We start from the raw sequence: 230,686 nt of genomic DNA, 5'->3' as shown, positions 1-230,686 counted from the left end.
TCCATGGCGCCATTACCAAGCGCCAAAAGATTCAGGTCATGAGCACCGGGCGCGTTTATCAGGCCGACAATCTTGGGGTCTTCACGCCCAAAAAGCTCGAGCGCGAGCGGCTTGAAGCCGGTGAGGTCGGCTATCTGATCTCCGGGATCAAGGAGATCGACGGCGCGCCTGTTGGCGACACCATCACCTCGCCCGAGCGCCCGGCACCCGAGCGGCTGCCCGGCTTTCGTGAGATTCGCCCGCGCGTCTTCGCCGGGCTTTATCCGGTCATGTCCGATGACTACGAAGACCTGCGCGATGCACTGCGCAAACTGCGGCTAAACGACTCCGCACTCTTCTACGAGCCGGAAACCTCGCAGGCGCTGGGCTTCGGTTTCCGCTGTGGCTTCCTCGGCATGCTGCACATGGAGATTCTGCAGGAACGCCTGGAGCGCGAGTACGATCTTGATCTCATCACCACGGCGCCGACCGTGGTCTATGAGGTCGAACTCAACGACGGTGAGATCATTAAGGTGGACAATCCGGCGAATCTGCCGGAGACCAGCAAGGTCCGCGAGATTCGCGAGCCCATCATCGAGGCGCATATTCTGGTGCCGCAGGATCTCCTCGGCGGCGTGATCAGCCTGTGCATCGAAAAGCGCGGAGTACAGAAGCAGATTCAATTCCTCGGCGGCCAGGTGCAGGCTACCTTCGAGTTACCGCTCAATGAGGTGGTCCTGGACTTCTTCGACCGGCTAAAGTCTGTCAGCCGTGGTTATGCATCTTTTGAGTACGAATGGAAACGCTTTCAGGCCGCCGATCTGGTCAAGCTCGAGGTGCTAATCAACAGCGAGAAGGTCGACGCCCTGTCGCTGATTGTGCATCGCGATCATGCCCTGCAGCGCGGACGCGATCTGACCGAGCGCATGAAAGAGGTCATTCCCCGGCAGATGTTCGAGGTCGCCATTCAGGCCGCCATAGGCAGCAAAATCATCGCCCGCACCACAGTCAAGGCGCTGCGCAAAAATGTTACCGCCAAATGCTATGGAGGCGATGCGACCCGCAAGCGCAAACTGCTGGAAAAGCAAAAAGCCGGCAAGCGGCGCATGAAGCAAGTCGGACGGGTGGAAATTCCACAGGACGCCTTTCTTGCAGTGCTGAAAGCAGGCAAGGATAATTAGCCGGCTTTGCCGCTGGCCCGTTCCGGACAGGATCATCATCTATGAATTTCGATTTCCCGACCTTTCTGGTGGCCGCCACGGCTGTAACCGGCGGCATCTGGCTAGTCGATGCCTTGCTCTGGGCGCCCAAACGCCGGCGCCTGGCAATCTCCGCCGGAGCCGGAGCAGGAGCAGGAGCAGGAGCAGGGCAAAGCCAGGAGCCAGAAGCGGGGCAGGGCGGTGGTGTCGGTCAAGCCCCGGCGGAGGCGATACGGCAGCCAAAAGACCCCATTCTGGTTGAGTACGCCAAGTCGTTCTTTCCGGTGATTCTAGCTGTCCTGCTGCTGCGTTCCTTTGTGGTCGAGCCTTTCCGCATTCCTTCGGGCTCCATGATGCCGACATTGCTGGTGGGCGATTTTATTCTGGTCAACAAGTTCTCCTACGGGCTACGCTGGCCGGTTCTGAACAGCAAATTTTTGGAGTTGGGCGAGCCGCAACGGGGCGATGTCATCGTTTTTCGTTTCCCGCAGGACGAATCCGTTGATTACATCAAACGGGTGGTAGGCGTGCCGGGAGATGTCGTTGACTACCGAGACAAACATCTCATCATCAATGGCGAGCGCGTCGCGACCATGCCACTTGGCACCTACCAGGGTGTTGGTGCCGGCGAGCGCCTGACCGGTGCCAGCCTGGCCATGGAGAATCTGACCGGCGTCAAGCACGACATACTGTTTAATCCCCGCGCGCCCGATCTGCCACCCGGCTGCCGTTTCTTGGCCCAAGGGCCCATCACAGTTCCGGACGGGTATTATTTCGCGATGGGCGACAATCGCGACAACAGCAACGACGGTCGCTGCTGGGGGCTGGTGCCAGAGAAGAATCTGGTCGGCAAGGCCTTCGCCATCTGGATGAGTTGGGATGGGGAGCGCAGCGGCTTGCCAATCGCTTTCGGGCGCATTGGCGATGTTATTCACTAATGGTTGTTTCTCATCGATCTGCGTACTAACCGTCAAAGGAGGGTGCAGGGTATGCGCAATTTAAAATCCTATCAGCGAGGACTGAGCTTCAGCAGCGTGATGCTGATGGTCGCGCTTGGAGCCTTTTTCCTGACGTTGGCCTTCAAGATGGGGCCTGCTTACTTGCAGTACTGGCAAGTTCGTTCAACGCTGGACAAATTGCTCGAGCAACCGCAGCTTGGCAAACAGGGACCGCGCGCGATTCTCCAGGCGATCGAGAAGCAGCTCTATATCAATGAGGTGCGTACCGTCAAAAGTGACAGCTTTGACGTAAAAGGCACCAAAGACGCGAAAGGCTGGGATGTCAGCGCCAACTATGTCGTGCAGCAGCATATTGGCGGGAATGTCGATGTGCTGATGACATTCGATTATTCAGTTGTTGTGCCCAAGAATCCCCAGTAAAGCGTTTCTCGTTCAAGTGTCTGCTATAAATACTCACCAGTGAAAACCCACCAGTGAATCGCTCGCTTGCGCTCTTGCTGAACCACCTCAGTGACCGGCCACCCGAGCATCCGGAGCTGTTCGAGCAGGCACTGACGCACCGCAGCGCGGGCCGCCACAACAACGAGCGCCTGGAGTTTCTTGGCGATGCTTTGCTGGGGTTCGTGATTGCCGAGGCGCTGTGGCGCCGATTTCCCGACGCCGACGAGGGCCGCCTGACGCGCGCGCGCGCTTCACTGGTCAAGCAGGAATCCCTCGCCAAGCAGGCGCGGGCGCTTGCGCTTGGTGAGTATCTGCGCATGGGCTCAGGAGAGATTCGCACCGGCGGCCATGCGCGCGACTCCATTCTCTCCGATGCTTTCGAGGCACTGCTCGGCGCCTACTATCTTGACCAGGGCTTTGACGGTGCCAGGGCGCTAATTCTGCGCTTATTCGATCAGGGTTTGGAGCAGGCGGCAAACAGCGCCCCGACCAAGGATCCGAAAACCCGCTTGCAGGAATCCCTGCAAGCGGCCCAGCGCGAGTTGCCGGAGTATGAGGTGATTGAAGCCAACGGCAAACCGCACCAACGGCACTTCGTCGTGCGCTGCCTGCTGCCCGACACCGCCGAGCAGACACGGGGTACCGGCCACAGCCGCAGGGGCGCCGAACAACAGGCCGCGGAGGCTATGTTATCTCTGCTGTCTGGCGTTAATCTGAAGCCACCGCATGACTGAGCATTCCAATCGCTGCGGGGCCATTGCGCTTGTTGGTCGGCCCAATGTGGGCAAGTCTAGCCTGCTCAATCGGCTGCTGGGGCAGAAGCTGTCCATTACCTCGCACAAGGCGCAGACCACCCGGGATACCATTGTCGGCATCAAGACGCTTGAGGGCGGACAACTGGTCTTTGTCGACACTCCAGGCATTCATGATCGCAGTGATCATGCGCTTAATCGCAAACTTAACCGCGCCGCGCGCGCGGCCATTGCCGATGTCGATCTCGCCGTGCTGGTGGTTGAAGCCGTGAAATTCGGCCCTGAAGACGCACTTGCTCTGGGCGCCCTGACCGATGCGCAATCGCCTGTTATTGCCGTCATTAACAAGATCGACCGGCTCGATCACAAGGAAAAACTGCTGCCCTTTCTGCACGGGCTTGCCGAGCGCCATCCTTTCCAGTGCTTGGTGCCAGTGTCCGCTCGCACTGGAGATGGGCTCGAGCAACTCGAACAGGAACTACTCACACGATTACCCTCAGGCGAGAACTGGTTTCCAGACGACCAACTCACCGATTGTTCATCGCGCTTTCTCGCCGCCGAGTTGATTCGCGAGCAACTGGTGCGCCGCTATGGTGATGAATTACCCTATCAGACCACGGTCACCATTGAGCGCTTTCATGAAGAACCCAATCGTTATCGGATTAATGCCCTGATTTGGGTTGAACGCGACTCGCAGAAAGCCATTCTCATCGGCCATCGCGGCGAGGCATTAAAGGCCACAGCCACGGCCGCACGCGAGGCCATGCAGCGACTGTTCCAAACCTCGGTCCATCTTGAACTCTGGATCAAAGTCAAAAAGGGCTGGACGCGCGATGAGACAGCCCTGAATGATCTGACCTCCGCCGATACGCGTCGCTGACGCGCGCCTGTCTAACGCATGCAAGCACGCCTGCAACGCGGCTTCGTCCTGCACCGCCGCCCCTATGCCAACACCAGCCTGCTGCTCGAGCTGTTCACCGCAGAGGACGGGCGCTTGGCGATGGTGGCCAAGGGCGCCAAACGGGCGCGGTCAACGCAGGCCGCTCTGCTCCAGCCGTTTCAGCCCCTGTGGCTTGGCTGGACGGGTCGCGGGGAGGTGAAAACACTCACGCGCGCCGAAGCTGCCGGCCGCGCGCTGAGCTTGATCGGCACCAGCCTCTATTGCGGGTTTTATGTCAACGAACTCCTAATGCGGCTCTGGCCCCGTCAGGAAGCGCCGGAGAGTCTTTTTCCCGCGTACCAGATGGTGCTCGAAGCCTTGAGCAGCTCCGATTCACCCGATCTTGGCCTGCGTCAGTTTGAACTGAGCCTGCTGGCCGCCATGGGCTATGCATTGGACCTGAATCGGCTGGCCGATGAGGATATTGCAGTTCGCTCAGAGGAGCATTACGTTCTCTACCCCGAGCAAGGTCTGCGCCGCGCGCTGGCAGCGGGGCCCGAGTCGGTAAGCGGAGAGACCCTGGGCCGTCTTGTCCGTGGCGAGGCACTGGAACCCAGGCATCGGCGCGAAGCTAAAACGCTGTTGCGACGGGCACTGGCGCCGCATTTGGGCAACAAGCCACTGCGCAGTCGCGAGCTGTTTCGGGCTCTTCCAGGCCAGGGAGCGGCTGCGGAAAATGCAAGCGCGGGCCATGCGGACGGCAGTCTCCGAAGCCCGCCACAGTCAGCCGAGCAACCCGCCAGCCAAGCAATCCACGGAGAATCAAATCATGCATAATCAGGCTGGATCATCCATCCTGTTGGGTGTGAACATCGACCATGTCGCGACTTTGCGCCAGGCGCGCGGTACCCGCTACCCTGAGCCCCTGCAAGCTGCGCTGCTGGCCGAGCAGGCCGGCGCCGACGCGATCACTCTGCATCTGCGCGAGGACCGCCGCCACATACAGGACCGAGATGTCGCTCTGCTGGCAGAGACTCTGCAAACGCGCATGAATCTTGAAATGGCCGCGACAGCAGAGATGATTCGCATCGCCAGCCAGTATCGCCCGAGCGACTGTTGCCTGGTGCCGGAGCGACGCGAGGAACTCACCACTGAAGGCGGCCTGGATGTCGCCAGCCAGCGCGCGCGCATGAAAGACGTCTGCGCCGAACTGGCCGAAGGGGGTGTGCGGGTGTCGCTCTTTATCGATGCCGAGCCGGAGCAGATCCAGGCCGCAGCCGAGGTGGGCGCGCCCGTGATCGAACTCCACACCGGGCACTATGCCGACGCGAAAAACCAGCCGACACGCGCAGCCCAGCGGCAGCGCCTGGCCGAGGGCGTCCGCCAAGGCCAATCACTTGGCTTGCAGGTCAACGCCGGTCACGGGCTTGATTATCACAATGTGTCGACCATCGCCGCAATCGCCGGCATCCGCGAGCTGAATATCGGCCACTCAATCGTCGCACGCGCGCTCTTTATTGGATTCGAGCGCGCCGTAGCCGAGATGAAAGCCCGGATGCGAGACGCGCGCGCCAGCGCGGACGGGCAGGGCGCCTGACCCGAATGCCGGCGCCCCTTTACCGCAGCCTATCGCGCGCCTGATCAGCAAAAACCGATCAAGTGCCGCTGCCAGTCTTGCGCGCAAAAGCCTCAAGCTTCTCGGTATCGGCAGTGAACAGCCGAATGCCCTCCGCCAGCTTTTCGGTCGCCATGGCGACTTCATTGAGTCCCCAGCGGAAGGCTTTTTCATCGAAACTCACTCGCTCGATGTCCATGGCGCGCGCCGCCTCGGCATCCAGTTTGCGCTCAACCGAGCCGTCTTGGTCGGCCAGTTCGCCCAGCAGTCCCGGAGAAATGGTCAAGTAATCACAACCGGCCAGTGCCAGAATTTCATCGCGATTCCGGAAGCTCGCGCCCATCACCACGGTGTCATAGCCGTGACGCTTGTAGTAATTGAAGATGCGCGTCACTGACAGCACGCCTGGGTCCTGATCCGCCGGATAACCTTCGACATGTTCGGCAGACTTGTACCAGTCAAGAATACGCCCGACAAAGGGTGAGATCAGAGTCACCCCAGCATCGGCGCAAGCCACTGCCTGCGGAAAGCTGAACAACAGGGTCAAATTGCAGTGAATGCCGCGCCGTTCAAGCGCGGCCGCCGCCTGGATGCCTTCCCAAGTCGAGGCAATTTTGAACAGCACTCGGGTCTTAGGGTCGACGCCAATCTCCTCATAAAGATCGATCAGCCGCTCGGCGCGCGCGATCGTGCTTTGAGTGTCGAATGACAAGCGCGCATCAATCTCGGTTGAAACCCGCCCAGGCACAATCTTAAGAATCTCCTGGCCAAAGTTGACCGCCAGCTTGTCCATAATCCAGCGCGTGCGTTCCTCGGCATCGCCACCCTTGGCCTGGCCATAAGCCAGCGCGTCATCGAGCAGATGCCGATACTGAGGGATCTGTGCCGCCTTGTAGAGCAGGGACGGGTTGGTGGTGGCATCCTGCGGCTTGTAGGCAGCAATGGATTCGAAATCGCCGGTATCGGCGACCACCGTCGTCATGGTCTTGAGCTGATCGAGCTGGTTCATAGAGCCTCCGGAAGTAAAGGACAGATCGACGCGAATTGAATCGCCTCTATCAATATTGGCATGTTGGTCGATGATTTCTCGGAAATCGCCGAAATGGAGCAGCCAAGCTGAACACCTACCTCGGCAACCTCGGCGGTGGCCGCGATCTGATCCCCTTCGGCTGGGACATCCTCGCCGTCAGCGCCCTGGCAGTCGGCATCTTCACCGTCGCCGTCAGAAGCCATCTGCAACCGGAAAGCTATCGCGAGCTGCTTGAATAGACGGCCTTCGGCAGCAAGCTTCTGGAGCATCCCAGCTCAAGCGTTCGCGCAACACCAGGTGTAGTTTCTCTCCTCTATCCACGAACCACCGCCGGAAATTCCCCCCACTGCACCACCGGTGAAACGGCGAACCGGTGGAGCAAAGCGGCGCGCCTGGGCCACGCGCTTTCTCACAGCCTTCCCCGCCCGGGCAAGTGCGCGCGGATGCGCCACACTGAGCAGAGGGATCACTGCAACAGAAGTGGCCCGTCCAGTTCACCGCTGGACGGGCCGGAGGCCGGTGCAACTGCGCTTTGCATACCGAGGCACCGGCGAGGAGTACGTTAGCGCCAAAGGCTGGGAGCAGACAACGCTCAAGCGCTGTCCCTTGCATCCCCAGGGTGGCTGCCACTTCGCCCGTCATGGCACCTACGCACGTATCTCCCCGCCGGGAACGCTGATTTGCCGCTACTACTGCCCGGAGGGCCATCGCACCTTCAGCCTGCTGCCGGACTGCTATGCCGCGCAGCTCACCGGTCAGCTCAGCGAGGTCGAGGACGTGGTCAAGGCGGTGGAGAACGCCCCCAGCCAAGCCGTCGCCTGCGAACAGTTGCGCCCGGACATTGAGCTCCCGGGCGTGCAGCGCTGGGTGGGACGCCGAGTCGGTGCCGTGCGCCTGGCCCTGCATCTGCTCAAAGGTCTGCTCCCGGAGCGTTTCGCTGACTGTGCCGCCACCCTGAGCGCCTTTGCCCTCACGCTCGGGCTCCTTGACGGCTGTGGTGTGCTGGTGGTGCTGCGCGGGATCGCCGAGCCTTGGTTGCAACAACTTCCCGCCCCGCTCGGATTCCGTCCCCGGCATCGGGTGGTTGGCGGGCGGCGCGCCGCCCGCCAACACCCGACGGGGGCGGACCCCCCGGGGAAGAATCGTTAGGGTCGCAAGGGCAGGCACTGGGCCTGCGCTGTGAGGAACCGACCCATGACTGATTGTGATTCCGACGCCGAACGGCGCCAGCAGATCGCCTTGTTTCGCCACCAGGTGATTGGCGAGCTCGTGCATTTTCCCGAGGGCCACAAGGGGCTGTATGCCCTGATTGATCAAAAAGCCGCGCGTGACTATGTCATTCCCGGCAGCCAACGCACCCGGGTGGCGGCCGAGACCATCCGCGATTGGCTCAAGGCCTATCGCCGCGGTGGTTTTGATGCGCTGTTACCCAAACCACGCGCCGATCGCGGCCAATCCCGGCGCTTGCCGGCCGAGGTGGTCGAGACGCTGCTGGCGATCAAGGAGGCCAACCCGAAACTCTCCGTCCAGCTGGTCATCCGCGCCGCTCGTGAGCGCCCCGAGGTGCCCGAGGCACTGCCCCTGCCGCCCTCGACCGTGCATCGGCTGCTCGCTCGCCATGGGTTGATGGAGCCACCCAAGGAGACGCCGGTCGATCAGGACCGGCGCCGCTTCGCCTTTGCCCAGGCCGGGGAGCTGTGGATGAGCGATGTGATGCACGGCCCCAGCGTGGTGGTGGGCGGGCGGGTGAAGCGCAAGACCTATTTGATCGCCTTCATCGATGACGCCACCCGGGTGATCCCGCATGCGGCCTTCGCGCTCGCGGAGAATACCCGGGCGTTCTTGCCGGTGCTAAAAACGGCGTTGGCCAAGCGCGGGCTGCCGGCTCGGCTCTATGTCGATAATGGCGCCAATTACCGCTCCCAGCAGTTGGCGCTGGTGTGCGCCAAATTGGGGATCGCCTTGATTTACGCCCGTCCCTATCGCCCTCAGGGCAAGGGCAAGATCGAGCGTTGGTTCAAGACGGTACGGGCGCAGTTGCTCACCCGGCTGACCTCGGAGGATACCACCAGCCTGGAGGCGCTCAATCGCCGGCTGGCGACCTGGGTCGAGGGGGAGTATCACCTCAGTCCCCATCGCGCCCTGGAGGGGCTCACACCGCTGGAGCGGTGGGCGCAAAGCGCCGAGGCGCTGCGTTATCCCGAGCCGTCCCTGGATCTGGCCGATGTGTTTTTGTTCGAGGCCCAGCGCAAGGTGCAGAAGGATCGTACCGTGAGTCTCAACGGGGTGGTCTATGAGGTCGATGCGCTCTTGGTGGGGGAGACGGTGACCTTGCGCTTCGATCCCGAGGCACCGCCCGAGCGTGGGGTGCAGGTATGTCATCACGGAAAACGCATTGAGGTGGCGCGTCCGGTGCAGACCTATGCTAACTGTTTTGTCCGTCGTGAGCGTCCCTCAAGCACCTTGCACAGCGACACCCCGGCGGCGGAGCCAGCGCCCTCGGCGCTGCGCCTGCGTGAGCTACCCGATGACGGGGAGGTGCGCTGATGTATCAGAAGCATTTCGCACTCACGGCTTTTCCCTTTGATGTCACGCCGGAGCCGGATGCGCTCTTTGCCTCCAGTTCCCTGGCCGAGGCCGAAGCGCGGTTGAAGCATTTGCTCGAGCTGCGCGGCATTGGCCTGGTCACGGGTGAGGCGGGATCGGGGAAAACCACGGTGTGCCGCAAGGTGGCCGCAGAGCTGCATCCGGGCTTGTATCGGGTGTTCTATGTGCCGCTGTCGACGGGTAATGTGATGGATATGTACAAGTCGGTGGCCTGGGAGTTGGGACTGCCGACGGAGCGCAATCGCGCGGCGGCCTTTCGGGTGATTCGCACGGAGATTTCGCGTTTGACCCTGGAGGCGAGGCAGTGCCCGGTGCTGATCGTCGATGAGGCGCATCACTTGCGCAATGATGTCTTGGAGGATTTGCGCTTGCTGACCAATTACCGCATGGATGCGGAGAATCGCTTGTGTCTGCTGCTGGTGGGACTGACGGAGTTGCGCCGGCGCTTGGCAATGGCGGTGCATGAGTCGTTGGCGCAGCGCATTGTGGTGCGCCATCACTTGAGCGGCCTGACCCGCGAGGAGGTGCCTGGGTATTTGACCCATCGCCTGCGCTTGGCGGGATGTGAGCTTGAGGTGTTCGAGCCGGCGGCGGTGGAGGCTTTGTTTCAGGCGACTCAGGGGATGCCACGCAAGCTCAATCGGCTGGCGCATTATGCGTTGATCAGCGCGGCGAGCGAGAAGGCGCGCACGGTGAGCATTGATCACGTGCAGCTGGCACGTGAGGAGGTGGGGCCATGAGTGCGCGGCACGAATCGGAATCCTTGTCCGTGACCTTGCCAAGCCATTGGACTGGGGAGCAGGCGGCAGCGGTCTATACCTTGCTGTGCGAGCTGACCCACCTCGTCGAGGCGCGTTACCACCATCAGTTACAGACGTGGTTTGTTGGGGAGGAACCGGGCGAGCAGTTGGATCTGTTCGGCTTTGATGATCCGATGCCGTTCTGAACCCTCAACCGGCGGCGGGTGATACGGCCCACCGCTCCATCAACCCGGGCCGGGCGTGCGTCGCACCCCGGCCTTTTTTGTTGTCCGCTCTTCGTCGATCAGGGTCCGTCCGTGCCCTGGTGAGCGTCTCGGGCTCTTCCATCTGCTCCCTTTTTTTCACCGGGTGGATCAAAGCGGCAAATGTCTGTCTTTCCGTCTCGATACAGTTTGGGAAATTGCCGGTGGACTAAATTGAGAGCTAACACCAGGCGCGGGAACGGGCCATGCCGATGCTGAACTTTGCGGTATCATCAGCCGCGAACCAAAAAGGGACTGGTCCCAATCTTGACAGCCTCAAGTCGTGCGAGTAGCGTCAATCCTTCTGCATTTAGACCAAATATGGTGCTCAAAATGTCACAAGAAGTGCTGAGCCTGGGCCAGTTCAAGGCCGATGCGAGCCGCTTGCTGGACCAAGTGCGAGATCAGCCCGCCACGCTGGTGCTGACACAGAACGGGCGCGCGCGCCGTGGTGCAGGACTACGAGCAATACCAAGCGCGGGAACGCGCCATGCTGATGCTGAAGCTGCTCGCCGAGGGTGAGCGCGACCTTGCCATGGGGCATAGCCTCCCGCACGCAGAGGTGTTTGACGGCCTGCGACAGCAGCTTCGGTCGCAACGCGCGAACGGCGATCAGGCGGATGGCCGAGCCGCGTGAGATCCGCTGGACCCGTTCCGCTCAGCGCGACCTCAGCGCCATTGCGGGCTACATGCCGAGGACAGCGTCGAGAACGCCATCGCCTCGCTGACTCTGGAGAATAAGCCATGCCGACCGCCGATACCTATGTCCGTGCTCGAATTGATGTTGCGACGAAGGAGCGCGCTACCGCCGCGCTCGATGAAATAGGCTTATCCGTCTCCGATGCCATTCGGCTTTTGATGCGGCGGATCGCTGAGGAGCGGCGCTTGCCGTTTGATGTCAAAGCCCCGAGCGCCAGCAGTCTTCAGGCACTGGCTGACATCGAAGCCGGGAAGATCGAGCATTTTGCCACCGTCGATGACCTGATGGCCGATCTGCATGCGGACGATTGATCGCCCGCGCTCATTCAAACCAGCGAGCATCTACGTTCCACGCCAATAGAAACCTGTTCTGTTTTGGCCAACGCCTCGGCGCGGCGACTTCTCGAGGAACCCATCATCAAGACACCGAGACCGCTTCCGCGAGCGGAGCGACCAAGACAGCCCCTGTAAAGAAGCCCTGGAGCAATTCTTCCCCGCGTTTCTCGCCCTGCTGTTCCCGCCCATCCATGCCGAGATCGACTGATCCAAAGGCGTGCGAGTTCTCGGCAAGGAATTCCAGCCCCAGTTCTTTTAGTAGAATGGCCCTCGGCACGCTCATCGAGGTCGGCCCATGCAACGCAAATCCTTACCCATCGGCATCGAGACCTTTCGCGAGATCCGCGAGGGCGGGCATTACTACGTCGACAAGACCCCCTTTGCGCTGCGATTGATTGAGCAGGGCAAGTACTATTTTCTCTCCCGCCCGCGCCGCTTCGGCAAGTCGCTGTTCCTCGATACGCTGGCGGAGTTGTTCAGCGCCAACGCGCCGCTGTTTGCTGGGCTGCACGCCCACACCCGCTGGGACTGGACGCGGCCCTATCCGGTGGTGCGCCTGAGCTTCGCCGACGGGGTGATGGCCTCGCGGGCGCAGTTGGATGAACGGATCGGCGAGTTGTTGGCCGACAACGAAGCCCGGTTCGGCGTTGCCAGCGCCCATGCCAGTATCCCGGGGCGCTTTCATGGTCTGATCCGCGCCATCCATGAGCACACCGGCGAGCGTGTGGTGGTGCTGGTGGATGAGTATGACAAACCCATCCTGGACAATTTGACCGATACGGACACCGCCCGCCAGCTCCGCGACGGCCTGCGTAACCTGTATTCCGTGATCAAGGGCGCCGATGCCCATATTCGCTTTGCCTTTCTCACCGGCGTCAGCAAGTTCAGCAAGGTGAGCCTGTTCTCGGGGCTGAACAACCTCAACGACATCACTGTCGACCCGAAGTACTCGGCCATCTGCGGCTATACCGAGGCCGATCTCGACACCGTCTTCGCCCCGGAACTCGAGGGCCTTAACCGCGAGGAAATCCGCGCCTGGTACAACGGCTACAACTGGACCGGCGACGCGGTCTACAACCCCTTCGATCTGCTGCTGCTATTCCAGAAGCGCCAGTTTCGCGCCTGGTGGTTCGAGACCGCGACGCCGACCTTTTTGATTGATCTGTTGACCCAGCGCCACACCTGGCTACCAGAACTCGGCCAGTTGGAGACCGATGCCGCGCTGCTGTCAAGCTTCGACCTGGAGCGCATGACCAGCGAAGCCTTGCTGTTTCAGACTGGCTATCTGACCATCGATGTCGAGGAGAACCTCGGCGGCAATTATTTCTATCGCTTGCGCTATCCGAATCGCGAGGTCTACCAAAGCCTCACCGGGGCGCTATTGGATGCCTGGACCCCGGCCGGGGCGGTGGAGGCGCGCCAACGCAAGTCGCTGTATCGGCTGCTACAGCAAAACGACTTCGCCGGCCTGGAGGCACTGTTCAGCGCATTTTTCGCCAGCATCCCGCACGACTGGTACCGCAACAATCCCATCGCCCAGTACGAGGGCTACTACGCCAGCGTGTTCTATGCCTACTTCGCCTCCCTCGGCTTGGACCTGACGCCAGAAGACAGCAGCAATGCCGGTCGGCTGGACATGGCGCTGCGTTTCAACGGCAACCTCTACCTGTTTGAATTCAAGGTCGTCGAGCTGGCGCCAGAGGGCCGCGCCCTGCAACAGATCAAGGACCTGGGCTATGCTGACAAGTACCGCGCCGAAGCCCTGCCGATCCATCTCATCGGCGTGGAGTTTAGCCGCGAGCAGCGCACCGTGGTGGGTTTCGAGGTCGAGTCCGTCGCGCGGCAAAGGTAGAGCATTGCAGGGTTCGGCGCCTTGGGGGCCGCGCACTGGCGCGCCGATGACGAAGACCGCGAAGCCGTGAGTGACTTCGTTCTTGGTCTGAAGGAAAAGCTCTGACTGATCCGCGAAATTCGAGGCCTGGAGCGGCAGAAAGAAGCGCTTGATTTTTAAGGACGCGCGAGTGAGCGCGCGGCAGAGAACAAACGGCAATCAGGTGAAGACTCAACAGTCACGAGGCATCATGATGGGACTTTGTAACGCACGACAAAAACTGATTTTTTCTGGAATCGTCGCTCTCGCTTTTTCGTTGAGCCTGGCAAGTGCAAGCGCCGCCGAAGACAGTGACTTCGCTGTTGAATGCGACCTCGATAAAAATGGAAAAATCAATGGATATGCGGAAGTTGTCTGTGTAGACGACAAAGAAATCGAGGCAATCGAGAGAGAGACCGAGGCAAACCGGAGAGAGACCGAGGCAATCGAGAGACGAATCGAGGCAAACCGGAGAGAGACCGAGGCAAACCGGAGAGAGACCGAGGCAAACTGGAGAGAGACCGAGGCAAACCGGAGAGAGACCGAGGCAAACCGGAGAGAGGCAGAGCGACTCGAGAGAGAAAACGAAAAGCTGGAGGAGATGATTAGAATTTTAGGCGGCGAAACCGGCGACGACTAACCCCCACGGCACAAGCCAGCCGTCGAGCCACCCAACCACGCCCACATCAGCCGCGCCCACGGCGCTAGCGCACGCCGTCCAGGGGTCGGCCGTCCTGGCCGACGCCTCGACGCGGCGACTTCTCGGGGCAACCTCGGCACCGTGCCAGCGCCTCTGATCGCCTGATCGCCGAGTGCTCGCTCTCGCTCGCCCAACACGGCGATACCGCGCGCCAACACGACCGATTGGTATGCTCGGTAGGGTCTAGGCTTTGAACGCGCCGGGGTAGGGGACGGGGCCGTCCAGACCCCCGAGACAGACACCGCATGGCCAACTCCCACCCTGGCCACTCGAAGCCAAGCCGCTTGCTGTTTTATATGCGCTATGCGCTTATCTTTGTGCCATTCGGGGCTGGTCCCGATCTTGACAGCCTCAAGTCGTGCGAGTAGCGTCAATCCTTCGGGATTTAGACCAAATATGGTGTTCAAATGTCACAAGAGGTGCTGAGCCTGAGCCAGTTCAAGGCCGATGCGAGCCGCTTGCTGGACCAAGTGTGTGACCAGCCAGCCACGCTGGTGCTGACACAGAACGGGCGCGCGCGCGCCGTGGTGCAGGACTACGAGCAATACCAAGCGCGGGAACGCGCCATGCTGATGCTGAAGCTGCTCGCCGAGGGTGAGCGCGACCTTGCCATGGGGCATAGCCTCCCGCACGCAGAGGTGTTTGACGGACTGCGACAGCAGCTTCGGTCGCAACGCGCGAACGGAGACGAGACGGATGACCCAGCCGCGTGAGATCCGCTGGACCCGTTCCGCTCAGCGCGACCTCAGCGCCATTGCGGGCTACATTGCCGAGGACAGCGTCGACAACGCCATCGCCGTTTTGGAACGCTTGGAGAACCGAGCGGAGACCCTCTCCCAGAGCCCGGAGCGCGGACGTGTCGTTCCGGAACTGCGGGTGATCGACGTCTACCACTACCGCGAGCTGATTGAACGCCCGTGGCGGATTATCTACCGGATCGAGGGAGATGCCGTGCTGGTAATGGCCGTGCTGGATGGACGGCGTGACCTTCAATCCTTGTTGCTGGAGCGTCTGGTCGCGCGCCAGTGAACCGATGCCGGGGGCTGGGCTCAATTGAAATCATTCGAGTGCGCGCGCGCCAAAGAATCGCCGTAGCGGTAGAATCTCCGTCCTTTCTTTATCCGATGTTGAGTCATTAGCAAAGCATTGGCGCGCGCTTTGTCGCCTGTTCGGCGAGCTGTTTCGGTTCTACAACCAGCAGGCCTTAACTCAAATAACTGTCCAATAGTCGGAATCCACTATAAGACACCATGAAGCTCGTACTCAAGATTGCTGCTGGAATCGTCTTAGGCACTCTAATTTTATGGGGCATTGCGATGGGGTTCGGGTTGCTAGCCCTATCAAGTTTTTTAGCAGCCTCGAAAACATTCCTTGAGACTCCCGTTGCATCTTCCCCGGCTCAACCTCAACAACCCATTATCCGAACACCGGCCCTACCCACCGCGACGCGCTACCCACAGCGTATCCAGACTCCAGTTGCACCTGCCGCGACTCGCCCCCAACGACGAAACACCCAGGCTCCTGTTGCTTCCTTATCCAAGCCTCGCGAGCTTTCTGATCTCGATCAAGCGCGTATCGCGTGCAATAACGCGATTGCGGGAACTCTCGCAAAGACTGATGCATCAGCGACCAAAAGCAAAAAAGAACTCTGCGAGAAATACCGTTTAATGCAGGCAGAAACTAGCAGGCCACGCCAGCCAGAATACGAATAGCGTGAACCGCGGTTTGTCTCCGCCGGCGCCGACCTTGACCACTCTGCAAGGGAGACCCGGTGGATTACTTTTTCGGTATCATGGCGGAGCTGTGTGAGATACCCTGGCCCCGTTCCGCTCAGCGCTTATCCAATGTCAACTATCTTGGCCGGTCAGCGTCAATTATCTTGGCCGGTTAATGTCGTTGTGCTTTAGATGCGGTATCTCCTAATTTACAGGGTAGTTGCGGGTGGATCTGGCGGGGCCGAGTACGGGAAGGAGCCCGTAGGGCGACTGGGAGTGCTCGGCCCCGCCAGCGGCGCGGCGGCGCGTGCGCCAGAATAGTTGTCGCGGGCATTCGCGCCTGCAAGAGAGCGACAATTGCCCTGGCGGTTTGTCATCCCGAGGGCGCGGACTCAGAGTCATCATCGCGACAACCCACCGAGGTTGTCGTCGATGGCGAGGGTAACGTGATCGTTGGCGCTGGCGTTGGTGTCAGGCTCCCGGGCTCAGCGGCGATCTGCCCCAGGGCCTGCTTGCGCCGGTAACTGTCGCTACTGAGTTCGATAATTGTCGCGTGATGCACCAAGCGATCGACGGCGGCGACGGTCATCATCTGATCCGGGAAGATGCGATCCCATTCGGCGAACGGTTGGTTGGAGGTGATGATCAGGCTGGCGGTCTCATAGCGATGGGCGATGAGTTCAAACAGCACCTGGGTTTCCGTCTCGGATTTTTTCACGTAGCCGAAATCATCCAGGATCAGTACGGCGTAGCGCTCGAGCTTGTGCAAGGCATCCTCCAGGTGCAGCTGCGTGCGGGCCAGCTGCAACTGCTGCACCAGGGCGGTGGTGGCGAGGTAGCGCACGCGCACCCCCTGCACGGTGAGTCCGTGACCGATGGCGGCGGCCAAATGGGTTTTGCCCACACCGCTGGGGCCAAACAGCAGCAGGTTGCGCGCCTGGCGCGTCCAATCCGCGCTGCCGGCCAGCGCCTCGATTTGTTCGCGGGCCAGGCCAGGGACTTGGGCGAAGTCGAAGCTGGCCAGGCTCTTGCCGACCGGCAGGCGGGCGTCTTTGCTGTAGCGGGCGATGCGCCGGCTGTCGCGATCAGCCAGTTCCTGCTCGCATAAGGCGCTCAGGTATTGGGCGCTGTCCCAACCGTGGCGCTGGGCGTGGTCGAGGAAGCCCTGCCAATGCTGCGCGATGCTCGAGAGGCGCAGCTGCTTGAGCATCAGGGGTAAGGTGGCGGTTTGAACCATCTCAGCACACCTCCATCGCTGGGCGCTGGGAGGGCAGAAGTGCGTCATAGGCCGAGAGCGGGTGTTGAACCCCGCTTGGGAGAAAGGCCTCGGCCTCGCCGCGCTGGGCAGGATCAAAGCGCTGCTCCAGTTCGTGCAGGCTAGGGAGGCGCCCGGCCTCAGTGCATCCGCGCAGATACTCACCCAGGGCCTGCTCGCACTCGGCGCGAGCGGCCAAGGCGAGGATGCCGACGATGGCTTTGCACGCCGCGCGCGCCTCCAAGTGGGCGTCGAGATACTGCCAGATCGCGCGGTAGGTGGCGTTCGGCAGCAAGTCATCGCGCAGTTGCGAGTAGCGGAAGGCCTGGGGTTTACGCACCAGGGTGGCGATGAGGTGGCGGTAGTCGATACAACGCGCCCGCTCGTGCTTGACGCTGTAGACGCGCGTGAGGCTCACCGCTGGGGTGGCACCGAGATAGCCCTCAATGCGATCATCAAAAATGTGCAGACGCAATCGCTCGCCGATCAGGCGCGCCGGGACGCTGTAGAGCACCCGCTTGACCTCAATGGTGCTGGAGGTCGTCACCGACACCACCTGCTCGCTGTAGTCGGCGGTGCGTCGCGCCGGTAAGGCCTGAAGCTGCGCACGCTCGATGGCCAGGGCGTCGGCGCACCGCCGGTTGAAACGACCCACCAGCGCGTCGAGCCACTGGCGATAGTCCTCCAAAGTGGGGAAATCGGCCGATGCGCGTAGCAACAAGGCTTGGGCCATGCGCCGCTTGAGGTGCCCGTGGGGCGATTCCACAGCGCCGTTCTCGTGACTGACACCGCGGTTGTTGCGCGTGGCCGTCATGCCGTAGTGCTGGCACAAGGCGTCGTAGCGCTCAGTGAGGTCGGCGCGTGCGTCCTGCGAGAGGTTCTTGAACGCGGCCGATAAGCTGTCGGTGCGGTGCTCCAAGGGCGCTCCGCCCAGACGCCAGAGGGCCGCTTGTAATCCTTCGGCCAGGGCGCTGAACGATTCCCCGCCCAATACGACGCTGACGTGGCTCCAACCACTGAAAGGCAGGCGGAAGTGGTAGAGACGGTGCGCGAGCACCTCCCCGGCAATGGTGACGGTGATGTCCTTGAGTTCGGTGAAGTCCGAGAAGCCCTGCCGACCCGGTTCCTGCACTTGGCGGAACATGACTTCTATAGTGGCCCCCAATTTTAGGACACTAAATTAAGTTAGTTTTGCCTCATCTGATAGAGACGTAGAAAGACCCGGAGAGAGCAGATGAGCGAGAGACAACGCAAGACCTTCAGTGCCGTCTTCAAGGCCAAAGTCGGCTTAGAAGCGGTACGCGGAATGAAGACGACCAACGAGATTGCGCAGGATCACGGGGTTCATCCGGTCCAAGTAGGCCAGTGGAAGAAAGCCATCGTGGAGGACGCCAGCAAGCTGTTTGAAGGCCGGCGTGGGCGCAAGAAAGCGGGCGGTAGTGGCGACGAAGAGCGTCTCTACAGCGAGATTGGGCGGCTGAAAATGGAGCTGGACTGGTTGAAAAAAAAGTCCGGTTTGAGCCTGTGAGCGTGCGTCGCGGGTGGATCGACATGGGCGGCCTTGATGCGGTCGGGTTAGCGGTCAGCCGCCAATGTGCGCTTGCGGGCGTTCATCGCTCTGGAGTGTATGCGCACCAGCATGATCGTCGCGTCGAGCCCAGCGAACTGGATCAGAAGTTGTTGCGGCTGATTGATGCGGAATACACCAAGAGACCATTTTATGGGAGTCGACGCATGGTCGTGATGCTACGCGCACAAGGCCATGCGGTCAGTCGCAAACGCGTGCAGCGTCTCATGGGTGTTCTGGGATTAGCCGGCATGTTGCCTGGACCTCATACCAGCAAGCCGCATCCCGAGCACAAGATCTATCCCTACTTGTTGCGTGGGCTGGCCATTGTGCGGCCCAACCAAGTCTGGAGCAGTGACATCACCTACGTGAAATTGGCACACGGGTTTGCCTACCTGGTTGCCATCATCGACTGGTACTCGCGACGGGTGCTTGCCTGGAGACTGTCGAACACGATGGAAACCGGTTTTTGCATCGACTGTCTAGAGGATGCGCTCCGCCACCATGGCACGCCGGAGATCTTCAACACCGACCAAGGAGCACAGTTTACCAGCCTCGCCTTCACGCAGGTATTGCATGACGCGGATGTGGCCATCAGCATGGACGGGCGCGGCAGGGCTTTGGATAACGTCTTCGTCGAGCGTCTGTGGCGCAGTGTCAAATGGGAGGACATCTACCCCAAGGGCTATGAGACGCTCTCAGAGCTGTTCATGGGGCTGTCGGCGTATTTCCCCTTCTACAACAGCCAACGCCCCCACCAGGGGCTCGGCTACCGAACGCCGGACGATGTTCATCGTCGAGGAGAAGGCGGCGGTGTCGTGGTCGCCAACCACTTTGGCGATCGCCCGCCAGCGGACTCGTCGGCTGCGCTACGCTCCGCCGACGAGTCCGCTGGCGAAGACCTGCGGCAGCGCCAATCCGCTGCGACTGAACTGGGCGCGCTAACTTAAATTCGGGGAAAAACTGTCCTTGACATGGGGTCCACCTCATTCCTTGTCCGGGCCGTGCAGCGCTTTCCAAGCTTTGACCCGGCGCTGAAAGGTGCGCTTTTTGCCATTGCCAAACCGCTGTGGATACCGCTCCTGGAGATCCTCAAACAGGGTGGTGGCGTCCAGACGCGGTTGCTGCTCCAGCAACGGCACAATGTCGCTGTCCCATACCTCGGCAAATGGATCCTTGCGGGTTCGCCAGTGCCGCTCCTTGCGCTCTGTGACGCGCGTCCCGGCGCCATCAATGCGACGTCCGCTGCGCTCGGAGATGCCAACTTTGGCACTCGCCTGAATCTGTGTGCGACCTTGCGTTCTGCTGCTCATGTATAACCTGACCTGCTCTGCTGTGAGTCGTTTGCCCGACATTCGCTCGCCTTTGGGTTGCGAAAATGTCGGCTACCTTAGCTTTGGGAAGCGGCCAAGATAGTTGTCATCGACCGGCCAAGTTAATTGTCACTGAACAGCGCTGCCGACGAAGACCGCGAAGCCGTGAGTGACTTCGTTTTTGGTCTGAAGGAAAAGCTCCGATTGATCCGCGAAATTCGCGGCCTGGAGCGGCAGAAGGAAGCGCTTGATCTTTAAGGGCAGCACCCGCGCAATCCGGCGAAACATCGAAACCTAGGCGGACTGTCAACGGTTAAGAGGAATTATCATGGAATTGCTTAAAGCTCAGAAAATCATCGTCTTTTCTGTGGCGGCTGTTATCACTTTTTCAATGACAAACAGTCTTGCCGAGGATGATCGTTACGACAAGGAGTGTGACTTCGATAACAACGGGAAAATGAATGGATATCCTGAAGTAAAGTGTAGAAATAATAATATAAGGGAACAGGATCTAAGAGAGATCGAGGCAATCGAGAGACGAACCGAGGCAAACCGGAGAGAGACCGAGGCAAACCGGAGAGATGAGGTGGACCCCATGTCAAGGACAGTTTTTCCCCGAATTTAAGTTAGCGCGCCCAGTTCAGTCGCAGCGGATTGGCGCTGCCGCAGGTCTTCGCCAGCGGACTCGTCGGCGGAGCGTAGCGCAGCCGACGAGTCCGCTGGCGGGCGATCGCCAAAGTGGTTGGCGACCACGACACCGCCGCCTTCTCCTCGACGATGAACATCGTCCGGCGTTCGGTAGCCGAGCCCCTGGTGGGGGCGTTGGCTGTTGTAGAAGGGGAAATACGCCGACAGCCCCATGAACAGCTCTGAGAGCGTCTCATAGCCCTTGGGGTAGATGTCCTCCCATTTGACACTGCGCCACAGACGCTCGACGAAGACGTTATCCAAAGCCCTGCCGCGCCCGTCCATGCTGATGGCCACATCCGCGTCATGCAATACCTGCGTGAAGGCGAGGCTGGTAAACTGTGCTCCTTGGTCGGTGTTGAAGATCTCCGGCGTGCCATGGTGGCGGAGCGCATCCTCTAGACAGTCGATGCAAAAACCGGTTTCCATCGTGTTCGACAGTCTCCAGGCAAGCACCCGTCGCGAGTACCAGTCGATGATGGCAACCAGGTAGGCAAACCCGTGTGCCAATTTCACGTAGGTGATGTCACTGCTCCAGACTTGGTTGGGCCGCACAATGGCCAGCCCACGCAACAAGTAGGGATAGATCTTGTGCTCGGGATGCGGCTTGCTGGTATGAGGTCCAGGCAACATGCCGGCTAATCCCAGAACACCCATGAGACGCTGCACGCGTTTGCGACTGACCGCATGGCCTTGTGCGCGTAGCATCACGACCATGCGTCGACTCCCATAAAATGGTCTCTTGGTGTATTCCGCATCAATCAGCCGCAACAACTTCTGATCCAGTTCGCTGGGCTCGACGCGACGATCATGCTGGTGCGCATACACTCCAGAGCGATGAACGCCCGCAAGCGCACATTGGCGGCTGACCGCTAACCCGACCGCATCAAGGCCGCCCATGTCGATCCACCCGCGACGCACGCTCACAGGCTCAAACCGGACTTTTTTTTCAACCAGTCCAGCTCCATTTTCAGCCGCCCAATCTCGCTGTAGAGACGCTCTTCGTCGCCACTACCGCCCGCTTTCTTGCGCCCACGCCGGCCTTCAAACAGCTTGCTGGCGTCCTCCACGATGGCTTTCTTCCACTGGCCTACTTGGACCGGATGAACCCCGTGATCCTGCGCAATCTCGTTGGTCGTCTTCATTCCGCGTACCGCTTCTAAGCCGACTTTGGCCTTGAAGACGGCACTGAAGGTCTTGCGTTGTCTCTCGCTCATCTGCTCTCTCCGGGTCTTTCTACGTCTCTATCAGATGAGGCAAAACTAACTTAATTTAGTGTCCTAAAATTGGGGGCCACTATAAGAGACCGAGGCAAACCGGAGAGAGACCGAGGCAATCGAGAGACGAATCGAGGCAATCCGGGGAGAGACCGAGGCAATCCGGGGAGAGCGCGAGCGACTCGAGAGAGAGAACGAAAAACTCGAAGAAATGATTCGGATCCTAGGCGGCGAAACCGGCGACGACTAACGCCCACGGCACAAGCCAGCCGTCGAGCCACCCACCCACGCCCACGCCAGCCGCGCCCACGGCGCTAGCGCAAGCCGTCCAGGGGGCGGCCGTCCCGGCCGACGCCTCGACGCGGCGACTTCTCGGGGCAACCTCGGCACCGTGCCAGCGCCTCTGATCGCCTAGTGCTCGCTCTCGCTCGCCCAACACGGCGATACCGCGCGCCAACACGACCGACCGAGATGCCCCGCGGCGCCTCGGCATTGCACGCAACCGGGGCAAGGGCAGGGCAGGCACCGCGTCCCTCCAGCCCCCATGACAAAGACCGCATCGCCGCCGCCGAGACCGCCGCCGCGAGCGACCGCGACAGCCCCTGGAAAGAAGCCCCAGTTGCGCGCCAAGCTCACCTAAGGACGATCAGCAGCGCAAGGGGTGGAAATTCCGCGTTCCCCCTGGCACTGCGCGCCATGCCTTGAAACAAGCTGGACTCGAAGACTGAGGTGAAAAAAGTGCAATACACCGTTATCTTGATTGCCGGCACGGTTATTCAACCTAGTGCCAGGCCGGCGACCCGATCTGAAAGGCAACTCTATGAACATGGCTGACGACAACGACCAAGCAGACGACTTGCGTGCGGAATATCGTCGTGAGGATTTCCCCGCCGGTTTTGAGCGCGGAAAGTACGCGGCGAGAATGGCCGAAGGCTCCAACATCGTCCGCATCGACCCTGATTTACTCGCGGCATTCCCCGATAGCGCTGCCGTCAACGAGGCCCTGCGAGCCCTGGTCCGCATCGCCGAGCGCAGTGCGAGCAAGTTCTAAATCGGCGCCTTGGGTGCCGCGCACTGGCGCGCCGATGACGAAGACCGCGAAGCCGTGATTGACTTCGTTCTTGGTCTGAAGGAAAAGTTCCGATTGATTCGCCAAATTCGCGGCCTGGAGCGGCAGAAAGAAGCGCTTGATCTTTAAAGGACGCGCGAGTGAGCGCGCGGCAGAGAACAAACGGCAATCAGGTGAAGACTCAACAGTCACGAGGCATCATGATGGGACTTTGTAACGCACGACATAAACTGATCTTTTCTGGAATCGTCGCTCTCGCTTTTTCGTTGAGCCTGGCGAGTGCAAGCGCCGCCGAAGACAGTGACTTCGCAGGTGAATGCGACCTCGATAATAATGGAAAAATCAATGGATATGCGGAAGTTGTCTGCGTAGACGACAAAGAAATCGAGGCAATCGAGAGAGAGACCGAGGCAAACCGGAGAGAGACCGAGGCAATCGAGAGACGAATCGAGGCAAACCGGAGAGAGACCGAGGCAATCGAGAGACGAATCGAGGCAATCCGGGGAGAGACCGAGGCAATCCGGAGAGAGCGCGAGCGACTCGAGAGAGAGAACGAAAAACTCGAAGAAATGATTCGGATCCTAGGCGGCGAAACCGGCGACGACTAACGCCCACGGCACAAGCCAGCCGTCGAGCCACCCACCCACGCCCACGCCAGCCGCGCCCACGGCGCTAGCGCAAGCCGTCCAGGGGGCGGCCGTCCTGGCCGACGCCTCGACGCGGCGACTTCTCGGGGCAACCTCGGCCCGTGCCAGCGCCTCTGATCGCCTAGTGCTCGCTCTCGCTCGCCCAACACGGCGATACCGCGCGCCAACACGACCGACCGAGATGCCCCGCGGCGCCTCGGCATTGCACGCAACCGGGGCAAGGGCAGGGCAGGCACCGCGTCCCTCCAGCCCCCATGACAAAGACCGCATCGCCGCCGCCGAGCCCGACCGCTCCGCGCCAAGCCCGACATCAGCCGCGCGCCAAGGAAGCGCGATTGCGTTCCCCATTCACCCATCGAGACAGTCCGGCGCCCAGCAGCACCCGGTCAGTCCTTTCCACCCGAACGGGCGGATCGGCGATACCCAGCGCAAACAGGTTATCGATTTTGAGCCAGGCGCCAGGCGCGGGGCTGTCGACAGCAGGGAGGCTGTCGTCAAGCCTACAGGGAAGTATCCACGGCGTCCCCCGCGACCGGCGCCCGGCCCAAAACTTGCGGAAGCCCCATGTGGTTTCGGTTTAGACTCGTCCCATGAATGCCCATCACCAAGCCGGCTGTGGGACTGCCGGGTTGGGTTCCAGTGACGCATCGGGTCATTTCGTTGTTTACTTGACAACACGACTAAGTGTTGGCGTAATAACAACATGCCGGCGACGTTACTCCAACGCGAACGCATCAGCCTGGATGAGCGCCGCTTCGTCGAGCTGCTGATCTGGTCGCTGCCCGCGGCGATGGCTGGCAGCGAGCACTGCTTCAAGTACCGTCTCGCGCTGGTGATCGACGAGGTCTGTGTGCTGCGCTACGACAATGAGGCGGGCAAGGGCGACCACAAACATCTTGGCGCGCTGGAAGCGCCGTATCGGTTTCAAGGAATCGATCAGCTCATCGAGGATTTCTGGACGGATGTCAGCCAATGGGCAGCCTAACCATGACCACATTGACCATTGATGTTTCCGACATCACAGCGGCCAAGGAGCGCATGCGCGCAGCCTTGACCGGCAAGCCCCAGGGGTGCCGCTTCACCTTTCTGAGCGAAGAAGCGCTCCTGGCGATGCTGACCCCGAACCGCTGGCGCATCGTCAAGGAGCTCACCGGCGCCGGTCCCTTGGGAGTGCGCGAACTGGCGCGCCGGGTGGAGCGCGATGTGAAGGGCGTGCATACCGACGCCCAGGCATTGGCCAAATGCGGGCTCATCGACCGCACCGAGGACGGCAAACTGCTGCTCCCTTACGATGCGGTGCGGGTGCGCATGGAGTATCGCGCGGCGGCTTAGGCCGAGCACCGCTAAGCCCAGTCCTGGCGCTGGTCTGAGCCCGACATGGGATTGCGCATAATCTATATTATGTAAAGTGGCGTAAAGTAGTAGTGAGTCCAAATGCATCTTCGAGTAGCCATCGATCCCGGCTCGAATCCTGTCCAATGCGTATTGTCCCTGCTAGCCCGACTGATGAACTGTTGTTTCGCGCTCGGGAATCCATCTCTGCCGCTACCACCGATCATCTTGCTTCGCCCTGTGCTGTGGTAATCTTCCGCCCTGATGCTTGTTGTAACGCGATGCTGGGAGCCTGGCGCTGATGTCTGAAGGTTGGTACGTTTATATTGCCGAATGTACGGATAATTCCTATTTTGCCGGCGTGACGCAAAACATCACGGATGTGCGCGAAGGTTCCGATTACTTGCGTCATCGGACGGTCAAGTCGGTGCCTTGGTGCCGTTTGGTCGAGTCCAAATCTGCGGCCATTCTGATCCAAACCCATATTCGCGCCCTCAGGCGCGAACTCAAGGAATACGTCATTTACAGCGAGCTTGAGTGCGACCGGGTGCTGAACCTGTCCAAGAAATCCGCATAGGCCGCGCCTGCCTTGCCCGCGATTTGCTCCAGCTACCTGCCCTGCCATGCCGAACCAAGCCAACATCCCGACATCGCCATCCGCAAGCGATGAGCAGGCCCCCTTGCGGTGGACGCATTCTGCAACCGGCGAGCTGTCTTCTGAAAACAAGCTTGTTATCAAAAAGATTGGCCAGTTAATCAAGGCTGGTGATCGCGACCGGGTCCGCGCCATTGTGCGACGGTGGCGCCCGCGCGATGTCATTGAGCTGATGGTCAATCTGCCGCTCAAACGTGCGCGCAAGCTGTTTTTCTACATGCCCGCCGGGGCCGCCGCCAAGGTTGTTGCCGAACTCAACGACGACTTTCGCGCCGCGCTGCTCGAGGATGCCACCATTGATCGTCTGGTGGAGATTCTCGACTCCCTCGATCCGGAAACTGGTGCCGATGCGCTCGAGGAACTGCCAGAAGAAGTCCAGGAGCGTCTGCTGCCGCAACTTCAGCGCGCCAACGACATTCTGGAGCTGAAGACCTACCGGGAGGAATCCGCCGGCAGCATCATGACCCGCAAGCTGGTCGCGGTGCCGCCTGATTGGACGCTGGACCAGGTGGTCTCGGAGGTGCGTCGCAACGCCAGTGTGATCAAGAAGATCTCGGTTGTTTATGTGGTTGACCACGACCGGCGCCTGCTCGGTTACCTCAAGCTGCGCGATCTGCTGCTGAGTCCAAAAGAAAGACGCGCGGCCGAGGCCATGCGCACCGATCCCATCGTTGTCAGCTCAGAGATGGACCAAGAGGAAGTGGTCCGCACCACGCAAAACCATGCCCTGACCTCTGTTCCGGTGGTCGATACCGAGCATCGCCTGCTCGGGCGCATCACGTCCGATGAACTCCAGCGTGTCACCCGCGACGAGGCTGAGGAAGATGCTCACCTGATGAGCGGCCTGTCGCCCGAGGCGCGCCCGGATGCGCCTGTTTTCAGCATTGTTAAAACCCGCCTGCCCTGGCTGCTTGCCGGTCTGCTCGGTGCGACTCTGTCGGGAACCATCGTCGGCTCTTACGAAGATGAGATTGCCGCCGCCGCCATTCTGGCGAGCTTTATTCCCATTGTGATGTCCATGGCTGGCAATGCGGGCATTCAGGCCGCCACAGTGGCCATTCAGGGCATCGCGACTGGAACACTATGGATTGGCGACCTGCCCTGGCGCCTGGGCCGTGAACTGCTCGGCGCCATGGTGAATGGGCTGACTGCGGCCATTGTTTTAGCGGTGGTGGTTTTTGGCCTGGGACTGGTAATTGAACTCGAAGCACCGCTGATGCTGGCTGGCACGGCCGGCCTGGCGCTGTTTTTTGTTACCCTGCTGGCCGTTGCCATGGGCGCATCCGTGCCCATGCTGCTGAAACACTTTGGCGTCGACCCGGCTATGGCCACCGGCATTTTTATCACCACCGGCAACGATATCATCGCAGTGCTGGTGTTTTTTCTGGTGGCGACGAATCTTTATCTGTAGTCAGTTCGTGAAGTCCGACGCCCATGCTCGGCACAGGAAGCCAGTCGATGTCAGACATGTCTATCTTGCGTGGCTATCACAGGTTGCAGCAAATCGCTGGCCTGCTCGCGCTGACTCTGCTGCTCGGCGGTTGTTCCCAACCAGCGGCACTTGCTGATCCTTTTCTTCCCACGGGTGCCGGTTCTCAAGCGGTCGGTTCGGCGGCCATTCTGCAACAGTGCTGGTCCGAGACGGAGCTTTCGGGACCAACTCAAGGTATTCAAAAACCTCTTCCGGTCGATCTGGACGGACCATCCCCGGATGCGATCCAGCGCGCGGCCATGGCGCTCCCTCCTCTGCCGTCGTATTTGCGCGGATCGATCCGCTCGGTGGATCTGGCCCAATCAAACAGCAGGCCAGCGGGCCAAAAATGGGTCGCTCTGACTTTCGATCTGTGCGAACAGGCCAATGAGCGCACCGGCTATCAGGCCGATACCATCAACTATCTGCGCCAACACCGTATTCCAGCAACCTTTTACGCCGGCGGCAAGTGGATGAAAACCCATCCGCAACAGGCCATGCAACTGATGGCAGACCCTTTGTTTGAGGTTGGTAACCACGCCTGGTCGCACGGCAACATGCGGGTGCTGACCGGTGCGGCCATGCGCCGCCAGATCACCTGGACCCAGGCTCAGTATGCCCAATTGCGCGACGAATTAGCCGCTCGCTCGTGTACTCGCGCAGCGGGCTCTAATGAGATGGCAAGGATTCCGCGCTATCCGACCACCTTTCGCTTTCCCTACGGAACATGCAGTCAGGAGTCCCTGGACGCCTTGGCCGACTATGGTCTGGCTGCGATCCAATGGACTGTCGTCACCGGCGACCCGGCCCGCGGACAGTCCGCCGCCGGCATTGCCCGACAGGTGCTCAATGGCGTCAAGTCCAGTTCCGGTTCCATTGTGATCGCGCATGCCAATGGCCGGGGATGGAATACCGCCGCAGCGCTCCCGCAATTTATCCCGCAATTGCAAGCGGATGGCTATCGCTTTGTCACCGTCAGCGATCTGCTTCTGGCAGGTCAACCGGTTAGTGCGCAAAGCTGTTATGAGCTTCGCCCCGGTGACAATGCTCGCTATGACCGCCTGTTTGGGGAAGGCACGGGTGAATAAGGACGCCGAGGTCACCCTGGATGCGTCTGCGCTCAGCCCGCGAGAAGCCGAGGACATCGCCGCGATACTGGTCAGCATTGAGCCATGGAGTCGCATGGACTATAACAAACAGGATCTTGCCAAACGTATTGGAACCGCGTCCGACACGGATCGCTCTTTGTCCATTTTGGCCCGGGGGCGTCGCGTTGGGCTCATGCGAATCCGTGAGCCCTGGCTGCTTGGCCCGTTGATCTCAATCTTTGCCGTCTTCCCTGAGTACCAAGGACAGGGAATCGGTCGTAGGGCACTTGTCGCTTTCGAACACAATGGCCCTGAAGATTGGCGCAATATCTGGCTGACGGTATCGACATTTAACCAGTCGGCGCTGGCTTTTTATCGCCGCTGCGGCTTTGCGCAGGTCGGATTGCTCGAAGGTCTGGTTGGTGACGGCTGGGACGAGATACTGATGCGCAAACTTCATGCGATTCGGTGCCAAAATGGCGACCGCACTTGATCTACCAGGGTTTATAAGTCAACCCTGGGATGCTGCGCTCGTCGAGCTGCCCTGGTAGGTGCAAGATCAGCTCCAGCAACTCTTCGCGGTCGACATAGCGCCCGTAAGACGCCTTGGCGGCTTCCAAGGGCACCTCGATGTAGTAGCGCGACTGTTCTGGCTCGGGCAGAATCTGCACTACGCGATCTTCGTCGTCGAGGATACCCAGATAGTCGTCAGGCGAATTCAGGCGGGCGATCATCTGCTCGCAGATTTGCTTTGGACTCATGGCCACTGCGCTGGTTGAAGAGACGCATTCGCCCGAACGGTTGATCAAATAGAAAACACGAAAACCCATGAATCTACCTGCCCCGGAAGCATGGCCCGCCGCGCTGATGGCGGGTGTTGCAAGAACGTTCTAACCGGGCATCATAGCACGAGTCGACGATCACGAATAATATCCGATATGCGATCTTCAGGGTTCAGCCCGACGGCGGGCTTTTGATGATCGATCAACGCCCATCACAGACTCTTCCGCTGGAGAAGCTCATGACGATCCTGAAACTCAAACTGCATTGGCAGATTCTGCTCGGCCTCGCGCTTGGCGTGCTATTTGGTTTACTCACTGGTGAAGAGGCCAGCCTGTTTGGGGTCAGCTTCCATTCGGTTTATTCCTTTGTTGGCGCGCTCTTTTTGAATGCGCTGAAAATGCTGGTGGTGCCGCTGATTATCTCCTCGATCATCATCGGCATTGCTGGTGTTGGTGAGTCCGACGCCCTCGGGCGGCTCGGTTTGAAAACCCTGGGCTACTATGTGCTGACGAGTTTTCTGGCCGTTATTGTGGGTCTGTCGGTGGTCAATCTGATCCAGCCGGGGGTGGTCGACGGCAGCGCCGCCGAGATCTTTGGTCTGCAAGCCGACAGCGGTGCCCTGGCCGAACGCTTTGCCGACAAGGGCACCAGCGATATTGTCGAAATTTTCCTGCGCATGATCCCGACCAATGTGATCGAAGCTGCCAGCGCCGGGCAGATGCTGGGACTGATCTTTTTCAGCCTACTTTATGGGTTTTTCATGAGCCGCGTCGATGCGCCCTATCGCGATGCTCAGTTCAATTTTTTTAACGGCATGTTCCAGATCATGATCAAGATCACCGATCTGGTGATGAAATTTGCTCCCATCGGGGTTCTTGCGCTGGTCGCCAAAACGGTCGCCAGCACGGGGCTGGAGGCTTTCATCCCCATGGCCAAATTCTTCTTTACCGTGGTGCTGGCGCTCAGCATCCATTTTTTCATCACCCTGCCCCTGCTGCTGCGCTTTGTCGGTGGCGTCAGCCCGCTGCGGCATTATCGTGCGGTCAGCGCCGCGCAGCTCACGGCCTTTTCGACGGCATCATCCTCGGCGACACTGCCAATTACCATGGAGTGCGTGGAGAAAAACGCCGGGGTATCCAATCGCACCAGCAGTTTTGTGTTGCCTCTGGGCGCGACAGTGAATATGGACGGCACCGCGCTCTATGAATGCGTGGTGGTGCTTTTCATCGCGCAGGCCTATGGTATCGAGATGGGTCTGGCCACCCAACTGGTGGTGGTGTTGCTAGCGCTGACCACCTCCATTGGCGTAGCCGGCATTCCCGCCGCCAGCCTGGTGGCAATCGCCATTATTCTCTCGGCGGTCGGCCTGCCGCTCGAAGGCATCGGCCTGGTGCTTGCGGTCGACCGACTGCTCGATATGATGCGCACCACAGTCAATATCACCAGCGACTCCTGCGGCGCGGTGATTATTGCCAAGTCAGAAGGAGAACAAGGGATTTTGGAAGAGGCCAAGGCTGGAGTGCGGACGGAACCAGCTTGAGCTACCTCAGTTGTGTTCAGCCAAGGATTTTCCGCCGTCGACAAAACCATCCCGCGCCGCCTTGGCGCGGGCGAAGACTTCTAGCAGATGCTCGCCGTCGGCATCACGAATGCTGGCGGCGAGATCGCTCATCTCGGTGCTGAAGCGCGCGAGCATGGCGCTCAGACTGTCGCGGTTGGCGATGCAGATGTCGCGCCACATCACCGGGTTGCTGGAGGCGATGCGGGTAAAGTCGCGAAAGCCGCCGGCGGCGTAGCGGAAAATCTCATCACTACAGTCCATGCGGGTCAGGGCATCGACGAGGCCGAAGGCGAGCATGTGCGGTAAGTGGCTGGTAGCGGCCAGGACTTCGTCATGATGGGCGACAGTCATTTCGCTCACCTCGGCCCCCGTGGCCTGCCACATGGCGCGCACTCGGGCGGTGGCCTTTGGGTCGGTTTCCGGCAGTGGGGTCAGGATCACCCGACGCTGACGGAAAAGCTCGGGAAATGAGGCCCCTACCCCGCTGCGCTCGGTACCGGCGATGGGATGACCCGGGACAAACCAGGGCGGCATGCAGCCGAATGCCACACGGGCATCGGCAACAATGCTGTTTTTGACGCTGCCACCGTCGGTAACCAGCGCATTGGTGGCCAGGTGCGGGCCAATGCTGGCCAGCAACTCGCGCATGGCGCCCATGGGCACAGCCAGAAAGACAATATCCGCATCTCGCACTGCGATGGCTGGATCTTGCGCATAGCGGTCGATCACGCCCAGCTCAAGGGCGAGTTCAAGATTCTCCTGCGAGCGGCCACAGCCGATGATCTCGCCAACCTGCCCCGCTGCTCGCAGCGCCCGCGCCAGCGAGCCGCCGATCAGCCCGACGCCAATCACCGCCAGGCGGTCAATCATGCCGCCAGCACCTTTTCAAGTGCCGCTAGGCATCGGGCATTTTCTGCCTCAAGCCCAATGCTGATGCGCAGATGATTCGGCAAGCCATAATTGGCCACTGGGCGGCAGATGACGCCTTCGCGCAGCAACGCCTGATCGACCGGACCGACCGGGCGGCCAAGATCGACGGTGACGAAATTGCCGAGCGACGGGATCACAGCAAGCCCGAGCGCCTGCAAGCCAGCGCTAAGCTGCGCCAGACCCGCCCGGTTCAGCTCGGCTGATCGCGCGATATGTGGGGCATCATCGAGCGCTGCGATGGCGGCGGCCTGAGCGGGAGCGTTGACATTGAAGGGATGACGCACCCGGTTCATCAACTCTGCCGCCTGCGGGTGGCTCAGGCTATAACCAACCCTTAGCGCTGCCAGACCATGAATTTTTGAGAAGGTCCTGGTGATGATCAGGTTGGGGAAATCGGCCAGCCAGTCCACCCCATTGGGGAAATCCGGGTCTGATACATATTCAATGTAGGCTTCATCAAGCACGCAGATGCAAGTCTTGGGCAGGCTGGCGATGAAGTCTTTCAGCGGCGCAGCCGTCAGCCAGGTGCCAGTCGGGTTATTGGGGTTGGCGATCCAAACCACGTCGGTCTTATCGTTGATCAGCGCTGCCATGGCGTCCAGGTCATGGCCATAGTCACGCGCTGGTGCAATGCGAGGGGTCGCGCCGACGGCCTGAATGGCGATGGGATAGACGGCGAAGGCATGCTGAGAGAACACTGACTCTCGCCCAGGGTGCAGAAAGGTCCGCGCCACCATGTCCAGTACATCATTGGACCCATTGCCGATGGTGACCATGCCAGCATCGACACCATGATGACGGGCAATGGCTTGACGCAGCGCGAAGCCGCCGCCATCGGGATAACGCCCCAGATCCATCGCCGCCTGAGCATAGGCCGCGCGCGCCTTGTCGCCCGGCCCAAGTGGGTTTTCGTTCGAGGCGAGTTTGACCGACTCGCGAATGCCGAGTTCGCGCTCCAGTTCGGAGATCGGCTTGCCGGGCACATAGGGGTTCAGCGCCGCAATTTGCGGAGCCGGGCTGGGATGAAAGGCTGATTCGGTTCGGGACATCGTGGAATATCGTTGCTGGTTTGGCGCGGTAATTCTCGGCGGCTGCGGCTTAGAGCACAGCTTCTGGATAGGAGCCGAGAATCTTGAACAGATTGGCTGAGGTTTTGAGCTTCTCGAGCGCAGCTGCCACCTGCGCATCGTCGCGATGACCGCATAAATCGACAAAAAACACATAATCCCAGACGCCCTGACGCGAGGGGCGTGATTCGATCCGGGTCATGCTGATGGCGTGCTCAGCCATGGGAGTCAATAGCCGATAGAGACCGCCGGCCTCATTGCGACAGGATAGCAGCAGGCTGGTTTTGTCCTTGCCGCTTGGTGGCGCGTCCTCGGGGCCAATGATCAGAAAGCGGCTGGTGTTGCGCGGGTCGTCCTCAATGCGGTTGGCCAGCAGATTAAGCTGATAGAGTTCCGCCGCCGCCTCGCCAGCGACGGCGCCAGCACCCTCGGTGTTGGCTACCAGCCGCGCGGCCTCGGCATTGCTACCGACCGGAATGCGCTCGGCCTGCGGCAAATGCCGATCAAGCCAGGCGCGGCACTGGGCGAGCGATTGCTGATGGGAGTAGACCCGTTGCACACCGGCCAGGCTGGTGGCGCAGCTCATTAGATGATGATGAATGCGCAGGGTGACCTCGCCAGCGATGTGCAAGGGCGACTGCATGAAGGTGTCAAGCGTGTGGCTAACCACGCCCTCGGTGGAGTTCTCCACTGGTACGACGCCAAAATGGCAGGAGCCCGCTTCGACCTCGCGAAAAATGTCGCCGATGGCGCCAAACGGAAGCGTGTGCACAGAATGGCCGAAGTGCTTGAGCGCAGCGGCCTGGGTGAAGGTGCCCTCGGGGCCAAGATAGGCCACTGACAGAGGTTTTTCGAGCGCCAGACAGGCCGACATGATCTCGCGAAACAGGCGCGCGACTTCCTCGTCATGCAGCGGGCCTGGATTCTCCGCCTTGATGCGGCGCAGAATCTCGGCTTCTCGCTCAGGGCGATAAAAGTGGGTCTGGGGTGCCTGGGCCGATTTAATCTCGGCAACTTCCTGCGCACAACGCGCGCGCTCCGATAACAGCCGCAGAATCTCGGCATCGGTGGCGTCGATGCGCTCGCGCACCGCTTTCAGGCGAGCGGTGGGATCAGTCATCGGCTTAACCCAAGGCCCGCACCCGCAGCACGCCCTTAATTCCACGGATTTGATCAAGCGTCGCATCCTGGCATGCCTGATCGATGTCGATCAAGGTCACCGCCAGATCCCCGCGCGAGCGATTGAGCATATCGATGATATTCAAACCAGACTCGGCTAACAGTGTGGAAATCTGCCCCACCATGTTGGGCACATTGCTGTTCACCACTGAAACGCGGTAGCCACCGTTGCGGGGAAGATCGATCTCGGGGAAGTTCACCGAATTGCGCACATTGCCATCCGCCAGATAGGCGCGCAACTGATCGGCCACCATGACCGCACAGTTTTCCTCGGCCTCGCGGGTGGATGCGCCGAGATGCGGCAGGGTCACCACGCGCGGATGATCCTTCAGCAGATTGCTGGGGAAATCGCAAACATACGCATAGAGCTTGCCGCTGTTTAGCGCAGCCACAGCAGCCTGGTCGTCGATGATGCCATCACGGGAGAAATTCAGCAGTACAGCTCCATCGGGCATGGCGGCGATACGCTCGGCATTGATCATGTGGCGGGTGTGCTCGGTGAGAGGCACATGAAAGCTGATAAAGTCCGAGCGCGACACCAGATCGTCGATGGACACCGCCGCCTGCACGTCGGATTCCAGCTTCCAGGCACTGCGTACCGTGATGCTGGGATCATAACCGATCACCTTCATACCCAGCGCACGCGCGGCATTGGCTACCAGTACGCCGATGGCACCGAGGCCGATGACCCCCAGGGTGCGCCCGGGCAGTTCAAAGCCGACAAAATCTTTCTTGCCCGCTTCGACCGCCTTGCTGATGGCAGCATCCTCGCCCGAAAGGCCGCGCGCGAATGACCAGCCTTGGGCAAGATTGCGCGCCGCGATCAGCATGCCGGCAAGCACCAGCTCCTTAACCGCATTGGCATTGGCGCCAGGGGCATTGAACACCGCCACACCGCGCTCGCTCATCTTTTCAAGCGGGATGTTATTGACCCCGGCACCGGCACGACCAATAGCCTGGACACTGTCGGGGATGTCCATGTCGTGCATCTTGGCTGAGCGCACCAGAATACCGTCGGGATGGGCGATTTCCGAGGCAATCTCGAAGTGATCACGCGGCAGGCGTTCCAGGCCGGCCAGAGAGATGTTATTCAGCGTCAGAATCTTGAACATGTTGGTCCCCTGCCCCCGCTAGCCTCGAGTGCGCTCAAACTCGCGCATGAAATCAACCAGCGCCTCAACGCCCGCCTCCGGCATGGCATTGTAGATGCTGGCGCGCATACCGCCGACCGAGCGATGGCCCTTGAGTGTCAGCAGCCCGGCATCTTTGGCACCGGCGAGAAAGTCTCCGTCCAGATTCGGGTCAGCCAGGGTAAAAGGCACATTCATCCAGGAGCGCGCACGCAGTTCGACCGGATTGGCGTAGAACTTTGAATCATCAATCGCAGCATACAGCTTGGCTGCCTTGCGTCGGTTGATCTCGGCCATGGCTTCCAATCCGCCGAGTTCCTTCAACCAGGCAAACACCAGGCCGGCCAGATACCAGGCGTAGGTTGGCGGGGTGTTGTACATGGAGTCATTCTTGGCATGGATGCCATAATCAAACATGGCCGGCGTCCCCGGCAGGGTTTCGCCGATCAGATCCGCGCGCAAAATGACAATGGTCAGCCCGGCCGGACCGATGTTCTTCTGCGCCCCGGCATAGATGAGCCCGAAGCGCGAGACATCCAGCGGTCGAGACAGGAGCGTAGAGGACATATCGGCGACCAAAGGTACATCGCCGGTGTCGGGAATGTCCGGGAATTCGACCCCTTCGATGGTCTCGTTCGGCGTGTAATGCACGTAGGCCGCGTCGGACGAGAGCTTGAGTTCATCCTGCACCGGCGCGCGGCTGAAGCGATCATCTTCGGTGCTGGCCGCGATGGATGGCGTACAAAAGCGCCGCGCCTCGGCAATGGCCTTTTTCGACCAGCTGCCGGTATTGATGTAATCCGCGCTGGTATGTCCGCGCAGCAGATTCATCGGCACCATAGCGAACTGACTCGATGCCCCGCCCTGCAGGAAAAGCACCCGGTAATCATCTGAAATGCCGAGCAGTTCGCGCAGATCCGTCTCGGCACGTTCGGCGATGGACATGAACTCCTTACCGCGATGGCTCATCTCGGCTGGACACATGCCACTGCCGTGCCAGTCGAGCATTTCCTCGCGCGCGCGCTGCAGCACGGGTTCAGGTAGCATCGCCGGGCCGGCGCTAAAGTTATAGGGTCGGGTCATTCAGTCTTCTCCAATGGTTAATCGACAGCGAAGCCGGCTCGGGTTGGGGAATCAGCACATTGACGCCTAATCCTCAACCTCCCCGCCTCCGGCATCTGGTCCATCAATTTGTTCGGAATCGGGGTCGATCATCGGTGGGTCACCGTCCTCTCCGTTCCCGCCGCCCTCACCCTCGTCGCCATCACCATTGAGCGCCACAATCCGCTCAATGCCGGCCAGGCGTTGGCCTTCGCCTAAGTTGATCAGGCGCACGCCCTGGGTGCTGCGACCGAGCAGCGAGATGCCGTCGACGGCGGTGCGCACCAGGGTGCCGCCATCGGTGATCAGCATGATCTCATCGCCCGGGCGCACCAGCACCGCACTGATTTGTTCGCCATTGCGCTCGCTGGTGCGAATGGCGATCACGCCCTTGCCGCCGCGGCCCTTGGTTGGGAACTCTTCCACCGGCGTGCGCTTGCCGTAGCCCTTCTCGGTCACTGTCAGCACAGCACCTGGTTCGGCGATGACAAGCGAAATGACCCGCTGGCCTTCTTCGAGCGTCACGCCGCGCACGCCGTGGGCGGTGCGGCCCATGGAGCGGACGGCCTCCTCGTTGAAGCGGACCGCCTTGCCGGCACTGGTGAAGAGCATCATATCCTGGTGCCCGTCGGTCACCGCCACGCCGATCAGATATTCGTCCTCGTGCAGGTCGATGGCGATCAGGCCGCGCGAGAGCGGACGCGAGAAGTCGCTGATGGGCGTCTTCTTGACCGTGCCCTTGCTCGTGGCCATGAAGATGAAGCGGTCCTGATCGTACTCGGCCACCGGCAGAGTGGCGTTGATGCGCTCGCCCTGCTCGAGTGACAGCAGGTTGACAACGGGCCGTCCGCGCGCGCCACGCCCTGACTGCGGTAACTCGTAGACCTTGAGCCAGTAGACCTTACCGAAGCTCGAAAAGCACAGCACGGTGTCGTGGGAATTGGCCACGAACAGCCGGTCGATGAAGTCTTCGTCTTTGGTGGTGGCCGCGATGCGCCCTTTGCCGCCGCGCCGCTGCGCCTGATACTCGGACAAAGGCTGCGCCTTAATATAGCCAGCGTGCGAGAGCGTCACCACCATATCCTCGGGCGCGATCAGGTCGAGCAGCGTCAGGTCGGTCTGATCGGTGACGATCTCAGTGCGGCGCGCGTCCGCGTATTGATCGCGAATGGCGGTGAGCTCGTCGCGGATGACCTGCATCAGGCGCTCAGGATTACGGAGAATTTCCAGAAGCTCAGAGATCTTCTGAAGAATCTCACCGTACTCCTTGATAATCTTATCTTGTTCTAGACCGGTCAGGCGCTGGAGTTGCAGATCGAGAATGGCGCGCGCCTGGCGTTCGCTCAGGCGATAACGACCGGATTGATCGCCCTCCCCGATCAGCCCGAAGCTCGGGTCAAGCTCATCCGGGCGGGACTCGATTGACGATGGGGCGGCGCCGGCGCGCTCGAGCATGCCAGTGACCTGCCCCGGTGCCCAGGTGCGCGCCATCAGGCCCTCACGCGCATCAGCCGGGCTGGCGGAGGCTTTAATGAGCGCGATCACCTCGTCGATGTTCGCCAGTGCGACCGTGAAACCTTCCAACAGATGTGCGCGATCGCGTGCCTTGCGCAGTTCGTAGAGCGTGCGCCGGGTCACCACATCGCGGCGGTGGCGCAGGAAGTATTCCAGCAGTTGCTTAAGATTCAGCAGTCGCGGCTGGCCATCGACCAGGCCGACCATATTGATGCCGAACACCGTCTGCATGTTGGTGTGCTGATACAGGTTGTTCAGCACCACATCGGGATAATGATCGCGCTTGATCTCGATCACCATCCGCATGCCGTCCTTGTCGGACTCATCACGCAGCTCGGCGATGCCCTCGAGCTTTTTCTCCTTGACCAATTCGGCCATCTTCTCAAGCATTCGGGCCTTATTGACCTGATACGGCAGCTCGGTGACCACGATGGCCTCGCGCCCGCTACGCTTCAGGGTTTCGACCTCGGAGCGCGCACGCAGTTGAATGCGCCCACGCCCGGTGCGATAGGCCTCGCGGATGCCGCGCACACCATTGATTATGGCGGCGGTCGGGAAGTCCGGCCCCGGCACCAGATCGATCAGCTCATCAAGCGTTGTCAGGGGTTCATCGATCAACTTCAGGCAAGCATCGATAATTTCGCCAAGATTGTGCGGCGGGATGTTGGTCGCCATGCCCACGGCGATACCGGACGAACCATTGACCAGCAGATTCGGGAAGCGCGCCGGCAGGACCGTCGGCTCGTACTCGGACTCGTCGTAGTTCGGGATGAAATCGACGGTTTCTTTGTCGAGGTCATCGAGCAGACTGTGCGCGATGCGCGCCATGCGCACTTCGGTATAACGCATGGCGGCGGGTGAGTCGCCATCGACCGAGCCGAAGTTGCCCTGCCCGTCCACCAGCATGTAGCGCATCGAGAACGGCTGCGCCATGCGGACAATGGTGTCGTAAACCGCCGTATCCCCATGCGGGTGGTACTTACCGATCACATCACCGACCACGCGGGCGGATTTCTTATAGGGCTTGTTCCAATCGTTGCCGAGTTCGTTCATCGCGAAAAGCACGCGACGATGGACGGGCTTGAGGCCATCGCGCACATCGGGCAGCGCGCGGCCGACGATCACGCTCATGGCGTAATCGAGATACGACTGCCGCATCTCGTCTTCGAGATTGACGGTCAGGACTTCCTTGGCAAAATCCGGCATGGGCGTGGCTTGTCAGCGAGTTCGCTGGATATGGGGTTGGGGTGATGATTAAGAATTTGCCGTCAAGATGCGGGAGCCCGCAGGCGGGAAGTCGGCAAGTTCGCTAAACTCGCAATCATAGCACGAACGCCCACGAGCGTATCCGCTTGGCGGCAGATTGACCTGACGCAAGCGCTCAATAAATGCGGTAATTAGCATTTTGTATTAATCTATTACAGGAATATTTTAAGGATTCACTTTACTATGTCTTCGCCGCTTTATGACAGCTCCCACGCGTTTAGCACCGGACTTGAGGGCTTCGATTCCTCCGTGCTGGACGCTTCGCATCGCATCCCGGTGTTGGTGGATTTCTGGGCCGACTGGTGCAGTCCCTGTCACGCACTCGCACCCCATCTGTTCCGTTTGATTGATGAGTACGACGGGCGCCTGCGCCTCGCCCAAGTCGAAGTGGATGAGGGCGAGAACATGAAACTTGCCGGGCGCTTTCGCGTGCGTGGCTTTCCGACGGTGATACTGTTCTGCGCTGGCGAGGAGCAGGGTCGCTTCAGCGGTTCGCGTTCTTCGCCCCAGGTCCGCGACTGGCTTGCCGAGCATCTGCCTGGCTGTCCGGGTCAAACAGCCTGAGCACGGACGAAATCGATAGGGTGCCACTGCCAGGGTCTTCCCGAGTCGGCGGACAAGGTCTTTGCCCAGAGCGGTTTTTCGCTATAATTGGGTACATTAGAAAACCCTGATATTCAATCTTTTCTACGCGAACGAGGTACAACCATGCCCACTTACGACTATCGCTGCGATGCCAATGGCCAGGTCGTGGAGGTTAGCCACCGCATGAGCGAGTCACTGGCTACCTGGGGTGAGCTTTGTGCTCAAGCCCAGATTCCCTGTGGCGACACGCCGGAGAATACGCCCGTCTATCGCATGGCCAATGGCGGCAACCTGATTTCCAGCAACAGCCTGGGCAGCGGGATGGCACCCGCACCCGCCTGCGGCACCGGCGGCTGCTGCCCAAGCGGCATGTGCGGACTTAATTGAGCCTGCGCCATTAGTCCAAACGTGGCAACTCTCCGCCCAGACTGACTGGCAGTTCCAGTGTCTGGCCACCGCGCCAGAGGCCGAGACTGACCTGATCGCCAATCTGAAAATCCTCCAGAATCTCGATCAAGTCGGCCATGTTGGCGAGTTTTCGCCCATTCACAGACTGGATGATGTCGCCGGGAACAACCCCTCCACCCGCCGTCAGGCGGGTGGCGCGCAGCCCGGCGCGGTCTGCCGGAGAGCCAGACTCGACGCGCAGCACCAGCACCCCGCTCAGACCCAACTCCTTCAACACCGCGCGGCTGGCGTCATCGTCGGCAAAAATGCCAAGGCGCGGGCGAATGTAGCGCCCGTAGGCAATCAACTGTGGCACCACCCGATTGACGGTATTCACCGGCACCGAAAAGCCGATACCGGAGAACCCTCCGGTCGGGCTGAAAATGGCGGTGTTCACGCCAATCAGACGCCCGGCGCTGTCGATCAGCGGCCCGCCGGAATTGCCGGGATTGATGGCCGCGTCGGTCTGAATCAGACGGCGAATTTCGGTGCCATCCTCGGAGACAATGGTGCGATCAAGCGCCGAGACCACGCCTGTGGTCAGGCTGTAGTCGAGCCCAAAGGGGTTGCCGATGGCGAAGACTTTCTGGCCAACGCGCAGATCCTCGCTGGTGCCGATCATCACCGGACTGGGGCCAGCCATGGGCACGGCGATCCGCAGCACGGCAAGGTCATGCTCCTGGCTCGCACCAATGAGGTTGGCCGCATAGGTGCGCTGATCCGCAAGACGCACCTGGGCGCGCGAGGCACCAGCAACGACGTGGTAATTGGTTACCACATGGCCCAGCTCATCCCAAATGAAGCCCGAGCCGGTGCCGCGACGCACCTCGGCGAGATTACGCGTCCAAGGCAGTGCGACTTCGGAGATGGTTGAGATATAGACCACCGACTGGCTCACACGCTCGAAGATCTCGATGGTGGCCAGCTCATCGGCGGCCAGGTCGCCGCGCGCGGTCACCACACGGGGCTCGGCGTCAAAGCCGATCAACCAATGCTCAAACCAGGGCCGACCAGCCAGAAAGAGCAAAAAAGCGATAGCCGCCCAAAATAGCCAACGCGAAAGAGAAAAACCATGCATAATTTAGGGTTCGGTGGTTCATGAAGAAATCGGGGCGCCGCCGTGCGGCGCGTCCATACAGCGAGAGCGGCCGATTGTCGGAACGCAAGGACAGCAGCACTTGTGGCACAGTATACTGTCATGGTATTGGTCAGTTGAGACTGCTTGCGATTAGCGCGCAAGACATTTAACCTTTTGACCAATTCCGGTCAGCTTGAACCTCAACGGCATGACCATCGCGACGACCAAGCCGACACAGAGATTATCGGGCCCAATGCCTAATTTCCGGTGCCAAATCTAGTTTCCAAGTTTGTGCGACCGACCCGGTTCTTGGCAGCTCGTCGCTCTCATCACTTCCCTGCGCAACCCCTAAACGACTGAACTTCAGGAGAGACCTATGAATTTCACACAAAACGTTGGTGAGCTAGACCGCAACATTCGCTTCATTCTCGGCGGCGCATTGATTGTCGCCGACCTGCTCAATAGAGAACTTGGCCTGTTCACCCTGTGTGGCGCCCTGCTGATGGGAACCGCGTATATGCGCACCTGCCTGGCCTATGTACCGCTCAACATCAACACCATGAAAGAAGGCGAAGGCAAAGACGAAGGCAAGACCGAGAAGAAATAAGCGTCTGACACCAAGACGCACCATGGGCGCAGGGATGCGCCTGTCCTCCCCCAAAATGCCCGGCGACTGTCTGCTCGAAGCACGCGATCTGGTCAAGGATTATCCCGGCGTGCGTGCCGTTGATGGTCTGTCATTCCGCGTCCGCCGTGGCCAGTGCTTCGGACTGCTTGGCCCCAACGGTGCCGGCAAGACCACCACACTTGAAATGCTCGAGGGCATTCTGTCGCCAACCAGCGGCGCCATTTTGTTCGACGGTCGCCCGCTCGATCCCTCCTATCGCGAGCGCACTGGGATTCAATTCCAGGCCACGGCGCTGCAAGAATTCCAAACCGTCAGCGAGTCGCTGACCATGTTCGCAAGCCTTTACGGGCGCCGCGCCGACCGCGATGAGTTGATCGAACTCTGCCACCTTGCCGATATTCTCAAACGCGACACCCGCAAGCTCTCGGGCGGTCAGCGCCAGCGGCTACTGCTCGCCATCGCGTTGGTCAATGATCCGGATCTGGTGTTTCTCGATGAGCCCACCACTGGGCTCGACCCGCAATCGCGGCGTAATTTCTGGGGACTGATCGAGACCGTGCGCCGGCGCGGCAAGACCATTGTGCTCACCACCCATTACATGGAAGAGGCCGAGCGCCTGTGCGACTACATCGCCATTGTTGATCAGGGCCGCATTATCGCCGAGGGTGTGCCCCAAACTCTGGTGCGCGAGCACTTCCCGCGCGCCATGATTCGCCTGCCCGAGAGTGCCTGGCCTGTTGCTACAGCCTTGCCGGCCGCTGCACTGGTGCGCAATGGCGAGATTGAAATCCCCACCGTCGAGGTGCCGCCCATGCTCGATGAACTTGAGCGCATCGGAGCGGAACTGACCGCGCTGCGGGTCGAGACCCCCAATCTCGAAGACTTGTTCCTCAAACTCACCGGCCATCGCCTGCGCAACTGAGGCCACCGCCATGTGGGCACGTATTTACGCTATTTTCATTGCGCGCAATCGCGAGTTCTATCGCGACTCCGCCGGCCTGATCTGGAACCTCATCATGCCGGTCATGATGATTCTGGCCTTCGCCTTTATTTTCGACGGTCAGCAACAACCACTGTTTAAGGTTGGCGTCATCGGCGCACCTGCGCCTGACAGTCCGCTGGCCAGCTTCCTGGCGAAGCCGCAAATCAATGTCATTGCGGTTCTGGATGAGCGCGCGGCCATTGATGCCGCTATTCAAAAAGTCGAACGCCATCAGCTCGATCTGCTGCTCGACGCCCAGCCCCCACCCCGTTACTGGCTGAATCCCCAGGCCACCCAGGCGCCAATTCTCGAAGAGCTACTGCTGGCGCAATACCAGACAACCAGTCTTCCAACTGCAAACCCAAACAGCCCCATCACCGCCCTGCCCCAGCGCCAACTGGCCGACGGCCTGGCGCTCAGCTACGCCGACTGGGCGCTGCCCGGCGTGCTGGCGATGAATGTGATGTTCTCAAGCCTCTGGGGTGTTGGCTGGGTGGTGGTGCGCTATCGCAAAAACGGCGTACTGCGGCGGCTTAAGGCCACACCGCTGCGACCGATGGAGTTCCTGATCGCCCAGGTTCTCTCGCGCCTGATTGTGGTACTCGGAGCCAGCACCCTGGTCTATGCCGGCGCTTATCTACTGCTCGACCCACCCATGCGCGGCTCCTACCTGGCGCTGATTGCGCTCTATGCCGCTGGCGCCCTGTGCATGATCAGCCTGGGGCTCACAGTGGCCGCGCGCCTGCGCACCGAGGAACTGGCTGATGGTCTGCTGAACCTGCTGTCCTGGCCCATGCTACTGCTGTCCGGCGTCTGGTTTTCCATGGAGGGCACAAGTGCTGCGGCCCAGGCCATATCGCACCTGATTCCACTCACCTATCTGGTCGATGGGGCGCGAGCGGTGATGATCGATGGCGCTGGATTGGTCCAGGTGCTGCCGCAGATCGGGCTCTTGCTTGGCATCGGGGTGGCACTCATGGGACTAGCCGCGCACCTGTTTCGCTGGGAATAAAGCGCGTAGCATCAGAGTTCGCCTGACAGCAGGCGTCGCTATTGTTTGGACCATCCTCCTTGGACCATCCCCTTGGATCAGCGCCGTATTGGCCCAAACCCATACGCATGCAACGCAGATTATTCGTGCCTTGCGCGACCCAACGCCGGATCATCAAAGCCACAGAGCGCCAGCTCCCTGACCTCACCCACCCTCAACCAACCGGAAGACCAGCCGCATGATCACCCAAGACCTGGAAGACAAATTCAATCAGCACATCAACAAGGAAATCTATTCGTCCTACCTCTACCTGTCGATGGCCGCCTGGGCCGATCATCAGGGCCTGCGCGGCTTCAGCCACTGGATGCGGGTGCAGGCGATGGAAGAACTCACCCATGTGTCACGCTTTTTCGACTTTCTAACTGACCGCGACGGGCGCGCGCGTTTGTCCGCCATTGCCGAGCCACCGCAGGACTGGGCGAACGCAACAGCCCTGATGGAGGATACCTACCAGCACGAACTTGAAGTCTCCAAAGGCATCAACGAGCTGGTCAGCCTGTGCCGGGAGCACAGCGACCATGCCGCTGGGGCTTTTCTCGACTGGTTCGTCAAGGAGCAGGTTGAGGAAGAGGCCAACGTCAAAGATGTTCTCGACCGCCTGCGCATCGTCAAGGGCGAGGGTCAGGGGCTTTTAATGATCGACCAAGAGCTTGGCGCCCGTGCCCTGCCCTCTTATGATCCAACCCTGGGCTGGATTGGCAACACCCGCTGATCGCGTGAACGCATCAGGGCCCTTCTTTTCACATCAAACACCTGGACTGGCACCATGAACCGCGTGCAAACCGGAGACTGGGAAATTTTCCAACTCGCTGACATCGAGAAGCTGATCCCCGATGACGTGCTCTCGATACGCGAGTTCCTGCACACCCCCTCGCTGAGCTGTTCCCTTTACCATGTTCCCAAGGGTTCCAAAGACATGGACTCAGCCCATGAGGAAGACGAACTTTATCTTATCCTCAAGGGGCGCGGCCGGCTGCGCGTCGAGGGCGACGAGCAGCCGGTCGAGCCTGGCACCATGATGTATGTGCGTGCCTCCTGCGACCATGCGTTTTTTGAGGTCGAGGAAAGCATCACCGCCCTGGCCTTTTTCGGCACCGCAGTGCACCGTGGCGAGCACGGCGCTTAGGTCGTTGCCGAACAACAAGGTATAAAAAAACCCCTCAGGCTGGCGGCGGAGGCGGCGGTGGACTTCCCGCTGCTGCTGGCATATCGGGAGCAGCCGGTGCCTTCGCTTTACCTGCACGCTTGAGCCCAAACAGCAGAGCCAAACCCAGCACCAGCATGCCACCGCCGAGCAAGGGTCGATAGAATATCCAGGCCAAGGCGATGGTGACTAGGGAGATGGTGGCGGTCAGAATACCCGCGACCAGCCCAATCGCCCCGCCAACCAGGCGCCCAAACATGGGAACCACCGCCGCTAGAACCCTCAGAGTACCGAACAACATCGTAAAGCCGATAAACATCGCCACCACGCCCACCAGCCGCAGTATCCAGGTCAGCTGCCGGTTGCTATCCTGCGCCTTCTGGAACATCTCCTGCGCGGAATAGGTGCCAGATTCAAGCAAGGACACCTCGTTGCCATTTGACGCCTGATAGGGAACGAAACTGTTTCCCTTCTGCACAGCGACCAGGCTGATATCTTGAGGTGTTACAGCGGCAAACTGAATTCGCGCATCGCCAATTTCGGGCGCGCCCGGATTTTGCCCAAGATAGATTTCCGACCCCGAAAGCTCCGCGCCCGCTGGCAGAGTCAGCCCCGGGGTTGCGTCGTTCAGATCGACAGGATTGAAGTTACTGAGACTTGCAAGTTGATCGCGCGACAGCCGAAAGGCACCAACCTCCACGTTATTTGCTGTCTGACTCCAGTCTTCATAAGGCATGCGCCCCGGATTGGCATGTCCACCGGGCTTTTTGAAGTTGCTCGAACTGATCAAGCTCGATTCCCAGCCGCGATCATAGGTGTAAGTCGTGACCGTCTCGGTCCCACCGCCTAACTTCTCACGCGTCTCTGATTGACTGTGCTCGCGCCATTGGTACATCTCCACCGATCGGCGCAACTTGATTGCCTGCTCCGTCACGCCAAAGACCGGATCGGTCAAGCTCTCGTCGGTGTCGGCATGCCCTGACAGATGCACCAGCAAGCCCTGATTGGCTGCGTCAACTCGATCTGCGGCCACAGAAACGACCTGCCCCAGACCTTCCTCCAGTGCACGGGCACGGTTGACCGCACGCCCCTCGTTCCACCACAGCAGCCCCACGGCCACTGCCACCAGCACGATACCCACGAGCATGCCGGTTAAAGAGCTAACCAGACGGCTGCCCCAGGATTGCGAACTGACTTCTCTATAGCTATCTTCAGACATAAGCAACTCCACCTCTTAGTGAAACACGCGAGACAAGTCTGGCTGACCGTATTCCCCAACACAGGGTCAAGCCGCAGATAAAATACCATTAGAATGTCACCGGGGCATGTCGGAATCCGCTGCGACAGTGCGGCCGGGGCAGCAAAGGCTTCTGGCTCTCGATGTCGAAGTCGCGCGTAATCATTTTCGCCAGCTAGGCGAACACCTGCGTTTGTCGCCAGAGACACTTAATGTAATACATGATAAATATCTTATATCCATTTGAATATAAAAAAGGAGAAGCCCTAGATGAACTGGTATCTCAGTTTTAACGGCCAGCAAATCGGCCCCCTGGACACCCAGCAAGCGCGCACCCGCGCCAGTGCCGACCCGACTGGCCATGCCTGGCGGGAAGGCTTTGCTGCCTGGTTGCCCATCACCGAGGTGAGTGAACTGACCGGCCCCGCCACGCCCATGCCCGCAGGCGCACCGCCACCTCCGGCCCGCACGGCGCGCTCCGACGAGGTGGACTACGAAATTTTTGGCCACGAGATGCAATTCGTCGAAGTGGAACTCGACCCCGGCGAGAGCGCCGTGGCCGAGGCAGGCGCCATGATGTACAAACACCCGGCCATCCAGATGGACACCGTATTTGGCGATGGCTCCCACACCGGACAGGGCGGCGGTTTTATGGATAGACTGTTTGGCGCCGGCAAGCGACTGGTCACCGGCGAGAGCCTGTTCACGACCGTCTTTACCCACACAGGCCAAGGCAAGGCGCGGGTGGCCTTCGGTGCGCCCTACCCTGGCAGCATTATTCCCGTTCATCTGACGGACCTTGGCGGCACCCTGATCTGCCAGAAGGATAGCTTTCTGTGCGGCGCTAAAGGCGTGGCCATGGGTATTTTCTTTCAGCGCAAGATTCTCACCGGCCTGTTTGGTGGCGAGGGGTTCATCATGCAGCGCCTCGATGGCGACGGGCTGGTGTTCATCCATGCCGGGGGCTGCGTGACCGAGCGGGTGCTTGAGGCGGGTGAGACGCTGCATGTGGATACCGGCTGTATCGTCGCCTTCGAGCAGAAGGTCGGCTTCGATGTGCAGCAGGTCGGCGGCATTAAATCCGCTCTGTTTGGCGGCGAAGGGGTGTTCTTCGCGGTGCTGACCGGCCCCGGCCGCGTCTGGTTGCAATCCTTGCCCTTCTCCCGCCTGGCCGGTCGCATGCTGGCTGCGGCGCCCCAGCAAGGCGGCAGTCGCGGCGAGGGTTCGGTACTCGGCGGTCTCGGCAATCTGCTCGACGGCGACAACAGATTCTAAGCCGTTCCCATGAGACCCTGACTCACCGGGGATTCAGTCTCAGGGGTGGCCGGGACCGTGGACGATTGGGGGCGTCGGGGTGAATGTTTTCGCCCCGACGCCAAGATGCTCTGCGACCGCAACAAGGCTCACAACCGTATCGACAGCCCGTCCACTAGCGCATGACGATACGCCAGATAGGCCGGAATGCTACCCACCAAACCGCCGGCCAGCACCAGACCCGCCAGCAGCAACCATTCCCCCAAGCCAGGCGCGCCTAGGCCAACAAAAATCCCAAACCAGCCTTGCAACAGCGGCTGGGAAACCAGCAACAGGCCATACAAAAGCACCAGGCCCAGACCGACGCCAAGCAGCGTCAGCACCCCTGCCTCGCCCATGATCAGCGCGAACACATGCCAGGGCCGCGCGCCGACCGAGCGCAAAATCGCCATCTCACGTCGGCGCTCGCTCAGGCTGGTCAGCAGCGCCGTGAGCATGCCAACCAGCCCCACCAGCACCACGAAGGCCGAAACGACCAGCAGCGCATTTTCCGCAATGCCGATCAGCTCCCACAGTTGACTGAGCGCCACGCCCGGCAGAATTGCCAGCAGAGGTTCCTCGGGATAGTTGTTGATTGCCCGCTGGACCTGAAAGGTCGCGATCTTGGACTTAAGCCCGATCAACGCCGCCGTGATCGCCTTGGGTGTCAAATCCAACTCCCGGGTCTGCTCGGCCGAGATGCTGACACTAGGTACGGGGGCTCCAGCCTGCCAGTCGACATGAATGGCCTCGATGGCCTCCAGGCTGACATGGACCGTCTGATCCACCGGGGTTCCGGTTGGCTTCAGGATGCCGGCGACACGAAACGGCTTGTCATCATGGCGGGCAAAGCTGACATCGCCGGCGCCATGGGCGACGACGATTTCATCGCCGACGCGGTACCCGAGTTTGGCGGCGACTTCCGCGCCCAGCACAGCATCGTAGAGATCGGCAAAGACCTCACCTTGCGCGAGCGCAAGCGCCCGGTCGCGTGCATAGCGATAGCGCGTGAAGTACGCGGCTGTCGTGCCCAGCACCCGATAGCCATGATGGGAATCGCCCAGTGACAAAGGCACGCTCCAGGCCACGCCGGGCAGATTGGCGATATCTTGGTAGCTCTGCCAGGAGATGTTGTTGGTGGCATCGCCAATGCGAAACACCGCGTACAACAGGAGCTGCACCGGCCCGCTGCGCGCGCCGACGATCAGATCAGTCCCGGACAGGGTGTTGGCAAAGCTTGTGCGCGCCTCGTGGCGCAGACGCTCGACGCCAAGCAACAGGGCCACGCTGAGCGCGATCGAGAGCAGCGTCAGCAGCGCCGTGACGCGGCGGTTGAGCAGACTTTTCCAGGCAAGAAGCAGGATTGGCATGATTTAGGCCATTACCCTAACAGCAGCGTCATCTTCTGCGGTGGTGCCGCACGCTGAGCATAAAGGACACCAGAAAATTCTCGCGGAGACTTCATGCCGCGACCGCTTGCTGATCACCGCTGAGCGTCAAGCTGCGGTCGAACAGCGGCTCAAGCGCGGCATCATGGCTCACGAACACCAGCGTAGCCCCTACCCGGCGGCACTCGTCGAATAACAGCCGGATGAACGCCTCGCGCCGATGGGCATCGAGTGCTGACGTCGGCTCATCGGCAATCACTAGTTCGGGTGCACCCATGAGCGCGCGCGCCGCCGCCACCCGTTGCTGCTGGCCAACGCTCAAGGTGGTAACCGCGCGTCCATGCAATTGCGGATGATCCAAATCCAGCTGCCCGAGCAGACGCCGCGCTTCGCCCGCCAGGGTGCCAGCCGACTGCCGCGCACGCTCCCGGCGTCGGCGCGAGAACCGACAAGGCAGCAGCACATTGTCCATGACCGACAGAAAGGGCAGCAAATTGAACAGCTGGAAGATATAGCCAACATGGTCGGCGCGGAAATGATCCCGCTCGACTCGCCCGAGTTGCTCCAGCGCCCGATCCAGCACCCGCACTGAGCCCGAACTTGCCGTGGTCACCCCAGCCAGCAACCCAAGCAGCGTGCTCTTACCACTGCCGCTTGGCCCCTGCACGAACAGATGCTCGCCGGCGGCCAGCTGTAAAGCAGGAATGCGCAGCACCGGCGGGTCATCCGGCTGCCAGCGAAACTCAAGATTCTGGATATCGACGATCAAGGGTCAAGACCAAAGCACTGGATTTCGGTTGTTCAGCGTCATCGCGCCCTGCCGGTTGTTGGCAGATCGCTAGCCACAAAAGGATACATCAAATGCCCCGTGATGACTGACCACCCACAGCGGTATACCCAAACCCGTTGAGATTTTGGCTCGTTCTGGGCCGGTTGACCGCCACGGGAGACGCCGTGAATCCATCCATGGAGGCTTCCCGGCGGCGTCCTGCCGCCGAGCCCCCCGTGGCCGTCACCCGACCCAGAACCGAAACTCAGTTTGCGATTGGTATAACAGGGGTTTTGGCACAGCATGGCACCGATGCGAGCATCAGGCTTGTGACAGGAAGCAACCGCATTTGTTGCGAATGATTCGCATCTTTAGTATTCTTTTTGAGAATAGTTCTTATTTATTCTCACAAGGAACCCTGAGATGACGAACAGACAGCTTTCCGGCGCGATCACCATCGCAATTGCCAGCATCACCGCACAGCCGGTGCTTGCCCAGCAGGTGCTCGAGCAAGGCGTCGAACAGCTAGAGCAGGAAAACGCCCGTCAGGCCGCCCCCCAAACATCCCTGATCGCCCAACAAAACCAACAGAACCAAAAGATCCAAGGCGGCACCCCAGGGCGAGTCGGAAAACTCAATGATGCACTCGAGAGCAGCGAGGGCGGCTGGTTTCAGGGCATCGAAATCGGCGGACTGATCGAGCTCGAGGCGTCCTACATCTCCCCCTATGAAGGCGATTCCAAATCCGATGTGGTGCTGGCCACCGTCGAGCTTGGCATCGCCTCCCAGATCAACGACTGGGTCGACATTGAGGCGTCCCTGCTCTACGAGCAAGACGCCACCGACCTGGAAGTCGACCTGGCCGTTGTCACCATCCATCACCCGGATGTGTCGCCCCTGTTCTTGACCGCCGGTCAGTTCTATCTGCCCTTCGGTGTGTATGAGACCAATCTGATCTCGGAACCGCTGACGCTGGACATTGGCGAGGCACGCGAAACGGCCGCCCAGCTTGGCTTTCTCTATCAGGGTTTCAGCGGCAGCCTCTATGCCTTTAACGGCGATCATCAGATCGACGGCAAGAACCAGATCAACAGTTGGGGCGCCAACCTGGCTTGGGCGGTGGACACCGACAGCTACTCGCTCACCGCCGGGGCCGGCTACATCAACGATCTTGGCGACTCCAACAGCCTGCAAGACGCGGTCTCAGACAATCGCCAGGCGATTTACGATCAACTGGTCGAAGGCGAAGACCCCAGTGCGGGCCAGTTTCGCACCGACCCGACTGAACGCACTGGCGGCTGGACCGCCAATTTGGGCATCATCATCGGCGACTTTAACCTCATCGCCGAATATCTGACCGCCAGCGAGCGCTTTGATCCTTCCAGCCTGGCATATCGCAACAAAGGCGCCCAGCCCTCGGCCTGGAACCTTGAGGTTGGCTACAGCTTCCCGGTCTTCGGTCGCGACAGCATCGCCGCCATCGCCTACCAAGGCACCGAGCAAGCCGTCACACTCGAATTACCCGAGACCAGCTGGCTGTTGGGCTGGTCAGTCGAGATCTTTGAGCGCACTGCCCTCGCGTTCGAATATCGCCACGACAGCGACTATAGCGTCCGCAATGGCGGCACCGGCAAAGATGCCAGCGCCGTGGTCGCACAACTGGCCGTCGAGTTCTAAAAGCGTCAGGCAGAGTTAACCCACATCGGCGCAATCTGCTGCGCAAGTGTAATCTTGAGTCAACGCGCGCGTTGCTGGAATTTGCCGCATGCACACTCTGGCAGATGGAGCAGGAGCATGACTGTATAGGTAATGGAGGCATATAGCGGCAACAAAAGACTGAAGCCAAGACTGGGGCCAAGGTCCTCCCAACTGGGGAGGTTAAGAAGGGTGTGAACGACAAACGCGAGTGAGGTTGCAAAGGACGCAGCGAATGCTGTTTCTGGCAATGTGCTCTGCTGCGGCAAGCGACGGAAGCGACCGGCGATGCTGGATTGTTATGAGGGCCACTATGACCGCATAGGCTAAGAGTGGGCCGGGCTGGAAATAATCTGTGAGCATTTCGACCTCGAACTGATGAGCGCAAGCGTCCCGATGCTAGCATCGATCATCCTCACACTTCATATTTTGCATACCCATGCATGCCACCGTCGCACACAATAAGGCATAGGTGTTCGTGCATAACCTGCTCAACCATGTTCTCTTGGGGCCGCCACAGCGCTGGGGACGGGTAAACCTGTTATAGTGTGCATGGATACAGCGACTTAGAATACTCCGCTAGAATACCCTCATTACCCGGCACTGTGGGATCGATGCCAAATCTTCGCAGACTCTCGATTACCTGGTTACTCACCGCGCTCCTGCTTGCCACGGTCCTGGTCTACAGCATTGTCTCCGTGACTTTCGGGCATTTTGCAGAGAAAGGTGCAGCGGCAGCCATTGCGAAGAAACAGCTTGAAACCCTTTCCCTGGTGATCGCTCAACACTTCGCTACGCGCATTCAATTGGACGGTAAGAGTGAGTTCATTGCGGCCTACGTTGATGACCTGGAGCAGCTGAGAGAGGGACTTGAGGTCCGTGTTTACCGCGCGGAGTCGACGGCTGAGATCTTCGGTAAAGCCAGTGATCGCTACCATCCAGATGAGCCTCCCGTGGATGTACAGGACGCCTTCACCAGCGGCAACCCCCAGTTCTTCGAGACGGACAAGATCCTGCGCTTTGCCAGACCGGTCCGTGCTACTGAGGCATGCCTGCGCTGTCATGACAACGCGCAAACAGGCGACGTGCTCGGCGTCGTAACTGTCGCTTCGGTGTCGCATATCATGCGGGCCACCATTAAGAAGTTTCAGCGAGGCTACCTGTTCATCAACTACCTGGTGTCGGTGATCATGTTTCTGCTGGTTTTTCTGCTGGTGGAACGGTTACTGGCGGAACCGGTACGACGGCTGAGCCGTCAGATGGTAAAGAGCAGGGAGTCGAGTGACAACAGCGACCTGCCCCACCCCGATACGCTGTATTGCCACGAAATGCAGGAGCTGAATAACAGCTTCGGGGAGTTGATGTGCCGTCTACGCGACCGCTACGCACTGATGCACGAGATGGCGCATACCGATGCGCTGACCGGGCTGCTCAACCGTCGTGGCTTTGTCCCTCGGTTTGAATTAGAACTCCACCGGGCCAAGCGCTACGAACATCATCTCGCCCTCATCGCTGTTGATCTGAACGGATTTAAGGCGATCAACGATGATTGTGGTCATGCCGCCGGTGATCACTGTCTGGCCGGCGTTGCTGACGCCGTGAGCAACATGCTGCGCGAAGAGGCGGTATTGGCTCGGGTGGGTGGTGATGAGTTTCTCGCTGTTGTGCCCAATCTCGCCCCAACCGATAAGGCTCAGGAGATTGCCGAAAGGATCGCAGCGGCGGTGGCCAGTGTCGCGATCAACTGTGGCGATGACGAGCGTTTTGTCACGGCCAGCATCGGCGTGGCCATCTATCCGCTCGACGGTGCGGACATCGCGCAACTAGAGCGAGTCGCGGATCAGCGCATGTACGACACCAAGGCTCGCTCCCGCCATCGCTGAGGAATCTCGGCACCGACATCGAACAGATGTAGCGGGTGTTGTGTCGTGCGCAGGATCGCTGCTCGATAGGATATTCACTCCCGAGGACAATCCCCAAAATGACCCACAGCATCGAAATTTTCTTAGCTGCTGCCGCCGGGGTCGCCAACGGCATCACCATGACTCCGCGCAGTGCCAACGACAAGGAGTACTTCCCGCAGGACTGGTTCGCCGATCACGTCTCGAAGCTCAGATTGCCATTCCGGGCACAGGGCAGGAACAGCTATCCGGACTTCTGGGTCGGAGACGACCAGGCGACACCGATCGAAGGCTACGAGATCAAGTCGCTCGCCTTTGCCAAGGGCAGGCCTGCTCGCCGTGACTACGACTCCAACAGCACAATCCCGGCGGGCCGCAAGAATGGCCGAGAGGTGTTTCTCGTCTTCTTCCTCTACACTGGATCAGGCGCCAATCCGCGTCCCATCCATTCGCTTTCCATCGCCCATGCGGACCTGATCAATATGGACCATGAGACTGCCGCCGCCCACGTCAACGAAGGCATTGATGGCTTCGGTTCCTACGGCGACGGATTCATCCGCGACCGCAAGATGTATCGCTTCCCGCACCCTTATAGCATCGACCCCAGCGGGCTCGGTCGCTGTCGGCTGATCATCCCCAGCGATTGGGGTATCTCGCATCCGAGTTTGCGCCCCTGCGGTCATATCAGTCGAACGATCGCTGCCAATGCGTTGCGCAGCTACACTGTCCACCTTGATGGCAAGACACCCGCTACGAAGCAGCAAGACCGGCGTCCCGATGCCCGCCAGCGACGGGAATTCTCGGTCTTCGAGGCCGGATGATCGCGGCCTGGCCGATCCGTTGCGCTAGAACAGAGATGCCTGAATCGGCATCGCCAGGCTGTCGGCTACCGGCTGGCGGAAATGCGCGTCCTGGAGGTCGAACAGCCGCTGAGCAATCGTTGCGCAATTCCCGAGCGCGGATTCAAAGGCGTTCAGCGCATGCTCGGCGCCACGGCCTCCACAAAGTTCAACCAGCGCCTGGCTGAAGACAACGATCCGCACGTCGTTGAGCGATAGCCGGCGACCGGTGCGGTTGAACCGCAAAACCTTTTCCCCGGCCGCCTGTTTCGCCGTCGTCAGCGCATCGTCGGGCGCCGATAGCCTACGTCGATCACCGGCCGCCTTGCGGCAGACCATCAGCACGTCGAGATCGATCGGCGACTTGGCCGCGAGCTTTGGCATCGCGACGGACATCTCGGCTTTGACGGGCTGCGCCTGCACCAGCCGGAAGCCGGCATGCAGCACAGCGGCGGCCACCGACGTCCAGCCATCCTCGCGGGAATGGTGGTAGGAGAACACCATCAATCCCTCGTCCTTCAAGACCCGATGGCATTCGCCGAAGACGGCGGAGAGCTTAGCGGAAAAGCGCGTGTATTCGGTGTCCTGTACCTCGCGCTCGGAGCGCGTTGTCTCAAGCCGCGGTCCATCGCCACCTTCGAGCCAGAGGCGCTGCCAGACGTGAAAAAAATCGGCTAGCTCGGAGTAATGGACGTTATCGAAGAACGGTGGGTCAGTCACGACCGCGTCCACCGAGCGGTCCGGTAGGTCCGTATTTGCGGAGTCCCCCACCGACAGATAGACCGCGCCGGGCGGGAGTCCGTCGACCGGCCAAGCGTCCAGCACCTGCGCCCCCATCGGCTGGCTTTTGCCGAACAGCTTGCGACCGGATGGTCGCTTGCCATTCCGCCCAGATGCGGGGTCCAGCACGATCTCGAAAGGCGCCGTCTTGTAGTCCACGGCGCGCAGCAACCGCGATTGGAACAGGTTCAGAAACGAGCCGGAGGACTTAGGCGTGCCCCAGAGATTCGCCTCGATCGGCGTGCGCTCCGGTTTCAGCACATGGTGCGAAAACATGTGGCGCACAGCGCCGGTGCCTTCGCCCTTGTAGCTTGCAAACATGTTGTTGAATTCCAGTACGCCGGACAGCAGCACGAACAGCGACTCGCGCTCCGATCCTGCCGGCAACTGGCCGATTGCATCCGCCAGCAGGCCAATGCCCAGCAGCTGGCGAGCATTGAAGAACTGATCCCAACGGCTGTAGCCGTAATTGAGACATTGGCGGGTATTGCAGCCATCAAAGATGGCCACGCGCGGAACCGGCAGCGACAGCGCCGCCAGCTCGTCGACCGCCGCAGCATAGGCGGCCTCGTCTGCGACCGTTGATCTCAGATACTGCTTGCTGCCGTCCTCGCGCAGAACCAGCTTGGCATAGAGCCGATGCTGCGGCGGCTTGCCGCGGGCGCGAGCGGTCTTGGCGATGGGAAAGCGCGTGCCACAGCCGTCGCAGGTCGCGTTTGCCCCGCGTGCTGCGCCGACATGCAGCTCATAGTTACAGCCGCAAGCAGGGCAAGCAGTCGACGCATCGCGATGGTCTGCCGGATGCACCTCACCGCAGCGGGGGCAGCAGGCATGCACACGTGGATTGCGCTTCACATAGGCATGCTTGGCAAACACCCTTGATGAGAACAGATCCACTGAACGACCGCAGCTCGGGCAGTCAAGCTGCTTGACCCAGAACCAGTACAGGACTTCACAAAGCGCACCGTCGCCGTCGAGACTGCGGTGTAGCCCGGTCAACCGCTGGGCGACCGACGCCCGCAGCGCCTCGAAATGCGCCATCAGCCGCTCCCGATCCACCGGCTGCAAGGCGGTGCGGACCGCCCGCCAGGCGACCGGATTGATGTCCCGCCCGATCACCGTGCAACCCAGCTTGTGCGCCTCGCCGACGGTCGTCCCGCTGCCCATGAAGGGGTCGAAGATCACAGGTGCCGGTAGTTTCACCGCGCTTTGGTACAGATCCATCACTGCGCTGCCCTGCGGCACCGTGCAGCCGAGCACCACGGCCCGAAATACGCTACCAAGCCTCTGCGCCCACCATTTGTGAGTGTGATAGACCGGTCGCCAGACCTCCTTCCGCCAACTCTCGACCTCGGCGATCGTACTCAAGTGCTCGAACGGAAATCCGTCCTCGATCACCCTTTTCGCTGGCCCCCGCAGCACTGCCGCCCCATAGCTCGTCTGCTCCTCGGCGACAAGCATCCCGGCCAAGTCCGACAGTGCCGAAGCCACCCGATGCGGATTGCGCTCCAACAGCGTGCGCAGCGACGGCGGCACCCGCCCAGCCAACAACAGTAGCTCGTCCATCGGCAACGCCAACGTCTCGGCGAGGCGACCGATGAGTGCATCCGATGGAGGCGTTGCGCCGGATTCAACGCGAGAAAGATAAGCCGGATCGACCTGGCAGCGACCGGCGACTGACCGCAGCGAGAGGCCGAGCTGCTCGCGGCGGGACTTGATGAGGGTGTGGATGTCCATGTCCGAAGGTTAGGATGCGTTGACAATCTTGTCAACGCTTCATTCGGTGTTCCGATGCCCGAAAGTGCTGGACTGGCTTGCAAAATGCCGAGATCGTCGCGTCCGCGCTAACGGACCAAGTAAGCAGATGATCCCCGGCCCGACCGCCGGACTCACGGCCGGCAATCGGACCTGCGGGGATCGCTTTTACCAGACCTGGCCGGGGTTGTTCTCAAGCTGCTGCATGACCCGCTCCGTGGCCTTCTGCAGGCTCAGCGAGTCTGCCCGTTGGCGCGGTGGCCATTCCTGCAGGCTCTTCATGTGCTCGGCGATGATCCCCTGTGCTGGCACAAGGGTCCACATCTTCTGGGCTAAGAACTTGCGGCCCATATAGCCCCATTCGTGGGAGAGAGGGTCGAAGCGTTCCATGGGGTCCATGCGCAGGTTGAACAGATAGGGCGCCGACGGATAAACGATGGGGTCCCACCACAGCCCGTTCTCCTTGACCCCGAACAGCATCTTCCAATCGCCCACGCGCACGCCGGTGAGCGTCGCCTCGTCGTAATAGAAGTAGTCCTTACGGGCGGATTTGTCCGTCTTGCCGGTCCACAGATCAAGGTTGTCGACGCCGTCCAGGTGGACCTTGTAGGTCATGTCGCCCATCTGTGCGCCCTCAAGCAGCTTTGCCTTGAGGTCCGGCTCGCCCGCAGCCGCAGCCAGGGTGACGAACAGGTCTTCGTGGCTTTGGATGGCGTTGGAGACGCTGCCCGCTGGAATCTGGCCGGGCCAGCGGACCAGCATCGGCACGCGCACGCCGCCCTCCCAGGTCGAGCCCTTCTCGCCGCGGAAGGGCGAGTAGCCGCCGTCCGGCCAAAACATCAGCTCGTAGCCGTTATCCGTCGAGTAGACCACGATGGTGTTGTCGGCAACCCCGAGGTCGTCGAGCTTCTTCAGCAGCTGGCCAATTTCTTCGTCGTGCTGGATCATGCCGGCGCGGTAAACATCGTCCTCGGGGCGCCCCTCGTCGACGGCCTTCTGCAGGTACTCCGTGGGGACGTGGGTCCAGATGTGCATCCGGGTGGGGTTGAACCAGACGAAGAAGGGCTTGTCTTCCTTGACGCTGCTCTCGATGAAGGTCTCGGCCGCCTTCAAGAATTCGCCGTCCACGGTCTTCATGCGCTCGCGCGTAAGGGCACCGGTGTCCTCACAGCGCTGCTTGCCCATGGGGCCGAACTTTGGGTCATCGGTGGGGTCGTCGGTGTCCGTCGCCCAGCAATGCAAGACGCCACGCGGGCCGAACTTCTTGGTGAACTCGGGATTCTTCACGCCTGGGTAGTCGAGCTGCTCGGGCTCTTCCTCGGCGTTAAGGTGATAGAGGTTGCCGTAAAACTCGTCGAAACCGTGCACGGTTGGCAGGAACTCGTTGCGGTCGCCTAAGTGGTTCTTGCCGAACTGCCCGGTCGCGTAGCCAAGCGGCTTCAGCACCTCGGCCAGTGTCGGGTCTTCCTTCTGCAGGCCCAGCTTTGAGCCGGGGATGCCGATGGTCGTCAGGCCGGTGCGCACCGGCAATTGCCCGGTGATAAACGCGGCCCGTCCGGCGGTACAGCTTGGGTGCGCGTAGTGATCGGTAAACAGCATGCCCTCTTTGGCGATGCGGTCGATGTTGGGCGTCTGGCCCATCATGCCGTGGGTATAGGCACCGACATTCCACATGCCGATATCGTCGCCGAAGATGACGAGGATGTTGGGCTTTTCGGTGGGTTTTTCGGCGGCCGCTTCGGTGGCCGCCATGGTGCCGGGCATCCAGGCCGACACCGCAATCAGTGGAACGAGCTTGAGTAAGGTCTTTTTCATTGTTTCTCCCAGTTACAGTTGCGAGCCAAAGTTAAGAGCCAAATTTACGAGCAAGGAATGCGGGAACTGCCGGGGGAATTGGCGGCGCCCGCGAAAAATGCTAGTCGGCAGCGCCCTTGAGCTGCGTCAGCAGCGTGCTGACCTGCCCGGACGGGTCCGGGAAGTGGGCCAGGTAGCGCTCCGCCCACGAGATAGCCGCCTCGCGGTCGCCGGCCTTGGCGTTGAGGCTCACCAGCGCGAGCGCGATCTCGGCGTTGTTGGGGTGGCGGTCGGTGGCTGCCGTGAGGGTGGCGATGGCAGCACGCGGGTTGCCGTTCGCCTCCTGCGCCAGAGCATGAACATAGGCGTAGCGGGGCTGCTCCGGGGCCTGCGCGGCGGCGCGGCCGAGCAGCTCCACCGCAGCGGGCAGGTGCTTGGTGCGGATTTCTAACAGGCCGAGTGCGTGCAGCAGGTCAGCGTCGTCCGGGGCCTGCTCGAGTCCCTGTTCAAGCACCGTGCGGCCGTCGTCGTCGCGCCCGAGTGCGCGGTACAGATCGGCGAGGTTGGCGTAAGCGGGCGTGAAGTCGGCCTCCAGCGCCAGCGCCTGGCGGTAGTCGCGCTCTGCCGCATCGGAGTCGCCCAGCAGGCTATCGAGCACGCCGAGGTTGAGCCAGTCCTCCGGGCGCTCGGCATTGGTGAGCTGGGCCTCGCGGTACTCCGCCAGGGCTGGTGCGAGGGCCTTGCGCAGCGGGGATTCACGACCGGGGACGTTAGCCTCCAATCGAGCATAGGCGGCCATTGCGCGGGCGGTATCGATGCGCACCAGACGGGTCGGGTCGTCCAGCAGCTCAAGCCCGATGCTGAGCGCATTTTGCGGCGGCAGGCGCTCCAGGGCGCGGGCGACGGCGGCGCGTAGCAGCGGGGGATCGGACTCGGCGAGGTCTTGCAACAGGGCCGGATCGATGGGGTCGGGCTGCTGGGCAAGCAGGTCCAGGGCCGTCGCCCGGGCGATCGCGGGTGCCTCTGCATCCGCCGTCAGCTTGGCGAGCTTTGCTGCGGCGTCCGGCGCTCCGCTGCGACCGGCGTGCAGCGCGGTGGCGAAGTGCGCCGGGCGCTTTGGCGTCCCGTACCAGGTCTGCACCTGAGCCGCCGCCTGTTCCGGGGTCAGCTCGGTATGGCAGCCGGTGCAGGCGTCTGGGGTGCCGAGAGCGGCGGCGAGGTCCGGGCGCGGGATGCGCAGGCTGTGGTCAGCGCGCGCGTCTATGACCATGTAGCTGCGCTCCGGCATGTGGCAGTCGAGGCAGGCGGTGCCGCTGCCCTTGGCGCCCGCAGTTTCAGTTTCGGTCATTGGGTGATGATGGTGCTCGGCGCTGTCGTAGCGGGTCGGCGCATGGCAGCGGGCGCAGACGGCGTTGCCGGGCGCGCGCAGTTGCAGGGAGTGCGGGTCGTGGCAGTCGCTGCAGGTGACGCCCTGGTGGAACATGCGGCTCTGGATGTAGGAGCCGTGCACGAACACCTCGTCTTGGATCTGCCCGTCGGCGTAGTACAGGCCCTCCGCCAGCAAGGCCAGCCGATGCGTGTCTTCCAGCGGCGCGTCCGGCGTGTAGGGGACGTGGAGCTGGCCGCGGCGGGAATGGCAACGGGCGCAGGTGTTGACCTCGGCATGACTGCTGCGGGCCGGCTCGCGGTGTGGCAGGCCGGTCTCCGGATCTTGCGGCCAGGTGGGGTTGTCGCGGTCGGCGAGGTCCGGCGTCAAGCCCTTGTGGGCGTCCCAGGCATCGGCATTGCCCGCTGCTGCGGCCTCGGCCTGTTTTGCGTGCGCGGCGCCGGGGCCGTGGCAGGCCTCGCAGGCGACGTCGATCTCGGCCCAGGTGGTGGTGTAGGCGTCCGTGCTGAGGTCGTAGCCCTTGTGCAGGTCGGTGGAGTGGCACTCGGCGCACTGGTAGTTCCAGGTCTGGTCGCGGTTGGTCCAGTGCAGCGGATTGTCGGGGCCGTAGTCCGCCTCGTCGGGGTAGAGGTGGAACCAGCGCTGGCCGCCCTGGTCCGCCGGGCGTGAATCCCAGGCGATGCCGAGCGCTTGCAGCCGTCCGCCCGGGAAGCGGATCAGGTATTGCTGCAAGGGCGTCCAGCCGAAGGTGTAGGCGATGGAATAGCTTGCGGGCTTGCCGTCCGGGCCGTCGGTGTCGACCCGGAATGCGTCGCCGTCACGGTAGAAGCGCGTGGTGACGCCGTGGGCGGTGAATTCGGCGTCGTCGAAGTCGCCGAGCACGTTCTCCGGCGTTGCCTCGGCCATGGCCAGGTCGTGGTGGGAGCCCTGCCAGGCGGTGAACTCGGGGACGTGGCAGGTGGCGCAGCGCGCGCTGCCGATATAGTCGTTGGCGGCGGCTTCGTGGGCCGCGTCAGCCGAGCCGGCTGCGAGTATAGGCACAGCGGGCAGCAATAGCAGAGCGACGGTCGCCGCGAGGAGGTGCGGGACAACCGGGGCCAGGCTCCGGGCGTCAGACAAGATCGGCAAGGGGGTGGCAGCAGGGCGCCGACCGGCGGACGGGAAATCGGGCATGGGTTCTCCTCGCAGAGTTGAAAGTCAGGCCGCAAAGCATAACCCGACCCGCGACTGGCCGCCGCCGGCCTGCTCGGTCCTCGTTATTCGTCGAAGGCAAAAATCTGCTTCCAATCCGTCTTCATGCTGATCACGATCCAGCCCTGCTTCTGTGCTTCGTCGTACAGCGCCTGGGTGAAGGTGCCGACCTTGGTGTCGGGCAGCCCCTGCGCCGGTCCGTAGGCGTACTCGCGCTCGGCGTCGTCGTGCAGCAGAAGCATCGACAATCGCGCGCCGTCACCGGCCTTGGTGTATTCGAGCATCTCCCGGTCGCCGGTGGAGTTTCCGAAGGCCGCATGGGGCCGACGCCCGATCATCAAGTGGATGCCTTCGGGCTTGCCGGCATTGTTGTTGTCGAGCAGCAGTTTCGGCTCCTTGGTGAGAAACGGCGTGCCGTCCTTGCGATAGCCGTACTTGGTCTCCCCGGCGGTGCCAACAACCTGCTCTGGCGGGATCCCGTAAACGGACTCGGAATACACCCGAACGAAGTCCTGACCGCCGCCGGTGACGATGTAGGTCTTGTAATCGTTGGCGCGGAGGTACTCCAGAACCTCCTTCATCGGCAGGTAGGTGAGGTCGGTGTAGGGCCGGTCCCAGCGCGCGTTCTTAACGGTTGCGAGCCACTTTTCCGCCTCAGCCTTGAACTCGTCGACATCCATGCCGGTCAGGGTGGCGGCGAGGATCTTGATCAGGTCATCCATGGGGAGCTTGGCGATGGCCTCGCGGTCGCCAGACAGCACGGTCTTGAACGGCTCCTCCTGCGCCAGCTCAGGTTTCGCCTTGACCACCGCCGGAACCCGCTCCAGGCAGTAGACCACCTGGCTGTACATGGGGTGCTCGACCCAGAGCGTACCGTCCTGGTCGAAGGTCGCGATGCGTTCCGCTGGCGGCACGAAGGTCGGGCTTCCCGGCGTCGTGGTTTCCTTCACGAAGGCCATGATCGCCTGCTTCGCCGGCCCGTCGTTCCAGGCGGACAGCGGATCATCGGCGTGGTTGCGAGATCCCTGGTCGGCGGCCTGGGCGCTGCCGATGGACAGGCAGGCGATGAGCGCCAATACCGGCCAGGCGGCCATAAACTTCGCAGTGAAGGGTGATTTCAGGATTGAGGCGATCTTCATGAGAGGATACCTGCTGACTGGAATGAAGCCATCATGGGTAAAAACACTGCCCATTTAAGGAGATACCGATGCACAGCGGCCAGGAAACGGCATCAGAATTCCGCGCTCAGGTGCGGGACTGGGGTACAGATATTGATCCTGATCATCCCACCTGAACGGCAATGCGACTATCGGACAAAGGGGCAAGGGAATTTGCCCGAAAGGGCAATAGCGGATCGGCGATATTTCCCTGGATCAGGGCTGAAGGCGTGGTTATGCCGGCTTCACCTTGCCCGCGCCGTCCGCCGCTGGCCATTCGACCCGGAACACCGCGCCCGCACCAGACGCCGAACCGGCATCGGATTCGGCCCAGACGCGGCCGCCGTGGGCCTCGACCAGAGTGCGGGTGATGGACAGCCCCAGCCCCATGCCCTGGGGCTTGGTGCTGAAGAACGAATCGAACAGCTGCGGCAAATGCTCGGGGGCGATCCCCGGTCCGCGATCACGGACCACTAGCATCAGGCGATCCGCCTCGCGCTCGACGCACAGGGTGACCAGGCGTCGTGCCTCGGGCAGGCCGTTGGTCGCCTCCATGGCGTTGAGCACCAGGTTGATGAGCACCTGCTGGATCTGGATACGATCGCCGAGCAAGAGGCAAGCGGTCCCGCCCAGTCGCAGGTCGAGCGTCACCCCGCGGCGCCGCGCTTCGGCGCGCAGCAAGGGCTCCAGCTCGCGGACCGCCGCGTTGAGATCGAAGGGGTGCCAGTCAACCGGCTGCTTGGCGAGCAGCGCCCGCAATCGGCGGATCACCTCGCTGGCGCGCAGGTTGTCCTTTCGGATGTCGGTCAAAATCGCCCGGAGTTCGTCCCACCGATCCGCACCGGACGCGAGCAGGAGGTCGGCGGCATCGGCGTTGCTCAGAATCGCGCCGAGGGGCTGGTTGATTTCGTGAGCGATTGCGCCCGTCAACTCCCCAGCGACCGCGAGGCGCGAGGCATGGGCGAGTTCGAAGCGCTGTTTTTGCACGGCCAGTTCAATCTGGCGGCGCCGGCGACGCTCAAACAGGAGTCCGCCAATCAGCCCCGCCTCCAGCAGCAAGACGACAATGGCGACAACCGTTGCGGTGGCATGTTCCTCCTGCAGTGTCGGGGGCTTGAAGCGCAAGATGGCATCCTCTGGGATGGCACTCGGGTCGATGTCCCACCGCTGGATCTGGCGCCAGTCGAGGTTCACAACCTGGGGAAGCGGCTCCGGCAAGCGCGGTGCATCGCCAGCAAGCCGATCATTCACCAGGCGTCCCGCCTGTCGCCCCATGGCCACAAAATTCGGCATGGAGCCGCCGACGATGCCGGTGCCGATAAAGGTGTCAAAGGGTCCGTACACCGGTACGGCCGAGGCCGTCGCCATGAGCTCTACGGCTTGACGCGGGGAAAACAGGTGGCCGACACCGTCCTCGAAGTAGCCCGGTGTCACCACCAGGGTGTCGCCATCCAACGCACTCAAGCGTTGCAAGACCGCATCGGTTGGCAGGCCAGCGAGAAACTCGGCGCTGATCCGGTCCGGGAGGCGCGACACGTCATCGCGCAACTCGGCCTCCCAGTCACGATCCAGCGCGGAGCTGCCCGTCACCACCGCCAGCCGTTGGGCGCGCGGATGCAAACGCAGCGCCAGTTCAATGGTGCCCGGAAAATCGAATTCGATGGGAACGCCGACCATGTCGGTCGGCAATGGTGGGTGCGATTGCAGGAACGAACGCAGAACGCCCGCGTAGATGATCGGAACCTGCGGAAACAGCTCAGCGCGATGGTGGAGCAAGAGATCCAGCGCCCCATCGGCCGCGGCGAGCAATACGGTCGGGGGTCGCAACGCGTACTTCTCGTGCAGGAAGCTGATCAGGGCGCCCAGGTAGGACTCGCCGTCAAAATGTGGATAGTCGAGAAACTCGGCATTCACCTCGGTCGCATTGGGGAGCGTCTCGCGCAGGCCGGCTTCAAATTCAAGATTCGCCGGCAGCAAGCGATGGTGGGAATAGAGCACGAGGACGTGCGGGGTCTCCTCGGCCGGCGCAGCCGGTGCGAACAGCAGCCAGCCGGTGAGCCAAAGTTGGCGAATCAGTCCGTGCTTTGCCCGATCCATCTTGGAAGCGATTTGAAATCCGCGCCAAACGCGACAGAGCATCATGTCCGTTGTTGCTGCGTCAGACCAGAGCGCCGCGGTAATCGCGCGGCGTCATGCCGGTCAGGCGCTTAAACGCCCTGGAAAAATGCGGCGCATTCTCGTAGCCGGCGGCAAAGGCGATGTCGGCGATGTTCAGGTCGGAATCAACCAAGAGGTCCGATGCGATCGCGAAACGCGCATCTTGCACAATGTCGGAATAGGTCGCGCCGCATTTTGCCAGCCGGCGCTGCAAGCTGCGCTCGCTCATGCCGACGATTTCGGCCACCAGCGACAGGGGCGGATGCCCCTGCGCGAGATAGGGACGGATGAGCGCGCGCACGGCGGTGACGAAGTCCCAGGCGTCACCCAAGCCGAATGGGGTTCGCGGGGGACTCGTCGGACCATTGACGTCAACGGCGCTTGACCGACGGCCGATGCAGATCTGCGCGATGTCAGCCGCTGCAACCAGTATCGAGCAGTGCTGCTGACCGGTCAGGATGCGGGCGTTGCCGTAAGCCTCTCGCGCGGCGTGCGAGGGCCGCCCACGCGAGACGAAGGTGATCTCGGTCGGGCACCAGTCAGATCCGGCGGCACTGCGCACAATGTTGATGACGCCTACAATCGCCTTCCACTCGGCGAAGCCGACAAAAGGACTGTTCTGAAACCCCCGTACTTCGCACAGCACGCGTCGATCGACGCCTTCACGGCGGATGTCGATCTGTAAGGCGCTGTTTTCTCGATGCACCTGGTGCGACAGGGCCTCGATGCGGGAAAGTCCGGTGGGCGCCCCAATGACCGCACGCTGCACAGCGGGATGGAGCCTACTGAGGGAAGTAGCGCGACCGGCGAGGAAACCGACTTCCATGATGCCAAGCTCACGACTTGATCGCCAAGCCCAGTCGAGGGCGCGCGGCAAGCTGACATAAGCATCGGGGGTCTGTTCAATAAAAGCGGGGAGCCGCGAGCGCTCGAGTTCTCGCTCGATCGGGACACCAGCATCTCGGAGGACTCCGATATTATCGATTACATGCTGTGCCCTTACGACAGGGATATGCATGTCGCTGTCTCCGTGATGGATAGGCCGGTGAAGCTGGTGGTGAGGAACTTAAAAAGGCCTTCTATGGAAGACTTGGCGATTGAAATAAAGCCGGCGACTGTTCAGGCCGCCGGCTTTGTCACTTCAATACAAAGCAACCTCTAGGGTGCTCTGCTACTCACCCGCGTGGCTGACGTGTTTCGCCGACTGCATCGCCTCGATCACCTGATCCAGGTTGTAGCTCGCCGGCACTTGCAGCGAGGGGAAGTCCCGATAGGTCTCGAGTTCCTTCAGCCACATCAGCTGTCCGATGGGCAGCAGGTTCCAGTCATAGATGTACGCCGTGCTTGGAGCCGCCAAGGCGCCACCGTAGCCCAAGAGGGTCCCATCAACGGTCGCGACCGAGCGCTCGAAAGGATCACGCTTGAGGTTGCTGACATAGGTCCAGTGATAGGTGAGTGGGGGGTTGAAGGCCTCCGTCGCATTGGAGGAAATCATCGTGTAGTAGAACTTCCAGTTCTTGTAGCGCACCGCCGAAGGATCTTTACCGGTGTAATAGAAGAAGTGGTCGCGTGCCGAATCCGACTTGCCTTCCAGGTAATCGCGCTGGTCGAAGCCGTCCAGCGTGGTCTTGACGATGCCGGGGTACTCGCCGGCCTCGATCTGCTTCTTCAGCTCATCACCCGAAGGCCCACCAGCGATATTGACCAAGGTGGGTACCCAGTCCAGCGACGAGAAAATCTGGTCCGGGTTCGAGCCGGCCTCGACGTGCCCCGGCCAGCGCACCAGCATCGGCGCCCGCATACCGCCTTCCCAGGTGGTCAGCTTGCCACCGCGGAAGGGCGTGATACCGCCGTCCGGGTAGGTGATGGCCTCGGCGCCGTTGTCAGTGGTGAAGACGACGATGGTGTTGTCAAGCTCGCCCATGTCTTCGAGCTTTTTCAGCACGTAGCCGATGTTGTCGTCCATCTGCTTCATGCCGGCTTCGTTGATACCCCAGTCCTTGCCGCCCTTCTCGCCCAGCATGTCCATGTACTCATCCGAGAGCATGGTGGTGACATGCATGCGCGCCGGGTTGTACCAGACGAAGAACGGCTTGCCGGTCTTCTCGGGGTCGTTGCGCTCAAGGAAGTCGATGACCTGGGTAGAGATCTCTTCGTCGATGGTCTTGGAGCGTTCCAGCGTCAGTGGTCCTTCGTCCTTACAACTCTGATTCTCCTCGGTGCCGTCCTTGGACGTGCAATGAATCACCGGGCGTGGCGGAGTCATGCAAAGCGCGGTCTTCGGGTCCACCGCACCGGCGACTTCTTCAAGACCCTTGACCGGGGTGTTTTTACAGGGCGGAACAACGGTCTGTTCGGTCGGTGACTTGTTGATGTCGGGGAAGCTCACCCCTTGCATGGCGTCGAGGTGATACAGGTAGCCCCAAAACTCCTGGAAGCCATGTGCCGTGGGCAGCGACTCCGACTTGTCGCCGAGGTGGTTCTTGCCGAACTCGCCGGTGTTGTAGCCGAGATCAAGCAGGAATTTGGCCAGCGCGGGGGTGCCCGGCAACAGCGAGCTGGTAGCGCCCGGAAGCTGTGGCATGACCATGCCGGCGCGCAGCGGATGCATGCCGGTGAAGAAGGCGGTGCGCCCGGCCGTGCAGCTCTGCTCGGCATAGTAGGTCATGAACCGCGCCCCTTCATCCGCGAGGCGGTCGAGGTTGGGCGTCTCTCCAACCATCAGGCCCTGATGGTAAGCACCCACGTTCATGATGCCGATGTCATCGCCCATGATGAACAGGATGTTGGGCTTGTCACCGGAGTCAGTGGAGTCGGCGGCCTGGGCGTTGCCGATGGCGAGACAGGCCGTTAGGGCCAGGAGCGAACCGGTGGCCTTAAGGCCCACCATGGGAGACCATTTCGGCGGTCTTGGTTTGTTGAGTTGCATCTGCACGATTCCTCTGGATAAGAAGCTGGTTAAGAAGCGGTATCAGCGTCCCGCGCGAAAAAGGCGGAACTGGGGTCAGGATTGGAGGTGATGGAGCTAAATCATCCCACTGCAACCGCAGCGCGACTATCGGACAAAGGGGCAAGGGGGTTTGCCCGAAAGGGCAAAGGTGGGCGGGGGCGGGATCGCGAACGCGCGCGGGATCAATCGGGCAAGGATTGCAGCCGCTCGGCCAACCGGCCGAGTTCGGCTGCCGAACTCACGCCCAGCTTTGTCATCATTTGCGCACGCTGCATCTTCACAGTGCGTTCGGCGATTCCCAGCGCTTCGGCGATCTGTTTGTTGAGATCACCGGCAACGACGCGGTCGAAAACCGCGTGCTCGCGGGGCGTCAGCGCGGCAAAGGCCGCGCGCAATTGCTCCGCGTCCGCACGCGCCTCGCGCTGGGCCGCGTCGCGGGCGAGCGCCCGCTGGATTGCCTCGAACAGCGCCTCGCGTTCGACCGGCTTGGTCAGAAAATCCACCGCTCCGGCCTTCATCGCCTGCACGCTGGAAACCACGTCGGCGTAGCCGGTAAGAAAAACCACCGGCAGCGCATTCCCCTGGCTCAGCAGAGCGGCCTGCAGGTCGAGACCCGAGGGCCCCGGCAGTCGCACATCGAGCAGCACGCAGCCGGGACTATCCGACGGCGCCTGCAACAGGAAATCGCCAACCGAGGCATAGCCGCGCGCGTGATAGCCGGCCGCATCGAGCAACCGCAGCAGCGCGGTGCGCAGTGAGTCGTCGTCATCGACGACATGGATGATGGGTGCAGGGGTGGTCATGCCAGCTCCGCTGTGGCCGCTTCGTCGGCGGCTGGCCATTCTACCCGGAACACCGCACCGGCGTCCGATCCGGAACGGCCACCGGATTCGGCCCAGACGCGCCCGCCGTGGGCCTCAACCAGGGTGCGGGTGATGGACAGCCCCAGCCCCATGCCCCGGGGCTTGGTGCTAAAGAACGACTCGAACAGCCGCGGCAGATGCTCGGGGGCGATCCCCGGCCCGCGATCACGGACCACTAGCATCGGGCGATCCGCGTCGCGCTCGACAGACAGGGTGACCACGCGTCGCGCTTCGGGCAGGCCATTCGCCGCATCCATGGCGTTGAGCACCAGATTGATGAGCACCTGCTGGATCTGGATGCGATCACCGAGGATGGTGGCGGTCGACGCCAGTCGCAGGTCGAGCGCCACCCGGCGGCGGCGCGCTTCGGCGCGCAGCACGGGCTCCAGCTCCCGAACCGCCTCGTTGAGATCGAAGGGGTGCCAGTCAGCCGGCTGCTTGGCAAGCAGCGCCCGCAGCCGGCGGATCACCTCGCTGGCGCGCACATTGTCCTTTCGAATGTCGGCCACAATCGCGCGGAGTTCGTCCCGCCGATCCCCACCAGAGGCGAGCAGGAGGTCAGCGGCATCGGCGTTGCTCAGAATCGCGCCGAGGGGCTGGTTAATCTCATGGGCGATCGCGCCCGTCAACTCCCCAGCGACCGCGAGGCGCGAGGCATGGGCAAGTTCGAAGCGCTGTTTCTGCACGGCCAGTTCCATCCGGCGGCGGTGACGGCGTTCAAACAGGAGTCGAGCGATCAGCCCCGCTTGCAGCAGCAAGACAATAATGGCAACAACCGCTGCGGTGGCATGCTCCTGCAGCAGCGTCGGGGGCTTGAACTGCACGATGGCATCGTCTGGAATAGCACGCGGGTCGATGTTCCACCGCCGGATCTGTCGCCAGTCGAGGTTGATGGCTCTGGGCATCAGCTCCGGCAAGCGCGGCGTGGCAGATGTGTCGCCGGCCAGCTGATCATTCACGAGACGTCCCGCCTGGCGCCCCATGGCGGCGAAATTTGGCATGGAGCCGCCGACGATGCCGGTGCCGATAAAGGTATCGAAGGGGCCGTACACCGGCGCAGCGGAGGCCGTGGCCATGAGCCCGACGGCTTCGCGCGGGGAAAACAGATGACCGACACCGTCCTCGAAGTAGCCTGGCGTCACCACCAGGGTGTCGCTACCCAACTCACTCAGGCGTTGCAGCACCTCGTCGGTCGGCAGACCAGCGAGAAACTCGGCAGTGACCCGGTCCGGGAGGCGCGACAGGTCATCGCGCAATTCCGCCTCCCAGGCGCGATCTTGCACGGAGATGCCCGTCACCACCAGCAGCCGTCGGGCGCGCGGGTGCAAGCGCAGCGCCAGCGCAATGGTGCCCGGAAAATCGAATTCGATGGGAACACCAACCATATCAGCCGGCAATGGTGGGCGCGATTGCAGGAACGACCGGGGCACGGCCGCGTGGATAACCGGAACCTGCGGAAACAGTTCGGCGCGATGGCTGAGCAAAAAATCAAGCGCCCCCTTGCCCCCGGCGACCAGCAAAGTCGGCGGACGCAACGCGTACTTCTCGGCCAGGAAGGTGGTCATGGCGTCCAGGTAGGACTGGCTATCAAAACGAGGATAGTCGAGAAACTCGGCGTTCACCTCCGTCGAATTATCGAGCGTCTCACGCAGACCAGCTTCGAATTCGATATTCGCCGGCAGCAAGCGATGGGTGGAATAGAGGACGAGAACGCGCGTGTTCTCTTCGACCGGGGCAGCTGGTGCTGCGGCCGGTGCGAACAAGAGCCAGCAGGCGAGCCAAAGCTTGGCAATCGCTCCGCGCTCTGCTCGACACATCGTTAGAAGCGACCGCAAAACCGCAGCAAGCTCCGAACCTCGCTGCCACCAAGCCAGCGTGATTTGCTGATGATGTGCAGCGGCGATGATGGTTTTGCTCGCCAAATCTTACAGACCATGGTCGTTAACCCATTGATTCATTACCACAGGCGCCTTCAGCACCACACTGCCAACCGGGACGCCTAAATCCTCGGCAATGACCGGACATTTCACCGACATTGTCAGCTAGGTCGAGGATTCTGTCGACCCAACTCAGCGCCCGGAGCAGGAAGCAAGGATAGCAGTCAAGGTATGTGTCCAATCCCGCTTGATTGACGCCTCGGCTCGGCAGTTCTGCGTCCCTTGTGTTACTGCCGGGACGGGGCCAGGTTTTGGCGTCGTCGAGGTTGAGAAAGCTATTTTCCCCGGTACTCGTCTCCTCGGCAGGGCTGGGGCGCAGCTTGATCCATCCGCCGCGCGAACACAGTTTTCCTGAATCAGAAAAACCGATCCGTCGACCATGATCCCAACAGCAATAGGCCTCAATCGGTCTGCACTGCTACATACGCCTGCTCAATTTCGCGTTGGAAACTGGCCGGGATGCGCGCCCAATCGACGATTTCGACGCGGATGGGTAGGTTGCTTTCCGACAATGCCTCCCGGGTTTCTCCCAGTTCGCGGGTCGGCTGTTTCAGGTCATTCGGCTGACGCACCACCAGGTCGAGGTCGCTGGCGTCGTGGCCGTTGCCGTTGACGCGGCTGCCGTAGGCCCAGACCTCGGCATGCGGTAGATGCTGTTGCAGCAGCGCCTGCAACATGGCCAGGTGCCGGGGGCGCAATGCCAGCGTTTGCGGCGGTCGCTCGGGCATCAATACGCTCCTTCGCTGTAGCGTTCGCGCAGAATAGCTTCCAGTCGCGTCACGTCGACAATGAAACCAGGAATCAAGCGCAGCGTTTCTTTGGCGAAGTTTTCACCGTAGTCATGGGCGGTATTGTTGCGGTTGTCCCGGTAGGCAAACCAGCGTTCCACCTCTTCGAGTGTCATCAAGCCATGAGTGGCGGACAAACCAGTGTTCAGATTCATGTGGTTGACTATCTTGTTGGCCTCCCTAGTGCGTCGGGGATAGTGATTTCTAGGGTAGCCATTCGGCTGTACCGGTTGGCGCTTGCAGCGCTTGGGAATTCTTTCAGCTGATCCTAAGTCACTGACTACCGCACGGCAAGGCGATGCGCATGGTCGTGCTCAGTCATACTGATCTTTTGAAATCACATGATAGAGTGTAAAAGAATTCTGCCCCCTGTTATGAGCCTTATGACATGCGAAACATTCTCCAATCCGCAATCGCGGTGACATTTTGTACCGCTTTCCACGGGCTCCATGCCCAGCCTGCTCCGGATGGCTGGCGGTTCTCGGCAGAAGCTGGCGCTCTGCATCAATGGGAGAGCGGCATCGACAAGGGCGGGGATCTATCGGCGAATGCCTGGTCCTTTCGCGCAAGTGCAAGCCGCGCATGGACGCCGACGCTGCGTGCCGGTCTGTCCGCCGGCGTCGGTCAGCGCAACTACAGGTTTTCGGGCGATACCGGGTTCGGCGGCTCGCGCCCTTGGTCCAACGTGCGCGACGCCCGGCTCAGTGCATCGCTCAATTGGCAGGCTAACGAAAGTTGGAGTGTTTTTGCTATTCCGACCATCCGCTGGTCGGCTGAGACCGGCGCTGCACTGAACGATGGTCGCACCGGCGGCTTGCTTGCCGCCGCTACCTATCGTGTCAATGATCGGCTGAGTATCGGACCCGGCTTCGGTGTCTTCTCGGAACTGGAGGGTGATACCGACTGGTTTCCGATTCTCGCCGTGGATTGGCGCATCACCGATCGCATCAGCTTGCGCACCGGTCGCGGCTTCGCTTCGACACGCGGCCCCGGGCTCACGCTGGTCTGGGATGCATCGGAGAGCTGGTCATTCAGCCTCGGCGGTCGCTATGAGAAAGAGCGCTTTCGCCTCGATGACGACGGCATCGCACCGAATGGCATCGGACAGGAGACGTCGGTGCCCCTGTATCTGGGCTTAACACGCAGTTTCGGCCCCACTGCCACCTTCAGCGTCATCGCTGGCGCGAAGGTGGGCGGTCGCCTGCGACTGGAAGACGAGCATGGCGAATTGCTCGAAGAGAGCGACTACGACACCGCACCATTCGCTGGCGCAACAGTGGAATTGCGCTTCTAAATGGCGTCGCCCGTGGCCGTCAAACCGGCCCAGAACGAGCCAAAATTACAAAGGGTTTCGGTATAACGCCGAAGCGCCGGGTCAGGCGCCCTCCTCTCGCACGACAACCCGGTTACGCCCCTCTGATTTGGCGCGATAGAGGGCTGCGTCGGCCTCTTGCTGGATCACGGGTGGGCATATCTCTTGTCCTGTGACCTGCCTTGCTGAGATGCCGATGCTGATGGTGACCTGTCGCGCGACATTGGAATAGGCGTGAGGAATGTCCAGGGCGGCGACGGCGGAACGCAGGTTTTCTGCGACCTGCAAGGCTCCAGCGCTGTCGCAGTTGGGCAGGATGACGCAGAACTCCTCGCCGCCATAGCGGGCGACGAAGTCCCCTGGTCGTTGCAAGACGGCCTCAATGCTTTGTGCCACGCGTCGCAGGCATTCGTCTCCCACGCCGTGCCCGTAATGGTCGTTGAAGGACTTGAAATGGTCGATGTCGATCATGAGGACCGCGAGCGGAACGCCGTCCCGGGCTGCCCGTAGACACTCGCGCGGCAGCATTTCATCGAGTGCGCGACGATTGGCGATGTCTGTCAGACCGTCGAGCATCGCCAGTTTTTCCAGTTGATCGGACTTGCGTTTTAGCCGGATATGGACGCTGACTCGCGCCAGCACCACGGGGATTTCGATGGGTTTGGTGATGTAATCCACGGCACCGAGATTGAACCCCGTCTGCTGATCTTCCACAGTGCCCTTGGCGGTGAGGAAGATGATCGGGATGTCCCAGGTGGCGGGGTCCTTTTTGATGCGTCGGCAGACCTCGTGACCGTCCATCTCCGGCATCATGATGTCTAACAAGATGAGATCGGGCTTGTCAGGCTGGCGCAGCAGCTCCAGCGCCGCAGCGCCCCCGGTGGCAACCGCGATGTCATATTCTTTGGTCAATGCCTGAGCGAGGATCTGAATGTTGACCGGTGTGTCGTCGACGATGAGGATCCTCGCGCGCTGGCGTTGTATGGGGGCGGTCGGCGCGGGCAATGGAGGATCGGCTGGAGGATCGGCTGGAGGATCGGCTGGGGCATCGTCAGCGAATCGGCTGCTGGATTTCGTGTTCTTCATCGTCGTTTTTTTCTGATCGGGCCTTACCCATCGAGGGGGATATCGAGGAGTGACGCGAGCGTGGCAAGCGATTGATTGGCGGCCGGGTAGTCAAATGCCTCAATTGTGGTCTTGAGCTTGCGAAACGCTGCCTGGGCCTGTGGCGCGACCAAGCCCTGTTCGATCTCGTCCAGCCATTCGGGTCGCACGAACTCAGAGCGTTTGAGATGCATCTGAAGCTCCTGCAACAGGGTCGTGGTTCGCTCCGGATCATAGGGCGCCTGATCATAGGGCAACTGATCATAGGATACCGGCGCAACGCGCGCGAGCGGCGGCAGCGCTGCGATGGCGCTCAGGGTGTCCGCCAGCGCGGTCTTGAACGCTGTCGTCGAGCGGCTTTTCTCGGCCGCTAAAGCGACCTCAAGTGGCTGGCTGGCCTCGTGCAACGCGGTTGCGCCAATGGTCTTGGCGATCCCTGTGAGTGTATGGACCAGACGGCGGGCCTCCGCCCACCGCCCTTGGGCCAGATGGTCATCAAGGTCCGCCGCGCTCTCGGTGAAGTCCCGAGCAAAACCGTCCAGCGCCCGTCGCAGCAGATTCCAGTCCCCGCCGATGTGGCGCAGCGCGTCGTCCAGGTCCAGGCCAGCTATCTCGAAGGGGACGCCCATGCCGTCGGGCGGGGCTGTCGGGGCGATCGTGAGCACAGACGCCTCTTCCGCCGCCAGCGGTGAGATCCAACGCAACAAGGCCGTGGTCAGCTCGGCGATATCGATGGGCTTGGCCAAGAAGTCGTTCATGCCGGCGGACTGACTGGCCTCGCGGTCGGCCGTCATGGCGGCGGCGGTCATGGCAATGATGGGTACATCAGGGCCTTGCGGCAAGGCGCGAATCCGCCGTGTCGCCTCAAGACCGTCCATCTCCGGCATCTGCAAATCCATCAGGATGGCATCAAAGCGCCGCGCTGCCGCCTGCTCGACAGCCTCGCGCCCGTTGTTTGCCAGGGTCACCACGAGTCCCATCTTCTCCAGCAGATCACAGGCGACCAACTGATTGGTCGGATTGTCCTCGACCAGCAGGATCTGAGCGCCCCGAATCCTGTGCGTGCGGCTGCGCATATTGCGCACATCGCGGGCGCTCTTCTGGTCATCCGCGATCAGGGTGCGCGTGCCCGGAAGATGGCCAGCGGCGTCATTTTTAGCTGGGGTGGGCGAGACTTGCAGGCGCACCTGAAATCCAAAGGTGCTGCCCTGCTCCGGTTGGCTCTCGACCGAGATCTCGCCGCCCATCATGTCGACCAGATACTTGGTAATGGTCAACCCCAGCCCGGTGCCGCCAAATCGGCGCGTGGTCGAGGCATCAGCTTGCTCGAAGGCGCGAAACAGCCGCCCGACTTGCTCCGATGTCATGCCGATTCCGGTGTCCTGAACCGATACCTTCAGGGTGACCTCGTCGCCTTGCCGCTCCACAAGGCGCATCGATAACGTGATGTGACCTTTTGGGGTGAATTTGACGGCATTGCCGAGCAGGTTGTTCATGATCTGTCGCAAGCGCAGCGGGTCGCCCAGCAGAATCGGCGGGATGTCCGGGTCGATCTCGACGATCAGCTCCAGGCCTTTGTCCTCCACGGCCAGGCTGAACAGATTGGCCGAGCTTTCCAGCAGCTCGGCCATCTCGACATCGACCGTCTCCAGGTCCAGCTTGCCGGCCTCGATCTTGGAGTAATCGAGGATGTCATTGAGGATACCGAGCAGTGAGTGTGCCGCGTTGTACAGCTTGGTCAGATAGTCGCGCTGGCGGGTGCTGAGCTCGGTACCGAGCAGCAATTGCGCGAGCCCCATCACGGCATTCATCGGCGTGCGGATCTCGTGGCTCATATTGGCCAGGAATTCGCTCTTGGCGCGGTTGGCCGCAGCCGCCTGCGATGCGGCGGTCTCCGCCTCCTGCTTTGCCGCCAGCAGCGCTGTTTCGGCGGCTTTTTGGTCGGTCAGGTCGCGATTGATGCCCACGAGGCGACGCGGATTGCCTGCCGCGTCCTCCTCGATGATCGCAGCCGCCTGCAAATGACGAACCGAGCCATCCGCCAACAGGATCCTGAATGGGCTGTCGAAGGGCCTTTCCCCACGCGCGGCGGCCGCCAGCGCCTCCTCGGTACGCGCCAAATCCTCCGGGTGGCAGCGCGAACGCCAGAAGTCATAGTCGATGCCCCTGGCCTGGACGTCCTCAGGCACCTGATAGATCTCGAACTGCCGTTGGTCCCAGGTCAGGCTGCCATCGACCAGATCCCACACCCAGATGCCGATCGCCGCCACCTTGGCCGCAAGCTCCTGACGATTCATCGCCGAGCGCAGCGCGAGATTACGTGTGTGCAATTCCGAGAGGTCAGAGAATTGCAGGACGAGATGCGGTTCATTGTTCAGCACCGTGGGCAGGATCTGGCAGGTGACCCAAATATCCTTGCCGAATGATGACTTTTGATGAATCTCCCGCTCTCTTAATCGACCGTCTGCCAGCGCGCTCAGGAGATCGCCGTGCAGCCCTGTCTCGTGGAATGAATTGGTCTGGTGAAAATCCTGCGCCAGCAGTTGCTCGCGCGTCGCACCCACAAGGTTCGCCAGCGCCTCGTTGGCGACCACGCATGGACCCGCCGCGCGATACACCGCGATCGCCAGCGGCGACTTGAGCAGGACCGACTCATTGAAGCGCAAGGCCTGCTGGAGCCGCTGCTCGGCCTCTTTCTGCTGCGTGATATCGTGAATCGAGCCGGCCATGCGCAGGGGCTGGCCTTCCGCGTCGAAGATCGCCGCTCCGCGTGCCTTGATCCAGAAGTACTCGCCCGATTTGTGGCGCAGGCGATATTCCTCTTCGAAGGGCGCTTCGTTTCTCAGATGGGCCTCGACGGCGGCCACGACGGCGTCGAGATCCTCGGGATGAATCCGGGACCGCCACCACTCCAGGGTGGCTTCAAACTCGTCATCCTGATACCCCATAAGTTCCATAAATCGGGGTGCCAGGTAGAGCGCGTTGGTCTGAATGTTCCAGTCCCAGAGACCATCGTTGCTGCCACGCACCGCGAGGTCATAGCGCTCCTGGCTCACGCGCAACTCTTCTTCCACCATGCGCCGGTCGTGGATGTCTGAGTTGATCCCCACCCAGGACAGCACAGTTCCCGCGTCATCTTTGATCGGCACGCCGCGCGCCAGGTTCCAGCGCCATCCACCCGAGACATGCCGGATGCGGTACTCGTTGACGCAAGTCTCCCCCTTGGCTAAGGCGTCGCGCCACCGTTCAATGACCGCAGGCCGATCTTCGGGATGGATGGCCTCGGCGTAGCCGTACCCGCTCCATTGCGCGAAGGATTGACCGGTATAGGCCTGCCAACTCGGCGAATCCTCGGTGACAACTCCGTCGGGGTCGCAGCTCCAGACGATCTGCGCGGAGGCCTCGATCAGGGCGCGATAACGCCGCTCGCTGGCCTCAAGATTCGCTGCGGCCAGTTTGCGCTCAGTGATGTCCACCACCAGGCCAACGACGTTGATCACCTCGCCCTGGTCGTCACGCAAGGCCGTCACCGCAAGGTCGACCCACACCATCCCGCCGTCGCGCACCCGATAACGCTTCTCCATGCGGTAGTCGCTGCGCGTGCCGGCGACGATCTCGTTAAAAAACACCTGTTCCCGCTTAAGGTCTTCGGGGTCGGTAAACTCGGCGAAATTCATCCCTTTCAATTCGTCTTCGCTGTATCCCATCAGTGCCCTGAAGCTCGCGTTGCAGACAATGAGATTCCCCATTGGATCACCGAAGACGATGCCTGCATTGGCGCGTTCGAAGATGCTGCGAAAACGCGCCTCACTGTCCCTGAGCGCCGTCTCATAAAAACGCCGCTCCGACACATCGCGCGAGGAGGCATAGAGATAGCTCTGCCCATCGAGCACAACGCGGGTCGAATTGATCTCGACAGCAAAGGTGGAGCCATCCTTGCGGCGATGCCGGGTCTCGAAGGTCGAGGGCTCGCGAATCAGCCGACGCAGCTCGGCGGGCAGTTGCTCGCGGGGGATCTGGACATCCCAGTCGGCGACATTGAGACACCGGGCCTCGTCGATGGAATAGCCCAGCATCCGGGCGAACGACTGGCTGCAATCAACGACGTTCCCATCGGCGTCGAGGATATGAACGCCGTCGCTGGCGCTGTCGAGCAAGATCCTCAGTCGCTCGGCCGTCGCGCGGACCTGGGTGATGTCGGCCATGGAAATCAGCATGCGCTCAGCAAACGCGACCCCCAAGGGCTGGGCGGAGGCGAGCATGGTGCGGACGCTGCCATCACGTCCATGGACACGCACCTCCATGGGTTCGAACGGCGTGCCCGCGCGCTCTGCCTGCTCGAGCCGTCGCTGCCATTCCCGTGCCACCTGCTCCCGATAGGCCGGATTCGGATAGGCCCTGGGAAACCAATCCTCCTGCGTCGGGATGTCGCTCAAGGTGTAGCCAAGCAGTGACACGAAGGCCGGATTCAAATGGCGAATGGCGTCCCTTTCTGTGATGGCGAACGGAATGGGGGAGGCGTCCATCACCGCCTGAAACAGCCCGGCGTTGTTGTCGATCTGACGCTGCTGCTCCAGATAGCGCCGCACGATCCAACCCAGCAGGATTGACAGGATCAGGATGACCGTGGCCCCCACGGTCAAGCGGAGCACGGAGAGCCAACCGGGCACCTCCCGCACGGCCTCGACCTTCCCATGCCAAAAACTGTTCTCCAGCAAGACGGCAAAAACCGAGAGCACCAATAAAAACAAGAGTCCAGCCACGAAGGCGACCCTGTTGGGGGAGGTTTTGGTAGAGGAGTCAGGGATCATCTTGTCCATTTTGAAAAATGCATTCGGGTGGTGGGTCGAGTGACCTCAAGTTTCCGCGATGGCGTCGCGGGCTCGTTCCGTCCGCCCATGCAGCCGTTCGAGGCGTTATTATGATGGCTGGAAATCGCTTGTCACGCCCCAAGATCGGATGGTCTTAAATCGGACGATCCTGAGGGACTCGTTTGATCGATCCAACCCGCTCCTTTGTGTTTTATAGCGCACGTCTAGCCGAGACTTTCCATGATGAATCCGATGTCGTTACGCACCCTCGCCTTTTGTGTGGGTGCGCTCTTCTTGGCAGGCTGTGACAAGCCGTCCGGGCAGGGTGTCGGCTCTGGTGCTGGCGGGCCGCAGATGCCACCGCCCGAGGTATCGGTCGTCACAGCCCATCCCCAGTCCACGCCGATCATGCGCGAGCTGGTTGGGCGTCTGGCGGCGACTCGGACCGCCCAGGTGCGCGCTCGGGTGGCGGGGATCGTCCTGAAGCGGGTCTATACGGAAGGCACCGACGTCAAGTCTGGACAAGTCCTGTTCCAGATCGATCCAGCGCATCTAAAGGCGAAGCTCAACGCTGAGGAGGCAGCGCTTGCCAAGGCCGAGGCCGACGCTGTGAATGCCGCGCTCACCGCGAAGCGCTACGCCGAGCTGCGCCAGAAGAAGACGATCTCGCAGCAGGACCTGGACACCGCCCACGCCAATGAGCGCACCACGGCGGCGGCGGTGAAGGAGGCGCGCGCCAATGTTGAGAGCGCGCAGCTCGATCTGAGCTATGCCACGGTCCGAGCCCCAATCGCCGGTCGAGCCGGTCGTGCACTGGTTACCGAGGGCGCACTGGTCGGTCAGAACGAGGCCACGCTGCTGACGACCGTTGAACAGATCGACCCCATCTATGTCAACTTCAGCCAATCGGGTGCCGAGTTGCAGGAGCTTCGGCATCTGGCCGCGAAGACCCAGAACGCCAAACACCCCGCCACAGAAGACGCGGGCCAGGTGGAGCTGTTGCTCAACGGCAAAGACCCTTATCCCGCGACCGGATCGGTCGATTTCTCAGATCTGGCGGTCGATCCGGGGACCGGGGCGGTTTCGCTGCGCGCGGTCGTGCCCAATCCAGATCGGCGCTTGTTGCCAGGGATGTTTGTGACCCTGCGGCTGACGGCAGGACAGCTCGACAACGCCTTCACACTGCCGCAACCGGTTCTCGCACGGGATTCGGAGGGGGCTTACGTCATGGTGGTCGGCGCAGAGGGCAAGGTCGAGCAGCGGCGCGTCGAAACTCACGGCATGACCCGCACCGACTGGATCCTGACCGGCGATCTCGCCGAGGGGGATCGCGTTATCGTCACGGGCCTGCAGAAGGTCAAGCCGGGCGCCGTCGCCAAGGTCGCCGAGCCGCGCGACCAGATACCGCCCACCGAGGGCCAATCGCCTTCCGCCGACGAAACCAAGGGCTGAGGTTCTGCCAAGATGCCACGTTTCTTCATCGACCGGCCCATCTTCGCGTGGGTCATTGCCATCCTCATCACCCTGGCGGGCAGCATCGCCATCTTCGAGCTGCCGGTCTCGGCCTACCCACCGATCGCGCCGCCGCAGGTCAGCATCAGTGCCTCCTATCCGGGCGCAAGCGCGGAAGTGGTCGAGAAGACTGTCACCTCGGTCATCGAGCAGCAGCTCACCGGCGTGGACGATCTGCTGTATTTCAACTCGACCTCACGCTCCAACGGGACGGTCACCATCACCCTGACCTTCCTGTCCGGAACCGACCCCGATATCGCACAGGTCCAAGTGCAGAATCGCCTGAGTCTGGCCGAACCGCGACTGCCCGAGGAGGTGGTGCGCAACGGTATTACGGTTGCCAAGGCCAACAACGACTTCCTCATGGTCGTCGCACTCAAGTCAGACGACCCGAGTATCGACAGCTATGCGCTGAACAACATCATCGCCGCCCAGGTGCTCGACCCCATTCGGCGCCTGCCGGGCGTTGGCGGGGCGACGCAGTTCGGCTCTGGCTATGCGATGCGCATCTGGCTCGACCCAGACAAGCTTCGCGGCTACGGCCTGAGCGCCGCCCAGGCACTGGCGGCGGTGCGCGCGCAGAACGTGCAGATTGCCGCCGGCGCCATTGGCTCCGAGCCTGCGCTGCCGGGCCAGGGCTTCACCGCCTCGGTCAGCGCTGCCACCCGCTTTACCAGTGCCGACCAGTTCGGGGAAATTATCCTGCATGCCAAGGCCGACGGCAGCAATGTGCGCCTGAAGGACGTGGCCCGGATTGATCTCGGCGCCGAGGCCTATGGTCACGACGTCCATCTGGCCGGTGACCCCATCGCCGGCTTTGCCATCCAGCTCGCCCCGGACGCCAACGCACTGGACGTGGCAGCCTCGATCCGCACCAAGATGGATCAGCTCGTCGACTACTTCCCGGCCGGTGTCGGCTGGATCACGCCCTACGACAGCACCCAATTCGTGCGCATCTCCATCCAGGAGGTCGTGAAAACGCTCGCCGAGGCCGTGGTCCTGGTGGTCCTGGTCATCCTGCTCTTCCTGCAAAATGTCCGCGCGACCCTCATCCCTGCCCTGGTCGTGCCCGTCGCCCTAACGGGCGCCTTCGCCGGCATGTACATAGCCGGCTTCTCCATTAATGTGCTGAGTCTGTTTGGACTGGTCCTGGCCATTGGTCTTGTGGTCGACGACGCCATCGTGGTGGTGGAGAACGTGGAGCGGCTCATGTCCGAGGAGAAGCTCTCACCCAAAGAAGCAGCGCGCAAGGCCATGGATCAGATCACCGGCGCGGTCATCGCCATGACCCTGGTGCTGGCGGCGGTCTTCATCCCCATGGCCCTGGTCGGCGGAAGCGTCGGGGTCATCTATCGGCAGTTTTCGCTGACCATTGCCATCTCAATGGGCATCTCGGCGCTGATGGCGCTGAGCTTCACCCCGGCGCTTTGCGCCACCATCCTCAAACCAGAACACAGGCCGCCAAACGCTTTCCTGCGCGGCTTTAATCGTTCCTACGGCTGGCTCTCCAGCGCCTACCTGGCGCGGGTGAGCAAGTCGCTGCGCCACACCCCGCGCTGGATGGTGGTTTTCCTCGCCCTCGCGGTCGTCGCCGCCTTTCTCTACGTTCGGCTACCTACCAGTTTCCTGCCGGAGGAGGACCAAGGCTATGCCTTCGTCATCATCCAGTTGCCGCCCGGTGCCAACATGGAGCGCACCGGCGCGGTCCTGCGCGAGATGGAGACCATTCTTGCCAAGCTGCCCGGGGTCGATAAGGTGCTGGACGTGGCCGGATTCAGTTTCGTTGGTCAAGGAGAGAACGTCGGTCTCGGCTTCCTGAGACTCAAGGATTGGAGCGAGCGCACCGCCGAGAATGAGCAGATTGGCGCCATCATCCAGGCAGCCAACGGTGCATTGCAGTCGATCAAAGGAGCCAAAATTTTCGTGGTCAACATGCCCACGGTGCGCGGACTGGGCCGCTTCGGCGGCTTCGACTTCCAGCTGGAAGACCGCTCCGGCGCTGGCCATGACAAGCTGATGCAGGCGCGCAACAAGCTGCTCCAAGCCGCAGCACAAAATCCTGTCTTGGCCGGCGTGCGGCCCAACCAACTGGAGGACGCGTCCGAGCTCCACCTCAATGTAGACCGCATTCAAGCGCAGTCCATGGGACTCTCGCTAAACGATATTTACAGTGCCATCCAGCTGATGCTGGCCCCCGTCTATGCCAATGACTTCAACTACGAGGGGCGCGTGCTCAAGGTGCTGTTGCAGGCGGATGCCGCCTATCGCAGCCGACCGGAGGACCTCGATCGCTACTACATCCCGAGCAGCCATGGCGGACTCGACGACATGGTCCCCCTGAGCAGCGTGGTGACCGCAGACTGGACTACAGCACCGCCGGCGATCGACCACTACAACGGCTATGGCGCCATCCAGATCAACGGCAGTGCCGCGCCTGGCTATAGCTCCGGGCAGGCCATGGCCGCCATGGAGGCGATCGTCCAAGACGATACCGCACAGGGCATCGGCTACGAGTGGTCCGGCGCCTCGCTCCAAGAGATCATCTCCGGCCAGCAGGCCCCTATCCTATTCGCGCTCTCGCTGCTGGTCGTGTTCCTCGCACTCGCCGCCCTCTACGAGAGCTGGTCGGTGCCTGCGGCGGTCATGCTGGTGGTTCCGCTCGGCGTGCTGGGCGCGCTCAGCTTCACTTGGTTTCGAGGGCTGGAGAACGATGTTTACTTTAAGGTGGGCCTGATCGCGGTCATCGGCCTTTCAGCGAAGAACGCCATCCTCATCATCGAGTTCGCCAACAGCATGCACCAGGCCGGCCGTGGGGTACTGGAGTCCACCCTGGAGGCCTGCCGGCTGCGCTTCCGCCCGATCCTCATGACCTCCATCGCCTTCATCCTAGGCGTCACGCCGCTGGCGATCTCCAGCGGCGCCGGCGCTAACAGCCGGCACGCCATCGGCACCGGCGTCATGGGCGGCATGGTGGGCGCCACCCTGCTAGGTGTGGTCTTCGTGCCCGTATTCTTCGTGTTCGTGCGACGACTCGTGGGCGATAAACTCGAATAGTGCCAGGGTTGGCGCGACAAGGAGCACTATCTCAATGATGCCAGAGCCAGACAGCCGCATGATCCAGGGTGTGATCGCCGAGATCATGCGCACACTGACCACAGAGGTGACCGATCAGTCGCTGCCGGTCGAGGGCGTGATGCCGGCAAGCATCGACGGCGTCTACTTTCGAAATGGGCCCGGACGATTTGAGCGCGGCGGGCAACGCTACGCGCATCCGTTCGATGGTGACGGCCACATCACCCGTCTCGACATTGGCCCGACCGGGGTTCGTTACAGCAACCGTTTTGTGCGCACCCGCGAGTACCTCGCCGAGGAGCACAGCGGACGCATGCGCTATCGTTCCTTCGGCACCAATCTTCCAGGGGGCCTGCTGGCCAATTTATTTCGAGTGCGCTTCAAGAACCCAGCCAATACCAGCGTTATCTGGCACGGCGGACGCTTGCTCGCGCTCTGGGAGGGTGGCCCCCCGCACCGGCTCGACCCCGACACCCTGGACACCTTGGGAATTGAAACCTTCGACGGTCGGCTGCGCAATCCCTATCCACCGCCGTCATCCTGGTTGAGCCCCGTATTGCCCTTCTCAGCCCATCCGCGCCTGGACCCCGCAAGCGGTGAGCTGATCAACTTCGGGCTCGTTTCCGGCGCCCCCAATCGGTTGCTGATCTACCAGGTAGACCACAACGGCGGTCTGTCTCTCAATCAGACTCATGCCCTTCCCCGCTTTAGCTTTATCCACGACTTTGGCGTGACCCGCCGTTGGCTATGCTTCCTGATTCCACACGCGGATTTTGATTTGGCCAGCGCCATGCTCGGGTTGAAGACCCCTGTCGGCTCCTTGCGCATTCGCACCAAACAGCCAATGCAGGCATTGTTGATACCGCGTTCACCCGCCCAGGGCCGGCCCACCCTGATCGACTGCGACAGTGGCTTCGTTTTCCATGTCGCCCAGGCTTTTGACAGCGACGACGGTGCGCTCGTGCTCGATGTGATCCGTTATCCCAAATATCCGGATTTCCGGCAGTTCGAGGCCATTTTTCAGCACCCTGATCCGGAGATCATGCCACGACTCGAGCGCATGGTGATCGACCCGACCAAGGGGCGCGCTACCACTCGCCGCTTGAGCGATCATGCCGCCGAGATGCCGATCAGCGCGCCGGAGCCATTTGGCGAGTCGCGACGCATTCTCTATAGCTTGGGCGCACCGCCGCAGCGGCAAGTCCCTTTCCTGAGCGCTGTTCAGCGTCTCGACACCGACACTGGCGATCTGCGGTGTCGCGACTTCGGACTCGATATGCCAGGGGAGCCCATGTGGGTGCCAGACACCGCCGGTGGCGAAGGCTGGCTTCTGACATTGGTGTATCGCGCTGGGCAGAACCGCACTGAGCTACTGGTAATGCGCGCGGATAATCTGCAAACCCAGGCATCAGTGATCCTTCCACATGGGCTGCCCATCGGTTTCCACGGTTGTTGGGTTCCGCGAGCCGAGCTTTGATTCTAAAAAAAGGAGTTTCGTGTCGAGTCAATCCACACTCAAGGGAGCGACAGGGACGCTGTGAAATGGATTGAAATGATTTTCAGGTTGGTCCTGACAACACGACTGTAATCCTTGGTTGTCATCAAGAATGTCACGTAAGATAGACAGTCGCATAAGCCAATCGATCACAACGAGACAGAAGGAGGACCGGGTGAGCACGAAAAGAATAGTTGTCATCGGCGCTGGTGTCGGCGGGCTCGTCACCGCCATTGATCTCGCCCGGCAAGGGATGGAGGTCACCGTCGTCGAGAAGGCGCAGGGCCCGGGCGGCAAGATGCGCGAGATCGACGTCGCCGGGGCGCCGATCGATGGCGGCCCGACCCTCTTCACGATGACCTGGGTGTTCGAAGAACTGTTCGCCGACGCCGGCGCCTCGTTCACCGACTACCTGAGCCTGCGCCAGGCCGAGATCCTCGCCCGCCACGCTTGGGGCGCTGACGAATGGCTCGACCTCTACGCCGATCAAGCGCGCTCCGCCGACGCCATCGCCCGCTTGGCCGGTCCGCGTGAGGGCGAACGCTTCCGCGCTTTTTGCGCCCACGCCCGCCGCGTCTACGAGACCCTCGAATATCCCTACCTGCGCTCGTCGCGACCGACCCCCCTGTCGCTCGTCTCGCGCATCGGCTTCACGCGACTCGGCGCTCTGTTAGAGATCAAGCCCTACACCACGATGTGGCGCCTGCTCGGTCAGTACTTCAGTGACCCGCGGCTGCTCCAGCTGTTTGGCCGCTACACCACCTATGTCGGCGCCTCCCCGATGCTCGCGCCGGCGACCTTAATGCTGATGGCCCAGGTCGAGCAGAACGGCATCTTTCTTGTCGACGGCGGTATGTACCAGATTACCGCCGCGCTGGCGCGTCTCGCCGAGGAGCGGGGCGTCACGCTGCGCTACGCCACCGAGGCGCAGCGCATCGAGGTCGCGGGCGGGCGCGCCCATGGCGTCGTGCTGGCCTCCGGCGAGCGCCTGGCGGCCGATGCCGTGGTCTTCAATGGCGACGCCGCCGCCCTCGGCGCTGGCCTGCTCGGCGACGACGCAAGCCGCGCCACGACTCCAACTCGGCCTAGCGAGCGCTCGCACTCGCTGATGGCCTGGACCATCACCGCACGCACCGAAGGCTTTCCGTTGGTGCGCCATTCCTATTTCTATTCCGCCGACTACCCCGCAGAGTTCCAGGACGTCTTCGAACGACAGCGCCTGCCGCAGGGGCCAACCGTCTATCTCTGCGCCCAGGACCGCAACGATCACGACGGCATCGGACCCGACGGGCCCGAGCGGCTGCAATGCCTGACCTATGCCCCGTCGAACGGCGACACCCATTCCTACGATGCTGCGGAAATTGAGCAATACGAAGAACGTACATTCTCCCACCTGGAGCACTTCGGCCTGAAAGTCGATCGCCGGCCAGATGCCTCAGTGTTGACGACGCCGGACCAGTTCCACCGGCTCTTTCCCGGCAGCGGCGGTGCGATCTATGGCCGTGCAGCCCATGGAACGATGTCCTCGTTCACACGACCAACCTCACGCAGCCGAATACCGGGCCTCTACCTGGCGGGGGGGACTACACACCCGGGGCCGGGCGTGCCGATGGCTGCGATCTCGGGACGGCTCGCTGCGGCGACCCTTATCCAGGATCTCACGTCGACGGGCCGGTCCCGACGGTCAATCGTGGTCAGAGGACAACGCCCATGATGCGCAGCTTGCAAAACCTCACCTGCGGAGTCTCAACGCGCTTGATGCTCCTCAGAACGTCGGCCAGATATGGACCGCAAAGAAATCCCGGCAGGGAGAAGCTGAAGGAATGGTGTCGGCCGTCCCGTTGATGCTTAGTCCCAGTCGTGGGTGTGGAAATGGCTGTGCTCGGTTGCCCCGTGGCGATGACGGTGGCGGTGCACCAGGTTGGCTGCGGTAAGCCGGTCGTGGTCGCTGAGAAAATCCTGGATCGGCCCATCGTAGAGGAGCCGATGGTCCTCGCCGAGCACCAGGCAACGCTCGCCGAGCTCGCCGGCGAGGCTGAGATTGTGCGTCGTTACCAGCGTCGTCTGCTTGAGGTCGGCGAGGAAGTCCACCAGCCATCCGGTGCTGCGCGGGTCCATGTTGGCGGTCGGCTCATCCAGCAGCAGCACCTTCGGCTCAAGGATGAGCAGCGCCGCCAGGCAGACACGCTGCTTCTCACCGCCGGACAGCTTGAACGGCGTGCGATCAAGCAGCGGCGCCACGCCAAGCTCGCCGGCCCAGTGGTGCACGCGCTCATCCACGTCATCGAGACCGAGTTGGCGCGGCCCGAAGGCGATCTCGTCGAAGACGGTCGGGTTGAAGAGCATGGTGTCCGGATTCTGGAACAGCAGCACCAGCTCGCGGCGAAAACGCTGGTGGAATGCCGCCTCGCGCAATGCCGCGCGGTTGACCACCCGACCGTCGTAGCAGACCGTCCCGGTCGTCGGTGGCAGCAGACCGTTGAGCACCTTGAGCAGTGTGCTCTTGCCGGTGCCGTTGGCGCCGAGCAGGACGACCTTCTCTTCGCGCCCCAGCCGGAAGTCGATGGCGCGGAGGATCTCCTGGCCCTCCGGCAGACGATAGCTGACCTCAATCGCCTGGAGCATTGTCGGGCGCATCCGGCTGGAAGAATCCGCGTGAGCGCATGGCGAGCGCGATCTCGCGCGCGTCGTGCTCGGCGCGGTCGAAGAGGTGGACCGCCGCCGCGGCGCTTTGCAGATAGCGCTCGCGCAGTCGCAACCGGCGCAGCCGGCGGCTCTCGGCCGCGAGTCGCAGATCCTCGAACAAGCGGCGGAAGGGGATGATCTGGCTCAACACGAGCGTCACAAGATAGGTCAAATTCCGGGAGAAGCTGAGTGCGCGCAAGATGTCGATTTTAGCCGCTAGGGTGAAGGTGAGAAAGATCAGGAGATAGACCCTGATGTTGACGAGGATCAGGTAATCGAGGCTCACTGCCTGACCGAAGAGCGCGCCCGCAGCGTAGCCGATGCTGATCACGAGGCTGAAGAAGAGCACCGCCCGCAAGGCTCGCCAGCCGATGGTCGGCACCTGGCGGCCTGCCAACGCGGCGACCAGGAGCAGACCGGCTGCGAGCCACCAGGGGTTGTGGACCGAGGTTGCCGCGACCACAGCAATGGCGTAGCCGAGCAGCAGCAACCGATCTTTCATCTCGCCCCTGGCCTCTAGCGACGGCGAAGGAAGCTGACGACCAGCACGGTCAGCAAGCCTTCTCCGAGTCCGAGGATGGCGTGCGGAATGAGGACAGCGGGCAGCGTCACTGACAGGCCGAACGGGAAGAACAGAGGTTGGCCGTCGCTCGTGTGCGCAATCACCGGCTGCAGGCCGAGCACCACCGCGACCAGGGCGGCCGGAACAACGGCGGCCAGCCAACCTGCGGCAAAGAGGCCGGCCCGTTCCCAGCGGGGCGCCAGCAGCCGGTACCCCAGGCAGGCCGCGACCGAACCGCCGAGTCCCATCGCGAGCGCGTTGACGGGCAGTACGGTGACACCCCCGGCACCGAGCACCAGCGCTTGCAGCAGCAGGACGAGCGACACAACGGCGAAGGTCAGCCAGGGACCGAACACCACGGCGAGGATTCCGATCCCGGAGGCGTGCACCGAGGTCCCGCCGGGCAGCGGCAGCATGACCGTCATGAGCACGAAAGCGAGGGCGGTGAGTACGGCGAGCCGCGGCAACAGCGTCTCATCAACGCGGCGGCGCAGTTCACGCGCCGCATAGACCCAGCCCCCGACCGCGAGCGCATAGGCTGGCAGATAGGTCTGTGGCGAGAGAAATCCGTCGGGGATGTGCATAACTCAGAACAGCGCCGAGATCGAGAAGATCAGCCGATAGTTCTCCTTGCCTTCTGCGCCCTGCTGCTCGTTATCCTCGTTGAGGTCTGTCGCGATCGGCAACTTCACGCCAAAGGCGAAGCTTACATTATTCCAATAGGCACGGACGCCGGGCGTCAGGTAAAGCATTTGACCACCGGTGCCGCGCTCTGCCACACCATCCTCCTTGTCGCGCCCGAGGTTGAGATAATTCAACTCGCCCAGCAGGTCGAGGCGAAAACGGTGCTCCGGGTTGGTGTAGAGCTTGTAGATCGCAGCGGTGTTGAGGCGAAATTCGTCGCCGAACTGGCCGGTGAACTTCTCACCCCCGTGGGCCGGATCGGCGTCGTAGGTGTTCTGCTGGAACCACAGGTTGGCGATGTCGACGTTCAGCGTCCAGCGCTCGCCCAGCATCTTGCTGGCCGTCGCGCCCAGCGTGAAGGTCGGCTTGCCGAAGCCAGTTGACTTGCCCTTGTCGATGTTGCCATCGCGGTCGCGCAGGTTGGGGTCGCCGGTCGGCAGCGTCGCCCCAGCATAGACCGTGAAGTGCCAGTCCTCCAAGTCGTCGAGGCTCTCTCGTTCCGGGACGAGCTTGAATCCATCGTCGTACTTAAAGCCAATGGTCGCGTTGATGGCGGCGTCGGCCCAGCCATGGGTGTTGAAGCGGTCGTTCTCGTCGACCTTGTCGTGGTAGGGCAGGAACGCATAGAGCGATAGCCAGGGCGTTACCCCGTAACCGAGCCCAGCCATCCAGAAGGTACTGGACTTGGCCTCGTCGTCCGTCTCGGGTGTGTAGGTCTTCCAGTCGGCGTCGTCCACCTTGAAATAGCTGAACACCCTGCCTTTGGGCAGGGTGGCCGAGGAGGACTGTTCCAGCGGCGCACCGGGTCCCTCAAGCGAGGCGGCCCCGAGACCGGCAACACCGTGGTGTGCGGTTGCTGGCAGCGCCACCAAGGCGAGGGCGGTGCCGAGTGCAAGGGGATGGTTATTCATGATCTTCTCCTCACGAACACAGACCAGATGCCGAAAATGCCAAAGATGATCGAGAGGCCGACCGCGAGGGCGGCGACGGTGCCCAACCCGGCCGAGGGCGCCGGCGACTCACCATCGGGGGCTGCGGCAATCGTGAAATCGCCGCCGTGGCCATCCTCCGAGAAGGCGCGCACGCGCCAGTCACCCGAGCGATCCGGCACAAAGGCCAGGCGGCCATTCGCGTCGGTCCGCCCGGCGAGGAAGGGCACGCTCTCGGCGGGCCGATAGACCTCGGTGGACTCGTAGCTGAAGGGGCTGCCGTCCGCGTAGCGCAGCTCGACGATGACAGCGCTCCCGGGCTGCGCTGTATGAATCAGGCTGTGCGCCTGCAGCGTGCCGGCGAAAAGCGCTGCCGCCAGGGCGAGGATGAGTCTCACTTGTCGCTGCCGAGGGCGAAGGTCAGCGCCGTGGTATGGACGATCTCGTCGGCCTCGGGGCCGGCGTAAGGCGTTCGCGTGGAGGCCTGGATCAACTGCATTCCGCCGTGTTTGACGCGAACATTCAGGGTGCCGTCGGCACCCGTCTGGCCGCGGGGCTTACCGTCGTAGCTGACTGTGGCGTCGGCCACCGGCTGGCCGTTGGCGAATACGCGCAGGGTCAGCTTGTCCCCATCCTTCAGGGCGAGAGGATTTTCCGCCGGCAGGATTTCCAGCGGAGTCGCCAGGGGACTGGCCGCTCCGGATCCCCAACGGGCGATGTGCTTGACGCTCTCGAAGCTCTGCCAGCTACCCAATGGCGAGGTGGCTTCAGACTTCTTGATGTTCTTGGTGCCGGCCGTGGTCTTGGTCCAGTAGCCGCTGGACGTCAGCACGTAGAGGACAGCGCAGTCGCCCTCGATTTTGACGGGTGAGCTGTCCCCGACCTGAGCGGGATTGCGACCGCCGGTCGCGTCCAGGCAGACAATCGACTTGACGATGTCGGGGGAGTAGTCAATTTGCTTCGCCCCCTCGTGCGACACACGCGGGTGGTGGCCGTAGATGAGTTGGTAACCGCCTGCCTCGGGCTTGACCCAAAGGTCATGCGCGACTGCGGCACTCATCCCCGCCGCGAAAACGATGCTGAGTAGGAAGCGCGTCGTCAAGCTCTTCATGGGTGCTACCTCTGCAAAAATTGGAGGCAGAGTGTAACACTAAAAACCATTTCGTAATACTTTGAAGCATTCCTCCACGGCTGCAGGACTCGGGTTCGGTTTTTCGGCCGTTCCCCGTCAATGCACTGCAGTGCCGATGCCGCTTGCTGGGGAGTTTGGGGAGCGCGTTATGTTCCGCAGATGAAGGGTGCACCCATTAGCCGCTTCGGGGTTAGTTCAGGCGAAGCAAGCCAGGTTCAGGCCTGTTTCAGTCAGGCCGCTCGCGGTGGCCGGTCTCCATGCTCCAGATGATCCGCCACAGCCTCGAGCCAACGCGCATCCGGCTGAAACCTGGCCACCCAGTCCGCTACTGCAGCCGCCGGCATGGGGCGCGCGATACCATACCCCTGCGCCAACTGGCAGCCCGCGTGCAGCAGTGCCAGACCATGCTCGGGCGTCTCGACGCCCTCGGCGATGACCTGCTTGCCAAAGGAGCGTCCCAGGCTGATGACGGCCTCGACGATGGCCAGATCGCTGCGATCCGTCAGCATATCGCGCACGAAGCTCTGATCGATCTTGAGCACGTCCGCCGGCACTCCTTTGAGATAGGCCAGGGACGAAAACCCAGTGCCGAAGTCATCCAGCGCGAAGCGCACGCCATAGTCATGGCAGTCGGTGATCACCGCCGACACATAGCCCACGTCGTCAAGCGCTGTGGACTCCAGAATCTCCAGCTCCAGACACTGCGGCGGAATTCGCGCATGACGCGCAAGATGCTCACCCAGATGTTCAGCAAAGCCGGGGGCTTGTAAATGCGTGGGCGAGATGTTCACACTCACACCCAGATGCAGCCCGGCAGCATGCCAGGTTTCAAGCTGCTTCAGCGCACTCTCCAGCACCCAGTCGCCGAGCGGTACGGTGAATTCAGATCCCTCAATGACGGGCAGAAAATCCCCCGGCGGTACCAGACCACGCTGCGGATGTTGCCACCGGATCAGCGCCTCGACCCCGACCACCCGCCCGACGTGCATATCGACCTTGGGCTGATAGTAAAGGACGAATTCCTGTTGATCGAGCGCGCGCTCGATGCGCGTGAGGCTGTTCTCTCGATCGCTATGCGCGCGCACGCGGCCATGCTCGAACAACTCAACGCGATTGCGGCCCAGCTCCTTCGCGCGATACATAGCCTGATCGGCCTGGCGCACCAGCTCATCGCCTGTCACCGGCTCACCGCGAAACAGGGTGCCACCAATGCTGGCGGAAATATGCACAGCTTTGGCATCGCTCGACAGATAGGGCCGTGCGAGTGCTTCACGCAGGCGGCTCATGCACTCACGGCAGGCGTTGATATCGTCCTGCTCGTTCAGTACGAGAGCAAACTCATCGCCGCCGATGCGCGCGACCGTATCGTCATCGCGCACTAGCGAGGCGAGCCGCCTGGCGACCTCAACCAGCAAGCAATCCCCGATTTTGTCGCCGCGACTGTCGTTGACTTGCTTGAATTCGTCCAGGTCAAGATAAGCCACCAGCAGCAAGCCACCGTTGCGTCGGGTGCGCGCCATGGCCTGCTCCAGGCGGTCGGCGAACAGGACGCGATTGGGCAACTGGGTCACGGCGTCATGGTGGGCCAGATATTCGAGCCGCCGCTGCTGCTCCTTGATGTGGGAGATGTCATCAAACAGAAAGACATAGTGCGTGACAGCGTCATCATCGTCTCTGACCTCGGAGGCCGCCACCAGGGCCGGGAAAGGCTCCCGCCGGTCGCGCGCGACCCAGAGTTCGCCTTTCCAGTGACCCTTGCTCGTCAGACTGCGATGCAGGCTTCGATAAAGGGTTCTGGGGTGGCGATCCGTTTTCAGGCGGCGCAGTCCGCGTCTGCTCATCTGTGACTCCCGCCAACCGGTCAGCTCGGTGAAGGTTGGGTTCAGGCTGACCACCCGCCCGCGACAATCAGTGATCAGAATCCCCTCGCGGGCACTGGCAAACACGCGCCCCGCCAGCCGCTGACGTTCCTCGGCACCCACGCGCTCGCTGCTATCCCAGATGTAGCCATGCCAGAGCACGGACCCGTCGGCGAGGCGCTCCGGCTTGGCCTGCGCATCGCGCCAGCCGAGGGCGCGCCCTGGGATCTGAACGCGATAACGGTCCTGCCAGAAGCTGAGATCGCGCGCAGAATCCTGGATGCCCGCAATTAGCCGGTCGATATCACCGGTATGAATCACATCCAAAACGGGCTGAGCGGTTTCAAGCACCTGCTCGGGAAGAACGCCGTATATCCGCTCGATGCCATCGCTGGCATAGGGAAAACTGAAATGGCCGTCAGGGTGCAACTGAAACTGATAGATAAATCCAGGCACGTTTGATGAGAGCTTGCGCAGCAGCGCATCGCGTTCCTCAAGTTGCTTTCGGCTGTCCCGCAGGCCCAGCGCCACGCGCTTGAGAAACTGCCCCAGCCGGCCGAGTTCGTCATCCGGCAAGGGCAGCGGCTCATAGTCAAACCGGCCCTGCTCGATAGCCGTCACCGCGTGGGTTTGGGCGGCCAGAAAGCGCCGGGCATAGCGCACGGCGGCAAAGCCCATCAAGGCCACGGCCAACCCAAAGGCCAGCAGCCAAAGCATCTGGCCGCGCAGCAGGTGTGGATAGAGTTTGTAACTATGGGTGTCGAGATCCGCAAGAAGCCGTTCGCCAAGATCAATCAGCCAGACCAGGCCGCTATCCAGAAATTCCTTGTGTTCCAGAATACCAAGCCAGGCGATGTAGTTGGCCTCGGCGGCATCGATGCGCGCGGCCATCTGCTCGCGCAGTCGAGCATCCGTCAGGTGGGCGAGATCGGTGCGCGCCTGATCAAGCGTGGTCAGATCGCGCTGCAGGTAGAATTCGGCGAGGTGCAAGATCAGACCCTCGACCAGTTGTCCTTCGGCTGGTGTGGCTGCGGCTGGCGGTTCGGCGAATAGCTGGTCGCGCGCATAGGCGGCATCGGTGCGGTAGCGAGTCAGCGTCTCGGTAAATGCGTTGCCATAGTGGCTCAAGCGGCTGTAAAAACGCGCCAACCCGCCCTGCAAATCCGGGGAGACATCGGCCGCAAAGGCCTCGACGGCTTGCAGCGATTGCCCAAGCTCGGCCAGCAAAGCTTGGTAGTGTTCGGCCTCAGTGGCGCTGAGCGCGACATCGTGCGGTTTGGTCGCCTGCAATGTTCGCAATTGTGCCAGCAGTCGATGCACATCGCCGGAGCGTTGGAAAATGGCGTTCACCGAGGCTGTCTGCCAAGCGGTAAAGCCAATCATCAGCGCAGTGAGCGCCAGCAGGATGGCGAACAGCATGGCGACCTTGCCGCTGACAGACCAAGAACTCATGGGTCGCGCCCCTCGGGTTCAGTTACGGCCGCCCTAGGATCAATCCGCTCCGGCAAGCGGTTGGCGTCAAGTGGTTGTGTCAGCAGAGCGTCTAAAATGCCCTGCCCTCGCAGCAAGGCAATCCAGTCAATCATGCCCTGATGCCAGTCCGCGTCGGGCTCGGCCACATAGGCGGTGGTCGGCAGGGACTGGCGCTCAAGTTCCGGCGTGGTGCCCAACCAGCGGGCGACAATCTCGGCATGGGCGGCCGGGTTTTCGATCAGGCGCTCGGTCGCGATGCGCATCAGGGCCAGAAACTGCTCCACCAGTGCGGGATGCTCGGCGAGTGCCGCGTCGCGCGCGGCGATGGCGCAGCAGGGATATGCCACGCCCGGCGCGCCCTTCTGCTCCATGCCGCTGATCAAGGCTACCAGTCGCCCGGTGCCGGAGCTCTGTGCCAACGCCAGATAGGGCTGCATGCTCACGAACCCGTCAATGAGACCATGATCAAGTGCCGGCACCAGGTTTTGCGGTCCCGAGAGATTGATCAGCATCACCTGGACATCCGCCTGGACATCGGTGGTTTCCGGAGTTTTGCTGAACGGGATGCCCGCATCGGCCAGCTGCTGCTCGAACACCAGATTCTGCACCGACAATGACGCCTTGTAACCAATGCGCAGCGGTTTCTTGCGTGTGTGCGCGTAAGCGATAAACTCGCTCCAGTTGGTCACCGGCAGCTCAGACGCGACCACCAGCCCGGCACCGTCGCGCATGGCCGGCGCGAGAATGCGAATCGGCATGCCCTGATCGATCTGATCGAGCATCGCCGGCACCCCGCCGAAGCTCAGGTCAAGCTGATCCTCGGCCAGACGGCGGATCAGGCCTATGCCACCGGTGCTACTGTCGATCAGCAGATGCGCCAGTATCCGGTTGTCCTGCACCAGATCGTAGCGGGTGGCGAACTCGCGCTCGGCCAGATGCACGCCATCAGCCGTGCGGATCTGATCCGGTGCGCTCGCCGCAAGGAAGAGCGCGGCATGATGATCATGGGGCGCGTGTCCGATGCGCAGCTCTGGCGGGCCGCTCGCGCCATCCTGACAGCCGCCGCTAAGCAGCAGGCCAATTGCAAGCCCACAGACAGCGGTCAATAACGACAACCGCCGCCAGCCGGATGCCGGAAAATTCCAGAGCCAGTTTGGATCAGAGCTCATAGCCAAGACGGTGTCCGATGGAATTTCATCCTACCAAGCCCGCCGCGCAGAGCAGGTCATGGCGGGAATTTCGGTAAACACTATCGTCAACATTATACGGGTTCCGTGCCATGATCACAGGTGTCAATTGCCACTGGCAGTTTGCGGCCTCAGGTTGACGAATGATGTTATTGGTAATGCTGTTCGACGGATAAACACCGCGACCAAACTCAAGATGACAAAACTGGAGGAAAGATCAGAGCGTCATCTTCGATCTGGTAGACCAAGCGGTAGCCTTGCTTGCGCAGCTTGATCTTGTAGCAGTCGCGCAGCTCCCGGTGCAGTTCGGCGCCTGGGACATGAGGTTGCGCAAGACGCTTCTTCAACAGCTTCTTGAAGAGAGCTTTGACGCTGCCGTCCAGTGCATTCCATTCATCCAATGCGGCGGGAAGGAGCTTCAGCCGGTATGTCGTCGCCCGCTCGGGCGCATCAGATCTGGTCAAGATCGACCTCAATGGCTTTGTCCTTCTCTGCCAGTCTTTGGCGGACAAGCGCACAGGACATGCCGGCGCCTATCCAGAAATCCAGGTCCTTGTCCAGCAGTTCATCCCAGCGCATGTAGTGCGAGCCGTCGCAGCTGAAGTTGAGGCCGACGATACCGTTGAAGATGTTCAACGAACCCGAGCGCAGGTAGATGTTCTCGTCCATGAAGCGCAGCCCCTTGAAGCTGTTGCAGACGTCGCCGACGCGGTTGGCTGGGATCAGGGCCTCGTCCGGGTAGGCGCGTCGCGGATAGGCGAGCCGGATGTCGGGGTTGGTGAGGTCCTCGAAGTCGAGTACGCGAAAGCGGTAGGGGTCGTCGAGGGACCAGAGCGTCGCGCGCGAGCTTGAAAAGTGCAGTTTGCCGTGGAATACGCCATGGCTTGTCAGTAGCTCCGTCAGCAGGTCCAACACGGCATCGAGCTTGCCGTCCATCAGGCTCTCGACACGTTGCTGGTAGAAGAGCCCGCCGCGAATGGCAGGGTCGCCCTTGAGCTGTAGCCACTGGTCGGACTGCTGGTAGAGCTCGCGGGTCAGCGGTAACTCGCGCAGGTCGAAGTCGGCGCCCAGGAAACCGATGAGTCTGCCATCGGCATCCGTGATGCGCTGTATCGCGGTCAGGGACGGTCGCCGTTGGTTGCGGCTGAGGTAGGCCGGCGACAGGGAAAAGCTTGCCCCCGCCAGCGCCTCGCTCAGATAGCTCCGCTGGCTGCGATCGCGACCGCAGTGCGCCGGCAGCGGGCCCTGTCGCGACAGGTTCGAAGTGACCTGTTGCGCATCCTGATCGAGCAGGTACAGGTAGATACTGGCGGGGATCTCTGTCAGCGCCTTGTCCAGCAGCGCCTCCAAGGCGGCCCGGTTACCCCAGGCCGCGCGGCAGGGCGCCACCAGTCGACCGAGCTGGCCGGCGAGTCTGCCGTGGAGCAGCATGCGCTGGCGGGCGATGGCGGCTTGTAGTGCTTCACTCATGGGGGTTGCCTACTCCAGGTATTTGGGAAATCGCTTCGCTTGCAGACCGCAAGCGACATCAAAATCGGTATCGGTATCGGTATCGGTATCGAAATCGACCAGCCTCGCAATCTCAGGTTCTAGCTTCTGGGAATCGATCGATTTCGATCCCGATTTCGATAAGCTCAGGCGACCGCGGCAAGCGGCGCATCGGCTCGTGTATCCACTGCTTGCCGTCGTGCAGCGACTGCATGGGCAGGCCCACCCGCAGGTCCCCGGCGTTGCCCTCCAGCACGCCGAAGCCCTCGTCTTGCTCCCGCGTCGGGTCGCCTGTGCCTCCTGTGCCTCGTGCGCATCGGTGTCCTGGATGGCCGAGCAGACCCGGTACTTCGGCGTCAACAGCACCGTTATGAAACGGGTTCAAGCCGCAGAAAGTTCATGCCCCTAGGATCAGTGTGCTCGCCTTGCGGGGAAGCTGAGAAAAAGGCTGTGCCAACCGAAATTGATAACCACAATCCGCGACAGAAAACCCGCGATGATCACCGTGATTGTCATCATCAGCACCGTACTCAAGAGCAGGTCTGGTCCAATGAAATGGATCATTAAGGAATAAACCAGACCCCAGAACAAGGCGATCTCCGGATAGAGGGTGCCCTTGAGGGTTGGGATATCCGCCTGGGATCGAAGGACGTCACGAAGGACGCCGCCACCCGCAGCTGTCATTGCGGCCAACAAGGGGCCCCATAGCCACAGTGGTTCACAGCGCTGCACCGCTGCGACAATCACGCCAGTTACGGTGAATGCCGCCAGCCCGATTGCATCGGAGACCTCCAGGAGCCCGCGTGTCGAGGCCCAGCGAAATGGATCGTTTTCACCTTGCGCGGGCTCTGCTGCATGGCTGTTACCCCAGATGTCATGAATGGCATAGATGAATAGGGCGGCAAGGACGGTTCCGAGCACCAACAGCAGCAGCGTCGGAGACTGGAGGATGCCGATTGGCGATCGTCCGCTGATTAGATCGCGCATGACACCACCCCCCACCGCTGGCAATGCGGCCAGCACCAGGGCTCCGACGATGTCGTAGCGCTCGCGGCGAGCGATCAGGACACCCGAAATCGCAAAGGCGATGGTGCCGATGATGTCGAAGCTGCGAAACCAAAGCGTTTGCAACGCCGGTCTCAAAACCTCCGGCACCAGGGAGTGGCGGGCGATGCGATTGAGCTCACCGGTATCGCGCATCTCACGCAGGGCACGATCAAGGGCCTGAAATGTCGTCGATGAGACGGTCTTTTTCGATAGCATGATGCTCAGCTCGGGCCGGTTAAGGTCGCCCGGCAGCGAACGAACACGACGCACCGCGCCCGCCTGGACAACCGCGCTGGCCATCGAACGTCGATCACCGATCACGGCGTCCGCCTCACCCGTCAGCAAGTGCGCGACTGAATCCGCGTCGGTCGCGGCGTCGAGCACCTGCCCGCGAAACGCATCAGACTCGAGCAACGCCGTAGCCTCGGGACCGGGGTCAAAGGTCCAGTTAACGGCTATTGTTGCGCCCGATTCCAACAAGCGTCGCAGACTTTCTCTGGGGTCTGCTCCTTTCCATGGCTGCAATTCTCCCCGCCGCATCACGATCGCAACGGATGCCTTGCGGTATGGCAGCGTGAACCACGCCCAATCGTGCGCCGAGGCTCGTGGTTGCTCGGCGAGCGAGAAGTCGAGTTGCCCCGCGCGGACCGCCTTCACGTTGCTAGCACGCGATACCTCCTCAAATGCCGCGCGGAATCCAGCTCGCCGGGCTGCCGCTTGCATCACCTCAATATCGATACCGCTGACGATCCCGATCCCATCTGCAGTGATGCGTTCGAATTGGTAGGGCAGCATCGTCGACCAACCGCCGTTCAGCGCGGCCTGGGCAGGTCCAAGCGAAAGCAGGCCGAGACAGAGAATGCCGAGAGCAAGTTTCCAATGTTCTTGTAAGGACCGAATTGTCGTCATTTATCTTGCATGCTCGCGGACGTATTCTGGAAATGATGGGGGACGCCAGCAGAAAAAGTGTCAGCGCCCCGACCGGCGCAGCAGGCTTTTGGCATCGGCGGAAGCAAGCTGCTGTTTAGCTTCCGGCGACTTGTGGAAGCGGAAGTAAGTGAGTCACTGCGGTGTCAGCAGGAAGCCGTAAGGGCCGAGGCGCGGGCTTCTGGGACTGGGATCGGGCAAGAACCTGCCGTTCATCCTCCCCGAAAGTAGTAGATTTTTAACCGCTTCCTCGCTATATTCCGTCAGCGGCTGGTACTAATGGCAGCTGAGAGAATCAATTGGTAGTCGCGGTAAATAAGCAAAAATCAGGAGGAATGATGAAAGTGATATTGAGCACCATTATCATGGTGGCTGTTGCCTTTTTGATTATCTATAAGATGGTGACCAGCACTCAGGATAGTATTGCATCAATGGAAGTATCCCTGGAAAAGCATTTTTCCAAGATCGAGGCTGGACACTATCGTGAAGCCTACGATGCTTTTCATGACGATCTAAAAAAGCGTATTTCATTTGCTCAGTATGAGGCTTCCTGGCTAAAAAGAATTGAGGATCTTGGGCCAATGAAGTCTTGGGAAATTCACACGGCAAACAAATCGTCGAACCTTTTCACAGGGGAGAAAGAGTATGATTTTGTCCTTTTCATTAGTTTTACAAATAAAGAACAAATTTTTAGAGTTACCCAGACATGGAAGGTTGAAGGAGAAAATGTAACATTGGTGTATTCAGGGCTACATAGCAGCGCTACCAATTCTTCAAGTTTCGATGTATTTTGAGTTTATCGCTGGCTTTTTAGACATCATGTTTTGACTTGTTATCGATATTGTTGATTCGTGGCATTAAGTCTAATTTTTTTTGGCAAGAGCTGTCCCGAAGTCCTTTTCAGAACAGTTCTTTGCAGGTCATCAACCCAGGCTATTTTTTCTCGTCGAAGACTAGGCTTTCACCCACGGATTTAAAGGAGTCACGATATTTTAACGTCTCTCCTTTTAGTTGATAACTAACCGTCGCCAGCCTATTTCCATCAACGATATAGTAGCGAGCCTCGATCTTTTCACCGTTTTTTCCACTATCGAAAAAGTACCAGACGCGCCCTTCCCCTACTTTTTCTATTGTCAGAGTTTCTGGCTCTGCTTCATAGAAATGTCGCTGAACCCATTTTTCGATGCAGGCATTGCTATCGTTATCAGAATCTGAGCAATTGAATAGATTTATGGCAAGTTGCCCCAAGGTTTCATTTTCCCCAATCTCTGGAGGTCTCAGCCGAGCTATGTCTTTGTCAACTTCGCTAATCTTCCAGGATGAGGGAGCGGAGATTTTCAACGTGGCGCTTTTTGTAACATCGCTTTCCATCCAGGGCAACAGATTAAGGGTTTTCACCTCAGATCCAGTGGATGGAGTTTTACCGCAGGATGTCATAAGAACCAAAGTAAGTATCAAGGTAATATAACTTAGTGAGCGCATGATTGCTCCTTGTCAGGTTGATCATATGGCTTGCTTCGTTTCTAATTCGCCTTGGAAGGATTAGCCCCCAAAAGCAAAAAAGACAGTGGTCTCTCAGTAAGGCTATCCTTTCTTCGAGGTCTTGGCAAACTTGCACCATCGAACGCTTGACCGTCCGCCTTGAGGAAGCCCATCAGGTACTGCGAGCCGACGCCATTGATCACGCGCGCGTTTTGTGGCGATAAACTCAGGGGCAGACTTTATTCAGCTACCCTGTCGCGTGTCACCCGGCCGAGGCCTATTTGCTAAATGGTCTGGGACTCATGCCCAAAACCTTTCTGCGCTTCTCGTTCTCGTCCATGATTCGCTTGATTTCCTCCTCGTTCTCGGCGCAGTGCCTTTCCCATTCTTCCCGCTTCGTGGCTGCCTCCTCCTCAGCCTTGCGCACCTCATCTCGCTGGGCCTCAAGCCAGGCGTCGGCCGCGTGTTTCTCCTTTTCCCATTGGGCTTTGAGCTCGGCATCGCTCTTGCCCTCATCCACGTGCAGTTTAAGGTAGCCATCCAGGTCCGGGGGGTACATGCGGGCATAGCCCAGCCGTATTTCCCGTTCTCGGGTGGCGCCGCCCCCGGCGCGGGCTATTTCCAGGCTCAACTCCCGATCATCGGCCGCACTGCAGCCGTCGTTGATCAGTTCCAGTATCCTGGCTCGGTCCTCTTCCCAACGCTCCTCCTCGGCCTGAAATTGTTCCTTGTACTTTTCCCAATCCTGCTCCGCGTCAGCTAGCAGAGCCTTGAAGGTGGGGTGGATCAACTCGTAGTCCAGTCCCTTCATAGGCAGGGTCAGGTTTCGGTAAAGGGTTTCCCGACGCAAGGACGCTGAAATCTCTGCCACCAACTCATGGGACTCGACCATGCGGGCGTACGACTCCTCCAGGGCCTGGAGCCAGGAGACCGCGCTGGTCTGATACACTGGCTCCAGGGGCAAGGTCTGGGGGGTCTGGGCCAGCTTGACCTGGATGTCCGCCAGCCAGTCGCCGATCAGGATCTCGGGGTCGCTGGTCTCCACGGCCTCGATGAGGCCGTCCCGTTCCTCCACCAGGGCCAGTTGCAGAGTCCTGGCCTGATCCACGACGGGTTGGTAACTGTCCAGGGCTCTGGCCACGCGTTCGCTGATAGCCCTGCCAAGCGAATCCTTGGTCAGGTTGTAAAGCCGGTTCAGTTCCGTGCCGATCTCGCGGACTAGATGTCCAGTCCCGGTTGATCAGGGAATACACCGCCGGAATCAAGACCAGCGGAATGAGCGTCGAGGCCGTGAGTCCGCCTAGCACAGCGCGCGCCAGCGGTGCCTGGGCGTCGGCACCCTCGCCGATGCCGAAGGCCAGCGGCAGCAGAGCGAGAACGGTGATCAGGGTGCTCGAGAGCATTGAGGCGTCACGGAGTGCGCTGGCGGTACCAGTCAGTAAACTGCTCTGCCGACATCGGAACGCCCAGGTAAAACCCTTGCACTTGGTCGCACTCGCGCTGGCGGAAGAAGTCCAGGTCTGCCTCGGTCTCGATTCCGACCGCCTTGACGTCGAACTGCAAGGCCTGGGCAAGACCGATCAGCGTGTCGAGAATGACGGGCAGCCGTTCGGCCAGGTTCAGACGCTCCACCAGGGCGCGGCTGATCTCCAGCCGGTCCAGCGGCAGCCGTTCCAATGCGTTGAGGCTCGAACAGCCCAGGCCGAAGTCACCCAGTGCCACGCGCACCCCCAGTGCTTTCAGGGCATCGAGCCGTTGCCGTGCCGTCAGCATGTCCTGCATGAGCGCGGCCTCGCTCAAGGTCAAGGTCAGATCGGCGGGATCCATGGCGCTCGCTTGCAGTGCGGCGGCCAGTTGATCGTGGAAGCGCTGGTGGTGAAACTGCCGGGCCGAGATGTTCACCGTGATTGGGATGGGCGGCAGTCCGCGCTGGCGCCAAGCCCCATACTGACGGCCGACCTCCTGCAACACCCAGTGGCCGATCTCATGGATCAGCCCGCTGGTTTCGGCAACCGGCAAGAACACCAGCGGGGCGATCTCACCCGCATCGGTCTGCGGCCAGCGCAGTAGGGCCTCGACTCCGGTGATGCGACTGTTGTGCGGATCCAGCAGCGGTTGATAGGCGAGCCGGAATTCCTGCTGCGATAGCGCTTCGCGCAGACGCGTTTCCAAGGTCAGCGTGGTATGCGCCTGCTGGTTAAGCGCATCGGTCACAAACTGATAACCACCGGGGCTGACCTCCTTGGCGTGATACATCGCATGATCGGCACCCTGAATGAGCGACTCGATGCTGTCACCGTCCTGCGGGAAGAGGCTGATCCCGAGACTTGGGACGCAGTGCAGCATCAGTTCCCCAATGGGGTAAGGCGGCGTAAGTGCCGCGATGGCGGTGCGCGCGGCACGGGCTGCGTCATCCGCGTCGTTGAGGTTCGCCAACACCGCAATAAACTCGTCTCCTCCCAGCCGGGCGATGAGATCCGCCTCGCGGAAGCTCTCGCGCAGCCGCTGCGCCACCGCCTGCAGGAGCTGATCGCCCACCGAGTGGCCATAGATATCGTTGATCGCCTTGAAGCGGTCGAGGTCGAAAAACAGCACCGCCAACTGATCCCCCGTGCGGCGGGTGCTCGCGAGCATGCGATCGGCCAGTTGATCGAGCAAGGCGCGGGTGGGCAGGCCGGTCAGGGGGTCATGCTGCGCCAGGCGGATCGCCTCGTCCTCAGCGACCTTGCGCCGGGTAATATCCTGCTGGACCAGCAAAACATGCATCAGCGCGCCCTGGGTGTCCAGGATCGCCGTCAGGCGGGCCACGAACCAGCGCTCGTCACCGTCCTTGCAACGCAACCGGTATTGGATCTCAGCGGGCTCCACCGGCGCATCGACGAAGCCGTTGAGATGCTCGAGTATCCGAGTCCGATCATCCGGATGCAGCAGGTCGGCCCAGGCCCCGAGTCGGTGCGGTAATTCATCCAGGGCATAGCCGGTCTGCCGCCACCATTCGGGCGGAAAGAATACCGCCTGCGTCTTTGGGTCCCATTCCCAGAAGGTTAGGTCGGCAATGTGGGTGATCAGGCGCAGCCGTGCCTGGCTCTCGATGAGGGCTTGTTCGTCGCGTTTGCGCGCACTAATGTCGCTCAGGATGGCGCTCCAGATGATGTGCTCACTCGTCGCATCCGGTCGCTGGCTGATGTCCAGGTGAACCCAAGCGAGTGCATCGTCGGCTCGGCACAGGCGCAGATCATAGGTCTGCCGCTCGCCGGTGGCCAGGAGCTGGTGGCGGGCATGATAGTGGGTGTCCTGATCCTCGGGGAGGATGAAGCGAGTCAGGGGTTGGTCGACCAGCGTCTCGCGCGGTGTGTCTAGCAGGGTCGCGGCGGCGAGATTGGCCTCCTGGATCACCCCGTCTTCGCTCAGGGTCAGATAGCCCACCGGGGCCAGGTCGTAGAGATCAAAATAGCGCGCCCGCGAGGTTGCCAAGGTCTCCTGGGTCTGGCGCAGTTCCTCGTTCTGAAGCTCCAGCTCGATCTGATGCACTCGGAGCTCGTGGATCAGCTGGTCGGTCGCCTCCGGTGTGTTGGCGTCTTTGAGCGGTTTGTCCAGGCTTTCAAGCTGTAACTCCGCCCGTCGGCGCAGGTCTGGTGCGCGTTCAGTGCGCTCGACGGAGGGATTGTCAGAAGAATGCACGAGTGGTCTCCGTCTTGGGGTTTAGCCTGTCGTGCCCGGCAGATTTCGAACAACCGCTACGGCAACCGGGTGATTACCGCAGTGGCCAGTCAGAAATGGACTCGCTCGTTGATATCCTGGCCGGGCTCGAATGGCTGGGAACGGCGCAACGCTTCACTGTGATGGTGCCGATCATAGACTGATCGGACAGCTTAGTCTGTGCGTTGGCATACATAGTGCGCGCACACCTCTTGATTTACGCAGAGCGCGAAGCTGGCGACCTGCAATCTGACCCACGTCAAGGTCAGTCGGTGGACGCAGTGGCTTCAACTTGAGTTGATAGACCCATCGTTTTCTCGATGCTATTCTCCCCGCGCAATAACAAAATGGCCCGACTGGTATCGCCCCCGCCGTGACCCCTGACGACTTCATTCGCAAATGGACCGGTGTCACCCTCAAGGAACGCTCCGCCGCGCAGGAGCACTTCCTTGACCTCTGCCACCTGCTTGAACAGCCCACCCCGGCTGAGGCCGACCCCAAGGGCCTGTGGTACGCCTTCGAGAAAGGCGCCAGCAAAGCCGGCGGCGGCGATGGCTGGGCCTGCACCGAGCCCGAACGCTGGGGACCCGACACAACCACCGCCAAGCTCACCGAACAAGCTGCCGGACGCTTCGCCGAACTCGCCCAGCGTCTACGCGGGCGCGGCCATGACCCCACCGCCGTTACCGCAGCCTACGGCTGGAACGACTAAAATTCCGACATGCCAGACAGCGAAATCCTCGCCCGCCTGCTCGCGATAAACTTGGAACGAGCGAGGGCTTAGCTGTCCATTTCCACTAAACCAGATCACTGTCACAAAAATTTGGCACCAAAATTTTGGATCAATCGAGAAAATGAACCTCAGGAGGCAAGATGGCAAAGTGTCCGATATGTCAGTCGAGAAAAGGAAAAAGAAAGTGCCTAATCGTAGATAACCTCATTTGCAGCCAATGCTGTGGGGATACAAGAACGGGAGAGGCATGTGTGGGATGTGTTTTTTATCAAAAACCAATAAGAAAATATACCGATGTCCCCGCATATTCTACTTTAGAGATGGATAACAGCATGGAGCTTGCCTCTTACGGGAACTCCATAGAAGGGGCTTTATGCGCATATGACATTGAAAACGATAGGAAACTGAAAGATAGCGACGCAATAAAGATCATTGAGTTGCTAATTGATAAATACCATTTTCAAGATCAATCAATTGGTGAACAAAGCGAGCTAATTGCGAAGGGATTCAACCATGTTGATCAATCAATCGTCGAAGATTTGGAGGATGTCAACAATGAACAAATTGTCAAAGTGCTTGGGGTCATCCGGTTTGTTGCCAAGCGCAGAACACAGCTTGGAAGAGAATATATGAATGTAATTCATCAGTATGTAGGGCAGCGAGTTGCATCGGGCCTTCGTGTTTTACGCCAGTGACTGTCATGCAAGCGTCTGAGTCGCAGCTACCAATCCTCATCGTCGTATTGTGGCGGCGCCTCGCCATTGGCTTCGAGCACCTGCGGGTTTTTTGCTGCGGCTTCCTTCCTGACTTGCTCGACGATGAGGTCGAATTCCCAGTTGGCACCGAAGTCAAACACAAAAACCATGCTCGCGCCCTTTGTCAGGCCAAGTTCGCCGACCCTGACCTGGTCGGCTAACTTGCCATCGAGTTCTGCTTGCATCTCGGGATGACCGATCTCTGCAGGACGGCCAAGGCGATCCTGGAAGTTGAACGCATAGAGATGATCCTCGTCGAAGTCGAATGCGGCGAGAATCGCGCTCGCCAATTGGTCGAATCCGGCTTCGCCGGCGATGGCGATTCGTCGCCAGCAGTCAGGTGACAAGGACGCCCGAAAGATATGCTGCCCGGGCTGCAAGGGAGGAGCCGGAAGCTCCAGATTGCGTTGCCAATTGTTGAACTTGGAGCGAAGACCCGCAGCCCAGGTCTCGAAACGCTTGGATGGCTCGAAAAGATCGCTGATCGTCAGCTGGGGTTCGGGTGCGTCGGGTGCGGGCGTTCGCAGTTCGTTGAGAAAATGCTCGAAGTGCGCCATCAGGGCATCTCCCCAGGCGGTGATGTGTATCTGCCTGGGCTGCCAGCCTTGCCCCTCGACCGGCGGGACTAGCTCGATCTCAAGCAGACCGAACAGTTCGAGCAAGGCCAGGTTGTGCAGACCGGGCGAGTAGGTCAAGGAGTCGATTACCGGAGGATGCTGTAGCCAGCCCGGTCCCTGCTCCTTGAACTGTCTTAAAAATCGCGTGCTTTTTGCGAATACATCTTCCCGAGACCGCTTGTCGATAATGGTTTCATCGGCTGCTCCCCACCAGGCACGCAACAAGGCGAAGTAAGCCTCCGCAGGGTTCAGGTCGCTCCAGAGGTCCAGGATTTCCGGGTCGAGCATCAGGATGGGCTTCTTGCCGCAGGTGTCGATCAGGGCGAGTCCAGTCGCGCGCAGGACCAGATACAGGCCATTGATATTCGGATAGGATTTCTGCCCTGGCCGTTTCAGCTGCAAATCGACCGGATGCGTCAATCGCTGGTTGATCGTCTCCAGGGTGTTCATGGCAAACAGATGCTTGGGCGTCACCGCTAACCCTTTCGGCTGAATAAGATCAAGCAGCGCCCCAAAGTCGCGCAAGATGGTGCCGGGCGGCTGCTTGGCGAAGTCCTGAGATTCCAGCACCTGCGCGTGCGACGGATTCCAGGTGAAGATCGGGCGATCAGTGATGAACATGAAAGGCTCCCTTGGGTGCAGTATGACTTCGCCCAGATGGGGTCATCTGAAATCGCGAAGCTAAGCTGAAAAATGGCAATTCGCCGCCGACCAAGCACGTTCGTATCGTGTGCGGCCTAAGTGATGGCGATCATCGTCTCCCGCCAGGGTGGCGCTGGTGCTGTTTGTCTTTGTGCACCTGGACTGCGGTCTTGGCGGCATCGGTCACGGAGTACATCTCCATGGCGGTCAGTTCTTGGTCGTCGACGGGTGTCAGCGCCTGGTCCATGTAGTGCTTGGCCTCGGGGTCGCGCTTGAGGCGCCGGCGCTCAATGGCGAGCACGGCCAGCATGGCGATTGCCTTGGCGTAGCCGAACAGATTACGGCCAAGGTATTTCGGGTAGAAGACCAGGGGGTTTTCGATCGGCAGTCCCGGGCGGCGTTCCCGGCGCAAGCGACGGCGGAGAACGCCGCCCTCCAGCGGTTGGATATGCTCGATGCAGGCGAAGACGTAGACCGCCATGCACGAACTCATGATATGGCCTGGGCTGACGCCATTGGCGCGCGCACGCCGCATCAGGGTTTTAATGTGTTTGACGGTGTAGAAGCTGCGCCAAGCCTGCCGATAAGCGCCGAGCCATTCCTCCTGCGTCATGCGGGGGTGATGGGTGGAAACGTGGTTGAGTTCGTAGTTGTTCAGGTCCGGGTCCATATAGGCCCCGCGCTCATAGAGGGCCTTGTGGTCGGCGGAACCCGGCAAGGGCGTTAGACAATAGAACTGTACCCGGTCCATTGGCAGTTCGCGCTTGAGGAGTTCAACATCACGCCGGATGCTCTCCGGCGTGTCGCCGGGAAAGCCAAGGATGTAGCCGCCGTCGATGAACACCTTGTAACGGCGCCAAACGAGCAGCATGGCGCGATAGTCGGTAATCTTGTTCTGCTTTTTGTTGGCGACTGCCAGGTTGTCGGGGTTGATGTTCTCCAGGCCGATGAAAATGCGCTTGGTGCCCGCCGCTGCGGCCTTTTCGATGAAGCGCGGGATCTTATGGCACTGAGTATCCACCTGAAGCGTCAGGTGCACGCGAATGCGCTCGCGCCTGAGTGCAATCAGGCGGTCGAAGATCGCCTCCCAATTCTTATTGCGAGCGAAGTTGTCGTCGGTCACAAAGAAGCGCTTAATGCCCTGAGCGATATTTTCGCGAACAATGCGCTCAATGTCGTCCGGCGTGCGAAAGCGCGATTTACGACCTTGCACGTTGATAATGGTGCAGAAGCTGCAAACAAAGGGGCAGCCGCGCCCGGCATCGAAGCTGGTCACTCGTCCAACGGTGCGTTGCACATATTCCTTGGGCATGTAGGGCGGGATGGCACCATTGAGGTTGGGCAGGTCGTCGAGGTAGTTGTAGACGGGATTGAGTCGGGCGTTGTAGGCGTCCTTTAGGAAATCGTCAAAGCGGTGCTCGATCTCGCCGGCGAAGAGCGACACGCCCAGGTCCAAGGCCGCTTGCAGCTCAGGCGTGCATTTGCCGATGACAGACAGCACGCCGCTGACATGGAAGCCACCGATGGCGACCGCAATCTTGTGCGCGCGCAGCTGCCGGGCAATGTCCAGGGCGCGCGGATATTGGTTGGTCTGCACACCCGCCAGAGCGACCAGACCGAGGCCGCCATCGCGCTCGATCATCAAAGCGAGGCGCTTGGCACGCACGCGCGTGTTGGTCTCGTCGATGGTGCTAATTTGAAGCCTGACGTCGTCGCCCAAGACGCGGCGCTCTGCGGCGTCGCGCGCCATGGCGTAAAGCGCGGCGAGGGTATTCGACGGGATTCCGGAGCGCCACCATTGAATGATGTAGCCATCGTCGTCGTAGTGCGATGGCTTGAGTAGAATCAAGTGGAATGTTTTCATGGGGCGTTTCCTGCAGAGCAATGGCGAGCCCCGCGCAAAATCGGGAGCAAAAATCGAGTAAAGATCGAGCCCATCATAGACTTTGACCGACGGGCTTGATGTCAGACTGGAGAGTATGATCTGGCTGACGATGAACAGGAATTATCTTTCGCTTTTTCCCATGGCTTCGCCTCCGTGGGGGTTACCGAGAATCTTACGGATTCATTCTCAGGAGTGGCCGCCTCCATGGGGATCGGGCCAAAACATTCAGATTGAGCCCATCAGGCTCGGGAGTCCATCGCCTTGATCAATCACCCCCTGACTGGCGCCGGTTATCTGCTCAAGGGCGCACGGCTGATTGCCCGCCCGCAGCTGCGGCCCTTTGTCATCATCCCGCTCATCATCAACACCCTGGTTTTCGTTCTGGCAATCGGCCTTGGCGTCAATCAGTTCGAGCACTGGATGGAGCTGATGACGGCGCAAATTCCGCACTGGCTTGGCTGGCTGGAGTGGCTGCTGTGGCCCATCTTTGTGCTGGTGCTTCTGGTGCTGGTGTTCTATACCTTTACCCTGGTGGCTAATCTGATCGCGGCACCCTTCAATAGCCTGCTGGCGGAAAAGGTCGAGATGGAGCTGACCGGGCAGGTGCCGGATACGGATGGCAGCTGGCGCAAGTTGGTCGCGGAGCTGCTGCCGTCGTTGTTCGATGAGTTGATCAAACTGGTCTATGCGCTGGCGCTGGCCGTCCCCTTTCTGCTTTTGCTGCTGGTGCCGGTGGTCGGGCCGATCCTGTGGTTGCTCTATACCGCCTGGATGATGGCGGTCGAGTATGGCGATTATCCGCTCGGTAATCACGGGTTGCGGTTCCGGGAGATTCGCCAGCTCCTTGGGCGTCGGCGGCTGCTGAGCCTCGGCTTCGGCGCTGCAACGGCGGGCATGAGCATGGTGCCGGTGCTGAATTTTCTGCTGATGCCCAGCGCCGTTGCCGGCGCGACCGCGCTCTGGGTTGGGGAGCTGAAGGCGATCCGGCCCAGCACTGATCATGAGTAACTGAGGTGACTCAGAAAAGCGAGACTGCATCCGCTAGCCATGTTCCTCAGCGGCCGCAAGTTGTAAAAAGTGCAGCCGCCGCTTCCGGCGCCGAGGGAAAATACAGGTGCAGATAGCTCGCTGTCAGCGAGCCGTGACGGTAGACCGGCTCACCGCGACCACCATCGCGCTGTCGGATGCCGTAGGCGCTCGGTGTCAGCGAGCTGTCCATGGTCGAATGATGGAAGCTATGCCCCCGCAACTCGCCCGCTGGCGTGACCAGGCTTTGCATGCCAAGGCCAGCCAGGCGCGGTTGCAGACGCCCCTGCCCCGGCATTAGACCGGCGAGTTTGGCGCTCTGGCCATGCTTGTCGGTCAGGGTCTCAAGTACAGAGAGCATGCCACCGCATTCGGCATAGAGAGATTTTCCCGCCTCGACATGGGCGCGCAATGATTGGTGCATGGCGCTGTTGGCGGCCAGTGGTTCCAGATGCAGTTCCGGATAGCCTCCGGGCAGATAGATAGCATCCGCCGCAACAAGCGGGTCATGCAGCGGCGAGAAGAACGTCAGCTCAGCACCCAGCGCCTGGAGCAGTCGCAGGTTGGCGGCATAGAGGAAGGAAAAGGCCGCATCCCGAGCCACGGCGATGCGCATGCCGGCCAGAGTTGGTGCCAGCGCCGGCGGATTCTCGGGCGACGGCGGCGCGAAAGACACTGCTGGCGGCAGTTCTGCCAGCGCGGTTTCGGCGAGGCGGCTGGCCGCGACATCCAGGCGCTGCTCAAGATCAGCGATCTCCTCGGCTTGCACCAGGCCCAGATGACGGCTTGGCAAGGCGGCATCATCGAAGCGCGGCAAGGCACCCAGCAAAGAGATATCCGCAGAGAGTCCGGCACGGATCATCTCCACGTGTCGCTCGCTGCCAACCCGATTGGCGATGACTCCCGCCAGGCGCAGTCCGGGCCGGTAGTGGGCCAGCCCCAATGCCAGCGCACCGAAGGTCTGTCCCATGCCGCGCGCATCGATCAGCACCGCTGCGGGCAGGCCGAAACGCTCGGCCAGGTCGGCGCCCGAGGGATTGCCATCGAACAGCCCCATGGCGCCCTCGACCAGAATCAGATCAGCCTCGGCGGCGGCTTCATAGAGCAGCCGCTGACAGTTGGCCTCGCCCACCATCCACAGATCCAGCGGTTCAACCTCGGCACCCGAGGCGCGCGCCAGAATCATGGGATCGAGAAAATCCGGGCCAATCTTGAATACCCGCACCCGGCGTCCAGCCCGTCGATGATGGTAGGCGAGCGCCGCCGCCAGCGTAGTTTTGCCCTGACCAGAGGATGTTGCGGACAGGAACAACGCCGGACACTGGCGTGAGCCAGCGCCCAGAGGTTGCAGCTGGCCATCGACATCGCGCTGAGCGCTCTGCTGCTGGAGTGGCGCCTTAACTGACTTTTCCTGGGCGGAAGCGTCGCGGAAAAGCGGCGTCATAGAGCTTGGACGGTTTGAGTTCGGCGCGCTGCCGGGCGCCGAGGGCCGGGCTAATCAGGATCAGTGCCTGGCGTTCAATGCCAGCGTCGCGGCAGCGCCCGGCGATGTCGGCCAGTGTGCCACGCAACACCTGCTCCTCATCGGGCCAGGTCGCCTTGTGCACCACCACAACCGGCGCCGTCGCCGCCCAGCCAGCCCCTTGGAATATCTTGGCCACCTCCGCGATGCGCTCGATGGATAGAAAGATGCACAGGCTACAGCCATGCCCGGCCAGTCCATGCAGAGACTCGCGCTGGGGCATCGAAGTGCGCCCGGCCAAGCGAGTGAAGATCACTGTTTGCGTGACCTCGGGCAGGGTCAGACATTCGCCCGCTGCCGCCGCTGCCGCGAAGGCTGAGGACACCCCAGGGCAGATGCCGACAGCTATCTGCGCCTGGTCCAGGGGGCGCGCCACCTCGGGCATCACCCCATAAAGCGTGGGATCGCCCGTCTGCAGGCGCACCACGGTCTCATGGCACTGCGCGCGCTCCAGCAACCAGGCGCTGACCTGCTCCAAGTCCATGGATTTAGAGTCGGCGATCTCGCAGCCCGGTTGCGCCCATTGCAAGGCGGTTGCGGCCACTAGCGAGCCGGTGTAGAGGATAGCCCCGGCCTCAGCAAGCAAGCGCGTACCGCGAACCGTTATTAAATCCGGCGCGCCCGGGCCGGCGCCGACAAACCAGACCTTACCCATGTGTGTGTTTCCGCTATTGCTTCTGATGCTACTGATTTGCGCCGCTCACAGCTCCATCGCGGTTAGCATCGAGCATTGGCAGGTCTCTGGTGGGCGGTCGCGTTCGGGAGGCGACAATATAGCCGGAGACCATGAATATCGCCACCCGCCCAGCCTCGCGTTTCTTGACGCAAAGGTATGATCGCCATAGGATTCGTCTTACCCCGGCGGAGATGGCTTTCGGCTTTTTTGGGTCATGCAGCAGCCCAAAACAGCACATGATCGCCAGTCCCGACAACCGCTTGTGTCACGCGACCCAAAATCAGTAACCACGGAGACGCGCAATGCATCCTGACGCCCATGGTCCCAGCCACCCTGGAGAATGGATTTCTATATTTCGCGGCAAGCAAAACCTGCTTTTCATCCCTTTGCTGCTTTTCACGCTGGCAAGCACCCCAATGTCGGGCACGCTCCTGGCGGCTGAAGATCCTGAAGAGCACGATCATGGCGCCGCGCATGAGCACGATCATGACCAGCATGGTCACACCCATCGCCAGCAGGATGCGCATGTGCATGGCATCGGGCGTTTGAATCTGGCGCTAGACGGCCCTGCCCTGCATCTGGAACTCATCAGTCCGGCGGCCAATCTTGTCGGCTTTGAGCATCCACCCACGACGGCAACCGATCAGGCCAAGCTTGCTGCGGCGGTGGCCATTTTGGAGGATGGCGCGCGCCTATTCCAGTTAAACCCGAGCGCCAGGTGCGAACTCCGGGATTCCGTCATTTCCTCGGGGCTGCTCGACACTGGACAGAAAAATACCCCGCACGCCGAACTGGAACCGGCCCCGGATGATCATGCAACAGCTCCGGCGCACGACCATGATGGTCACGCGCACGACGAGGACTCCGCGGCGGCCAGCAGCGGACAAGAGTCTCACGCCGACATCAATGTTCGCTACCGCTTCGAGTGTGCCAAGCCTAGCGCGTTAAAATTGCTAAAAGTCGAACTCTTCGAGGTATTTCCGGACACTGAGACGCTTGAGGTGCAGTTCGTGCTCGACGATCACCAGGGCGGGATGACCTTGAACCACGATAACCCGGAATTGCGCTTTTGAGCCAATGGGGTAAGCCAACGGCGGCTCGACCTTGAAGCCGAACCTTTGGCTTATTGCAGCTTGAACACAATCGGCAGGGTCAAGGTCAGTTGGGATTGGGACATGCTCGCCGGAATCGCTGGCAGCGGCGAGGCACGTTTGAGCATGGCCTCGACTTCGCGGTCGAGCAGCGTATGGCCAGAACTTTCAACAATCTGTTGGGAAATGACGCGCCCGCGACGGTCGATGGTGAAGCGCACCTTGACCCTGCCTTCTTGACGCCGCCGCCGTGCCTGCCCCGGATAGCGCTTGTGCCTTTGCAGGGCGCGCGCGATTTGGCCGTAGTAGGCCGCAGCGCTAGAGCCTCCTGCCCGCGCACCTGACCGACCGCTCGCAGATCCCTTGCCGCCCTGCCCCGCCCGCGCGCCAGCTCCCGACCCCGCATCCGTGCTGGCGGCCTGCCGGGTCGCTTTGCTGGCAGTTGTCGAAGTTGCGGGGACTGGTGCCTCGCGACGGGCTTGCGGGGTGGCTTCCGCTGGCTGGGGCTTGGGTATTGCCTCCCTGGGCTGGACCCGTTGCGGTTTGGGCGGTGGTTCTGGCTTGGGTTCTGGGTTGGGCTCTGACTTGGGTTCTGGTTTCGGCTCTGGTGCGAGTTCTGGTTTGGGCAAAGGTTGGAGTCTGGGCTCAGGCTCAGGCTCTGCTTCAGCCTCCGATTCTGGCTCTGGTTTGGACTCGGGTGCGGATTCCGGCTCCGGTGTCGGATCAGGTTTCGGATCAGATTGCGCTTCCGCCTCCGGCTCTGATTTAGACACAGGAGTTGGTTCGAGCCCATGCTCCTGATCGCTCTTTGCATCCTCCGTTGGCGCTGTTGCAGCCGCCACCGAAGCCTTACCAGTCCCGGATGCCTGGCCAGAATTGCGGCTCGCAGTCGCCTGGCTACCATTTGGCGAGCCTGCGGTTGCTTCGCCACCGCCGTTTCCCAGCGTCAGGGCAATGGTGACGGGCACGGCTAGCGGGGGGGGCGCCTCCTGCATCAGCGACAAGGCAAGCGCCGCATGCACTGCGCCTGCGATCAGCAGCGCGACCAACCAGTGGCGAGCGCGAATCTCCATCAGCGCACCGGTATTGTGACCAGGTGAATGTGCTCTAGCCCCACCCTGCGCAAAGGTTCGAGCAACTCGCGCAGTCTGCCGGCGCTGAGCGCGGCATCGGCCTTGAGTGTCAGCTGTGGCAGGGCGTGCGTGGCATCGGCCTCCCGCAGTCGCGCGACCAGAGTATCGACACTGAGCCCCTGTCCGTTCATGGCCAAACGCCCATCGGCACTGACCAGCACCATCCAGGCATCAGGGGTCGCGACTTCCCCCACCCGGGAGCTTGGTGGGTCGACCGCGAACAGACCAGGCGGCACCAGACGCCCGATCACCATGAAGAAGATCAGCATCAGAAAGACAACATTGATGAGTGGAATCAACGCCTGATCGCGCGCGCTTGAATGCGCTCTAGGGCGTCTCGGTGCCAGCTTCACGTTTGCCTCACTTTAGGGTGACTCCCGAGACGCCGGCGGCGGCCAGTTGATCGAGCACCGCGACCAGTTGTTGCAGGCTCACGCCGGAGGCCGGGATCAGGAGCACTTGCAGGCTCGGTTCCAGCGCCAGTTGTCGCGCCAGCGCGGGCGCCAGTGCAACCGCTGAGATGGGTTGCCCGTTCAGGCGAAATTCACCCGCTTCATCGACCTGCACCCGCGCGGTCTGGGTTTCATCAACCCTGGTCTCGAGCGCCGATTCAGGTTCCGGCGCGGCCAGCCGCAGTGGCAGTGCCTGTTCGCGTTGCAGATTGGAGGCGAGCATGAAAAACAACAGCAGAATGAAGACCACATCAATCAGCGGCGTCAAACCGATAGCCGCGCGCCGCGCAGGTCGAGCAAGCCGCAGCGACAGCCGTTCAGGCCGCATCGCTGCCCCGTTGCGCCGAGGGCGCACTTGTCGACTGGAATGCCGCTTCCGTTATCGGCGTCGCTCCTTGATGCACCGCATCCGCCGCCGATTGGGCAACCTGATTGCGGGCGGTCATCAGATCGCGTGTAAAGACCTGGGTGACGGCATCCTCCATGCGATGACCGCAGCCCTCCACGCGTTGTTCCAGCCAGGCATGGGCGAAAACCACCGGAATAGCGACCCCAAGACCGGCTGCGGTGGTCAGCAGCGCCTGCCAGATGCCGCCGGAGAGCAGCGCCGGATTAACCTGGGCACCGGCCTGTTCGAGTTGACGAAATGCCTCAATCATGCCGAGCACAGTGCCAAGCAAGCCCAGCAGCGGGCTCAGGGTGGCGATGGTTTCGAGCGCACGCAGATAGCTGCGCAGACGCTCAAGCTCAGCGCTGGCGAGTCGAGCCAGCTCTTCGCGCAGCAGTTCGGCATCAATCCCGGGTAGCAGATAGCCCCTCAGCGCGCGATGCAGCAGGCGCGCAACCGGCTGGCAACTTCCAGCCAGCGCAGCCATAGCGCCGGCTGGTTCGTCCCGAGCCCAAAGCGCTAGGGCGCGGGCGACAGGTTCGCGCGCGTCCAGGCGCAGGCGGTGAAATTGCCAGGCTTTGATCAGCACAAGAGTCAAGGCCACCACCGACAGTGCGGCAATGATCATCAGCACTGGACCGCCGTCACTGAGCCAACGCAAGAGTTCGACCAGATTGCTGACGCCGTCGTCCGGGATACTCAGGGCTGCGCTCTCGGTCCCTGTGTTGGGTGCAGGCAAACTGGGCGGCACGGCGGTGCTGGTCGCTAAGTCTGCGGGCAGTGCATCGGTGGGCGACTCTAGCTGCGGTCCAGCCGCCGTTTCTGCGAATGGTTCAGGCAATACCTCAGACTTTGGGGAGGCAGCGGGCGCGGATGATGCTCCAGCAGCCGGTTCGGCTCGCATCCCATTAGCTGTAGGCGCTAAAGCCGAAGGCGCGGCCTGTGCAGTGGTGTCGGTCATTGCGAGAAGGACATCCTTAAAAATTTTGGTATTCGGAAACCGTTTGTTGAAGGTCTGATTTGCTTGGTGACATATTCTATCCAAGCCTCCTTCGTCAGACGATTGAAGACGTCATCGTGGTGGTCGTTATGTCTTAACATCTTTGCATCTGCTTCGCGCACTAACCTTGCTCATTCACCGGCAATGCGAAGCACCGTCCGCAGCGCCTTGTTGGGCGCCGATTGCTACTAACGCTCATGGTCACGGCCACCCCGGAGGATGAAGCCTGTTGTTTCACGGTAAAGCTTCAAAAATTTCAATAGCTTTATCTGTGTTGAACTGGAATTCAATTACACCTTGGCGAGCGGCAGCATTATAATGATTCTAGAGGCATAGGCGCTACACCTAAGGCAATACATGAGAAATTATGTCAAATTGTTCCTATTGACACTGTCCAACGTTTGAGCTAAATGGTAGCAAAAAGTGAAGCGAGGAACGAGCTTGGCTTTTTGACATCCATAGGAGCCCCTTGTTAGCTATATTCGGTTAATCTTCTCAATATTGTGAATGTAACCAAGTTGATACAGTTCTAGTGCAACTTGCTTTAATTCCCTGCTTTCAGCCTCAGACCTGTCCGAGTTGGAAACAAGCGCCTCATACTTGCGCTGCATACCTTTGATCTCGTGATCTTTGCGCCTACAGTCGCAACACCTCGTGCAATGAGCATCAATCCAGAATCCCAGCGTTTCAAACCAATATTGCTGTTCTTTCGCAAAAAAGATGAATGCCCGATGGCATTCTTCACAATGCTCCACAATATCTACATAAAGTGAACGAGGATAGATAGAATATTCCTGTCTATCCATATTTGCGGGAATTGCCGTTTCGGGAAAGTACTCCAAGCTTGAGTAACGCCAATGCGCACGTTCAATTTCCTCTTTGCTGTATTGATAGCCCGATAGAATCGGTTCATTTCCAAACCTCGGGTGATCGACGTACAGCCGATTTGGTTGCTTTCTCCGCTTGCTCATTTGTTAAAGCTAACCTCAAAGGTAACTGGCGCAGCAAAGCGGGGTCAAGTTAACCGCCTTGTTCGCTACCGGAATATATGACACTTTTTAGCCCTTTATCCGTCTCGGTTTCGGCAATGAACCTACTGCCATCTATACTGATAATCACAGTTCCCCCACCGACGCCAATGTGTTTATCCGCCTCTTCGAAGCTCATTTGTCCATGAACTCCAAACCCCGAAATCAGAACAATCTCATCGGACTCAAAGGGTCTGGATGAAATGGCACTAAGATATGCGCAAGGGCTTGAAAACAATTGGGGAAGGCTGGCAGCTAGGGTGATACGGTGAAATCGCCAAATCAAACCAACCACCCGAGGAGCCAGCCTTCATGCATGCTAACCATCGCCCGGGCTTGGAGCAACAGAAACAGATTCAGCGTCGCGCCGAGGAGACCGACTCCTACGCGTTCTTCAACGTCTTGACCAGTTCGCAACTGCTCGACGGAGTCGAGGCACTATTGCCAGCACATCGCGAGCGCGTGTTTCCGCCGACGGAGACATTGTCGATCACACCGTGCAGGTCTGGTCATCCTGGCGGCAACGCGGCGGGGCAACGCCCAATGGTGTTTGCGTGCTTGCCGTACTGAGTCTGATTGCCGAGCCGCGCATGATGGACGAGGGGGAGTCACTGACGACCGAGGCGCTGCGCAATCTGCTGAGTGAGGGGTTTTGATCGGCTCCAGTCGCTTCCCCGATGTTCACCGGTCTGCTCCGACCTTGTTGTCGGGACCGTGCAACTGCACCTGACAGGCGCCATCGACGCTCAGCGTCGGCTGATCGAGCCGGGCGCCAAGACCGCTGACCGCATCAGCGATGCGCGTCACCTGTCCACTGGCCAGATCCGCCCAATAGATAACCAACCAGCTGCCGTTCGGTCTCGCTGAACTCGATACCGATCAGCAACAGCGGCTGGCCGAGTGCGCGGCATTTGTCGGCATAGACCGGGTAAATGCCGTGACCATCGGGAGACGAGCAAGATCTCGCGCGCCACGACTTGCGCTGGATCGGCACGCCTGGCGGCTCATGCTATGCTCGCCTGGTCCAGTGACCCGGGAGCCGACGCATGCGTTTTTTCAACACCGAGGGGCCGGTGCGCCCCGACCGCCATTACAGCTTGCCGCCGCTGTCGCGCTGGGATCTCGACGCGGTGCTCGCCCTCATCGACCAAGAAAAGTATTTCCTGCTGCATGCCCCGCGCCAGACTGGCAAAACCACCTGTCTGCTGGCGCTGATGGAACATCTGAATCGAGAGGGGCGCTATCGGACGGTCTATACCAATCTGGAAACCGCGCAAACCGCACGCGAGGACGTGGCGCTGGGGATGCGCGCCATCTGTGGCGCCATTGAGGCCGCCGCCCAGCTCTACCTGGACGACGCGCGCTTGGCCGCCTGGACTGAGGACGCCTGGAGCCGGCGTGGTCCGAATGGCGTGCTAACGGGCTTGCTGGAGCATTGGAGCCAGGACAGTCCCCAGCCACTGGTGCTGCTGCTCGATGAAGTGGATGCGCTGGTCGGCGACACCCTGATCTCTCTGCTGCGTCAGTTGCGCGCGGGCTACCCACAGCGTCCGGCGGCCTTTCCACACACGGTGATCCTGTGCGGGGTGCGTGATCTGCGTGACTATCGCATCCACGCCAGCGGGGAGGCTAGCCCTATCACCGGCGGCAGCGCCTTCAACATCAAAGCCAAGTCGCTGCGCCTGGGAGACTTCTCGCCCGCCGAGGCGCGCAGGCTGCTGCTCGAACATACTGCCGAGACTGGGCAGGCGCTCACCCCCGAGGCGCTGGCGCGAGTCTGGGCGCTGACCCAGGGCCAGCCGTGGCTGGTCAACGCCCTGGCCTATCGCGCCTGCTTCGAGCTGCGCGCTGGTCGTGATCGCGCCCAACCGATCACGATCGATCTGATCGATCAGGCCAAGGAGGCAATGATCGTCGAGCGTGTCACCCATCTCGACCAGCTGGCCGACAAGCTACGCGAGGAGCGAGTGCGGCGGGTGATCGAGCCGATGCTGGCCGGCACCACACCGGGCGTGATTCCGGAAGACGACCGCCAGTATCTGATTGATCTGGGACTCTTGCGGCGCGAGGGGTCGGGGGGCCTGGTGATCGCCAATCCGATCTACCGCGAGGTCCTGCCGCGCGCCCTGGCCAGCGGTCCCCAGGATTCGCTGCCCCAGATTGCTCCGACCTGGCTCGACCCCGACGGCCGCCTCAACCCCGAGCGCCTGCTCGACGCCTTTCTGAGCTTCTGGCGCCAGCATGGCGAACCACTGTTCAACAGCGCGCCCTATCACGAAATTGCCCCGCATCTGGTGCTGATGGCCTTTCTACAACGGGTGGTCAACGGCGGCGGGACCTTGGAGCGCGAATATGCCATCGGCGCCGGACGCATGGACCTGTGCCTGCGTTATGGGGCGCTCACGCTGGGAATGGAACTCAAGGTGTGGCGCGACGGCAAGCCCGATCCGCTGCCCGAGGGATTGGATCAGCTCGAGGGGTATCTGTCCGGTCTGGGTCTCGACAGCGGCTGGCTGGTGATCTTCGACCGCCGCACCGGGCAGCCACCGCTGGCCGAGCGGACCGCCAGCACAGCGGCCAGCAGCGCCCAGGGACGGCGGATTCGGGTGGTGCGGGCCTGAGCGATCTGCCCCTCTCTGCGAGTAGATCCCATCGCTCTGAATGCTTTGCGGCCCTCGCCGCGAGCGGATTGGCCAGGGCGTCACGGACCTGGTCCAGGGTCACGGAGCGGGAGGGGTCGCGCAGATAGGCCAGTCTCGCATCGCCCGCTACAACAAACGGCCGCTGGAAATCCGCTGTACTGCGCCACTGCGGGGTAGGAATTAAAGAGGTCTGGATGGAATTGTTTTCCAGACTGTAAATCAACGCGCAATCAATCGCCTAACGATGGCCTTCAGTCCGGCCGCTCGCTACGCGCGCGGCGGCTGAGGCTGGCATTAGTAGATAGCGTCAAATCCCTGTTCATTGCACAAGGCCGAGGTGGACGGGTTGTCGAATTTTAAGGTTTCCGCCGATTTTTGGCTGAATCTTCAGGTTCGATGGGATCTTGTCAGAGCGCAAACCGCTGAGGCAGAAGAGCTGGCCTTGAGTGAGGATTTTTATCCGCTGAAAAAATGGCCTAAAGTTATCTCACAATGGTAGGACTTAGTAACCGGGGAATTCTGATGCGCGTTAGCGAAACTATTGCCGGACTGGTCGCGCTAGGCGTGGCCTTCACCTCTGTCACAAATGCATCACCGCACAGCAGGAACAATAACATGCTGATTGAAAAGGCACAGGAGGGGTACCGACTGTCAGTTGAAATACCCTACAAGTTCAACGATCAGGTGACCTTTGCATCCAAGTACAATGGTTCCGGGAGCGGCATAATCGTTGCGATTGATATCGCGTTTGACGGAAGCATCGCTTACACGATCGAAATGCCTGATAGAACATGGCAGGCTGGCATCGCTGCAGAGGAAATAAAACTTATCAGACCGGCGCCTAACAATCCCTGATCGATTCAAGAAGCTACGGTTGTCTCTGCTGTCCTGCCGCGTGATGCACCGAAAGCACTGTACGCCGAGCAAATCAAGCCAGCCAAAGAAAGCGCGCCGAGTTCCGCGTGGCGCTTGGGAGTCAGGGCTGGATATGCGCCGGCTCTGCCTCCACTGTCTCTTGGTGTCGCCGACTCGGCTTTGCGCGTTGATCGAAAAAGGCGCAGCGGGGTTCGCGCGAGGCTTGGATTTCTCAGTGAAAAATGTTCAGGAGCTTTCTCATGACTATCAGCGTTGCCCTTGATAATGAGGGATTTTTGGTCAATCGTGACGATTGGAGCGAGGAAGTGGCGCAAGAGCTTGCCACCACAGATGATTTTGAGATGAACGATCAGGTGATGGGCTTCATCCGCGAGGCGCGGGCGATGTACGAGAACGATGGCGTGGTGCCGCCGATTCGCATCTTTGCCAAGAAGCAAAGCGTCTCGACCAAAGAGCTGTACAACATCTTCAAGAAAGGCCCGATGAAGCTGATCTGCAAGTGGGGCGGTCTGCCGAAGCCGACCGGCTGCGTTTGATGCCCTACCCTGCCGCCGGCCTCGGCTGCGAGGGCGCGCGGCTACTGACGTCCTCGGGTGTGCTCCAGCGGCCTTCGATGTCGTAGCAGCGGCCAGCGCGCAGGGCGATCAGGTCGCCCTCGCCGAGCGGTTCCCAGAGCTCATCGGTGAGCGGTACGCTGGCGATCAGTGCCACGTCCTGGCGCACGGTTTGCAGGCGTACGCCGGCATCCTTGAGTTCGGGCGCCGATTCCCAGCAGGAGCGTTGCAGCAGGTAGAGCCCCGGCGGGCGCATGGCGCCGTCAGGCTGGGTGCGGCGGTGGGCGTGGATGAAGAGCGCGTCGGCATCGGCGTAGATGAAGTTGGCGGGGCCGAGCTTGCGCATTTCGCGGCTAAAGTCGGCAATCACGGCCAGCCTCTGCTCCAGCGGTGGTGGCTCGTCGCGGTCTTCCCACAGCGGGGCCAGGTGCTCCATCAGCATACAGAATGCGCGCTCGGAGTCGGAATCGCCGATAGGGCGGAAGCGTGTGTTGCTCGGCGCGGGCTGCTCCAGCAGTTGCGGGAAATCGCCATTGTGCGCAAACACATGACTGCGACCGCCCAGTTCGCGCACGAATGGCTGGGTGTTTTGCAATGAGCGGGCGCCGAAGGTGGCCTGGCGCAGGTGCGAGACGGCCATGCAGGTGCGCACGCCCTGCACATCTGCAAAGCGCAGTAGCAGGCTTTCGCATGCCGGACGTGGTTCGCGCAGCAGCAGGCAGTCGCGTTGCTCGTAGCAAGCCAGCCCCCAGCCGTCTTTGTGGGGCCCCTCGGCACCGCCGTGGCGCGCCAGGCGCCCGAGCGACAGTCCAAGCGTCGCCGGCACTCGGCTGGACATGGCAAAGAGTTCACACATGGGCGCCCTTCCCCGCACCCCGTTTCACACTGGGCACTGGCCGGTTTGTGCCTGCACCTTCCTGCGGTCGAAAACGCAAACGCAGGTCATCGCCAATCTGACGCACCTCCAGCAGCTCCAGGCCGACGCGCTGCTCCATGCGCTCAAGTCCCGGCAGGTGAAAGAGCCCGCGCGCCGCATCGCCCATCAGGTGCGTGGCCAGGTAGACCCAGAGTTCATCGATCCAGCCGCCGCGCAGGGCCGCACCGGCCAGTTGCGGGCCCGCTTCGATCAGTACCTCATTGCAGTCGCGCCGCCCGAGTTCCCGCAGCGCCCAGCCGAGGTCGATTTGTCCGCTGCCGGATGGAATTGACGTCAGCACTTCGGCGCCGGCGGCTTCAAGCAGGTTCCATTGCCGATGCTCGGGCGTGACGGCGGTCATCACCAGGGTACGCCCAGGCAATCCGAGCAGGCGCGCGTCCTCAGGCAGGCGCAACTGAGTGTCGAGCACCACCCGCAGCGGCTGACGCACTGCTGATCTGGCTGCAGGCGCTTGCCCGGTCTGGGGATCGATGCGCACATTGAGCGAGGGATCATCGGACAAAACAGTGCCAATGCCGGTGAGGATGGCCGATGAGCGCGCGCGCAGGCGTTGCACATCGGCGCGCGCGGCATCCGAGGTGATCCAGCGGCTCTCACCGCTGGCCATGGCGGTACGCCCGTCCAGGCTCATGGCCAGTTTGCACCGCACCCAGGGCAGGCCCGTGCGCATGCGGCGGATAAAGCCCGGGTTGAGCGCCTCGGCCTCGGTTTGCATCAGACCCGCCTCGACAGCGATGCCGGCCGCGCGCAGCTGCTCGAGCCCCTGGCCGGCCACGCGTGGATTGGGGTCTTGCATGGCAGCGACTACCCGCGCCACCCCGGCATTGATCAGCGCCTCAGTGCACGGGGGCGTGCGCCCCTGATGACAGCAGGGTTCGAGGGTGACATAGGCTGTGGCGCCGCGCGCCTGCTCGCCGGCTTGGCGCAGTGCCAGCGGCTCGGCGTGGGGCTCGCCGGTACGCTGGTGCCATGCGTCGGCGATGATCTCGCCCGCGCGCACCAGCACGCAGCCGACTCTGGGATTGGGGTCGGTGCTATAGAGCCCGCGTTCGGCCAAGCGCAGTGCCCGGGCCATGAAACGCGCATCTGCGTCCTCAGCCGCGTCGGCGCGGCTCATTTCGACTCCAGCGCGCTCAGCAGGTCAAGCTGGGCGCGCTTGACCTCGGGCGAGGGCTGGCGCTCCAGGCGCTCGATCTCCTCGCGAAAGGCCTCGACATCCTCGAACTTGCGATACACCGAGGCAAAGCGCACGTAGGCCACCTGATCGAGCCCGCGCAGCTCGTCCATCAGGAATTCGCCAACGTCGCGCGACTGCACTTCACTCGCGCCCGTGGCCTGGAGCCGACGACTGATGCGCGCGATCACCGCTTCGACCTCATCGGCGCTGACCGGGCGTTTCTCGACCGCCCGCATCAGCCCGGAACGCAGCTTACGCCCATCGAAAGGCACCCGCGAACCATCGCGTTTAATCACCCGCGGCAGTTCCAGCTCGGGCTTTTCATAGGTGGTGAAACGCTCGCTGCAAACAATGCAGCGGCGGCGCCGGCGCACCTGATCGCCATCGCCATAGAGGCGCGAGTCCACCACCTTGGTGTCTTCGGCACCACAGAAGGGGCAGCGCATGGGCCGACCTCAGGCGCCGGACTCGCGCCGGGTCGGGAGGATTGGACGATCCGCTACCGGAGTCAACGAGAGTAAACCGGGAAACGCTGGCAGAGTGCGAGCACCTGCGCCTTGACCTTCTCGATGGTGCCGGCATCGCCGCGACTGTCGATGAGATCGCACATCCAGCTGGCCAGCTCGCGTGCTTCGGGCTCGCCAAAGCCGCGCGTGGTAATGGCCGGCGTGCCGATGCGAATGCCGCTGGTCACAAAGGGCGACTGGGGGTCGTTCGGCACCGCATTTTTGTTGACGGTGATATTGGCCGCACCCAGCCAGGCATCGACATCCTTGCCAGTCAGGCCCTGGGCGATGAAGCTGACCAGGAAGAGATGATCGTCCGTGCCGCCGGAGACCACCTCGAAGCCGCGCTCGATGAAAACTCCCGCCATGGCGCGGGCATTGGTCATCACTTGCTGCTGATAGGTCTTGAACTCGGGCTCCATGGCCTCTTTGAAAGCGACCGCCTTGGCCGCGATGACATGCATCAACGGCCCACCCTGGGTGCCGGGGAAAACCAGGGAATTGAGCTTTTTTTCGATCTCAGGATTGGACTTGGCCAAAATCAGACCGCCACGCGGACCACGCAGCGTCTTGTGGGTGGTTGTAGTGGTGACATCGGCGATGGCGACCGGACTCGGATAAACGCCTGCGGCAACCAGGCCGGCGACATGGGCCATGTCCACCAGCAGATAGGCACCAACCTCATCGGCAATGTCGCGGAAGCGCTGCCAGTCGACCACTCGAGAGTAAGCCGAGAAGCCGGCAACGATCATCTTCGGGCGATGATCGCGCGCCAGGGCGGCGACCTGATCGTAGTCGATCTCGCCGGTGTCCGGGTTGAGCCCGTATTGCACCGCATTGTAGAGCTTGCCGGAGAAGTTTGGCTTGGCACCGTGGGTCAGATGGCCACCATGGGCCAGACTCATGCCGAGCACTGTATCGCCCGGCTGGCACAATGCCATGTAGACGGCAGCATTGGCCTGAGAGCCGGAATGCGGCTGCACATTGGCGTAGTCGGCGCCGAACAGGGCCTTGGCGCGATCAATGGCCAGACGCTCGGCCACATCGACATAGTCGCAGCCGCCGTAGTAACGCTTGCCCGGATAGCCCTCGGCGTACTTGTTGGTCAGCACCGAGCCCTGGGCCTCGAGCACCCGAGGACTGGTGTAGTTTTCCGATGCGATCAGCTCGACGTGCTCCTCCTGGCGGCGCTCCTCGTCGCGCAGCGCCTGGAAAAGTTCATCGTCGTAGCCCTGAATCTGCATTGTAGTATCGAACATGCACGCTCCTAAATGGCGAAATGGAATGCTGGAATGAGTTCACTCATGCGGGCAGTTTAGCGATTTCGGCCGCGACCGTCATGGCCAGCCCCACGACGGGATAGCCGCAGATGGCAAATGGGCCCTTCAAGCGCCAGGTGGCGATGGCAACAAATCGCCAGTCTCTGCCTCCTTCACGTCCAAAACCGGCAAGCTGATGAAAAAGCATGCGCCCTGCCCTGGGCTGGAATCGGCCCAGATACGCCCGTCGTGGTTGTCGAGAATGGTCTGGCTGATTGGCAGCCCCATGCCCATGCCGGTTTCCTTGGTGGTGAAAAAGGGATCAAACAAGCGCACCATGCGTGAGGGAGCGATTCCAGGCCCACTATCGGCGACGCTGACCAAAGCGGTACCATCGGCGGCACGGGTGGCAATACTCAGGCGACGGTCCTCTGGCGACTGTTCGGCCAGGGCATCGAGCGCATTGCGCACCAGATTCAGCAGCACCTGCTCAATCTGCACCAGATCGACATCGACCGGAATCTCGCCTTCGGTCAAGTCAAGCGCAATGCTCACTGCCAGGCGTTCGGTCTCGAACTCAACAAAGCCGCAGACCTCGCGCACCAGATGGTTAAGATCGGCGCGCGAGCGAATGGGCGGCTGTTTGCCCACTAGCGCGCGCAGGCGGCGAATAATCTCGCCGGCCCGTTCGGCCTGGCTCGAAATCTGGCTCATGGCGGACACCAGAGCATCGGTCTCGCCGATGCCGCCCTGTAGCCGCCGACTGGCGCCTTTGGCGTAGTTCACAATGGCCGCCAGCGGCTGGTTTAGCTCATGCGCCATGCCGGTGGCTACCTCGCCCATGGTGCTCAGGCGGCACACATGCACCAGTTCGGCCTGGTGCTGGCGCGACTCCTGCTCGGCACGACGCACGGCGGTGATATCGCGCACATAGACATTGACATAGCCAAGGTCCTGAATGGGCACAAAAAGCAGGGAGAAAATGTGACTGCCAAAATCATCCTCGCGTTCCTGGGGCTGGCCCTCCTGCATCGCCTCGGTCAGGGTATCGCACCAGGGCGACGGCAGCTGCCCCTGCGCCGTGGTCTCCCAGCAGGCGATGAGCGGTTCGCTGGCCGCGTTGGCATAGACAATCTGCCCTTGTTCATTCACACGAAGTATGGGGTTGGGGCTCTCGCTGGCGAAACGTGCCAGGCTTTTAATCTCGCGCTCCGCCTGCTTACGCTTGGTGATGTCATGAATATACAGGGTGTAAAAGCGCTGATCGTCAAGATCGATCGGCACGATCGAAAGCTCAATCGGGAACACCAGACCGTCGCCACGCCGGGCGCGCAGTTCGCCGCGCACATGGGTCTGATGCTTGCCGAGCCGATGCCCGGCGGATTCGCTCAGCATGTTCTGAAACTGCTCTGAAACGCTCGGGGCGACGAAATGATCAGCAAAGGACTCGCCAAGCGCCTGGGCGGGCCCGAAACCGAGCATCTGTTCCGCCGTGGGGTTGTAGTCGATCATCTTGCCGTCGCGATTCAGAGTGACGATGGCATCGAGCGATGCCTCCATGATGGCCGCCTTGAGCGCCTCGGTTTCGCGCATTTCGCTCTCGTGCTTGCGGCGCATTTCCTCGCGCGCATGCAGCACCAGTTGAGTGAACTGCTGAATCCACTCCTCAAGCAAGAGCAACTGGTTGCCGCCGCGACTGAATGACGGATGCTCGATGCCCAGCGCTCGCTGCGAAAAAGACGACATGCGCACCAGGACTTTATTCAGTCGCAACGAGACCAGGTAGATGACCAGGGTGAAGACGCTGACAAAAACCAAGGCCGCCAACAGGCGCTGGCGCCGCTCAAAATGCACGGTATGGCGCGACATGCGGTTGATGCTGCGTTGCGGAACAAAGGTGGCAAACAGCATGTTCCAATTGGAGCCCTCGTAAACAGGAAGCGACTGGCGGGTAATCAGAAAGCGGTCCGTCCAGTCATCCACCAGAGTTCCCGGCACCAATCGCCGGGGTTCATCGCTGGCCAGGATGCGTTGCGCGTCGGAATCGACCAGCGCTACCACGGAGCGATCTGAAGGCACGGCACCATTGGATGCCGCCAGAAAATCCGCGTTGATCGGCACCAGCACCATGAGGCGCCCCATGGTGTAGCCCCCGGCGTCTTCCACCCGGTCGCTGACCAGAAGATAGGGCTGATCCTCCAAGCGGATCAGCAGTGGGCGCACCTCCTCGTCATCGTTCAGCCACTGCTGGGTGTCGTTCAGCAGTTCAGCCGGCAAGGGCTCGTCGCCTGCCTGGTAGATCTCCCGTAACTGTCCGCGGGTATCGACCAGCGCGACATGGCTTGGCGCCAAGAGCGCGTTGCGCCCAAAAAAATCCGGCAACCACAGAGGGCGAAAGCCTGCGTAGATGACGGGGTCGACCTCTTCTTCCGGAAACCAGAACAGGGGTTCCAGATACTGTGCCAGGCGCCGGTGGTTTGCCAGCAGCCTGGTGGTGGCGGCGTAGTTGCTCAAATACTGGTTGAACCGCAGCAGGCTCTCGCGCGAGCGCAGATCAAGCCTTGCCTGTAATTCCTCACCGAAGATTTTCTGCACCGCGCGACTCTGGATTTGATCCAGCACGCCCCAGACGGCGAATCCTGCCGCCAGGCCGATCAGGATGGCGATCACTGGCATCGGCAGCCGTCGCAGGATGCGAAACATCCAGTGTTTGAGTTTTGTGAGTCGAAATTTCACTGGCAAAAAGCCCTTGTGGGAATGACAGGATCACCGAAAATGCATTTGTTATACCAAGCGCAAACTAATGTTCTGTTTTGGGTCGGGTGACGGCCACGGGGTCTCGGCGGCAGGACGCCGCCGGGAAGCCTACAGGGAAGTATTCACGGCGTCCCCGTGGCCGTCACCCGACCCAGAACGAGCCGAAATCTCAAAGAGTTTCGGTATACAGCGAAAAATGTGAAGCAAATTGGGCTCTTTGAGATGACGGCGGCGGCGAATTTCCGGACAATAGCGCGCATGCCACTTTCAGACCAATCGCCAGCCCCGATTCCAGCCCCGACGCCAAGCACGGCCCGCGCCCCGATCCAAGCGCAGCCCGCGCATGCGCCACTGCTCGATTCCGCGCGTCTCGAGCAAGCACGCGCGCCCAGCATCATGCGGCGTATCCTCAGCGCCATTTATGATCTCATGCTGGTCGCCGGTGTCCTTGTCATGGCCACTGCGCTGGCCACCCTGGCCTATCAGGGGCTGTTTGATGGCGATCTCACTCAGGGATTGCCCCGGATCTTATTCCAAGCCTACCTGCTCGGCGTTTGTGTGCTCTACTATCTTTACTTCTGGTCGAGCGGTCGGCAAAGTCTTGGCATGCGCGCATGGCGCCTACAGCTAGTGCGCCTGGATGGCCAGCCCCTCAGCTGGGGCGATGCGTTCCGCCGGCTCGGCCTCACACTGCTGTGCATGGCTCCAGCCGGACTTGGGCTCTGGTGGGCTTTATTTGATCGCGGCCACTTGGGCTGGCACGACCGGCTCTCAGGAACCCGCCTGGTGATCCTGGCCAAGCCAAAAAAGCGTTGAGGCTGAGCATGCTAGTCGAGCTTATCCCCGTCACCGATTTTCAGCAAAATTGCACCCTGCTGCTGTGCGAACAAACGCGCGAGGCGGTGATTGTCGACCCGGGCGGGGAGCCTGAGCGGATTATCGCTACCCTCAAGCGGCTAGGCGCCAAACCCAAGCGACTGCTGCTCACACATGGGCATCTCGACCATGTCGGAGCAGCACCCGAGCTTGCTCGAGCGCTGGAATTGCCTATCCTCGGCCCGCATCGCGACGATGCCTTCCTGCTTGAAGCTCTGCCACAACAGGCGCAGATGTTTGGTTTTCCGCCACATCAGGCGTTCACGCCCGACGCCTGGCTGGAGGCTGGCGAGAGCATTCGGTTTGGCGAGGAATGCCTGAAGGTGCTGCATTGCCCCGGCCATTCGCCCGGGCATCTGGTGTACTTCGACAGTTCCGGTTCCCTCGCGCAGGTGGGCGATGTGCTCTTTCGTGGTGCCATTGGTCGCACCGATCTGCCGCGTGGCAATCATGAGCAACTCTTGCGCTCAATCCGAGAGGTGCTGCTACCGCTGGGCGATCATGTGCGTTTCATTCCCGGTCACGGTCCCATGTCATCCCTGGGCGCCGAGCGGCGCGATAACCCCTTTCTGGCGTCAGCGCACTAAGCCTGCATGAATTCCAGACCCCTTGTGATCGATCCGTTATCGACTCGCACAGGCAATCTTGCCGGGCTTGAGCCTGCGCATTGGCATCCAGTTGCAGAAGGCTTATCCTTTTGAAAACGTCTCGCGTCCACAAGCATCATGCGCGCATCCATCCAAGATAGTCATTTTCTGCTACGACGGTTCCATTCAGCCCTGGGGCTGATCCCACTCGGCGCCTTTCTGGTGTTTCATCTGTGGGAGAACTCCCAGTCCCGCTTCGGGTCCGAGCACTACAATGCCCAGGTCGCTAGCATCCAGCAGCTCAATTACCTGCTGATCATCGAGCTGGTTGTCATTGCCCTGCCGCTGCTGCTGCATGCCGGCTACGGGCTAGTCATTATCGGCAGCGGCAGTGCCGAGCCGCTGCGCTACCGCTATGCGCGCAACTGGCTTTACTGGCTGCAGCGCATGTCGGGCATTGCCATTGTCGCCTTTCTGGCGCTCCATCTGGGGCTGACCCGTTTTGCTAGCCTGTTCGACCCGCAAATCGATGCCGACCTGTTCAGCTACATGCAGCAGTCGCTGGCGCAGCCGGTTACTTTCGCGCTCTATCTGCTCGGGCTCTGGTTGTCGGTCTTTCACCTAGCCAATGGCCTGGCCACCGCAGCCATCAGCTGGGGGCTGACAACGAGCGCCACTGCCCAGCGGCGCTTTGGCTGGTTTTGTCTCGGCTTCGGGCTGCTGCTTGGCGCGCTCGGCACCCATGGCCTGATAGGGTTTCTCAAATGAATGCGCGTTCTGTCATTGTGGTCGGCGGCGGGCTTGGCGGACTGCTGGCTAGCCTGCGCATTGCCGCAGCTGGCCATCAGGTGCAACTTTTCTCGCTGTTTGAGGTGATGCGTTCGCATTCGGTCTGCGCTCAGGGCGGGATCAATGCGGCGCTCGACGCCAAAGGCGAAGGCGACAGCATCGAACAACACATTTTCGACACCATTAAGGGCGGCAGTTATCTGGCCAATCAGCCGCCGGTCAAGTCCCTGTGCGAGGAAGCCCCGGACCTGATCCGCACCTTCGAGCGCATGGGCGTGGCCTTCTCGCGCACGCCCGAGGGCACCCTCGATCAACGCCTGTTCGGCGGCGTCAAGAACCGCCGCACCTGCTTTGCCGGGGCCAGTACTGGCCAGCAGCTGCTCTACAGCCTGGATCAACAAGTCAGGCGGCTAGAAACCGAAAAGCAGATCGAAAAATTCGAGTGGTGGGAGTTCCTGGCGATTGTGAAGGACCCAAACGGACGCTGCCGCGGCATTGTTGCCATGAATCTGCGCAGCCTCGAGGTACGCGCCTTTCGCGCTGATGCCGTGGTGCTGGCCACCGGCGGTTTCGGGCAGATCTACAGTCCCAAGACCACCTGCTCCACCAATTCCACCGGCGCTGCCGCCAGCCGGGTGTTCCAGCAGGGCGCGCGTTTTGCCAATGCCGAGTTCTTTCAGTTTCATCCCACCGCCATGATTGGCGACGACAAAACCCGGCTGATGAGCGAGGCCGCCCGTGGCGAGGGTGGCCGCGTCTGGGTGCCGCGCCATGCACTTGATCGCCGCGACCCGCTGTCCATCCCGGAAGCCGAGCGCTTCTATTTTCTTGAGGAATGGTATCCAAGCTTTGGCAACACAGTGCCGCGCGATCTCGCCTCGCGCGCCATCTGGAAGGTAACGCGGGAAATGGGCCTGGGCGTGGCCGGACAAGACCAGGTCTATCTCGACCTCACCCATCTCGACCCTCAGCAGGTCGAAACCCGCTTAGGTGCCATTCTGTCCATCTATCGCAAATTCGCCGGGGTCGATCCGCTCAGCACGCCCATGATGATCTTCCCCGCCGCGCACTATTCCATGGGCGGGCTCTGGGTAGACTTTGAGAAAGATCCAAATACCGGTGGGCTGCGCGCCAAAAGTCCGCGCAATCATGCCACCAGTATTCCCGGCCTCTACGCCTGCGGCGAGTGCGATTATGCCTATCATGGCGCCAATCGGCTCGGTGCCAATTCATTGCTCTCTGCCGCCTTCTCCGGGCGGGTTGCAGGCGAGGCAGTTGCTGCCTATGTTGGCGGGCTGGAACAATCAGTCGAGCGCGATCCACCGGCGGCTTTCGACGCCGAAATTCGCTACCAGAACCAGATCAATCACCATTTCATCCATGCCGATGGCGAAGAGAACCCCTATGATCTTCATCGGCGTTTGGGCAGCATGATGACGGATTCCGTCGGCGTGGTGCGCGACAACACCAAGCTGAACGAGACCTTCGCCGAGCTGGTTGAACTCGAGCAGGCCTTCGCCCGACTCAAACTCGGCGAGGCCAATCCTTGGGCCAACCAGACGCTGACCTATGCGCGTCAGGTATTTGATATGGTCAAGCTGGCTCAGGTGGTGACTGCCAGCGCCCATGCCCGCGACGAATGCCGCGGTGCTCACCACAAGCCGGCGTTCGAGGACTCGGCGCCCGAGCACGACCAAGCGGGCGACAAGGAGTTCGAGGCCTTTCGCCAGCGTTGGAAAGACAACAACCAGAAGTGGCTCAAGACCACCATCGCGGACTACCATCCCGATGGCCCCCGTATCGGTTACGAGCCAGTCGACACCAGTCTGATCGCGCCCGAACAACCGCGCGATTATCGCTAGGCGCCGGCAATTTTCAGCCTCACCGATCCAGCCATCGCTCATGTCCAGTCCAGACGCGCCTGAAACTCCATCATCTGAATCAATGGCTGCGCCAGATGGCGCGACCGAGGATATGGTGGAATCCCCCTTTTCGCCCGCTGGCAATAATGACATCTTCGACCCCTTGACAGAGGATGTCGGCCGCACCGAGACGGTGGAGTTCAAAATCCGCCGCCAGGACGATCCTTTCTCCGATCCCTATTGGCAACACTTTGAACTACCCTGCTCCGCGCGTGACAACGTGGTCGCCGCGCTGCGTCGCCTGCGCGAAAACCCCGTCACCAGCGATGGCGAGCGAGTCGATCCAGTCGTCTTCGACCACAACTGCATGGAAGAAGTCTGCGGCGCCTGCGCCATGATGATCAATGGCCAGCCACGCCCGTCCTGCTCGGCGCTGATCGAAGAACTCAAACAGCCCATTGTGCTCGAGCCCCTGCCCAAATTCCCGCTGGTGCGCGATCTGCTCGTTGATCGCACCCGGATGTTCGAGCACCTGAAGCACGTCCAGGCATGGGTGCGCATCGACGGCCCCTGGCCACTCAAAGAGCCCGGCCTGCGCGTCTCCCCACAGCAGTGGGCCGAGGATTACCTCTACAGCCGCTGCATGAGCTGCGGCTGCTGCCTGGCCGCCTGCCCTCAGTACGACGAGGGCCAGGACTTTGTCGGTCCAGCAGCTCTGGCCCAGGTGCGCCTGATGAACGCCCAGCCCACAGGCAGATTCGACCGCAGCGAGCGCCTGCACCACATCATGGGCCAGGGCGGTTTAAGTGACTGCGGCAATGCCCAGAACTGCGTACGCGTGTGCCCCAAAGACATTCCGCTCACCACCGCCATCGGGGAGCTTGGGCGAGCCACCACCCTTCAGGCACTCAAGGACCTGTTCGGTGGCTGAAGCCTGCTGCGGCCAAACCAATGCGTGACACCTTGATTGATTTGATTCGCCACGGCGAACCGCGCGGTGGGACCATGATTCGCGGCGCCGAGGCCGATCATCCGCTCAGCCCGCTTGGCTGGCAGCAAATGCGCGAGGCCGTCGGCGATGCCGCGCCCTGGGATCAGATCGTCTCCTCCCCGCTCGCGCGTTGCCGCGAATTCGCCTCCGAACTCGCCTGCCGTCACCAACTGCCCTTGGTCATCGAACCCCAGCTACACGAGATCAGCATGGGCCGCTGGGAAGGCCGCCGGCATCGGGAAATCGCCATTTCCGAGCCCAAGGCGTTCATCAATTTTTTTCGCGATCCAGCCGCGCATCGTCCGCCCGGCGGCGAGACGCTGGAGGCACTGGTTGCCCGCGTTGGCCATGTTTATGATCGCTTGGTCGACCAGCACCAAGGCCGCCATCTTCTCATCTCTGCCCATGCCGGCGTTATGCGTGGCATTCTTGGTCACCTGCTTAAGGCTGAGCCGCGCCATTGGTATCGCATCCGTATCGACTTTGCCGGCTTGTGCCGGGTACGCCATGATCGCTTCGGCGCCGGCATCCAGTGCGTCAACACCCGCCGACTGGGCGACTTGCCGATAGATTAACCCGGCTACTAGCGTCTAAAGATCTGCCGGCATGGCCGTGAGCGCACCGCCGGCCAGAATACCCGCCGCCATCCAACCGGCCACCAGCAGATAAGCAATACGCGGCAACCAGGTCGCCAGTTCGTTCTCAAAGGACTCAAGCTCCTCGCGCTCCGCGCGCGCGATCCGCCCAAGGGCATCGCCGAGCGTTCCGGACACCTCTGCCGAACGCACCAGCAGCCTGCTGTACTGCGTGATGCAAGGGCAAACCGCAAAGGCCTGCTCCAGGGTCGCGCCCCCCTCCACCTGCGCATGCAGTTGCCGAAAAGCCTCTTGCAGCCTCCCCGGCGGCACACTCAGCGCGGCTGTCCCGAGCGCATCGACCAGAGGGACGCCGGACTCGAACAACATGGCCAGCGCTTCCAGATACAGCGTGCGCTGGCGGCGGATCAGCAGTTGTCCCAGCAAGGGCCAGGACAGCAGCCACTGGCCGATGGACTGGCCCAGATTCGTCTCGCGCAAACGCCGGATCAGCACCACCAGCAGCCAGACCCCGCCAAAAATGCTGATCAGCAGACCGAGGGACGCGCGCAAATAGCCGCCCAGGCTCAACTCGCCAACAAAAAAGGCCGGGAAGGGTTTGACGAAAGCCGCCAGCATCAGAATAAACCCAGGCAACAGCAGCTTGCCGCGCAGACGCCGGCGGCGCGAATCGGCAGCCGCATGGCGCGCGGCCAGATCGCGATAGGCCGTCTCAAGCCGGCCAGAAATCTCTGCCGCCTCCAGCACCCGGGCGTCAAGTTGATTGACCAGACCGGCACGCGCGGCACTCTTGGCGACACTCACCCCACGCCCGCACCAACGCGCGGCAGTCTCAAGCGGGGTCTTCGCGCGCGCCGTTTCGCCCTGAGCCAGGCTCGAGAACGCCTGCTGCGGCGCAATCCCGGCATGCTCCAACGCGGCCAGACGCGAGAACAAATCAGCCAGCCAGCGGTGGTCCATCATCACAACAATGCTCCCGAAAACCCGCCGCCATAATCAAACGCCCTCCCCGGCTGAAAAGCCCGCCAGCCAAATCCGCAGGCGCAATCCGGGGCCGGAACGCGCACCCCGGGTCGCAAACCGAATCCGCCCATCGGCATCAATGATAAAGCTCGCCGGCACGCCCACGACACCCCAGCGGCTAGCCAGTTGGCCATCCGGATCCAGCACCACCGGAAAGACATGGCCGCCCTCATCCAGATAAGCACGCACCTCAGCCGCGCTGCCCGAGCTCATGGCAACACTGACCACGGCATGATCCTCCGCAATGCGGGCAATGGTGCCGTCCATCAGTCGGCATACCGGGCACCAGGTCCCCCAGAAATGCACCAGCACCGGCTTTCCACGCAGGTCAGCAATATCCAGGCGATCACCGCCAACAATCTCCATACCCACCAACGGCGGCGCTATCCCAGTCGCCAACGGCCGTGCCTGCCACCACTGCACCAAGCCCAACACTGCAATCACAACAACCAAATCGACCGCCCAGCGTCGCCAACGCGGAGATTTTCGCCCTTTCTCGGTATTCCTATCCGCACCCACCATCATTCACTCCGCCGAACTGGAAGTATCCAAACGCACCGCCGGGGACAGTTCAGCTGTCAAGTCCCGGTGGCTGCATGCTGCATGTCGTTCCCGAAGCAGATCATGCTACCGAGTGCGCCATCCGCCCATTTCTTGCCACGCACATCCTTGGTAATTGTTGTGGGCGTTAGGGCATTCTTGAGCGGCAGGGCGTCTTGCTGGTTGGAACGCGGGCGCTCGATCCACTTTGAGAGCGGCGCTTGGTCCTGCTCGGGCGCAAATGCCTTTTCACTGATCAGCATACCTGTCTTGTCGAGCGCCATGGTCTGGATTTTCTTAAGTGGCTCCGCTTTTGCCGTATTCCACACCAGAAAACCAATCGGAAAATCACCCTTGAGACCGTCGAAGGCGCGGCTGTGCACCGCGAAGCCGCCGAGCGCGCATCGCGCACATAAAATAGCAGTTGGGCAAACATCAGCACCGGCGAAGAAGACGCAGAACAAGCACAGAGCGGAGAAGATAGAAAATGAAAAAAAGAGGGGGAAGAACACGAAGAAGAAAATCTTCTCAACATGTTCACGTCGGCTAGAGGCTTAGATTTTCAGATCGGCGATGACACAAGGCGCTAACCGCCAGACTTCTTCCCGGTGCGGACAATGGCTCTATTTGTGCTTCGCGACCAAGTTGAAACTGCGCGGTGTAACCCGGGGAACAGTCCTTCATGTCCCGGCTCAGAGATTCTTACCACGGTTCATCTCCGCTGGCGCGGGGAACAGCGCAACGCCAAGGGTAAGGAAGCGCGCCAATACGGTTCATCCCCGCTGGCGCGGGGAACAGTCCACGCGGCAAGGTCTGAAATGTTGACCAGCCGGTTCATCCCCGCTGGCGCGGGGAACAGGTACCCCGCTCCGACTAGGAGAGAGGTCGGGTCGGTTCATCCCCGCTGGCGGGGGGAACAGAAAACCCGCCGTGAGCGCAACGACGCCGATAGCGGTTCATCCCCGCTGGCGCGGGGAACAGTAAATAGACATCGGCGGAGACTGGGTTTCCGTCGGTTCATCCCCGCTGGCGCGGGGAACAGGGCGCGCCGTGCGCTGAAACAAGAAGGCTTTGCGGTTCATCCCCGCTGGCGCGGGGAACAGCGTTGGTCGATGCCGTGCTCGGTGCCGAAAGTCGGTTCATCCCCGCTGGCGCGGGGAACAGGTTGGTCATGGTTGAGTTTAAAGACCAGTATGCGGTTCATCCCCGCTGGCGCGGGGAACAGGTCGTGCCAACGCTCCGGGAGCACTGGGACAGCGGTTCATCCCCGCTGGCGCGGGGAACAGGGTCGCGTAGCCGCTGGTCACGAGCGCGAGGCCGGTTCATCCCCGCTGGCGCGGGGAACAGATCGGTATTCCTCGATCAGATGAGGCCGACCAAGGTTCATCCCCGCTGGCGCGGGGAACAGGCGAAGATAGCGTGCGAGGGCTAAAGCAAATACGGTTCATCCCCGCTGGCGCGGGGAACAGGTTGGTTTAACCGCCACAGGCTCTGGATCGGACGGTTCATCCCCGCTGGCGCGGGGAACAGGCGTTATAGACCGCCCCGGCAGATGCGACACACGGTTCATCCCCGCTGGCGCGGGGAACAGCCATGTCTGGCCTGAGTCTGTGGAGCGGTAGACGGTTCATCCCCGCTGGCGCGGGGAACAGGTACGTTGCCCTTGCCTCGGTCATGCGGCTGCCGGTTCATCCCCGCTGGCGCGGGGAACAGGTGCCGAATCCTCACCGTGAGCTGATACGTGGCGGTTCATCCCCGCTGGCGCGGGGAACAGCCAGCGCTCGTTTTTGAGCCTGTGTTGTCCGCCGGTTCATCCCCGCTGGCGCGGGGAACAGCAAAAGTATTTTGTTGTGTGTAGCATTTACACCGGTTCATCCCCGCTGGCGCGGGGAACAGGTTAATTGGCACTTCGACATTGCGCGTGACAGCGGTTCATCCCCGCTGGCGCGGGGAACAGGGCGGTCACCTCACACAAGATCGCGTTCGCACCGGTTCATCCCCGCTGGCGCGGGGAACAGATAATCAGTCAGTTAGCGATGCTGCCCCGCGTCGGTTCATCCCCGCTGGCGCGGGGAACAGGGTTGAACGGGGTTCGACGCCCGCGCCCAGAGCGGTTCATCCCCGCTGGCGCGGGGAACAGCCCTATTGGAGCTATAACAGAATGCAGACCACCGGTTCATCCCCGCTGGCGCGGGGAACAGGGCAGCGGCTTCATTGACGCTGTGCGCGGCGGCGGTTCATCCCCGCTGGCGCGGGGAACAGGGTTTGAAGACGACGACGCCGCTGTCGAGATACGGTTCATCCCCGCTGGCGCGGGGAACAGGATTTCGTTAAGCGAGTCAGCTATTCGGTCCACGGTTCATCCCCGCTGGCGCGGGGAACAGGTATGCGTTTCTTCTAGCGGCGAGTCTAAAAAAGGTTCATCCCCGCTGGCGCGGGGAACAGCGTCCTTTGCACCATCCTGGACTGCCCAGCAGCGGTTCATCCCCGCTGGCGCGGGGAACAGGCACGGCAAACCTCGGGCGTCTAAAGGGTTTCGCGGTTCATCCCCGCTGGCGCGGGGAACAGGAGACCGCCCAGGTCGCCGAGTTTTTTGAAGACGGTTCATCCCCGCTGGCGCGGGGAACAGATTGCTGACCCGGAGCTGAGCGAGCGCGCGACCGGTTCATCCCCGCTGGCGCGGGGAACAGGCTTTCGAGACGGCTGAAAGAAAATGCCAAAACGGTTCATCCCCGCTGGCGCGGGGAACAGGCTGCCGAAGAAGCCCCATTCAATGCTCGCACCGGTTCATCCCCGCTGGCGCGGGGAACAGCTCAAGAGCGGCGCGGGTTTCTACGCGCGTAACGGTTCATCCCCGCTGGCGCGGGGAACAGGTCGCGGTCGAGATTTGTGGCAGACGCTCCAGCGGTTCATCCCCGCTGGCGCGGGGAACAGTCAAATTTATCACCGTGAACACACAAAAGCTTCGGTTCATCCCCGCTGGCGCGGGGAACAGCCCGGCGACTTGACTGCCGAGGAGGCGATCGCCGGTTCATCCCCGCTGGCGCGGGGAACAGGTAATCCTCGTGAGGTCGATCAACTAAACCAACGGTTCATCCCCGCTGGCGCGGGGAACAGTCGCGCAGCGTTAGTTCAGCTGTCAAGTATTCCGGTTCATCCCCGCTGGCGCGGGGAACAGAGAACCACACCGGAGACAGAACCAGCTCGAGGCGGTTCATCCCCGCTGGCGCGGGGAACAGGAGGGTACGTCCGTACCGGGGGCCGATGGTTGCGGTTCATCCCCGCTGGCGCGGGGAACAGGGCTCATCTCCGAAACCGAGCTGGGTCAATGTCGGTTCATCCCCGCTGGCGCGGGGAACAGGATGATGCGCGCTACCTGGAAGCGTCCGGCGACGGTTCATCCCCGCTGGCGCGGGGAACAGGGACGGGAACGCCAATTGTCCGGCTGGCACAACGGTTCATCCCCGCTGGCGCGGGGAACAGAATATTCAGGCCGCTCCGAGCCAAATCATACACGGTTCATCCCCGCTGGCGCGGGGAACAGTCGCAGTGGCTGAAAGAATTGTTCGATGATGTCGGTTCATCCCCGCTGGCGCGGGGAACAGGGCATGGCTGGCACCCGCACTATCACATTGGGCGGTTCATCCCCGCTGGCGCGGGGAACAGGTGTTCCGCTGATCGGGGGCTGAAATGACCATCGGTTCATCCCCGCTGGCGCGGGGAACAGACTTCCTTTAACCCGCTGAGTTAGAAGGAAGAAAAGCTGAAGAAAAAATATACCAAACGTGACCCACGAAAAATCAGTAACTTCCGGATTGTTAAGGACCTACATCACTCCTACCGTCCCGGGAACCGGGCGTCTCGGCAGTCTTTTCCAGAGGAAGAAAGCTCACCAGCCGCAAGCCATCGAAATCGACTGGCACTCGCCGATTTTCGCCGATGGTGGCGAAATCGTAACCTGATTCAGTATTGGTGCTCCATGCCATCACGGCATTGCCCTGCTCGACACCTTCTAGCAACTGCTGCCAGATGAATTCCCGCAGCCTTTTTGATGGGTCGCCAATGTAAACCCCGGCGCGAATCTCCAGCAACCAGACGGCCAAGCGTCCGCGCAAGCGTGGTGGAACATTCTCAGTGGCGATGACCAGCATCGCCATAACCCTGTTCAACTGGAATCGCTGGCGGCACCGCTTCTTTTGGTGTCTTTGGCGGATCGAGCCCGCCAGCGGCAAGGACCTCTTCCATCATCGGGATCAGTTTCGCCAGCAGATGGGAGGAGCGAAATACATTTCTGCAAGCAAGGCGCACCCGGCGTTCGGGGTTTTCCGGCGCCTCGGCGGCAATCCGAAAGGCCGCCGGCACCACGGTCTCGAATTTGACAATGTCGGCAATATCGTAGACAAACGACAGCGGCTTGCCGCTGTGAATAAAGCCCACTGCGGGCGCGTAACCGGCGGCAAGCACGGCTGCCTCGGTGATACCGTACAAACAGGCTGTGGCAGCGGAAAGGCAGAGATTTGGCACGTCGCTGTTATCCCAGGCGGTGGGATCATAACGCCGGCCACGCCAAGTAACGCCATAGCGTTTGGCCATCAGCTCATAAGTCTTCTTGACCCGCGCGCCTTCGATGCCCCGCAGTTGCTCAATGCTGCGTTTTTCCGGCGGCGCTTCGCCAAAGCGCAGCTCGTACATTTTTCGGACCACTTTTAGACGCGCTTGGTCATCCAAGGCCAGTTTGGCTTGATAGAGCAGCCGATCCGAACGCGCCCCGCCCGGCTGACCGGAAGCATAGAGTCGCACACCGGCCTCGCCAACCCAGACCAGCAGAGTGCCAACGCGCGCGGCCAGGGCAGCGGCCCGATGCGAGACGCGGGTGCCGGGTTCGAGCATAATGCAGGCGACACTGCCCACCGGAATATGCGTGCGCACGCCGTTTTTGTCGATGACGACAAAGGCACCGTCGAGCACATCAATTTCGCCGTATTCAATAAATATCAGCGAGATACGCTCTTTCATTGCGATGGGCTTGAGGGGTGGAAGCATGTGATGCTTAGCGCTTAGCAGCGATACCAATTCGCCTCGATTCTAAACGCGACGAATCAACAACAAGCCGCAGCCGAAAGCCTTGGCATGGCCAATTCCGGTTTGCAGGCTTTGGAGAAAGCGTTCGGTATCCGTGACCCGCAGTATCCCCTGGTAGTCCAAGGTGCTGAATTGGATCGGCCTGCCCTGCCCGCGCTTGCTCAGACGGTGCTGGCGATAGCCGTCCACATGGAGGGCTTCCAGCGCAAACCCTGCCTGGTCGGCGCGGTCTTTCAGCCAAATTGGCCCGACCTGTTGGACGAGTTCATGCTGATTCATGCGCCGTGCTGGATCAGGCTCTCGGATCTGTTCCTGACGTTTGGCGTGCATGATGACATCATGCCGAACGCGCCGCTTGTCTTCTGGTTTGCCGCTGCCGCTGGTCGTAACCACCGGATTGGCGCGCAGTACGAAACCTAGCCGCTGGCCACCTGACACTTTGGGGGAAAAGGGTTTGGTGTGCACATCCCAGGGACCCTCGATTGGTTCAGGTTCGATTTCAGATAGCAAATAGAACAGGGGCCAGTGACCAGCTTGCTCGCGCCGGTAGAGAAATTGGCGCGCCTTCGGCTCTCCGCTCCCCACTAGGCGCCAGATCGCCTGATGCTCGGCGTACGCATTCTTCGGAATGGCATTGGCGAGCGTCCTGATGTCTAATCCCTGCTTGAGCTCAATCTTGCTCAGGTAGCCCATGCCTCCTTCCCTCCCTGATTGGCGTAATGCTCGGTGCGTGCCGCGAATTGACGACGCGCGCGCGACTGAGGTTGATCGTGGCGCGGTGTCGATTGCAGCGACTCGAGCCCGACCGGCAGACCGTCCTCCCAATAGTATTCGCAACCGCTGCTCAGGCGTGCGACGCGCGCATCCTCCAGAAAAGCTTGCTGGCCGTCATGGCGTGCGGCTTCGTCATAGTCAGCCAGCGCCGCCTTGAAATCGGCCGCTTCGATGACGCGCGGAGCCAAGGGCAGTGCGGCCGGACAGGAACGGCGCCCGAGATAAAGGGTGAACTTTGGCCGACGCAACGCATCGGCCAGGGTGTCTGGCTCGGGCACATTGTCCAGACCACGCTGATACAGGCCAACCACATAGAGACTGTCGCTGCGGTAGTCACGGGTGGAAAGGACCGTGGCGCGATTACCCGAATCCGCCAACTCGTCGCGACGGGTGCGCAAGTGATGTAGCCGGCTGGTTGTCTTGGGGTATTGGGTCGTGTGGTAGTCGCGCAATGGCGTGCCGGCGGAGTCGACGCGCACCGCGAAACCATAGCCATCGCGCAGCGCCGCATGGGCGTCGTCGTCCTCGCGTTTCAGGCCGAGCGCCGCAGCGACAAGCCCGAGCACGATGGATTTTGATGGGTGGGGAGTGCTCGGTCGTTGCTCGCCGACAGCAATGTCACCCCAAGCGGCGAGCGCTCCATGCAGCCGGAACAGCAAAAATCTGTTCATGGCCTTAGCTCGCGATGAAGGACTGAATGTCCGCCAGCGAGCCCGTGCCCGCCAATGCGTCCATAACGCTGCGATCATCAGCACAAGGGCCGTAGACCTGATCCATTTTCTCAAGCGTCTCCGTCAGTGCTCCAATCGCCTCGGGCAACATGCCCTCACCGGAGCCGCGCACGGATTTCAGAAACGCCACCGACAGTGAGCGCGGCTGTTGGTCGCCCTTTTCTGCCAGCAGATAAGAGGCCCGCGCACGGGAGCCGAAGCTGTTTTGTTTGCCAGTAGGCGCGACCGTCGCCGCTGCCTCGGCAAGAGCAGCGAGCGCCTTGTCCCTCAGTGCCTGGTCACCGCCAAGATTGGTGCCAAGCAATTCACGGTCGATGCACAGATAGAGATAGAAGAGCCCGGCGGCGAATTCTGTCTCACCCATGTGGCCGGCGCCGACATCCTCGATGCCCTCGTTCAAGTCATCGACGGCAGTGAAAAAATCGTCCTCGACAGCCACCTTATGCACAGATATCGCGTGCGCGACCTGAGCAGCCGCCTCGGTGTTGTAGCTGGGTGCCGCTGCAAGCATGCGCCCAAACAGCGCGATGTCGGCTGCACTGTGCTGGTGGCGTAGCAGTTTCAATTCGTCTTCGGTGGGCGCGCTCTTGCGTTCGATCAATGTTTGCACTAGGGCATCAATAGCGGATTGTTCCTCGGGGCTGAAATGCGCCAATTGCTCGATCTCGACCGAGCCGGATTTGGGCTTACCAAACTGTTTGGCAATCAAAGTCGCCCAGTCCGTCGCTTGCTTGTCGGACAGACCACCGGCCAGCAATTGCTCCCTGACGCGCCGGCCCTGCTCCTTGGTGCGGGTTCCAAGATGCCCGCTCAGCGCGGACGCAAAGACATCCGATGTGCGCCAGGCGCGCTTCAGGCTCTGGGAGGAAACCCGTAGGCGTTTGTCGCCACCCATCACGGCGGTCTTTGGCCGCCCCAGGTCGTCGCGGTTCAGATTGGCGGGCGGGTAGGACGTTAACAGATGCAGTTGGATAAAGCGCGTCATGATCAGGCTCCTTGTGTCTGTGCCGGCGCCTTGCCTTCATTTCCCAGCAAGGCCGTGTAATAACGAAAAGTCCAGTCCCGCCGCTGGCGGTCATTCCAGTACCGCACGCTTTGAATCAGGTCGCGCACCGGCACCCGATCTCCCGCCAAATGAATGATGCGCAGCAGGTTGGGATAAAGCACTGGCAGCTCGCGAATCGCGACCAGTCGCTGGAAACGCGATTCGCTGACTCGCGGCCCCAAACCGGGTTTGACAGGAGCCGCCAAGAGGGCCGCAACGGTGTCAGGCGCTTTCGATTGGCGCTGCTCTTCTTGCGCGGTTGCGTCTGATGGTATTTGCCCGGCCATTGCCGTATCGCCCTTGACGTGTGCGAGCAATCCAGCAATGGCCGCGACACTGGGACCGTGCGCCCAACCCTGCGCGCTGACGCGATAAAACAACCGGTGATAGGCCGGCACGAACAGCACTTCCTCCAGGTTCTTGGCCCGGCGCAACTCCGCCAACTCGCCGCGACGACTGGGTTGGCCTGTCTCAGGCGGGGCCACTAGTTGACGCCACCAGTCGAGCACCTCATCAACCACTTTGGCCGGGTTTTGGTCTTTCAGGGACTCTCCCATGTTGTTCTCCTTGGCGAATGTTTGAGCCACTTAGAGGGCTTTGCCATTAAGCGATAGCCTTTGTGTTCATGCCCGATTCGCTCAGGCCGCTTCCTGTTGCGCGCTGCCACGCTTGTCGCTAATCTCAAGCAAATCCTTGATTTTCTTTTTGTAGTTGAAACGCCGCAGATTGCGCCGGGCTTCGGCAATGCGACGCGGATGGGATTGGTCGGTGATCTGGTTGTAATCGACCCAGAGGTCGAACGCATTCTGGGTATAAACCTGCAGATACCGATGCCAGTTCTGGAATTGCTCAAATCGCTTTGCTTGCGTATCTGCGGCGCCAGCCACCGCACCAAGACCGTCATAGAATGCCGACTCGGTTTCCTGCCAGAAGGCGTCGCTGACGTGATCCAGCCTGGCGGACTTGCGCCTCGGATCATTGGCGGCGAACCAGGCATCCTTGATGGCACCACGCAAATTGCCAAGAAAATGGCCCGCAGCTTCAATCATCCGCTCTGCCGCGCTTTCGACCATCTCCCTGGTGTTCCTGTCCTGGATCGGAAAAAGCGGAAGTGTGGACTCGAACCAGCAACGTGGCTTCATGTTGTCCATGTCGTAACCGCAGGCCCAGAGGCGAAAGCGCCAGCCCTCGCGCTCGAGCCGGTAAGCGCCGTCGGTGAAGCGCTGGACCACCAGTGCCGGGAGTCTTTCGGTCTTGCTGTCTTTGGATGATTGCACCAGACCGAGCCAGTGGCGGTAATTGATGCTGCCGCGCGGATGCATACACAGCAGCTCCTTGCCGTCGTAGCTGTATGGACTCAACGGGTGTTGCCAAGCTCCGATGTAGTTGGTGCCGTAGTTCTTTGTGCGATAAGCACTGACGATATTGGCACTTGGCTGACCACTAAGTGCACAGACGCATTCTGCGCTGCTCTCCCCAATGTTTTCCAGGTCGAGCCGAATCCGCCTTGGCATACCCCAAAACACCTGCAACGGGTGAGCCTTCTCGGGAGATGTGTCCCGACCACCTTTCTCGCTCGTGCGAGTCGCAACCAACCAAGGAAAGATGCGCTCGGCATCCGCTGGCGTTGCGCTGTAGCCCAGCGTTTCTTCATCCAGCACATTGAGCCAGAGCGTTTGCCAAAGCGTTGGCTGACGGTCATCGTTATCTCGGGTCGCTAGCACCAGCGTTGTGAGCGGCCCGCCACCGCGAACCGAGGTGCGATGACCAACGCCGCCAGACGGGGCGTTAGTTTGCAAGGTGTATAGCGCCATGGCCGCCATGGCTGGGCTGAATCCCTGATGCGCCAGCCCTTTGACGAAATGGGTTTCACTGCCGGCCATGTCGATCAACAAGGCGCTGATCGGCAAGGGTTCGCGGTCAGCCAAGGCGTCTTGGTCCTGCATAAAGCGCGCGTCCTGACCACCAAGCTCAAACGCATGTGCGAATGGGCGGAATGCAGCCTGAAGTTCCTCTGGCGTCGGTGGCAATTCCATGCGCTCGAACCACTGATCGGCATCCCGTGGCGCAAAGGTGGTTTGCAAGAGCCCGATCAGGAACTGCATCAGAGCGGCGTTGAAGTCCGCTCGCGGCGCATCGAGGGTTACAAAGGGATCGTCGTCGATGTCCATGGTGATCTGCCAGGGCGCCAGCTCCGTGCACACGTTATTGGCAGCTCGGCGGGCGGGTATCCATTCATCGAGCGCAAGATTCAGCACAATTCGTACCTCCCGGTCGCTGCCGCATCATCTTCAAGCATGTCAATGATGGTGGCCACTCGGTTATACTCATGCACCATGAATCGATGGCTAAAAACTCGCCATTTTGACCGTTGGATGCGTAAGACACCCCTGACTGACTCAGCACTTCGGCTGGCAATTGGGGAAATGCAGCAAGGTTTGATCGACGCGGACCTTGGTGGAGGCGTGGTCAAGAAACGCGTCGGTTTGCCAAACCAAGGTAAACGCGGTGGATTTAGAACGCTGCTGGCCACGAATAAATGCGGATTGTGGATTTTCATCTTTGGTTTTGAGAAAAGCGCGCGCGGGAACATTGCGCCCCAAGAACTCGCCGCACTGCGAATGCTGGCGCGGGATATGCTGCGATGGGATGCCGATACGCTAGAAATTGCCATTCGAGACGGTTCCTTAATAGAGATTGCACTGGATACTTGACGGGGAATTTGTCATGACCAGAACAGCCAGGGGTAAGACTCCGCTTCTTGATGCCATTCATGAAACCGCTGGGGATTTGCATCGCCTAAGCCTGATTTCTGACACAGAAATGCAGCAATACAACGCCTTATGCCTAACGCCTGTTTCCGACTTTGATGGCGACAAAATACGTTTGCTGCGTGATCGTTATCAGCTAAGCCAGACGGTACTCGCCTCATTGTTGAACACCAGTCCTGCGACCGTGCGCCGTTGGGAGGCGGATAACCAACATCCGAACGGCTCCGCTCAAAAGCTGCTTGACCTGCTCGAACGCAAAGGTCTCGAAACCCTACTGTAAACGACAGCTTCTCCATCAGCGGCGGCACAGAAGGCTTCCGTCCGTCCCTGTCAGTGCTGCTGGTCATAGATCCCGCACCCTGACCAGGCCCGTCATTCTGGTGTACCGGAACCGAACCGGTTCACCAGCGCCATCGACCGCTTCGGCTTCCCATGCGTCCTCGCCGATAGGCCGCAACGGCAGCAGTCGGCTCCAACGACCCTGGTCATAAACCTTACTGAGCGCATCCTCCATGGCTGCCTCGAGACCGGGCTCTTGAGAGTCCGCCGCCTCGGCCACCCAGTGCTGACGAATGCTGACCTCGCTCATCGCAACGGCAAGCCAATCGGACCATGGCGTCTCTTGATCGCCAGCCCAGGGGCTGAGCCTGCCTGCGTCCCAGCGCGCCAGCCGAACCCGAATACTGGCCTCGCCCAAGCGGGTCGGCGCTACAATGTCATCCCAGTAGTCCATGCCCGGGTCGGCGTAGCCTTGCTCCAACTTCAGGGCGTTGAAACGCCCCATGGAAGTGTTTGCTAAATCCTCGCTCTCAGCGTCGATACTGCCTTGCTCGATGCCCGCTGGCACAGGCAGCCCATCTTCGCCATAGACGCCTTCGATCAGTGTCCGCGCTGCTTCGGGCATTCGGATGGCGCCATGATCCGCGAGCAATCGAGCAGTTCGCCACAGCACGCGAAGATCGCGATAGACCCTTGCAGTTCCAGGCAACAGCCCATTAAGCCAGTGTGCATCTGCGTCATTATCGGCCACCTGGGTCAGCACATGCAGACAGGGCGATGGGCGCTGTTCGCGGGCTGCCCGCGCACCAGTAGAGTCGCGGGCGTGGCGTTGAAGACGCCCAGCGCGCTGAATGATTAAATCGATGGGCGCCAAATCAGACACCATCAGATCGAAGTCCAGGTCGAGTGACTGCTCCACCACCTGGGTTGCAATCAGAATACGGCCACGGCGGCAAGCCGCATCGCTTTCCGGACCAAATGACGCCAGCACCTTGTTTTCAATCGCCAAACGATCACCCAGCGCGAAGCGGGCATGAAAGAGCAGCAGGCTGTCTTCTGCAACCCCCAGGTCGCGAAGCGTCTGCAAGGCGGCAATGGCATCGTCCACCGTATTTCGCACCCAACAGGCACAGTTTCCATGCTGGTGGGCGTCGACCAGCAGGTGCATCACAGTCGCGACCTCATCGACACACTGTACCGCGACGCTGCGCTTGGCTTGGTCGCGAGCGGCGACCGATATTTCCTCAACAGCAACTGCGTCCACGCGCGTCAGCAGCGGATAGGCCGACGCCGCAAGTGCAACGGGCGCGGCAGATAGACCTGCGCGAAACGCGTCTACAAGGGCCTGTCGCTGCGCCTGTGGCAGAGTGGCGGAGAGCAGAACAACGTGCCCACCAATAAAGGCATGGAACCGCAGCAGTGCGGCAAGTAGTTGCTGCATGTAGCTGTCATAGGCATGGACTTCATCGACGATCAGCACTTTTCGCGCGAGCCCAAGCAACCGCAGGGACTGATGACGGCTTGGCAGCACGGCCAGCAGGGCCTGATCGATGGTGCCGACGCCCAAGTCGGCCAGCAGGGCCTTTTTACGATGATCGCCGAGCCAGGCGGCGCGCAGGTTGGCTGCGCTAGTTTCAGCCAAGTCGTAATCCGCCTCCGGCGGCGCATCCGGCAAAATTGCGTTTCGCGCGGCCATTGCCTGCACCAAGCGGGCGGCAGCGTGGGTCAGAATGACGCTGGGGTCGCCCACAAAGAGGCGCTGATCTAATCCTTTGTCGATAATCCGCGCGTGCATGGCATTGGATGTCGCCATGGTTGGCAGGGCGAGATAGATCCCATCTGCCGCGCCGGCGGACTGAATGCGCTGCGCCAGCGTCAGGCTGGCTTCGGTTTTGCCAGAGCCTGTGAGATCCTCAAGGATCAGTAGTTGTGGCGTGCTCGATAGAGCAATATCCGCACAGATTGTCTGCAACGGCGTTGGCTGGTCAATATAGTCGAATAATTCCCGTTGGGATTTCCCCGAAGGAGCCAGCGGTAGCACGCCACTTATCGCAATGGCACGCTCGGCGGCTGGCAGAGCGTGCTCGTTCCAATAGCGTGGGAGCGGCATCGGCTCCTGTTGATAGGCAAACAGGTCCGCGTTGGAGCCCAGCCAGTCACACAGAACGGCTATTCCGGCCAGCCACCAGGAGACGGGCTTGAGTGCTTGAATCAGTGCCTTCGGCTCATCCACCCGCAGCGGTGAATTCGCGAGCAGTAACGCGCCGGCCTGTTCGCAAAAGGCGACAGCGGCTTTCTCGTCATCCGGGGTAAATTGTTCACGCAGCGGGATACGCCGTCTTGCCGGTGGCTGCCCGTGGTGCCCAGCAAAGGCGCTGATCCAGATATCGAGCGCAGTCCGCAACTGGCGGAGCGAAGATCGGTCAGCCTGCTCGGCGATGAACTGGCCGAAAACCGCATCCTCAAGCGCGCCTTGCCAAAGCACCAGCCCGAGGGTGTCATGCCGGACGCTGTAGCGCCGATCTTGCGGGAGACTGCGCGCAAGCCAGGGAAAGTCGGGCTTCAAACATTGGAAGCGGTAACTGAACTTGCCGACATCATGCAGTGCGAGCATGAAAGTGAGCCAGGCAACCAGGGTCGCTTCATCGATATCAAGGTGGTCAAGCAAACGTGCCCGCAGTCCGCCATGCCGTGTCAGCAGAACCCACCCACAGGCCGCCACGTCCAGTGCATGATAGGACAGAAGATGAAAGCCACCTTCCTGATTGGCCTTGCCCCAGTAGGCTTGATACGGCTCGCGCATCTGTTCCAGTATTTACTCACTGCGAGAGAGAATGGCGCGATTATAGACAGATTTTCCTGAAGGTATCGGTATTTTTTAACCCTAAATTGTTTCAAAAATCACGCAAAAAAGCCTCTCCTCCACAAGCAGCGCGGTTTGGGGATGGCCGTCGCGATAGTCGCGCGGATGGCCAGGTACGACGGCGATGTCGGGTTCGGGCTCGGAGGGCGTGTTCATGGCAGAGCCTCCGCATCGATTCGCGAAATTGGAAACTGCCTTATCGCCGCCTGAGTGTAAAAAATCCGGCATTCACGGACAAGGTGAATGTTTCTCCGCCGATTATGCACGCCATTGCGCGGCGCCTCAGTCGAGTCCGCGGCCAGGTCTGACGGGATGCCGGCGGGTTTCACTGCGTCCCCCGTAGCCGTCACCCGGCCAAGAACGAGCGGAAAGCTCACAGGGTTTCGGTAACGAAGCCAGCAGAATACAAAGAGGTTTACCGTGAAGCCAACATGACTTCACTCGCCAGCCGATCAAGCAATGGCTCCACAGCCTTGAGTCGTGCCATGATGAGGCGCAGATCCTTTTTAAACGCGACCAGATTCTCAGCTGCGCTTTCTCTTAGATTAAATTCGAGCAGATTGCCAGAGAGACCGGTGTGAAAAAACAAAAACAGATCCTGCCCCAGTACGCCAAAGTATTGCAGATAAGGGTCTACTGAGGCTAACTCGGGTGCTCTCTCTAACTCGCCGACGAAAACCTCGGGCTTATCCCCTCCTCCTGAACTGAACGCCGGAGGAGAAAATTCGAATACGAGGTTTCCGTTCATATCCCTGGATTTTTTTAGCCATTTGAAAATCGGGTTATAGCGCCTGGGTTCGCGCAACGTCTCGCCACCAGCGTCTCTTTTTGACAAGCAGACTTCTTTTAGCACCGTTGGCATCTCTTGATTAAATACCTTAGGCAAACGCATGCATAGTCCGTCAAAAAGCAATTCTTCATAAACCGTCGCTTCAATGGCATCTTTGTTTCGCCGACTGATATCAATCTTGACGTTGGTTTCCGACCACTCCAAGTCAATGTGTTCATTGCGATATTCATACAGCTCCTGGCTTGCAGCCCAGATTTTTGCATAGCGCGCATACTCGTTCTTGTCATAGACACGATCAACCCACACCATGGCTTCTGAACTTGATCTAACCATCTTCTGAGCAAGTTCCGCTGGCAGCAGTTTGTCAGGCTCAAAAGACTTGATAGTCATAGATGTGCCAGGCATCAAATCTTTTTGGCTCATGAGCAGGGCAGCCTTTTTGAACGAGCGATTGAGGCGTTTGTTACTCATCATGAAAGGCATCGGGATAAATATAAAAATAACGAAGACCGAAATGAAGTTCAGAAAATACGCAGGCTCGGGATCACTGCGCCGCAACAAGCCCAATGCCTTGTAGATAGAAGACAAGCTGTCTTCAAAAGGAAGTGTGACCAAATATGCGTCGGTATAAGACCCGATGGATAGTAACGTCAGGACAAGCCAAGTGATTAAGGATATCCAGAAGTAGAGCCGTAGTTGAAGTCGGACGATATCCAGCGCTGTTGTTGTAACCTCTGCTTTTTGTATCGCAAAACTTGCTATAAAGCTCAAACCCGTCAAAAAAAGATAAGCGATCAGCAGTAATTCTGACCCGACTTGAAGGGTATGCTGAACAGAATACACGGAGATGATTGGCAAAGCCATAAAGGCCCCCTCTCAGTCAAGGGTAAATATATAGCTGTAGCAAATACGCTTGGGTTGGGTGACGGACGCGGCGATGCTTACCCACCCATGGTGCGTGCTATTGCGCGGCGCCTCACTTGAGTCCGCGCGCTAGGTCGGCCTGAATATCTGCGATATCTTCCAGCCCCACGGCGATGCGGATCAGACCGTCGGTGATGCCGGCGGCGGTGCGTTCTTCGGGTGTCAGGCGGGCGTGGGTGGTGGTGGCGGGGTGGGTGATGGTGGTTTTGGTATCGCCAAGATTGGCGGTGATGGAGAGCATGCGGGTGTGGTCGATGACGCGCCAGGCGGCGTCGCGGTCACCTCCGACCTCGAACGACAGGATGCCGCCCGGACGCTGCATCTGGCGGCCGATCAAGTGATGCTGGGGATGCTGGGTCAGCCCGGGGTAATGCACCTTGGTAACGGTGGGATGCGCGGCCAGCCATTCGGCGAGTTGTTGGGCTGCCTCTGAGTGGGCGCGCATGCGCAGGCTGAGGGTCTCCAGCCCCTTCAGAAAGACCCAGGCGTTGAAGGGACTCATGGAAGGACCAGCGGTGCGCACCACGCCGAACACTTCGGCAATGACGGCTGGATCGCGCGCGATGACCGCGCCACCCAGGCAACGGCCCTGCCCGTCCAGATACTTGGTCGCGGAGTGAATAACGAGGTCAGCGCCCCACTCCAGCGGACGCTGTAAGGCTGGGGTAGCAAAGCAGTTGTCGACCGCGAGCAGACAGCCATGCTGATGCGCGAGTTCAGCCAAAGGCGCGATCTCGGTCATTTCAGCCAAGGGGTTGGATGGAGTCTCGAGAAACAGCAGCCGGGTATCTGACTCGATCGCGGCGCGCCAGGCGTCGAGGTCATCCAGTGGCACATAACGGGTCTGGATACCAAAGCGTGCCAGATATTTATCGAACAACATGCTGGTGCTGCCGAACAGGCTGCGGGAGGCGAGAATCTGGTCCCCGCTCTTTAACAGGCCAAGTGCCATGGTCAGGATGGCCGCCATGCCGGAGGCCGTTGCGACACAGCCAGCGCCGCCCTCAAGGGCATTCAGCCGCTGCTCGAAAGCTTGGACCGTTGGGTTGGTAAAGCGGGTGTAGACATTGCCTGGTGCATCGCCGCTGAAGCGGGCGGCGGCCTCGGCGGCAGAGGCGAAGACAAAACTGGATGTCGCAAAAATGGGTTCGCTGTGCTCGCCCTCGGCTGTGCGATCATGCCCGACTCGGAGTGCGCGAGTGCTGAAACCCGGAAAGTGCTCGATGCCATCATCCATGGCGGTGGTCATTCGCTGAGCGCGGGTGGCAGGAGAAATTGCTGGGACGCATTTGGATGCTTGCCCGCCCGCCTCAGGCGGGGTTGTACAGGCCGATCATGTCGGCTTCGTTCTCACCGCTATCATCAGCGGTTTTTTGCGTGCGAGCGGCCTCGCCGCGAACGCGCTCCAGATTGGCCAGATAGTCTTCGCTCACATCGCCGGTGATATAAACACCATCAAACACGGACGTATCGAAGCGGTCGACCAGGCTTTTGGTCTTTTTCTGCACGGCTTCAATCAGGTCCTGGAGATCTTGAAAGATCAGCCGGTCGCAGCCAAGCAAGCGTTCGATGTCCCATTCGCTACGGCCATGAGCAACAAGCTCGCTCGCCGCCGGCATGTCGATTCCATAAACATTCGGAAAACGCACCGGCGGCGCGGCCGATGCGAGATAGACCTTTTTGGCCCCGGCCTCGCGTGCCATTTCAATGATCTGCCGGGAGGTGGTGCCGCGCACGATGGAATCATCCACCAGCAGGACGTTTTTCTTGCGAAACTCGAAATGAATGGCGTTGAGCTTCTGGCGGACAGATTTTTTGCGCACCGTCTGCCCCGGCATAATGAAGGTGCGCCCAATGTAGCGGTTTTTTATGAAACCCTCGGCATAGGGCACACCCAGATGATTGGCCAGTTGCAGCGCAGCAGTGCGGCTGGTATCCGGCACCGGAATGACGACGTCGATATCGTGCCCTGGCCAGGTGCGTTTGATTTTAGCCGCCAGCTTTTTGCCCATGCGCGAACGGGCCTTGTGCACTGAGATATTGTCGATGACGGAATCCGGCCGCGCGAAGTAGACGAACTCGAAAATGCAGGGTGAGAGCACCGGCTGGGGTGCGCACTGGCGGGTGTGAATCTCGCCATCGGCGCTGATAAAGACCGCCTCGCCGGGCGCGATGTCGGAGACAAGGTTGAATCCTACTGTGTCGAGCGCAACGCTCTCGGAGGCGACCATGTACTCGGTGCCGCCAGTGGTCTCGCGTTTGCCGTAAACGATTGGCCTGATCCCGTGCGGATCGCGAAAACCAACAATCCCGAACCCGGGGATCATGGCCACCACTGCATAGCCACCACGGCAGCGACGATGCACGCCCTCGATGGCATTGAAAATATCTTGTTCGTCGATGCGCAGTTTGTTTTGCACCTGCAACTCGTGGGCAAAGACGTTCAGCAGGATTTCAGAATCCGAATTGGTGTTGATGTGGCGCAGGTCATCGACAAAAACGTCGCGTTTTAATTCCTCGGCATTGGTCAGATTGCCGTTGTGCGCCAGCACGATGCCATAGGGGGAGTTGACGTAGAAGGGCTGTGCCTCGGCTGAGCTGGATGCGCCGGCTGTGGGATAACGCACATGGCCGATGCCCATGTTGCCGCGCAGGCGCAGCATGTGGCGGGTGCGGAAGACATCGCGCGCAAGGCCGTTGTCCTTGCGCATGTGGAGTTTTTCCTGGTCGCTGGTGACGATGCCAGCGGCATCCTGCCCGCGATGCTGGAGGACCAGCAGCGCATCATAGAGGAGCTGGTTGACCGGGTGCTTACCGACGACGCCGACAATGCCACACATAATGCCCTCAGTCAGCCCCCGTTCTGGCCGGCAGTTGTGAAACGCACGACAGCCATTTGACCAGCGGCAAGAACTGGCCAGTCATCATGGTCATCGTGAAACAAGGGGTGATCATCCGGGGTGGCTGGGATCTTGCGCGCTAGAGCGATTTGACCCGAGCCGTCAATTCAGGCGGCACCAGTGCCAGGAGCTGATCGGCCAGATGCTGGAAATGCCCCAGCAGTTGGGACTGCTGCCACCAGGGGTCGGCGGTCAGTGGCGTCAGGGCCGCCAGAAAAACCGCGAGCGCCACAATAACGGCACCGCGCGCAGCGCCAAACACCAGCCCCAACAGCCGGTCAGTGCCGGACAGGCCGGTTTTCTCGACCAGCAAAGTGAGGATGTAGGCAAAAATGGCTCCAAGGAAGAGCACCCCAATCACCAGCAGCAGCACCGCGAGCCCCAGGCGCAGCGAGGGAGTGGATACCCAGGGCGTCAGCATCTCAGAGACCGGTAGGTAGAAAGTCCAGGCCACAAAGATGGCCACACCCCAGATGGCCAGGGAGACGACTTCTTTAATGAGCCCGCGCACCAGGCCAATAATGGCCGACAGCACAATGATGCCGATAATGGCGTAGTCGACCCAGATCATTTGCACTTACCTCTGCCTGTGGCCTTTGCGTCGAGTAGCATGGTGTATACTTAGCGGTATTTTTGAACCAAGGGCGTGCCGCCCGTTTCCGCGCCAATGGCGGTCGCCATCTTATCGGCACGGGCGCGGTCTGATTCAGGCCCCACCCGAACGCGGTAAAAGGTGGCGCCGTTGATCTGGGCCTGCTCGACAAAGGCAGAGTAGCCCTTGCTCCGCAACTTGTCGCGCAGGCCTGTAGCCGCATCCGCTACGCTCAGACTGGCCACCTGCACGACCCAGGATGTGACGCCTGCCGGGACTGCCGGGGGCTTCTCAATGGGTTTGGCGACAGGTGCCGGTTGCGACGATGGCGTTGTGCCTGAGACCCGGGGGGCGGGTTTCTCGGGCGGCGGTGCTTGTTGCGTGGGCGCAGGAGCAATGGGTTTGATGGGTTGGCGTTCAACCTCGACCGGGGGCGGCCGTACTGCGCCAGGACGCAGATCACGCGCGTCTGAGTGCGCTTGTGGTATGCGTTCGGCTGGGGGTTGCGTTTGAACCGGCGCTTCGGGCTCAGGCAGCGGGCGATTAAACTCATTCGCAGCAGGCTCGACCGATGAATCAAAGCGCGAGTCGAACGCGGGTGGATTCGGGATCACGATCGGCTCGCCAAGCTGGTCGTCGTCTTTGCGATCAACCAGCATGGGAACAAAAATAACCATCAGGGCGACCAGCACCGCAGCACCGACTAGCCGACGTTTGGCGTTTTCATCCATCGCGTGACTCTGCCTCCTGTGTGCTTTGCCAATTCATGCCGCGCATTATACAGGAGCCTTGCTTGCGATAGCGGCTGAAGCGGCCGCAGGCCCGCAATAATGCACGGCGGCTTCCACCGTCATGAAAGAGCCCGTCACCAGGATCAGATCATCACCCGATGCGCAGGTCTCTGCCAGCTGAAAGGCTTCGCTCAGATCATCGCACATCATGGGGTCGGTCCCAGTTGCCGCGATCACCTTTGCCGCCAGTGTCTCCACCGGCATGGCGCGTTTTCCGGGCGGCTCGGCCAGGTACCAGAAATCCACCACGGGCGCCAGAATAGCAGCGATGGCCTCGGCCTCTTTGTCTTCAAACACGGCGAAGACCAGATGGACATGCCCCGCGATCTCAAGCTCGCGAAGATTCTCTGCCAGCACGCGCGCGGCGTCCTGATTATGGGCGACATCAAAAATCCAGCTGAGTGCGCCCGGGATGCGCTGAAAGCGCCCTGGCAGTCTGGCCGCGCTCAGCCCGGCACGCAGGTGAGCATCCCCCATCGGCCAGGCTACTCGCTGCTCCAGCGCAAGCAGACGGAGCGCACAGAGCGCAGCGGATGCATTGTCGAGCTGCACCTGCCCTGTCAGCGCCGGCAGCGGCAAATTCAACAGTTCTGCCCCATCGACGTGTCGCCAGTGCCATGTCTGCTGCTCGCCCTCAGTGCCCGCCAGTTCCCAATCGAACTCCCACCCGAGTTGGTGGACCTGGGCAGCGATGGCCTCGGCCTGCCCGCGCAGACGCGGTGGCGGCTCGCGACTGCCGATGATGGCCGGACGGCCGGGGCGGAAAATGCCCGCTTTCTCAAAAGCGATTTGATTTGGGTCCTCGCCCAGCCAGGCCATGTGGTCGCGGCCAATGCTGGTGACGATGGCGATGTCGGCATCGAGCAGATTGACCGCATCGAGCCGCCCGCCAAGCCCGACCTCCAACAAGATCAGCTCAACCTGAGCGCGGCTGAACAACTCAAGCGCAGCTAAGGTGCCAAACTCAAAATACGTCAGCGAAATCTCCCCGCGCGCCTGGTCGATGCGATCAAAGGCCTGGCACAGTGCCTGGTCGGTGGCTTCCTCGCCGTCAATACGCACCCGCTCGTTGTAGCGCAGCAGATGGGGGGAGGTATAAAGGCCGGTTCTGAGGCCTGCGGCGCGGCTGCAAGCGTCGATGTAAGTGACAGTGGAGCCCTTGCCGTTGGTGCCGCCGACGGTAATCACTGGTCCATGCAGTGCCGGCGGGCCAAGTGCTTGCCACACGGACTGCAAGCGTTCCAGACGCAGATCAATGCGCTTGGGATGCAGCCCCTCCTGCCAGGCGAGCCATTCAGTCAGGGTGTTCCAGCGCATGGGCAGCGACCGGCTTGGGCTCCAAGGCTTGGGCGCGTCGCGCTCAGGGTCGCGGACGGCGCATCAGCATGGCAATCATACTGCCGATGCGGTCGCGGTGTTCGCGGCGATCAATAATGGCATCGAGCGCGCCATGTTCGAGCAGAAACTCGCTCTGCTGGAAGCCCTCGGGCAATGTCTCCCGCACGGTTTGTTCGATCACCCGCGGGCCAGCGAAGCCGATCAGCGCCCGTGGCTCGGCCAGGTTGATGTCGCCGAGCATGGCCAGACTGGCCGAAACTCCGCCCATGGTCGGATCGGTCATCACCGAGACAAAGGGCAATTTGCGCTCGCGCAAGCGCCCGAGTGCGGCACTGGTCTTGGCCATCTGAAACAGCGAGAAGAGCGACTCCTGCATGCGCGCCCCGCCGCTAGCGGAAAAGCATACTAGGGCGGCATTGTCTTCAATCGCAGCCTCGACCCCGCGCACGAAGCGCTCCCCGACCACCGACCCCATGGAGCCGCCCATAAAGCGGAACTCAAACGCCGCCGTCACGCAGGCCATGCGCTTGAGTCGACCGCGCATCACCACCATGGCTTCTTTCTCGCTGGTCTGCTTTTGCGCCTGGGACAGGCGGTCGCGGTATTTTTTCAGGTCCTTGAACTTGAGCGGATCGGTGGATTCGAGATCTTCACCGATTTCCTCGCGCGCGTCGGGATCCAGAAAGACGTCGATGCGCCGCCGGGCACTGATGCGATTGTGATGCCCGCACTTGGGGCAGACCTCGAGATTGCGCTCAAGCTCGGCACGGTAGAGCACGGCACTGCAACCGGGGCACTTGGCCCAAAGCCCCTCGGGCACCGTGCGCTTATTGCTTGCCTCGATTTTAATCCGGCTAGGGACCAGTTTTTCGAACCAGCTCACGCTTGTATCCTGTTGGTCATGTTTTGTTTTTGCGTTAAAAATGTTTCGGACCCGGGTCCGTCTGATTCGCTCGGCGAATCAATTCGCTTCTTATGTTCATAGTCCCGACTGCCCCGGATAACGAATCCCCGTGATTCACAGTAAAAGCTGACCACCAGGGCATTTCTCCTCGGAAATCACCTCAGGCTTTGTCGATGGCCTGGCGCAGACTGTCAACGAAGTCTCCCACGGCGTCAGGGATCTCGGCGGGCCGTTCGACCAGGGCCTCGATCCTGCCGACAATGGCGCTGCCAACGATGACGGCATCGGCAATGCCAGCGACCTTCGCGGCTGTTGCAGCATCCTTGATACCGAAGCCGACGCCCACTGGCAAGTCGATGCGGGAGCGAATCAGGGCCAGTTTATCAGTCACCGCGTCCAGGTCGAGATTTCCGGCGCCCGTCACACCCTTGACCGAGACATAGTAGACGAATCCCGAGGCAATCGCTCCGATTCGCTCGATTCGCCCGGCGTCCGAGGTGGGTGCAAGCAAATAAACCAGATCCAGCCCCTGGGATTTGAGCGCATCGACCAGATCATGGCCCTCTTCTGGCGGCACATCGACGATGAGTACGCCATCAACCCCGGCATCTGCCGCTTGGGCGGCAAAGTCGGCATAACCCATCACCTCGATGGGATTCAAATAGCCCATGAGCACCACCGGGGTGTCCTGGTCTTCTGCCCGGAAGGTGCGCACCAGCTCCAGCAGCCCGCCCAAACTCATGCCCTGGGCCAGGGCGCGCTCGGTGGCGCGCTGGATGACTGGCCCGTCGGCAATGGGGTCGGAAAACGGCACGCCCAGTTCGATCAGATCGGCGCCACTGGCGACCAGCCGATGCATCAGCGGCACTGTCATGTCCGCTGTCGGATCGCCGCCGGTGATGAAGGGGATCAGCGCCGTGCGGCCCTGTTCGCGACAGGCGGCAAAACGGGCCGCGATTCGATTGGCTGGGCGACTGACTGGGCGATCAACTGCCTGGGTCATAGCGAAATCCCGTCGAGCTGAGCGACTGTGTGCATGTCCTTGTCTCCGCGGCCGGAGAGATTGACCACGATGCTTTGATCCTTGCGCATGCGCGGGGCCAGTTCAGCGGTATGGGCCAGCGCATGGCTGGTCTCGAGCGCCGGGATGATGCCCTCGGTGCGGGTCAGGTCATGAAAGGCGGCCAGCGCCTGGGAGTCGGTGACGGCGGAGTAATGCGCGCGCCCGCTGTCTTTCAACCAGGCATGCTCGGGGCCGACGCCTGGGTAGTCGAGCCCGGCCGAGATGGAATGGGTCTCGCGAATCTGGCCGTTGTCGTCTTCCATCAGATAGGTGCGGTTACCGTGCAGCACACCGGAGCGCCCGGCGCACAGGGGCGCGGCATGGCGACCGGTGGTCAGGCCATCGCCACCCGCCTCGACGCCATGTAATTGAACCTCGGCATCCTCGATGAAGGGATAAAAGAGCCCCATGGCGTTGGAACCGCCGCCGACACAGGCGACCAGCGCATCGGGCAGGCGGCCGGTGCGCTCAAGCATCTGCGCACGCGTCTCGCGGCCAATCACGGCTTGGAAGTCGCGCACCATGGCCGGATAAGGGTGCGGGCCGGCGACTGTACCGATGATGTAAAAGGTGTCATCGACATTGGTCACCCAGTCGCGCATAGCCTCATTGAGGGCGTCTTTGAGCGTGCGTGAGCCGGATTTGACCGACACCACCTCGGCACCGAGCAGGCGCATGCGATAGACATTGGCCTCCTGGCGGGCGACATCGACCTCGCCCATATAGACAATGCACTCCAGCCCCAGGCGCGCGGCCACTGTGGCGGTGGCCACGCCATGCTGACCGGCGCCGGTCTCGGCAATGATACGGGTCTTGCCCATGCGTCGCGCGAGCAGCGCCTGGCCGACCGTGTTGTTCACCTTGTGCGCGCCTGTGTGGTTGAGGTCCTCACGCTTGAGAAAAATTTGCGCCCCGCCGAGTCTCCGTGACCAGCGCTCGGCCAGATAGAGCGCCGAGGGCCGCCCGACATAGTCGCGCAGATCGGCATCGAGCTCGGCTAGAAAGTCCGGGTCGCGCAGATAGCGTTCGTAGGCTGCGCGAAGTTCCTCGAGCGGATGCATCAGGGTTTCTGGCACATAGATGCCACCATAAATGCCGAAATGCCCCTGCGCATCCGGCAGCGCATAGGCGCCAGCGGGCATTTGGGGGCTATTGGTCGGGCTGTTGGCCTCAGCGAGACTGGTCGCCATTCGCTACCTCTTGCATGAATGCTGAAATTTTTTCACTGTCTTTAAGGCCCTTGCCCTGCTCAATGCCGCCGCTGACATCCACCGCGTGGGGCCGCACTTGGGAGATGGCGGCGGCGACATTGTCAGCTGACAAGCCGCCGGCCAGAATGCTGCGCCGTGCCAGCCATTCTGGCACCAATTCCCAATCGAAACAGCGCCCGGTGCCGCCAGCGCGCTTAGGGTCGTAGGTGTCGAGCAGCAGCGAGGCGGCACCCTGGTAATCTTTCGCGGCCTGCGCCAGATCAAGGCCCTCACGCACCGCAATGGCTTTGATCCAGGGACGCTCGAACGCCTGGCAGAGCTCTGGCGGCTCAGTTCCATGAAACTGCAAAGCGCCCAGCGGAACCTGGGCGAGCACCGCGCGCACCAGGCTCGGCTCGGCATTGACGAAGAGCCCGACCAGGGTCACGAACGCCGGCACTGCAGCGGCAAGCGCGCGCGCCTGTTCGACAGTCACCGCACGCGGGCTTTTGTCATAAAAGACCAGGCCGATGGCGTCGGCGCCATGGGTGACTGCCGCCTCTATGTCCTGGACGCGCGTTAGTCCGCATAGTTTGACTCTGGTTCGCATCATCCTAGGCGTCCTGAGTGCCCTTTTGTTTGGGGGTCTGATCGGTGTTGGTCAACCGCCTGATTGCGCAACCGGCTGCGAGCAGCCAAACGCGCTATTGTAATCAAAGGCAGGCGCAGCGGAGAAGCCTAACCAGAGGACTCAAATTTCGGTGAATCAAACCAACGCATTCTCCGGGGCGGTCGGGACCATGAGCGTTAGGAGCGATGCGCCGCTTGCGCTTGGCAGCTGGTAATGCTCGGGATAATCGACCGCGCTCAAGTAGAGCCCTTGCGGTGGTGCCGTGACACCGCCGCGCGTGCGATCCCGCTCAGCCAGGAGCTGCTCTGTCCACTCGACTGGCGCATCTCCGCGACCAATTGCCATCAGCACCCCGGCGATATTGCGCACCATGTGGTGCAGAAAGCCGTCGGCCCCCACGGCGAGTTCAATCAAATCCCCTTGGCGGCTGAGTTCCAGATAATACAGGGTGCGCACCGGGCTTTTGGCCTGACAGCCCAGGGCGCGAAAGCTTGAGAAGTCGTGGGTGCCGACCAGCGCCCTGCCCGCCTCGCGCATCGGCTCAAGGTCAAGCGGCCGGTGCGTCCAAACCGCCCGTCGGGCTAGCAAGGCCGGCCGCGTTGGGCGATTGAGAATCAAGTAGCGGTAATGGCGCTCGCGGGCGCTGAAGCGGGCATGAAAGTCCGCCGGCATGGCGCGCGCCCAGCGTATGGCAATCTCGGGCGGCAGGTTGGCGTTAATGCCGAGCACCCAAGAGCGCTCGGTACGCGACGCTTGGGTGTCAAAATGGACCACCTGCGCGAGGGCATGGACCCCGGCATCGGTGCGCCCGGCACAGTGCAGCACCACCGGATGGTCGGCCACTCGGCTGGCAGCGGCCTGCACCTCTTGCTGCACCGTGGGTGCGTGATGCTGCATCTGCCAACCGCTGAAGCAGCTCCCGTCGTACTCAATACCAAGCGCGATGCGGTAGCTTTGGGCCTCGGTGTCGCCCATTCAGCCATCGAGCTTCTTGAGCAGCCCCTGCGCCTCGGTCCGCTGCTCGTCGTTACCCTCGCGAATCACCTCTTCGAGAATGGCGCGCGCGGCTTCGGTGTCTTCCATTTCAACGTAGGCGAAGGCCAGGTCCATTTTGGTGGCGACCTCGTCCCACATGGCCGAATCCATGCGCCACTGCGACGACAGAACATCGCTGGCGCCGCTGTCTGGCGCCATTAAGGACTCATCACCAAACATGGGGGAGTCATCACTGGAAGACTCGCGCAGGCTTGGCTCATCGGCAGTGGATCCGCCAGCCGATGCCGAAGCAGTGGTGCCCGTATCCTCCGGCGGAGTCGCCGACGCTTGCGGCGCTGCGCTGTCGGGGACAGCGGAGTGCAACGAGTCCAGATCATCCAACCCGATGTCGAGATCCGGAATATCCGATGATGGCATTTGCCCGGGCGCGGCGGAAGATGGAACCATCTGAGTGTGAAAACCCGCTTCGGATGACAGATCCAGATCCTCGCTGGTTTCCGCCTCAGGCGTCGCGGCAGCTTTAGGCTGTTGCTCTGCCGCAACGGATTCCGTGCCAGAAAGAAACTTTTCGATATCGGCGGCCAGATCGCCGCCAGATGCGGGCGACTCAGCGGGTAGGTCCAGAATCTGCAACTCATTGTCATCGGCTGGGCTTGTCCCGGCGGCGGGCTCGTCCGCTGGCGACAGATCCAGATCGGGTAGACCATCGAGCGCACTCTCGACCTCTCCCGCCGTGTCAGTCGGTGGCTCGAGTATCTCAGGCATCTCGCCGCCAAGCTCGTTGGCTACCAGTTCCTCGAATGGGTCAACACCTCGGCTGGCCTTGGCCGCTTCGGTCGCACGCTCGAGCGGGGTCAAGGTCTCGGAGGCTGGCGCATTGGCATTAAATTCCGGCAGGTCCAGCGAAGGCAGATCATTGCTTTCGGCCGCATCGTCTCCAGGCGCAACTCCCTCCTCGGGGAGAGTGAGATCCTCGTCCTGCTCGAACCCATCCAGATCGGCAAAGGGGTTATTGTCCGACCCATAGGGATCCAGGCCAGCGTCTCCGAGTTGCTGATCGAGATCCTGTAGTGGAAGCGAGACGTCGGCATCCGGACCACCCGGCACGATCTCCACCTGATCCAGGCGAGCCTGGCGTTCCGGTGATGCCCCCCCGGTCGGTGCTGTCTTGTTGCCGCCAGCTACCTCAGGGAAGGCAAGCTGCAGATCCTCTTCGCTGAGATCATTGAAATTCAGCCGGAACGAATCGAGTTCCGGTGGGCCATTGGGATCCGCCGTCTCGGGCGCAGGCATGGGTTCCGGTGTGGGCTCGGGGGCTGCTGCTGGTGGCTGAGCAGATGCCTGTTTGGATGCCTGTTTGGATTCGGGCACCGGCGCCGGCTGGGCTGGAGTCGCGGCTGCTGCCGCTGCCGTCGCGGCAGCCCCCGCAGAGCCGACCATTGCCAGGATGCGCTCCCAAATTTGCGGATGACGCTCGGGAACGCCGCGCGCGACCATCCGTTGCTGTAGCTTGGCAAAGTCGTCGGCATTACCACCGCTGGCATAGGCCTCGGCGAGTTTGAGCTGCAACGCCTCGGAATCAGGCAGCTTTCCAAGCGCAGTCATCAAGGCAGCCTGAGCGTCGCGGTGGCGGCCATAGGAGATGTAGCTGTCGGCCTTGTCGAGTGCTTTCTTTTCGGCCTCGCTGAGCGCGCCTGAGTCGACTGACATGCTCAGGGGTGGCTCGGCTGCGACCGGTTGCTCACGGGGTGTCGGGGCGGGCGGTTCAGCCGCTTCCGGCTCAGCTACAGAGGCCTGCGATGGAGGTTCTGCGGCAGCCACTGGCGGGGGCTCGGAAACTACCGGTGGAGCTTCAGCAGCCGGAGCCGGTGTTGGTGCTGGCTCCGGTATAGGCTTCGGTGCCGGTTCAGGTGTTGGAGCCGGCGCGGCAGCAGGCGCTTTCGCGGTTTTGATTGGTTCCGGAATTGGTTGTTGGATTGGTTCCGGGGTCGGTTTGGAAACCGGTTTCGGAATCGGTGTCGGGGCAGGGATCGACGCGACTGGCGCGGGCGCCTCGGGTCGTGAGGCTTCGGCAACCGGCGTTTCAATCGTTGGAGCTGGCTGTTCCTGATTAGATGCAGGATCAGACTCTGGATCAGATTCAGGCGCCACGGGCGCGTTCTCGGCAGGCGATGCCGAGGGCTGCGCCGGCTCGGAAACGGCCAACTGTTCGATCTCGGACGAGTCGACCTCGATCTCCTCCAACTCATCCCCTTCACTCGCTTGCGGCTCAACCTCCATTTCGGCTTTCGCCTGCGTCTTGCCACGCCCGGAGACCAGCTTGACGCCAGCAAAAGCCAGCAAGGTCACCAACAGGGCGCCACCTGCTCCGGCCAGTGACCAGAGCAACACGGAATTCATACCTTGGGAGGATGCTTGCGACTCGGGTGGTGTCCCAGTAGCCTGTTCTTCAAGCATGGTGCCAAGCTTGCTGAGCTGCGCCTCAAGCTCATTAATGCGCTGCTGCATGGCAGCTTCTTCGGGATTTTGAGGCGGGCTTTGCGTGGCGTCGGTCGGGGTTCCATCAGCTGGAACGGTCGCTGGCTGGGCATCAGCGTCCGCGATCAATTCGGTTGCGCCGGCATCTTCGCCCTGTGGCTCAGCCTCATCCGGGGCGAGCGCGTCCTGGTTCGAGCTATCCGCAATCGCGGACTCAGCTTGAGCTGATTCTGTCTCCTTGGGCGCTATATCCCCAGTCGCATCAGCATCTGTGGAATCCTGGGTGTCTGCCTGGGCGAGCGCTTGCGGCGTTTCAGCAGGTTCCGCCCCATCGGTGCTCGCTTCACCAGCGGGCGCGGTTTGGGATGCGACTGGAGATTCACCTGGGACTTCAGGCTCGGAATCCGCTGCGGATTCGCCTGTCGCCATTGTCTCGGGAGCTTGGGATGCGGTGCGAGCGTCGGCTTCCTCAGAAGATGCTTCATCAGAAGGCGTCGTGGCTTCGGCATCCGGAGAAGCTGCCGCTAGGTCGGTTGACCCGGTCTGCTCTTCTGGAGCCTGATCTTCTGGTGTGGTTTCTTCTGGCGTGGTTTCTTCTGGCTCGGAGTCCTCGGTGGCCGATGCCTGCTCCGTGCCCTCAGCGGTGGTCTCAGTGCTGGCATCAGCAGATGCCTCGGACTGTTGATCCGCCTCCTGATTGGCTTCTTCAGCCGCTAAACCGGAAGAATCAGGTTTTTTTTTTACCTGTTCGGCTGTGGCAAACTCTGCGGTCGAAGCGCTAGCAAGTTGCTCGGCGGCAGCCTCGGCGAGAGGCTGATTCGCTACTGACTGGCCATTCAGGGCGGCACTGTACTGGCGAGTCGCCTCGTCCGGGGGCAGCGCATAGAGTTCGGCGGCCGAGGGAATGACCAGCTTGGAGCCGGTAATCAGTTTGTTGACACTGCCACCGCCAAAGGCTTTGGAATTACTACGATAAAGCGCCATGGCCGTCTGCTGCACGGTGGCGCCTTCAGGAGCAATTGAACTGGCGACGCGCCAGAGTCCAACGCCAGCTGCCACCGGGCCATAGCGGATGGGAAATTCGCCCGTGTCCGCATCTGCGGCATTGGCTGCCGGGGCCTGATTGGCAGATGTCGGAGTGGCAGATTCGGGTACTGCGTTGTCTGGGGCTTCAGCAACCGGCTCCGCTGCCGAATCGACCGAGGCTTGCTCATCGGGTGCGCTGGCATCTTGTGCCATTGCCTCCCCAGCAGGCTCTTGGGCGGCATCGACAGGCTCCGTGCCAGTTTCGGCTGCGGTGTCGGTTCCAGCATCAGCTTCGGCCACATCCCCTTGCGCATCGGGCTGTTCAGATAGGGGTTCCTCAGCCTCGGTCGCGGCCATCATGCTGGGGCCTTGCCCCGGCTCGAATGTTTCCTCGCTGATTACCTGCCCCTCGATGATCGCCTCTGGCGGCTCAGCGCCAGCGCGAGGTGGGTCGAGAAGAATGGTGTATTCCTTGACGATACGCCCCTCTGCCCAGACCACTTCAATCAAGAAGTCCATGAAGGGCTCGCGGATGGGGTTGCGGCTCGATACCACAATGACAGGATCGCCAGCAGCGTTAAGCCCAGGCTTGAAGTCGAGCTGCGTCAAAAAGAAGGGGCGCGGAACCGAGGCTTTGTCGAACTCATCGGGACTGGCGAGTTTCGCCTGGATGCTATCGAGTTCGTCCACCTTAGCGTCGTAAAGCTGGATTTCACCTTGGAAAGGTTGATTGAGTGCGGACCTTGATACCAGGGCACCCAACCCAAGCGCCCAGGAGGTCGCTGAAGCGAACACCAGAGACAGAGCAAGTAAGACTGATGCGAAGCGAGACATCCTCTCTCCTAGCCGACTATGTTGCGACAATGATGCGAACGCATGAACACCCGCGCGCTGATCGCCTTTGAACAAGACAGCGAACAAAACAGCGGAAAGCACGGGATAACCTCAATTTATTTCTCTATAAAGTAACAGATAATCGGCATTTGTGTGATACCAATGCGCGAAATTCCATCGATTATTGCTCGAGCAACAACTTTAGCATGCGCCGTAACGGCTCGGCCGCACCCCAGAGAAGCTGATCGCCCACAGTGAAGGCGCCGAAGTATTCAGGGCCCATGGTGAGCGGATGCAGCCGTCCGATGGGAACATCCAGGGTGCCACTGACCATGGCTGGCGACAGGCCGGCAATGGTCGCCTCGCGTTCGTTTGGAATCAGACGTACCCAAGAGTTGGCGCTGGCAACGATACCGGCAAGTTCATCCTCGGGCATGGCCTGCTTTAGCTTAATGGTCAAACCCTGGCTGTGGCAACGCATGGCGCCAACTCGCACGCACAAGCCATCGACGGGGATGTGCTGGCTTTCATTGCGACCGAGAATCTTATTCGTTTCCACCCCGGCCTTCCATTCCTCGCGACTTTGTCCGCCTGGCATGGCTTTGTCAATCCAGGGGATCAGGCTACCAGCAAGGGGGACGGTGAAGAGTGCGTCAGGAAAAGACGGCGTGCGCATGCAGTCGGTCACGGCGCGATCAATATCCAGAATGGCACTTTCGGGATTGTCGAGCTGACTGGCCACGGATGCATGCAGGGCGCCCATTTGGATGAGCAGCTCGCGCATGTGGCGGGCGCCCGCTCCGGATGCGGCCTGGTAGGTCATGGCGCTGACCCAGTCGACCAGGTCGCGGCGCAGCAACTCGCCGATCGCCATGAGCATGAGGCTAACGGTGCAGTTGCCGCCGATGAAATCGCGCCGTCCGGCGTGCAGGGCGTCCTGGATCAGCGCGCGATTGACTGGATCGAGCACAATGGTGCTCTCAGGCTTCATGCGCAGGCTGGAGGCGGCGTCGATCCAATACCCCTTCCAGCCACGCTGGCGCAGCGGGCTGTAAACCGCACCCGTGAAATCGCCGCCCTGACAGGTGACGATGGCATCCATCGCCGTGAGTGCGTCAAGGTCATTCGCATCGCGCAGTGGCTCGGCCCCAATGCCAACATCCGGGCCGGGCTCACCCTGCTGAGAGGTGGAGAAAAACACCGGCTCCGCGATGTGCGCAAAGTCGCCCTCCGCGCGCATTCGCTCCATGAGTACCGAGCCGACCATGCCGCGCCAGCCAACGAAACCTACCCTATTAATGCGATCCATCCGACCCCCTAGTCTGTCTATTTCGCCCTATTCTATACCAGTCGCAAAGGCGTTTTGGCGTGACCAACGCGAACCTTAGCGCGATGGTGCAATCTGCACCTCGCCGGCATCCGTCCAGGCGCGCTGTTGCGGTCGGTACATATCATCCACCCGCGCCTGTGGATGGTCAAAGCGTCCGGGCGAGACCGCGCGCACGGCGTAGGCCAGGCGGAAATGCTCGGGGTCGCTGCCATCACGGGTGACCGCAGCCAACATGCGATCAGCCAGGAAAGCCTGGTAACTGGGCTGCGTCAGGGGCTCGGGCCCTTGTTGCAGACCGGGCAGCCCACTCAGATCACCGGCGGCAAGCAGATGCGGGTTGTCAATCTCGAAACCAGCCGGCAGCGGGTCTTCGACCATCAGACGCGCGGCACCGCGCCGATCGGCGGTGATGTCGAGCACCGCGATCAGGCGCGCACCTTGGGTGACCTCGCGCGCATCCACCGGCGCGCCGAATAGATCATAGTAGTGGCGACTGATGCGATAGCCTTGTCCGCCGGCGGGTGGCGGGGTACGCGGCTGACCGGTGATGGTGACAATGGCGGTTTGCGCTTGCTCGCCGGTATTGGCGATCACCAAGGGCTCGGTGGCCAGGTCAACAGCATCATAGCGTCCGCTCCAAGGGCCTGCGTGGGGCTGGCCGTCGATCTCGAGCTCGGGGGCCGCGGCACCGGTCATCTGTGCCCGCGCGGCCAGCACCAGCCAGACTTGCTCCTGGGTGCTCAGATTTTGGCTCAGACCGCCGCCCTCGGTTTTGGTCGTAGCCTGCGCGTTCACCTCCTGCGCCAGTTCAGCCAGCGGCAGGGCATCCGGCAGAAGTTCAGCCGTGAGCGCGAGCAGGGCCGCGCCATCGCGCAGATGGGAGCCGAAGTCTGATCGCCAGCCGGCATCTTCCAGGTCGGCCCTCTGCTGTTGCCAGAGTTGGTAGGCAGATTCAAACGCCTGACGGGCACGCGGTTGCGCGCCCTGGAGCGCCAGCGCCGCGCCGACTTGGGCGCGCGCCATGGGCGTGGCGAAGGCATCGAGCTTGGTCTCAAAGTAATAGCGAATATCGCCAAGCGAGATGCGTCCATTGCGCGCCAACACATAGAGGGCGTAGGCGATACCCTGGCCGCCGTCGTCAAAGTCTGAGCTGTAGGCGATTTGGTTTTTCAGGTTATCGAGTGCCAGGGAAAAGGCAGTCTCGGGTGTGTCATAGCCCTGCTCGGTCGCGCGCGTCAGGAAGTCGGTCACATAGGCGTCCAGCCAGAGTTCCTGCTCTTGGTCGACGCCGTCATGCGGCGACCAGAGGCCGAAGCCGCCGTCGCTCGCCTGCTTGCCGATCAACTCGCGAATGGCCTGAGCGATCCGTTCCCTCAGTTTTTCATCGCTGCCCTGCCCCGGTTCCCGCGCCGGTTCAACAATGGAGCCGAGCGCCAGGCTATCGACATAGAGCAGCGGCAACGCGCGACTGGTGAGTTGCTCTGAACAGCCGTAGGGATAGCGATCAAGCGCTTGCAGCAGACCCACCACATCAAGCCCGCCGGCACCTGTGACCGAGACCTGCCAGGACTCGGACCCGGCTACCAGGGCATGCTGCGCGGCTTCGCCTAGCAGTCCGGCGCCGAGTTCCAGACCGGGGCCACGCGGGGCAATCTCACGCTGCTCGCTAAACTGCACCGGCGGGGTCAGATCCCGCACCTGGAGCCGCAAGGTTTTGGTTAGCCTTTTGCCATCTGGGGTGGTGAGCACCAGATCGAGCTGACCATTGCCGGAGGCTAGCGCCTTGAGGGGAAATTCCGCTCGCGCGCGGCCTTCGGGCGCAAGCTCGAACTCGGCCGCTGCGGGTCCATTCAGCGCCAGCGTCACCCCGTCGCTGGCAAGCTCCAGGCGCACCCGCCCCGAAGGCCCCTCGACATGGGTCAGATCGACCAGTAGCCGTGAGCTGTCGTCAGGCGCGAGGAAGCGCGGCAACGAGGCGCTGAGCACGATGGGATCGCGAATCAGAGTGTCGCTGGCAGCATGACCGACGCCATCAGCGCTCCAGGCCATGGCCATGATGCGCGCGCGACCGTTGAAGTCGGGCAGATCAAAACTCACCTGGGCGCGCCCTTCTGCATCAGCCGCCAGCACGCCGGAGTAGAAGGCGAGCAAGGCCTCGCTCGGCGGCGGGCCGTCGACGCGCATCAAGGCCGCGCTGTCGCCACCGGTGCGCAGCCGACCCGGTTCGCCCTGCATGGGGTCGATCAGGCGCCCGTAAAGATCCCGAATCTCGAACGCCAGGCTGCGCTGGCCGAAGTACCAGTTATCCGGCGCCGGGGTTTTGAAATCGGTCAGATTCAAAATGCCCTCATCGACGGCGGCAAGCGTCAGATTGGCCGGCTCTCCGGCAGGCAGATTGGCAATCTGGAGTGTGATCGGCAGCGGACCCCGCGGCTCCACTTGTTTGGGCACATCCAGCGCCAGGTCGAGTCGCCTCGGGCCAGGATCAACACCCGCCCATTGCAGCCCGAGGGCACGCTGGGGCATGCGTTTGGCCGCGACATCAAGCGGACGATAGAGCGCGGCCGTGAGATAAGCGCCGCTGCCCCAGTCGGCGGTGACTGGGAGTTCAATCTCGGCGCCCTGCTCCGAGACCTGCACCGGGTGCATGCTGACAATGCCCTGGTTGATCACCATGACCAGTGCCAGGCCCGGGAAGCGCGGTTCCAGATGCACTCGCGCCGTCTCGCCGAGGCGGTATTGGGCCTTGTCTAACACCAATTTGACGGCATCCGGGGTGTCGTAGGCTTTGGGCGAGACATACCAGCCGGCGTGGAAAGCAAGACTGACTGGCACCAAAGCGCCCGCCCTGCCCTTCACCTCCAGCTCATAGGCGCCCCAGTCAACCGGCATTTCCAATTTGGCTGGGTTCGGGGCGCTGAGGTCCAGGGCGCCGCTGGCGACGCGGCGTCGCTCTTTGATGGGCTCGAAGCGCCAGTCGCCATCGCGCTGATACCACTGGAATGAGGTCGTGACCCGCGACAGCGTCCAGGCCAGATTGGTCGCCGCCATGGGCTGGCCATCGGCATCCAGCGCGATGAGTTCAAATTCGGCCTTGTCGCCTTCCGGCAGCGCGCCATCAAAGAGTGGCTTGACGCCCAGACGCGCGCGACTGTCAACCAGTGGCAGTTTCAGCTCGCGCTCGACCGGTCGACCGCTGGCCTCGATGACCCGCACACTGATGTCGGCGCGCAGCGGCTGGCTGGCCGAGATCGCGTCGGGCAGTTCGACCGCCAGCTCAGCGCGACCCTCGGCGTCAGTCTCGGTACCATCGAAGAGCTCGAGTTCGGGCGTAAAATCCTCGTCCGCCAGCCCGAAGCGATAGCCGGGAAATGCCGCCAGAGCGTCGCTCGCAATGACCCGCGCCTGGCCTTCGACGCGCAGATTGGCGGCTGGCGCGCCGTAGAGATAGCGCGCGTCCAGCTGCAGCGAGGGCGGATTGAGTGGATCGATCTGCTTGACCTGGGTGTCGAGATCGAATTCCAAGCGCTCGGGCTCGAAGTCCTCGACCATAAAGGAGGTGCGCGCCAGCGCGGGCTCTTTTGGATCGAGATGCACCGCCGTCTGCCAAGTGCCGCGCATGGCATCCGGCAACAAGGCAAGCTCCAATGCATGGGCGCCGAGCCCCTGGTCCGGGACCGGTTGCCGCAAGAATTCAACCCCATCGGGACGCTTGACGATGAAGGTGAGTGGCAGATCGGGAATCGCGCGTGATTGGGGGTCGCGCGCCAGGGCTGTGAGCGCGACCTGCTCGCCGGGGCGATAAACACCGCGCTCGGTGGTGAGAAAGACATCAATCGGCCCAGGTGCTGGACGGCCCGCCACGCCCCGGTCGGTCAGATCGAAGGGGCTGGAGCTGAGATCCAGAAAGCCATAGTCACCGACCGGGCTCTCGGCCGTCAGCAAGGCGGCGCGATTCCCTCCGGTGCCGCGCAGCAGGCCGGGGTCGAAACGCGCATGGCCGCGTGCGTCGGTGCGCGCCTCGCCCAGTACTTGTTGATTCACCGCCAGCAGGCGCAGGCGCACATCGGCCAGCGGCTCGGCGGTGGCCAGCGAGCGCACCAGTGCATGCAAGCCATCGTCACCGGAGAGCGCCGTGAGGCCCAGATCAGAGATCAAAAACCACTGGGTGGCGAAGCTGTAATCCTGATCCAGGCGCTCGCGCGAGCGCGCGGTCAGCACATAGATGCCGGGTGTCAGCCCGGTCTCGTCAATCAACTCAGCCAGTGGCAGGGTGGAGGTAATGTCCTTGTTGAGTTCATTGCTGACATCGAACTCGCCTTTCCAGAGTTCCTCGCCGGAGCGCTCTGCCAGCTCGTTCGCGCTGTCTTCGTTGAGGGTTTCAAACAGGTTTTCTTCCGCTGCGAAGGCACCAAGGGCGCGATCACCAATGCGATAAAGCTGGCCCTGGATCACATCGGTATTGACCGAAACAATCGGCAGACTGGCCCCACCGCCACTCGGCAACACATAGGCACGACCGGGAAAATGCACCGAGGGCCGACGGTCGCGCACGTAGACTTCCAGCTCCACCGTCTTTGAGAGCTTCTCCCCATCGTGCGCCGGCAGCCCGGCGCGCAGGCCGATGCGATAGCGCTCGCCATGACGCACGCCGTCGATGCAGATGGCACGCTCCTCAGGCTCGATGGCGAGATCAGCGTGATCGAGCGTGACATAGTCCGACAGGGGCGCGCCATGCTCTTCCCCATCCAGGGCCAGCACATCGGAAAATTGCACGCAGATGCGCGGGTCGCTAGCATCCGAGGAAACCTCATGGCCGGTGATGCGAAAGCCGTGCTTGGCGATGAGCTTATCCAGATGCTCGCGATAATTCGCGTTGTCCGCCACTGCCAGAGACGCGCGCCAAGCGCGGATGGCAGCGCGCCAGTCCGAGCGTAACTCCAGTGCCTGCCCAAGGGAGGCCAGGGCATGTGAGGCTCCGGCTTGGGTGTTGGCGCTCAGATAGGCATTAATGGCGGCAGCGCTGGCCTCGCGCTGCATTTGCCGGCGTTCGTTCCAGTTATCGGGCCGATAGGCCACGGCCGCGCGCGACAGGCCAAACCAGGCCGCATAGCGATCAGCCCCGCCCAGTTGCAGCGCCTGGGTGCAGAGTTTGACGGCCTGTTGGGGGTTTTTGTTCTCGCGCGCAGCCTCGGCCTGTTGCAGCAGCGTTGCCGGCGGAGGCTTGTTGGCGTCTGCCGGGTTGGATTGCAGGCGGGCGCGCTGTTTTGCAGCCTCGTCAAGAAAGGACGTCGGCAGAAAAGCCAGTGCGTCAGTCGTTGGTGGCCAGGCAGTATTTGCGGCCGCCGCAGCTGGAAGCGGTGCGGCGGGCAGCAGCAGTTGGATCACAATCAGCGGCAGCCAGGCGGCTGTGGCCAGGTGGCGAAATCCGGCGGATGTCAACATGAGGGCGAATCTCCGTAACTGGCCTGATAGGGCAATAGCTTGATCGCGGTGTTGTTTTTCGGGAGGTTCCCTCTCCCAAGTGGCCTCTCCAAGACCGAGCCAGGTCGGCTCAATCCACCCGCAGAAATTCGGCCCGGTAGTGCTTGAGTTCGGTGATGGACTCGCGGATATCGGCCAGGGCCTGGTGCCGATTGTCCTTTTTGAAGCCGTCCACCACCGCCGGCGCCCAGCGTTGGGCGAGAATCTTGAGCGTGCTGACATCGAGATTGCGATAATGAAAAAATGCCTCGAGCCGCGGCATGAAGCGAGCGAGAAAACGGCGATCCTGACAAATACTGTTGCCGCACAGCGGCGATTTGCCGGCCTGGCAGTGACGTTGCAAAAAGCGCAACATCTCCTGCTCAGCCTCGGCCTCGTCGGACTCGCTAAAGCGCACCCGCTCGATTAAGCCAGACTCACCATGGTGCTCGCGGTTCCAGTCATCCATGGCCGCGAGGACTTCTTCGGACTGACGGATGGCAATGCAGGGCCCCTCGGCTACCACTTTAAGTTGACTGTCGGTGATAATCACCGCCATCTCCAGGATGCGATCCGTAAAAGGATCGAGCCCGGTCATTTCCAGATCCATCCAGATCAGGTTATCTTCGCTTGCCGCCATGATATGTCAGGTTCCGTCAAATCGCGCGTTTGGGTCAGGCAACCCAGGTTCTGCCCCTTGCGCGTATTGAACCACAGGAGACCGCTAAATGAAGACTCAACTCACGCATTGCTCGTTGTTGCCGAAGTCATTTCCGATTCTGACCAAAGCCCTGTTCGCATCCGCCCTGCTGCTCCCAATCGCAGCCTTGGCCGCAGCCGATGCCGCCTCGGAGCCTGCCACAGAGCCGACAGCCCAGGCGCAAAGGCTGATCGAATCCAATTGCACCAAATGCCATGGCAGTGAGGTCTACACACGCAATGACCGGCGCATCGAATCTCTGGACGGGCTTGAGACCCAGGTGCAGCGCTGCGCAAACTCGCTTGAGCTGCAATGGTTTGATGAGGAGGTCATGTCCGTTACCCATCGTTTGAATTCGCAATATTACCACTTCAAGCCCTGAGCGCATCCGCAAGTCAAGATGCCACGGCGACGCCTCTCTGAGCAACAACTGAAGCGCGTCAGGGCGATTCAGGAACGGCGCCGTCAGCGCGATGACATTCGCCGCGAGCAAGACCTGGCTGATCCCGCAGATCAGGCCCTTCAGACCGGACTGCCTCAGACGGGACTTGTCGTCGCGCGTCATGGCGCCAATCTGGCAGTGGAAAACGACCATGGACAGGTTTTCCACTGCGTCAGCCGTCGCCACATCGGCGACCCGGTCTGCGGGGATCGCGTCAGCTGGACACCCACGGATGCGGGAATGGGCCTTGTCACCGCGCTCGAGCCACGGCAGAGCCTGCTGAGCCGTCCGGATGGCACCGGGCGAAACAAACCCCTGGCAGCGAATCTGACCCAGGTCGCCATTGTCGTCGCCCCCGAGCCACCACCGGCGGGCGATCTGATCGATCAATATCTCATCACCGCCGAGCACATTGGAGTTCGGGCGCTGCTCCTGTGCAACAAGTCGGATTTACTGGCCGATGCGCCAGCACAACTGCTGCTGGAGCGCCTGTCGCTGTATCGCCGCATCGGCTACCCACTGCTCCAGGTCAGCGCCCGCGACCCCGGCGGCCTGGAGCCCCTGCGCGAGGTCTTGCGCGGGGAACTCAGCATGCTGGTCGGTCAGTCCGGGGTCGGCAAATCCTCTATCACCCAAGCCTTGTTGCCCGATCAGGAGGTGCGAATCGGACAGTTGTCACAGGCAACCGGTCGCGGCCGCCATACCACCTCGACCGCCAGCTGTTATCGCCTGCCGGACGGCGGACACCTGATCGACTCCCCCGGTGTGCGCAGCTTTCGGCTGCCACCGCTTAGCCAGACGGCCCTAGAACAGGGATTTCGCGAGTTCCGCCCCCATCTCGGCCAATGTCGATTTGCCGATTGCCATCACGGCGTCGAGCCCGACTGCGCCATTCGCGCCGCTATCGAGTCGGGGGAGATCACAAGCGAGCGCTGGGAAGCCTTTCAACGCCTGATCCACAGGCTTTAGTCGGATCGCCCGGGTTTCGAGGGTGAAGGATTTCTGGCATGGTTGGCGAATCAATTGGCCTCTGCCGGAGAGCTGGCAATAGCGACAGCCGGCTCGAACGGCACTTCTTTGGGTTCCGGCTGATCACGCCCGAGAAGGTCGAACGCGCGCCACAGATCGGCGTAGCTCTGGCCTAGCTCCGGATGGCCTTCCTGCGGGGCCACCGCAGCTAGGGGCGCCAGCACGAAGGCGTAATCAAGAATTTCCGAGCGCGGCACCTGATAGCCCTCGATCACACCAGTCATGCGACCATAAGTGAGCAAATCCAGATCGAGCGTGCGCGGGGCGAACTTATCCTTGCCACGGATTCGCCCATGGGTGTCCTCGATGGCGTACAACAGGGCATTAATGGCGGTAAGACTAAGTTCGGTGTCAATGCCAACCACTAAATTGAAAAACGGCGGCCCCTCAGTCCCCACAGCCTGGGTTTCAAAGACCGGCGAGATGAGCAGATCGCCAAAACGCTGATGCAGATCACGCAGGCCACCGCGAATCGAAGCTTCGCGACGCAGGTTACTGCCAACACCGATCCAACAACGCATGGCTTAAACGGGCCTCTGGCCCCGCTCGATGATCACGCCAACACCCTCGGCGTCGGTCACCGCGCCGATTTTGTTCAAGCGCAGGCGCACCCAAGGCACGCTGAATTCCTCGCGGATCAGGCGCGCGCAGGCATCGGCCAGGGTCTCAACCAACTCAAAGCGAGAGTCGCCGACGAACTCTTTGAGCCGCTTGGCGACTGCTTTGTAGTTGAGTGCATGCTCGATGCGATCACTCGCAGCCGCAGCAGCCACATCGGCGGCCATTTCGAGATCCAGAATCACCGGCTGACGGATTGTCTTCTCCCAATCGTAAATGCCAATGGTTGTCTCGATGCGCAGGCCGGTTAGAAAAACAATATCCATGTGCGTCGGTGTGTATTCCCTCTGATTTTTCGTCAGCGAGGATAGGGCATAGACACTGACATGGCCAGCCCTGATCGACGCATGAGCGGCCTCACCGCAAGTCCGACACTTGACCGCAAGGCATCCAGCCAGTCAAATGGCGGCCATGAACATTCTTGCCCTAGCCCTTCCCGCAGCGCTCATTGTGACGGCCTATCTGCTCGGCTCAGTCTCAAGCGCCATTATCGTGTGCCGCCTCATGGGCCTGCCCGACCCGCGCACCGAGGGCTCCGGCAACCCGGGCGCGACCAATGTGCTGCGCATCGGCGGCGATAAGGGCAAGCGGGCCGCTGCCATCACCCTGCTCGGCGACAGCTTAAAGGGTCTGCTGCCAATGTTGGCGGCGCATCTGCTTGGCGTGGGCCCAGAGAGTCTTGCCGCCGCGGGCCTGGCGGCCTTTCTCGGACATCTGTACCCGGTGTTCTTCGGCTTTCGCGGTGGCAAAGGGGTGGCGACCGCACTTGGGGTGCAGTTTGGCCTCTACTGGCCGGTGGGCCTGTGCGTGGCCGGCATCTGGCTCTTTGTCGCCAAGGGACTCAAAATCTCCTCGCTCTCAGCGCTCATCTCAATGGCGCTGGCTCCCTTCATTGTCTGGTTCTTCCGCCCGCAGCCCGAGCTGATCGGCATGCAACTGATCATCACCGGCATCCTGTTCTGGCGTCATCGCAGCAACATCCGCAAGCTGCTCGACGGCAGCGAAGACAGCATCGGCGGCCAATCCGGGCCGGCGGGTTCTGCCTGAGCCAGGCGCAATTCCAGGTCCCTTCCCAACTCCAAACAGGGCGAAGCATCCTCGCCCTGCTATTTGGCGCAACTCTGTGGGGCCTGTACTGGCTGCCTTTGCGGCTCATTGAGCAAGCCGGCCTGCCGGTGCTCTGGGGCATCGGCATCATTTACCTGGCCTCCAGCGGCGCACTGGGCTGGCTTGCGCGTGCGGATCTGATCGCACCAAGACCGGCCTCCGATTGGCTGCGACTGACCGGCATTGGACTCTCGGGGGCAACCTCCGGCATCGCCTTCAACATCGGCGTCATCGAGGGCGAGGTTGCCCGCGTCTTGCTGTTGTTCTACCTCTCCCCGCTATGGTCGGTCATCCTGGCCCGCTGGCTGCTCGCCGAACCTCTTGCACGCTACACCCCTGCCGCCCTTACCCTGGCATTGGCTGGTGCCGCCCTGATGCTGATCACGGACCTGGATGCCGGTTCCGCCGCGATCAGTCGCGCCGACCTGCTTGGCCTGATCGCCGGTTTTGGCTTCGCGCTGACCAATGTCCAGTTGCGCGCAACACAATCAATCCCGGCAAGACTGAAAAATCTCGCCGCAGTGGCCTTGGTGTCGCCCCTGGCACTCGCCGCCGGAATGTCAATGGCCTTGCCAATGAGCTTCCCGCCCATCGCCGTCCTCGCCAGCCTGGTTCTTGGTCTGTTCTGGATGAGCAGCATGATCGCCACCGTACAAATCGGCGTCAGCGCCCTGCCCGTCCAGCAATCCTCGGTGCTGCTGCTCACCGAACTGATCGTGGGCGCCTTATCCGCCGCACTTATCGCTGGCGAACAACTCGCCCTGTCCGACCTGGTTGGCGGCTTGGCCATCGTCATTGCCGGCTTGATCACTGTGTTGAGCAACAGGCGATGCAGTGCCCGGCTTTCGATCAGTGAATAAGCTTGCTGCCGCCCAACCGCGTCGATAGACTCCCAACGAAGGCCCAAAGCAACAGGGTACTGCCGCGATGGCAGCAGGATCGCGCGACCTGGATGCATCGATTACAAGATCGGCCACCACGATCCCAGTCACCGAGAGACGCATCATGAACCTGAATGTCAGTTTCAAATCCAAAGGCGATGACGCCTACATCGTCTATCCCGTCGGCGCGTTAAATTCAGATACGTCGCAAAAACTGGAGCAAGTGCTCAATGAGGTGATCGCGCTTGAGCCCAAGCTCGTGGTGCTCGATTTGGACCAATTGGGCTATATCAGCAGCGCGGGGATTCGCGTGTTTCTCAAGGCCAAGAAAGATCTTAAGCGCACGGAAGCCAAGCTCAGCTTCATGAACCTTCAGCCCCCGGTCCGCAAGGTGTTCGATATCATAAACGCTCTGCCATCCATGGATATCTTTGCCAGCCTGGCGGAGTTGGACGAGTATCTCGACGCCATGCAGCAGATGGTCGAAAGAGACGAAACTCAGAAGCTGTGATCGCGTGTCGAAACAGAAAATTCGTATTAACCAGACCGTTGACTACATCCTGCTGCGCGGTGTGCGCCAGCATAATCTCAAGAATCTTGATCTCGACCTGCCGCTGGGTGAGCTGATCCTGGTCACTGGCGTGTCCGGTTGTGGCAAGTCGTCGCTGGCTTTCGATACCTTGTATGCCGAGGGGCAGCGGCGTTATGTCGAGACCTTCTCGCCCTATGCGCGGCAGTTTCTCGACCGCATGGATCGACCGGCGGCGGATCGCATTGAGGGGATTCCGCCAGCGATTGCGATTGATCAGACCAATCCGGTGCGCACCTCGCGCTCCACCGTGGGTACCATGACGGAGCTGAATGATCATCTCAAGCTCCTGTTTGCGCGCGCATCCCGGCTGTTCTGCCATGGCTGCGGGCATGAGGTGCGCAGCGATTCGCCGGCGAGTATTTGGGCGGAGCTGCGGCGGCGGGGCGAGACGCAGTCTGTCGATGGGCAGCCGCCGCGCGCGCTGATCTGTTTCTCGGTCATGGTGCCGGAAAGCCTGTCGGTCGAACAGGTCAAGGAATTGCTGGCGCAGCAGGGCTATGCGCGAACTTTAAGCGAGTCGCCCGAGCGCATCGAGGTCATTCAAGACCGACTGCGCCTGAGCGAAGACAACCGCGAGCGCGCACTGGAGGCCATCGAAGCCGCGCTGGATCAAGGGCGCGGGCAACTCCGGGTTTATCCACTGGATGGCGAACGCCAGCCGCTCGCGCCCTGGCCTTTCTCGGCCGCTCGCCATTGCCCGGATTGCGATATTCGCTATCAGGAGCCGCGCCCGGGACTGTTCTCCTTCAACTCCCCGGCCGGTGCCTGCCCGAGCTGTCGCGGTTTCGGCCGGGTGATCGGCATCGACTGGAATCTGGTGATTCCGGATCACAGCAAGTCTCTGCTCGAAGGCGCGGTCAAACCGATCCAGTCTGATGGCTATGCCGAGGTGCGGGAGGATCTCATCGGACAGGCGCACCGCCGGGGCATTCCGACCGACATCCCCTGGTCCGCGCTGACCGATCACGACCGCCGTTGGGTGATCGAGGGCGAAGGCGACTGGACCCCAGATGCCAATCAGTCGGTCTGGTATGGGCTGACGCGCTTTTTTGACTGGCTGGAAAGTCGCGCCTACAAGATGCATGTGCGGGTGCTGCTGTCGCGTTATCGCAGCTACGAGATGTGCCCGGTTTGCCGGGGCGCGCGCCTGATTGACGAGGCGCTCGACTGGCGTCTCGGCGGGCACGAGCTGGCCGACCAGGCGCTGGATCGGCAGGCGCGCTTTCGCCACGGGCGCGCCCACATGCCGGAGATGGCCTGGCTGGGACTGCCGGGGCTGAATCTGCATGATCTGATGACCTTGCCGATTGGCCGGTTGGCGGCCTTTTTCGACGGCCTGGAATTCCCCGGCGCCATGGACCAGGCCTTACGGCTGCTGCTCGATAGCATCCGCAACCGGCTGAATTATCTGGTGACCGTGGGCCTGGCCTATCTGACGCTCGATCGCCAGTCGCGCACCCTGTCGGGCGGCGAGGTGCAGCGTATCAATCTGACCACGGCGCTCGGCACCTCGCTGGTTAATACGCTCTTTGTGCTCGATGAGCCCAGCATCGGCCTGCATCCGCGCGATCTCGACCGGGTGCTCGGCATTCTCAAGCGGCTGCGCGATCAGGGCAACACCCTGGTCGTCGTGGAGCATGATCCGCAGTTGATCCGCGCCGCCGACCGGATTCTCGACCTCGGGCCAGGGCCCGGCGAGCGTGGCGGCCAGTTGCTGTTCAACGGTCCGCCGACGGCGCTGCTCGACCAGCCCGACTCCCTGACCGGCGCCTATCTGAGTGGCCGACGCCAGGTGGGCGGCGCGCGCACGCCCTGCCCGCCCGAGCCTGATGGCCCGGCATTGCGAGTCCAGGGCGCCACACAACACAATCTACAGGGCCTGGATGTTGATTTTCCGCTGCGCCAACTGGTGGTGGTCACAGGCGTGTCCGGCTCCGGCAAATCGACCCTGGTGCATCAGGTGCTCTATCTGGGCCTGAGCCGCATCAAAGGCCACGCCGAGGCCGAGCCAGGCGACTGCGCGGCCATTACGGGCGCCGATCTGATCGAGGATGCGATTCTGATCGATCAGGCGCCGATTGGACGCAGCGCGCGCTCCAATCCGGCGAGCTACGTCGGCGCACTCGACCCGCTGCGCAAGCGCTTCGCCGCCACTCCAAAAGCCCGCGAGCACGGCTTCAAGGCCGGGCATTTCAGCTTCAACTCTGGCCCTGGGCGCTGTCCGGGCTGCGGCGGCTCAGGCTTCGAGCAGGTGGAGATGCAGTTCCTGTCGGATGTCTATCTGCGCTGCCCGGACTGCGACGGCAAGCGTTATCGCCCCGAGGTGCTCGACATCCGCCTGCCCGCAGACAGCCCGCTGCCCGGTGCCAATATCGCCGATATTCTCGAATTGACGGTGGCCGAAGCGCTGGCGGCCTTCGGTGAGGATAAAGACATCGCCCGCGCCTTGCGACCGCTGCAAGAAGTCGGACTGGACTATCTGCGCTTGGGCCAGCCGGTGCCGACCCTGTCCGGCGGCGAGGCGCAGCGGCTCAAGCTGGCTGGCCATCTGGCTAAGGCGGGCCGGCGGCGCAAGGGGACCATGAACACACCGGGCGGAATGCTGTTCCTGCTTGATGAGCCGACCACAGGTTTGCACTCAGACGACATCGCCACCCTACTCGGTGCTTTCCAGCGCCTGCTCGACGCCGGCCATTCGCTGATCGTCATCGAGCACAATCTGGACCTGATGCGTGCGGCCGACTGGATCATTGATCTTGGACCCGAAGGCGGCGATGCGGGCGGCGAGCTTGTCGCGACCGGCACGCCGGAGGCGCTCGCCCAGCATCCGCGCAGCCACACCGGACAGGCATTAAGGGAAGATGCCGAGGCAAGCGCGGCGCTGAACCCGGTAGCGCAGGAACGGGCCGAGCTGGACCAGGTTGAGCTGGACCGAGTCGCCGAGGCACCGATGGCAGCCTATCTGGCCGCAGCTGCGATTTCCGCTCAGGAGACCCAAGCCCCCGGCGTCATCGGCATCCGCCATGCGCGCGAGCATAATCTGCAAGACTTGTCGCTGGACATCGAACGCGGACGTTTTATCGTGATCACTGGCGTGTCCGGCAGCGGCAAAAGCACCCTCGCCTTCGACGTGCTCTTCGCCGAGGGCCAGCGGCGTTATCTGGAATCGCTCAACGCCTATGCCCGTCAGTTCGTGCAGCCGGCCGCCAAGGCCGAGGTCGATGCCATCTTCGGCATCCCGCCAACCGTGGCCATCGAGCAACGCACCAGTCGCGGCGGGCGCAAGAGCACCCTCGGCACCCTGACCGAGATTCACCATTATCTGCGTCTGCTCTATGTGAAACTCGGCGTACCCTACTGCCCGGATTGCCAAGTGCCGGTCGCGCCCCAGAGCGGGGAAGCCATTCTGAGTCAAGTGCTCGACAGCTTCAGCGGCCAGAAGGTCGAACTGCTCGCGCCCAAGGTCATCGCGCGCAAGGGCCTGTATAAAGAGCTGGCCGAATGGGCGGCGAAACAGGGCTATGAGCATCTGGTTGTCGATGGCGAGCCCCTGCCGACCGCTGCCTGGCCAGCGCTCGACCGCTATCGCGAGCATTCCATCGACCTGCCGGTCGGGACGCTGCGTTTCGACCCGAGCGCGCCAGAACCATCCCGCGCCCTGCTTAAACAGGCGCTCGAACTTGGGGATGGTCTGGTGCGCGTGCGACCGGTCGACGCGCCCTACAGCGCGGCGCGCAATTTCTCCACCCAGCGCACCTGCCCCGGCTGCGGGCGCGGCTTTGCCGAACCCGACCCCCGACTGTTTTCCTACAACTCCCGCCACGGCTGGTGCCCGAACTGCTTCGGCACCGGCGTGGAGCTCAGCGGCTTCGATGCCGAGCAAAGCGGCGAGGAACGCCAATGGCAGGAACTCGACACCGCCCAACCCTGCCCAAGCTGCCACGGCCAGCGCCTGAACGCGGAAGCCTTGGCAGTGCGCTTTCGCGACCAGTCCATCGGCGCGCTCTCCGCCCTGACCGTCACCCAGGCCGGTGCCTTTCTGGCCGATCTGGCGCTCAATGACCGCGAAGCGGCCATCGCCACCGACCTGCTCGCTGAAGTGCGCGGCCGGCTCAGCTTTCTCGAACAAGTCGGCCTCGGCTACCTGACCCTCGATCGCGCCGCGCCCACCCTCTCCGGCGGCGAGGCCCAGCGCATTCGCCTCGCCGCCCAGCTTGGCTCCAACCTGCGCGGCGTCTGCTACATCCTCGACGAACCCAGTATCGGCCTGCATGCGCGCGACAACCAGCGGCTGCTCACCACGCTCGAAGACCTGCGTGATCGCGGCAACAGCGTGCTGGTGGTCGAGCACGATCAGGAATTCATGCACCGCGCCGAGGAGATCATCGACCTAGGCCCGGGCGCTGGCGTGCATGGCGGCCGACTGGTCGCGCGCGGCACCGCCGCCGAGCTGATAGCGAACCCAGAGTCCATCACCGGGCGCTATCTGGCGCGCGACCATGCCCATCCCGAGCAAGCGCATGAGCGTGTCGCTGACCCCGCAGCCGATCAAATCGATGCCAAACCCCAATCCAAGCTCCAGCCCGACCCCAAGCAGCAACTGCGCATCCAGGACGCCACCCTGAACAACCTGAAAAACCTCGACCTGGACATCCCGCTCGCGCGCTTGGTGTGCGTGACCGGCGTCTCCGGCTCCGGCAAATCCACCCTGGTGCGGGATCTGATCGGTGCCTCCCTGCGCAACCTGCTCGGCAGTGCCGGCCCGACCGGGCGCGCAAGCAAAGGCCAGCGCCGCGCGGAAGTCATCGGCTGCCGCTCACTCAGCGGCTGGCAACGCCTCGCCAGAGTGCTGGAAGTCGACCAAACCCCCATCGGCAAAACCCCGCGCTCCTGCCCCGCCACCTACGTCGGCTTCTGGGACAGCATCCGCCGCCTGTTCGCCGCCACACCCGAGGCGCGCATGTTCGGCTGGGGACCGGGCCGCTTCTCCTTCAACACCAAAGGCGGGCGCTGCGAGGCCTGCGAAGGCCAGGGCTTTCAGCGCTTGGAAATGAGCTTCCTGCCCGATGTGACCCATCTGTGCGAAGTCTGCGGCGGCCGCCGTTTCAATGCCGAAACCAATGCGATTCGCTACCTCAGCCACCGCATCGGCGAGGTGCTGGCCATGCCGGTGAATCAGGCGGTCGAAGTCTTCCACGCCCATCCCGCCATCCGCCAACCGCTCGAACTGCTGCAAGCCGTCGGCCTCGGCTACCTGACTCTGGGTCAGCCCAGCCCCACCCTTTCCGGCGGCGAAGCCCAGCGCATCAAACTGGTCAGCGAACTCGGTAAAGCCCGCACCAGCCTTGAGGGCACCGCCATCCGCCCAACGCTCTACCTGCTCGATGAGCCGACCGTCGGCCTGCACATGGCTGATGTCGAGCGGCTGATCAGTGTACTCATGCGACTGGTCAACGTCGGCCACTCCGTGCTGGTCATTGAGCATGATCTGGATTTGATCGCCGCCGCCGACTGGGTGATTGATCTGGGGCCGGAAGGCGGCGATGCAGGCGGAGAACTGGTGGCTGAGGGGATGCCTCACCAGCTTTCAGAAAGCGGTATTGGGCACACCGCTGAGGCGCTGCGGCAGCATTTCAGTCCGCCTGAGCGCTGACGTTCGCTGCGCAATCCGCTCTCCACTGATCGTCCAGTACCCCCAAATCCGCTGATCTCTCAAAACGTCAACAAAATACGGAAAGCTGGGCAACAAGGTTGTAAAATCCCAGACCATACCAAATGCCGCCGCTCTCGGTCGGCCAGCACAGGACACCGATTGTTCCAAGAAAGCTCAGAACCGCCTGATTATCTTCACTTGCGACATTCATTGTCGCAGACACGCATTAACATCTCTTCCAGTTGCAGGAGTATTCGACACCGTGACAACAAGCAAAATTCTTGGTATCGACTTTGGTACGAGTTGTACCGTCTTTTCCATGACCAGCACCGCATCGCGCTTTGAGCCTGAGATGGTGGAAATCGATGGAAAGCCTTTTGTAGAGACGGTGCTACGCCTAGACGAAGCTGGCAAGATCGAGCTTTTTGGAACCGAAGCATGGGAGCAAATCGACGATGCGCCGGAGCGAACCTACTTCGAATTCAAAATGGGAGTAGGTCAAGCAGGCGCAGCCAAAACCGGGTCGGAAGTCGCCGAGAGGCGACTGTCCGCCCGCGAACTTAGCATTATCTTCCTGCGGCGATGCCGGAAGAAAATTGAACGTCAGCATTTCAACGGTGCTTCACTCGCCAATCAGGAATTGCTGACTGTCGTTGGCTACCCGGCTGAGTGGACTGAAAAACAGCGTGAGGAAACGCTCACCATCGCCACCGATGCTGGCTTTCCAAATGTGCGCGGCTGCGAAGAGCCTGTGGGCGTCATCTATTACCATCACTACAAGGGTGATTTGTCCGTCGACAAAGCTCAGACCATGGTGGTCTATGACTTTGGCGGAGGCACTTCGGATGTCGCTGTTGTGACGACAAAGAAACTCACGTTTCGGAGTTCAAAAAAGCCATACTGGCCGGCTCAAGCCTCGATAGAACCGGGCTCCACGCCTTCTAACCGAAGGGTAAACTCATCGAGTTGCAATGCCTGGACAAAGAATCGCTGCACCCGCTCATCGATGGCGCTCATCACCAGCGTGCCGGCCGGCCCGAGCGTCTTCTGGAGTCCATCGACGGCCTCGGCGATCAAGGCGCGGAAAAAGCCCCACAGGCGTTTGGCGAAATCGAGCTCACTGAGCTGCGTGCCGACGGCCGTGCGGACTTCGCAGACCCGCGTCCCGGCGCCTTGGATCTGGGCGAACGCCAGCAGGCAATAGCGCACGGCGGTTAAGTGGATCGAGGCCAGATGCGAGGCAAAGGTCTCGGTTTGCTCCCAGAGCAAGCCCAGAGACTGCTTGGCTTCCTTGAAGTACACCTCAATGCTCCAGCGCAAGGCATAGGTTTCCAAGATCGCCGCCGGGGAGAGACCGCGGTCGGTGCTCAGAAACAGCGCCCAGGATTTCGCCCCAGCAGGACTGTCGGCGTCTTGGTTGATGCCCCGGACAAAGAGCAGGCGCACCGGAATCCACTGCACCTCGCCGTTGTTCTCAAGGCTCAGCTCCACGTCCAAACACTGGCACTGATAGGGCAAGCCGCTGAGGGTCTTCCAGTGCTTGCGCACGCTCGTCTGATACAAGCCGTTCGCATCGAGCATCGCGGTGTGCGCCTCGCCATTCTTCCAGGTCGTCAGGCGGTACTTCATGGCGTTTTTCTTCATGCGCAAGATCGCCGTGAGGTTGAGGTCCAAGGCGGTGCTGATCATGGTCTTGGTGCCAAACCAGGCATCGGCGAGCAGGACATCGGCCTCGATGCCCTGACGCAGCGCGCGGCGCAACATGTCCGCAGCCAATTCTGGCTTGGTGCGATCACGTGCCTCAGCATAGCGGCGCGCCTCGACGCTGCGGCCATCGTGAAAGTCCGCCTTCAGCGGGTGCGCCCCGACGTTGCTGATAAAGATGTCGCTATCTAGGGGCAGGAAGGCCTCTTGCGTGGCCAATCCCAAGGTGAGGACCTGCTGGCCTTTGACGGTGCGCCCACTGAGATGATCGAAGTGCCGCGAGACGCCTTCCAACCGTTTGCCGCGGCGCGTCTTCACGGAATCGTCCAAAACGTAGGCGCGTACGGGACTGTTCTTCAACTGACCGGCGCGATAGACCTTGAGCGCGACGGCCCCATGAAAGGCGCGCCAATTGAGATCTTCGCGGGCCAGCACATCATACAGGGCGTCCTTGTGGGCATCGGCGAAACTGCGCAGCGATTGACGGGCGAACAGCGCGATACTCTCGCGCCCAACCCACACCCAGATCAACAGCAGATAGACGATCCGCGGTGCTTCCAGACCACTGCGCTTGTGAAACCCGAGCTTGGTGAGCAGCCTGGAGAGCCCCAGGCTGCGCCACAGGTCGGCGAACAGGTTATCGGCTAGGGTCCGTGTGTCGCTCAGCAAGGATGCGGTCAGACTTGGCAAGGATAGGTCGGATGTGGGAGTCTTCATCAGTGGCCTCTTGGGTGGATGTCTTGTTTCAACTGCTTGACATTATACCATCCATGAGGCCGCTTTTGCTTAATAAACAGAGACTTGATTTAACAAAAGCGCGATTTTTGAACTCCGAAACGTGAGAAAGAAAAACGAAAAGCCTCGCGTTCTTGGTGTTGGCGGGACTAGAGACCTTGGTGGCCGCAACTTTGACGAAGCGGTCTATGACTTCCTGGTAGAGCAAGCAAACATTGAAAAACGCCAGTTGCATCCTCGCGACGTAGTAGCGCTGCGTCGCGCGGCCCGGATGCTCAAGGAAAAGCTCTCAGCCGCTCAAAGTGATGGCCAGAATGTCGTGGAATCAACCGTAACTTTACACGGATTACGAATCCAAAAGCGTTTGCGTTTAACTGCACAGGATTTCGAGACCTGCTGTGCAGCACTGACTCATCGCTTCCCCGATCCGGCTTGGGAGGCTCTCAATCGCGCGGATGTCGCTCCGAAAAGGATCAATGTCTCCATTCTAGCTGGTGGTTCAGCGCGAATGCATTACACACGCAAGACACTTAGTGATCTTTTTCCAAATGACATTGTTTTGCAAAGCTTAAATCCTGCGGAAGTAGTTGCCAAAGGCTTGGCGATCTATGGTCGCGCTCTGCTAGGCGAAAAAGTCGCCACGTCTTGGAATGAAAAGTCCGAACAGCCTCACCCTGCGTCAGATCAACCACAAACAAAAACCACGCCTGGTGCGCAAGCGATTATTGACTATATCGAAGCACATTCAAAAAGCCAGGCGCTTGGCTTTGTCTTAACTTTGTTGTTGGGACCTTTTGGATTGCTTTATTCAGGTTGGGCTGCAGCCGTAATTATGATCCTGATCTTTCTCGTGAGTTTGGCAGCAGGCGCCATTGCGGTCATTGTCTGGTTTTTAGCGATCCCAGTCAGCTTTGGAGTCATCGGAAGCCACAACAAGAAAGTCAGAACCTTAGCAACGCTTGGGGTTCATGAAACTCAGGGACAGCGAACAGTAAAGCAAAAATCTAACCTCGTTCACACACTGGAGGATTCAGCGGAGAAGTTAAAGAGCAAGCTGAAATCGTGAATTTTGGCGATTATGAACATCGTGGTTCATGATGGTTCGTTTCGATTGTACTGATCGCATATTTGGCATCCTTTTCTATTGCGCTCAGTCAATCATTGGTTTTCCCAGTCAATGATTCTGAAAATAATTAGCAAGCATCGGCTTTGCTACTGCCTTTCGTGCCTGAAAGATAATGGAAAAATTTGTAGAACGTTTTGACGAGCATCTCTTGTTCGCGTTGGAGCGCCGCTATCTCGATTTTATCAATCCAGAACGGCTCGAACTTGCCATGAACCCAGCAGCAGATGTTTTCGACTATCGCTCGCATCTGCGCATGATCCGGCTGGACGAGGTCAGTCACGAGGGCAATGGCAGGGAGGGTTTGCATCTTCTGCACATGCAGAATGTACTGGCAGCGATGAAAGATGACTCTCATACTTTGGTATCTGTGATTCGCGGCACCGACGTGGGTGCTTCCTTATACTACGGTCTCGCCCGCCGAATTGGCTCGCAAACCACCGTGAGCACAAATGAATATGCGCGGATGCTCGGGTCAACCATGCACGGTAACTTTCTCGGTGCGCGGTTTAGTCCACTGTCGGCGGATGAAACTTGGGATCAGGTCATCGCACCTCTGGCTGAGCATGGCCATACCTTGGCGTTTCCGGGTATTCCATCGCTACGGGTGCGCGAGCATGATGCGCCCTATGTGCAGGGGATTGACCGCTTCATCGAAGGCATGCGCGGAGAAGACTATTGCCTCGTGAACATAGCTGAACCAGTACCTTTGGCTGTTATTGATGGGATGATTAACAACCTATTCGATCTTGGTTCTTCGGTGCATGCGCAGGTTCGTTCGACGATTCAAAATATGAAAGGATTATCGGACACGGTGAACATTGGCATGTTTGGTTTCGGAGGACAAGGAAGTGGCATTACGGAGAGTACATCGGATACTGAAGCATCGACCTCTCTCGGCGGCGGCGGCGCTCTAACATCTGGCGGTGCGGCGGGAGGTGGCATTTTAGGTGCTGCTATCGGTTCAATCGTACCCGGAATTGGCACCGTAATTGGAGGAACTGTTGGTAGCCTTATTGGAGGCGGCTTAGGCACTGTCGGAGCATGGCTTAGCGGTGCCCCAATCACTAAAGCCACGTCTTTTACTGAATCGGTAGCGAATACTTCTTCAAAGATGACCGGTCTCGGCGGTACCGGCGGCTATGCCCGCAATTGGAACCGCAGCACGACCGTCGGCCGCGAAGAATTGAGCAAGATCGCTGAGCACTGCGAAAAGCTGACTGATGCCTACATCGAACGATTACAGAAAGGCAAGAATCTTGGATTTTGGAACGCCGGTGTCTATCTGCTGACGAAGAATAAGTACACTCAACTTCGTGCCAAAGGATTACTGCGCGCTTGCTTTTCTGGTGACACCACTTACTGGGAGCCGGTGCGTAGCGTCAATATAAACGCCGAAGCACTCGGCCAGTATCTGGTCAACTTCAATAACCCGCTTTATAACCTGTTTCTCCATGGCGAGGAAAGCCGCAACGTGGCACAAGCTGTCAGCTTTAGCCAAAAGCTGAAGAATTATGCGTCCAGTAGGGGTCGCTCCGTTGCGGAAATGCTCGGCCTGATTGAAAAGGCGAATCCTAAAGAACGCTACAACATGCTGGAGGCCATTCGCCAAGCGCCCGGAGACTATTCCAAGGAAGCACTAGATCAAGCCTGGGAGCAAATCCGCAAAGCTCAGGTTGGTCATCCCCTCGGCCCAGCGTTGGGAGGCGTCAGCACGCCGCTGAATACCGAAGAACTTTCCATCATCATGAATGTGCCCCGACAGGAAGTTCAGGGCGTGACCATTCGCTCGTCAACATCATTCGGGGTGAACTACAAGGTTCCCGAAGAGACTGACTCCGTTCGGCTGGGACTGGTCATCCACAAGCGAACACCCGTGGATACCATGCCCTACCTTCTGCCGCGCGCTTTGTTGCAGAAGCACCTGTTCACCTGCGGGGTGACCGGCTCAGGCAAGACGAATACCTGCATGGGTTTGTTGCGGAACTTAGGATTGCCTTTCATGGTGATCGAGCCGGCCAAGACCGAGTATCGGCAAATGCTCACGGTTCTGCCCGACCTGAAAATATTGACTCTGGGTGGAGAGACCGTTTCGCCCTTCCGGATCAATCCGTTTGAGTTCAGCCCTGGCTGCAACCTGCTCACCCACATCGACAACCTGAAGTCGGTTTTCAGCGCGGCTTTCCCGATGTATGCGGCCATGCCATACATTCTGGAAGAGGCCATTATCGAGGTCTATCAGGACAAGGGCTGGGAGTTATCGACATCGACCAACATCTATCTGCACGGTGTCGCATCGACCGATTCTGGTTCGGAATCACTCGACTCACTCGCAGACGCCGAGCGATTTTTCGACTTCCTGCCCACCATGCAGGATTTGTACGAAAAAATCGACGACGTGGTCAACAGCAAGCAGTACGCGCAAGAGCAAACGATGAACTATTCCGCTGCCCTCAAAGCGCGGATTTCTAGCCTGCTGACTGGTAGTAAGGGGCTGATGCTTAACACGCGTCGTTCCACCCCGATGGCTACGCTGCTGAAGGAGTCGGTGGTACTGGAACTGAAGCACATCGGCGATGACGAGGAAAAATGCTTTTTGATGGGGCTGATTCTCTCGGCCATTTACGAACATCGCGAAAACTATAGCCGACCAGGCACATCCCTGAAGCATGTGCTGCTGATCGAGGAAGCCCACCGACTGCTGCGGCGTGTGCCTGAGCATGTTTCGTCGGAAGTCGGCAATACCCGCGGCAAGGCGGTTGAGACCTTCGCGAATGTGATTTCCGAAATCCGCACCCTGGGCCAGGGACTGATCGTGGTGGATCAAATTCCATCAAAACTGACCCAGGATGTAATCAAAAACACAAATATGAAGATCGTCCACCGCACTTTGGCCAAAGATGATCGGGATTATGTCGGCTCGACCATGAATCTGACCGATGAGCAAAGCCGGGAGCTGAGCCTGCTTGGCGTTGGACAGGCTGTGCTGCACAGGGAAGGCATGGACAAAGCTTTTCTGGTGCAAATCGACAGCTTTTCCGCTGGTGACCTGCCCTTTGTCGATGATCAACGGATTACCGAAACCATGGGGCCATTCCATGCCGAAAACGCCTTCGTGTTTCGCCGCTACCCTGGCTTTGAGAAGCACCCCAGCATCCCCAAGGTCTATGCGAGAACCGATTTCCGCAGCTATGACCGGGACATCTATTTTGCGGTCATGGGCGCTTTTGTCCTGATGCTCATGGACGAGATCGATCATCTGCCGGAACTACGCGTTGGACTGCATGATCTGATCACCCGCCGGACACGCAAGAATCAAAGTCTTGAACTGGCTTGCTATGTGATCCATTACGCGAGCAAGCTGTCTTACGAGCTTAACGCGAAGTACCCAGGTTGCTACGACCGCTGTCTTGAGATGAACCAGAGCTTCGTGGATCTGTGGTTCGACGGCATGGACGGCCTTGTTGCGCCGTCAGTGGGCTCTCACAATGCAACGGATCAGCGGCAAATCACCTCCAAGCTTCGGGAACACATGCGTTACCTGCGCCGCGATGATCGCCTGACAATCCCGTTCTTTGCCTATTACATGAACCGTATCGATCCTGACACCACGCGCCGGTTGCAAGACAACTGGCACGATACTGAGCAGGATATCAACAGTCTGAGCACCTACCTGCGCGAGGTAATCCGCACTTTGCTTTCAGGCGTCGTTCCATCGAAAGCCACGGAGCGGACTCTGAGCGAAGAACTGCTCACCATGATTTTCTGGACCGATCCGCGAGCGCCAGCTATCTTGCGGAATTATCAGGAACGCAAAAGTTGAAACGGCCAATTATTAGTCAGACACTCAGGTACTCCATATCAGACAGGAAACGGCTATGTCCACCATTAACCAACTCCAATTCGATATAGAGCGGGGCATTAAGGACTTACCCATTCAAGCCCTAAAAGAGATTAAACTGTTCATTGATTTTTTGCACGTTCGCGAAGGCAGCACACAGACGCCTTATTCTTCTGATATGAATTACGAATTACGCCAGCTTGATATCGGCGAAGCCAGACATCTGGAGCAAGAGTTCATTGCTTACCAAGACCGCTACCCCCGTGAAAATTGACTACGTCACTGACACCATGGCAATCATCTTGCGACTTGAAAATCGCAGATTGTCATTGCGAATCAAAGACATCTTCGAACAGGTTGAGTTTGGCACTCAGCGTCTGGCCATTCCAGCGATGGCGGTCGCGGAATTGGGCTATCTCGCTGAGCGGCGGCGAATTGAAACGAGCCTGTCGGAACTGTCTGATTATGTTAATCAGTATCCGCAAGCGTCAATCGAACCAATAACTGGCGATATTGTGAACCAAGCGTTTCGCATCCTCGATATTCCGGAGCTTCACGACCGACTCATTGCCGCAACGGCAGTTTGTATGAATGCGGTCTTGATTACCAACGATCCGGTCATTTCGGAATCCAAATCTGTTAGAGTCATTTGGTGAGTCGCACCGATAACGGAGAATGCCTTTATGAGTATCGCAGCGGGAGAAATCGGCAAGCAGGCTGTTCAGGAAACAGTCTCCAAAACGGGAGGTGATGCTGCAACTCGCGGCGGCTTCGATGTGCCGGGAGAGCGACCGGGCTTCGACACTCAGGAAACAATTCGGGGCGACGCGGGACGACCAGGAGCGGGTTTCGATGGGCCATGGGATGAAAAACCGACTCACAGTTTCAGCGATACAAATCAGAACTCTGGTTTTGGTGGATCTTGGGATTCCAGTGATACCTCATCTACAGATATAGATAAGATGAAAACGGAATCAAATGGGCTAGAAACAATCGAAAAAGAAAATACCAAAGGTGGTGCATATAAGGACATCCCATCTCGTGAAGGGCATGAGCGGCATCATATTCCAGCAGACTCCGTGAGCGATATCGCCAGAAGCGATGGTCCTTGCGTTCAGATGGAAAAACAGGATCATCATGAAACGGCGAGCTTTGGCAACTCAAAAGATGCGCGGGAATATCGCGCCCGACAAGGAGAACTCATCCAGGAAGGCAAGTTTGACCAAGCTTTGCAAATGGATATAGATGATATCAGGACTAAATTTGGCTCGAAATATGACCAAGGTATTGCTCAAGCGCAAAAGTACGCTAACCAACTTCAAGAACAGGAGGTGTAGTTATGGTTTTTAACTTTCTTCCCTATGCATCCCTAGGGGGTCTTAAGTTCTCAATGGATCGAGCAGATGTTCGGAAATTGCTTGGCACCCCAAATAAGGAGTTTATGAAGACAGCTTTCAGCAAGAACACCACCGATGGCTATCTCGGGTTTCATATTTACTATGATACAGGTAACAAGGTTGAGGCTATAGAGTTTACTGATGACTCTTCTAATAATGTTGTTTTTCAGGAAGTCAATTTATTAACGCAGAGCTTTCAAGAAAGCGTTAATTTTCTTTCCGCTACAGACGATGAATTAAAAATCGAAAATGATGGGTTAGTTTCATCTAATTTAGGGTTGGCTATATACGCGCCAGAACATACACTTAACCCTGAAGCAAAAATTGAATCTCTACTGCTTTATAGGAAAGGTTATTTCGAGTAAAACAATTTAATTTTAGTAGGCAACATCGATGGGTTGCCGCTGTGAACTGGTGCCGGAAGGCGGCGATGCAGGCGGAGAACTAGTGGCGGTTGGGACGCATCAGTATCTCGCCGCAAATGGCGGCGGGCACACGGCGCTGGCTTTGCGCGAAAGGTCATTGACCGATTGAAGAACGCGACGATTCTTACTCTCCAACTAGCAGATCATCATCGAAGTTCAGTGTAGTTCGCATGGCTGGACTCAGCTGGTTTGTCTAGGGGGTTTGCTCTCGGGGGGTTTGCTCTTGGGGGTTAACTCCCGGCAGCCTGGTTCTGGCCCAGAAGCCAGTCGCGCACCTGGTTTGAGTCGCTCACCGTGGCCCAACGAGCCGATGCATTGAGAAGAATCACAATGACCGGACGGTTGTCGATGCGCGCTTGCATCGCCAGGCAGTAACCGGACTCGTTGATAAAACCGGTCTTGCTGACTTCCACTTGCCAGTCGGGAGTCCTAACCAGAGGATTGCTGTTGCGATATGGCAACGAGGTACCGTCGGCAAAGGGCCGCACGGTGATTTCACCTTGCTCGGTAATCTCGCGGATCAAGGGGTAGCTGGCCGCCGCCTTAACCAGCTTGACCAAATCCTCCGCGGTCGAGCGATTGTTTCCGTTGAGTCCGCTCGAATCAGCAAAATGGGTATTTAACATTCCAAGGGATATCGCCTTGCGGTTCATCGCCTTGATGAAGGCCGGGGTCCCACCACGAAAGGTCGTTCGTGCCAGGGCATGCGCGGCGCGGTTATCAGAGGACATGACCGACACGGTGATCATCTCGCGGCGCGACAGGATCGCCTCATTGAGGCGCAGTCGCGAACGGCTGTTGCGCAATCGGTCACGGTCATCCTCGATGATTTTGATGCGAGTCGTCATTGGCGCCCCCGCATCCAGCACCACCATTGCGGTCATCAGCTTGGTGATCGAGGCGATAGGCCTGATCTGCTGGGCGTTCTTGCTGTAGAGACGGTTGCCGTACTCATCGACGATCAATGCACTGGCTGCGTGTAAATGCAAGCCTGAGGGATCGAGCTGATTCCAGCGACTGGCTCTGGGGCGCAAGTTCGCCCGTATCCACTCATCCAGAGAGGAGCCAGACTCTGGCGATGACCACGCTGGTGCATCTGCCATTGCAACAGACGCCCTTTGCGTGCCATCGCCAGCGGGGTATGCGTACTTGGACGCACATGATGTGGCGACCAGCATCAGGGTAGCGAGCAGCAATATCAGCAGTAAAATCCGGCCCGACTGCCAAGGCAAGCGGTGGGCCAAATAACGGAGGGGGTGGCGCAATCGTTGTAACCCTTTCATCTCAAGGTTTTCCTTGGTATTTCTCGTGGGGTCTGGATTAAAGAAGCGGTTTAAGCAGGCGCGGGCGATGTGCATCTCATCCGTCAATTATTCGCGCGTTTGGCGATTGCCTCGCGGATGGCAGTGCGCAACTGCTCGATACTGATGGGCTTGGGCGCATAAGCATCCATTCCTGCATTCATTAGGCGCTCTTTGTCGCCGGCCATCGCAAAGGCCGTTAGCGCAATGATGGGGATGTTGCAGGCGCGCTCGCCGGCATCTCCGCGCCGGATGGCTTTGGTCGCTTCGATACCATCCATTTCCGGCATTTGCTGATCCATCAGGACGATGTCGTAAGACTCGGCGCGCAATACCTCAAGCGCCTCGCGCCCGTTCTCGGCGGTGGCGACCTTGCAGCCTTTCTTTTCCAGCAGACGGGCAATGACGATTTGATTGACTTTTTCGTCTTCGACGGCGAGCACGCGCAAGCCGGCGAAGCAATCTTGCTCGTTGTCCTCGACAGCGGCAGACATCACCTGGACATCCTCGACACAGGCAAAGGGCAGTGAGAGAACGAATTCAGTTCCACGACCCAGTTCGCTGCCGACGCAGATGGATCCACGCATCTGTTGCACCAGGCGCTTGACGATGGAAAGCCCCAGGCCCACGCCGTCATGCTGCTTGGTGAAGTTGTTCTCAACCTGCAAGAAGGGTTCGAACAAGCCATCAAGTTTATCTTCCGTCAAGCCGATGCCCGTATCCTTGAGGATAAAGAGCATCGGGAGCTCACCTCGGCGCCCGTTGCCGAGGGAGAGCGCCTCAAGACTGACCCGCCCGCTTGGTGTAAATTTGATCGCGTTACCGAGCAGGTTACCGAGAATCTGGTGCACGCGCGTTGCATCGCCACTCAGGCAGCGCGGCGCATCAGGGTCCAGCTTGATGAGCAGTTCGAGTCCTTTCTGCTTCGCGGCGGGTTCAAAAAGTTGCAGGATGGCATCCAGGAGTTCAGTGAGGACGAAGGACTCCTGCTTCAACTCAAGCTGCCCCGCCTCGACCCGCGAGAGATCCAAAATATCGGTCAGCAACCGGGTCAAGCGTTTGGCAGAATGGGTCGCCTGCACGGCATAGTCGTCTTGCTCGGCGCTTAGATCGGTCATCTTGAGCAGATCGAGCATGCCGACAATGCCATTGAGGGGGGTGCGGATCTCGTGGCTCATGTTGGCGAGAAACGCACTCTTCGCGTGACTTGCCGCCAGCGCTTTTTCGGTAATCTCGCGCAGTTGCCGCTCGTTGCGCTTGCGCTCGGTGATCGTCTGAAAAAACACGGATAACGCAGTAGGCGACGGGCAAGCGTGAATTTCATACCAATTGTCCAAGTGTTCGAAGTACCCCTCGAAATGGGTCGCAACCTGCGTCCGCATGGCTTGGCGGTATTCGTGATAAAAGACCGTATCGACAGCTTGAGGGAAGATCTCCCACAGGTTGCGGCCTAGCAATTCTTCTTTTGATTCACAGCTAAGGGCCCGCACGCCCTTTTCGTTGATGTAAGTCATCCGAAAGTCTGCATCAAGCTCGAAGAACGCATCCGTGGTGCTCTCGAGAACCTCGAGCAAGTGCTGATGGGCCAACTGATACTTCTGTTCAGCCTCCTTGAGTGCTGTGATGTCGTGCGCGGAGCCGTAGAGCCGCACCACCGTGCCGGATTCATCTCGCCACGGCTCACCGCGCGCGAGTATGAAAATCTCCCGACCATCGGATTGAACCCGACGCGCTTCGAGTGAATAGGACTCCCCGTGCTCAACCGCACGCCGCACGGCGGCATCAAGCTTGGCCGCATCTTCCGGAAGGTAGAGCGCAAGATTGCCCTCATAGTCGGGGAGTGGTTCGTTCGGATCGAGCCCAAAGATGCGATACAACTCCGGCGACCAGCTGACTTTGTCCGTGCGTACATCCAATTCCCAATCGCCGACATTGGCGATCCGCTGCGCCTCGGCCAGTCGCCAGGCGGAATGCGCGAGCTCTTGTTCGGCGCGTTTGCGCTCGGTGATGTTCCGCGCCACCAGGATGATCCGGCCTTGGCCATCGATCTCATCGCTGCCGTTCTGCAGGGGTGAGGCCGTCAAAATGAAGTGCTGGCCCGCAAGCGCATAGTCGCAGTCCAGGGTTTCGCCGTTGAAGGCGCGCGCGATGGCGACGGGTAATTCGTTGGCCAAGGTGACAGGCTCCGCGCTGCCACTGATCGCATCGGTTGGCTGCATGCCGATTGCCGCGAGTCCTCGACCTTGGGCAAACAGGCAGCGGCGCGCGTCATCGAGCACCATGATCCAACCACCCGGATAGGCTTGCAGCATTGAGGTCATGAGTGCGTCGCGCTCGCGAATCTCACGCGTGCGCTCCTCAACCAGGTGCTCGAGGCGCATCTCAGCCTTGTGGCGATCGGTGAAATCCACAAAGGTCAGGATGACGCCGTCAACGCTCTCATCGACACTGCGGTAGGGGCTGAGCCGCATCAGATAATGCCGACCGTCGTTGGTGGCGACCTGGCGCTCCAGCGGCTCCATGGATGCAAGCACTTTGGCGCAGTCGACGGACAGGGGCTCGGCGTCCTCGAGTCGGCTGGCGAGATGGTCGAGGGGGCGGCCCAAATCGGCGCCCATGATATGAAAGATATCCTTGGCTACAGGTGTGAAGCGGCGCAGCTTGAGTTCCTTGTCGACAAAGAGCGTCGCCAGATTGCTGCTGGTGAGCAGATTTTCGATATCGCTGTTGGCGTCTTCTAGGGCGTTGACTTTGTCGTTGAGCTCGGCATTGACTGTGATCAACTCCTCATTGAGGGCTTGCAGTTCTTCGCGGGAGGCCTCGAGTTCTTCGTTCGAGGACTGCAAATCCTCGTTCATGGCCAGGAGTTCTTCGTTGGATGACTGAAGTTCCTCGTTGGTGGTTTCCAGCTCATCGACGGTGCCGCGCAGGTGCTCGCCAGCGACCTGAAGTTCCTCTTCCAGACGGAGCACCCGGGTATCGTTCTCAGGCGCGCTGTCAGTCAAACTCGGCGTCAGCGCGGTCGGTGCGCTCCGCTCGAAAATCACCGCCGCGAAGCCACCCGAGATTGGTTCGTTCAGCGGCTCGACATGGATGGCATAGCGATCCGGACAGCCGGGGACGGCAACGGACTCGAGCGTGACCGGCTCGCCGGAGGTGCTGGCCTGATGGACGGCGGTGCGCAAACGCAGGCGCAGCTCGGGGCGTGCCTTGCGGATCAGGCTGGAGGTTGGTTCGCCCTCTGGATCGATCAAAAAGAGCGAGGTATCACCGAAGTAGTAGAGCAGGTTCATTGAGGCGTCGATCAACACTGCCGGATGCCCATAACGGCGCAAGAGCTGTCGATCGAGCACGGCTGCTGGACTCTCGCGCTTGAGCGTTGAGGGTTTCGCGTTCGACTCATTGGGAACGTTAAAGCGCGGGCTTGAAGCCAGCCATTGACGCGGCTTCATTTCGAGCGGACTGCGCTGGAAGAGCCTCCACTTCTTGTCCAGAATCTGAAACAAATCGGTGGACCGGGAGGCCGCCTCCGATGGCCCCAGTAGCAGATGGGCCCTGGGTAGCAGACTTTGATAAAACCGCTGGATGACCTGATCCTGCGCATCGTTGTTTAAATAAATTAATAGATTACGGCACACAACGAGATCAAGACTTAAGAATGCCGGATCATTGAGCAGATTATGCGGAGCAAAGAGAATCAACTCGCGCACCGATTTGACCAGGATGTAGCCTGCATCCTTGCGTCGAAACCAGCGCGCGAGCCGTTCGGGCGTGATATCTGCGGCGATGCTGGTTGGATAGATGCCGGTACGGGCAAATCCGACCGCTGCGGGGTCGATGTCGGTGGCGAAGATTTGCACGTTATCGACGCGCTTGTTCCGCTCCATGGCCTCCCTCACCAGGATCGCCACCGAATAGGCTTCCTCACCGGTGGCGCAGCCCGCCACCCAGATCCGGACTGGGTCGCCAGGCTTCTTGTGCTGCAACAGCGCCGGCATCACTTCGTGCTCCAAGAGCGCAAAAGCTTCGGGATCGCGAAAAAAGCTGGTGACGCCAATGAGCAGATCCTTCAGCAAGGCCTGCAGCTCATGCCGGTCGCGATCACCTTGCAACAGCTCGAAATAGTCCTTTTTGGACCCCCTGGCCTTGAGTAGCGCGCGTTTTTCAATGCGCCGCTCAATGGTGGCGCGCTTGTAGTCAGTAAAATCGAACGCCAGTCGCTCACGGATCAGATCGAGAATCCCACCAATTGGATCCTCGGACTTGTGCTGGAGTGAAGTGTCTTCGGACGCGGAGGTGTCGTTCAGATGATTGGCCAGATTTTTGACGCCACGTGCATAGTCCAGCAGGCTGGCCGGAATGGCCTCAATCGGCAGCGCCAGATCAACCAGGCCGGTGGCCAGCGCGCTGCGCGGCATGCCCTCATATTTGGCCGAGGTTGGCTCCTGAACAATAGTCATGCCGCCCAGGCCCTTGATTTCCCGCAGACCTTGGGTACCATCGCTGCCAGTTCCCGAGAGAATAATGGCGACCGCATCCTCGCGACGATCCTCGGCCAGGGAACGCAAAAAGCTGTCGATCGGGTGGCGTACCCCGCGCACCGCAACCGGGGCCATGAGCTGGAGCCGCCCGTCCTTGATGATCATGTCGCGGTTGGGCGGCAACACATGGATGGCATTGACGCAGACTTCCTGATCATCCTCCACCACATGCACCGCCATCTGCGTATGTCTGGCGAGCAGTTCGCTCATCAGACTCTTGCGGTTGGGGTCCAGATGGGTCACCAGCACAATGGCGATCCCCGGATTCGCGTCGAGATGGTCGAGAAACTTCTCAAGCGCCTCAAGCCCGCCGGCCGAGGCGCCGATGCCGACGATGGGAAAGCTGTCCTCGCGTGATTCGCTGGGCTGCGGCTCGCCGTCGCTTGGCGTGTCAGGAGAAGAGAAAGAATTCTGCTTCGTTGTCATAAGTAAGACCTATGCGCTTGCAGGAGCATCCGCCAGACGCACCATGCGGTGTTGTTTGCAAAGTGTAGCGCACTATTTAGGATGGAATCATGTCTCTGTTACGTGCTCTCCCTGAATCGCTCTGTAATCGCTTTGAGCCAGGGGCGGTTTGATATGTTGTCACTGACCTGTTCAGGGGGTTGCTTCATGACGGCCGGCCTTCTTCAGAAATCGTTTCGACCGGGCCCCCTCTTGATTGCCCTTTGAATGATATTTCCTCGGTCCAGTGGGCCTTAACAAGATAGACTTCCACTGGTCAGGATTCTGGTGTCTTGGGTCTGGAGACCGCTGATCGCGATGAAAAAGAAAGAACAGCCAATTGTAACACATTTCGTCGCCGTCATCCTTGGGTTGATGGTGGTGTTCTACCTGGCGCTGGTCTTTCTCGGCGGGGTCGACTACGCAGCCGGGCTTGAGCTTGTGCTTTATGTGCTGACCGGTCTGGCAGCAGTAATGATCTTCGGGTTGAGTCTGGCGACGCTGCGGAAAAACGACATCCGCAAGATTTTTATCCTCTATGACGTGCAAGACGCCCGTTTCGTCGCCAAGCTCTATGAAGCGTTGAAAATTGCGCCCTTCAGAGTCCTATGGGACAAGAAAGAGGTTCAGGTCGGCGACAATGTCGAGGACAAACTCAAGGAGTTATTCGACAGCAGCAGCGACATCATTTTTGTGATTTCTCATCAGAGCATCGCGGCAAACTGGGCAAATCCGGCCATCGCCAAGGCCGTCCAGAAAAACAAACGGATCTTTCCGGTATTGCTTGATGACGCCGAACCTCCGGAAGCACTTCAGGGGATCAAGGCTGCGGACTTCAGGTTGTCCTTCGACGACGGCTATTTTAGTCTCAGAGAAGCGCTACAGACGCGCAGAGAGGAAGCACCTCCGCCATCAGCATCGGCGAATGTAGCGCCAAATGCTCCGCCGAGCGCCGGGACTGACTAATCGGCAAGGCAGTTGGTAAGATGGTCGAGTCGAACAAGGTTTACAAAAAGGCGCAAAGAGAGACCCATGTCTAGCAAGGAACAACTGCGAAACGAACTCCAAAACGAGATTCAGACCTTACCCGAAACCCTTCTGGAGGACGTCAAGCTATTTATTGATTTCCTGCGCATGCACGAGCCGGCCGATGAAGAAGGTTATCCCATCAATATCGACCTCGCATTGCAACAGTTGGAAAGCGTGGACATTACGCATCTAGAAGAGGAAATCACCGACTCTCAACTGCTCTATCCGCACGAAGATTAAGGCTTGCGGTCCAGGCCAGTTCGAGAATCCATCCCTATGAGTCACGGCAAAGACATCAGTCGCAGTGTAGCGGCGGTCTTTCAGCGGCTCGACAATTCGGGCCCGATCATCACTTGGAGCTGAGCCGTTCAACCATGCGCGCAAATTCCTCGGGCGCGACGGCCGGCGAGCATAAATATCCCTGATACTCATCGCATCCGGCAGCGAGCAGGAACTGACGCTGAGACTCGTTCTCCACGCCTTCGGCGATGACACGCAGATTGAGCGAGTGGGCCAAATTGATGACCGCCTTAGAAATGGCGGCATCGCTTTCATCACCCGGAATGTCGCGCACAAAGGATTGATCGATCTTGAGTTTGTGGATAGGGAAGCGTTTAAGATAGCCGAGACTCGAATAGCCGGTTCCAAAGTCGTCAATGGCGAGTTTGACGCCAAGATCCGCCAATGCCTTGAGTCGCTCCAAGGTTTCATCGACATGCTGAATCAGGATCGACTCTGTCAGTTCCAGTTCGATCTGGCTCGGCGGCAGCGTGCTGGCCTTGAGTAGTTCCACCAGGGAGTCAACAAATCCGGCATGGTGGAATTGCACTGCGGAGACGTTGACCGACAGCGTCAGACGGATGCCGCGCGCGTTCCACTGCTCGCCCTGCCGCAGGACTTCTCGCAGCGCCCAGGCACCGAGCGGGATGATGAAACCTGACTCTTCGGCAATGGGGATGAACTCGGCGGGTGACACCACGCCCATCTCCGGATCGGTCCAGCGCAGCAGCGCCTCGGCTCCGATGACCCGGTCTCCGCGCAAATCGAGTTGTGGCTGATAGGCTAAATGGATCCGCTGTTGACCGAGCGCCTCGCGCAGCGCGTGCTCAACCTTCACCCGGGTTAAGAGGTCGAGGTTCATTTGTCGCTGGTAGAAGCCAAAGTCACCACGCCCGCGCTCTTTGACGTGATACATGGCGCTATCGGCGTTTTTGATTAAATCGTCCAGAGTCTCGCCGTCTTCTGGATAGATCGCCACCCCGATGCTGCACCCCAGGGAGAACTTCATCCCTTCGATCTCAAACGGCAGCGACATGACCTCAAGCAGGCGTCGCGCGGTCTTCTCGGCGCCCGCTGCATCGCTCTGGTGCAGCAGCAGGACAAATTCGTCTCCGCCGATGCGGGCAGTCGTATCAACCCGACGCAGACAGCCGGTGATGCGCCGCGCGACTTCGATCAGGACTTGGTCGCCGAAGAGATGCCCGAGCGAGTCGTTGATTTGCTTGAAGCGGTCGATGTCAATGAAAAGCACGGAAAAGCTGGAGTGCTCACGCCGTGCAAAACCAATGGCGAATTCAATGCGCTCGCTCAGTTGCACCCGGTTGGGCAGCCCGGTTAAAGCGTCGGTGTAGGCGAGTTGCTCAATGCGCTGCCGGGCGGCTACGGTTTCCGACAGGTCTTTGGCAAAACCGATGTAGTTCGCCGGCTTGCCGTCGCTGTCCGCGAGTCGCACCAGTGACATCAGGCAGGGAATTGCGCTGCCATCCTTTTTTTGCTGCTGAGTCTCGCCTTGCCAGAATCCATCCTGCTCAAGCGCGCGGGCAATGGTGTCGTTCGAGCCAAGCTCGCCGACCAACGGCAGGATGCGCTCCAGACTTTGGCCGATCAGTTCCGCCGTCGCAAAGCCCGTGAGACGCTCGCAGGCGGGATTGGCCGCTTCGATGAGAAAGTCAGGCCCGGTAATCATGATGGCATCAAGGCTGGCACCAAAAACGCCCGAGGCCAGCTTAAGCTGTTGTTCATCCGCGAGCCGTTGGGTAATATCCCGAAAAGAATAGACTCGGCCAATCGGATTGCCCCGCGCGAATTGCGGCAAGGTGACGCGTTCGAGCACCCTGCCCTTGGTCAGCCCGATAATGTCCGTCAGCTCCAGCAGGGGTTCGCGCAGGATATCGTCAATGCGTGCGATATATGCCCTGGCGTCTTGAGTCTGCCCCGCCATCCAGTCATGCACGCCAGCATCGTCGCGCTCGGTCAATAGCGTATCGGGTAGGCTCCACAACTCAGCAAATCGCTGATTGAATCCGCGAATGCCGCCGTCAAGGTCGGTCACCAGAATCCCGTCGCCAGTGGATTCGAGCGTGGCCCGCAGTTCCGCGACCAGCTTTTCAAGCTCAGTCTCAGCCGCTTGGCGGTCACTCTGGTCGCACAGGCCAACAAAATAGTGGCTCGGATGGTGATGGCAATGCACCCGACTGACCCGCCTCTGCACGTTCACCAGGGTGCCATCCGGCTGGCGCAGCATGGTCTCGGAGTGCAAGTCCTGGGCGCGACCGGCGGCAACTTCCTCCCAGAAGAAGAGATCCTCTGGGACGACCGCAAGGTCGACCACTGGGCAGCCGATCAGCTCCGGTGCTTCCCTGCCGAACAGCTCCGCCGCGACACGGTTTGCGGCGACAATCCGCAACTCGATCGGTTCAACAACCAGCACACCCTCTATCAGTCCCTCGATCACGTCCTGCCAGAACGCGATGCAATCAGCCAAATCAGAAGGTCTGGCAGAGCCGGGAGCAAGGCTCCCAGTAGCAGCCGGCGAGTGAGTCGGCGGTCCCATCAGCCGCGCGGCCCATGATCTGATTGACGCGCGCGCTCAAAGAAGTAGCACATGCGCTGGCGCGGCGAGAGATAGTCGAACACCGCTCGCGGTAGCTGCACGGGTTTGATACTGGCGCGAATGCCCAACTCGGCATACTGACCCAGATCAACCACAGGCGCATGCTGCGCCGGCACGCGCGGCTCGTGAATCAACACTCTTGGCTTTAGGGGACGAGCTGCGTTCACCGACACCACCAGGGCATGACGACCATCCGTGAGTAGCACCACGGAACCAGGCGGATAGACGCCCATCATGCGGATAAAGACGCCAAGAATGTGCGCATCGAACCTTTCCCTGGATTGGGCATACATCAAGGACAGCGCCCGATGCGGCGTGACTGCAGCGCCAGGATTAGCCGGATTGCACAGACTATCGTAATGGTTGACCAGCGCAACAATGCGAGCCGCGGCTGATTGCGCCTCACCCCGCAGACGCCGGGGATAACCGCTGCCATCGGCATATTCGTGATGCTGCGCGATGATGGTCCGAACCTCCTCATCCAATTGCATCTCGGCAGCCAACTCGGCCCCGAATTCCGCATGTTGGTGCAGCAGAGCCCGTTCGGAGGATGACAGGTCATGCTGACCCCAGCGGATCCGAGACGGCAATTCAATTTTGCCGATATCATGCAACAGTGCGCCCGTCCCGAGCCGTTTGAGGGCGTCGGCATCCAGGCCAAGGCACTGGCCGAGCAACAAGGAAATGACGGTCACATTGACCGCATGCAGGGACGATGCCTCCCCTGCGTTTTCAGACAGCAGGCGAATCATGGACTCGCCCTGATCGAGCAAACCGTCGACTAGGCCGCAAACCATGGTATCGATTCTTGCTCGTGCCGTCTCGGGGCTGGTCTTTACCTGCGCAAGAATCTCCCGATAAGCGCGCGAAGCAAAATTAAACTCCCTATCGCAGCGCGCCAGACTGGCATGTTCGGCAAGCAAGCCCTGCTCGGCCGCATCAGCTTTGCTCTCGGACTTTCTTGCCGGCGCCTCGGATTCGGCTGTTTCCGGCAGATCACTGAGCTCCGGCGACCAGCGCAGCCGTTTCAGCCCCAGACCGCGAATGGTCTCGATCTGGCTATCGGAGCTGATTTTGAAGTTGTTGACCGAAAAGGGATGCACCATCCAGCCAAGATCGAGATAGACATACATGCCGACACGGAGCTGATCAGCATCAATAAATTGTGTTTGGCTTTCACTCATCGCCTCACTCGATCTGGCTGATTCACTCTGGCGAGCCCCCTTGTGTTGCACGGCTCAGCACATAGCGATAAATCGCTTGACCGAGAGCCCGCATAAAGGGATAACCAAGGGTTTCATACTCATAGACCGCGTCATTCATAATCTGGTTTTGATTGGTATAGATGGTCGCAGATAAAAAGAAATCCACGTCTTTTGTCGTATCGCGAATGTATGCAACATCGGAAACAAATCCATAAGAGAGGCCGACCTTATTCATAATCTGGAGAGTATCCGGCATGCGCGCCTGTCCCCCGATCATCAAGTACTTGCGAAAACTATCGGGTTGATTGCCTCCAGCATCCCGCGGGCGCATCGCCATTGTCTGTTGCAAAAAGTCCTGATCAGACGCATTAAGCGCAAAGCGGCTCGCTTTAGGAACCGCCGAAGGGTCGATAAGAGTGATGAGCATCTGATGGAAATCCGCAAGGGGCAGGTAATTCTTGTCCGAGAAGTCCATTGGCTCGTCAATGAGGCCAATTGCGGTACGGGTCTTGCGACCAGCTCGCATGTCGGGTCTTGGCGGTGAATAAACGCGCCGACTCATCCGCGCAGGTTGTCGATGGCGGACATTGCCATTCTGGTCATAAAAGGTCACCGCGCCGGTGGTCAGACCCAAATCCCCACCACAGCCAGGTCTGAACCGACGTTGGATGACGCCTTGGTAGCCAAGATCGCGCAGGCGATCATTGATTTCATCGCGCCCCAGAAACTCAAATAGCCGGTTGTAGGCGGTGTTATTGCTGTAGACGAAGATCTGTTCGATACACTGCTCTACTGTGTCGCAGGCATCGGCCGAATAGCGACTGCAATCATTGGCCGGATGGATCTCGAACCGATCATTCTTATCTAGCCCCAACTCTTCAAGCCGCTCGAGTGCAAAAATCGCGACCGGCAACTTCACCAAACTTGCCGGATAGTAGAAGCTCTCATCCTGGCGAAATGTCCAGGTGATCAACTGCGGCTGATTAGACCGATTGTGCTCAATTTGGCTAAAGATGACCTGAATGCGATATTGATCGGCTTTGTCCAGGTAACCCGCGAGCATTGGGTCAGCTCGCAGAATTTGCTCAAGCTTGTTGGCGTCCTGTGACTGAAAGGACGCCTGTCTAAACCTGGGTGCCGAGTCGGTGCCGGTCAGCACACCGGAGTTAGGCATGGGGGTTGCAGAAGGCATTGAGCACCCCTGTACCAGCGTCAGAATGCAGCTGACCAGTGCAATCCGAATCAGTGGCTTCAGCGCACTTATATGGTTAAAGGCTCGCATCAAATAGCGTCTCTTATACCCGCCGCTTGCTAGTCAGCGGCAGCCACTGCCACAGTTTGCCCGGCGCGCGAACTGATGCGTTGGTTCCAAAGATAAAGTAAGAGTCCGCTTAACACAGTGGCCAGCCCGACGAGGGATTCGACCGGTTTTTCCCACAACAGGAACACCAACATCCATCCGGTGATAAGCAGAAAAATCAATGGCGTCCAGGGATAGCCCCAAGTCAGGTAATGCAACGGTCGTTGCTGATCGCGTGCGCGTACCACAAAGATGCCGGCAACGGTTAGAAACACTGATAGGGATAAGGTGAAGCCAATGTAGATCAGAATGGCCTCAAAGGAGGAGGACAGGATCAGATAACAAACAATCGCAAACTGAAAGAACAGGGCAAGATAAGGAACGCCATTCCCATTCGCACGCCGGAAAGCAGCGAAAATCATATAGTCTTCGCCCATCGTTTGCAGCACCCGGGGGCCAGCCCAAGTCATGGCGCTGATTGTGGAGATAAGTCCGAAGGCAATCAGCAAGCTCATGGCAACGCCAGCCGTCTCGCCAAATATATGGCGTGCGGCAATATAGCCGACCTCGGTCTGGCCGGCCATTTCGGATATCGGCGCACTGTAGAGAAAGACCGCGTTTAGCAGCGTATAGAGCAGCATAACAACACTGGTGCCGCTAATCAGGGCAACGGGCAAGTTGCGCTGCGGCTGGCGAATTTCAGACAGAATATAGACCGCTGCATTCCAACCCGAATAAGCGTACATAACATACACAAGAGAAACCGCAAAATCGCTGGAAAGCATCTCCTGAAGCACCTGCGGCGAATAGTCAAAGGAGATGGGTTGCGGCGCTGCCACGGCAAAGCCGAACAGAATGAACAGCAAGACCAAGATCACCTTCAAGCTGGTGACCAGCACTTGGAAAAGGCCAATGGTGCGCAGTGAAACAAGATGGATCAGAGTGACTGCCAGCACGGCGCCAACAGCAACGCCGGTCATCCATGGGCTATTGGCGCCGAGCCCGAACACCGATGTCAAATACGTTGACATCGCGATTGCAGCCGCAGCCACGGGTGCCGCAAAGCCAACCGCGACAGAGATAAAGCCTGCCAAAAAGCCAATCACAGGGTGATAAATCTGCGATAGCATGTGATATTCGCCGCCAGAGCGCGGCATCCGCGCGCCGAGTTCGGCGTAAACCAAGGCACCGCAAAGCGCAACGAGACCGCCAATCACCCAAAGCGCCAGGATGGCAAGGGGCGATTTGATTGCAATCACCTGGTAACCGAGGCTGGTAAAGACCCCGGTGCCGATCATATTGGCCACAACGATGGCGGCAGCCGCTGAAACTCCAATGGCGGGTTTTGATGTCATGGCAAGTGCGAAAATAGCGGCGGGGGAGCGAGCTGGACCTGGTGCGGATCGATGCGAATTCCGCGGCTAGCAAGCGTCATGGGGTGGCACGTCGCCGGGCAAGAAGATGGTTTTGCTCCGATGTCCACCAATGATACCCCATGCTGAACGGCAAGGTGTCGATAGGATGGGTCTTTGCCAGATAGGCCTGATTTAAGTCTGACTGGTACACACCACTAAAGTCTCGGATCGGATTGGTATAGCGGCCGAACAGAATAATATCCCAGTCTGCTTGATCCAGTTCGCGGTAAGGAATCCCGGTATCGTCCTGAAAGATCGAGTCGCTCACCGCAAGTGTCAGCGCCCGGATACCACTAAAGGTAGCGTAATGCATCAGATAGGAGGCAGACTTAACAAAGGTATTGGTCGGGCCGATGCCTTCGATATAATCCTCCAAGGCAGTGCAATTTCCCAGACCGTTATCCGAGACATCGAGCTGTAGATAGGTAACCTGCTTCTCGGGGGATCTATCAGACTTCTCGGACTCTCCATCAGGCTTCTCGGACTCTCCATCATAGGCATTGGCCCGAAAACGAACCCGCACCCCAGGGATATCCGGGCAGCCCGCCTGCGTTAAGCCATCCTCTTGGCCTGGGTCGCCAGTCTGATCGGTTTTTGGCGCGTTTTTGGTGGTCATTATCTCAATCCGCCCCTCGGGTACAAGCTCAACATCTTCAATCGCCAGCACCTCATAGCCACTGCGGGCAATAAAGACCAATAGCAGCGGCAGGACTCCATCAAGCTCGGTCCGAGTCAGGTCGCTCGACATCCGCCCGGTAATAAAATAACCGCGCTGATAAATATCGCGCAGCGCCCAGCGCACGGCGTTGAGGAGCTCATGGCGCTGCTGCGCCGGGGCATCGGGATCAAGCTCCAAAGAGCCAGGTGGCTCCAGGCCAAAAAGCAAGTACTCACGGCCGTGCGGATAAAGCATCAGCGCATGAACCATATCTGGACCACCAAAGGGATAAAAGAGCGGCAAGGATGGGTCAATCTTAGAAGCCAGAACCTCTTTCTGCCACTCACGCATCGGTTGGAACCGGTCGTGATCGAGCGCTTCCCAGGCGGTATTGAACGCCTGCTTGTACGCTTGCCAATATTCATCGGTGAGCGATTGATAAGCTGAATCCTCAGGTACCGGCAAGCCTGCAAGATAGTGTGCGGCGGCATCCGGCTCCGCAAGGGCGGGCGTGGACGTCAGGACGGCAACCAGGAGCAATACAAGACAGGCAATAAACACTCTTTGAAGGGAAAAGAAAACAGGAATCATCGCTATTGACCCAGGTACCATATTAGGGTTACATAAAATCTTTATCATTGCCTTCAGAACCCCAACAGAACACCAAACGAGCGGAACAGAACCGATGTCGAACAAAACCGGCCAAGGTCGGTCTGCTCGGCAGGTGATAGGCTATTCATTTACAGCAGTTTACTACGGTTTCGGCCCAAACGACACCCGAACCGGACCCACCGCCTGCTGCTCGGATTGGCAGACACAATCCCCCAACCGAGCGAAGAAGACGCCCCCGAGCATCTGCCGTTCTTCCGCCTGCTGCTCGCAGATACGCGCCAAATGGCGACTCAATGCGCGCGTCATCAGAACATTGCGGCGGACAGTGCCTTCTGTGTGGCGATGCTTGGCGACTTTGAGCAGGGACTGGCGGTAGGTTCCTGGGGCTGCCGCCAGCTGATGATGGAAGCCGGTCTCATCGGTCAAACGCTTTATCTCGGCGCCGAGGCACACAAGATGCAGGGAACGGGGATTGGACAGCATACAGATTTGGACGGCGTCTCTCTATCGGCTGCCTTATAACCGCAAATGATCCGAGTCGAGCATCTCTCCAAGCATTTCGGCAACCTCCAGGTCCTCAAGGACATCAATGTCGAGATCAAGCGGGGCGAGGTCATCTCCATCATTGGCCCCTCAGGTACCGGCAAGAGCACTTTTCTGCGCTGCCTGAACCTCCTCGACCACCCTTGCGGTGGCCGTATTGAGATCGACGGCGTCGATATCCTCGCATCCAAGGCCGAGGTTCCCGCGCTGCGCCGACGCATGGGCATGGTGTTCCAGTCCTTTAATCTGTTCGCCCATTTGACGGTGCTCGAGAACCTCTGCATCGGCCCGATCCGACTGCTGGGCCGGCCAGTTGCCGATGCGGCGGACAAGGGAATGGAATTGCTGCGCATGGTCGGGTTGGCGGAGAAGGGCCAACAATTTCCCGATCAGCTCTCCGGCGGTCAGAAGCAGCGTGTTGCCATCGCCCGTTGCCTGTCCATGGAGCCCAAGATCATCCTCTTCGACGAGCCGACTTCGGCTCTGGACCCCACCATGGTCAGCGAGGTTCTGGGGGTGATTCGACGCCTCGCGCGGCAGGGCATGACCATGGCCATTGTCACCCATGAGATGGAGTTCGCCCGCGACGTCTCGACGCGGGTGCTCTACATGGACGAAGGCCTGATCTACGAGGAGGGTCCACCCGAGCAGATCTTCGAGCACCCCATGCGCGAGCGAACCCGAGACTTCATCGGCAAGGTGCGCAGCCTGCATTGGCGGGTCGAGAGCCCGGATTACGACCTCTACGCCCTGGTCGGTCAGATCGAGGGTTTCTGCGAAAAGCACCTGATCCCCGCCAAGACTGCCTATGCGGCCCATCTGCTGGTAGAGGAGTTGCTGGGTGTCCTGCTTGCCTGTCCAGGCTCACCCTGCATCGACCTCACCCTGGCCTATTCCGAAAAGCAGCACCAGCTTGAGCTTCGCACCGACAGCTTCGGCCCGGCCGGGAACCCGCTGGAGAGCGCGCAGCTTGACGATGGCATTGCCCTGCAGCTCATCCGCGGCTATGCCGAGGAGATTCGCTACGAGCGTGCCGATGACTGCAACCGACTGCGGCTGCTGATCAAGCCGCCGGCAGCTCATGGTCCCGGCCACCCCGGAGAGTAAATCCATGACAATTACGGGAAGGCTCATGGCTCCGGCCATGCCGGAGGGTGAAATCGGCTGCTTCACAGTAAAGCCCTGGATGAAAGCCAATATGACCCTGTCCAGAGGTTGGCTACTGATCCTGACCCTGCTAAGCCTGCTAGGGTTGAACAGCTGCGATTCCGGCGCTCCCTCGGCTGACAGCGGGCCAGTTGCGGGGCGAAGTATCGCCCTGTCCGCAGAACCGGCCGGCACGGATGCAAGGGGCGAGCGTGCCGCTTCCGGGTGGCGCTCCATGGACGATCTGGAGCACGCCCGCATCGGGGTGATCATGGGCACCGTCATGAGCCTGCACATGGAAAAGACCCACCCCGAGGCAAAGCTAACCAGCTTCAACGCCAGCGCGGACCTGATCGTCGCGATTAAGTCTGGCAAGGTCGATGCGGGTCTGTTCGACGCCATCAGCGCCAAGGCCATCATCCAGGCGCATCCCCAACTCGCGGTGCTAGATGATGATCTCTTTCGTTACGACCTTGGCGTCGGCTTCAGCCGCAAGCAGCCCGAACTGCGCGAGCGGTTCAACGCTTTTCTCCAGCGCATCCGTGCCGATGGACGCTATGCGGAGATTAGTGGTCGCTGGTTTGACGGGGACCCTGAACAGGTCCAGATGCCCGATCTCCTCAGGGCGCAAGCCCCAAAGGGGCACTTCGTCCTCGGCCTGTCCATCTCCGACCTACCCTACGTCGCCTACAAGGATGGCCGCTATGTCGGCTTCGATGTGGAGATCCTGCAAGCATTCGCCGCCGAGGAAGGTATCGAGCTGGCAATGCGGTCGTTGGACTTTGGCGCGCTGATCCCGGCCCTTGCCGCCGGTAAGGTCGATATCATCACCGATGGCATCGCGATCACTCCGGAGCGGGCGAAGGCGGTGGACTTCTCAGCCCCCTACGTCGAGGGGCACGCCGTAGCTGTGGTGCTCCGATCCAGGCTGGCCCCGCAGGCTGAGTCCGGCGCTGGCGCGCCCAGCACCACCGGCTGGCAGAGCCTTGCCGACCTGTCCAAGGGCAGGCTCGCGGTCTTCAACGGCACGGCTCAGGACATCTTCGTGACCAAGGCATTTCCGCAGGCGCAAATTCTGCGCTTCAATAGTCAGGCGGATTTTGTTCTCGCGGTCAAGACGGGAAAGGTTGATGCCGCCATCACGGATGCCAATGCGATTCGAGAGATCGTGAAGGCCAATCCGGATCTGGCGGTCTTGGCGGATGATTTTTACAGCACCGCCATCGCTGCCGCCTTCGCCAAGGGGAACAACGAACTGCGTGAGCGGTTCGACCGCTTCCTGACTGCGGCCCGGGCCGACGGCACCCTGGCGTCGATTCAGCGCCGCTGGCTGATCGACCAGCCAGAGACGGTCGTCATGGCGGACATCCCCAAGGCGAGCAGCGGCGAGACCATCAGCGTCGGCACCTCTTATCTGATTGGCCTGCCCTTCGTCTCCCAGGCCGCCGGCGAGCCTATCGGCCACGACATCGAAATACTGCAACGGTTTGCCGCCCAGGAGGGGCTGGCCCTCAACATCATCCCGATGGAGTTTGACGCTATGATCGCCTCGCTCGCGGTAGGCAAGATCGACATGATCATGGCGCGTCTGTCCGTCACCGATGAGCGCAAGGCCAAGGTCGACTTCTCAATCCCGTACGATGAGGAGCGCTCGGCCGCGCTGGTATTAAAAGAAAGATTGGGCCCGCCGAGCGCACAACAGAGCGCGTCAACCCCTGGCGCCAGAAGTCCATCAAGCACTGCGACCAATCAGCCACCATCTGGTGTGGATGATCTGCTGGCCAGCATGCATGCCAACTTCGTCCTTGAGCAGCGCTGGAAGCTGATCCTGAGCGGCCTTTGGGTGACTGTGGTCATCTCAGTCGCTTCAACTCTCGTCGGCACGCTACTCGGCGCCTTCATCTGCTGGCTGCGGATGTCGCCGCAGACAGTGCTGCGCCTGCTCGGCTCCGGCTACATCTTCCTGATCCGCGGCCTGCCGGTGTTGCTGCTCTTGATGTTGATCTTTTACGTCGCATTTGCCTCAATCAACATCGACCCGATTCTGGTTGCCATCATCGCCTTTGGCATGAACTTCGCCGCCTATGTCTCGGAGATGTTCCGCACCGGTATCAAGGGTGTCGAACACGGCCAGACCGAGGCCGGCATCGCCATGGGCTTCACCCGCGTCCAGACCTTCCTGTACATCGTGATGCCGCAGGCGGTCCGGCGCATCTTGCCGGTCTATCGCGGAGAGTTCATTTCCATGGTCAAGATGACGTCCATTGTCGGTTACATCGGCGTCCAAGACCTCACCAAGGCCGGTGACATCATCCGCAGCCGCACCTTCGAGGCCTTTCTCCCTCTGATCATGGTGGCAGCCGTCTACTTCCTGATCATTTGGGTGCTTGGGCTGGTGCTCGACGATATCGATCGGCGAACAGATCCGAAACGGCGTGCCAAAGCGGGGAGCCACTCTGGTTTCATCTCGGCCAGGTCTGCGGACAGCCGCGCCGCGCTGTGCAAACGGTGATGGCCGGGGCCGATCTGCGCGAGGTGAGCGGCCTCGCGGACATCGCCCTGCTTCGATTGCACCGCCCTGCCCCTTCGGATGCGGCCTTCGCGAACAGACGGATTGATCTTCCGCCAGTTGGTTCTGAGGTCGCCGCTTTGCATTATCCCGGCGGAAAGCCGCAGGCATTTTGTGACGGCCGGATTGCAGAGCACATCCAATGCGACTGGCTGGGGATTTGTCCAGAGAACCAAGCGTTGGGGGAACTCCCACACTTCCTGACCGCTTTCTGGCGTCAGGGGTCTACTGAAGATGGGAGCAGCGGTTCAGGACTGTTTGATGCGAAGGGGCAGCTGATTGGGATTCTGCACGGCGGGGCCAGTCATGCGCCGGGGTGGTCGGGGCCGGATGATTATGGGTGGATTGGGTTGGCGTTTGGTTCAGCTCGGAGGTATCCAATGTCAACTATCTTGGCCGGTCAGCGTCAATTATCTTGGCCGGTTAATGTCGTTGTGCTTTAGATGCGGTATCTCCTAATTTACAGGGTGGTTGCGGGTGGAGCTGGCGGGGCCGAGTACGGGAAGGAGCCCGTAGGGCGACTGGAAGTGCTCGGCCCCGCCAGCGGCGCGGCGGCGCGTGCGCCAGAATAGTTGTCGCGGGCATTCGCGCCTGCAAGAGAGCGACAATTGCCCTGGCGGTTTGTCATCCCGAGGGCGCGGACTCAGAGTCATCATCGCGACAACCCACCGAGGTTATCGTCGATGGCGAGGGTAACGTGATCGTTGGCGCTGGCGTTGGTGTCAGGCTCCCGGGCTCAGCGGCGATCTGCCCCAGGGCCTGCTTGCGCCGGTAACTGTCGCTACTGAGTTCGATAATTGTCGCGTGATGCACCAAGCGATCGACGGCGGCGACGGTCATCATCTGATCCGGGAAGATGCGATCCCATTCGGCGAACGGTTGGTTGGAGGTGATGATCAGGCTGGCGGTCTCATAGCGATGGGCGATGAGTTCAAACAGCACCTGGGTTTCCGTCTCGGATTTTTTCACGTAGCCGAAATCATCCAGGATCAGTACGGCGTAGCGCTCGAGCTTGTGCAAGGCATCCTCCAGGTGCAGCTGCGTGCGGGCCAGCTGCAACTGCTGCACCAGGGCGGTGGTGGCGAGGTAGCGCACGCGCACCCCCTGCACGGTGAGTCCGTGACCGATGGCGGCGGCCAAATGGGTTTTGCCCACACCGCTGGGGCCAAACAGCAGCAGGTTGCGCGCCTGGCGCGTCCAATCCGCGCTGCCGGCCAGCGCCTCGATCTGTTCGCGGGCCAGGCCAGGGACTTGGGCGAAGTCGAAGCTGGCCAGGCTCTTGCCGACCGGCAGGCGGGCGTCTTTGCTGTAGCGGGCGATGCGCCGGCTGTCGCGATCAGCCAGTTCCTGCTCGCATAAGGCGCTCAGGTATTGGGCGCTGTCCCAGCCGTGGCGCTGGGCGTGGTCGAGGAAACCCTGCCAATGCTGCGCGATGCTCGAGAGGCGCAGTTGCTTGAGCATCAGGGGTAAGGTGGCGGTTTGAACCATCTCAGCACACCTCCATCGCTGGGCGCTGGGAGGGCAGAAGTGCGTCATAGGCCGAGAGCGGGTGTTGAACCCCGCTTGGGAGAAAGGCCTCGGCCTCGCCGCGCTGGGCAGGATCAAAGCGCTGCTCCAGTTCGTGCAGGCTAGGGAGGCGCTCGGCCTCAATGCACCCGCGCAGATACTCGCCGAGGGCCTGCTCGCACTCGGCGCGAGCGGCCAAGGCGAGGATGCCGACGATGGCTTTGCACGCCGCGCGCGCCTCCAGGTGGGCGTCGAGATGCTGCCAGATCGCGCGGTAGGTGGCGTTCGGCAGCAAGTCATCGCGCAGTTGCAAGTAGCGGAAGGCCTGGGGTTTGCGCACCAGGGTGGCGATGAGGTGGCGGTAGTCGATACAACGCGCCCGCTCGTGCTTGACGCTGTAGACGCGCGTGAGGCTCACCGCTGGGGTGGCACCGAGATAGCCCTCAATGCGATCATCAAAAATGTGCAGACGCAATCGCTCGCCGATCAGGCGCGCCGGGACGCTGTAGAGCACCCGCTTGACCTCAATGGTGCTGGAGGTCGTCACCGACACCACCTGCTCGCTGTAGTCGGTGGTGCGCCGCGCCGGTAAGGCCTGAAGCTGCGCACGCTCGATGGCCAGGGCGTCGGCGCACCGCCGGTTGAAACGACCCACCAGCGCGTCGAGCCACTGGCGATAGTCCTCCAGGGTGGGGAAGTCGGTCGATGCGCGCAGCAACAAGGCTTGGGCCATGCGCCGCTTGAGGTGCCCGTGGGGCGATTCCACAGCGCCGTTCTCGTGACTGACACCGCGGTTGTTGCGCGTGGCCGTCATGCCGTAGTGCCGGCACAAGGCGTCGTAGCGCTCAGTGAGGTCGGCGCGTGCGTCCTGCGAGAGGTTCTTGAACGCGGCCGATAAGCTGTCGGTGCGGTGCTCCAAGGGCGCTCCGCCCAGACGCCAGAGGGCCGCTTGTAATCCTTCGGCCAGGGCGCTGAACGATTCCCCGCCCAATACGACGCTGACGTGGCTCCAACCACTGAAAGGCAGGCGGAAGTGGTAGAGACGGTGCGCGAGCACCTCCCCGGCAATGGTGACGGTGATGTCCTTGAGTTCGGTGAAGTCAGAGAAGCCCTGCCGACCCGGTTCCTGCACTTGGCGGAACATGACTTCCTTGTCCGGGCCGTGCAGCGCTTTCCAAGCTTTGACTCGGCGCTGAAAGGTGCGCTTTTTGCCATTGCCAAACCGCTGTGGATACCGCTCCTGGAGATCCTCAAACAGGGTGGTGGCGTCCAGACGCGGCTGCTGCTCCAGCAGCGGCACAATGTCGCTGTCCCATACCTCGGCAAATGGGTCCTTGCGGGTTCGCCAGTGCCGCTCCTTGGGCTCTGTGACGCGCGTCCCGGCGCCATCAATGCGACGTCCGCTGCGCTCGGAAATGCCAACTTTGGCACTCGCCTGAACCTGTGTGCGACCTTGCGTTCTGCTGCTCATGTATAACCTGACCTGCTCTGCTGTGAGTCGTTTGCCCGACATTCGCCCGCCTTTGGGTTGCGAAAATGTCGGCTACCTTAGCTTTGGGAAGCGGCCAAGATAGTTGTCATCGACCGGCCAAGTTAATTGTCACTGAACACGGAGGCTTCGGTCCCGGCGTTGGCCGGGAGATGAGCCATAAATACATCGGGCATGGACCCTTACCTGCGAAGAAGAATCCGACCACGGCCCCTTAAATTTTTATTACTCTAACCACCCATGACAATAGCGTGTTTTTCAATCACCGCACGCATGTTCATGTACTGCCAAGAATTGTCGAAAGGCACCGTCGACAAAACCAAGGACTTCTCACCCCCTACGATCAAATTGCCTAAATGAGCGGCGCTGTGACCCTTCGGCAGGCAAACGAGAATGTGCGCAATAAGACCGTCAAAATAGAAGCGATATGTTGGCAGCGCAAGCGATTGGGTGCCGACCGCCCAGAGATTGGGCAGCCGCTTTATGTCAGCAATTGGTGTCTGGTTATGCATGACACCCTTTGTCGATAGCTGTGTCAGTTGACACGGGTAAAACGAAAGTGGAGCAATATCGCCTGAAACGATCATCTTTCTAAGTCTTTCAAGCGCATTAGCACTGAGGCAGATTTCTGAGAATTCCTCTAATGACGTCGCGGCAGCCCGCCACAATAGGCTTAAGAAAAATAGTCGTAGCTTGATTGTGTCAAGTTGATCGATACGCCGAATCCCGATTGAACCCGGTCCCGTTACCGTGTGCTGCGCTGGTAAACGTGTTTCTGCACCCCATCCACTCCAAACTAGGCGATGCTTCCGAAGTTCACGGACTGCCCAATCGTCTATCTCTGACAAACGCTGTTCCCCGGCATCTGTTACAAGCTGGGCGTCATACCAGCTAGTCCATCGTCTGATAGGACGTTCACCAGTCGAGCCGGCAGGATATTGATACAGTGCGTTTCCTTTGATCGACGGTCGAGTTAGCGATTCCGGAATGATGTGCGACTTAACGAACTTGCCAGGGCGATGAGTGAGTTTGCAGATGTTCCCTGTCGTGGATGGTGTCTGGGTTGCCATTGGTATTTAGCGTTGATGTTACTGGCTACATGAAAAAACACGTTCCGCCCCAATTCCGAATTAGAAGGGACTGGATCGGTTTGTATTTTTTGCTGTGGGGGAACAATTCGATCCAGGCCCTTTTCTCTCACGTTTATCCGGCTAGATTAGCCATAGACGAAGCCTTCCGATTGTCATACTGCCAGCACCTACCCCGACTCTAATTCCTGTTCCATCCAAAATTATTCCCTGACCGCCAATCATTTGAAGCCCAGTTAGAACTGGCTTTCCTATGGTGCGTGAGTCGACGGCGATTGCGGTGCGGGAGCCCATGCATTGAAAACTACTAAGACCAATATAAGTTTGAGTCTCTTTATGAATTTGACCAATACATAGCTCGCTATCGTCGGCAAGAAGATGGCAGCTATCTTTATACATATCCAGTTTGCGTATATGAATCTTGTCTGGAGGAGCAATGTCAATTTGAAGAGCAATTTGACCTCCATCAGTCTTGATGGTAACGCGAGTACCGACAATTTCGATATCCCAGGCCTCCGACTGACCTTCCCATATGTTATCTGTTATTCGGAGGGATTCTTTGCCAAATCTGTCGTAGAAGATTCCGTTCAATGTTGGGAATTTAGCCTCATTCTGAGGCGGCGTTATGGCCAAAATGTCTTCGCCATTTATACAAAATAGCGTGTTAGTGTGAATAAACGTTGATGCACCAATCGAAACTGACAAGGATTGAGTCGATAAGTCAAATTCTTCAAATGGCCTCTTTACGGAGGTTGAATTTTGAATATTTAGATATGCCTCCCGGACAGTTTGCTTAGAAAGCCGACCTCTGGTAACTCGATCATGGCACCCGCCGCATAGGAGGCAGATATGATCCGGATTGTGTTCTCTTGCTTCAGTAAATTCTGGATCAATGTGCTCGTACTGATAAATAGCGCAACGGCAAATGACGCAACCGAGTTTGGACCGACGCCTTACTTCTAGCGCGATGTCGGAGGGAATGTGGCGGGAAAGGCCAAAGCGATTTGTGGTCATGACACAGAACTATTAATGGATGAAGCCAGGATCGGTTTATTCTCCCTGCATTGGCAAAACAATTCGATCCGGCCTCCTCAATTCTTTCTAACCAGCCAGAACACGCGGTCTTGCAAGACCGCAAAGACAACTTAATTAGTTATAAGCGACCTTCATTAAAGCTAAGCCTTGACCCATTGGAATCAAAGTCTTTTGCCTTATGCTTTACTCTTAGCACATCCGTCCGAATCGGCGCGAAAAAAAACTTTTTACCCATAAGAACAAGACATTCCTCGTTTATATCCAGGAGCTTGAATACATGCCCAGTAGGATCATCAGCCAAAGCATGTGTGTTTAGCAAACAAGATGGAAAGAAGTATCCCGCGTCATTTTCTAAGAAGTATTCATCTAATCGCTCATCAAAGTGTTCCCAGGCATTTCTCAGGGCTCGGTTAAACAAAGGGGAATCTTTATCTATTTGAAATGCCTTTCTGAGCTTTTCACCCCTTTTATTTGTAAGGTGTTTGAGTGTGGGCTGATTTTTCTTATCTTTAGGGCTAGGCCAAAAATACCTGGATAGTGCAGCAGCATGACCGACGGCCTCTTGGACGATGCATACGAGCTCTTCAGCGTTTTCTTCTTTTTTATCCAATGCATCATAGCGATCAAATGCATCTAAACACCTTTTAGCTGAATAGAGTATCGATAAGATATAAAAAGCCTCGATAGTCGGAACGATCCCGTCATAATCAAACGCGACAATCGCAGCTCTTCGTTCTTTTTCGGATATATCCATATTGGAAGAAATGGGGACAGGATCGGTTTGTTCTCAAACCCCCGCCAACCCCAACTCCTTCAAATACCCGTTATGCTCCGCCGCCGCCTCGGTCACGCGCTGGTCGATCTCGCGGAGTCGGGCATGGACATCGGCCAGATCGATCTCCTCCTCGGGCTGGGCGGTGCTGACGTAGCGGGAGATGTTCAGGTTGTAGTCGTTCTTCTCGATCTCCTCCATGCTCACCCGGCGGGAATAGCGGTCTTCGTCTTTGCGGTGCTGGTAGGTGTCGACGATCTTGTCGATGTGCTCGGGGCGGAGGAAGTTCTGGCGTTTGCCTTTCTCGAAGTGCTCGGCGGCGTTGATGAACAGGACGTCGTCGGGCTTCTTGCACTTCTTCAGCACCAGGATGCAGACGGGGATGCCGGTGGAGAAGAACAGGTGGGCAGGCAGGCCGATGACGGTGTCGATGTGGCCGTCTTTGAGGAGTTTGGTGCGGATGCGGGACTCGACGCCGCCGCGGAACAGGACGCCGTGGGGCAGGATGATGGCCATGGTCCCCTCGTCGCCGAGGTAGTGGAAGCCGTGCAGCAGGAAGGCGAAGTCGGCGGCGGATTTGGGCGCGAGGCCGTGGCTTTTGTAGCGGAAGTCTTCGCCCAGGGCGTCGTTGGGTTCCCAGCGGTAGCTGAAGGGGGGATTGGCGACGACGGCATCGCACTTGAGCTTTTTAGCCGGGTTGCGGTCGTTGAGCAGCGGCCAGTCGTTGGTGAGGGTGTCGCCGTGGTAGATATCGAACTCGGTGTCCTTTAACCCGTGCAGCAGCATGTTCATGCGCGCGAGATTGTAGGTGGTGATGTTCTTCTCCTGGCCGTAGATCATGCCGATGCCGTTGGCGCCCATCTGGTGGCGGACGTTGAGCAGCAGGGAGCCGGAGCCGCAGGCGAAGTCGAGCACGCAGCTTAGGCGCTGCTTTTTGCCGGTAGCGGGTTCCTGGCTGTCGAGGGTGACGATGCGCGAGAGAATGGTGGAGACGGCTTGCGGGGTGTAGAACTCGCCGGCTTTCTTGCCGGAGCCGGAGGCGAATTGGCCGATGAGGTATTCGTAGGCGTCGCCGAGGATGTCGCTGGTGGTGGAGAACTGGGCGATGCCTTCGGCGATGCGCCCGAGGATGGTGCAGAGCTTGTTGTTGCGATCCGCCGGGGTGCGGCCGAGCTTCTCGGAGTTGAGGTTGATCTCGGAGAACAGGCCCTGGAAGGTGCTGGAGAAGGATTCGTTTTCGATGTACTGGAATCCGCGCTCGAGGGTTTGCAGCAGTTCGGCGTTTTGGGTGCGGGCGCGATCAAAGATGCTGGTCCAGAGGTAATCGGGGTGGATGACGTAGTGGACTTTGCGGCGCATCTGTTTCTCGAACGCGGGCACGTCGGCGGCGTTGGCCTGGTACCAGAGCGCGAGCGGGGCGCGGCGGTCGTCGGTGGCCAGTGCCGGGTAGTCGGGGCCGAGTTCCTTCTGGGCGGCGGCCTCGTAGTTGTCGGAGAGGTAGCGCAGGAACAGGAAGGAGAGCATGTAGTCGCGGAAGTCGTCGGCGTTCATCGCGCCGCGCAGGTCGTCGGCGATGGCCCACAGGGTTTTGCCGAGTTGGCTGAGTTGGTCTTGGGTCATGATGGCTTTCTTGTCCGATGCTTAATTTTGTCTTCCAGCGCCTTGAGTTCGGCCTCGTCTTCCCGGTTGGCGGCGTCGGCTTCCAGCACTTTGCGTTGTTGGTCGTAATCCTGGAACAGGGCGCCGACTTGCTGCTCCATACGCGCCTGGCTGATGGAACCGGCGTTCGTCAACAGTGGAAAACCGTTCGCGGTGATGATCTGACCAACGTTTTCCTTCCAGAAGGCCATGGGCGTGCGGGTCTGGCGTTTGGCGCGCAGCTCGGCGGTCTCCAGGAAGATCACCACCAAGCGATTGAGGGTGTCGACCTCGTCCTCGGTCAGATAATTTTTGGCGATGAGAATGTCCTGCTTGCGCACCTTCCCGCCCTTCCAGCTCAGTAGGCCGAAATGGGGATCGGCGGGATCGGCCCGTCTGCTGACCAGCTCGGCAGCGGTCATTTGGGTGACGGCGTAAAGCAACAGATTCTGCACGGTGGCGAAGAACTGCTGGGTGGCGCGGTCGCTCTTGTCGTAGTCGTCGCTCAGCGCGAAGAGGTCGCGCACCTTCTGGTAAAAGCGCTTCTCCGAGGCGCGGATGTCGCGGATGCGCGCGAGCATCTCGTCGAAATAATCCGGGCGGCCATCGGGGTTCTTCAGCCGCTCGTCGTCCATGACGAAGCCCTTGCGCAGGTACTCGCTGAGCACGGTGGTGGCCCAGCGGCGGAACTGCGCCCCCCGCTTCGAGCGCACCCGGTAGCCCACGGCCAGGATGGCATCGAGGTTGTAGCGCGTCAGCGTGCGGTGTACTTCTCGCTGCCCCTCGGTTTGAACTGTCAAGGATTCCTTGACAGTTGCCTGAGGGTCCAGCTCCCCCTCCTCGAAGAGGTTCTTCAGGTGCAGCGAGATGTTCTGCTTGGTGGCACTGAACAGTTCGGCCATCTCCAACTGGGTGAGCCACACGGTTTGGCCATCGGCGCTTAACTGAACCCGGCTCTGGCCGTCTTCTGTGGTGTAGAGGATCAGATCGCTCATGCGCCCTCAGTCTCCCAGATCGATTCCGGAAACAGCTCCGGATTTAAGCGATAGTTGCTCATGAAGTCGCGCAGGATCTTGCGGAAGTAGTTCTTGTTCTCCGGGAGCATCTCTAGCGGGTCGTACAGGGAATAGTTGCCGTGGCTAAGCAGGTCGATTAAGCGTTTGTAAAGCATGCTGTCTGGATCGTTGCTGAATTGCTTGATGCAGTCGGAAAAGTGCTGGAAGCCGTGGAAAGTGGCCGTCTTCTCCAGGATTCCGCGCAGGATATTGAAGTGATAGGTGTAGATCTCGCCCGACTCCGCCACCTCGTGCAGACGCTTGAGCAGCGCGATGTGGTGAAAGCGCGGGGTGTGGCCGGTGGCCGGTGGAGCGCAGCCAAAATTGGTCCGGCTCCATGTTCAAGAAGAAATGAGCGGCATTTTTCAGCTCGTGGCAGAGCACATTGAAGAACAGGTGATGGTGGGTCGAGATCACGGTCACGGACGAAGTTCACCGTGCCTTGTTCGTAGTCGATCCGGAAGTCGAAATCGGCGTAGCGCCACAGCAGCGGGCGAATGCGGCTCTCCATCTCCAGGGCGTGCAGTCCATCGAAGAAGCGCGAGGCGGTATTGAGGCGCAGCACGCGCTCGGTGTCGCCCTCAAGGTCGTTGTTCCAGGTGAACAGGTCTTCAGTGAAGGCGCTGTAGTAAAGGGTGTCGCGCGTCGTCTCCTTCTTACCGAGGTCTTTGAATGCCATCGACAGGCGCGTCTTGCCCGCACCGTTGAAGGCGAACAGCAGGATATATTTGTTGGACAGCCCCTCGCGCAGGTGCTGGGCGAGAGCGTCCAGGCTGGCGAAAGTCTGCGGGGGCTTGGTCATGCCGCCACCGCCTCGGGGCTGGGGAAGAGTTGCTGCATCAGCCCTTTCTTGTGGGTCTTGAGGGCGTCGAGTTTGTCCGCCTGGGCGGCGATCAGGGCGTCGAGGGAGGAGAGGCAGGCGGCGATTTTTTGTTGTTCGCCTGTGTTTATGTCAGGGTAAACAACAATTTTCTCCTTGAGTGTCGAGAAATGCCGTTTGTAGCTTTCCATACCAACAGGATTGTGCAGCAGATACTGATATAGGAAAGCAGGTTCGACTTCTCTATTCGCTTTTATTATCTTGATACCATCAGCGCCTTGAGCGAATGGCTGGTCAACAATTTTTAAGACGCAAGTGTGGTCACCAAAAACTAATAGCGGCACGTCACATGAAACGAGGGCTTCCTCATCATCCGTCCAACCGCAAATATACGACTGAGACTGGTCGATTACAGGGAAACGTCCTTCATCTTCGTACAGATTAGATGTCAGCTTCTTCGGTGGCGTAACCGTCGAAATAAGCCCTTTGACGAGTTTCGTGTTCCACTCCCCCGCTTCCCGAAACTCGGGGAAGCGCAGGCGGGGGACGGTTTCGCCCTCGCGGGGGAAGAGTTGCTGCATCAGCCCTTTCTTGTGGGTCTTGAGGGCGTCGAGTTTGTCCGCTTGGGCGGCGATCAGGGCGTCGAGGGAGGAGAGGCAGGCGGCGATTTTTTGTTTTTCCAAGACCGACGCCGGCACGGTAATCGGTATTTTCTTTAATTTCCCTAATGTCAATTTGGGCGGCGCTGCGCCGGTGATGTAAGGCGATACATCAATCATTGTAAGAATTGCCTCAAGCAGAACATCGCTTAATCCGCGTGGCTTGAGAACATGAGCGTGGTTATTAACCCAATATTTGCCTTCTGCGATAAAAGCTGTTTTTTCAAATGCTCCCCATTTGGCGCCGTCCTCCCCCATCAAAACTAATCGTTCATCAAAAATAAAATCAGCGACATAATCGACAATTCCGCTCGCTCCATAATAAGGGTAAGGACCGCTGACACGATTATTGCTGGTAATTGGCTGTCGTCGGTTATTCAAGATTTCGCAAAGTTTTCCCAGCGGTTTCTCCTCCCACTCCCCCGCCTCCCGAAACTCAGGAAACCGCAACCTCGGCACCAGTCCACTCGTCGGCTCGTTCATGCTGCTGTCACTCATACGCGGCCAGTCCTGAAATCTCCCGTCCGCCGGCTTGCTTCTTGAGCACCGGCACCAGTTCCGCCATCAAGCATCGTGAACAACCGTCGGGTTTTCCGCAACGACGGCGAGACGCAATCCAAAGGCATGCAACAGGCCATTTAGATGATCAATTTCCTGTTCCGAACGTTGGAATACACTCTGGTCAGCCGTTGAATCATCAATTGCTTCCGACTGCCCTTCGGATAACGCAATGTTTTTTAATGCCAGGGAAAAAAGCCGTGCATCATTTTCATTCAGTACCGCATTGAGATACGCTGCGCGCTCTTGTGGTGTCTTTAAGTAATCGCTGGCTCGATAGTGACGACTTGGCATGATTCATTTCTCTCCGATTTCTTGCCGATAGGCTTGCCAATAACGCACGGCCTGATCGATGTCTTGCGTTTGACTGGCTTTCTCACCCCCACACAGCAGCAACACAATGACATCGTCAACGCGACCATAGTAAACGCGATATCCTTTACCCTGATGGATGCGCAATTCATGGACGCCAGCGCGTAGATGTTTCGTATCGCCAAAATGACCCATTTGCAAGCGGTCGAGCCGGGTCAAAATGTTCGCTTTCGCTTGTTGATCACGCAATTTTTCCAGCCAGTCACCAAAAGGTGATTTCCCTCTGAGCGTGACATATTCGCGGATTTCTATCGACATCGATCTGATTTATTCATACGCCGCCAGCCCTGAAATCTCCCGCCCGTCGGCCTGCTTCTTGAGCACCGGCGTCAGTTCCGCCATCAGCGCGGTCTCGGCCTGGCTGCGCGCTTTCCAGCCCAGTTCCAGCGGGGCGAACAACTCGGTCAGCGCCTCGCCATCGAAAATCATCCGGTCAAGAATCCCCTCGACAAAGCCATGCAGCGCCTCGGGCGCGAGGGCGTGGCGCGCGGCGATGGCGGTGAGTTCGTCCCGGCTCTTGTTGGCCTTGAACACCTGATACTCGCCTTTGATCTCTTCGATGCCGCCGTGGCCCTTGCCGGCTTGCAGGGTATCAATATAGGCGATGATCTCGTCGCGTTCGTCCATCAGATTGCTCTGACCACAGAGCAGACTGACGATTTGGTCGCGGCTCAGGGTCTCCTTGCCGGGTTTTTCCTGACGATAGCGCGCGATCAGCGCCATGATGTAGTCGTAGTCGATCAGCGCGGAGGAAAACAGCACGAACTCGAATTCCAGTTGCTCGACCTCGGGCGCGGGTGTGCCGCCGTCGGGGCCGGTTCCGCTCTGGCGCTGCTGGTCGCGCAGCCGCTGGGCGGTTTCCAGATACATGCCCTTGAAGCTGCGATGGGTGTCTTCGGGCAGGCGCTGCTCGACTTGGGCGCGCTGCTCGTCGCTGAGGTCGGTGTATTGGTCGAGCTGGTTTTTGAGCTTCTGCACGTCCTTGAAGCGCTCGATAAAACCGGCGCGGGCGGTGTCGCCCTTGAGGTTGTTGACCGCCTCGGGGGTGCAGGGCTGGCCCTGGGCTGCCATGAACTGCTCAAGCTGGGCGACGGCGGTGTCGAGCTGTTCGATGACCTTGGGCGCGGGATCGACCAGCCAGATTTCGCGCGAGCGGCTGGTGTCTTCGCCGGAGAACAGCGCGATGGCGGCATCGACGGCGCGCTCCTGGGCGCGGAAGTCAAGGATGTTGCCGTAGGGCTTGGTGTCGTTGAGCACCCGGTTGGTGCGCGAGAAGGCTTGAATCAGGCCGTGGTGCTTGAGGTTCTTGTCGACATAGAGGGTGTTGAGGTATTTGGAGTCGAAGCCGGTCAGGAGCATGTCCACCACGATGGTGAGGTCGATCTTGTGGCGGTGCGGTAGGTCGCTGTTGGGGTACTGCTGGTCTTTGATGCGTTGCTGCACGTCCTGATAGTAGCCGTCGAAATCGCCGATGCTGTGGTTGGTGCCGTAGTGGGCGTTGTAGTCGGCGAGGATCTGGCGCAGGGCGGCTTTCTTGGCTTCGGGTTCCTGCTGGTTGTCGGCTTTCTCTTGCGGCAGGTCTTCCTGCAGTTGCTTGACATCGCGGTTGCCCTCGGCGGGCGGGGAGAAGACGCAGGCGATGTTGAGCGGGCGGACGTCGGGGGACTCGTTCCCGCCTGGGGCCTGGCGCTCGGCTTGGAGCTGCTTGAACAGTTCGTAGTAGGCGATGGCGTCGTTGATGGAGGCGGTGGCGAGCAGGGCGTTGAAGCGGCGCTGGTTGGTGGCGGCGTCGTGCTTGGCCAGGATGGCCTCGGCGATGGCGCGCTGGCTGTGGATGCGCTCGGGTTTGGGTTTGGCGGTCTTGGCCGGGGCATTGGTGGACGGCTCGGCGATGTCGCTGTCGGCGCTGGCGTCGGCGGTCGCGGCCTTGGCCTCGGGCTTGTAATACTCGATGTGAAAGCGCAGCACGTTGCCGTCATCAATGGCGTGGGTGATGGTGTAGGCGTGCAGTGGGCTGTGGAAAATGTCTTGGGTGGTCTTGAAGCGGCCGACGGTGCCGTCGATCTGGGTGTGGCTGGCGTTCTCCTCAAAGATGGGCGTGCCGGTGAAGCCGAACAGTTGCGCCTTGGGGAAGAAGGCTTTGATGGCTTGGTGGTTGTCGCCAAACTGGGAGCGGTGGCATTCGTCGAAGATGATGGCGAGGCGCTTGTCGCGCAGCGGGGCGAGGCGTTCTTTGTAGGTGCGCTTGCCTTGGTCCCGGTGCTGCTGGGCGCGCTTGCTGGTTTCGTCGAGCGCGAGGCCGAGCTTCTGGATGGTGGTGACAATGACTTTGTTGGCGTAGTCCTCGGAGAGCAGGCGGCGCACCAGGGTCTCGGTGTTGGTGTTCTCCTCGACGCAGCCTTCCTGAAACTTGTTGAACTCGATGCGGGTCTGGCGGTCGAGGTCTTTTCGATCCACCACGAACAGGCATTTCTCGATGTCGGGGTTGTCCTTCAGCAGCGTGGAGGCTTTGAAGGAGGTCAGCGTCTTGCCGCTGCCGGTGGTGTGCCAGACAAAGCCGTTGCCACGATTCTGGTGGATGCAATCGACGATGGCCTGCACGGCGTAGATTTGATAGGGGCGCATGATCATCAGCTTTTGCTCGCTGGCGACCAGGACCATGTAGCGGCTGAGCATTTGCCCGAGGGTGCATTTGGCGAGGAAGGCGGCGGCGAAGTCGTCGAGGTGGGTGATCTTGCGGTTGTCGCGATCCGCCCACTGATAGATGGGCAGGAAGCGCTCCTCGGCGTTGAAGGCGAAGTGCTGTGGGTGGTTGTTGGCGAAGTAGTAGGTGTTGCTGCGGTTGCTGACGATGAACAACTGCATGAAGCAGAGCAAGGTGTTGGTGTAGCCGTTGCCGGGGTCGTGCTTGTAGTCGACGATCTGCTCCATGGCGCGGCGCGGGCTGATGGTGAGGGTTTTCAGCTCGATCTGCACCAGCGGCAGGCCGTTGATCAGCAGGATGACATCGTAGCGGTGGTGGCTGCTGTCGGTGTTGATGCGCAGTTGGTGGATGACCTCGAAGTCGTTCTTACACCAGTCCTTGAGGTTGACCAGCATGAAGTGCAGCGGGGTGCCGTCTTCGCGCTGGAAGTAGCCGATCTCGCGCAGGGTCTTGGCGGCCTGGAAGACATCGGCGCTGATGAGGCTGTCGCGCAGGCGGGCGAATTCGGCGTCGGTGAGGCTTACGTGGTTGAGGGCCTCGAACTTGGCGCGGAAGTTGGCCTCCAGCGCGGCTTTGTCGCGGATGTCCGGGCGATAGCTGTATTTGAGCTCGACGAGCGTGTCGATGAGCTTTTGTTCGAGCTGTTGTTCGGTGAGGGACATCCGTGGGTCTCTAAGATGGGCGCCTGGCGGCTTGTGGTCGTCGTATTAAGGCGCAAGCGAATGGCTTGGGATTCGTGACTCCCGGCTGGGAAAACGTCGAGCAGCGAGCTGCGTTCGCTTCCCGTGCAAGCTTAATACACTGCGGTTTATTACTGCGAGTGTTTTTTTCGTTGCCCGAACGGCGTGAGTTAGCCGATTTCGCTGTAGTTTGCGAGTTTTGGCTAGACTTGCGCAGGGATCCTTCTTTGCTTCCAGGGCGGCGAGATTAGTGTGCGGTCAGACCATGGCTGGTGGGACTGGTGGCCGGCGCGGGCGCTGCGTTCGGTGGCGTAGTAGCGGGGGTTTTTGCAGTAGTCAGGATAGACGGCGGCTTTCCCTGCTTCGACCATGGCGAGGTTGATGCTGGTCGGGCCGTCGAAGACTTCGCCCACAATTCTGCCGTAGCGGTCGCGATCTTTCGCAACCAGCGACAGGGTGGCGGGCGTGATTTCCAGATTGGCGATGACACTCAGGCACTGGGGCATTGGCATCACCCAGTGCCTCGCGTGCAAACAGCTTCACCCGTTGCTCAGGCTTGAGCGCTTTGAACTGGAGCTTGAAGTCGAACCGGCGCAGCGCAGCGCCATCCACGCCGCTCATCAGGTTGGTGGCTGCGATCAGGATGCCGGGGTAGCGCTCCATCTGTTGCAGCAGTTCGTTGACCAGGGTGCGCTCCCATTGACGCTGGGCCTGGCGCCGATCCGCCAGAAAGCTGTCGACCTCGTCGAGGAGTAGCACCGTGCGCTTGGAATCGACACCGGCGAAAAGATGCGCCAGATTTTGCTCGCCATCTATGATCGCCTGCCAACCACGATCAACCCAACTCGGTGAGCCGGTTTTTTTGGGAAACGTTTTGGGAAAGCCCCGAAAAAGTTCCCAAAAAACAGACTAACTACTTGATTTGATTGGTGGGCCGTCAGGGATTTGAACCCCGGACCAAGGGATTATGAGTCCCCTGCTCTAACCGCTGAGCTAACGGCCCGTTTTTTAATTAGCGTTAGGTGGATTTCCGTGCCATCAGTTGGCGAGATCGACTGATAGCACGGGCATGGATATTACTCGGAGTCAATGAAGCTGCGCAGTTTGTCCGAGCGGGTTGGGTGGCGTAGCTTGCGCAGGGCTTTGGCTTCGATCTGGCGAATGCGTTCGCGCGTGACGTCGAATTGCTTGCCAACTTCCTCAAGGGTGTGGTCGGTGTTCATGTCGATGCCGAAACGCATGCGCAGGACCTTGGCCTCGCGCGAGGTAAGGCTAGCGAGCATGTTCTGGGTGGCCTCGCGCAGACCCTCGGCCGTGGCGGAGTCGACCGGGGAGATGACGGTGGAGTCCTCAATGAAGTCGCCGAGATGGGAGTCTTCATCGTCGCCGATTGGGGTTTCCATGGAGATGGGTTCCTTGGCGATCTTGAGCACCTTACGCACTTTGTCCTCGGGCATTTCCATCCGCTCGGCCAGCTCCTCTGGGGTAGCTTCGCGCCCCATTTCCTGCACCATCTGCCGGGAGATGCGATTGAGCTTGTTGATTGTCTCGATCATGTGCACCGGAATGCGGATGGTGCGCGCCTGGTCGGCAATGGAACGAGTAATGGCCTGGCGAATCCACCAAGTGGCATAGGTGGAGAATTTGTAGCCACGGCGGTATTCAAACTTATCCACCGCTTTCATCAAGCCGATATTGCCTTCCTGAATCAGGTCCAGAAACTGCAAGCCGCGATTGGTGTATTTCTTGGCAATGGAAATCACCAGACGCAGGTTGGCCTCGACCATTTCCTTTTTGGCGCGACGGGCCTTGGCCTCACCAATGGACATCTTGCGGTTGATTTCCTTGATTTCGCTGATGCTGAGGACGTTTTCTTCTTCGAGCTCCATCAGGCGACGCTGAGCGCGACGGACTTCCTCGGCGTACTCGCCAAGCCGTCCGGCGTATTTGGCGCTGGAGGCGAGGTGTTGATCGAGCCAGCCGGCATTGGTCTCGTTATCGGGGAAGGAATCGATAAAGACCTTGCGCGGCATCCTGGCCCCATCGATGCACAGCCCCATGATGTGACGCTCCTGGGCGCGGATGCGCTCGATGGTCTGGCGCAGAACGCGGATCAGGTCGTTGAAAACACCGGCAACCAGTTTGAAGCCAAGGAATTCCTCTGAGACCCGCTCGCCAGCGTAACGGGTGCGATCATCGTCGCGACCGTAGTCGTGCAGGCAGAGGATCAGGCGCTCATAGCTATCGCGTAGAGCTTTAGCGCGCTGGGCAAATTCTTCCGGATCAGGGCCGGTATCGATCACTTCGGCCTCTTCTTCGCTGCTTTCAGCGTCGCCGTTGACTTCCTTGGCCGCTCCCTTATTGATCGGTTGGGCGATTTCGTCGCTGCCGTCGTCGAAGCCGGAAATCACGTCGGTGATGCGGATTTCTTCGCGCTCGGCCTGTTCGATGAGTTCGAGCAACATTCCGACGGTTTTCGGGTACAGTGATAGCGCTTGCAGAACCTGGTTGAGACCTTCCTCAATGCGCTTGGCGATGCGCAACTCGCCCTCGCGCGTGAGCAGTTCGACCGTGCCCATTTCACGCATGTACATGCGTACTGGATCAGTGGTGCGGCCAAATTCGCTGTCGACTGAGGCGAGTGCGGCCGCAGCAGCCTCAGCGGCCTCGTCATCGGCGACAGCGGAATCGCTGAGTTGGTCGACCTCAGAGGGCGCCGTCTCATGGACTGTAATGCCCATGTCGTTAATCATGCGCACGATGTCTTCGATCTGCTCGGGCTCGACGATGCCGTCCGGCAGATGGTCGTTGACCTCGGTGTAGGTCAGGAAGCCCTGATCCTTGCCCTTTGCGATCAACTGTTTCAACTGCGACGCCTGGTGCTGTTCCTGGTCCATAAAGTACCTATTGAATCTGGCTAACGCTCATAGTCCTGGCCACCCTGGAGGATGAAACCCTTGTTTCACGGTCAGGCTCATAGTCCTGGCCACCCTGGAGGATGAAACCCTTGTTTCACGGTCAGGCTCATGCTCCCACCGACCCCGGAGGATGGAAGCGGCCGTCTGGCGGCAAGGCTCTCATAGCTCACCCACGCGAATGCAAGGATTCCGCTTATAAAGCTATAAAAACAATTGTTTATAGGCTCAAGTAACGGTGAATGCTCAATTTGACGCGGACAATGGCAAACTCACAATTATAGCATAGAACCCTGTTTTCTGGGCGGCAAATCAGCTGCCTTGCTTCGAGACTTCGCCAATCTCAGCTCCCGGCTTCGCCGCCAGCAAGTTCCTGCCTTCGACCGCGAGGGGGGCAAGCTCGCCGCTGCTAAGTAACCGATACCGCTGCTCGCGCTCGGCCTGGCGGCAGAGCGCCGTCAAGGCGCCAACAAACTCGGGCTCAATGCCCTCATCAGGGATATGTTGAGTCAGGCTGGGGTCGGCAAGTTCCGCTACCACTGGGGCATGCGGGCTACTACTGACATAGTCCCTTAGCATCTCCGGAGAGATATCAGGGTCGGCATCGGCATGTGCAAGCAGTTCGCCAAGCAAGCTGGTATCTTCCTCGGCAAGTTCGGTCCAATGATCGGCAATAGCACGCGCCGCCAAGGCCAAGCGCGGTTGTTGCAGCAGGAGCGCGGTGGCCAGGCGCCCAGCCGTCAGGCGGGTGCGCATGGGGACGCGATAAGGCGCGCGCGCGCGTGGCTGGCCAGCATAGGGTATTTGGAACGGCCCGTTGCGCGAGCCCGCGGCCATTGGTCCGGTCGATAACGGTTGCGCTTGCCACGACGCCGGCGCTCTTGCCGGCTCGGAAAGAATTTCTGGCTGCTGAACGCCGATGAGCTCCCCGAGCTGCCGCAGCAGCAGTTGTCGATAGGTGCCCTCGGGCGCCAAGCCGATCAGCTCGCGGGCCTGGGCATCGCACTGCGCAAGCCCCTCGGCCGAGCGCAGATCGAAGCGCTCGCGCAGCTCGTCGAACAGAAAATCCGACAGCAGCCGTGCCCGCTCCAGGCGCCGCTCGAACGCTGCCAGTCCTTCCGCGCGCAGCAGCGAGTCGGGATCATGACCAGCCGGCAGCAGCAGAAAGCGCACTGTCAGTCGCTCGGCCGCATAAGGCAAACTCACGCGCAGCGCTTTGCCGGCTGCGGCCCGACCGGCTTTGTCCCCGTCGAAACAGAACACCAGCTCTTCGCTTTGGCGCTTGAGCCGCTGGAGTTGTTCCGGCGTCGTGGCGGTGCCCAGGGTGGCCACCGCATAGGGCAGGCCGAATTGGGTCAACGCAATCACGTCCATGTAGCCTTCGACGATCAGCACTCGCCTAAGTTGGCGTTGGCGCTGGCGGGCCTCGAACAGACCATAGAGCCCCCGGCCTTTGTGGAACACGGGGGTTTCGGGCGAGTTCAGGTATTTCGGCTCGGATTGATCGAGCACTCGCCCGCCAAAGGCGATAATACGACCGCGATGATCGCGAATCGGAAACATAATCCGGTTGCGAAATCGGTCATAACGTCTTGTCTTTGAGTCTTTTTCTCGCTCGATAACCAGACCGGCATCGATCAGCGCCTGCTCCCGAGAGGCATCGGTACCGAGACGGCTCAGCAGAAAGTCCCAACCTGCTGGCGCGAATCCGAGGCCGAATTCAGCCGCCACCTCGCCGGTGAGGCCACGCCCTTTCAGATAGGCGACGGCACGGGCATCGTCGCGCAGTTGGTGTCGGTATAAGTCGGCAGCCTCTTCGAGCACCTGATAGAGAGGGCTGATATCCAGCTCTGGTGCCTGGGAGTCGCCAACTGCCCCGGTATCGGGCAGCACAATGCCCGCGCGGGTGGCCAGCTCTTTGATCGCCTCAGGGAAGCTCAGGCGATCATATTCCATCAGGAAGCCAATGGCATCACCGTGCACACCGCAGCCGAAACAATGATAGGTCTGACGCGCCGGGGTGACGATAAAAGACGGCGTCTTTTCCTGATGGAAAGGACAGCACGCCTTGTAGAGCTGACCGGCCAGACGCAGGGGCACCCGCGCGCCGACAATCTCAAGGATGTCGGTGCGCGCGAGAATTTGCTCCTTGAGTTCGGGCGAGATTCTGCCGGCCATGGACATAAAGCTAGCAGATAATTTGGAAAAGTCTGCGACCCTTAAGCGCCGCGCTCAGAGCTCCCGTCCCTTACTGTGAATCACACGGATTCATTACCCTGGGTGGTCGGGACCATGAACGTTAGGCTGCCTGCTCAGGCAAGCAGGTCAAGTATTGAGGCGCTGCTTGACCCTGGCGCTGACCTGGCCGATGTCGGCCCGACCCTGCACCTGAGGTTTCACCAGTCCCATTACCTTGCCCATGTCGCGCATGGAGGTCGCGCCCGTCTCAGCCAGGGCGGCCTCGATGCAGGCGTCGATCTCGGCATCACTCAGGGGTTCTGGCAGGTATTCCTGGCAGATGAGGATTTCGGCCTCTTCCTTGACGGCCAGATCCTCGCGCCCGGCGTCGCGATACTGGGTGACAGAGTCGCGCCGCTGCTTGAGCATTTTCTCAAGCACCAGGAGCACCTGGGTATCGTCAAGCTCAACCCGCTCGTCGACCTCGCGCTGCTTGATGGCAGCGTTGATCAGCCGGATAGTCCCAAGTCTTTCCTTATGGCCGGCCTTAAGCGCGGCCTTCATGTCGTCTTGCAAGCGTTGCTTCAGCATGGTGGCCAGCGTATTTGTGAGTCGGGCTTGTTAATCGGGCAAATTTGAGAAGGCGCGGAGTATGTAGAGCGCTGGCTAGAAAGGACGCTCCCAGCGGCGCGACTCGCGCGAGAGTTTTTTGTGATGACGTTTGA

At 60.3% G+C, this 230,686-nt stretch carries 197 protein-coding genes, 1 tRNA gene, 6 pseudogenes and 1 CRISPR repeat array (2 of these 205 only partly in view); of the genes and pseudogenes, 82 read left to right on the top strand and 122 right to left on the bottom strand.

Annotated elements, in window-relative coordinates:
- The 7 genes in view from lepA to pdxJ are tightly spaced (at most 53 nt apart) and all read left to right on the top strand, a layout consistent with a single transcriptional unit that may run on beyond the window.
- Positions 1–1,160, top strand: the 3' portion of a protein-coding gene (lepA, locus tag Thiofri_RS12480; RefSeq protein WP_009149599.1) for a translation elongation factor 4. It extends 646 nt beyond the left edge of the window; the window shows 1,160 of its 1,806 coding nt (coding positions 647–1,806); the start codon falls outside the window, past its left edge; its stop codon occupies positions 1,158–1,160.
- A 41-nt stretch (positions 1,161–1,201) separates the two neighbouring features.
- On the top strand, positions 1,202–2,116 hold the full coding sequence (gene lepB, locus Thiofri_RS12475) for a signal peptidase I (protein WP_009149597.1): 915 nt from the start codon (positions 1,202–1,204) through the stop codon (positions 2,114–2,116).
- Positions 2,117–2,167: 51 nt separating this feature from the next.
- Positions 2,168–2,557: a DUF4845 domain-containing protein gene (locus tag Thiofri_RS12470; protein ID WP_009149595.1), complete on the top strand. Its 390-nt coding sequence runs from the start codon at positions 2,168–2,170 to the stop codon at positions 2,555–2,557.
- A 53-nt stretch (positions 2,558–2,610) separates the two neighbouring features.
- A complete protein-coding gene (rnc, locus tag Thiofri_RS12465) occupies positions 2,611–3,312 on the top strand; it encodes a ribonuclease III (RefSeq protein WP_009149593.1) in 702 nt (233 codons plus the stop codon).
- Positions 3,305–4,210, top strand: a complete 906-nt coding sequence (era, locus tag Thiofri_RS12460) for a GTPase Era (protein WP_009149591.1) — start codon at positions 3,305–3,307, stop codon at positions 4,208–4,210. Before rnc ends, era begins: the two co-directional genes overlap by 8 nt.
- Positions 4,211–4,228: 18 nt before the next feature.
- A complete protein-coding gene (recO, locus tag Thiofri_RS12455) occupies positions 4,229–5,047 on the top strand; it encodes a DNA repair protein RecO (RefSeq protein WP_009149588.1) in 819 nt (272 codons plus the stop codon).
- Positions 5,040–5,807, top strand: coding sequence for a pyridoxine 5'-phosphate synthase (pdxJ, locus tag Thiofri_RS12450; RefSeq protein WP_009149586.1), 768 nt, complete (start codon positions 5,040–5,042; stop codon positions 5,805–5,807). The genes recO and pdxJ overlap by 8 nt, the downstream gene beginning before the upstream one ends.
- Positions 5,808–5,865: 58 nt before the next feature.
- Here the strand turns inward: pdxJ and tal are convergent, their stop codons facing one another.
- Entirely contained in the window at positions 5,866–6,834 is a 969-nt protein-coding gene (tal, locus tag Thiofri_RS12445; protein WP_009149584.1) for a transaldolase, read from the bottom strand.
- On the bottom strand, positions 6,831–7,124 hold the full coding sequence (locus tag Thiofri_RS12440) for a hypothetical protein (RefSeq protein ID WP_009149582.1): 294 nt from the start codon (positions 7,122–7,124) through the stop codon (positions 6,831–6,833). The genes tal and Thiofri_RS12440 overlap by 4 nt, the downstream gene beginning before the upstream one ends.
- A gap of 250 nt (positions 7,125–7,374) precedes the next feature.
- Here Thiofri_RS12440 and Thiofri_RS12435 point away from each other — a divergent pair, with 250 nt between their 5' ends.
- The 6 genes from Thiofri_RS12435 (at position 7,375) to Thiofri_RS12410 (ending at position 11,476) form a co-directional block, all read left to right on the top strand.
- The gene (locus Thiofri_RS12435) at positions 7,375–8,004 is read left to right on the top strand and encodes a hypothetical protein (RefSeq protein ID WP_009150107.1); all 630 of its coding nucleotides are present in this window, start codon (positions 7,375–7,377) and stop codon (positions 8,002–8,004) included.
- Between the two features lie 45 nt (positions 8,005–8,049).
- Complete coding sequence (locus tag Thiofri_RS12430) at positions 8,050–9,402, top strand: DDE-type integrase/transposase/recombinase (RefSeq protein WP_323706213.1); 1,353 nt, start codon at positions 8,050–8,052, stop codon at positions 9,400–9,402.
- The gene (locus Thiofri_RS12425) at positions 9,402–10,202 is read left to right on the top strand and encodes an ExeA family protein (protein ID WP_009149580.1); all 801 of its coding nucleotides are present in this window, start codon (positions 9,402–9,404) and stop codon (positions 10,200–10,202) included. The genes Thiofri_RS12430 and Thiofri_RS12425 overlap by 1 nt, the downstream gene beginning before the upstream one ends.
- Complete coding sequence (locus Thiofri_RS12420) at positions 10,199–10,408, top strand: hypothetical protein (protein WP_009149578.1); 210 nt, start codon at positions 10,199–10,201, stop codon at positions 10,406–10,408. The genes Thiofri_RS12425 and Thiofri_RS12420 overlap by 4 nt, the downstream gene beginning before the upstream one ends.
- Positions 10,409–10,913: 505 nt before the next feature.
- Positions 10,914–11,102 (top strand): hypothetical protein, encoded by a 189-nt coding sequence (locus Thiofri_RS12415; protein WP_223296853.1) that lies wholly within the window; start codon positions 10,914–10,916, stop codon positions 11,100–11,102.
- Positions 11,103–11,209: 107 nt separating this feature from the next.
- Positions 11,210–11,476 (top strand): type II toxin-antitoxin system RelB/DinJ family antitoxin, encoded by a 267-nt coding sequence (locus Thiofri_RS12410; protein ID WP_009151560.1) that lies wholly within the window; start codon positions 11,210–11,212, stop codon positions 11,474–11,476.
- A gap of 106 nt (positions 11,477–11,582) precedes the next feature.
- On the opposite strand, the gene Thiofri_RS12405 is transcribed toward Thiofri_RS12410, so the two are convergent.
- On the bottom strand, positions 11,583–11,783 hold the full coding sequence (locus Thiofri_RS12405) for a hypothetical protein (RefSeq protein ID WP_009151559.1): 201 nt from the start codon (positions 11,781–11,783) through the stop codon (positions 11,583–11,585).
- A 12-nt stretch (positions 11,784–11,795) separates the two neighbouring features.
- Between Thiofri_RS12405 and Thiofri_RS12400 the strand changes: the two genes are divergently transcribed.
- The 4 genes from Thiofri_RS12400 (at position 11,796) to Thiofri_RS12385 (ending at position 15,099) form a co-directional block, all read left to right on the top strand.
- Complete coding sequence (locus Thiofri_RS12400; RefSeq protein WP_009151558.1) at positions 11,796–13,352, top strand: ATP-binding protein; 1,557 nt, start codon at positions 11,796–11,798, stop codon at positions 13,350–13,352.
- Between the two features lie 229 nt (positions 13,353–13,581).
- Positions 13,582–14,010 (top strand): hypothetical protein, encoded by a 429-nt coding sequence (locus Thiofri_RS12395; RefSeq protein ID WP_223296852.1) that lies wholly within the window; start codon positions 13,582–13,584, stop codon positions 14,008–14,010.
- 467 nt (positions 14,011–14,477) lie between these two features.
- A complete protein-coding gene (locus Thiofri_RS12390; RefSeq protein ID WP_009151556.1) occupies positions 14,478–14,783 on the top strand; it encodes a type II toxin-antitoxin system Phd/YefM family antitoxin in 306 nt (101 codons plus the stop codon).
- A complete protein-coding gene (locus Thiofri_RS12385) occupies positions 14,767–15,099 on the top strand; it encodes a type II toxin-antitoxin system RelE/ParE family toxin (protein WP_009151555.1) in 333 nt (110 codons plus the stop codon). Before Thiofri_RS12390 ends, Thiofri_RS12385 begins: the two co-directional genes overlap by 17 nt.
- A 1,059-nt stretch (positions 15,100–16,158) precedes the next feature.
- Here the strand turns inward: Thiofri_RS12385 and istB (Thiofri_RS12380) are convergent.
- Complete coding sequence (gene istB, locus Thiofri_RS12380) at positions 16,159–17,022, bottom strand: IS21-like element helper ATPase IstB (protein WP_009151554.1); 864 nt, start codon at positions 17,020–17,022, stop codon at positions 16,159–16,161.
- A gap of 1 nt (position 17,023) precedes the next feature.
- Positions 17,024–18,184, bottom strand: coding sequence for an IS21 family transposase (locus tag Thiofri_RS12375; RefSeq protein ID WP_323706207.1), 1,161 nt, complete (start codon positions 18,182–18,184; stop codon positions 17,024–17,026).
- 90 nt (positions 18,185–18,274) lie between these two features.
- On the opposite strand from Thiofri_RS12375, the pseudogene Thiofri_RS12370 reads away from it, so the two are divergent.
- A pseudogene (locus tag Thiofri_RS12370) lies at positions 18,275–19,446 on the top strand (IS3 family transposase); the annotation flags it as partial.
- Positions 19,447–19,593: 147 nt separating this feature from the next.
- Here Thiofri_RS12370 and Thiofri_RS12365 read toward each other — a convergent pair.
- Positions 19,594–19,920 carry a hypothetical protein gene (locus Thiofri_RS12365; protein WP_190275890.1) on the bottom strand — a complete coding sequence of 109 codons (327 nt, stop codon included), beginning with the start codon at positions 19,918–19,920 and terminating at the stop codon, positions 19,594–19,596.
- Between the two features lie 126 nt (positions 19,921–20,046).
- On the opposite strand from Thiofri_RS12365, the gene Thiofri_RS12360 reads away from it, so the two are divergent.
- Positions 20,047–20,178, top strand: a complete 132-nt coding sequence (locus Thiofri_RS12360) for a hypothetical protein (RefSeq protein ID WP_255324752.1) — start codon at positions 20,047–20,049, stop codon at positions 20,176–20,178.
- 70 nt (positions 20,179–20,248) lie between these two features.
- The gene (locus tag Thiofri_RS12355) at positions 20,249–20,545 is read left to right on the top strand and encodes a hypothetical protein (RefSeq protein WP_009151710.1); all 297 of its coding nucleotides are present in this window, start codon (positions 20,249–20,251) and stop codon (positions 20,543–20,545) included.
- A 107-nt stretch (positions 20,546–20,652) separates the two neighbouring features.
- On the opposite strand, the pseudogene Thiofri_RS12350 reads toward Thiofri_RS12355, so the two are convergent.
- A pseudogene (locus Thiofri_RS12350) lies at positions 20,653–21,824 on the bottom strand (IS3 family transposase); the annotation flags it as partial.
- Between the two features lie 471 nt (positions 21,825–22,295).
- On the opposite strand from Thiofri_RS12350, the gene Thiofri_RS12345 reads away from it, so the two are divergent.
- The 9 genes from Thiofri_RS12345 (at position 22,296) to Thiofri_RS12305 (ending at position 28,579) form a co-directional block, all read left to right on the top strand.
- Entirely contained in the window at positions 22,296–22,529 is a 234-nt protein-coding gene (locus tag Thiofri_RS12345) for a hypothetical protein (protein WP_323706204.1), read from the top strand.
- Between the two features lie 121 nt (positions 22,530–22,650).
- A complete protein-coding gene (locus tag Thiofri_RS12340) occupies positions 22,651–22,875 on the top strand; it encodes a hypothetical protein (RefSeq protein WP_143742109.1) in 225 nt (74 codons plus the stop codon).
- A 218-nt stretch (positions 22,876–23,093) separates the two neighbouring features.
- Positions 23,094–23,501, top strand: coding sequence for a hypothetical protein (locus Thiofri_RS12335; RefSeq protein ID WP_223296880.1), 408 nt, complete (start codon positions 23,094–23,096; stop codon positions 23,499–23,501).
- 742 nt (positions 23,502–24,243) lie between these two features.
- Entirely contained in the window at positions 24,244–24,525 is a 282-nt protein-coding gene (locus tag Thiofri_RS12330; protein ID WP_009151565.1) for a toxin-antitoxin system TumE family protein, read from the top strand.
- A gap of 2 nt (positions 24,526–24,527) precedes the next feature.
- On the top strand, positions 24,528–24,872 hold the full coding sequence (locus tag Thiofri_RS12325) for an HVO_A0114 family putative DNA-binding protein (protein WP_040858643.1): 345 nt from the start codon (positions 24,528–24,530) through the stop codon (positions 24,870–24,872).
- A gap of 301 nt (positions 24,873–25,173) precedes the next feature.
- Positions 25,174–25,449, top strand: a complete 276-nt coding sequence (locus tag Thiofri_RS12320) for a GIY-YIG nuclease family protein (RefSeq protein ID WP_009151567.1) — start codon at positions 25,174–25,176, stop codon at positions 25,447–25,449.
- Between the two features lie 46 nt (positions 25,450–25,495).
- Positions 25,496–26,938, top strand: a complete 1,443-nt coding sequence (gene mgtE, locus Thiofri_RS12315) for a magnesium transporter (RefSeq protein WP_009151568.1) — start codon at positions 25,496–25,498, stop codon at positions 26,936–26,938.
- 47 nt (positions 26,939–26,985) lie between these two features.
- The gene (locus Thiofri_RS12310; protein ID WP_009151569.1) at positions 26,986–28,086 is read left to right on the top strand and encodes a polysaccharide deacetylase family protein; all 1,101 of its coding nucleotides are present in this window, start codon (positions 26,986–26,988) and stop codon (positions 28,084–28,086) included.
- Positions 28,087–28,180: 94 nt separating this feature from the next.
- Positions 28,181–28,579, top strand: a complete 399-nt coding sequence (locus Thiofri_RS12305) for a GNAT family N-acetyltransferase (RefSeq protein ID WP_190275887.1) — start codon at positions 28,181–28,183, stop codon at positions 28,577–28,579.
- A 1-nt stretch (position 28,580) separates the two neighbouring features.
- Here the strand turns inward: Thiofri_RS12305 and Thiofri_RS12300 are convergent, their stop codons facing one another.
- Complete coding sequence (locus Thiofri_RS12300; protein WP_313778892.1) at positions 28,581–28,847, bottom strand: hypothetical protein; 267 nt, start codon at positions 28,845–28,847, stop codon at positions 28,581–28,583.
- Positions 28,848–29,107: 260 nt separating this feature from the next.
- Here Thiofri_RS12300 and Thiofri_RS12295 point away from each other — a divergent pair, with 260 nt between their 5' ends.
- Positions 29,108–30,409, top strand: a complete 1,302-nt coding sequence (locus Thiofri_RS12295) for a dicarboxylate/amino acid:cation symporter (RefSeq protein ID WP_009151572.1) — start codon at positions 29,108–29,110, stop codon at positions 30,407–30,409.
- Between the two features lie 6 nt (positions 30,410–30,415).
- Here Thiofri_RS12295 and Thiofri_RS12290 read toward each other — a convergent pair whose 3' ends face one another.
- The 6 genes from Thiofri_RS12290 to gyrA all read right to left on the bottom strand — a co-directional run bounded on the left by Thiofri_RS12290 (position 30,416) and on the right by gyrA (position 38,558).
- Complete coding sequence (locus tag Thiofri_RS12290; RefSeq protein ID WP_009151573.1) at positions 30,416–31,300, bottom strand: prephenate dehydrogenase; 885 nt, start codon at positions 31,298–31,300, stop codon at positions 30,416–30,418.
- Positions 31,297–32,409, bottom strand: coding sequence for a histidinol-phosphate transaminase (hisC, locus tag Thiofri_RS12285; protein WP_009151574.1), 1,113 nt, complete (start codon positions 32,407–32,409; stop codon positions 31,297–31,299). The genes Thiofri_RS12290 and hisC overlap by 4 nt, the downstream gene beginning before the upstream one ends.
- 49 nt (positions 32,410–32,458) lie before the next feature.
- Positions 32,459–33,547, bottom strand: a complete 1,089-nt coding sequence (gene pheA / locus Thiofri_RS12280) for a prephenate dehydratase (protein WP_040858594.1) — start codon at positions 33,545–33,547, stop codon at positions 32,459–32,461.
- A gap of 4 nt (positions 33,548–33,551) precedes the next feature.
- Positions 33,552–34,718 (bottom strand): phosphoglycerate dehydrogenase, encoded by a 1,167-nt coding sequence (locus Thiofri_RS12275; protein ID WP_009151576.1) that lies wholly within the window; start codon positions 34,716–34,718, stop codon positions 33,552–33,554.
- An 18-nt stretch (positions 34,719–34,736) separates the two neighbouring features.
- Positions 34,737–35,819, bottom strand: a complete 1,083-nt coding sequence (serC, locus tag Thiofri_RS12270) for a 3-phosphoserine/phosphohydroxythreonine transaminase (RefSeq protein ID WP_009151577.1) — start codon at positions 35,817–35,819, stop codon at positions 34,737–34,739.
- A 66-nt stretch (positions 35,820–35,885) separates the two neighbouring features.
- Positions 35,886–38,558, bottom strand: a complete 2,673-nt coding sequence (gyrA, locus tag Thiofri_RS12265; RefSeq protein ID WP_009151578.1) for a DNA gyrase subunit A — start codon at positions 38,556–38,558, stop codon at positions 35,886–35,888.
- A gap of 243 nt (positions 38,559–38,801) precedes the next feature.
- Between gyrA and Thiofri_RS12260 the strand changes: the two genes are divergently transcribed.
- Both Thiofri_RS12260 and Thiofri_RS12255 read left to right on the top strand, forming a co-directional pair.
- Positions 38,802–39,182: a thioredoxin family protein gene (locus tag Thiofri_RS12260; RefSeq protein ID WP_009151579.1), complete on the top strand. Its 381-nt coding sequence runs from the start codon at positions 38,802–38,804 to the stop codon at positions 39,180–39,182.
- Between the two features lie 144 nt (positions 39,183–39,326).
- Entirely contained in the window at positions 39,327–39,590 is a 264-nt protein-coding gene (locus Thiofri_RS12255) for an FmdB family zinc ribbon protein (protein WP_009151580.1), read from the top strand.
- Positions 39,591–39,600: 10 nt separating this feature from the next.
- On the opposite strand, the gene Thiofri_RS12250 is transcribed toward Thiofri_RS12255, so the two are convergent.
- Both Thiofri_RS12250 and Thiofri_RS12245 read right to left on the bottom strand, forming a co-directional pair.
- Complete coding sequence (locus tag Thiofri_RS12250; protein ID WP_223296882.1) at positions 39,601–40,638, bottom strand: S1C family serine protease; 1,038 nt, start codon at positions 40,636–40,638, stop codon at positions 39,601–39,603.
- Positions 40,639–40,645: 7 nt separating this feature from the next.
- Positions 40,646–40,837 (bottom strand): hypothetical protein, encoded by a 192-nt coding sequence (locus Thiofri_RS12245; RefSeq protein WP_190275892.1) that lies wholly within the window; start codon positions 40,835–40,837, stop codon positions 40,646–40,648.
- A gap of 267 nt (positions 40,838–41,104) precedes the next feature.
- Here Thiofri_RS12245 and Thiofri_RS12240 point away from each other — a divergent pair, with 267 nt between their 5' ends.
- The 5 genes from Thiofri_RS12240 (at position 41,105) to Thiofri_RS12220 (ending at position 44,515) form a co-directional block, all read left to right on the top strand.
- Positions 41,105–41,335, top strand: a complete 231-nt coding sequence (locus tag Thiofri_RS12240; protein WP_009151582.1) for a YgaP family membrane protein — start codon at positions 41,105–41,107, stop codon at positions 41,333–41,335.
- A 22-nt stretch (positions 41,336–41,357) separates the two neighbouring features.
- Positions 41,358–42,278 carry an ABC transporter ATP-binding protein gene (locus Thiofri_RS12235; protein ID WP_009151583.1) on the top strand — a complete coding sequence of 307 codons (921 nt, stop codon included), beginning with the start codon at positions 41,358–41,360 and terminating at the stop codon, positions 42,276–42,278.
- A 10-nt stretch (positions 42,279–42,288) separates the two neighbouring features.
- On the top strand, positions 42,289–43,350 hold the full coding sequence (locus Thiofri_RS12230) for an ABC transporter permease (protein WP_009151584.1): 1,062 nt from the start codon (positions 42,289–42,291) through the stop codon (positions 43,348–43,350).
- A gap of 217 nt (positions 43,351–43,567) precedes the next feature.
- Positions 43,568–44,101, top strand: a complete 534-nt coding sequence (locus tag Thiofri_RS12225) for a ferritin (RefSeq protein ID WP_009151585.1) — start codon at positions 43,568–43,570, stop codon at positions 44,099–44,101.
- Positions 44,102–44,155: 54 nt separating this feature from the next.
- Positions 44,156–44,515: a cupin domain-containing protein gene (locus tag Thiofri_RS12220; protein ID WP_009151586.1), complete on the top strand. Its 360-nt coding sequence runs from the start codon at positions 44,156–44,158 to the stop codon at positions 44,513–44,515.
- 34 nt (positions 44,516–44,549) lie between these two features.
- Here the strand turns inward: Thiofri_RS12220 and Thiofri_RS12215 are convergent, their stop codons facing one another.
- Positions 44,550–45,752 carry a TMEM43 family protein gene (locus Thiofri_RS12215; RefSeq protein WP_009151587.1) on the bottom strand — a complete coding sequence of 401 codons (1,203 nt, stop codon included), beginning with the start codon at positions 45,750–45,752 and terminating at the stop codon, positions 44,550–44,552.
- 288 nt (positions 45,753–46,040) lie between these two features.
- Between Thiofri_RS12215 and Thiofri_RS12205 the strand changes: the two genes are divergently transcribed.
- Positions 46,041–47,045, top strand: a complete 1,005-nt coding sequence (locus Thiofri_RS12205; protein WP_009151588.1) for a TIGR00266 family protein — start codon at positions 46,041–46,043, stop codon at positions 47,043–47,045.
- A 128-nt stretch (positions 47,046–47,173) separates the two neighbouring features.
- On the opposite strand, the gene Thiofri_RS12200 is transcribed toward Thiofri_RS12205, so the two are convergent.
- Positions 47,174–48,433: an ABC transporter permease gene (locus Thiofri_RS12200; RefSeq protein ID WP_009151589.1), complete on the bottom strand. Its 1,260-nt coding sequence runs from the start codon at positions 48,431–48,433 to the stop codon at positions 47,174–47,176.
- Positions 48,434–48,524: 91 nt separating this feature from the next.
- Positions 48,525–49,220, bottom strand: a complete 696-nt coding sequence (locus Thiofri_RS12195; RefSeq protein ID WP_009151590.1) for an ABC transporter ATP-binding protein — start codon at positions 49,218–49,220, stop codon at positions 48,525–48,527.
- Positions 49,221–49,643: 423 nt separating this feature from the next.
- Here Thiofri_RS12195 and Thiofri_RS12190 point away from each other — a divergent pair, with 423 nt between their 5' ends.
- The 3 genes from Thiofri_RS12190 to Thiofri_RS12180 all read left to right on the top strand — a co-directional run bounded on the left by Thiofri_RS12190 (position 49,644) and on the right by Thiofri_RS12180 (position 53,637).
- A complete protein-coding gene (locus Thiofri_RS12190; RefSeq protein WP_009151591.1) occupies positions 49,644–50,897 on the top strand; it encodes an LbtU family siderophore porin in 1,254 nt (417 codons plus the stop codon).
- A gap of 632 nt (positions 50,898–51,529) precedes the next feature.
- The gene (locus Thiofri_RS12185; protein ID WP_009151593.1) at positions 51,530–52,798 is read left to right on the top strand and encodes a sensor domain-containing diguanylate cyclase; all 1,269 of its coding nucleotides are present in this window, start codon (positions 51,530–51,532) and stop codon (positions 52,796–52,798) included.
- Between the two features lie 98 nt (positions 52,799–52,896).
- Complete coding sequence (locus tag Thiofri_RS12180) at positions 52,897–53,637, top strand: hypothetical protein (protein ID WP_009151594.1); 741 nt, start codon at positions 52,897–52,899, stop codon at positions 53,635–53,637.
- A gap of 24 nt (positions 53,638–53,661) precedes the next feature.
- Here Thiofri_RS12180 and Thiofri_RS12175 read toward each other — a convergent pair whose 3' ends face one another.
- The 11 genes from Thiofri_RS12175 to Thiofri_RS12125 all read right to left on the bottom strand — a co-directional run bounded on the left by Thiofri_RS12175 (position 53,662) and on the right by Thiofri_RS12125 (position 70,569).
- Positions 53,662–56,172 carry a helix-turn-helix domain-containing protein gene (locus Thiofri_RS12175; RefSeq protein WP_009151595.1) on the bottom strand — a complete coding sequence of 837 codons (2,511 nt, stop codon included), beginning with the start codon at positions 56,170–56,172 and terminating at the stop codon, positions 53,662–53,664.
- 186 nt (positions 56,173–56,358) lie between these two features.
- A complete protein-coding gene (locus Thiofri_RS12170) occupies positions 56,359–58,005 on the bottom strand; it encodes an arylsulfatase (protein WP_009151596.1) in 1,647 nt (548 codons plus the stop codon).
- 100 nt (positions 58,006–58,105) lie between these two features.
- Positions 58,106–60,544 (bottom strand): tetratricopeptide repeat protein, encoded by a 2,439-nt coding sequence (locus Thiofri_RS12165; RefSeq protein ID WP_009151597.1) that lies wholly within the window; start codon positions 60,542–60,544, stop codon positions 58,106–58,108.
- An 83-nt stretch (positions 60,545–60,627) separates the two neighbouring features.
- Positions 60,628–61,701: an HAD family hydrolase gene (locus tag Thiofri_RS12160; RefSeq protein ID WP_009151598.1), complete on the bottom strand. Its 1,074-nt coding sequence runs from the start codon at positions 61,699–61,701 to the stop codon at positions 60,628–60,630.
- 252 nt (positions 61,702–61,953) lie between these two features.
- The gene (locus tag Thiofri_RS12155; RefSeq protein ID WP_040858659.1) at positions 61,954–63,816 is read right to left on the bottom strand and encodes a sensor histidine kinase; all 1,863 of its coding nucleotides are present in this window, start codon (positions 63,814–63,816) and stop codon (positions 61,954–61,956) included.
- Between the two features lie 61 nt (positions 63,817–63,877).
- The gene (locus tag Thiofri_RS12150; protein WP_009151600.1) at positions 63,878–64,894 is read right to left on the bottom strand and encodes an AraC family transcriptional regulator; all 1,017 of its coding nucleotides are present in this window, start codon (positions 64,892–64,894) and stop codon (positions 63,878–63,880) included.
- Positions 64,895–65,047: 153 nt separating this feature from the next.
- On the bottom strand, positions 65,048–66,805 hold the full coding sequence (locus Thiofri_RS12145; protein ID WP_009151601.1) for an arylsulfatase: 1,758 nt from the start codon (positions 66,803–66,805) through the stop codon (positions 65,048–65,050).
- 203 nt (positions 66,806–67,008) lie between these two features.
- Positions 67,009–67,629 carry a response regulator transcription factor gene (locus Thiofri_RS12140; protein WP_009151602.1) on the bottom strand — a complete coding sequence of 207 codons (621 nt, stop codon included), beginning with the start codon at positions 67,627–67,629 and terminating at the stop codon, positions 67,009–67,011.
- Positions 67,626–69,506: a sensor histidine kinase gene (locus Thiofri_RS12135; protein ID WP_009151603.1), complete on the bottom strand. Its 1,881-nt coding sequence runs from the start codon at positions 69,504–69,506 to the stop codon at positions 67,626–67,628. Before Thiofri_RS12135 ends, Thiofri_RS12140 begins: the two co-directional genes overlap by 4 nt.
- A 521-nt stretch (positions 69,507–70,027) precedes the next feature.
- Complete coding sequence (locus tag Thiofri_RS12130; protein WP_009151604.1) at positions 70,028–70,354, bottom strand: nucleotidyltransferase domain-containing protein; 327 nt, start codon at positions 70,352–70,354, stop codon at positions 70,028–70,030.
- Entirely contained in the window at positions 70,354–70,569 is a 216-nt protein-coding gene (locus Thiofri_RS12125; protein ID WP_223296884.1) for a nucleotidyltransferase substrate binding protein, read from the bottom strand. The genes Thiofri_RS12130 and Thiofri_RS12125 overlap by 1 nt, the downstream gene beginning before the upstream one ends.
- Positions 70,570–70,802: 233 nt before the next feature.
- Here Thiofri_RS12125 and Thiofri_RS12120 point away from each other — a divergent pair, with 233 nt between their 5' ends.
- Positions 70,803–71,708 carry a TonB-dependent receptor gene (locus Thiofri_RS12120; protein WP_009151605.1) on the top strand — a complete coding sequence of 302 codons (906 nt, stop codon included), beginning with the start codon at positions 70,803–70,805 and terminating at the stop codon, positions 71,706–71,708.
- Positions 71,709–71,789: 81 nt separating this feature from the next.
- Here the strand turns inward: Thiofri_RS12120 and Thiofri_RS12115 are convergent, their stop codons facing one another.
- Positions 71,790–72,812 carry a diguanylate cyclase gene (locus Thiofri_RS12115; RefSeq protein WP_009151606.1) on the bottom strand — a complete coding sequence of 341 codons (1,023 nt, stop codon included), beginning with the start codon at positions 72,810–72,812 and terminating at the stop codon, positions 71,790–71,792.
- Between the two features lie 23 nt (positions 72,813–72,835).
- Positions 72,836–77,650, bottom strand: coding sequence for a PAS domain S-box protein (locus Thiofri_RS12110; RefSeq protein WP_009151607.1), 4,815 nt, complete (start codon positions 77,648–77,650; stop codon positions 72,836–72,838).
- Positions 77,651–77,881: 231 nt separating this feature from the next.
- Between Thiofri_RS12110 and Thiofri_RS12105 the strand changes: the two genes are divergently transcribed.
- From Thiofri_RS12105 to crtD, 4 genes are all read left to right on the top strand, one after another.
- Complete coding sequence (locus Thiofri_RS12105) at positions 77,882–79,093, top strand: efflux RND transporter periplasmic adaptor subunit (protein WP_009151608.1); 1,212 nt, start codon at positions 77,882–77,884, stop codon at positions 79,091–79,093.
- A gap of 12 nt (positions 79,094–79,105) precedes the next feature.
- The gene (locus tag Thiofri_RS12100; RefSeq protein WP_009151609.1) at positions 79,106–82,207 is read left to right on the top strand and encodes an efflux RND transporter permease subunit; all 3,102 of its coding nucleotides are present in this window, start codon (positions 79,106–79,108) and stop codon (positions 82,205–82,207) included.
- Positions 82,208–82,241: 34 nt separating this feature from the next.
- Positions 82,242–83,702, top strand: coding sequence for a carotenoid oxygenase family protein (locus Thiofri_RS12095; protein ID WP_009151610.1), 1,461 nt, complete (start codon positions 82,242–82,244; stop codon positions 83,700–83,702).
- 193 nt (positions 83,703–83,895) lie between these two features.
- The gene (gene crtD, locus Thiofri_RS12090) at positions 83,896–85,434 is read left to right on the top strand and encodes a 1-hydroxycarotenoid 3,4-desaturase CrtD (protein WP_009151611.1); all 1,539 of its coding nucleotides are present in this window, start codon (positions 83,896–83,898) and stop codon (positions 85,432–85,434) included.
- Between the two features lie 134 nt (positions 85,435–85,568).
- On the opposite strand, the gene Thiofri_RS12085 is transcribed toward crtD, so the two are convergent.
- The 12 genes and pseudogenes from Thiofri_RS12085 to Thiofri_RS12030 all read right to left on the bottom strand — a co-directional run bounded on the left by Thiofri_RS12085 (position 85,569) and on the right by Thiofri_RS12030 (position 97,675).
- A complete protein-coding gene (locus tag Thiofri_RS12085) occupies positions 85,569–86,345 on the bottom strand; it encodes an energy-coupling factor ABC transporter ATP-binding protein (RefSeq protein WP_009151612.1) in 777 nt (258 codons plus the stop codon).
- The gene (locus Thiofri_RS12080) at positions 86,329–86,895 is read right to left on the bottom strand and encodes an ABC transporter permease (RefSeq protein ID WP_143742110.1); all 567 of its coding nucleotides are present in this window, start codon (positions 86,893–86,895) and stop codon (positions 86,329–86,331) included. The genes Thiofri_RS12085 and Thiofri_RS12080 overlap by 17 nt, the downstream gene beginning before the upstream one ends.
- A gap of 26 nt (positions 86,896–86,921) precedes the next feature.
- Positions 86,922–87,551, bottom strand: coding sequence for an energy-coupling factor ABC transporter permease (locus Thiofri_RS12075; protein WP_009151614.1), 630 nt, complete (start codon positions 87,549–87,551; stop codon positions 86,922–86,924).
- 3 nt (positions 87,552–87,554) lie between these two features.
- The gene (locus Thiofri_RS12070; protein WP_009151615.1) at positions 87,555–88,562 is read right to left on the bottom strand and encodes a transporter; all 1,008 of its coding nucleotides are present in this window, start codon (positions 88,560–88,562) and stop codon (positions 87,555–87,557) included.
- Positions 88,559–88,978 (bottom strand): hypothetical protein, encoded by a 420-nt coding sequence (locus tag Thiofri_RS12065; RefSeq protein ID WP_009151616.1) that lies wholly within the window; start codon positions 88,976–88,978, stop codon positions 88,559–88,561. Before Thiofri_RS12065 ends, Thiofri_RS12070 begins: the two co-directional genes overlap by 4 nt.
- Positions 88,975–89,691: a DUF4198 domain-containing protein gene (locus Thiofri_RS12060; protein WP_009151617.1), complete on the bottom strand. Its 717-nt coding sequence runs from the start codon at positions 89,689–89,691 to the stop codon at positions 88,975–88,977. The genes Thiofri_RS12065 and Thiofri_RS12060 overlap by 4 nt, the downstream gene beginning before the upstream one ends.
- A gap of 251 nt (positions 89,692–89,942) precedes the next feature.
- A complete protein-coding gene (locus Thiofri_RS12055) occupies positions 89,943–93,023 on the bottom strand; it encodes an EAL domain-containing protein (RefSeq protein ID WP_009151618.1) in 3,081 nt (1,026 codons plus the stop codon).
- Positions 93,020–94,213: an ABC transporter substrate-binding protein gene (locus Thiofri_RS12050; protein WP_009151619.1), complete on the bottom strand. Its 1,194-nt coding sequence runs from the start codon at positions 94,211–94,213 to the stop codon at positions 93,020–93,022. Before Thiofri_RS12050 ends, Thiofri_RS12055 begins: the two co-directional genes overlap by 4 nt.
- 209 nt (positions 94,214–94,422) lie before the next feature.
- Positions 94,423–94,695 (bottom strand): type II toxin-antitoxin system RelE family toxin, encoded by a 273-nt coding sequence (locus tag Thiofri_RS12045; RefSeq protein WP_009151620.1) that lies wholly within the window; start codon positions 94,693–94,695, stop codon positions 94,423–94,425.
- Positions 94,682–95,701 (bottom strand): PDC sensor domain-containing protein, encoded by a 1,020-nt coding sequence (locus tag Thiofri_RS12040; protein WP_009151621.1) that lies wholly within the window; start codon positions 95,699–95,701, stop codon positions 94,682–94,684. Before Thiofri_RS12040 ends, Thiofri_RS12045 begins: the two co-directional genes overlap by 14 nt.
- Before the next feature lie 184 nt (positions 95,702–95,885).
- A pseudogene (locus Thiofri_RS24785) lies at positions 95,886–95,978 on the bottom strand (putative inorganic carbon transporter subunit DabA); the annotation flags it as partial.
- Positions 95,979–96,130: 152 nt separating this feature from the next.
- Positions 96,131–97,675: a TRIC cation channel family protein gene (locus Thiofri_RS12030; RefSeq protein ID WP_009151622.1), complete on the bottom strand. Its 1,545-nt coding sequence runs from the start codon at positions 97,673–97,675 to the stop codon at positions 96,131–96,133.
- Positions 97,676–98,043: 368 nt separating this feature from the next.
- Here Thiofri_RS12030 and Thiofri_RS12025 point away from each other — a divergent pair, with 368 nt between their 5' ends.
- Entirely contained in the window at positions 98,044–98,487 is a 444-nt protein-coding gene (locus Thiofri_RS12025; RefSeq protein ID WP_143742111.1) for a hypothetical protein, read from the top strand.
- Positions 98,488–98,626: 139 nt separating this feature from the next.
- Here Thiofri_RS12025 and Thiofri_RS12020 read toward each other — a convergent pair whose 3' ends face one another.
- The 4 genes and pseudogenes from Thiofri_RS12020 to Thiofri_RS12005 all read right to left on the bottom strand — a co-directional run bounded on the left by Thiofri_RS12020 (position 98,627) and on the right by Thiofri_RS12005 (position 102,856).
- A complete protein-coding gene (locus Thiofri_RS12020; protein WP_009151624.1) occupies positions 98,627–99,175 on the bottom strand; it encodes a hypothetical protein in 549 nt (182 codons plus the stop codon).
- A 277-nt stretch (positions 99,176–99,452) separates the two neighbouring features.
- Positions 99,453–100,316, bottom strand: a complete 864-nt coding sequence (locus tag Thiofri_RS12015) for a hypothetical protein (protein WP_009151625.1) — start codon at positions 100,314–100,316, stop codon at positions 99,453–99,455.
- Between the two features lie 157 nt (positions 100,317–100,473).
- Positions 100,474–100,578, bottom strand: a pseudogene (locus Thiofri_RS24780) (hypothetical protein); the annotation flags it as partial.
- A gap of 7 nt (positions 100,579–100,585) precedes the next feature.
- A complete protein-coding gene (locus Thiofri_RS12005) occupies positions 100,586–102,856 on the bottom strand; it encodes a putative bifunctional diguanylate cyclase/phosphodiesterase (RefSeq protein ID WP_009151626.1) in 2,271 nt (756 codons plus the stop codon).
- 391 nt (positions 102,857–103,247) lie between these two features.
- Between Thiofri_RS12005 and Thiofri_RS12000 the strand changes: the two genes are divergently transcribed.
- Together Thiofri_RS12000 and Thiofri_RS11995 are read left to right on the top strand one after the other, a co-directional pair.
- The gene (locus tag Thiofri_RS12000; protein ID WP_009151627.1) at positions 103,248–103,586 is read left to right on the top strand and encodes a hypothetical protein; all 339 of its coding nucleotides are present in this window, start codon (positions 103,248–103,250) and stop codon (positions 103,584–103,586) included.
- Positions 103,587–103,939: 353 nt separating this feature from the next.
- The gene (locus Thiofri_RS11995; protein ID WP_143742112.1) at positions 103,940–104,302 is read left to right on the top strand and encodes a hypothetical protein; all 363 of its coding nucleotides are present in this window, start codon (positions 103,940–103,942) and stop codon (positions 104,300–104,302) included.
- A gap of 26 nt (positions 104,303–104,328) precedes the next feature.
- Here Thiofri_RS11995 and Thiofri_RS11990 read toward each other — a convergent pair whose 3' ends face one another.
- Together Thiofri_RS11990 and Thiofri_RS11985 are read right to left on the bottom strand one after the other, a co-directional pair.
- Positions 104,329–105,600, bottom strand: a complete 1,272-nt coding sequence (locus Thiofri_RS11990) for an IS1096 element passenger TnpR family protein (protein ID WP_009151629.1) — start codon at positions 105,598–105,600, stop codon at positions 104,329–104,331.
- 130 nt (positions 105,601–105,730) lie between these two features.
- The gene (locus tag Thiofri_RS11985) at positions 105,731–107,485 is read right to left on the bottom strand and encodes a B12-binding domain-containing radical SAM protein (protein WP_009151630.1); all 1,755 of its coding nucleotides are present in this window, start codon (positions 107,483–107,485) and stop codon (positions 105,731–105,733) included.
- A 282-nt stretch (positions 107,486–107,767) separates the two neighbouring features.
- Here Thiofri_RS11985 and cysZ point away from each other — a divergent pair, with 282 nt between their 5' ends.
- Positions 107,768–108,514 carry a sulfate transporter CysZ gene (gene cysZ, locus Thiofri_RS11980; RefSeq protein WP_009151631.1) on the top strand — a complete coding sequence of 249 codons (747 nt, stop codon included), beginning with the start codon at positions 107,768–107,770 and terminating at the stop codon, positions 108,512–108,514.
- Positions 108,515–108,560: 46 nt separating this feature from the next.
- Here cysZ and Thiofri_RS11975 read toward each other — a convergent pair whose 3' ends face one another.
- Entirely contained in the window at positions 108,561–109,976 is a 1,416-nt protein-coding gene (locus tag Thiofri_RS11975) for a cobyrinate a,c-diamide synthase (protein ID WP_009151632.1), read from the bottom strand.
- On the bottom strand, positions 109,930–110,709 hold the full coding sequence (gene cobM / locus Thiofri_RS11970) for a precorrin-4 C(11)-methyltransferase (protein ID WP_009151633.1): 780 nt from the start codon (positions 110,707–110,709) through the stop codon (positions 109,930–109,932). Before cobM ends, Thiofri_RS11975 begins: the two co-directional genes overlap by 47 nt.
- 323 nt (positions 110,710–111,032) lie before the next feature.
- On the opposite strand from cobM, the gene Thiofri_RS11965 reads away from it, so the two are divergent.
- Positions 111,033–111,803, top strand: a complete 771-nt coding sequence (locus tag Thiofri_RS11965) for a DUF2796 domain-containing protein (protein WP_009151634.1) — start codon at positions 111,033–111,035, stop codon at positions 111,801–111,803.
- A gap of 50 nt (positions 111,804–111,853) precedes the next feature.
- On the opposite strand, the gene Thiofri_RS11960 is transcribed toward Thiofri_RS11965, so the two are convergent.
- The 6 genes from Thiofri_RS11960 to Thiofri_RS11935 all read right to left on the bottom strand — a co-directional run bounded on the left by Thiofri_RS11960 (position 111,854) and on the right by Thiofri_RS11935 (position 115,961).
- Positions 111,854–112,894, bottom strand: a complete 1,041-nt coding sequence (locus tag Thiofri_RS11960; RefSeq protein ID WP_009151635.1) for an energy transducer TonB — start codon at positions 112,892–112,894, stop codon at positions 111,854–111,856.
- A complete protein-coding gene (locus Thiofri_RS11955; RefSeq protein WP_009151636.1) occupies positions 112,894–113,307 on the bottom strand; it encodes an ExbD/TolR family protein in 414 nt (137 codons plus the stop codon). The genes Thiofri_RS11960 and Thiofri_RS11955 overlap by 1 nt, the downstream gene beginning before the upstream one ends.
- 7 nt (positions 113,308–113,314) lie before the next feature.
- Complete coding sequence (locus tag Thiofri_RS11950) at positions 113,315–113,734, bottom strand: ExbD/TolR family protein (protein ID WP_009151637.1); 420 nt, start codon at positions 113,732–113,734, stop codon at positions 113,315–113,317.
- Positions 113,724–114,635 carry a MotA/TolQ/ExbB proton channel family protein gene (locus tag Thiofri_RS11945; RefSeq protein ID WP_313778919.1) on the bottom strand — a complete coding sequence of 304 codons (912 nt, stop codon included), beginning with the start codon at positions 114,633–114,635 and terminating at the stop codon, positions 113,724–113,726. Before Thiofri_RS11945 ends, Thiofri_RS11950 begins: the two co-directional genes overlap by 11 nt.
- A 635-nt stretch (positions 114,636–115,270) precedes the next feature.
- Complete coding sequence (locus Thiofri_RS11940; protein ID WP_009151639.1) at positions 115,271–115,765, bottom strand: zinc-ribbon domain containing protein; 495 nt, start codon at positions 115,763–115,765, stop codon at positions 115,271–115,273.
- A 49-nt stretch (positions 115,766–115,814) separates the two neighbouring features.
- Positions 115,815–115,961, bottom strand: coding sequence for a hypothetical protein (locus tag Thiofri_RS11935; RefSeq protein ID WP_009151640.1), 147 nt, complete (start codon positions 115,959–115,961; stop codon positions 115,815–115,817).
- A 173-nt stretch (positions 115,962–116,134) separates the two neighbouring features.
- Here Thiofri_RS11935 and Thiofri_RS11930 point away from each other — a divergent pair, with 173 nt between their 5' ends.
- On the top strand, positions 116,135–116,392 hold the full coding sequence (locus Thiofri_RS11930; protein ID WP_009151641.1) for a hypothetical protein: 258 nt from the start codon (positions 116,135–116,137) through the stop codon (positions 116,390–116,392).
- 111 nt (positions 116,393–116,503) lie between these two features.
- Here Thiofri_RS11930 and Thiofri_RS11925 read toward each other — a convergent pair whose 3' ends face one another.
- Together Thiofri_RS11925 and Thiofri_RS11920 are read right to left on the bottom strand one after the other, a co-directional pair.
- Positions 116,504–116,629: a hypothetical protein gene (locus Thiofri_RS11925; RefSeq protein ID WP_255324750.1), complete on the bottom strand. Its 126-nt coding sequence runs from the start codon at positions 116,627–116,629 to the stop codon at positions 116,504–116,506.
- Entirely contained in the window at positions 116,613–116,816 is a 204-nt protein-coding gene (locus tag Thiofri_RS11920) for a hypothetical protein (protein ID WP_143742113.1), read from the bottom strand. Before Thiofri_RS11920 ends, Thiofri_RS11925 begins: the two co-directional genes overlap by 17 nt.
- 52 nt (positions 116,817–116,868) lie before the next feature.
- Here Thiofri_RS11920 and Thiofri_RS11915 point away from each other — a divergent pair, with 52 nt between their 5' ends.
- The 3 genes from Thiofri_RS11915 (at position 116,869) to Thiofri_RS11905 (ending at position 119,876) form a co-directional block, all read left to right on the top strand.
- On the top strand, positions 116,869–118,443 hold the full coding sequence (locus Thiofri_RS11915; protein ID WP_009151642.1) for an ATP-binding protein: 1,575 nt from the start codon (positions 116,869–116,871) through the stop codon (positions 118,441–118,443).
- 543 nt (positions 118,444–118,986) lie between these two features.
- Complete coding sequence (locus Thiofri_RS11910; protein ID WP_009151643.1) at positions 118,987–119,319, top strand: hypothetical protein; 333 nt, start codon at positions 118,987–118,989, stop codon at positions 119,317–119,319.
- 260 nt (positions 119,320–119,579) lie between these two features.
- Positions 119,580–119,876: a TusE/DsrC/DsvC family sulfur relay protein gene (locus tag Thiofri_RS11905; RefSeq protein ID WP_009151644.1), complete on the top strand. Its 297-nt coding sequence runs from the start codon at positions 119,580–119,582 to the stop codon at positions 119,874–119,876.
- Positions 119,877–119,880: 4 nt separating this feature from the next.
- Here the strand turns inward: Thiofri_RS11905 and Thiofri_RS11900 are convergent, their stop codons facing one another.
- The 5 genes from Thiofri_RS11900 to Thiofri_RS11880 form a co-directional block, all read right to left on the bottom strand.
- Positions 119,881–120,750: a class II glutamine amidotransferase gene (locus tag Thiofri_RS11900; RefSeq protein ID WP_009151645.1), complete on the bottom strand. Its 870-nt coding sequence runs from the start codon at positions 120,748–120,750 to the stop codon at positions 119,881–119,883.
- The gene (gene ribD, locus Thiofri_RS11895) at positions 120,743–121,948 is read right to left on the bottom strand and encodes a bifunctional diaminohydroxyphosphoribosylaminopyrimidine deaminase/5-amino-6-(5-phosphoribosylamino)uracil reductase RibD (protein ID WP_009151646.1); all 1,206 of its coding nucleotides are present in this window, start codon (positions 121,946–121,948) and stop codon (positions 120,743–120,745) included. The genes Thiofri_RS11900 and ribD overlap by 8 nt, the downstream gene beginning before the upstream one ends.
- Positions 121,945–122,454, bottom strand: coding sequence for a transcriptional regulator NrdR (nrdR, locus tag Thiofri_RS11890; RefSeq protein WP_009151647.1), 510 nt, complete (start codon positions 122,452–122,454; stop codon positions 121,945–121,947). The genes ribD and nrdR overlap by 4 nt, the downstream gene beginning before the upstream one ends.
- Positions 122,455–122,516: 62 nt before the next feature.
- The gene (glyA, locus tag Thiofri_RS11885; RefSeq protein ID WP_009151648.1) at positions 122,517–123,773 is read right to left on the bottom strand and encodes a serine hydroxymethyltransferase; all 1,257 of its coding nucleotides are present in this window, start codon (positions 123,771–123,773) and stop codon (positions 122,517–122,519) included.
- A gap of 126 nt (positions 123,774–123,899) precedes the next feature.
- The gene (locus Thiofri_RS11880; RefSeq protein ID WP_051024050.1) at positions 123,900–126,449 is read right to left on the bottom strand and encodes a PAS domain-containing sensor histidine kinase; all 2,550 of its coding nucleotides are present in this window, start codon (positions 126,447–126,449) and stop codon (positions 123,900–123,902) included.
- Positions 126,450–126,788: 339 nt separating this feature from the next.
- Between Thiofri_RS11880 and Thiofri_RS11875 the strand changes: the two genes are divergently transcribed.
- The 6 genes from Thiofri_RS11875 to Thiofri_RS11850 all read left to right on the top strand — a co-directional run bounded on the left by Thiofri_RS11875 (position 126,789) and on the right by Thiofri_RS11850 (position 132,210).
- A complete protein-coding gene (locus tag Thiofri_RS11875) occupies positions 126,789–127,346 on the top strand; it encodes an RDD family protein (RefSeq protein WP_190275888.1) in 558 nt (185 codons plus the stop codon).
- An 8-nt stretch (positions 127,347–127,354) separates the two neighbouring features.
- Entirely contained in the window at positions 127,355–127,993 is a 639-nt protein-coding gene (locus tag Thiofri_RS11870; RefSeq protein ID WP_009151651.1) for an MBL fold metallo-hydrolase, read from the top strand.
- Positions 127,994–128,131: 138 nt separating this feature from the next.
- On the top strand, positions 128,132–128,761 hold the full coding sequence (locus Thiofri_RS11865) for a succinate dehydrogenase (RefSeq protein WP_009151652.1): 630 nt from the start codon (positions 128,132–128,134) through the stop codon (positions 128,759–128,761).
- Complete coding sequence (gene sdhA / locus Thiofri_RS11860) at positions 128,758–130,644, top strand: succinate dehydrogenase (quinone) flavoprotein subunit (RefSeq protein WP_009151653.1); 1,887 nt, start codon at positions 128,758–128,760, stop codon at positions 130,642–130,644. The genes Thiofri_RS11865 and sdhA overlap by 4 nt, the downstream gene beginning before the upstream one ends.
- Positions 130,645–130,726: 82 nt before the next feature.
- Positions 130,727–131,575, top strand: a complete 849-nt coding sequence (sdhB, locus tag Thiofri_RS11855; protein WP_009151654.1) for a succinate dehydrogenase iron-sulfur subunit — start codon at positions 130,727–130,729, stop codon at positions 131,573–131,575.
- A 20-nt stretch (positions 131,576–131,595) separates the two neighbouring features.
- Entirely contained in the window at positions 131,596–132,210 is a 615-nt protein-coding gene (locus Thiofri_RS11850) for a histidine phosphatase family protein (protein ID WP_009151655.1), read from the top strand.
- A gap of 15 nt (positions 132,211–132,225) precedes the next feature.
- Here Thiofri_RS11850 and Thiofri_RS11845 read toward each other — a convergent pair whose 3' ends face one another.
- The 10 genes from Thiofri_RS11845 to casA all read right to left on the bottom strand — a co-directional run bounded on the left by Thiofri_RS11845 (position 132,226) and on the right by casA (position 143,684).
- A complete protein-coding gene (locus tag Thiofri_RS11845; RefSeq protein ID WP_009151656.1) occupies positions 132,226–133,194 on the bottom strand; it encodes a type II secretion system F family protein in 969 nt (322 codons plus the stop codon).
- A 33-nt stretch (positions 133,195–133,227) separates the two neighbouring features.
- Entirely contained in the window at positions 133,228–133,779 is a 552-nt protein-coding gene (locus tag Thiofri_RS11840; protein WP_223296887.1) for a protein disulfide oxidoreductase, read from the bottom strand.
- A 53-nt stretch (positions 133,780–133,832) separates the two neighbouring features.
- Positions 133,833–134,306: a hypothetical protein gene (locus tag Thiofri_RS11835; RefSeq protein ID WP_143742114.1), complete on the bottom strand. Its 474-nt coding sequence runs from the start codon at positions 134,304–134,306 to the stop codon at positions 133,833–133,835.
- Between the two features lie 196 nt (positions 134,307–134,502).
- A CRISPR array of direct repeats spans positions 134,503–137,521; the repeat unit is 29 nt; unit sequence CGGTTCATCCCCGCTGGCGCGGGGAACAG.
- 91 nt (positions 137,522–137,612) lie between these two features.
- Positions 137,613–137,945, bottom strand: coding sequence for a type I-E CRISPR-associated endoribonuclease Cas2e (gene cas2e, locus Thiofri_RS11830; protein WP_009151658.1), 333 nt, complete (start codon positions 137,943–137,945; stop codon positions 137,613–137,615).
- Complete coding sequence (gene cas1e / locus Thiofri_RS11825; RefSeq protein WP_009151659.1) at positions 137,926–138,837, bottom strand: type I-E CRISPR-associated endonuclease Cas1e; 912 nt, start codon at positions 138,835–138,837, stop codon at positions 137,926–137,928. The genes cas2e and cas1e overlap by 20 nt, the downstream gene beginning before the upstream one ends.
- Before the next feature lie 42 nt (positions 138,838–138,879).
- A complete protein-coding gene (gene cas6e / locus Thiofri_RS11820) occupies positions 138,880–139,569 on the bottom strand; it encodes a type I-E CRISPR-associated protein Cas6/Cse3/CasE (RefSeq protein WP_009151660.1) in 690 nt (229 codons plus the stop codon).
- Positions 139,557–140,321 (bottom strand): type I-E CRISPR-associated protein Cas5/CasD, encoded by a 765-nt coding sequence (cas5e, locus tag Thiofri_RS11815; protein ID WP_009151661.1) that lies wholly within the window; start codon positions 140,319–140,321, stop codon positions 139,557–139,559. The genes cas6e and cas5e overlap by 13 nt, the downstream gene beginning before the upstream one ends.
- A 4-nt stretch (positions 140,322–140,325) precedes the next feature.
- Positions 140,326–141,366, bottom strand: a complete 1,041-nt coding sequence (gene cas7e / locus Thiofri_RS11810; RefSeq protein ID WP_009151662.1) for a type I-E CRISPR-associated protein Cas7/Cse4/CasC — start codon at positions 141,364–141,366, stop codon at positions 140,326–140,328.
- Between the two features lie 2 nt (positions 141,367–141,368).
- Complete coding sequence (casB, locus tag Thiofri_RS11805) at positions 141,369–141,983, bottom strand: type I-E CRISPR-associated protein Cse2/CasB (RefSeq protein WP_009151663.1); 615 nt, start codon at positions 141,981–141,983, stop codon at positions 141,369–141,371.
- A gap of 81 nt (positions 141,984–142,064) precedes the next feature.
- Positions 142,065–143,684: a type I-E CRISPR-associated protein Cse1/CasA gene (gene casA / locus Thiofri_RS11800; protein ID WP_009151664.1), complete on the bottom strand. Its 1,620-nt coding sequence runs from the start codon at positions 143,682–143,684 to the stop codon at positions 142,065–142,067.
- 117 nt (positions 143,685–143,801) lie between these two features.
- Between casA and Thiofri_RS11795 the strand changes: the two genes are divergently transcribed.
- Complete coding sequence (locus Thiofri_RS11795; RefSeq protein WP_407702933.1) at positions 143,802–144,140, top strand: type II toxin-antitoxin system RelE/ParE family toxin; 339 nt, start codon at positions 143,802–143,804, stop codon at positions 144,138–144,140.
- A gap of 13 nt (positions 144,141–144,153) precedes the next feature.
- Positions 144,154–144,477, top strand: coding sequence for a helix-turn-helix domain-containing protein (locus Thiofri_RS11790; protein ID WP_009151666.1), 324 nt, complete (start codon positions 144,154–144,156; stop codon positions 144,475–144,477).
- 63 nt (positions 144,478–144,540) lie between these two features.
- On the opposite strand, the gene Thiofri_RS11785 is transcribed toward Thiofri_RS11790, so the two are convergent.
- The 17 genes from Thiofri_RS11785 to orn all read right to left on the bottom strand — a co-directional run bounded on the left by Thiofri_RS11785 (position 144,541) and on the right by orn (position 171,229).
- Positions 144,541–147,279: a CRISPR-associated helicase/endonuclease Cas3 gene (locus tag Thiofri_RS11785; RefSeq protein WP_009151667.1), complete on the bottom strand. Its 2,739-nt coding sequence runs from the start codon at positions 147,277–147,279 to the stop codon at positions 144,541–144,543.
- An 81-nt stretch (positions 147,280–147,360) separates the two neighbouring features.
- Positions 147,361–147,495 (bottom strand): hypothetical protein, encoded by a 135-nt coding sequence (locus Thiofri_RS11780; protein WP_255324751.1) that lies wholly within the window; start codon positions 147,493–147,495, stop codon positions 147,361–147,363.
- 259 nt (positions 147,496–147,754) lie between these two features.
- On the bottom strand, positions 147,755–148,993 hold the full coding sequence (locus Thiofri_RS11775) for a hypothetical protein (RefSeq protein ID WP_009151668.1): 1,239 nt from the start codon (positions 148,991–148,993) through the stop codon (positions 147,755–147,757).
- 112 nt (positions 148,994–149,105) lie between these two features.
- Positions 149,106–150,302: an O-succinylhomoserine sulfhydrylase gene (locus Thiofri_RS11770; RefSeq protein WP_009151669.1), complete on the bottom strand. Its 1,197-nt coding sequence runs from the start codon at positions 150,300–150,302 to the stop codon at positions 149,106–149,108.
- Positions 150,303–150,363: 61 nt separating this feature from the next.
- Entirely contained in the window at positions 150,364–151,893 is a 1,530-nt protein-coding gene (gene purF / locus Thiofri_RS11765) for an amidophosphoribosyltransferase (protein ID WP_009151670.1), read from the bottom strand.
- A gap of 139 nt (positions 151,894–152,032) precedes the next feature.
- The gene (locus Thiofri_RS11760; protein WP_009151671.1) at positions 152,033–152,524 is read right to left on the bottom strand and encodes a CvpA family protein; all 492 of its coding nucleotides are present in this window, start codon (positions 152,522–152,524) and stop codon (positions 152,033–152,035) included.
- Positions 152,525–152,574: 50 nt separating this feature from the next.
- On the bottom strand, positions 152,575–153,276 hold the full coding sequence (locus tag Thiofri_RS11755) for an SPOR domain-containing protein (RefSeq protein WP_009151672.1): 702 nt from the start codon (positions 153,274–153,276) through the stop codon (positions 152,575–152,577).
- A 45-nt stretch (positions 153,277–153,321) separates the two neighbouring features.
- Positions 153,322–154,653 carry a bifunctional tetrahydrofolate synthase/dihydrofolate synthase gene (gene folC, locus Thiofri_RS11750; protein WP_009151673.1) on the bottom strand — a complete coding sequence of 444 codons (1,332 nt, stop codon included), beginning with the start codon at positions 154,651–154,653 and terminating at the stop codon, positions 153,322–153,324.
- 43 nt (positions 154,654–154,696) lie between these two features.
- Positions 154,697–155,557: an acetyl-CoA carboxylase, carboxyltransferase subunit beta gene (accD, locus tag Thiofri_RS11745; RefSeq protein ID WP_009151674.1), complete on the bottom strand. Its 861-nt coding sequence runs from the start codon at positions 155,555–155,557 to the stop codon at positions 154,697–154,699.
- A gap of 181 nt (positions 155,558–155,738) precedes the next feature.
- The gene (gene trpA, locus Thiofri_RS11740; RefSeq protein ID WP_009151675.1) at positions 155,739–156,581 is read right to left on the bottom strand and encodes a tryptophan synthase subunit alpha; all 843 of its coding nucleotides are present in this window, start codon (positions 156,579–156,581) and stop codon (positions 155,739–155,741) included.
- Positions 156,578–157,783, bottom strand: a complete 1,206-nt coding sequence (trpB, locus tag Thiofri_RS11735) for a tryptophan synthase subunit beta (protein WP_040858709.1) — start codon at positions 157,781–157,783, stop codon at positions 156,578–156,580. The genes trpA and trpB overlap by 4 nt, the downstream gene beginning before the upstream one ends.
- Positions 157,784–157,811: 28 nt before the next feature.
- On the bottom strand, positions 157,812–158,441 hold the full coding sequence (locus tag Thiofri_RS11730; RefSeq protein WP_040858711.1) for a phosphoribosylanthranilate isomerase: 630 nt from the start codon (positions 158,439–158,441) through the stop codon (positions 157,812–157,814).
- A gap of 156 nt (positions 158,442–158,597) precedes the next feature.
- Entirely contained in the window at positions 158,598–159,437 is an 840-nt protein-coding gene (truA, locus tag Thiofri_RS11725) for a tRNA pseudouridine(38-40) synthase TruA (RefSeq protein WP_009151678.1), read from the bottom strand.
- On the bottom strand, positions 159,438–163,796 hold the full coding sequence (locus tag Thiofri_RS11720; protein ID WP_009151679.1) for a FimV/HubP family polar landmark protein: 4,359 nt from the start codon (positions 163,794–163,796) through the stop codon (positions 159,438–159,440).
- Positions 163,797–163,977: 181 nt separating this feature from the next.
- Positions 163,978–165,096, bottom strand: coding sequence for an aspartate-semialdehyde dehydrogenase (gene asd, locus Thiofri_RS11715; protein ID WP_040858715.1), 1,119 nt, complete (start codon positions 165,094–165,096; stop codon positions 163,978–163,980).
- A gap of 84 nt (positions 165,097–165,180) precedes the next feature.
- Positions 165,181–170,571 (bottom strand): alpha-2-macroglobulin family protein, encoded by a 5,391-nt coding sequence (locus Thiofri_RS11710; protein WP_009151681.1) that lies wholly within the window; start codon positions 170,569–170,571, stop codon positions 165,181–165,183.
- A 109-nt stretch (positions 170,572–170,680) separates the two neighbouring features.
- Positions 170,681–171,229 carry an oligoribonuclease gene (gene orn, locus Thiofri_RS11705; protein WP_009151682.1) on the bottom strand — a complete coding sequence of 183 codons (549 nt, stop codon included), beginning with the start codon at positions 171,227–171,229 and terminating at the stop codon, positions 170,681–170,683.
- Between the two features lie 88 nt (positions 171,230–171,317).
- Here orn and Thiofri_RS11700 point away from each other — a divergent pair, with 88 nt between their 5' ends.
- Both Thiofri_RS11700 and rsgA read left to right on the top strand, forming a co-directional pair.
- Positions 171,318–171,671, top strand: coding sequence for a hypothetical protein (locus Thiofri_RS11700; protein WP_009151683.1), 354 nt, complete (start codon positions 171,318–171,320; stop codon positions 171,669–171,671).
- 18 nt (positions 171,672–171,689) lie between these two features.
- On the top strand, positions 171,690–172,700 hold the full coding sequence (rsgA, locus tag Thiofri_RS11695; RefSeq protein WP_009151684.1) for a ribosome small subunit-dependent GTPase A: 1,011 nt from the start codon (positions 171,690–171,692) through the stop codon (positions 172,698–172,700).
- 50 nt (positions 172,701–172,750) lie between these two features.
- On the opposite strand, the gene folK is transcribed toward rsgA, so the two are convergent.
- A complete protein-coding gene (gene folK, locus Thiofri_RS11690) occupies positions 172,751–173,281 on the bottom strand; it encodes a 2-amino-4-hydroxy-6-hydroxymethyldihydropteridine diphosphokinase (RefSeq protein ID WP_009151685.1) in 531 nt (176 codons plus the stop codon).
- A 3-nt stretch (positions 173,282–173,284) separates the two neighbouring features.
- On the bottom strand, positions 173,285–173,644 hold the full coding sequence (gene folB / locus Thiofri_RS11685) for a dihydroneopterin aldolase (RefSeq protein WP_009151686.1): 360 nt from the start codon (positions 173,642–173,644) through the stop codon (positions 173,285–173,287).
- Between the two features lie 136 nt (positions 173,645–173,780).
- Between folB and plsY the strand changes: the two genes are divergently transcribed.
- From plsY to Thiofri_RS24775, 5 genes and pseudogenes are all read left to right on the top strand, one after another.
- A complete protein-coding gene (gene plsY, locus Thiofri_RS11680; RefSeq protein ID WP_009151687.1) occupies positions 173,781–174,425 on the top strand; it encodes a glycerol-3-phosphate 1-O-acyltransferase PlsY in 645 nt (214 codons plus the stop codon).
- 98 nt (positions 174,426–174,523) lie between these two features.
- Positions 174,524–175,345 carry a DMT family transporter gene (locus tag Thiofri_RS11675; RefSeq protein WP_009151688.1) on the top strand — a complete coding sequence of 274 codons (822 nt, stop codon included), beginning with the start codon at positions 174,524–174,526 and terminating at the stop codon, positions 175,343–175,345.
- Between the two features lie 145 nt (positions 175,346–175,490).
- Complete coding sequence (locus Thiofri_RS11670) at positions 175,491–175,877, top strand: STAS domain-containing protein (RefSeq protein WP_009151689.1); 387 nt, start codon at positions 175,491–175,493, stop codon at positions 175,875–175,877.
- Positions 175,878–175,881: 4 nt separating this feature from the next.
- Positions 175,882–181,611 (top strand): excinuclease ABC subunit UvrA, encoded by a 5,730-nt coding sequence (uvrA, locus tag Thiofri_RS11665; protein ID WP_009151690.1) that lies wholly within the window; start codon positions 175,882–175,884, stop codon positions 181,609–181,611.
- A 319-nt stretch (positions 181,612–181,930) separates the two neighbouring features.
- A pseudogene (locus Thiofri_RS24775) lies at positions 181,931–182,422 on the top strand (hypothetical protein); the annotation flags it as partial.
- A 98-nt stretch (positions 182,423–182,520) separates the two neighbouring features.
- On the opposite strand, the gene Thiofri_RS11655 reads toward Thiofri_RS24775, so the two are convergent.
- Positions 182,521–184,032: a transposase gene (locus Thiofri_RS11655; protein ID WP_009151691.1), complete on the bottom strand. Its 1,512-nt coding sequence runs from the start codon at positions 184,030–184,032 to the stop codon at positions 182,521–182,523.
- A 121-nt stretch (positions 184,033–184,153) separates the two neighbouring features.
- Between Thiofri_RS11655 and Thiofri_RS11650 the strand changes: the two genes are divergently transcribed.
- The 6 genes from Thiofri_RS11650 (at position 184,154) to Thiofri_RS11625 (ending at position 190,776) form a co-directional block, all read left to right on the top strand.
- On the top strand, positions 184,154–185,116 hold the full coding sequence (locus Thiofri_RS11650; protein ID WP_040858622.1) for an Hsp70 family protein: 963 nt from the start codon (positions 184,154–184,156) through the stop codon (positions 185,114–185,116).
- Positions 185,117–185,288: 172 nt separating this feature from the next.
- Positions 185,289–188,996 carry an ATP-binding protein gene (locus tag Thiofri_RS11645; RefSeq protein ID WP_009151692.1) on the top strand — a complete coding sequence of 1,236 codons (3,708 nt, stop codon included), beginning with the start codon at positions 185,289–185,291 and terminating at the stop codon, positions 188,994–188,996.
- A 55-nt stretch (positions 188,997–189,051) separates the two neighbouring features.
- The gene (locus Thiofri_RS11640) at positions 189,052–189,288 is read left to right on the top strand and encodes a hypothetical protein (RefSeq protein WP_009151693.1); all 237 of its coding nucleotides are present in this window, start codon (positions 189,052–189,054) and stop codon (positions 189,286–189,288) included.
- Positions 189,278–189,670: a type II toxin-antitoxin system VapC family toxin gene (locus Thiofri_RS11635; protein ID WP_143742117.1), complete on the top strand. Its 393-nt coding sequence runs from the start codon at positions 189,278–189,280 to the stop codon at positions 189,668–189,670. Before Thiofri_RS11640 ends, Thiofri_RS11635 begins: the two co-directional genes overlap by 11 nt.
- A gap of 27 nt (positions 189,671–189,697) precedes the next feature.
- Positions 189,698–190,351: a hypothetical protein gene (locus Thiofri_RS11630; protein WP_009151695.1), complete on the top strand. Its 654-nt coding sequence runs from the start codon at positions 189,698–189,700 to the stop codon at positions 190,349–190,351.
- 2 nt (positions 190,352–190,353) lie between these two features.
- Complete coding sequence (locus Thiofri_RS11625; protein ID WP_009151696.1) at positions 190,354–190,776, top strand: hypothetical protein; 423 nt, start codon at positions 190,354–190,356, stop codon at positions 190,774–190,776.
- A 290-nt stretch (positions 190,777–191,066) separates the two neighbouring features.
- Here the strand turns inward: Thiofri_RS11625 and Thiofri_RS11620 are convergent, their stop codons facing one another.
- Positions 191,067–192,206 carry a serine hydrolase gene (locus Thiofri_RS11620; protein WP_223296888.1) on the bottom strand — a complete coding sequence of 380 codons (1,140 nt, stop codon included), beginning with the start codon at positions 192,204–192,206 and terminating at the stop codon, positions 191,067–191,069.
- Entirely contained in the window at positions 192,203–197,104 is a 4,902-nt protein-coding gene (locus Thiofri_RS11615; RefSeq protein ID WP_009151698.1) for a chemotaxis protein CheB, read from the bottom strand. Before Thiofri_RS11615 ends, Thiofri_RS11620 begins: the two co-directional genes overlap by 4 nt.
- Positions 197,105–197,440: 336 nt before the next feature.
- Here Thiofri_RS11615 and Thiofri_RS11610 point away from each other — a divergent pair, with 336 nt between their 5' ends.
- Both Thiofri_RS11610 and Thiofri_RS11605 read left to right on the top strand, forming a co-directional pair.
- A complete protein-coding gene (locus Thiofri_RS11610; protein ID WP_040858630.1) occupies positions 197,441–198,088 on the top strand; it encodes a toll/interleukin-1 receptor domain-containing protein in 648 nt (215 codons plus the stop codon).
- Between the two features lie 66 nt (positions 198,089–198,154).
- Positions 198,155–198,391, top strand: coding sequence for a DUF2281 domain-containing protein (locus tag Thiofri_RS11605; protein WP_009151700.1), 237 nt, complete (start codon positions 198,155–198,157; stop codon positions 198,389–198,391).
- 109 nt (positions 198,392–198,500) lie between these two features.
- On the opposite strand, the gene Thiofri_RS11600 is transcribed toward Thiofri_RS11605, so the two are convergent.
- From Thiofri_RS11600 to Thiofri_RS11580, 5 genes are all read right to left on the bottom strand, one after another.
- Complete coding sequence (locus Thiofri_RS11600) at positions 198,501–200,915, bottom strand: sensor domain-containing protein (protein WP_051024048.1); 2,415 nt, start codon at positions 200,913–200,915, stop codon at positions 198,501–198,503.
- A gap of 68 nt (positions 200,916–200,983) precedes the next feature.
- A complete protein-coding gene (locus tag Thiofri_RS11595; RefSeq protein ID WP_009151702.1) occupies positions 200,984–202,228 on the bottom strand; it encodes an HD-GYP domain-containing protein in 1,245 nt (414 codons plus the stop codon).
- Between the two features lie 22 nt (positions 202,229–202,250).
- Positions 202,251–203,441: a serine hydrolase gene (locus Thiofri_RS11590; RefSeq protein WP_190275889.1), complete on the bottom strand. Its 1,191-nt coding sequence runs from the start codon at positions 203,439–203,441 to the stop codon at positions 202,251–202,253.
- Positions 203,442–203,560: 119 nt separating this feature from the next.
- The gene (locus tag Thiofri_RS11585) at positions 203,561–204,904 is read right to left on the bottom strand and encodes an APC family permease (RefSeq protein WP_009151704.1); all 1,344 of its coding nucleotides are present in this window, start codon (positions 204,902–204,904) and stop codon (positions 203,561–203,563) included.
- Positions 204,905–204,980: 76 nt separating this feature from the next.
- Positions 204,981–206,213 (bottom strand): hypothetical protein, encoded by a 1,233-nt coding sequence (locus Thiofri_RS11580; protein ID WP_009151705.1) that lies wholly within the window; start codon positions 206,211–206,213, stop codon positions 204,981–204,983.
- A 216-nt stretch (positions 206,214–206,429) separates the two neighbouring features.
- Here Thiofri_RS11580 and Thiofri_RS11575 point away from each other — a divergent pair, with 216 nt between their 5' ends.
- From Thiofri_RS11575 to Thiofri_RS24765, 4 genes are read left to right on the top strand one after another with little or no spacing between them, the layout of a single operon-like run.
- Positions 206,430–206,756: a nitroreductase family protein gene (locus Thiofri_RS11575; RefSeq protein ID WP_143742118.1), complete on the top strand. Its 327-nt coding sequence runs from the start codon at positions 206,430–206,432 to the stop codon at positions 206,754–206,756.
- A gap of 6 nt (positions 206,757–206,762) precedes the next feature.
- A complete protein-coding gene (locus Thiofri_RS24955) occupies positions 206,763–207,884 on the top strand; it encodes an amino acid ABC transporter ATP-binding protein (protein ID WP_009151707.1) in 1,122 nt (373 codons plus the stop codon).
- Between the two features lie 4 nt (positions 207,885–207,888).
- The gene (locus Thiofri_RS11565) at positions 207,889–210,435 is read left to right on the top strand and encodes an ABC transporter permease subunit (protein ID WP_009151708.1); all 2,547 of its coding nucleotides are present in this window, start codon (positions 207,889–207,891) and stop codon (positions 210,433–210,435) included.
- Positions 210,435–210,935 (top strand): S1 family peptidase, encoded by a 501-nt coding sequence (locus tag Thiofri_RS24765; protein ID WP_143742119.1) that lies wholly within the window; start codon positions 210,435–210,437, stop codon positions 210,933–210,935. The genes Thiofri_RS11565 and Thiofri_RS24765 overlap by 1 nt, the downstream gene beginning before the upstream one ends.
- Positions 210,936–211,116: 181 nt before the next feature.
- On the opposite strand, the gene istB (Thiofri_RS11560) is transcribed toward Thiofri_RS24765, so the two are convergent.
- From istB (Thiofri_RS11560) to rpsU, 20 genes and pseudogenes are all read right to left on the bottom strand, one after another.
- Entirely contained in the window at positions 211,117–211,980 is an 864-nt protein-coding gene (gene istB, locus Thiofri_RS11560) for an IS21-like element helper ATPase IstB (protein WP_323705473.1), read from the bottom strand.
- 1 nt (position 211,981) lies between these two features.
- Entirely contained in the window at positions 211,982–213,511 is a 1,530-nt protein-coding gene (gene istA, locus Thiofri_RS11555) for an IS21 family transposase (RefSeq protein WP_407702932.1), read from the bottom strand.
- 206 nt (positions 213,512–213,717) lie between these two features.
- Entirely contained in the window at positions 213,718–214,557 is an 840-nt protein-coding gene (locus Thiofri_RS11550; RefSeq protein WP_040857710.1) for a hypothetical protein, read from the bottom strand.
- Positions 214,558–214,698: 141 nt separating this feature from the next.
- Positions 214,699–215,589 carry a hypothetical protein gene (locus Thiofri_RS11545; RefSeq protein WP_009151551.1) on the bottom strand — a complete coding sequence of 297 codons (891 nt, stop codon included), beginning with the start codon at positions 215,587–215,589 and terminating at the stop codon, positions 214,699–214,701.
- Between the two features lie 139 nt (positions 215,590–215,728).
- The gene (locus Thiofri_RS11540) at positions 215,729–216,364 is read right to left on the bottom strand and encodes a hypothetical protein (RefSeq protein WP_009151550.1); all 636 of its coding nucleotides are present in this window, start codon (positions 216,362–216,364) and stop codon (positions 215,729–215,731) included.
- Positions 216,365–216,397: 33 nt separating this feature from the next.
- Positions 216,398–218,002 carry a type I restriction-modification system subunit M gene (locus tag Thiofri_RS11535; RefSeq protein ID WP_009151549.1) on the bottom strand — a complete coding sequence of 535 codons (1,605 nt, stop codon included), beginning with the start codon at positions 218,000–218,002 and terminating at the stop codon, positions 216,398–216,400.
- Positions 217,999–218,922, bottom strand: coding sequence for a virulence RhuM family protein (locus tag Thiofri_RS11530; RefSeq protein ID WP_223296850.1), 924 nt, complete (start codon positions 218,920–218,922; stop codon positions 217,999–218,001). The genes Thiofri_RS11535 and Thiofri_RS11530 overlap by 4 nt, the downstream gene beginning before the upstream one ends.
- An 89-nt stretch (positions 218,923–219,011) precedes the next feature.
- Positions 219,012–219,191, bottom strand: a complete 180-nt coding sequence (locus Thiofri_RS11525) for a hypothetical protein (RefSeq protein WP_223296849.1) — start codon at positions 219,189–219,191, stop codon at positions 219,012–219,014.
- Positions 219,173–219,877 carry a myosin/kinesin family protein gene (locus Thiofri_RS11520; RefSeq protein ID WP_223296848.1) on the bottom strand — a complete coding sequence of 235 codons (705 nt, stop codon included), beginning with the start codon at positions 219,875–219,877 and terminating at the stop codon, positions 219,173–219,175. The genes Thiofri_RS11525 and Thiofri_RS11520 overlap by 19 nt, the downstream gene beginning before the upstream one ends.
- Positions 219,874–221,052, bottom strand: a complete 1,179-nt coding sequence (locus tag Thiofri_RS11515) for a restriction endonuclease subunit S (RefSeq protein ID WP_009151547.1) — start codon at positions 221,050–221,052, stop codon at positions 219,874–219,876. The genes Thiofri_RS11520 and Thiofri_RS11515 overlap by 4 nt, the downstream gene beginning before the upstream one ends.
- Positions 221,053–221,118: 66 nt before the next feature.
- The gene (locus tag Thiofri_RS11510; protein ID WP_009151546.1) at positions 221,119–221,406 is read right to left on the bottom strand and encodes a helix-turn-helix domain-containing transcriptional regulator; all 288 of its coding nucleotides are present in this window, start codon (positions 221,404–221,406) and stop codon (positions 221,119–221,121) included.
- Between the two features lie 3 nt (positions 221,407–221,409).
- Positions 221,410–221,742, bottom strand: a complete 333-nt coding sequence (locus Thiofri_RS11505) for a type II toxin-antitoxin system RelE/ParE family toxin (RefSeq protein ID WP_009151545.1) — start codon at positions 221,740–221,742, stop codon at positions 221,410–221,412.
- Positions 221,743–221,751: 9 nt separating this feature from the next.
- Complete coding sequence (locus Thiofri_RS11500; protein ID WP_009151544.1) at positions 221,752–224,850, bottom strand: type I restriction endonuclease subunit R; 3,099 nt, start codon at positions 224,848–224,850, stop codon at positions 221,752–221,754.
- A gap of 221 nt (positions 224,851–225,071) precedes the next feature.
- Positions 225,072–225,374 (bottom strand): thermonuclease family protein, encoded by a 303-nt coding sequence (locus Thiofri_RS11495; RefSeq protein ID WP_040857706.1) that lies wholly within the window; start codon positions 225,372–225,374, stop codon positions 225,072–225,074.
- A gap of 121 nt (positions 225,375–225,495) precedes the next feature.
- Positions 225,496–225,627 (bottom strand): annotated as a pseudogene (locus Thiofri_RS11490) (AAA family ATPase); the annotation flags it as partial.
- Positions 225,628–225,795: 168 nt separating this feature from the next.
- Positions 225,796–225,871: transfer RNA gene (locus Thiofri_RS11485), tRNA-Ile, on the bottom strand.
- Between the two features lie 73 nt (positions 225,872–225,944).
- Positions 225,945–227,765, bottom strand: a complete 1,821-nt coding sequence (rpoD, locus tag Thiofri_RS11480) for an RNA polymerase sigma factor RpoD (protein WP_009151542.1) — start codon at positions 227,763–227,765, stop codon at positions 225,945–225,947.
- A 330-nt stretch (positions 227,766–228,095) separates the two neighbouring features.
- The gene (gene dnaG / locus Thiofri_RS11475) at positions 228,096–229,961 is read right to left on the bottom strand and encodes a DNA primase (protein WP_009151541.1); all 1,866 of its coding nucleotides are present in this window, start codon (positions 229,959–229,961) and stop codon (positions 228,096–228,098) included.
- A 147-nt stretch (positions 229,962–230,108) separates the two neighbouring features.
- Entirely contained in the window at positions 230,109–230,552 is a 444-nt protein-coding gene (locus tag Thiofri_RS11470) for a GatB/YqeY domain-containing protein (RefSeq protein ID WP_009151540.1), read from the bottom strand.
- Positions 230,553–230,627: 75 nt separating this feature from the next.
- On the bottom strand, positions 230,628–230,686 hold the 3' end of the coding sequence (gene rpsU, locus Thiofri_RS11465; RefSeq protein WP_009151539.1) for a 30S ribosomal protein S21. Its footprint extends 157 nt past the window's final position; 59 of the gene's 216 nt are visible here — the last part of the coding sequence; its start codon lies beyond the right edge, outside the window; the stop codon is at positions 230,628–230,630.

Source organism: Thiorhodovibrio frisius (assembly GCF_033954835.1).
GTDB lineage: Bacteria > Pseudomonadota > Gammaproteobacteria > Chromatiales > Chromatiaceae > Thiorhodovibrio > Thiorhodovibrio frisius.
This window is presented reverse-complemented; position numbering and strand designations above follow the sequence as displayed.

Excerpts from the sequence above, each read along its gene's own strand:
- lepB (WP_009149597.1), top strand. The coding sequence starts at position 1,202 with ATGAATTTCGATTTCCCGACCTTTCTGGTGGCCGCCACGGCTGTAACC.
- Thiofri_RS12470 (WP_009149595.1), top strand. The coding sequence starts at position 2,168 with ATGCGCAATTTAAAATCCTATCAGCGAGGACTGAGCTTCAGCAGCGTG.
- era (WP_009149591.1), top strand. The coding sequence starts at position 3,305 with ATGACTGAGCATTCCAATCGCTGCGGGGCCATTGCGCTTGTTGGTCGG.
- recO (WP_009149588.1), top strand. The coding sequence starts at position 4,229 with ATGCAAGCACGCCTGCAACGCGGCTTCGTCCTGCACCGCCGCCCCTAT.
- pdxJ (WP_009149586.1), top strand. The coding sequence starts at position 5,040 with ATGCATAATCAGGCTGGATCATCCATCCTGTTGGGTGTGAACATCGAC.
- tal (WP_009149584.1), bottom strand. The coding sequence starts at position 6,834 with ATGAACCAGCTCGATCAGCTCAAGACCATGACGACGGTGGTCGCCGAT.
- Thiofri_RS12440 (WP_009149582.1), bottom strand. The coding sequence starts at position 7,124 with ATGCTCCAGAAGCTTGCTGCCGAAGGCCGTCTATTCAAGCAGCTCGCG.
- Thiofri_RS12430 (WP_323706213.1), top strand. The coding sequence starts at position 8,050 with ATGACTGATTGTGATTCCGACGCCGAACGGCGCCAGCAGATCGCCTTG.
- Thiofri_RS12425 (WP_009149580.1), top strand. The coding sequence starts at position 9,402 with ATGTATCAGAAGCATTTCGCACTCACGGCTTTTCCCTTTGATGTCACG.
- Thiofri_RS12420 (WP_009149578.1), top strand. The coding sequence starts at position 10,199 with ATGAGTGCGCGGCACGAATCGGAATCCTTGTCCGTGACCTTGCCAAGC.
- Thiofri_RS12410 (WP_009151560.1), top strand. The coding sequence starts at position 11,210 with ATGCCGACCGCCGATACCTATGTCCGTGCTCGAATTGATGTTGCGACG.
- Thiofri_RS12405 (WP_009151559.1), bottom strand. The coding sequence starts at position 11,783 with ATGAGCGTGCCGAGGGCCATTCTACTAAAAGAACTGGGGCTGGAATTC.
- Thiofri_RS12400 (WP_009151558.1), top strand. The coding sequence starts at position 11,796 with ATGCAACGCAAATCCTTACCCATCGGCATCGAGACCTTTCGCGAGATC.
- Thiofri_RS12395 (WP_223296852.1), top strand. The coding sequence starts at position 13,582 with ATGATGGGACTTTGTAACGCACGACAAAAACTGATTTTTTCTGGAATC.
- Thiofri_RS12390 (WP_009151556.1), top strand. The coding sequence starts at position 14,478 with ATGTCACAAGAGGTGCTGAGCCTGAGCCAGTTCAAGGCCGATGCGAGC.
- Thiofri_RS12385 (WP_009151555.1), top strand. The coding sequence starts at position 14,767 with ATGACCCAGCCGCGTGAGATCCGCTGGACCCGTTCCGCTCAGCGCGAC.
- istB (WP_009151554.1), bottom strand. The coding sequence starts at position 17,022 with ATGGTTCAAACCGCCACCTTACCCCTGATGCTCAAGCAGCTGCGCCTC.
- Thiofri_RS12375 (WP_323706207.1), bottom strand. The coding sequence starts at position 18,184 with ATGTTCCGCCAAGTGCAGGAACCGGGTCGGCAGGGCTTCTCGGACTTC.
- Thiofri_RS12365 (WP_190275890.1), bottom strand. The coding sequence starts at position 19,920 with ATGAGCAGCAGAACGCAAGGTCGCACACAGATTCAGGCGAGTGCCAAA.
- Thiofri_RS12355 (WP_009151710.1), top strand. The coding sequence starts at position 20,249 with ATGGAATTGCTTAAAGCTCAGAAAATCATCGTCTTTTCTGTGGCGGCT.
- Thiofri_RS12345 (WP_323706204.1), top strand. The coding sequence starts at position 22,296 with ATGCCCCGCGGCGCCTCGGCATTGCACGCAACCGGGGCAAGGGCAGGG.
- Thiofri_RS12340 (WP_143742109.1), top strand. The coding sequence starts at position 22,651 with ATGGCTGACGACAACGACCAAGCAGACGACTTGCGTGCGGAATATCGT.
- Thiofri_RS12335 (WP_223296880.1), top strand. The coding sequence starts at position 23,094 with ATGATGGGACTTTGTAACGCACGACATAAACTGATCTTTTCTGGAATC.
- Thiofri_RS12330 (WP_009151565.1), top strand. The coding sequence starts at position 24,244 with ATGCCGGCGACGTTACTCCAACGCGAACGCATCAGCCTGGATGAGCGC.
- Thiofri_RS12325 (WP_040858643.1), top strand. The coding sequence starts at position 24,528 with ATGACCACATTGACCATTGATGTTTCCGACATCACAGCGGCCAAGGAG.
- Thiofri_RS12320 (WP_009151567.1), top strand. The coding sequence starts at position 25,174 with ATGTCTGAAGGTTGGTACGTTTATATTGCCGAATGTACGGATAATTCC.
- mgtE (WP_009151568.1), top strand. The coding sequence starts at position 25,496 with ATGCCGAACCAAGCCAACATCCCGACATCGCCATCCGCAAGCGATGAG.
- Thiofri_RS12310 (WP_009151569.1), top strand. The coding sequence starts at position 26,986 with ATGTCAGACATGTCTATCTTGCGTGGCTATCACAGGTTGCAGCAAATC.
- Thiofri_RS12305 (WP_190275887.1), top strand. The coding sequence starts at position 28,181 with ATGGACTATAACAAACAGGATCTTGCCAAACGTATTGGAACCGCGTCC.
- Thiofri_RS12300 (WP_313778892.1), bottom strand. The coding sequence starts at position 28,847 with ATGAGTCCAAAGCAAATCTGCGAGCAGATGATCGCCCGCCTGAATTCG.
- Thiofri_RS12295 (WP_009151572.1), top strand. The coding sequence starts at position 29,108 with ATGACGATCCTGAAACTCAAACTGCATTGGCAGATTCTGCTCGGCCTC.
- Thiofri_RS12290 (WP_009151573.1), bottom strand. The coding sequence starts at position 31,300 with ATGATTGACCGCCTGGCGGTGATTGGCGTCGGGCTGATCGGCGGCTCG.
- hisC (WP_009151574.1), bottom strand. The coding sequence starts at position 32,409 with ATGTCCCGAACCGAATCAGCCTTTCATCCCAGCCCGGCTCCGCAAATT.
- pheA (WP_040858594.1), bottom strand. The coding sequence starts at position 33,547 with ATGACTGATCCCACCGCTCGCCTGAAAGCGGTGCGCGAGCGCATCGAC.
- Thiofri_RS12275 (WP_009151576.1), bottom strand. The coding sequence starts at position 34,718 with ATGTTCAAGATTCTGACGCTGAATAACATCTCTCTGGCCGGCCTGGAA.
- serC (WP_009151577.1), bottom strand. The coding sequence starts at position 35,819 with ATGACCCGACCCTATAACTTTAGCGCCGGCCCGGCGATGCTACCTGAA.
- gyrA (WP_009151578.1), bottom strand. The coding sequence starts at position 38,558 with ATGCCGGATTTTGCCAAGGAAGTCCTGACCGTCAATCTCGAAGACGAG.
- Thiofri_RS12260 (WP_009151579.1), top strand. The coding sequence starts at position 38,802 with ATGTCTTCGCCGCTTTATGACAGCTCCCACGCGTTTAGCACCGGACTT.
- Thiofri_RS12255 (WP_009151580.1), top strand. The coding sequence starts at position 39,327 with ATGCCCACTTACGACTATCGCTGCGATGCCAATGGCCAGGTCGTGGAG.
- Thiofri_RS12240 (WP_009151582.1), top strand. The coding sequence starts at position 41,105 with ATGAATTTCACACAAAACGTTGGTGAGCTAGACCGCAACATTCGCTTC.
- Thiofri_RS12235 (WP_009151583.1), top strand. The coding sequence starts at position 41,358 with ATGGGCGCAGGGATGCGCCTGTCCTCCCCCAAAATGCCCGGCGACTGT.
- Thiofri_RS12230 (WP_009151584.1), top strand. The coding sequence starts at position 42,289 with ATGTGGGCACGTATTTACGCTATTTTCATTGCGCGCAATCGCGAGTTC.
- Thiofri_RS12225 (WP_009151585.1), top strand. The coding sequence starts at position 43,568 with ATGATCACCCAAGACCTGGAAGACAAATTCAATCAGCACATCAACAAG.
- Thiofri_RS12220 (WP_009151586.1), top strand. The coding sequence starts at position 44,156 with ATGAACCGCGTGCAAACCGGAGACTGGGAAATTTTCCAACTCGCTGAC.
- Thiofri_RS12215 (WP_009151587.1), bottom strand. The coding sequence starts at position 45,752 with ATGTCTGAAGATAGCTATAGAGAAGTCAGTTCGCAATCCTGGGGCAGC.
- Thiofri_RS12205 (WP_009151588.1), top strand. The coding sequence starts at position 46,041 with ATGAACTGGTATCTCAGTTTTAACGGCCAGCAAATCGGCCCCCTGGAC.
- Thiofri_RS12200 (WP_009151589.1), bottom strand. The coding sequence starts at position 48,433 with ATGCCAATCCTGCTTCTTGCCTGGAAAAGTCTGCTCAACCGCCGCGTC.
- Thiofri_RS12190 (WP_009151591.1), top strand. The coding sequence starts at position 49,644 with ATGACGAACAGACAGCTTTCCGGCGCGATCACCATCGCAATTGCCAGC.
- Thiofri_RS12185 (WP_009151593.1), top strand. The coding sequence starts at position 51,530 with ATGCCAAATCTTCGCAGACTCTCGATTACCTGGTTACTCACCGCGCTC.
- Thiofri_RS12180 (WP_009151594.1), top strand. The coding sequence starts at position 52,897 with ATGACCCACAGCATCGAAATTTTCTTAGCTGCTGCCGCCGGGGTCGCC.
- Thiofri_RS12175 (WP_009151595.1), bottom strand. The coding sequence starts at position 56,172 with ATGGACATCCACACCCTCATCAAGTCCCGCCGCGAGCAGCTCGGCCTC.
- Thiofri_RS12170 (WP_009151596.1), bottom strand. The coding sequence starts at position 58,005 with ATGAAAAAGACCTTACTCAAGCTCGTTCCACTGATTGCGGTGTCGGCC.
- Thiofri_RS12165 (WP_009151597.1), bottom strand. The coding sequence starts at position 60,544 with ATGCCCGATTTCCCGTCCGCCGGTCGGCGCCCTGCTGCCACCCCCTTG.
- Thiofri_RS12160 (WP_009151598.1), bottom strand. The coding sequence starts at position 61,701 with ATGAAGATCGCCTCAATCCTGAAATCACCCTTCACTGCGAAGTTTATG.
- Thiofri_RS12155 (WP_040858659.1), bottom strand. The coding sequence starts at position 63,816 with ATGGATCGGGCAAAGCACGGACTGATTCGCCAACTTTGGCTCACCGGC.
- Thiofri_RS12150 (WP_009151600.1), bottom strand. The coding sequence starts at position 64,894 with ATGCATATCCCTGTCGTAAGGGCACAGCATGTAATCGATAATATCGGA.
- Thiofri_RS12145 (WP_009151601.1), bottom strand. The coding sequence starts at position 66,805 with ATGCAACTCAACAAACCAAGACCGCCGAAATGGTCTCCCATGGTGGGC.
- Thiofri_RS12140 (WP_009151602.1), bottom strand. The coding sequence starts at position 67,629 with ATGACCACCCCTGCACCCATCATCCATGTCGTCGATGACGACGACTCA.
- Thiofri_RS12135 (WP_009151603.1), bottom strand. The coding sequence starts at position 69,506 with ATGTGTCGAGCAGAGCGCGGAGCGATTGCCAAGCTTTGGCTCGCCTGC.
- Thiofri_RS12130 (WP_009151604.1), bottom strand. The coding sequence starts at position 70,354 with ATGCCCGAGCGACCGCCGCAAACGCTGGCATTGCGCCCCCGGCACCTG.
- Thiofri_RS12125 (WP_223296884.1), bottom strand. The coding sequence starts at position 70,569 with ATGAATCTGAACACTGGTTTGTCCGCCACTCATGGCTTGATGACACTC.
- Thiofri_RS12120 (WP_009151605.1), top strand. The coding sequence starts at position 70,803 with ATGCGAAACATTCTCCAATCCGCAATCGCGGTGACATTTTGTACCGCT.
- Thiofri_RS12115 (WP_009151606.1), bottom strand. The coding sequence starts at position 72,812 with ATGAAGAACACGAAATCCAGCAGCCGATTCGCTGACGATGCCCCAGCC.
- Thiofri_RS12110 (WP_009151607.1), bottom strand. The coding sequence starts at position 77,650 with ATGGACAAGATGATCCCTGACTCCTCTACCAAAACCTCCCCCAACAGG.
- Thiofri_RS12105 (WP_009151608.1), top strand. The coding sequence starts at position 77,882 with ATGATGAATCCGATGTCGTTACGCACCCTCGCCTTTTGTGTGGGTGCG.
- Thiofri_RS12100 (WP_009151609.1), top strand. The coding sequence starts at position 79,106 with ATGCCACGTTTCTTCATCGACCGGCCCATCTTCGCGTGGGTCATTGCC.
- Thiofri_RS12095 (WP_009151610.1), top strand. The coding sequence starts at position 82,242 with ATGATGCCAGAGCCAGACAGCCGCATGATCCAGGGTGTGATCGCCGAG.
- Thiofri_RS12085 (WP_009151612.1), bottom strand. The coding sequence starts at position 86,345 with ATGCTCCAGGCGATTGAGGTCAGCTATCGTCTGCCGGAGGGCCAGGAG.
- Thiofri_RS12075 (WP_009151614.1), bottom strand. The coding sequence starts at position 87,551 with ATGCACATCCCCGACGGATTTCTCTCGCCACAGACCTATCTGCCAGCC.
- Thiofri_RS12070 (WP_009151615.1), bottom strand. The coding sequence starts at position 88,562 with ATGAATAACCATCCCCTTGCACTCGGCACCGCCCTCGCCTTGGTGGCG.
- Thiofri_RS12060 (WP_009151617.1), bottom strand. The coding sequence starts at position 89,691 with ATGAAGAGCTTGACGACGCGCTTCCTACTCAGCATCGTTTTCGCGGCG.
- Thiofri_RS12055 (WP_009151618.1), bottom strand. The coding sequence starts at position 93,023 with ATGAGTTCTTGGTCTGTCAGCGGCAAGGTCGCCATGCTGTTCGCCATC.
- Thiofri_RS12050 (WP_009151619.1), bottom strand. The coding sequence starts at position 94,213 with ATGAGCTCTGATCCAAACTGGCTCTGGAATTTTCCGGCATCCGGCTGG.
- Thiofri_RS12040 (WP_009151621.1), bottom strand. The coding sequence starts at position 95,701 with ATGAGTGAAGCACTACAAGCCGCCATCGCCCGCCAGCGCATGCTGCTC.
- Thiofri_RS12030 (WP_009151622.1), bottom strand. The coding sequence starts at position 97,675 with ATGACGACAATTCGGTCCTTACAAGAACATTGGAAACTTGCTCTCGGC.
- Thiofri_RS12020 (WP_009151624.1), bottom strand. The coding sequence starts at position 99,175 with ATGCGCTCACTAAGTTATATTACCTTGATACTTACTTTGGTTCTTATG.
- Thiofri_RS11995 (WP_143742112.1), top strand. The coding sequence starts at position 103,940 with ATGGAGCTTGCCTCTTACGGGAACTCCATAGAAGGGGCTTTATGCGCA.
- Thiofri_RS11990 (WP_009151629.1), bottom strand. The coding sequence starts at position 105,600 with ATGTTCATCACTGATCGCCCGATCTTCACCTGGAATCCGTCGCACGCG.
- Thiofri_RS11985 (WP_009151630.1), bottom strand. The coding sequence starts at position 107,485 with ATGAAAACATTCCACTTGATTCTACTCAAGCCATCGCACTACGACGAC.
- Thiofri_RS11975 (WP_009151632.1), bottom strand. The coding sequence starts at position 109,976 with ATGACGCCGCTTTTCCGCGACGCTTCCGCCCAGGAAAAGTCAGTTAAG.
- cobM (WP_009151633.1), bottom strand. The coding sequence starts at position 110,709 with ATGGGTAAGGTCTGGTTTGTCGGCGCCGGCCCGGGCGCGCCGGATTTA.
- Thiofri_RS11965 (WP_009151634.1), top strand. The coding sequence starts at position 111,033 with ATGCATCCTGACGCCCATGGTCCCAGCCACCCTGGAGAATGGATTTCT.
- Thiofri_RS11960 (WP_009151635.1), bottom strand. The coding sequence starts at position 112,894 with ATGGAGATTCGCGCTCGCCACTGGTTGGTCGCGCTGCTGATCGCAGGC.
- Thiofri_RS11950 (WP_009151637.1), bottom strand. The coding sequence starts at position 113,734 with ATGCGGCCTGAACGGCTGTCGCTGCGGCTTGCTCGACCTGCGCGGCGC.
- Thiofri_RS11940 (WP_009151639.1), bottom strand. The coding sequence starts at position 115,765 with ATGAGCAAGCGGAGAAAGCAACCAAATCGGCTGTACGTCGATCACCCG.
- Thiofri_RS11935 (WP_009151640.1), bottom strand. The coding sequence starts at position 115,961 with ATGAGCTTCGAAGAGGCGGATAAACACATTGGCGTCGGTGGGGGAACT.
- Thiofri_RS11930 (WP_009151641.1), top strand. The coding sequence starts at position 116,135 with ATGCATGCTAACCATCGCCCGGGCTTGGAGCAACAGAAACAGATTCAG.
- Thiofri_RS11915 (WP_009151642.1), top strand. The coding sequence starts at position 116,869 with ATGCGTTTTTTCAACACCGAGGGGCCGGTGCGCCCCGACCGCCATTAC.
- Thiofri_RS11910 (WP_009151643.1), top strand. The coding sequence starts at position 118,987 with ATGCGCGTTAGCGAAACTATTGCCGGACTGGTCGCGCTAGGCGTGGCC.
- Thiofri_RS11905 (WP_009151644.1), top strand. The coding sequence starts at position 119,580 with ATGACTATCAGCGTTGCCCTTGATAATGAGGGATTTTTGGTCAATCGT.
- Thiofri_RS11900 (WP_009151645.1), bottom strand. The coding sequence starts at position 120,750 with ATGTGTGAACTCTTTGCCATGTCCAGCCGAGTGCCGGCGACGCTTGGA.
- ribD (WP_009151646.1), bottom strand. The coding sequence starts at position 121,948 with ATGAGCCGCGCCGACGCGGCTGAGGACGCAGATGCGCGTTTCATGGCC.
- nrdR (WP_009151647.1), bottom strand. The coding sequence starts at position 122,454 with ATGCGCTGCCCCTTCTGTGGTGCCGAAGACACCAAGGTGGTGGACTCG.
- glyA (WP_009151648.1), bottom strand. The coding sequence starts at position 123,773 with ATGTTCGATACTACAATGCAGATTCAGGGCTACGACGATGAACTTTTC.
- Thiofri_RS11880 (WP_051024050.1), bottom strand. The coding sequence starts at position 126,449 with ATGCCAGTGATCGCCATCCTGATCGGCCTGGCGGCAGGATTCGCCGTC.
- Thiofri_RS11875 (WP_190275888.1), top strand. The coding sequence starts at position 126,789 with ATGCCACTTTCAGACCAATCGCCAGCCCCGATTCCAGCCCCGACGCCA.
- Thiofri_RS11870 (WP_009151651.1), top strand. The coding sequence starts at position 127,355 with ATGCTAGTCGAGCTTATCCCCGTCACCGATTTTCAGCAAAATTGCACC.
- Thiofri_RS11865 (WP_009151652.1), top strand. The coding sequence starts at position 128,132 with ATGCGCGCATCCATCCAAGATAGTCATTTTCTGCTACGACGGTTCCAT.
- sdhA (WP_009151653.1), top strand. The coding sequence starts at position 128,758 with ATGAATGCGCGTTCTGTCATTGTGGTCGGCGGCGGGCTTGGCGGACTG.
- sdhB (WP_009151654.1), top strand. The coding sequence starts at position 130,727 with ATGGCTGCGCCAGATGGCGCGACCGAGGATATGGTGGAATCCCCCTTT.
- Thiofri_RS11850 (WP_009151655.1), top strand. The coding sequence starts at position 131,596 with ATGCGTGACACCTTGATTGATTTGATTCGCCACGGCGAACCGCGCGGT.
- Thiofri_RS11845 (WP_009151656.1), bottom strand. The coding sequence starts at position 133,194 with ATGATGGACCACCGCTGGCTGGCTGATTTGTTCTCGCGTCTGGCCGCG.
- Thiofri_RS11840 (WP_223296887.1), bottom strand. The coding sequence starts at position 133,779 with ATGATGGTGGGTGCGGATAGGAATACCGAGAAAGGGCGAAAATCTCCG.
- cas2e (WP_009151658.1), bottom strand. The coding sequence starts at position 137,945 with ATGCTGGTCATCGCCACTGAGAATGTTCCACCACGCTTGCGCGGACGC.
- cas1e (WP_009151659.1), bottom strand. The coding sequence starts at position 138,837 with ATGCTTCCACCCCTCAAGCCCATCGCAATGAAAGAGCGTATCTCGCTG.
- cas6e (WP_009151660.1), bottom strand. The coding sequence starts at position 139,569 with ATGGGCTACCTGAGCAAGATTGAGCTCAAGCAGGGATTAGACATCAGG.
- cas5e (WP_009151661.1), bottom strand. The coding sequence starts at position 140,321 with ATGAACAGATTTTTGCTGTTCCGGCTGCATGGAGCGCTCGCCGCTTGG.
- cas7e (WP_009151662.1), bottom strand. The coding sequence starts at position 141,366 with ATGACGCGCTTTATCCAACTGCATCTGTTAACGTCCTACCCGCCCGCC.
- casB (WP_009151663.1), bottom strand. The coding sequence starts at position 141,983 with ATGGGAGAGTCCCTGAAAGACCAAAACCCGGCCAAAGTGGTTGATGAG.
- Thiofri_RS11795 (WP_407702933.1), top strand. The coding sequence starts at position 143,802 with ATGCGTAAGACACCCCTGACTGACTCAGCACTTCGGCTGGCAATTGGG.
- Thiofri_RS11790 (WP_009151666.1), top strand. The coding sequence starts at position 144,154 with ATGACCAGAACAGCCAGGGGTAAGACTCCGCTTCTTGATGCCATTCAT.
- Thiofri_RS11785 (WP_009151667.1), bottom strand. The coding sequence starts at position 147,279 with ATGCGCGAGCCGTATCAAGCCTACTGGGGCAAGGCCAATCAGGAAGGT.
- Thiofri_RS11780 (WP_255324751.1), bottom strand. The coding sequence starts at position 147,495 with ATGAACACGCCCTCCGAGCCCGAACCCGACATCGCCGTCGTACCTGGC.
- Thiofri_RS11775 (WP_009151668.1), bottom strand. The coding sequence starts at position 148,993 with ATGGCTTTGCCAATCATCTCCGTGTATTCTGTTCAGCATACCCTTCAA.
- Thiofri_RS11770 (WP_009151669.1), bottom strand. The coding sequence starts at position 150,302 with ATGACCACCGCCATGGATGATGGCATCGAGCACTTTCCGGGTTTCAGC.
- purF (WP_009151670.1), bottom strand. The coding sequence starts at position 151,893 with ATGTGTGGCATTGTCGGCGTCGTCGGTAAGCACCCGGTCAACCAGCTC.
- Thiofri_RS11760 (WP_009151671.1), bottom strand. The coding sequence starts at position 152,524 with ATGATCTGGGTCGACTACGCCATTATCGGCATCATTGTGCTGTCGGCC.
- Thiofri_RS11755 (WP_009151672.1), bottom strand. The coding sequence starts at position 153,276 with ATGGATGAAAACGCCAAACGTCGGCTAGTCGGTGCTGCGGTGCTGGTC.
- folC (WP_009151673.1), bottom strand. The coding sequence starts at position 154,653 with ATGCGCTGGAACACCCTGACTGAATGGCTCGCCTGGCAGGAGGGGCTG.
- trpA (WP_009151675.1), bottom strand. The coding sequence starts at position 156,581 with ATGACCCAGGCAGTTGATCGCCCAGTCAGTCGCCCAGCCAATCGAATC.
- trpB (WP_040858709.1), bottom strand. The coding sequence starts at position 157,783 with ATGCCCGCTGGCGCCTATGCGCTGCCGGATGCGCAGGGGCATTTCGGC.
- Thiofri_RS11730 (WP_040858711.1), bottom strand. The coding sequence starts at position 158,441 with ATGCGAACCAGAGTCAAACTATGCGGACTAACGCGCGTCCAGGACATA.
- truA (WP_009151678.1), bottom strand. The coding sequence starts at position 159,437 with ATGGGCGACACCGAGGCCCAAAGCTACCGCATCGCGCTTGGTATTGAG.
- Thiofri_RS11720 (WP_009151679.1), bottom strand. The coding sequence starts at position 163,796 with ATGTCTCGCTTCGCATCAGTCTTACTTGCTCTGTCTCTGGTGTTCGCT.
- Thiofri_RS11710 (WP_009151681.1), bottom strand. The coding sequence starts at position 170,571 with ATGTTGACATCCGCCGGATTTCGCCACCTGGCCACAGCCGCCTGGCTG.
- orn (WP_009151682.1), bottom strand. The coding sequence starts at position 171,229 with ATGGCGGCAAGCGAAGATAACCTGATCTGGATGGATCTGGAAATGACC.
- Thiofri_RS11700 (WP_009151683.1), top strand. The coding sequence starts at position 171,318 with ATGAAGACTCAACTCACGCATTGCTCGTTGTTGCCGAAGTCATTTCCG.
- rsgA (WP_009151684.1), top strand. The coding sequence starts at position 171,690 with ATGCCACGGCGACGCCTCTCTGAGCAACAACTGAAGCGCGTCAGGGCG.
- folK (WP_009151685.1), bottom strand. The coding sequence starts at position 173,281 with ATGCGTTGTTGGATCGGTGTTGGCAGTAACCTGCGTCGCGAAGCTTCG.
- folB (WP_009151686.1), bottom strand. The coding sequence starts at position 173,644 with ATGGATATTGTTTTTCTAACCGGCCTGCGCATCGAGACAACCATTGGC.
- plsY (WP_009151687.1), top strand. The coding sequence starts at position 173,781 with ATGGCGGCCATGAACATTCTTGCCCTAGCCCTTCCCGCAGCGCTCATT.
- Thiofri_RS11670 (WP_009151689.1), top strand. The coding sequence starts at position 175,491 with ATGAACCTGAATGTCAGTTTCAAATCCAAAGGCGATGACGCCTACATC.
- Thiofri_RS11655 (WP_009151691.1), bottom strand. The coding sequence starts at position 184,032 with ATGAAGACTCCCACATCCGACCTATCCTTGCCAAGTCTGACCGCATCC.
- Thiofri_RS11645 (WP_009151692.1), top strand. The coding sequence starts at position 185,289 with ATGGAAAAATTTGTAGAACGTTTTGACGAGCATCTCTTGTTCGCGTTG.
- Thiofri_RS11640 (WP_009151693.1), top strand. The coding sequence starts at position 189,052 with ATGTCCACCATTAACCAACTCCAATTCGATATAGAGCGGGGCATTAAG.
- Thiofri_RS11630 (WP_009151695.1), top strand. The coding sequence starts at position 189,698 with ATGAGTATCGCAGCGGGAGAAATCGGCAAGCAGGCTGTTCAGGAAACA.
- Thiofri_RS11625 (WP_009151696.1), top strand. The coding sequence starts at position 190,354 with ATGGTTTTTAACTTTCTTCCCTATGCATCCCTAGGGGGTCTTAAGTTC.
- Thiofri_RS11615 (WP_009151698.1), bottom strand. The coding sequence starts at position 197,104 with ATGACAACGAAGCAGAATTCTTTCTCTTCTCCTGACACGCCAAGCGAC.
- Thiofri_RS11610 (WP_040858630.1), top strand. The coding sequence starts at position 197,441 with ATGAAAAAGAAAGAACAGCCAATTGTAACACATTTCGTCGCCGTCATC.
- Thiofri_RS11605 (WP_009151700.1), top strand. The coding sequence starts at position 198,155 with ATGTCTAGCAAGGAACAACTGCGAAACGAACTCCAAAACGAGATTCAG.
- Thiofri_RS11595 (WP_009151702.1), bottom strand. The coding sequence starts at position 202,228 with ATGAGTGAAAGCCAAACACAATTTATTGATGCTGATCAGCTCCGTGTC.
- Thiofri_RS11590 (WP_190275889.1), bottom strand. The coding sequence starts at position 203,441 with ATGCCTTCTGCAACCCCCATGCCTAACTCCGGTGTGCTGACCGGCACC.
- Thiofri_RS11585 (WP_009151704.1), bottom strand. The coding sequence starts at position 204,904 with ATGACATCAAAACCCGCCATTGGAGTTTCAGCGGCTGCCGCCATCGTT.
- Thiofri_RS11580 (WP_009151705.1), bottom strand. The coding sequence starts at position 206,213 with ATGATTCCTGTTTTCTTTTCCCTTCAAAGAGTGTTTATTGCCTGTCTT.
- Thiofri_RS24955 (WP_009151707.1), top strand. The coding sequence starts at position 206,763 with ATGATCCGAGTCGAGCATCTCTCCAAGCATTTCGGCAACCTCCAGGTC.
- Thiofri_RS11565 (WP_009151708.1), top strand. The coding sequence starts at position 207,889 with ATGACAATTACGGGAAGGCTCATGGCTCCGGCCATGCCGGAGGGTGAA.
- Thiofri_RS24765 (WP_143742119.1), top strand. The coding sequence starts at position 210,435 with ATGGCCGGGGCCGATCTGCGCGAGGTGAGCGGCCTCGCGGACATCGCC.
- istB (WP_323705473.1), bottom strand. The coding sequence starts at position 211,980 with ATGGTTCAAACCGCCACCTTACCCCTGATGCTCAAGCAACTGCGCCTC.
- istA (WP_407702932.1), bottom strand. The coding sequence starts at position 213,511 with ATGTCGGGCAAACGACTCACAGCAGAGCAGGTCAGGTTATACATGAGC.
- Thiofri_RS11550 (WP_040857710.1), bottom strand. The coding sequence starts at position 214,557 with ATGGCAACCCAGACACCATCCACGACAGGGAACATCTGCAAACTCACT.
- Thiofri_RS11545 (WP_009151551.1), bottom strand. The coding sequence starts at position 215,589 with ATGACCACAAATCGCTTTGGCCTTTCCCGCCACATTCCCTCCGACATC.
- Thiofri_RS11540 (WP_009151550.1), bottom strand. The coding sequence starts at position 216,364 with ATGGATATATCCGAAAAAGAACGAAGAGCTGCGATTGTCGCGTTTGAT.
- Thiofri_RS11535 (WP_009151549.1), bottom strand. The coding sequence starts at position 218,002 with ATGACCCAAGACCAACTCAGCCAACTCGGCAAAACCCTGTGGGCCATC.
- Thiofri_RS11530 (WP_223296850.1), bottom strand. The coding sequence starts at position 218,922 with ATGGCCGAACTGTTCAGTGCCACCAAGCAGAACATCTCGCTGCACCTG.
- Thiofri_RS11525 (WP_223296849.1), bottom strand. The coding sequence starts at position 219,191 with ATGCTTTACAAACGCTTAATCGACCTGCTTAGCCACGGCAACTATTCC.
- Thiofri_RS11520 (WP_223296848.1), bottom strand. The coding sequence starts at position 219,877 with ATGACCAAGCCCCCGCAGACTTTCGCCAGCCTGGACGCTCTCGCCCAG.
- Thiofri_RS11515 (WP_009151547.1), bottom strand. The coding sequence starts at position 221,052 with ATGAGTGACAGCAGCATGAACGAGCCGACGAGTGGACTGGTGCCGAGG.
- Thiofri_RS11510 (WP_009151546.1), bottom strand. The coding sequence starts at position 221,406 with ATGCCAAGTCGTCACTATCGAGCCAGCGATTACTTAAAGACACCACAA.
- Thiofri_RS11505 (WP_009151545.1), bottom strand. The coding sequence starts at position 221,742 with ATGTCGATAGAAATCCGCGAATATGTCACGCTCAGAGGGAAATCACCT.
- Thiofri_RS11500 (WP_009151544.1), bottom strand. The coding sequence starts at position 224,850 with ATGTCCCTCACCGAACAACAGCTCGAACAAAAGCTCATCGACACGCTC.
- Thiofri_RS11495 (WP_040857706.1), bottom strand. The coding sequence starts at position 225,374 with ATGCCCCAGTGCCTGAGTGTCATCGCCAATCTGGAAATCACGCCCGCC.
- rpoD (WP_009151542.1), bottom strand. The coding sequence starts at position 227,765 with ATGGACCAGGAACAGCACCAGGCGTCGCAGTTGAAACAGTTGATCGCA.
- dnaG (WP_009151541.1), bottom strand. The coding sequence starts at position 229,961 with ATGGCCGGCAGAATCTCGCCCGAACTCAAGGAGCAAATTCTCGCGCGC.
- Thiofri_RS11470 (WP_009151540.1), bottom strand. The coding sequence starts at position 230,552 with ATGCTGAAGCAACGCTTGCAAGACGACATGAAGGCCGCGCTTAAGGCC.